This window comes from Methylocella sp. (assembly GCA_037200525.1).
Classification (GTDB): domain Bacteria; phylum Pseudomonadota; class Alphaproteobacteria; order Rhizobiales; family Beijerinckiaceae; genus Methylocapsa.
In genome coordinates this window covers 461,374-692,059 of sequence record JBBCGG010000001.1, presented here as the reverse complement: position 1 = coordinate 692,059, position 230,686 = coordinate 461,374, and the positions used below count along the sequence as shown (strand labels likewise).

Sequence of the window (230,686 nt, the reverse complement as noted above, 5' to 3'; positions counted from 1 at the left end):
GGCCGATCGCCTGCTTCATCGATAGGCGGGGCTCTAGTCAGTTATGCGTCCTTGACTAACGCGGCCATAGCGCATCGCGCTTTATGTTAGGCCCGAAACTCCAATAATATGAGTCGTGTAATATAATCGGCGAGACGACCGATTAGAGGTCGGGTTAGCGCCGGGGTAATTTTTCGATTTCGACGACGCGGAGGCACTTCGGCGGACATGGCGACAGACGAAATTCTTTGCATCTGCAGCAATCTGCGGGGATTGCAATGCGCTACAAATGTTAGATTTCGAGGGTCAGTCAGCACGGGCGGTATAGCCCTTAAACCCGTCCAGCCAGCGAACTCTAAACACTATTGGTGCGGGAGGGGCTTGGGGCCGGATTAGCGCCCAGACCCTTCCTTCTCGAAGGCCTCTAGGACGAAAGTTTCAGGAGAAGCGCGGCAATTGTGCTAACTTTCGCTGAGTTATTCGGAGGGGGATATCATGACCGACACGTCTGCTGTTCATATCGGCGTAAATTCGGCCGAGGAGGTAGCATTCAAGTTGCTGCACTGTGTCGCTGTAGCTGAGGGTAAGTCGTTCACCCGCTCCCCGACCGCGAAGTCAAACGTCGATCGCAAATGGATCCTCGACACCTATGCGGAGTGCCTATCGACCGTTCTCGCACCACATCATCGGTAATGGAAAATATGCGTCAGCGCGGCTCCGGGAGCAGCGATAGCTCCTTTCGGACCAGGTTATCGTCGCCGGCAGCCGTTGGGGGTGCAGGCCTAGCCCGTCGCTGGCGTCCGCCTCCGAGGTCGGACTCCTCGGCCCATATGATCGCGAACGCCAAATGGCAGCAGTGCTCCCAAGTTTTCTTCGCCTTCGCCTCGGCTCTGGCTTGCTTGTACAGCCTGCGAAGCTCGGCGGCTGGAAGGCCCCAGCCATCGTGGCTCGTTACGAAGAGATCGAGCTCGCCCTCGTAAAGGCGCTCCGCCAGGCTCTCGATCTTGGCGATTTCTATCGGTCTCGATTCGATAAGCATCTGAGAAACCTTTGGAGTTGGGGCGGCCCGCGAGCGCTCGCTCTAAAGGGTAATCACAGGCAGAGCCGGGAGTTCCTCGATATTTGCGGAAGGCCAAATCCGGAGCCCGTTTCCGACTCGACAAGCCTCTATCCGTTGTAGAACAAATAGGAAACAAAAGAGAGGGGACTGTTACCGCACAGAGGGCGTTGGAGTCGAGAGGCAGCAAGGAGCCGGAGAGCTTCGCTGGCGGCGGCGAGCTATGGACCGCAAGGAAAAAGCGATGGCACATAAAATTACGGTCTACCGAGTAAAGCTCTAGGCCGTTGTGACGAATTCGGCGTTTGGGGGATTCTCGCGAGGATCTTTCCATGATTCAAGGCTGATTTTTGGAGATCAGCCTTGATGATTCGGGATGTCGATGCGCTGCGAGACGATCAATGGGAGCGGCTTTGTGATCTTGTGCCAGGCGGAAGAGCCGGCCAGCGCGGGCCGCGCTGCGACAATCGACGCTTCGTCGACGCGCTGTTATGGATGGCCCGCTCGGGCGGCCGCTGGCGCGATCTGCCCGAACGCTTCGGCGACCATCAGGCGGTGAAACGCCGCTACTATCGCTGGATCGAGCGCGGCGCCTTGGACGGATTTCTTGAGGCATTCACCGCCGAGGCCGATCTCGAATGGCTGATGATCGACTCAACAATCGTGCGCGCCCATCAGCACGCGGCCGGCGCAAGGATCGCCAAAGGGGGGCGGATGCCCAAGGCCTGGGCCGCTCTCGCGGTGGTTTGAGCACCAAAATCCACGCCGCGACAGACGCACTCGGCAACCCCGTTCGGCTCCTTCTCGGACCTGGGCAGCGCAACGACATCACAAAAGCGCACGCCCTGATCGAAGGCTTTGCGGCCGATGCGATCATCGCCGATAAAGGTTATGACGCCAATCACTTGCGCAAGGCTGTTCTTATGCGTGAGGCTGAGCCGGTGATCCCATCAAAATCCAATCGCCGCGCGCCGCTCCCCTACGACAAGGCGCTCTACAAGGAGCGCAATCTCGTCGAGCGTTTCTTCAATAAACTGAAGCAGTTCCGGCGCGTCGCAACCCGATACGACAAGCTCCTCGCAAACTACCGAGGCTTCGTATTGCTCGCCGCTATTGCTATCATGCTCAGGTAATTCGTCACTACTGCCTACAACGGAATGACCGACGAAACGACAATGTCGCGCCGCATGGCTACTGCAAAAGGCGCTAAGATGATGGGCGGCGCAGTCGTTGAGGATACGGCGGCCGAGATCGACGCATCCCTGCTCGAGCCCGGAGCGGAATGGACCGCGCCTGGTTTCAGTCCCGAGACTGATGCGGCGGAGTAGGCGAATCGCAGCAGGCGGCTCCCCGGCCATGCCGACGCCTATCGCGTCTTAATGGTGATCCATGCTCTGGCCGATGGCCTGACCGGCATTCCTGACTATTTCCATTTGCCGGGCGCTGGCGCTACCGACGGCGAGCGGCAAGTTGCCCGGAAGGCGGCGCGGGAAAGGGACGAGATTCCGTTGGGGAAGTTATGAAAGGGGCACAACCGACGATCCCATATTCAAACTCCCCACTCGGTTCTAGCGCCTGGAACAGTTTTCAACATTCACGTCAGAGTTTTTACAGCGATATAGAGCTTTTTCAGGTGTTCGTCGGACATGTCGATAATGGGCTCATACATAAAAGAGTTCAGATGAATATTTTCCGGTGTCATGATGGCTACTCGATCTAGGGTCTGGATAGAGCTATGCTCGGTCGGAAACCCTTTCTTAAATTTTCCTATCAAAGCCTGAGTTTGATCTTTGGTGATACCGGCAATGAAATTCTGATCAGCAATCTTACCTATGATAAATCTCTCAGCCTCAAGGCGAATAGCAATCGCCAGAACTATTTTATTTTCGAAATTCAAACCTGCGGCTACTGTCAAGCAAGCGTCAGCTTCCTGTGTAATAAGATCGCTGACTAGCATCGCGGCGTTGGGTGAGGCACCCGTCTTTTTACATAAAGCGGTGTAGACTGCGTCTAAATTACCCCTGTCTTTGATAATCGCATCTTTTTCCTTTTCAATTATAGCTTCTAGCTCTTTCTGGTCATTGACCTCCACAGCGACGCCCAAACCCTTTAGATTGACGGTATGCTTTGCATTAAAAAATCCGTTAGCAGCAAGCACTTTTGGCCAGCGTTGAAATAATCAAACGTCCCCTTCTTAAAACAGGTTGAATCCTCAAGTAGCTTATTGTATCTCCTAATATATCCATCAATTGCAATCTTCAAATCTTTTGTTTCTAACGCTTTTAATACTTTGTCATTGAAAATTTTGTCGTATTGTACATCTGAAAATAGGACCTCGTTCTGTTCGCGAAGCTCTTTGTCGATACGATTAAGGGCCGTCTCGATATCATCCCCGCTCGTAAACGTGTTTGAAATCTCTCCTTCAAAATTCTGCTTCGATCCTGCCCGCTCGCGAATCGCCTTTAGAAGCTTGGCCTTCGCTTCTTCGATGGCGACAAATAGCTTCGAATATTCTTCTCTCAGTTCAGCATTGACGAGGAGAGTGGAGGTTTTCTCTGTAGGTCCGAATTGGTCATCGTACTGCACCACCACGAAGATACGCTCACCTTCAATCTCTGCCCCCCGTTTCATCGGTAATTTTTCTACTGGTCTTTCGCGCGATGACAATTCGATCGACGGACTTCCTTTTGGCAGCAGCATCCTGGAAGGTCGCGGCCAAAGAAGACTTCATGACCCCGTTAGGGGCGTAAATCGCGTACGCGCTCATCGCCGAGAAATCGAATTCCCTTTCGAGCTTCTTGATTCCATAGCAATTTTGAAGATCGACGTTGACCCGATCCATGACGTACCCCCCGCTGTCGGCCAACGGTCGTTGCGGCCGATAACGGGGAGCATATCTTCGGTGCAATCTTGCGCCAAGCACGCGGATCTTTCCGAGTGGTCATTGCGCACTGTCCGAAGTCGTTAGAACAGTCAGAAATCGCCCATCGAGATCACGTTTAGGTACGTCATCGATATTTGCCTTGCAGTCTTCGGGCCGTTTGAAGTATCCGGGATTCACGATGTGTTCTCGTTTGGGTGGCTAATAGGTGGCGTTACGACGGCGGATAAACTCCAGCACAGCCCTCCGAGCCCAATAATTGCGCGAGCTGATCTTTATCGGCCGGGGGAACCCGACGCGCGGATCGGCAAGCCACCGCGAGACCGTCATGTGCGAAATGCCACCAAACATCGCGCGCAATTGCGCCGACGAAATATAGACATCATCAGGTGCATTTTGCGCTTGGGCTGTAAGTTGTGATTCCATTTAAAACAACTCAACTGTTTAGTAACGAGATATAACGTGTTATATCATTTATAACCGAATTTATAGACGAACAAAAATTGTTTTAAACGTACTCATATCTATGATAATGAAAAAGTCAGCCATTGAAATTGTATAAAAATAACTTTACGACGTAAAAAAATAGGTTTAAAGGTCGTTTTATCGCTAAATATATGTATATATGAGGTATACCCATGCGACCGAAATTACCTGTCGACAAAAAACGGAAACAAATTCCCGTAATGCTGTCGCCACAACAGATCGCCGCAGCGGGAGCATTGGCGCAACTACGATAAATCTCGATTTCAGCCGTCGTGCGGCAAGCTTTCGTCGAACACTGTGTTTTGCATGAAGACTTAATAAAGCGCGCGGCCGAGCAAACTGCGGCTTAACAATATAAAAAAGCCCACGACGCTGGTAACGCCGTGGGCAGAGATTTGCATGGTCTAAGAGTAAGGGAATTACTATTCAAACATTGGAAAGGGCATTACAATGTCTGACGTTGGCAACTATACTGGCTGGACGAATATAAGTAAAAGAAAATCGAAATTAACAGCGGAACAGCGGGAATTCAAGGATTTTCGCAATACGGTGGCTTTAATGCTTCGAAAATGCGTCCGTGATCAGAACAGGATCTGCGGACCCTTTCCTTCTAAATTTGGACAGCGGGTTTTCTGATAGCTATGCAGGACGGTCGCGAAGCCAGCATTACGCTCCTCCCGCGCGTCGAAGACGCGTGCAAGCACGAACTTCGACGGGATCTGGTCACACAGTGCGATACCCCGTTTTGTCGGATCGGCCTCGGCGCGCGGACGATCGCGGATGTCGGGCGCTTTCTTCGCTGGCTCGACGTTTTCGAACTGCCTTCGGAACGAGCGCAACGGGCTTTGGCGCGGCCGCAGAACCGGCGCGACTTTCGGCGCGATCCCCTCGGCTTCTGTTTAGCTGGGAGGGAGCTATGACCTCCACAAGGACTATTTCGGAAGGGGACGATGTCGAACGGCTCGCAGCCCTTTTTGCCGGATACAGCGGAGCGCATGGCACGCATGGCGAACCGGTCGCCCGCGATACAGACGGCAAAATGGAAATAAAAGGGACGGCGAAAACGCTTAAGCAGCCGGTAACGCTGGAGCTATGGCGACAACACGTCAACGGATCGAGGCCCCTTGGCATTGGTCCAATCGACAAAAATAACGAATGTCGCTGGGGTTCGATCGACTACGACAAATATGACGATGATCTCATCGCGATAATAGCTAGAGCTATCGAGCTTGAGCTTCCCGTGGTCCCATGTCGATCGAAGTCGGGTGGGCTGCACTTATTCGTGTTCTTATCGGAACCAGTCCCGGCGCGCGATGTCCAGATAGCTTTGTACGCCATGGCCGCGAAACTCGGTCTCAGCGGCAGCGAGATCTTTCCGAAGCAAACCCAACTTCTGATCGAGCGTGGTGATCTACCGTCCTGGATGATCATGCCTTACTTCGGTTCGACCTATAACCGAAAGCTACAAGAACAGGTTGGATTGACCGGGCAAGGCGACGCTCTGACCATGGAGCAGTTTATTCGGCTTGCGGAACAGGCGCGGATATCGCCCGACGAATTGGCCAATTATCGCACCGAGCGTTCGTCGATGCCACAAGGGCGTGCTAACGGATCAAAGCAGCCCGCGTCCTCTGGCAACTTTTCCGATGGTCCTCCGTGCCTTCAAAATTTGACTGCGAATGGGGCGAGGGTTGGCAGCGGCGGCAATAACATGCTGACGCAAATGGCCGTTTACTACAAAAAGGTATTTCCTAACGATTGGAAAAATAAACTCGAAGAAGCCAATCGGCTATTTTGTGATCCGCCACGGTCGTCGTCCGAAATATCCGACATGATAAAACAATATGAAAAAAAGCCTTACGAGTATAAGTGCGGCACGGAGCCCATGTACTCGCATTGCAATTCCAGGGTCTGCCGGAACAGGCCGTTTGGTGTAGGAGACGGTGGTGGTGAACGCCCGACAATTACCGGTTTGGCCGTTCTGTTGACGGAACCGAGGATCTGGTTTGCCGAGGTCAATGATGTCCGCCTAGAGTTAAGTACCGCTCAACTAATTAAGTTTGACCTCTTCCGGCTAGCCTGCGCGGAAAAAATCCACCGCTCCTTTGCCCCAATGAAGGCTGACTCCTGGTCGAAGATTGTCGATGAGGCGATGCAAAACGCTGTGGAAATTGAACCACAAGAAGATGCTCGCCCGGGCGCAGTATTCTTTGAAATGCTCGAACAGTTCCTAGGGCCCAGACCCATAAAATGGTTGGCGTGACAGGCGGATTGTGATTCACAGCTTCCGAAAGGAAGCGACTATGAATCGGGATCAATTCTGGCTGACGGACGCGCAGTTCGCGAAGATCGCGCCGCATCTTCCCACGGACACGCGCGGCAAGGCGGGCGTCGATGATCGCCGGGTGGTCAGCGGGATCATTCATGTGCTGAAATCTGGCGGACGCTGGATTGACGCGCCGCTGGAGTACGGGCCAAAGAAGACTCTCTACAATCGCTACGTTCGCTGGGCTGCTAAGGGCGTTTGGATCGATCTGTTCCACGCGCTTGCGCAAGCAGGCGGGCCGCCGGCGCAGGTCCTCATCGACTCCTCGGCGGTCAAGGCGCATCGCTCGGCCAGTGGCGGCAAAGGGGGGAGAAGAATCAGGCCATCGGCCGTTCGCGCGGCGGGCGCACAACCAAAATCCACGCATTGACCGATGCGGACTGCCGCCCGCTGTCTTTCATGCTCACCGGCGGCCAAATCGCCGTTCGCGCGGCGGGCGCGGAGCTTATCGCGCGACTTCCTCCTTGCGAAATCCTCCATGGCGACAAGGGCTACGACGCAAATGCGATCCGTCGGCAGGTCGAGGAGCGCGGAGCTATGCCGAATATCCCGCCCAAGGCCAATCGCAGGTGGAAGAACTGCTTCTCGCCCTTCCTCTATCGAAACCGCAACGCCATCGAACGCATGTTCTGCCGCCTGAAAGACTTCAGGCGCGTGGCTACCCGCTACGATCGAAACGCCATAAACTTCCTCGCGACAGTCTGCATCGCCGCTACCGTCAGCTACTGGTTGTGAGTCTGGACCCTAAGAGTCGACCAACGATAGTGAGACCCATTCCGGCCGACGCGCCGTGGCTCGCATAGGTGTGGCGCAGATCATGGATACGAAGCCCTTCGAGGTTAGCGGCCCGGATGATGAGCGCCCATGGTCGCTTTAAGTCACTGCGCGGCCTTTTCGGGTTTTCTCCCGCGATGACATATGAACAGCCTTCGATACGAGGCATGCTGGCCAAAACTTCGAGAGCAGGCGCGGCAAGCACCACAGTCTTCGCGCCGGTCTTGGAATCCGCAAGATGTAAGAGCCCGCGCTCCAGGTCAACATGTCGCCATTGAAGGTTCAGAATTTCACCCAAGCGGCAGCCGGTAAGGATCAAAAGCCGGATAGCGGCAGATGCATGCGGACCCACCACCGTCCGGCGGTCTTCCTCTTTCTTCGGCAGATGTTTTGCACCGGACTGGTTCTGATCCGTGTTCCATGGAATCCCTGTGGTTTCCGCCTCTCGGATCGCGGTGCCCAATCGCTGAAGCTCTTCCGTATTAAGAAAGCGCGCGCCTTGCTGATCCGCATATTTCGCGACGCCATGGGTCGGATTATCGGTGCGCATTCCGACGCGGATGGCATAACTGAAGATACCACCAAGCAAGCGCACGGTGCGGGTCGCCGTGCCCTTGCCGCCCGTCACAATGGCTCGTCCGTGCTTTTTTGTTTTCACGTCCGCTGCCGTCCTGCCATCGGCGACGTCGCGTAGGAATCGCTCGACATCCATGCGGCACACATCCCGGACAAGCTTCTTTCCAAGCAATGGTTTGATATGCCGTTCTATTCGGCCGCGATCCGTGGCGAGCGTCGAGGCTTTTTTGGGACTTCCGCGCTTGCCGATCACGTTTCCCTTCTCAGCTTCCGCGAGGTAAATGCTGCACAATTCGTCGATGGTCTTGGCAACCTTGGTCTCAACCTTCCGCGCCGCAGGGTCTTCGCCGGAATGCACCCGAGCAAGAATGTCCTTCGCCAAATCGCGCGCTTGCTCCGCTGTCAGTGCGCCAAATCTGCCAAGCGTCACTCGCCGCTTCCCAACGCTTCGTCCGCCAGCACCCGGCCGATATTCGACTATCCAAGTCATCACGCCAGACGGCATCACCTTCAAACCGAAGCCTTTAGCGTCTGTATCAAAATAGAAGACGCGTTTAGACTCAGGCTTGATACTATCGATGGCGCGTTTCGTCAGCTTGATAGTTGGCATGTCTAAGTCGCTCCAATCCGGTTGGATAGCCACCAGACAGCCACGGTATAGACATTAGCGGGAATTTCAAGCCACCAGGAGAAATCGAAATTAATTAAAAAACAATGACTTATGAATGACAAGGAATATGTGGACATCAGCATACACGCCGGACCCGCGCCCTCCGAAGGCAGAGGCCAGGGGTTCGAATCCCTTCGGGTGCGCCACTTGCGTACAAAACTGCAAACATTTCCGTTCTCAATCTGTTTGCCTGCGATGGCGGCTTGGAGAATATCCCTGCTGCGGCTGATCCGTACGGCGTGGTCATCGACATCGACGGCGTCGATAATCGAACGGACATAGCCCCTGCGGGCGCCGGCATCGCCGCTGTCGAGCTTCTCGTTCATCAGACGCGAGAATGCGTCGATCTTTCGAGCATCAATGGTGGCTGTGGTACCGCATTGGGCGCGGGCACGGTCGAGTGCCGCCTTGGCACGTTCCCGCTGGGCCTTCAGGGCAGCTGTCCGTTGCCGCAGGATGGTGGAAGCGCTCGCACGGCCTAACCCACGCACGATCAATCCGCTGAGGCAGGCGATCAGTAGTCAACAGCAAAGCTTTCGTCTATGGTGCCGCACTTCTTCTAACCGCCCGACTCTCCGTGACCCCCGCCGCCCGTCTCCAAGCCACTCTCGATCTAATGCACGAGGTCGATAGCGTCGCGCGTCCCGCCGATGCTGTCGTGTCGGCGTATTTTCGGGCCCGGCGCTATATCAGCGACAATGATCGTGGCCATATTTTTGATTTGCTCTATGCGCTGCTGCGACATCACGCGCGGTTGGGTTGGTGGCTGACGAGGCACGGACGCCAGGGCGTGCCTCGCAACCGGTTATTGGCCTGGCTCGCGCTCGATGGGGGCAGAACGCCGGATCAGGTCGATAACCTGTTCAACGGCGGGGAATCTGCGCCTGCTGTCTTGACGGATCAGGAGCGCACGCTGCTGGTGAAATTGCAGGGCTGCCCAATCGACCATCCAGCCATGCCGGACGAGGTCCGCGGTGAATGTCCGTCCTGGGCGGTTGACTCTTTGCGTCGCCGTTTCGGCGACTCTTTCTCGCGCGAGATGGCTGCGCTTCTGACAGCAGCCCCGCTCGATCTGCGCGTCAATTCGCTCAAAGCCACGCGCGAGGTTGTGCTGCGTGCCCTGCGGGCTCTTGGCCTGCAGGCCGAGGCGTCCCGCATGGCTCCTTACGGCATTCGCGTGAACCAGCGTCCCTCACTAGCCAGCCTGCCGATGCTGAGAAACGGCGAGGTCGAGATTCAGGATGAGGGTTCGCAGCTTGTCGCCATGCTGGTTGACGCGCGGCCGGGCGAGCGCGTGGTCGACTTCTGCGCCGGAGCTGGCGGCAAGACGCTGGCAATTGCCGCACAGATGGCGAACAAGGGCCACGTCATGGCGTGCGACGTCCTGGCCAGCCGGCTGAAGCGCAGCACCGAGCGCTTCCGGCGCGCAGGGCTGCACAACATCGAGACCAAACCCTTGGCCAGCGAGAAGGATCGTTGGGTGAAGCGCCATAAGGGCACTTTCGATCGCGTGCTGGTCGATGCACCTTGCAGTGGCACCGGCACCTGGAGGCGGAATCCGGATGCACGCTGGCGCGCGCTGGGACCCGGGCTTGATAACCTGCTGCCGCTGCAGGCTGGTATTCTTGCGAGCGCCGCGCGGCTTGTGAAGCCCGGTGGACGGCTCGTGTACGCCACCTGTTCCATGCTACCCCAGGAGAACGACGAGCAGGTCGCAGCCTTCCTTGCCGCGCATCCCGCCTTTCATGTCGTGCCGCTGCGCGAGGCCGCACCACAGCTGACGGATTCGGCTCATCCGGACTACTTGTCGCTGACGCCCGCGCGCCACGATACCGATGGCTTTTTTGCTGCTGTCATGCAGTGCGACGCCACGCCGTCGTCCGAGTGATTGTTGGCACAGCCAACTTGAGACGCAGCACACCTCAAAGACGCCAGATCGACACTCGCCCGCGACCAGCAACACTTATGAAACGCTTATAAAAAAGCGCAGTACTTGTATTGTTTGCGCTCAAGTTGTATCGACCGCTACGCGATGAAGTCATCGCCAGCGCGCTCCATTCTCCGCGAATGGCTGATGGTTTGGCGACTTCAGCGTTCCGGTCAGGGCCGAATGGACAACCTCCTGAAAGCTCACATCGAGCCTCTTGATCGATGGGGAAGGGCACTGAGACCCCGGCGCTTATCGCCGTTCGGGCCTCATGCCGAAACGAAACACAATCGCGGATGAGCCTGGAATCGCGTCCATCCACGCGCCGATTCATTTGTTCACGGGCAGACCCTTCGTGGTGAAGCGCTGCGTCCCGCCGGCGCGGCGCACGGGTTGCTGCGCGCCGGCGGCCTTGCCGGCGCCGGGCGGCTGGTGGGCCGGCACGAGCTGATCGGGGCGCGAGCCGATCAGATCGGCCCGGCCCATCTGTTTCAGCGCCTCGCGCAGCATCGGCCAGTTGTCGGGGTCGTGATAGCGCAGGAACGCCTTGTGCAACCGGCGCTGCCGAAGCCCCTTGATCACCTCGACCTTGTCGCTTGCCCCGTGCCGTACGCCGCGCAGCGGATTGACGCCGGTATGGTACATGGCCGTGGCGGTAGCCATCGGAGACGGCAGGAAACTCTGCACCTGGTCGGCGCGGTAGCGATTCTTCTTGAGCCAGAGTGCGAGGTTCATCATGTCCTCGTCGGTCGTACCCGGATGCGCCGCGATGAAATACGGAATCAGGTAATATTTCTTTCCAGCCTGCTTCGCAGCAGCATCGAACATCTGCTTGAAGCGGTCGTAGGCGCCGATCCCCGGCTTCATCATCTTGTCGAGCGGGCCGCGCTCCGTGTGCTCGGGCGCGATCTTCAGATACCCGCCGACGTGGTGAGTGACGAGCTCCTTGACGTATTCGGGGCTCTCCACCGCGAGATCGTAGCGCACACCGGAAGAGACCATCACCTTCTTCACGCCCTCCACCTCGCGTACCTTGCGATAGAGTCGGATCAGATCGTCGTGCGAGGTGTTCAGGTTCGGGCAGATCCCGGGGAACACGCAGGACGGTAGCCGGCACGCCGCTTCGATCTTCGGATCCTTGCACGCCATCCGGTACATGTTGGCGGTTGGGCCGCCAATGTCGGAGATCACGCCGGTGAAACCCGGCGTCCTGTCGCGAATCCGCTCGATCTCGCGCAGGATCGAGCCCTCTGAGCGGTTTTGGATGATGCGGCCCTCGTGCTCGGTGATCGAGCAGAACGTGCAGCCGCCGAAGCAGCCACGCATGATGGTCACCGAGAACCTGATCATCTCCCAGGCGGGGATCTTGGCATCGCCGCAGGACGGATGCGGCGCGCGCGCGTAGGGCAGATCGTAGACGGAGTCCATCTCAGCTGACGTCAGCGGGATCGGCGGCGGGTTCAGCCATAGGTCGCGGTCGCCGTGGCGCTGGACGAGCGGCCGCGCATTGCCGGGATTGCTCTCCCGGTGCAGCACGCGCGAGGCGCGGGCATAGGCCTCGCGGTCCTGTTCGACCTGCTCGCACGCCGGCAGCCGAATCACAATGTCACCGGGGTGGCGGGCTGCGCCCTCATCGGCGGAGTCGAGATCGTCGGCGTGCAGCTCCTTGTAATGGTCAGGCACGCGGCGGAACAGTGCGACGCCCCGGATGGAGTCGAGATCACCCGGCGCCTCACCGGCGGCGAGCCGGTGCGCCACCTCGACGACGGCGCGCTCGGCGTTGCCGTAGAGCAGCAGATCCGCCTTGGCGTCGGCCAGCATCGAGCGGCGCACCTTCTCGGACCAGTAGTCGAAATGCGCGATGCGGCGCAACGACGCCTCGATGCCGCCGAGCACGATCGGCACATCCTTGAACGCCTCGCGGCAGCGTTGGGCGTAGACGATAGTACAGCGGTCAGGCCGCCGGCCGCCTTCCCCGCCGGGGGTATAGGCGTCGTCGTGGCGCAGCCGGCGGTCCGCCGTGTAGCGGTTGACCATCGAGTCCATGTTGCCGCCGGTGACGCCGAAGAACATGGTCGGCTTGCCCAGCGCCTTGAATGGCTCGGCCGATTGCCAGTCGGGCTGCGCGATGATGCCGACCCTGAAGCCTTGGGCTTCGAGCAGCCTGCCGATGATCGCCATGCCGAAGCTCGGATGATCGACATAGGCATCGCCTGTCACCAGCACGATGTCGCAGGCATCCCAGCCGAGCGCCGTCATTTCGGCGCGGCTCACCGGCAGGAACGGCGCCGCCTTGGCGGAATGTGCCCGGTGGTGGGACCAGGAAATCAAAGGCTTTTCGGCGTATGCTTTGGTGTCCATGACGCCCACGCATACGACTTCGGCGCCGCGAATTCAATCGGCCGCATCGAGCGTTGGCTGAGGTAGAAGTTGATGACGGGCAATCTAGCGGCGGCCGACGTGCGCAGATCGTGTTCCTAGCCTGGATGAGTGGGTGCTCCCAGACGTTGTCAACGCAGCGGTCTCGGCTTGCGCAAAGAGGTAGAGATCGCGGCCACGAAATTATAACGATATTTCAACGACATAAATGTTCGCAGTTTTATTCTGAATGGCGGGCCAATTTAACTCATTGAAAAACATAACATAATTGATTTATGTCCGTAACCTTAGTTTTCATTCATTTCGCCGGGTAGCCACCCGACAGCCACCGCGTTGAATTTGGGGGTTTGCTGATAAATACCAACTTGCCCTCCGCTGCTGCCGTTCAAGAATGTACACGGCCGACAAATGGCGCGACGCAGTTGTGCGTTGGCCACACCGGGAGATCGGCGACGCAAGCATTCCAGGCGCGGATGATTTTTCGCTGGACCTGAGGCGAGATACCTTCGGCGCAAACGAACGTAGTTCTCGATCGTCGGACTGCCTGTTTGATCCCAGGCTTTGATGGTGCATTGTTATCGAAGGCATCAAGGGATGCGCTATGGGACAAGTTCTGCACGGCAGCGCCACAACGACGGAGGCGGTCCGTCGAGCGATACAGCATAGTCAAGAGAGTCTGAGAGCGCTTGCCCGGCGCTACGGGACCAATCAAAGACCGTCGCCAAATGGAAGAAGCGCGAGACGGTCGCCGATCGTCCGACTGGTCCGAAAGAGCCAAAGTCCACAGTGCTTGCAATCGAGGACGAGGCGATCATCGTCGCCTTCCGGCGGCATGCGCTGCCGCCGCTCGACGATTGCCTCTACGCTCTGCAGCCAACACTCCCGCATCTGACGCTGTCGTCTCTACGCCGCCGCCTGCAGCGTCATGGCGTCAGCCGATTGCCCGATGTCGAAGGCGATAAGCCCGCGAAGAAGAAGTTCAAGACCTATCCGATCGGCTTTTTCCATATCGACATCGCTGAAGTACGGACAGAACAAGGCAAGCTCCATCTCTTCGTCGCCATCGACCACACGTCGAAATTCGCCTTCGTCGAGCTGTATGAGAAAGCAACCTCTAAGGTTGCCGCCGACTTCCTCCGCCATCTCATCGCGGCGGCGCCCTATAAGAGCCATACGGTTCTCACCGACAACGGCATCCATTTCACCGTACCGGGCGGCGGCGGCTTGACTGTCGCTGAGATCAAGGAGGCCTTCACAAGAGGAGAGCTTCCGCGCCCATGCCTTCGAACTCGCCTGTGCAAGGAACGATATCGACCATCGGCTGACCAAACCGAAGCACCCCTGGACGAACGGCGGAGCTGGCTTGAGGCTCCGGCGAGCGAGGCTCGTTGGAGAAGCCAGCGGAGGTCAGGTCGAGAGAATGAACCGGACCATCAAGGAAGCGACCGGCCAGCGCTTCTATTACGAGAGCCATCAACAGTTCCGTCAACACCTTGAAGATTTCGTCAAAGCTTATAATTTTGCCCGAAGGCTGGAGACCCTCAAAGGCCTCAGGCCTTACGAATACATCTGCAAAATCTGGACATCCGAACCACAACGATTCACACTCAATCCACTCCATCAATCCACGGGAAACAGCTAGCGTCATTGCGGCGAACATCCCCGCTATCGCCGGACGCGGTGCGGCCACGGCGGCCTCGGCTTTCTCAACCCTCTGCTCCCTACGAATGCTCCACGCGCAATACGTCACATGACGTATGTAGAAGCTTGACAGTACCCATATGTTGATGATGCTTCGGACATGTTCCAGAGGGTGAGATGACAGATTATGAACTCTTCGAGCTTGGCGATATTGTCCTGCAATGCAAGAAGACGCTTCGCAGTGCCAAGCTTGCCTATAAGACATATGGCGCGCTGAACGCCAAGAAAGACAACGCCATCGTCTACCCGACTTGGTATTCGGGTCAGCATTACGAGAACGAATGGCTGATCGGTGAAGGGATGGCTCTCGATCCCCGTAAATATTTCATCATCGTCCCCAATATGCTGGGCAACGGCCTATCTACTTCGGCTAGCAATACCCCGCCGCCCTACAATCAGGCTCGCTTTCCCGATGTCACCGCCTACGACAACGTCCGGCAGCAATATCGCCTCGTGACCGAAAAATTCGGCATAGAAAGCCTGGAACTGGTGACCGGTTGGTCGATGGGCGCTTTGCAGACCTATCATTGGGGCGCGATGTATCCCGATATGGTGAAGCGCATCCTTCCCTTCCAAGGATCGGCCAAATGCTCGCGTCACAACTTCGTCTTTCTCGAGGGGGTCAAGGCGGCTTTGACGGCGGATGCCGCATTTAAGGACGGCTGGTACTCCTCGCCGCCCACCAAGGGCTTGCGCGCGATGGCGCGCGTCTATGCCGGCTGGGGGTTCTCACAGGCCTTCTATCGCGAGAAACTCGACCTCAAAGCGATAGGCTATGCCTCTTTGGAGGATTTCCTAGTCGGATTCTGGGAAGGAATTTTCCTGCCTCGCGACGCCAATAATCTACTCACCATGCTATGGACCTGGCAGAACGGCGACATCAGCAACAATGAGATCTTCAACGGCGATTTCCCTAAAGCCCTCGCGGCCATCAAGGCGAAGGCGATCGTGATGCCAGCGAAGACCGACCTCTATTTCCCGCCCGAGGACAACGCCTTCGAAGTGGCGCACATGCCGAACGCCGAACTCCGCATCGTCGATTCGATTTGGGGACATTTTGCCGGCGGCCCAGGGACGAGCCCAGCCGATATAAAGACGCTGGATTCCGCTTTGCGCGAATTGCTGGCGGCCTAGAGCGTTAGTCGAACTGGATGAAATCGCGGGGGATTCCCAAATCGGGCTTGAGGTGATTCAAACTGTCTGCCGGAATTGGAGGCCGGCAGGCATATCGAAGTCCCTTTTTTTTGATCTCGGATCCGGCGAGCGATCCGGGGTCGGCACTTCGAGCGTCAGCCGCTCGCGAAGACTCCCGCGGGAGCAAGGCGACGCGCGTCCAAAGGCGCTTGGTGGAGATCGGCGATCTGGCCGAACGACGCCGGATATCACGATTGAGGAGTTGCGCTAGACGCTGACGGACAAGGAACTCGCCGTCGGCTACGTAACGATCCGTTGCTTTTTCGCTCGTCAATGCGATCAAAAGAAGACCGCGCACGCCAGCGAGGAGAATCGCCCGACGTTCTAAAGCGTAAGCAGGCCTAGTTCGACGGCCAGCTCGATCTCGACCCGGAACGCCTTGTCTTCATCGATGAGACCTGGGCGTCAACCGACATGGCGCGCCGATACGGCCGCTGCCGACGTGGCGAACGCGCGCGTCGGCGTATCCCAGGGAATTTGGAAACCACCACCTTCGTCGCTGGCCTCACCACCGGCGGGAGTGATCGCGGCGTGAGTGCTTGACGGGCGATCAACCGCGACGCTCTGGAGACCTACGTCGAGAAGGTTCTGGCTCTCGAACTTAAACCCAGCGCCATCGTCATCATGGATAATCTGTCGAGCCATAAGGGGGATCACTGGCGCCCGAGATGATCAAGGCGGTCGGCGCCAGCCTTCTTTAATTGTCACTCTGTAGCCCGGACTTCAACCCGATCGAGAACGCCGTCTCGAAGCTGAAGGCTCATCTGCGCAAGTCCGCCGGGCGAACTGTCGATCGTGTCTGGGCCGCCATCGGCCGCATCGTCGATCTCTTCGCCCCACCGGATGCAGAACTACCGCCGGATACAACGCAACATGATCGGCTGTGGCTCTGGTGCTCGCTCAATCAGGCGGCCGCGAACGCGCGCCGCATGCTGGTCGAGCACACTCAACCCAAGTCCGTTAAAGCCTATAACCCGGTCTCATGCGCGCTGCGCCGCGGACCACATTCTCAACGAAGGCCGACCCCCGCATAGAAATCTATGATCAACTAGGCCGCGCGCGGCCCAAAACGAGCGTGCAAGAATTGGCTGATGACACGCAGGGCCGGCGTTTCGCCAAATATAGATTGCATGCACGTCCAACGCGGGCCGGACGTGCATGCAGGGGATCGAATTCTATACCGACGCATCGAAGGCGGGCCGCGCCACCTGACCCATCCCAAGCGCCGCATAGGCGGCGGCGCCCACGATCAGACCGACCAGCGCCTCGCCATATTGTGGCGCCCATATATGGACCACGATAGCGACGATCGAGCCCAGCGCCCACGCGACAAAAGCCTTGGGATGGAAATTCGCCGACGCCCGCGCCCGCGCCGCATTCCCGAGCACCAATTGATCCATGATGACTACGGCGCCGATCGGCGGCACGAAAATGCCCAGAAGGCTGAGCCAGTAGGGGAAGAGACTCCATATGCCTGCTACGGCGGCGAGGCCGCCCAACAAACCCAAGACGAGCGTAAGAAGCCGCATCTTGCTGCCAAGCAAATGGCTGTAGCCAACCGCCCCATTATAAAGGCAGTGGGCGCAGACCGAGCCCAGATTGACGAAGACAAAGAGCAGCGCGAGCGCTGAGAGCAGCGGTCCATGCCCGGTTAGAAGAGGCATGAAGTCGCCGCCGTTCTCCGCGGGGTTGATAGCGCCTCCCGCTGCGACGATCACGCCGCCGAAAATAAATGCGATCGAATTGGCGACTGGAAAAGCGGAAAAAGACGCCCAAACCGCCTCGCGCCCATTACGCGACCATCGGGTGAAATCCGCCGTCATTGTGCCCGCATCTACAAAGCCCGCGATGACCAAGCTGACGGCCCCGCCGAATGTCATTGCATGCGCGCCGCCGGCGTAGGCCCAGATGCTATCAAGCCCCTGCTTCTCAGCAGCGAAGCCCAGCGCGATCAAACCCATAATGACGAAAAGCGGCGCCGCAATCATGCCAACGATCGACAAAGCCCGAATGCCGAGAAAGGTTGTCGCCGTATAGAGGATCGTCGCTAACACAATTACCCCAGCTGCATTCCAGCCAAAAGCGGTGTGTATCGTCGCGCCAGTCAATCCAGTCTGGAACGCATACCAACCGACAACAACCGTAGACAGAAGGCCACATGCGACGACATATCCTTTATCGCCGAACGTCTTCTTTCCTTGCATAGCGAAGTTGAGGCCGGTCGTTCCAGCGATATAGCTCAACCCGCCGACATAGAGACAGAGGACGAGATTGCCAACGAGGATTGCAATCGAGCCTTGTACGAACCCGAGGTTGAACGTAATGATTCCGCCGAAGACGGCCTGCGTCAGGACCATTGGAAATCCGAACCAGACAGCCGCAACGGATTTTAGAGAGTGCCGGCGCGATAGCGGGACCGGCTCATGCTCAAATTCTTCTGCGAGAGCGCCTTCATGCATTGATTCTCCCGGCGCGGTAGATGTGCTCATGCGGCCTCCATTGGTCTGATAGGATCGCAAGAGGTTAAGTGCAGAGGAATCCGCAAGCAAGCGGTTGCTTCTAAGCCTGAATAGTTTGGCCAAAACAATACGGTGACTTAGATGATGGCGCCGATATCGCCGATCCGCTCATAAAATAGACTTCGGCATGCAGCTTCTGCTGCTACTGTCGCCAAATGCACAATGACTATGCTTTCACGGTGGGTCTGTCTTCATAGGCGAACCCTGTCCAGAGCTGGTGATTCAGATTGATGCGACAACGTGTAGCGGCTTGGCGTGACGCGCTGCGTGGTGTCCAAGGGCGGCTTCGTTGGCATGTCGCAATCGGCGCCGCCGGTCCCTGCGATCGAGCTTTCTCTTTCGGAGATCCTGATGGCGGCTCTTTCCGAGGGCGGAAGGATGGCGTCATCCCGCTAAAATGTGTCTCATGGGCGCTGACGCCAGACAGTGTTAAGCGTCCCGGCGCCAACCGACTTTAACTACGTCGCATATCGACGTTGAGGCGTCAGACTTGGGGGCTCATCCACAAGACGAGGCCTGTCGGAATAACGAGGGAAATCGAACAACGATGAGTGACTATCAGATTTTCGAGGCAAGCAATTTCGCGCTTCAGGCGGGCGGCCAGTTGCCTGTCGCGCGCCTAGCATATTCAACGCTTGGCGCGCTCTCGCCCAAGGGGGACAACGTCGTGCTGATTCCATCCTGGTATGCGGGTACGCATAGCGAGTCAGCTTTGTGTCTCGTCGGCGAGGGCCGAGCGATTGATCCCAACCGGCACTTCATCGTCTTAACTAACCTTCTGAGCAATGGCTTGTCTTCCTCGCCCAGCAATACGCCTGCGCCGTTTGAGGCGACACGTTTCCCGCGCATCACATTGCATGACAATGTCCGGCTCCAACACATGCTGCTGACCGAGGCGCTCGGCGTCGAACGTCTGAAGCTGGTTGCTGGCTGGTCCATGGGCGGCTGCCAAGCTTATCAGTGGGGTTCACAATATCCTGACATGATGGAGGCTATCGCGCCGCTCTGCTGTTCCGCGCGCACCGGCAATTACAATAAGGTTTTCTTGATCGCTTTGCGGCGCGCTATGGAACTCGACCCCGCCTTTGATGATGGCTTCTACCGTCGCCCTCCGCTTCGCGGATTGAAGGCCTTTGCGGCGATCTACGCTGGATGGGGCTTTTCGGAACCATTCTTTCGCACAGAGGCTTTCCGGCAATTTGGCGCCGACAGCAGCGAAAGCTTCGTGGAGCGCTTTTGGGAGCCCGCCTTCCAGCATCAGGACGCCAATGATCTGCTGGCCTTGCTGCGGACGTGGTTTGAAGGCGACATCAGCCAAGTCGCCGAGTACGGCGGCAATCTGGAAAGGGCGCTCGGGGCAATCAAGGCGCGCGCCATCGTCATGCCGGGGGAGCATGATCGCTATTTTCCGCCCGTCGACAATTTTAACGAAGTGAGCCACATGCCGAACGCCATTTGCCGTCCGATCCCGTCCATCTGGGGGCACATGACAGTCTGGAATGATGACGATAGGCTCTTCATTGACGCCGCGTTGCGTGAGTTGCTGGGAAGCGCCAAATCCTAACCTCTAGCCTCTCGAACGCGCTCAACAGTCACACCAATGCCGATCGCTCGGATATGCGGCCAGACAATCCGGCGCACCTGAACAGTGGGAAACCGCGGTCGCCCTATGGTCCTTCCGGGACGCGGCGGCGGTTCGCGGCGATCTCCCAAGGGAGTCGGCCAAATATTGGAGCTGCGGAATGTCGAGGCTAGATGACAAATCTGAGCCGGCGCGATTTTGAAAGGTAAGGCGCGCGTGGAGATGTGGAGGACACGCGACAGACTTGAAATTTCGGGCCCACTCCGCCTTTTCTGATTGTGGAAGATGCACCCCCGAGGACCTATTCATTCAGTCACGCGGCGGACCGGATGAAGGACGACGCGACTGAGATGGAGCGGTCATAAGCACGCGGATTGTTGGCGCCGGCGCCCAGCGAGAGCGATCGTTCCGATGCGCCTTTACCGCGCGGTAGTCAGGTGGCAGCCCCGGATTTATCGAGCTTTGGCGCGACCGCTTAAGCCATTGAAAATTATTGGCTGGGTGGCTTGGATTCGAACCAAGATTGACGGAGTCAGAGCCGCCTTGAATGCTGATTTCATTGTCTATTTTAGGCAACTAGCTCAATACCTCGCACGCATTGGGCCGCTCGAGCGACGATCCTAACCCCGGCACGACCCAGCGCAGCGCTTTTACATTATTGTCATGCTTACGGCTATGTTATATAGTTTCATTTCTAACCAGACACCACAAAGTTATGCGCTGCCGAGAATCCAGGCGGGTGACCTGGCGAACGGCATGGCCTCTGGGGGGAACCAAGTCCGCAAGTCGGTCAGCGAGGGCTTTCCAAGGAAGAGACATAAACGCCCAAAGCGGCCAGCCGGGCCGGATCCTCGTCGTCGACGATGACAGTGCGATGCGGCACATGGTCATCACCTATCTGGAAATGAACGGCATGCGTGCTGTTTGGGCGGCAGGTCGACGAGACATGAATCGTCACTTCGCGGGAGACGAGCCCAGTCTAGTGATCCTCGATCTGCGGCTCGACCAAGAAGATGGGCTCGATCTGCTGTCTGAGATCCGATCGCACTCGGATGTCCCCGTGATCATCGTCACCGGCTATCGATCCGATGAAGTTGACCGGGTGGTCGGATTGGAGCTTGGCGCTGATGACTATCTCACCAAGCCTTTCGGCCTTCGAGAATTGTTGGCGAGGATCCGGGCCGTCTTGCGGCGACGGGAAGGGGGGCACGCCACATCTCAGCGGGCCGAGGAGCGGGGCTGCTGCCAGTTCTGCGGCTGGCAACTTGATCGGCAGGAGCGTCGACTGACCGACCCGGACGGAGACCCAGTGGCGCTGACAAAGGTCGAGTATGCCTTGCTGACGGCGTTCCTCGAAACGCCCCAACAACCGCTCTCCCGCGATTACCTTATTCAGGCAACCCGCGTGCATGAGGATCTCTTCGATCGTAGTATCGATGTCCAGGTGCGTCGGCTGCGGCGCAAGCTTGAGATCGATCCCCGCGCCCCTCAGGTTATCCGGACCGAGCGCGGGATTGGCTACATGTTTACTCCGGCGGTCGAGCGCTGCGACCCGATAGCGAGGCTGATGAGCTTTTGACGCCTCCCGATAACTATGTCCGCGCGACTCGTCGCGCCAGCGGGAAGCCTCATCGCTTTTGGGAGATTTCGCGGTCTCTCCGTTGCCCCGGAGTCCGCGTTCGCGGGCGCGCCAATGTCCGTGAGCCCGCCGTAGCGGCCCAACACCTTTTTTGATCCTCGGTTGGGCTGTGTTACGTTTGCGATCAATGAGCCGCCCTGCCCCCGTGGCCGCTAACTTGTTTTCGTAGAGTTGAAGGACGAAATCGGAGCGCCGGAAGTCAACCAAAGGGGCGATCCAAGAATGGATTTTCCAACCACCCTTGTCGATCTCGCTGGAGCTATAGCGCTGCTGCTTTGGGGCGCGCATATGGTGCAAACCGGCATCCAGCGGGCGTTCGGTTCTAGGCTGCGCGCGATCCTTGGCAACGCCCTGAAGAATCGTTTGCGGGCATTCTTTGCGGGAATGGGCGTCACTGCGGTAATTCAGAGCAGCACCGCTACAGGCATCATGGTCGCGAGCTTCGTTGCCGGCGGCTTTTTCGATCTTATTCCCGCTCTGGCGGTGATGCTCGGCGCGAATGTGGGCACGACGGTCGTTGTTCAGCTCCTATCGTTCAACGTCTCGATGTTTTCCCCGGCGCTTATCCTCGTTGGCGTTCTGATGTTTCGCCGCGACGCCGGTCCAACGACGCATGATTTAAGTCGGGTCTTCATCGGTTTCGGGCTTATGCTCCTGGCGCTGCATCAATTGCTCGAACTCGTGACGCCTTATGAAGATGCGCCGAGTTTGCGGCTTCTGCTCGGCTCCGTCTCGACATCTCCCTTGCTCGCCGTCGTGCTCGCCGCGGGCGTCACCTTCGCGGCGCACTCGAGCGTTGCGGTGGTTCTTCTGATAATGTCATTTGCGAGCAAAGGCGTTGTGCCTCCTGAGGCGGCATTCGCGCTCGTCCTTGGCGCCAACCTTGGCAGCGCCATTAATCCGATGCTCGAAGGTCCATCTGGAAACGATCCGGCAGGGCGACGATTACCGCTCGGTAATTTCCTCAACCGAACGGTCGGCGTCATTCTGGCGCTAGCCTTCCTCTCGCCGATCGGACGCTTCCTGGTGACGATCGAACCAGATAACGCCCGCGCCGTCGCGGATTTTCATACGCTCTTCAATCTCGTTTTGGCGGCGGCGTTCTTTCCGTTTCTTAAGCCTTACGCCGCGCTCCTTCGCAAAATCCTGCCCCCGCGCATCAGTCCGGCCGACCCCTCGCGGCCGCTTTATCTTGATCCATCAGCGCGGGAGACGCCTATCGTGGCGCTCGGGTCCGCCGCGCGCGAGGCCCTACGCCTCGTCGACGCGTTGGAAACGATGCTGCTCGGCGCACTCGACGCGCTGGTGCAGGGCGACCGCAAGCAGATCGCCGACATGAAACGTCTCGACGACGTGCTCGACAACCTCAACACGGCGATAAAAGCTTATCTGACATCCCTCGATCCGGACGAGCTCGGAGAAACGGACCACCGCCGCCTCAGAGAGATTTTGACCTTCTGCACGAACATGGAGCATGCAGGGGACGTGGTCGACAAAAGCCTGCTGCCGCATGCGTCAAAAAGATTGAAACGAGGTCTCACCTTTTCGAACGACAGCCGAGAACGGTTGCGGACCCTCATGGACCGGCTGATTTCGAATTTGCGTGCGGCCGCCGCTTTGCTGCTGACTGAAGACCCCCGCGCCGCTCGCCTTCTCGCAGAGGAAAAGGCGACGTTCCGCGATGCTGAGGCGGCTGCGACGGATTTCCATTTCCGGCAAATGCGCGACGGACGCGTCGAAGCCGTCGAGACGAGCGCCCTCTATCTCGACCTTTTGCGCGATATGAAGCTCATCAACAGCCATATTGTGGCCGCGGCCGCTTATCCCGTTCTCGAGCGGAACGGCAATTTGTTGTCCAGTCGAATCGCGTAGAGTGAAGGTCAGGCAGCATGGCCAAAACGCTCTGCTCAACCGCTCCATTCGCTCCTATTTGGGCCGGTGGCGTCAAGGCTGGAGCAGACTTGTTCCTCTTCGAGGGTAGGATTAAATCGAGGCGCCCCGCTTGAGGAAAGTTCAACTCAAAGGACCGAAGAGCACGCAAAAACAGGCTTCTGTGCACCTTTCCCCGCAAGCGCTTCAATATGGCGTTTTGCCTTACAGGGTTACTTCGACTGGCGGCATCGAAATTCTCCTTATCACGACTCGGCAGAGTCAGCGCTGGATCATTCCAAAGGGTCGCCCAATTAAAGGCCTCGGACCAGCGGAGTCGGCTGCGCGGGAGGCGATGGAAGAGGCTGGCGTGCGTGGCGTGGTACGGGAAAAACCCATCGGCTCCTTTCGCTTTCAGAAAACCCTTGAGAGCGAGCCAGATATCCTGTGTGAGGTCGAGGTCTATGCCTTGAACGTCAAGCGACAAATGAAGTGCTGGCCAGAGAGCCAGCAGCGGACGCTGCGCTGGTTCCAGCCCTCAGAGGCCGAAGCCGCTGTCAAGGACGTCGGGCTGCGATCGCTGATCAGCCTCTTCGTTGAACGGGCGTCGGCGAAGGCGCGATAAAATAATCTGCCTTACTTACCGCTGTCATGCGGATCTGAAGTCTGGCGTGACAAATAAGTTACATAATTTCGAATTCGCTTTCTTTGCAGCTCTGTTAAATGCCGCGCCGAAGCTCAAATCGGCGAAAGTTTAGTATGTTCAATTGCTTATATATCTTTATAGACTAAGTAGACAATTGGCGCGTTAGACGCATTATTGGGCAGGGCCAATCGACATCTTCTGAACGAGCGCAAAGTCGCGTTTGGGACTTTCGGCGGCTGGAGGGCAAATTATGAAACGACGAGACCGCAATCGGGCCGTGGCGGCCTTGACCTTGGGTGCGCTTGTGGCCTTCCAGGGCGCTGCGCGCGCAGATGACGCCGCCGAAGAAATTCGCTTGATCAAGGCTCAGCTGAAGAAGCTTGAAGAGAAGGTCAACGACCAGGCTCGCAAGCAGAAGGAAACCCAGGTTCAGATCCACAATGTAGCGGTGCGGCCGCAAGGATTTCCGGCGGAGCAAGCATCGATACAAGGGCGTCCGACGCCGGGCTCTCCATACGGGGGTCTCCAGGGAGTGGGAATTGCCCCGCTCGGCGGAACTCCGCTGCCGCCCGGCGGCTATTCGGCGGAGGAGGCGTCAATCCAAGGCCGCCCGGTGCCGGGCGCCCCGAGCATCTACATCAATGGCGTCACCATTACGCCCGGCGGCTTCCTCGCAGCGGAAAGCGTTTTCCGCAGCCGCAACATTGGCGCGGACATCACGACGCCGTTCGCAAACATTCCTTACAACAATGTGCGCACCGGCAACGCCAATGAGTACCGCATGAGCGCGCGCGCGAGCCGCGTCTCGCTTCTCGTGCAGGGCGATGTCAATCCGACGACGCATCTCTCCGGCTGGATGGATCTTGATTTCCTCGGAGCGGCGCAAACCGCCAATAGCAACGAGAGCAATTCATTTACGCCGCGCATTCGCAACATCTATTTGACGATGGATCAGGATGATTTCGGCTTTCACGTCCTCGCCGGTCAGAACTGGTCGTTGCTGACGGCGAATACGAGAGGCATCATGCCGCGCACGGAGAACACGCCTCTGACGATCGACACGCAGTTCGTGCCTGGCTTCAATTGGGCGCGTCAGCCGCAGATCCGCGTCGTCAAGGACTTCGACAAAACCTTGTGGTTCGCTGTGTCGGCGGAAAACCCGCAAACAAACACCTTCGTCGGACCCGGCGCGCAAGCCGGCCCATTTGTCGGCGGCGTGCCGACGGTCGGATCGACAGCCGCTCTCCCCGGCACCCTCGTCAACACCTTCGTGCCCCCCGGCTCGTCCTTGTTCAATTCGGGAAATTCGATATCGCTCAATCATATGCCGGATATCATCGGCAAGGTCGCCTGGGATCCGACTTTCGGCGATCGTCACATCCATGTGGAGGCCTACGGCCTGTTCCGCGATTTTTATAACCAGGTCAACGGCAGCAATCAGGATGTCGCGGCCGGCAGCTACGGCGGCACCATACTTGTGCCCATCATTCCGCAAAACCTCGAGTTCCAATTCACCGGCATGAACGGGCGCGGCATCGGCCGCTACGCCACCGGATCGCTTCCCGACGTCAGCGTCAATGCGAACGGCTCGCTTTCGCCTATTCAGGAAACGACCTTGCTCGCCGGGTTGATCTGGCGTCCTCAGCCCGGTTTGGACATTTATACCTACGCGGGCGAAGAAATTCAGCAGGCGAGCTTCTCCAACAGCATCAGCGCGTCCGGCGCCGTCAGCGCTTTCGGCGATGGCAATCCTCTGTACACCAACGCGGGATGCTCGAATGTGCTCAGCACCGCTTGCGTCGGCAACACCCATCTGATTCGGAGCATCACAGCCGGTTTCTGGGACACCATCTATTCAGGTCCCTTTGGTCAATTCCGGGCCGGTCTGCAATATGCCTATGTCCAGAAATTTTCCTTCCAGGGCTTCGGCGGCGGAGCCAAGGCCGAGGAAAATTCAGTTTTCACCAGCCTTCGCTATTATCCGTTCCAATCAAATTGAGCTATGAGCGCTCGCTAGCAGGGCCAACTAACGGAACGGCCTCGATCGAAAGCGGCGCGAACGATATGCTCGTCGTCGGAGCGATCGAGCTTTTGCAGAAAGGCCCGGCCGAGCCGCCTGGGGGAGCCTTGGGCATCGATGCAGAACACCGGAACCTCGTGGGCAGTCATTATGGCGATGGACAGGATCGCGTTCATGTGAATGGCGATCACGTCGCCGAATTGCGATCATGCTAGGGGTTGTTATCCGGATGCAATTTGAGGATGTCGTTCATGGTCGCCATTCATCGCCGGGCATTTGTAGCCGCCTCCGCCGCGGCGCTCACAGCGCCTGATCTTGCGCAGGCTCAGGCGCAGGCCGAAGATAAGTTAGGCTGGGGATCGATGTCGCGCGCCGCGCGCGACGACGCTTACAATAATGGCGCGGCGGTCAGCGACAGTACGCAGATCGTCGATCGTTGGATCGCGGATTCGGCAGCCTTTCGCGCCAAGCATCCGGGGCATCTCGATTTGGCCTTTGGGCCCGGCGATCGTACCAAATGGGACCTGTTTCCGAGCGACAATCCCAAAGCGCCGGTTCTGGTGTTCATTCATGGCGGCTATTGGCAAGCGCGCAATCGGGAACATTTTTCCTGCTTCGCGGAAGGCTTAATGGCACATGGTTGGTCGGTCGCCATGCCGGGCTATACATTGGCGCCGGCTGCGACCCTGACGCAAATCGTCGCTGAGATCCGCAGTGCGCTCGATTGGCTTGGCGCGCATGGCAGCGAGCATGGTCTCGCGGGGCCAATCATTCTCTCGGGCTGGTCAGCTGGCGGCCAGCTCGCCGCGCTTGCCTTGGATCATCCCATCGTCAGGGGAGGCTATGCCGTGTCGGGGATTTACGAGCTCGGTCCGATCCGCGACACCTATCTCAACGAAAAACTCAAATTGACGGATGGGGAAATCGCCACTCTGTCTCCGCTGCGTCTGCCGAGCGTCAACAAGCGGCTGGCCATAGCCTATGGGACGGCGGAATTGCCCGCGCTCGTGCACAACAGCCGCGCCTTTCATGCCTATCGGGCGGGGTCGCATCACGCTGGCGCCTTATTCCCGATACCCCATGCGAACCACTATACGGGCATAGGGCAGCTGCGGTTGCCCGACAGCATTCCGACGCTCACCGCGCTTCGCATGATGGAAGACGTATAATCGGCGCTGGAATGCATGAGTAGTTGATCTGTATTCGTTCTCGCCGTTGCTCCTTCGGCCCTTCAGCATCCTTTGCTCGCGAACGATCAGGACATCATCTTCCGTATGCCAGCGGGTCATAATCGAACGTGTGGTTCAGCTCCAAATTGGGGCTAAATCTGAGCTGTGGCTGTTAAGTCACAGATGCTTGTATGAAGGGCGAGCAACGGAATGCTATTCTTTGGCGCAATCACCTCCGCCGGGAATAATTTCAAACCTTCAAGAGTCTCCTTCGCAGCGAGGGCATGACGCCGCGGCTCATGTTACCGGCGACATCGATCGCTGCGTCGATCTAAGGAGATTACCCTATGAAAATACTCATCATCGCCCTCATTGGCGTCGGCCTTCTCTCGTCGGGGTCGGCCTTCGCCGACCACCGCTCTGAAAAGAACGTCAGAAACAAGCCCGAAGGTTACGGTCACGTCGATTGCTCGGCGGCCAACAAGGTCAATGACCAGCAGCAGGACTGGATGACCGACCTTGTTCAAGAGAATGAGGGCACCCCAAACCCTGGTGGGACCAGCCGGTTGCGACCATCTGGTAAGCGTTGTTAAGCCGCCCGATCACCGATGCAAGGTTTTCGCCGGCGCGCTTCGTCAGCGAGATGAAATACCGCATATCGAAATGCTTTTGGACGAGACTGTTTGCCCGGAGGTAGTTGGCTAGGATCTTCATGCGGCGGATGTTCATTTGGGTTGGTCATCTGGTGTGTAGGTAGAAGCGGCCGGCATGTCGACGCCCTCGGACAAATTCACCATCGTCATAGCTCAGGGCCGTTCTGGATGACACGATTGGAGCAACGGTAATTCCGCTTGGCGGCCAACATCCTCGATTGGCTCGAGCCAATGTTTCAATCCCTCCCTAGAGCCCATCGTCGCCACCGTCAGTAACCACCGCAACGCTTCAACGAAAGTTGAACTCGGTCTACCGCCGCTCCGCGCTTGCGTTGAGCTATCGTACACGCCGCATGGAGCTGAATGGGACGACATTGTCCCGCACCCCATCGTGCCTGTGCGTTCCGCAGTCCCCCCAACCTTTTTTTGAAGAGTATTTTAGATGACGACCGCTGAATCGGTAACGCCCCCGCGCGCCAGCCCTCCAATGTATTTTCCCAATGGCTTTTCGCGCGACGACGCGCTCGCCTGCGCCACGTTGGTCGATGTCGATGCTTTTCTGGCTTTCCGCGGCACGACGAGCGCGTGGGACGGATATATGAATTCACGGTTCTATCAGACCGATTACGCCTTCGCGCCTGACCACGGTCGCGTCCATGACGGCTTCGCGAACATTTATACCCTCCTGCGGCAGCAGGTGCTCGATGCGGTGAAGGCCCTACGGAGTGTTAGCCGCCTCGTCTTCACCGGCCACAGCCTGGGCTGCGCGCTGTCCAGCCTGGCCATCCCCGACGTGCTGAGGAACTCCCCGCCGCTACTGCCCAAGCTGCATTACAATTTCGCGAGTCCCCGTGTCGGCGATCCGCAATTTGCCTTCAAGATGAATACAAGCGGCGTGCCGACGTTCCGCGTGGTGAACACGGAGGATATCGTGCCGGCAACCCCGCTGCCGGTGTCCGTGTGGCCGTCCGACTTGAGCACTTATCTTTACAAGCATATCGGCACGCCGATTGATTTTACCGCACAATACGACACTATTTACAATAATCATTCGCTGAATATCGCCTACCAATACGCGCTGACAAATCCGAATAATCCTGAAGGTCCGTTGCCGCGTCTTCTGCGGCGCGCGTCGCCCGTGGACGCTGGCGCCCTGCTGCCGCTGCAAGCCATTCGTGTTGGACAGTCTGCTTAGCCAATAAATGAAAGAGGCGCCCCGAAGAGCGCCTCTCCTTTGTCCGCGATACGCTTGCGATCAGGCGACTCGCAATGCGGGAGGAAGCTTCTGCGCTAATCTCGTCAGGCCTATTGGCGTGATCCGAACTTGGAGACGCAGTTGGCGACACCGTCGCTGGCTTTTGAAAAGGAACCCGCGCTTGCTTCGGGCAGATAGCAGCGCAGTTTACCCTGCCGGATCTCGATCGTTGAGCCTGCACCGAACGGCCGCTCGGCGGCCGAGGCGTCACTTGGTCGATCCGCTCGTCGGACCTGCGGCTGATCCGGCTTTCATCATAGTGGGGAATAGCGCCGAACCTAAGACGGATGGAAGGCCTCTTCACACTGGGCCTGCTACAGCCGTAGCCTTTCTGAAATCGGCCGACAATCTGATTCGTCCATCCTTTCACCGAAAGGACATTGGCGCGCGGGCGGAATCCGCGGAGATCAACCCGTCCCTAGCTTGGAATTTCAGGGAATCCATATGGTGAAGGCTAAATTTATAATCGCTTTGGCGATCTTAACGATGTTCGGCGGCCGTGCTCCCGTCATGGCGGACGACGCCGACCTCTCGACGCAGATCGTGGACGCCATGAACAAAACATGGGGCGTCCACCCCGGATTTCGCGCGAATCACGCCAAAGGCGTTGTGCTCGAAGGAAGCTTCACGGCTTCGCCCGCAGCGGCGGCATTGAGCAAGGCGGTCATCTTCAATGGCGCTAAGATTCCTGTGACGGTACGATTCTCTGGCGATACAGGCATTCCGACCCTTCCTGATGGAGAGCCGCAGGCGCACGGATTATCGATCAAATATCATCTGCCGGATGGCGGTGAGAGCGATATGGTGACCAACGCATTCAGATTCTTTCCGGTCGCAAACGGAGCGGATTTTCGCGACATGCTGACGGCGATATACGAAAGCCCAGACGGCTCGCCGGAGCCAACGAAGCTCGAACAGTTTAGAGCTACTCATCCCAGAATGTCAGCGGCGATGGCGACGTTGGGGCGCCCCGATAGCTTTGCCGACGAACAATATAACGGCATCAACGCTTTCGTTTTCGTCAACAAGGCGGGCGAGAAGCAGGCGGTGCGCTACCGGATCACGCCGGAAAAAGTTGTGCATCTCGACGCCGCCGACGCGGCCAAGAAGTCACCCGATTTCCTGTTCGAAGAATTGCCCGCCCGTCTCTCGAAAGGTCCCATAACCTTCCACGTTAGAGCTCTGTTGGCGCAGCCCGGAGATCAAACAAAAGACCCGACGTTGCCCTGGCCAGATGACCGTAAAGTCGTGGATCTCGGAGTTCTGAGCATCGACAAGATCGTCCCAGACAGCTTGGCGGCGCAAAAGCGGCTCCTGTTCCTGCCTGGTTCACTCCTCGACGGAATCGAACAGTCAGACGATCCAAACATCGAGGTGCGCGACGGCGCCTACGCGGTGTCCTTCTCGCGCCGCAACCCGTAAAGATAGGGTGACGGCCGACGTCTTGGTCTCCGTATTTCGCACTCCGTCGAAGAAACTCTCGAAAAAGCTGCGGCTGCCGATCGTCTTTCGGTGACTTCTCTCGTCGAAAAAACCTGATCGAATGTTTGCGCGCCAACGGATATCTGAAATAACCAACGAGCCTAATCTCGTTTTAGAGCGTTTACGCCACATGCTATACTTAGGCCGCAATTCTGTCGCGAGCGTCCGCGACAATCTCGAAAGGACGTCGTCGGGCATCCTGCTCATAAATGAGCGTCAAAAAGATCAGCTCATCGGCTGCTGTCTCCGCTATCAACGCCTCTATTCGACGGAGCGAGCACCGGCCCAATAAATAGAGGGGCCGCCGCTCCGATTAGCGTAGTAGGGACGGCCGAGGATGAACGCGGGCCGCCTTGCGCTCAAAGGATGCCGCTGATCGTCACACGCGGGTAGAGATCGGCGGTCGCGACGCCTATGCGGGCCGTGGCTGCCGCAAGGCGGCGCTCAGCCTCATGGATGTCAGGACGCCGACGCAAGAGGAGAGGGACAAAGGCGAAAACAGATATTTCGCCGTGCCCTGGAGCAAAAACACCGGCACGAACACAATGCATATGGATATCGTTGAAAGCGTCGTCGCAATTGCAACTTCGCCGCAGCCGGTGACGATCGCCTGCATTAGCGGATCGCCTTCCTTCACGAGACGCTCGATGTTCTCGATGACGACGACGCCGTTGTCGACCAGGATGCCGATGGCGAGCGCAAAGCCGCCGAGGGTCATGGCGTTCAATGTCTCGCCGCCGAGATACAACACTAAACCAGCAGTGATGATCGCGAGAGGGATCGTCGCGAGAATGATAAGAGTCAGACGCCAATTGCCCAAAAACAGCAGGATCATCAGCGCCGTCAAATCTGCAGCGCGGCGGCGCACACTCCAGCTCATGTTAGTATTGTAACACATTTGCGCGTAACGGAAATTGCGCTGCAACAAGACGCTGGCATCGTTTCCTCGTCGAAGAGAGGACGGTTCAAAGCGAACCGATCCATGACATTGACCAAACAGCTCGACCCAAAAACGAGGAAGAATATGAATTCGAAAATTCAGCTCCTGCCTTATTGCTGACTGGCGCTGCGCTTGCGCAGACTGCCAGCAGCGCGCCACCGCTCCTGTACAAGAAGACGAACCTTGTCTCGGACACCAAGGGCAGCGGCATCACCCTCGATCCTACCCTGGTAGACCCCTGGGGCATGGCCTTCCAGCCGGACGGCGCGTTCTGGATCAACGATAGCGGTTCTGGCGTCGCCACCCTTTATGACGGCAATGGGACCAAGGTGCAAAAAACCTTCACCATCCCCAATCCCATCACCCCCAGCGCGAAGTCGCAACCTTCTGGCTTGCTCTGGAATCCGACCCCCGACTTCTTGGTCCCCGGCACGCAGCTGACCTCGCTCTTCATGTTCGCGACCCGGCAGGGCTCCATCGCGGCCTGGGCTCCGAATCTGCCGGTCAATCCAACCGTCGCCGTCACCGCCGTCGACAACTCGAAGACAGGCGCTGTCTATACTTCTCTCGCGCTTGGCGAGACCACGAAGGGCGCCTTCATCTACGCCGCAAACGTCCACACCGGCAAGATCGATGTATTCAATTCAACCTTTCAGCCGGCCAACGCCGAGCTGACGGGCACTTTCTCCGATCCGCAGATCCCCGCTGGCTTCACGCCTTTCGGCATGCACACGATCGAGGGCAATCTCTTCGTAACCTACGCCAAGCAGAATGCCACGAAAACCTTCATCACTGCAGAAGGGCTTCGTCGACGTTTTCGACACCAACGGAAACCTCTTGCAGCGCTTCGCCGCCGGCAAGCCGCTTAACGCTCCGTGGGGCGTCGTTCTCGCCCCGACCACCGGCTTCGGCGGCGCCAGCGGCGACATCATCGTTGGCAATTTCGGCGACGGCGGAATCAATGCGTTCAATGCGGAAGGCGCCTTCCAGCCGCTGCTCAACCAAGGTGGCCAACCAATCGGCGCTCCCGGCCTTTGGGAGCTGAGGTTCGGCGGCGGGGCCGTCTCGGATCCGCGCACCTTGTTCATCACAATGGGCATCGACGCTGGCACGCACGGCCAGTTCGCGACGCTCACCCCGGCCAATTAATCGAGAAACGGCCAGGGTAGGGACCCTGGCCATCATTTGACGGATACGGATAAGCCAGGCCGCGCAAGGCCTGGCGATGTCGCTATGCGGCCTTCTCGACGAGATCCTTCAACGCCATCTCGAGTTCGACCTTGCCCTTAACCGGGACTCCATTGAATTCGATCCAGCCTTCATTGAATCCATCCAGCATCTGCATTCGCGGCGTCGGGTTCTTCATGCCTTGGGACGTAAAGAGAGCCGCCCAACTGTCGCGCGGAACGGCTTCCGTACGAACCGGGCGCCCAAAAAGCAGTGAGAAAGCTGCGGCGATCTCGTTTGGGCTTACCCGCCGCGGCCCTTCGAGCTCGACGATCCGCCGGCCGCTCCACGTCTCTTGAAGCATCTCAGCCGCTACGCGGCCAACGTCCGCCGTGGCCACCATCGGGACCAGTCTGTCGAGCGGTTGCAGGAAACTTTGGAGGACCCCCGCGTCGCGCGCGGGCGCGACGTCCCAACTTGAGTTCTCCATGAACCACGCGGGGCGCAAGAAGGCGACCGGCATCGGCAGCGCGCCCAGCGCCTCCTCCAGGATGCCGAGTTGGTTGAGAAGGTTTGGCCGGTTTGTGCGCGCCCCGATCGTAGATAGACAAACGATCTTGGATGGACGCGCGGCCTCGAGCGCCGAGCGAACCGCGGCGCTCACCGCGCGCGCCTCGGGAAAGCCGGGCTCCGGATCGAAAATTGGCGGCAAGAGGACAAACACGCCCTCCGCGTCTTTGAATGCGTCCGTCAGCGCCGCCTCATCGGCGGCGTCAGCGATTGCGACTTCGCAGCCGCGTTCCGCCCATTCAATCCCTTTTTTGGCGTCGCGCACTACGGCGCGGACAGGCAGTTTGGCGGCCAGCAGCGTTCGCGCGACGATTCCCCCGACCTTCCCGGAAATTCCTGTGATGGCGAACATATCGCTTCTCCCTGATTTACGATCGCGGATTTACGATCGCGCTTGAATGGAGGCTCGGTTATCGCACCGGCGTGGCTTTGACTTAAGCGCGTTTCTGTCACATCTTTCCTGACTAAAAATCAGGAGCGCATATGTCGTTCGACGGCCGGTTGCTAGGCAGTAGTGACGAATTACCTGAGCATGATAGCAATAGCGGCGAGCAATACGAAGCCTCGGTAGTTTGCGAGGAGCTTGTCGTATCGGGTTGCGACGCGCCGGAACTGCTTCAGTTTATTGAAGAAACGCTCGACGAGATTGCGCTCCTTGTAGAGCGCCTTGTCGTAGGGGAGCGGCGCGCGGCGATTGGATTTTGATGGGATCACCGGCTCAGCCTCACGCATAAGAACAGCCTTGCGCAAGTGATTGGCGTCATAACCTTTATCGGCGATGATCGCATCGGCCGCAAAGCCTTCGATCAGGGCGTGCGCTTTTGTGATGTCGTTGCGCTGCCCAGGTCCGAGAAGGAGCCGAACGGGGTTGCCGAGTGCGTCTGTCGCGGCGTGGATTTTGGTGCTCAAACCACCGCGAGAGCGGCCCAGGCCTTGGGCATCCGCCCCCCTTTGGCGATCCTTGCGCCGGCCGCGTGCTGATGGGCGCGCACGATTGTTGAGTCGATCATCAGCCATTCGAGATCGGCCTCGGCGGTGAATGCCTCAAGAAATCCGTCCAAGGCGCCGCGCTCGATCCAGCGATAGTAGCGGCGTTTCACCGCCTGATGGTCGCCGAAGCGTTCGGGCAGATCGCGCCAGCGGCCGCCCGAGCGGGCCATCCATAACAGCGCGTCGACGAAGCGTCGATTGTCGCAGCGCGGCCCGCGCTGGCCGGCTCTTCCGCCTGGCACAAGATCACAAAGCCGCTCCCATTGATCGTCTCGCAGCGCATCGACATCCCGAATCATCAAGGCTGATCTCCAAAAATCAGCCTTGAATCATGGAAAGATCCTCGCGAGAATCCCTCAAACGCCGAATTCGTCACCACGGCCTAGCTGGCGTCACCGTTTTGGCCGCTGTCGTCGAAGGCGGCAGCTTCGTCCGCGGGGCCGAGACGCTCGGGATTTCCGCGTCCGGCGTTAGCCGCGCGGTTGCGCGCCTCGAAGCGCGCGTCGGCGTGCGGCTGCTTGACAGAACGACGAGATCGGTGACGTTGACTGACGAGGGGCGCCGGTTCTACGAACAGGTGGGGCCCCTTCTGACAGGCATCGAGGAGGCGGCGACGGCTGCGTCAGGGTCCTCGAGCATTGTGCGAGGCCGTCTGCGCGTAGACGTTGACTCCTTCTTTTCCCGGCTCGTTCTCGCTGGTCATCTCGGGAAGTTTATCGGCCGCTATCCGGAACTCACGCTCGAACTCATCACTCGCGACCATGTCGGCGATCTGGTGGCCGACGGCATCGACCTCGCCATGCGCTTCGGCGAACCGAAGGCGTCGTCCCTTCTTGCACGGAAGTTGATCGACGCCCGAGTCCTGACCCTTGCGGCGCCCTCCTACCTCGAACGACATGGCCGACCGAAGCACCCGACGGACCTCGCCGGCCACGCCTGCATCCAGTTCCGCGACTCCCAAACCGGACAGCCCTTCGAGTGGGAGTTCCACCAAGGCCGCAAGGTGCTGAAGATAAAGATCGCGGGCCAACTGACCCTGAGCGACGTAGACACCATGATCGGCGAATGCGTCGCGGGCGCAGGCATCGCTCAGATTCTAACGCTCGGCATGGAGGATTTGCTCGACCAAGGTCGCGTGGTCGAGCTGTTTCCGGACTGGCCCGGCGAAACATTCCCGCTCTATGCATTGCATCCTTCGCGGCATCATCCGCCAGCGAAGGTGCGAGCCTTTATCGATTTCGCGTTACAACTGGTTCGCAAGGCCGCGTGAGGCTTTGAATGAGTCTGAGAGTGCGGGCATTCGTCCCTTGTGCGGTCGTCCTCGTTCCAACGATGGGCCCGGGCGCGGGTTTGCGGGCGTCGCATTTACCGGCAATGAGACAAGCCGGATAAAATCAAGGCCGGCGGAAATCCTCGAATGATGCCGCCCGGATCGCCGCACCAGCGCCGAGGCAGGTTTCCGTCGGTCCTCGCATCGTAGTCATAGATCGAACAGTCGAGATTCGTATCGCCGGTCGCGATGCGAAAGCGGTCTTTGTCGAAGTCCGAGCCGTCCCATTGAGCGATATAAGTTTCGTCCGCGCAGCTGACGCGAAACTGATATGTTTTCGCATTGGCCGCCGAGGCCGTAAAAATCGCAATGCCAACTCCAACGATGAAGCCTGTCCCAAAGCGAAACATAATTATCTCCAGCGCGAACCAATGCCTTAAAGGGCGGCGCCAAAGCGATGACGGTCCAACAGCGTCATCCCTCAGGCCAAAACATCCCTGACAGGTGGAATGTCCTTTTCCGCCGCCGATGGCAAGGCCAGGCGCGGGCAATTCAAATTGAAGCGATCACGGGCGCAACCCGACGCAGCGTGGCCCATTTGTCCGTATTGGGGTGGCTCAGGCGCCTCCGCTTTATTCGCCAGCGAGGAATTTCTCGTCCACCGGGACATTATAGCCGATCGCCAAACGATTGGTGTCGTTGGCCAGCCCGACGACGGCGAGCAGTTCGGCCAATTGTTCGTCGCTCATGCCCTTGGCGCGAGCCGCCGCCGTATGAGACGCAATGCAATAATTGCAATTATTGGTGACGCTGACCGCGACATAGATCAATTCCTTAGTCAGCGGGTCCAAGGCTCCAGGGGCCATGACCTGCTTGATGTTCTCCCACATGCGCTTCAAAGTTGAAGGATGACGCGCCAGCGCCTTCCAGAAATTATTGATCCAGTCGGTCTGGCGGGTAGCCTTGATATCCGCGTAGACGCAGAGAACTTCCACGGAAGCCTGATTTTCCTCGATCAATCGAGCCAATTGCATCTCCATTTTTAAGCGTGGACTTGGCCTTAGTTCTCCGAGCTTGGCCGTTAATATCGAGTTAACCACAAACCTCTATTCCCAACAGACATCTCTCCTATTGCCGCCGCAAAGTTGCGGGAGCATAAGCTCTCGTCAAGCTTCAGCCCCGAGAGGCGGAATGGATTTCTGGTTACGAGGCGCATTTTTTCGCGCGGCGGCCGCACTGGTCGTCTTGCTTATTGCGCAGAGCCCGGTCGCAGCAGCGACCAAGGGAGAGCTGCCCATTCCAGCGGCGACGCTCGCTTTGATGGCCGCGCGGGACACCTCGCCATCAGCGCCGGTTCTGATTCGATCCTATAAAAAGGAATCGGAAATCGAAGTGTGGAAACAGGCCAAAAGCGGGCGCTTTGTCCTTCTGAAAACCTTTCCCATTTGCCGCTGGTCTGGGGCGCTCGGGCCAAAAACAAAGCAGGGCGATCGCCAGACCCCGGAGGGATTCTATTCGGTCGGCCCGAAACAGATGAACCCCTACTCCCATTATTATCTGTCCTTCGACACCGGATATCCAAACGCCTACGACAGAGCGCATGGCTACACCGGCTCCGACGTGATGGTGCATGGGATTTGCTCATCGGCGGGATGTTTCGCCATGACCGACAAGGGCATTGGCGAGATTTTCGCCATCGCGCGCGAGGCCTTGAAGGGCGGGCAGCCAGCGTTCCAGTTTCAGGCTTTTCCCTTTCGGATGACGGCGCAAAACATGGCGAAATACCGCTCCGATCCGAATATCGAGTTCTGGCGGCAGTTGAAGGAAGGCTCTGATCGCTTCGAGGCCACCGGCGAAGAGCTTGTCGTGAACGTTACCGCCGGCCGCTATGCGTTCGCGCCGTCCCAAGATCCCTCCAACGAAGCGTTGGCGAGCGCGCATCGCCTGCAAGAAAAGGCGCGCATTGCGGCGCTCATCGCCGAGGGAAGCGCCGCCGTGCGGACCGTTTATGCGGACGGCGGCCAGAATGCGATCTTCGCGGCTCTCTTGAGCAAGGGAGCCCATCTCGGCGAGGTCAGCCGTCCGGAAGCGCTGGCTTTCGCAGGCGTCGAGGAGGTCATCACCCCGGCTCGCGGGCGCTGCGCCCGGCCTGGCGGGTGTCCTTCCCTAATCGCAAAGGCGGCTGTGCCGACGCAAGCAAAGCCTGCGGAAGACAAGCCGCCGCAAATCATTCTTGCGGCGGCTCATGTGAGTGAAATTCCAGAGACCGACCCCGCCGCACTCGCGCCGACGCCCTTCTGTTACAAACTCGGGCGCCCGGCCCCGGTCCAGTCGGTCATCGCAGGCGCCATGCCTATGCTGCCCGCCATTCTCAACGATTGACGTGAGCCGCGTTGCCGCGCCCGCAGGGAGCGGCGCGGTTCGGGGAGTAGACTAGCCATGTTTTAGGTATCCAACCCAAACATCGGCTGTTATCCCAATAGGACGCGGAAATCGGGTTGCAAATTTCCTTTGGATTTCAAAAATGAATGCTGTTCAGCTGAAAATGGCTTTGGTCGCGCTTGGGATTACGGTTCCCCAGGCCGCTGAAATGTCAGGCGTCTCACAGGAAACAATCAGCCAGATTGAGGCGGGTCGGCGGGCGCCGGATCAGGCCTCCGTCGATAGATTGCGCCGCACCCTCGAAGCCGCTGGGATCGAGTTCTTCAACGAAAAGGGCCGCGTTGGCGTCATTTGCAGAGGCGGACCCGTGGGCGAGGGCGGCGCGGCGATCGCCGTGGAGGATCTGACCAGCGAGAACGACGAATAGCCCTGGCGTCAACGCAACCTATCCGTGCGATTCCAACATCAGCAACCATAAGGCGAGAATGACATTCTTGCCTGCCCTCGTTGCGGGAATGATTGTCGCGATGATGACGAACCGGAGAGGCTCCCCGCATAGCCATCGCCCTCGTCAGGGGCTATGGTCCCTCCGAAGAAGCTAGAATCAATCGCCGAGCCGGATCGAGCCTAATAATCCATGTCCGAAGAGAGCCATTTCGGTTTTTCCCGCGTGCCGTTGAAAGACAAGCAGGCGCGGGTCGACGCCGTTTTCCATAAGGTGGCTTCGCGCTACGATCTGATGAACGATTTGATGTCGGTTGGCCTTCACCGGGTCTGGAAAGACATTTTCGTCAGCAAGGTCAAGCCCTCGCGAAACGCTCGATTCCGCCACCTCGATGTGGCCGGAGGCACGGGCGACGTCGCGTTTCGCGTCGCCAAGGCGGGCTCGCGCCAAACCGAAATCGCAGTGCTCGACATCAATGGCGATATGCTGGACGTTGGGCGCGAGCGCGCCGCCAAACGCAACTTCGAAGCCAAACTCGAATTCATCCAGGCGAATGCGGAGGATCTGCCCTTCGCGGATAATACATTTGACGCCTATACGATCGCTTTCGGCATTCGCAACGTTCCGCGGATCGACAAGGCGCTGTCCGAAGCGTGGCGCGTACTGAAACGGGGCGGCCAATTTCTCTGCCTCGAATTCTCCAATGTCGACGTGCCCCTGCTCGATCGGGCGTATGAGGCCTATTCGTTTCACGCCATTCCGCGCCTCGGCCAGTGGGTGACCGGCGAGGGCGACTCCTACCGCTACCTCGTCGAATCGATCGCGCGGTTCCCCGACGCCGACAGCTTCCGTGCGAGAATCGCCGCGGCGGGGTTCGATCGCGCCGCCTTTACGCGACTCTCCGGCGGCATTGTCGCCATTCATTCAGGCTGGAAGCTCTAAGCATGACCCCAAAAAGGCGGCGACTTTTTGGATCATGCTCTAGAGGGGCGCGTTCGTGCTTTTTTCTCTAGGTTCTCTCCCACGCCTTGCGCGCGCTGGCTTCGTGCTGGCGCGCGCCGGCGTTCTCAGCGACGTCGATCCGGCTATCCTGCCGCCCGCCGCGCGCTTGCCGCTGGCTTTGGCGAAGCTGCTTGCGCGGCGAACCGTGCGCCCAGGTCTCGCCAATCTTCCAGCGGCGATCAGCGCGCTTGGTCCATCCTATGTGAAGCTCGGCCAATTCCTCGCGACGCGGCCCGATGTCGTCGGCGCCGAAGTCGTGCGACATCTCGAGTTCTTGCAGGACCGGATGGCGCCATTTTCGCGCGACGTGGCGGTCGCGTCCGTCGAGGCGGCATTCGGCCAGCCGCTCGACGCCATCTTCGTCAGCTTCAGCGAGCCGGTGGCCGCCGCCTCGATCGCGCAGGTGCATAAGGCGCGGGTGAAGGACGCGGAGGGCGAACGCGACGTCGCCGTCAAAGTGTTGCGTCCCGGCGTCGAGCGGCGATTCCGACGCGACCTCGGCGACATGTATTTCGCGGCGCGACTGGCGGAGCGCTGGATCGACGACGTGCGGCGCCTGAGGCCCGTTGAAGTCATCGACACCATGGCCCGCATGGTCAAAATGGAGATGGATTTTCGACTGGAGGCCGCAGCGGCGTCGGAATTCGCGGAAAATGTCGCGAAGGATAAAGACTTCCGGGTGCCAAAAATCGATTGGGACCGCACCGAGAAAGAAGTTCTCACCCTCGAATGGGTTGACGGCATCGCCCTATCGGACATTCCGGCGCTGACGGCCAAGGGTTACGACCTGCCTGATCTTGGCCGCTCCGTCATCCAATCGTTTCTGCGCCATGCGATGCGCGACGGGTTCTTCCATGCCGACATGCATCAAGGGAATCTGTTCATCGACCCCGAGGGACGCCTGACCGCGGTCGATTTCGGCATTATGGGCCGTCTTGGCTTCAACGAGCGGCGCTTTTTGGCGGAAATTCTTTACGGTTTCATCAAGCGCGATTACCGCCGCGTGGCTGAGGTGCATTTTGAGGCCGGCTACGTGCCGCGCATCCATAAGGTCGAGGATTTTGCGCAGGCCATCCGCGCCATCGGCGAACCGATCCACGCGCGCACCGCCGACCAGATCTCGATGGCGAAACTCCTGACCCTTTTGTTTGAGATCACGGGTCTGTTCGACATGAAGACGCGGACCGAACTCGTGCTTTTGCAAAAGACAATGGTCGTCGTCGAGGGCGTCGGGCGCACCCTCGACCCCAAGCTGAACATGTGGTCGACGTCCGAGCCTGTGGTGCGGGCCTGGATCGAGGAAAACCTTGGACCAGTCGGCAAATTGCAGGACGCCGGCCGCGCCGCCGCAACGCTCGGGCGTTTCGCCGCCAATCTGCCGTTGGCGCTCGTGCGCGCGGAAAATATCGTCAACCAGATCGAAAACATGGCGGAGGACGGCATCGAATTATCCGAAGGCGCGATCGGCAGAATGGGCGAGGCCGCCGCGCGAGGCGCGCGATTGGGGCACATCGCGCTGTGGATCATCGCGGGAGCCTGCTTGTTGCTGCTCCTTCGTTAGTTCAGCGGATTCATTAGCCGTTCGAGCATCTTTGAAATAAAAAGTTTCGATCATAATTTGGCCGCCGCGCGAATTTCTGTTGCCCACGCAGCCGTGGGCAGGAGGCTTTAGCTGCTCCGCCCGAGAACTCAGGCAGCGGGCGGCTTCACGCGATTGCGAGTTGCGCGGCGACTCGAATTCATGCGGATGCTGCGCGATATCCAATACCGAACAAGGAGCCAGTTTTGACACGCACCAACGCCCTCGTGGTGGGATCCACCGGGATTTCCGGCAGCAATCTAGCCGATCTGCTCCTCGAAAAGGGCTGGACTGTTCACGGTCTCGCCCGCACTCCGTCCTCGAGCGGCGGCGTCAAGCCAGTGGCGGCGGATCTGCTCGACATTGCATCCGTTCGCCGCGGCGTCGCCGGGCTCGACATCTCTCACGTTTTTTTCTGCACATGGTCCCGCCAGGCTAATGAAGTCGAAAACTGCCGCGTGAACGGGCTGATGCTGCGCAACTTGCTCGACGGCGTCGGAGCATCGTCCAAGCCCGACCACGTCGCTCTGGTGACCGGGCTGAAGCACTACCTCGGGCCGTTTGAATCCTATGGTCAGGTCAAACCCGACACACCGTTCAGCGAGGATCAGGCGCGGCTGCCGTTCCAGAATTTCTACTATGAGCAAGAAGACATTTTGTTCGAAACAGCGGCTCGGGACGGCTTCAAATGGTCAGTGCACCGACCTCATACGCTGATCGGCTGGGCGCTCGGCAACGCCATGAATATGGGCGTCACCCTGGCGGTCTACGCCGCCATCTGCAAGGAAACCGGACGTCCCTTCGTTTTCCCCGGCTCGCCCGAGCAATATGAGGCCGTGACCGACGTGACCGACGCCCGCATTCTGGCGCGGCAGGTCCTTTGGGCTTCGACGACGCCGGCGGCGTTCAATCAGGCGCTGAACATCGTCAACGGCGACGTTTTTCGCTGGCGGCGGCTATGGGGCAAGATCGCCGAAAACCTCGGCGTCGAGGCGGCTCCCTATCCAGGACGCCCAACCCCGTTGGCCGATCAGATGGCTGGCGCCGCCGACGTGTGGGCGAAGATCGTCGCCAAACATGGGCTGAAGCCTTATGCGCTGGAGACGCTGGCGTCCTGGTGGCACACCGACGCCGACCTCGGCCGCGCTCTCGAGACTTTTACGGACATGACCAAGAGCCGCCGCCTCGGCTTCATGGACCTTCAGGTCACCGAGGCTTCGTTCACGGACCTGTTCGACAGATTGCGCCGCGAAAAAATCATTCCAGCGGCTTGAGCGTTCGCGCATCGCGGCGCGGCTCGTCCTACACCGAGTCGCGCCGCGCGCACGCGTAACGCTTAATCAGGGCTGCCTCTGGCGAAGCGTGAAAACATCCGCCAGTTTGGCGGCGCCGTCCTCCCTCGCGATCTGGAACCAATGTGAAAGCAAATCCTCGTCGCATCGCTGCCCGAGGAGCTTTACAACGACGCGATCGCCCGGTTCGATATTGCCGTGATAGATGACATGCCGCGCGGCTGTCGTGAGGTGGGCGAGCGCCGGCATCGCTAGCAACTCCCATTCGGCGCGATCGACAAAGCTCTGGAAGGCCGCAAAATAGAGAAATCCGGCCCCGTTGAAGTCCTGCGACGGGCACGGTCTTATCGTCAGTTGCGCATCTTCGCGGGCTCCGGCTCTCAAAAATCCGAAATGCTCGGTCCAGCGATCAGCTCTGATCATCGCAGCGATCCCCGCCGCATGGCCGAACTCCAAGCGCCTCTCAACGGCCGGAAACCCGGTGAGCGCGATGCGCGTAATAGAGCGGTTTTTGCCCTTCTCCCGCCGCTTCACGAAGACGGAAACGAGTTCGACTTCGCCAACCTCGCGACCAAAGCATGTCAGCTTATGAATGCTGACGAACTGAGTGCGCGAGATGCGCGCAAGGCTTGAGGAGAAAGAAAGTTCATCATGCTCGGAGAGCGCGCCGAACTTGGCGTTGCGGATCGTCGCCGCGCAAAAAGCGGCGTAGACAGGCTCGCCATCGGCGTCCCGGAAATCCGGCGCCGGCAGACCGGCAGCCGCCGCGATCATAAACCAGTGGCGATGGCCGCATTCCTTGAGAAGCCAGTTTTCCGACACTCCCCTTAGGCTGAGATGGGGCATCCCAAGCAGCACCGTCGGCCCGAGAGCGGCGGCCGACGGCGTTTCGATCAGGGACTCGCGTTGAGGGATCGCGCTCAGTCTGACAGACTGCTGTTGCGCTCGCGAGGCGGGAGGGGCGAAATTCACGCGGATTCTCTCGTTAAACCGCCGCCGCTTGGAGCTGCATTGGTTGGTTCACCTTGCCAAGACGCGTCTTGATCTCGTTCACCAAAAATTCGGCGTCGCGACCAATGCCGACAAAGCGGCCCGACCCCCAAGTGTACTGCCACGGCAAGCCGAGAACGTAAACGCCATCGACCGTTGTGACGCCGCGCCGATGCGCCGGATATCCCGACGCGTCGAGGATCGGCAAATCGATCCACGACCAGTCGGAGCGGAACCCTGTCGCCCAAACGATGCTGGCGACGCCGGCAGATGCTGCGTCAAGTTCGCGGGCGACATCGGATGGCCGCCAGACCGGCTTGTAATGAACGCCCGCCTCCGCGACGATGCCGCTTTCGGCTATGTGCTTGTCGATAAGACCGCAAATGCCATTGTAGACCGCATCGGCGCCATCAAGATTTTTGGCGAGGTCATCCTCAAATTGCAGCCGGCCGCCCTCGATGTTTTTCAATCGCCCGTAGAGCGCCATGCCTTCCGTCGCAAAACGCCGGAGGTCGATATCGCGCCCGCCATCGCGGCCGGTGAGATAGTGGTTCGCCTTTTTGCGCACGCCTTCCTTGAGCGGATGATCGTCGACGGGGAGGTCATATTGACCGAGATCCGCCAGCCAGTCGACGGCGTCGCGGCCGCGATAGACGCGCGGGCAGCGCGGCGCGCTCCCGACCACGAGATGAACTTTCCGCCCGGCAAGATGAAGGTCTTCGGCAATCTGGCAACCGGACTGCCCGGAACCCACGACGAGAACCTCGCCTTCCGGCAATTGGCCAGGGTTTTTATAGGCCGAGGAATGGATCTGAACGAGGCTCCCCGGCAAACTTTCGGAGATGCGCGGAATGTTCGGGGTGTGGTAGCCGCTGACCGCGAGGACGATTGAATCGGCGGAGATGACTCTTTCGCTGGTCTCAACGATAAATCCGTCCGCTCCATCGCTGGCGACGCAAGTAACGGCGACGCCTTCACGAATTGGAGCCTCGATCTTTTTCGCATAGGCCTCGATATAGGAGACGATTTCATCGCGCGGCATGAATCCGTTGGGATCATTGCCGGGATAAGAGAAGCCGGGGAGCTGACACTGCCAGTTCGGCGTCACCAGGCAAAACGCGTCCCAGCGTTGAGTGCGCCAGGAGTGCGCAATGCGGTTTTTCTCAAGAATGATATGATCGACGCCATGCTGTTTCAAAAAATAACTGGCTGAAAGACCGGCTTGGCCGCCGCCAATGACGACGACGGAGCGATGGGAAGGTAGGCGTGAGCTCATCGGAACAACTCCTCCTGTAAGCGTTAATTCTCGAAGACTTCGACGCTGACGCGAGCGTTTGGCGTCGTGGCGAACCTTGCTCCGGCCGCTTCAATGCGAGCGAGTTGACCGAGGGCAAGCGAACATGGGGCGCCGTATTTCGCCTTCACGCGATCGCTGGCGATGTTGAGGGCGGCGCGGCTTTTCTCAATGAAATCAGCAAGCGGATAGCTCGCTCCGGCTTCGAAAAAATCCTTGATTACGAGCGAGGGCGAATAGCAGCGTTCCGCTGTGCCGTCGGGCCACCGGATTTTGAAATGCATCTCAGGCATGACGAAGCTCCTTCAGATTTTCATAAGCGGCGAGATGCGCCTTGGCCGTCTTCCGCCAATCATGTTTGCGAGCGACCGCGCCGCCTGCGGCGATCAATCGACTGCGCAATGGTTCAGCAAGCGCGGCGATCATGGCGTTGGCGATCGAGGCCGTACTGAACGGGTCGCACCAGGCAACATCATTGTCGCCGAGATATTCCGTAAAAGGCGCAATTTTGGAGGTCGCTACCGGCGTCCCGCTCGCCATCGCCTCGATCACGACGAGGCCAAAACCCTCTTTCAGCGACGGGAAGGCGAGGACGTCGGCGATGCGGTACAGAGACGGCATATCCGCCTGCGCCAGCGGACCTGTGCGAATGACGGCGCCCGCCGGCAATCCGCTGGCCTCCAGCGCCTCTGAGAACATCTGCTGATAGGCTTCATGATCCAGCAAAGATGCGCCGCCGGCGATGACAAGCTGCGCCAATGGATAGAGGCTATGGACCTGCTGGAAGGCTTCGAGGATGCGGATCGTATTCTTGCGCTCTTCGACGCCGCCGACGGAAAGAAACACGGGGCCGGACGCAAGGCCAAGGCGCTGGCGCAATTCAGCGTCGCGATCGCCGGCCGCGTTGGTGAAACGGCGGGAGTCGACCCCGTTGCCGATGACTGTCGCAGAAACGTCGAAGCGTTCAGCCAACCAATCCCGCCATGTCCGGCTAACGACAAAATGCGCGTCGGCGGCGCCTATCGCGCGCGTCTGCAAAGCCGCTAAATCCGCCGACTTGAAGTTGTCGACATGATGGACGGTGCGAGCCGCGGCGCCAACCAAGCCGCGAGCCTTCAAGGTTGCGAGCGCATTGCCCGATATGCCGTCCTGTGCGTGATAAACGTCGAACCCGCGATTTGCCGGATCTTCGAAATGGCGCACGTATTCGGCGATGCGAATCTTGACCATCTCAGTCACGTCGACGGGCGCCGCCGACGCAGGAACCGACACCGTTCGGCAATTCGTCTGGCGGAAAAAGCCGCTGCCTTTGGGATCTGGCGCGTGCACCGTCGCCTCGTGCCCAAGTCCGACAAGCGCGTCGGCGAGCTCGAGCGCGTGGATGACGCCACCGCGCGGATTGGTCGAATGCGCGAGGATGGCGACGCGCAGGCTCATGCGCACGCCTCATGCCGGGCGCAGCCGATCAAAGGCCGTTCGGAAAAATCCCAAATCACTTGCTTTGAGGCGCCGTCGACAATGGCCAGTTGCTCGCCCATCGTGACGGCTCCAATGTCGGCGGCGGCGATGCCGCGTCGCGTGAAAGCCTCAAGCACCTCAGCGACATCGCGCGGCGCTACCGACAGGAGATAACCAAAGCTCGGGAATGTAGCGAGCCAGCGCGCGAGCGGGACGCCGTCAGGGCGAGGAACCGCCGCGACATTGATCTCGGCGCCGACCCCCGAGCATTCAACGAGCATGGCGGCTGTCCCGATCAAGCCGCCCTGGCTGATATCCTTGGCGGCTTTGGCGAGGCCCGCTTCGGCGATTACCGGAAGGATTTCGAGATCCGCACGAAGCCGAGCAGGCGGCGCGTTCGTCGCTGCTTCCCAATTGGAGAAGCGCTCGCGATAGCGACCGCGCAGATCTATCGCGGCGATAAGGCGATCGCCAGGCAGAGCGTCAAAGCTGGTCAGAAGGCGTTTGGCGCGTCCAAGGATAGCGACCGAGAGCTGCCCGCGATCGGTCCGGATATTGGTGTGGCCGCCGACAATCGGCACGCCGAAAGCATCGGCCGCCGCTCGCAGGCCAGCGAGCACCGAATCAGCCTTGTCCTCGCCATCCGCCCACAGCGCGTCGACGACAGCGATGGGGCGCCCGCCCATGGCGACAACGTCCGAGACATTGACCATGACGCCGCACCATCCGGCGAACCAGGGGTCGCCAGCAACAAATTCATTCATGAAGCCTTCGATCGCCAACAGCAAAAAGCCGTCGCCATCGGGAATCGCGGCACAGTCATCTCCGACAGCGACTGTGGACGCGCCATTGAGGCCGAGCCTTGCCGCAACCGCGCCAATGTCCCGCTTCGCCGCGAGCCCGCTGCTGGCGCGCAACGCATCGGCGAGAGCTGCGAGGTCGAGCGATCTGGCCATCATGCAGCCTTTCGCGACAATGAATGAAAGCCGACTTCGGAATTGACGAAAGGCGGATAGAAGGCGAGATCAGCCTCCATCCTATGATGCGGCTTTCCGTGCAAAACGACTTCTTCGATGGTGCGCCATTGCATGCGCCGGAACAAAAGGACGTTTTGGCTCTGGACGTCGGCGAAGAAACGCTTGCATCCCCGCGCATGCGCCGAAGACACCGCCAGTCTGATCAGCGAGCTGCCGAGCATTCCGACGCGGCGATAATCGGCGGCGACGGCAAGACGCGAGCCAAGCCAGACGCCTCGCTCCCGCTCGTGAATTCGCACGGTTCCAACTACCGCGTCGGCCGCCACCCCAAGCAGCGAGACCGCGACGATCGGAATCGCGCAATCATCGATCGCATCTCGGTCATTTCCTCCGAAGAGACCCTGTTCCTGGCAGAAGACAGCGCGGCGAAGCGCATAAGCGCCATTGCGCTCCCAGGGCTGCGTTGCGAACTTCACCTGAAACTCGCTGGCGAGAAAAGGCGCGAAGGGCTCGAAGATCATGCCGAGATCCTCCGCTCATAGGCGGAGAGAGCGGAACAGGCGCCGCATTTTGAGCAGCCCGCCTTGACGTCTTCCGATTTCATGCCGGCCGCGACCAGCATCGCGGCGAGCGGGCGCAGGATCTCATGCATGAAGTCGGGCGAGGGAGCCGGATGGCTTTCGAGCGGAGTTCCGGAGATCGGCGTGAAAGGCGCAACGAATGGATAGACGCCAATGGCGACAAGCTTTTCGCAGATATCAAGGATCGCTTCCTTGCTGTCCCCGAGCCCAGCCAGAATATAGGTCGAAACCTGACCGCGGCCGAACACCGGAACGGCCGCCTCATAAGCCGAAAAATAGCGGCTGAGAGGAACTTGCGCCTTCCCCGGCATGATGCGAGCGCGCACCTCCGGCGTTACGGCCTCAAGATGCATGCCGAGAGCGTCGACGCCCGCCTCCTTCATGCGGCCGAACCACGCATCGTCATCCGGCGGCTCGCACTGCGCCTGAATCGGCAAAGCGACGGCGGCTTTCACGGCGGCGGCGCTTTCCGTCAGGATCGATGCGCCGCGATCGGCGCCGGGCGGCGTGCCAGTCGTCATCACCATATGTTTGACGCCGTCAAGCTCGACGGCCGCCTTGGCGACCTCGGCGAGTTGCGCCGGCGTCTTGCGCTCGATGGTGCGCCCGGCCGCGAGCGATTGGCCGATGGCGCAGAACTGACAGGTTTTCGTCCGGCTCTGATAGCGGATGCAGGTTTGAAGAATGGTCGTCGCCAGCACGTCGCGGCCATGCAGCGCGGCGATTTTGGAGTAAGGAACGCCATCAGCCGTGCGCAGAGCATAAAAGCGCGGCTGCAGCGGGAATGAGGCTTCCGTGATCGGCAGCCCATCGCGGGTGATGCGGCTGTTGCCGAACGCATCCGGCTTCTCGACGAGATAGGGGCTCTCAAACGCCGGCGCGGTATGCACCGGGGCCATCAACGTCATGCCGCCGATCGTCAGAGCCTTGTGGTCCGACGGACCGGCGCCGCCGCGCCGGCTGTCTGCGCCGGACTTCGGATCAACGAGACGCACTCCGTAAGACTGCAGCTCGCTGATCAACTGCGCCGTCGAGATTGCGGCTGGAATCGTCTGTTTCATCGAATTGGCTCCCGGAGACGAAAGACTGTTCAAATGACGTCGCGGTCTGCATCGGCGCCGTCTGACGATTGTCGAGATTGAGACTGAGCAATTCCGGCCGCGCATAATGGCCAACGCTGTCCACCATGCGTTTGCGCTTGACGATCAGGCCCATGTCGAGATCGGCGATGAGAATGCCTTCGCCGCTTGTTATCGGCGGGACGATATGAACGCCTTCCGGCGAGATGATCGCCGTCATGCAACCGCCGCGCAGACCCCGTTGCATCTTTTCGTCGGGGCAGATTTTCGCAATCTGCTCTTCCGTTAGCCAGCCCGTCGCATTGACGACGAAGCATCCAGATTCCAGCGCGTGGTGGCGGATAGTGACCTCGATCTGATCGGCAAAAATCTGCCCGACCATCGAGCCGGGAAATTGCGCAACATGAATCTCCTCATGCTGCGCCATGAGCGCGTAGCGGGCGAGGGGGTTGTAATGCTCCCAGCAGGCGAGGGCGCCAACCTTGCCGACGGCGGTGTCGACGACCTTGAGGCCAGAGCCGTCTCCCTGCCCCCAGATCATCCGCTCGTGGAAGGTCGGGGTGATCTTACGGCGCCGCAGCAGCAAACTTCCATCGGCGTCGAAGACCAACTGCGCATTGTAGAGCGAGCCATGATCGCGCTCGTTGATTCCGAGCGCGATGACGACGCCATGTCGCCGCGCGGCGGAGGCGAGAGCCTCCGTCACGGGTCCTGGTACGGTAACGGCGTTCTCATAGAGCCGGACATGCTCAGAGCCGGTGAGCATCGGCGGATAGACAAAGGAAAAATAGGGATACCAAGGCACGAAGGTTTCGGGAAAGACCACGAGCTTGGCGCCTTTTTCCGCCGCCTCGGCGGTCGCCGCCAGGACGCGATCCAGCGTTCCTGTCGGCGTCTCGAGGTCCGGCGCGATCTGAACGGCCGCTACGCGGACCAGTTTCTTTTCAGCCATTGCCATCTCCTATGAAGGATGCCGCCGGTTGGCCTCAGAGCGTCCAGGTGTCGAGGACGAAGGCGTTGTCTCTGCGGTGGAGCAGGATGAGATCCAGCACGTCGAGCGGGCTGATCGGCGTAATGCCGGGGATCAGCGAGGGTTCGCCATGGCCGTACAACGCCTGCAAGGCGAAGCGGCAGGCATAGACCTTGCCGCCTTCAGCCATGAACTTGGTAATCTGGTTATTGAAATTCTGATGCCCCGGAAACGCTTCATCGCCGATTTTGGGGAAGCCGCGCTGGACGCCGAGGGTGACGCCCGGCCCGTAGAGAAGGATCGAGGTATCGAAGCCTTTGCGCTTGAGGCGGGTCGCCTGCAGCAGGTTGACGAAGCCGATGGAGCCCTCAAAAGCGACGGTATGAAACGTGACCAGAGCCTTTTCGCCGGGCCGCGCCTGAACGTCCTCGAAGACTTTCTCTTCGTAATCGACGAAAAAATCGCCTTTCTGGTGGGCGGGCTTGGTAACTGCTGGCATAGTGAACTCCTCATAGGACATTAGGGTCATGGGCTATCGGCCTCGGACGAGCAATTGATAGCAATCGGCGTGCCAATTGTATGTTTCCGCTGAAACGCGCGAAACCGGTCATTTTGCATACAATTATGCAGTCAATCCGTTCCTTTTGGCCGTATCGCCGCGGTCAAAATTAAGGCGCCCCGCCTTCAATTTAGCTAGCGACTGCCTAAGTTTTCTCCAGTTGCTGGGGCCAACGGACGCATTCCAGTCGATCTTGTCTTTCGTCAAGAATGATGCCAAGACATTGCAACACGATGCAGTCAATCTCTGGGGAGAGCGGTCACCTCCCGCCGAGATCGCGAGGGGCATAACCATGCGTGACTGGACGCCTGATCTGAGTCGCAGCGGCAAACCGCGCTATCTCGCCATCGCCGACGTGATCGCCGACGACATCCAGAGCGGGCGTCTCATGAGTGGAGACCGCCTGCCGCCGCAACGCAAACTGGCCGAGCGGCTCGCCGTCGATTTCACGACGGTGGCGCGAGGCTACGTCGAGGCTCAAAAGCGCGGACTGATCGAATCCAAGGTTGGCCAAGGCACCTTCGTGCTCGCCAAAGCCAAGCCCGCGAAGGCGGCGGGAACGGCGCGGCCTGTGCTCGTCGATTTTTCGATGAACCTTCCGCCCGAGCCGGACGATCCTGTCCTCATCGCACGCATGCAAGCGGGGCTCGAAGCCGTGTCGCGCAATCTTATCCCTCTGTTGCGCTATCAGGACTTTGGCGGTTCGCAGGCGGACAAAGACGCAGCGTCGAGCTGGCTCGGCCGGCGCGCGCTAGTGCCCGCGCAGGGACGTTTGTTCGTCACGCCCGGCGCTCATCCGGCCTTGCTGGCCATTTTCGGAATCCTTGCAAAACCCGGAGAGGCCATCCTCGCGGAGACGCTGACCTACCCCGGCGCTCGTTCGATCGCGGCGCAATTGGGGCTGAAGCTGCATGGGTTGCCAATGGATGAGGAAGGCATCGATCCGGACGCTTTCGCGGAGGCTTGCAAGCGGCTGCAGCCAAAGGCGCTCTATTTGAATCCGACGCTGCAAAATCCGACGACGCTGACTATTTCAGAGCCGCGCCGCACCGCGATCGCCGCCGTCGCGCGGCGGTTCCGCGTGCCTATCGTCGAGGACGACGCCTATGGATTCATTCCGTTACGCGGCCCTGCGCCTTTCGCGGCGATCGCGCCGGATCTCACCTGGCATGTAGCCGGATTATCGAAATGCATCGGCGCGGGATTGCGCGCAGCTTACGTCCTTGCGCCCGACGTGCGCTCCGGCTGGCCCTTCGCCGCCGCCGCGCGAGCCGCTAATGTGATGGCGTCTCCCCTCACCGTCGCGCTCGCGACCCGCTGGATCGAGGATGGCGCCGCCGACGCCATCTTGCGCTTCATCCGGACGGAGACGGCCGCGCGTCAGGCGCTTGCGACGGAGATTTTGCCGACGGGCAGTTTTCGCGCCGACCCGATCAGCTTCAATCTATGGGTCGCGCTACCCCCGCCTTGGACCCGATCCGCCTTCGCCGCGCATATGCGCTCGACGGGCATCGGGGTCGTGCCGAGCGATGCCTTCGCCGTCGACGGCAATGCCCCGGAGGCGGTGCGCGTTTGCTTAGGGGGTCCGACGAACCGGTCGGCTATCCGCACCGCCCTCGAATATATGGCGCACGCCCTGACGGAAACGCCGGCCCTCGCCTCAACGTTTCTATGATCGCCGCGCCGTTTGCAGCTCAACAGGCGAGGTCATCCACCGGAGCTCGGCGGCGGCGTCCGAACCACCAGGTTCAGGAAGGATCGCAGGCCATCTGTCGATGGGGTCTCGCTGCACCAGCCGATATATCCATCCGGCCGGACCAACCAAACGCTTCCTGGTTTGGCGGAAACCGCTGCGGCAAACTCTCCCCCCGCATCAGTCAGGAGCGGAAGTTCCTCCGGCGCCGCCAGCGGACTTCCGCCTCGGGGTGCGATGGCGCATCCGTCCGCGCTTTCGCCGAGCGTAGCGCGAAGTAGATTCAGCATTTGCGCAAGCAAGGCCGCCGCCGGGTCATCGTCGATAAAGCCAAGCAAGACGTGCCGACCACGCCCAAGGCGCTCGTGCAGCCTCAATGCATGACCGACGAAGGGGCGGCGCAGTTGTCCCGCGTTTGGGAGGCGATCTCCGGCGGCGAGCAGTGCGGCGGCGGCGCCAGCGCGCTCATCCTCGACGATCGGACTGCCGCGATAGCTGACGAGAAGTTGAGTCTCCCGCATGCCAGGCAGTTGCGCGCGCTGCGCCAGCACGTCATTTAGCGCACGGTTGGTGTTCTCGACGACATCGAGACCCACCGCATGGCGTTCGGTAGAGTAGCTGTCCAGCAATGCCTCACTGGCAAGCCCGCGACAGGCCAAGGTCAGCTTCCACGCCAGATTATGCGCGTCTTGAAGACCGGTGTTCATGCCTTGCCCGCCAACCGGCGGGTGCAGATGCGCAGCATCGCCGGCCAGGAATACGCGTCCTTTCGCATAGGTCGGCACGATCCGGTGGCTGACCCGATAGACCGACGACCAATGCAACGATGAAAGGATCGTCCCCTTCGGCAGGATAGGGGACATTAGAGCGGTGATCTGATCGAGCGTCGCTGGAAAGATTTCTCCCGTGGCGTCCCCCGACGTGTTCAGAGTGGCGTCCGGCACTACGGTGGACAACCTATAACGACGAGAGGAGCCATGCACCGGAACAGCCGCCAGCGCAGCGCTGCCGGATGGGCCGGCTTCCGCTCCAGTGTTAAACCGGTACATCCAGCCGCGCGGCAGATCCCAGTCCACCTCCAGATCCGCGAGAACAAAAGTTTGCGGATATTGGCCGCCCGCAAAATCCACGCCGAGGGTGGTGCGGACCTTGCTATGAGCGCCATCGCAACCTACCAGCCAGCGGCAATCGACCGTCTGCGTCTCGCCGTCTGGTCCCTGGACTTGGGCGCGGGCGCCATCAGCCCTCGCCTCGAAGCCGGTGAGCGTGCGGCCATACAACACCCTTCCGCCGCAACGGTGCAGACAAGCTTCCAAAAGCCGTTCGGTGTCGAACTGCGCCAGCGACAGACTGCCAAATGGAAGGTCGGTCGGGACGTCCATCGACGGCCCGGCTACGCCGTCGTTGAACGCCGAAACGCCATGCAGCCAGACCCCGCTATCGACGGCGTCCTGAGCGATGCAGAGATCATCAAAGATCTCCAATGTGCGCGGGGTGACGCCAAGCGCCTTACAAAAGAACGAACGCGTTTTATGGTGGTCAATCAGCAGAACGTCGACTCCGTCGCGCGACAATTCTGTCGCCAGCAGCAGGCCAACCGGTCCGGCGCCAACGATTAATACATCTGTAGAGGTCTTCATTGGCGCTTACTTTCTCTCCCGACAAACTCAGTATTGTTATTTTCGTCACAGGCGATTTCCCAGCTCGGCGCACCCGCCCGGCTTGGGGCCGTGCCGATTCTCAAAACCCCAGCCGCAACTGCCGGCTTTCCGCCGCCGCTTCGGCATCGAGCGATGAAAGCGAAACGCCGAGCAGCCGAACGCCCTTTTTCACCGGAAACAGCGGCGTCAGCAGATCAAGGCTGAGGCGCTCCAGCTCTTCCCTTCCGGTAACGCCTGCGGCTATCGATCGGCTGCGCGTGATTTGCTCGAAATCGGCGTATTTCACCTTCAGCGTCACCGTTCTGCCGCTGAGCCCTGCACCCGCGCAATAACTCCAGACCCTGTCGAGGATCGGTTGTAAGCATTCGCGCATCTCTTCGAATCCGCTGAGATCCTGCGCAAATGTGTTTTCCGCGCCGACCGATTTGCGAATGCGATCGGCGCGGACCGGCCGATGATCGACGCCCCGCGCGATGGCATGGAAAAAAGCGCCTGATTTTCCGAAATGCGCCTGCAAATCGGGAAGCGTCCATGCCCGCAGATCAAGACCTGTGTAGATCCCGACCCGGTTCATCTTGGCGGCGGTCGCCGGCCCGACGCCATGAAATTTCGCGATTTCGAGGCCCTCGACAAAGGCTCCGCCCATCTTCGGCGTGATGACGAAGATCCCGTCTGGCTTGCGTTGATCCGACGCGAGTTTGGCGAGGAATTTATTGTAGCTCACCCCGGCCGAGGCGGTGAGACCGGTTGCAGCGCGGATTTTCGCCCGGATCTCTTCGGCGATCCCCGTCGCCGATAAGCCATTCAGCGTTTCGGTCACATCGAGATAGGCCTCATCCAGCGATAGCGGCTCGATGACGGCGGTATGCTCAGCGAAAATCGCCCGGATCTGGAGCGAGATTTCCTTATAAACGTCGAAGCGGGGCTTTACGAAAACAAGGTCCGGACATTTTCGCAGCGCCGTCACGGAGGCCATAGCCGAACGCACCCCAAACTTTCGCGCCTCATAGCTCGCGGCGGCGACGACCCCGCGTTGCCGCGCGCCGCCCACGGCGACCGGCCGGCCGCGCAGCTCCGGATTGTCGCGCTGCTCCACCGAGGCGAAAAAGGCGTCCATATCGACGTGGATGATCTTGCGCTGAGGCGTCGCTTCTTTGAGGCGCCCGGCCGGCGAGGTCTCGCTCATCCCTTCCATGTCCTCGTCGAAGACTGAGTCGGGAGCCAGAATACAGCGCGCCATCTGTTTCAGCCAAGCTCGGCAGCCGATCTCGGAGCTAACGAATTTGCATCTCGCCGTTTGCGCCGTGAGCGTCCGGCGCGCTAGAACCTTGCAACGCGACAACGACGTCTGGATTGCCGCTTTCTGCAAAGCTCCCTTTGTCGCTCGCCAGTGGAGGATGAGGCATGAAATACCCGGATGCGCGGGCCTGGATGTGGTCCGATGCGGTGGAAATGCTGGTTCGGGCGGAGCGATTGCACCGCCAAATGTTCCAACCCGCCTCGAGTCGCAGCCGCACGCCCAATTGGGAGCCTCCGGTCGACGTCCTCGAGACGGATCGGGAAGTGCTTGTTTTTGCGGCGTTGCCCGGCGTCGATCCGGAGCATATCTCGGTCACGCTCAGCAACGGCATGCTGCTGATCACAGGCGAACGCGTGCCGCCGCCCCAGCTGATGACGGCCGCGATCCACCGGCTCGAATTGCCGCAGGGGCGTTTCGAGCGACAAGTGCCGCTGCCAGCTGGCCGGTATGAGGTTGCGCGACCCTCGGTCGTCAATGGTTGCCTCGCCATTACTTTGCGCAAACTCGTCTGATCGAGGATATTCGATATGTCTCGTTTTCCCCAAATTCTCCGCGCCGCGGACGCCGGCGCGCCCGCCGCCGTCGCCAGTCCTCGCGTCGATCTTCCGGAGGACGCCCTAATTATCGTGCCGGTGCGCAACTTCGTACTGTTTCCGGGCGTCGTCATGCCGGTAACCGTCGGCAGGCCCAAATCGATCGCCGCAGCGCAAGAGGCCGTCCGACAAGGACGTCCGGTTGGCCTTCTCATGCAGCGCGATGCGAATGATGAGGACGCCTTGCCCTTGAACATGCATCGCATGGGCGTTGTCGCCAGCGTCCTGCGCTATATAGCGGCCCCCGACGGCGGTCATCATTTGATCTGCCAGGGCGAACAACGCTTTTATGTCGAAGAATTCGTCAGGGAGCAGCCCTTCCTCGCCGCTAGGGTGCGACGGATCGAAGAATCCGACGCGCGCTCGCCTGACATCGAAGCGCGTTTCGTCCATCTCCAGGGTCAGGCGTCGGAGGCGCTCCAGCTTCTGCCGCAAACGCCGAACGAGCTGATCGCCGCCGTCAACGGAGCCAGCACGCCGGCCGCTCTGACCGACCTCGTCGCCGCTTACATGGATGCGACGCCCGAGCAGAAGCAGGACATACTGGAGACCATCGATCTTCCTGCGCGGATGGACAAGGTCGCCCGGCTGCTCGCCCAGCGCATCGAGGTGCTGCGGCTGTCGCAGGAAATCGGCCGCCAGACCAAAGCTACCCTCGATGAGCGTCAGCGCGAGATGCTGCTGCGCGAGCAGATGGCGTCGATTCAGCGCCAGCTCGGCGAAGGCGACGGCAAGGCGCAAGAGATCGCCGAGCTGACCGGGGCGATCGCAAAAGCGAACATGCCGCCCGAGGTCGATCAGGCGGCGCGCAAGGAGCTGCACAGGCTGGAGCGAATGCCCGACGCCTCCGCCGAATTCGGCATGATCCGCAGCTATCTCGATTGGCTGATCGAACTGCCCTGGACGCTTCCCGAAGAGGCGCCGATCGATATCGCAGAGGCGCGCCGCATTCTTGACGAGGATCACTTCGGTCTCGAAAAGATCAAGGAGCGCATCGTCGAATATCTCGCGGTGCGCAAGCTTGCGCCGCAGGGCAAAGCGCCGATTCTTTGTTTTGTCGGACCGCCCGGCGTCGGCAAGACGTCGCTCGGCCAATCCATCGCACGCGCCATGAGACGAAAATTCGTCCGCGTCAGTCTCGGGGGCGTTCATGACGAAGCCGAGATCAGAGGCCACCGGCGCACCTATGTCGGCGCTTTGCCCGGCAATATCATTCAAGGCATCCGCAAGGCCGGGACGCGCAATTGCGTAATGATGCTGGATGAGATCGACAAAATGGGAGCCAGCGCCCACGGCGATCCGGCCTCAGCCATGCTCGAGGTGCTGGATCCCGAGCAGAACAATAGCTTCCGCGACAATTATCTCGCTGTGCCGTTTGATCTCTCCAGCGTGGCGTTCATCGCCACAGCCAATATGCTCGACACGATCGCCGGGCCGCTGCGCGACCGCATGGAGATCATCAGCCTCACTGGCTATACCGATGCGGAAAAGCTTGAGATCGCGAGGCGCTATTTGATGCGCCGCCAGCTGGAAATGAACGGTCTGACGTCCGCGCAAGTCAAGATCGACGACGCCGCGCTGGCTGACATCATTCGCGGCTATACGCGCGAGGCGGGCGTACGCAACCTCGAGCGCGAGATAGGCCGCGCGTTACGTCACATCGCCATCAACATCGCCGAGGGCAGCGCCAGCCACGTTCACATCAAGCAAAGCGATCTTAGCGATCTGCTCGGACCGCCGCGGTTTGAGGATGAGGTGGCGATGCGCGTCAGCGTGCCGGGCGTTGCGACAGGCCTTGCCTGGACTCCGGTCGGCGGCGACATTCTTTTCATCGAAGCGACCCGCACCCCTGGCCATGGCAAGCTGATCCTCACCGGTCAGCTCGGCGAGGTAATGCGCGAGAGCGCGCAGGCGGCGCTCAGCCTGGTGAAGAGCAGGGCAGGCGACCTCGGCGTCGACCCCGCGATGTTCGACAAGAACGACATCCATATCCATGTTCCGGCCGGCGCGACGCCGAAAGATGGACCGAGCGCCGGAGTTGCGATGTTCATCGCGCTCGTCTCTGTTCTGAGCGGGCGCATTGTCCGCAACGACACCGCCATGACCGGCGAGATCAGTCTGCGCGGGCTGGTGCTGCCGGTCGGCGGCATCAAGGAGAAAGTGGCCGCGGCGGCGCGGGCGGGCTTGACCCGCGTTCTGCTGCCAGCCCGCAATCGGCGCGACTATGATGACATTCCGCAAGACGCCCGCGAGCGTCTCGAATTCGTCTGGCTCGAGCGGGTCGATGACGCCGTCGCCGCTGCATTTGAAAGCAAGGAAGCGACGTCCGCAGCATAAGCGCGCAGCGGATCCTGGGGCGCGATCAATTCAAATCGAAGCGATCGCGCCTCCGTCACACCTTTCAGAAGATGCGATTTTCCAATTCGCGCCCATTGATGAAATGATCGAGATTGCGCTGGAGAATGGCTGCAAGACGCCGTGCTGGAAGCGCGCCGCCCATCGCGGCGATATGCGGCGTCACAATGACATTTTTACAGGCCCATAACGGATCATCGAGCGGCAGCGGCTCAGGGTCCGTCACGTCAAGACCCGCTCCTCCAATCACGCCTTTTGCCAGCGCATGGCTGAGCGCCGCCCCATCAATGATCGGCCCTCGGCCGATATTGATGACGAAGGCGTGACGCGGCAAGGCCGAAAGCTCCTTTGCGCCGATTGCATGATGCGTGCTCTTCGTCAACGGCGCCGCGACAATGAGCGCGTCGCTGACTTTGAGCGCGTCGCCTAATTTATCGCTGGACAGCGTTTCGTCAGCAAGCGGCTCCAGTCGCCCGCGCTGCGTTACGGCTATGATGCGGGTCCCAAAGGGACGCAGCCGGAGCGCGATCTCCCGCCCGATGCGGCCAAAGCCGAAAATGGTTACGGCCGCGCCATCGAGCGTCGTCACGCGGGCGCCGATCTCCGACTTCCATTGATGCTCGGCGCCGCTGTCGAGCGCGTCTGGCAGCCCGCGACCAAGCGCCAGCAGCAATGCCAAGGCGTGCTCCGCGACAAGAGGAGCATAGGCGTCGCCCGCGTTGGTCACGACGACGCCGTCCGGGGCGCCGTAACGTTCGACTGCGTCGAACCCCGTGCTCATCAGCTGAATCCATTTAAGATGGCCGACATCGCGCCGGAGCGTTGCGACAAACTCGGCGTCATATGTCGCGGGTTCGATCCAAATCGCGTCGGCCCGCGGCAATTCCCTCATGAGGTCGGCGCGGCTGTTCGCTACAACGGATTCGACGCCGCGCCGCGAGGCGGCGGCCTCTAACTCAGCTCTGCTCTGAGCGCTCGCCAGAATGGGGCTTTGAGCGCTCCCTATTATGATGTTCATGTAACAATGATTCCTGGTGGGAGGACATCGGTTGCGATGGCCTGACGATGCGGGTCAGTCTCTGTTTGGAATGCGACCTAACGATGAAGGCGAGGCCCGCATGCTCGCTAGAGCGGGTTCGGGTTCGGGTTCGGAAGCAAAAATTGAACGCCGGAGTACGTCTACCGTCCGGCTTGCGCTAGAACAAAACTCGACGCCATTTTCTTGCGTAGGTTACAGTTGACGCAATTTTGAAATTAGCTGAAAGAAAGTGCATGGCAAATTTTGATCAATCCTTGGAATCGCTCATCGCGGAGAACGTTTCCGACCCGGCCGCCGACGCCGCGTTGGAGCAGGCTCTGAAGATTGTGCCAAGGGGCGCGTTCGCTTTGGCCGGCTTAACTCTGAGCTTGTTACTGCTGGCTTGGCTTGCGGTTTATTTCTTCGTGTTCCTGCCGCGCGGCCCGATCAGCTGAGGCTCTCCAATCATGAATGAGCAGGACATTCAAAAGACGGAGCGCAGGTGGGCCGCCATCGTCATCGTCGCGGTGGCGATCATGCTCGCAGTCACCGGCGTCTCAAGCTTCGTCATGGCGATGCATCCGCCGAGCCATGTCGAAACCACCGACCCGACGACGCTCGGCGCGAACAAAGAGTTCGCCGAAAACAATCTCGGCGCTAGCGTCAATCCTGACGGTTCGGTGACGGTGCGGATCATCGCCGCCCAGTTCGCTTTCGTGCCGCGCTGCATCCCCGTGCCGCAAGGAAAGCCGGTGACGATTCGCGTCACCAGTCCCGACGTCATCCACGGCTTTCTCATCGCCGGCACAAACGCAAATACGATGGTCGTGCCCGGCTATGTTTCCGAAATTCACACGGTCTTCAACGAGGCGGGCGATCATCTGATGCCTTGCCACGAATTTTGTGGATTGGGCCACAGCGAGATGTGGAGCCTGGTCCGCGTCATCCCGCAGAGCGAATGGCGCAATGACGAGAATGGAAGGGCGAGCTGTGACATACCGCGCTGATCGGCTGATCCTCGCCCATTTCGGGGTCGCGTTCGCGACCTTCGCCGTCGCCATTATTCTAGGCGCTTGGCAGATGACGGTGCGCAGCGGCCTCAATCCCGTCTTTACGTCGCCGGAGGCCTATTTCGCTTCGGTCACCGCACATGGCACGATCATGGGCTATGTCATGCCGACGCTGTTCGTCATGGGCTTTGGCTATTTCGTCGCCGTGACCTCGCTTGACAGGCCGCTGCCCAACACGCGCCTCGCGTGGATCGGCTTTTGGCTCATCATGGCTGGCGTCGTCATGGCGATGGCCCCTGTGCTGGCCGGCAAAGCCACCGTGCTCTACACTTTCTATCCGCCGCTGACCGGCAGCGTGTTCTACTATCTCGGCCTTGTGCTCGTGGTTGTCGGCTCTTGGTTCTGGATCGCGTTGATGATCTGGGCGATGAGCGACTGGAAGAAGGACAATCCCGGCAAGCCCGTTCCGCTCGCCATGTTCGGCAATGTCGCGAACGCGTTCCTGTGGTTGTGGACCACGGCCGGCGTCGCCGCCGAGCTTTTGTTTCAGGCAATTCCGGCCTCGCTCGGCTGGACGCAGACGATAGACATCGGCCTCGCCCGGACGCTATTTGCCTGGACGTTGCACCCAATCGTCTATTTCTGGCTGCTTCCCGCCTATATCGCATTCTACACAATGGCGCCGCGAGCCGCCGGCGGCCGGCTTTACAGCGATATGATGGGGCGCCTGAGTTTCTTGCTTTTGGTGCTCTACTCGCTCCCCGTCGGCATGCATCATCTATTCACGGACCCCGAACACGGGACCGGCTTCAAGTTCCTTCAGATGATGCTGACAGCGCTCGTGACCGTGCCGACATTGCTGACGATCTTCACGATCGGCGCCTCAATGGAGATCGTCGGACGGCTCCGCGGCGGTCGCGGCCTATTCGGCTGGATCGGAGCGCTTCCCTGGGACAGGCCGATGGTGCTGGCCACCGGGCTTAGCTTTGTTCTGCTCGGTTTCGGTGGTTTTGGCGGCACCATCAATATGTCTTATGGCATGAACGCCATGATCCATAACACCTCCTGGGTAACCGCCCATTTTCATCTGATCTATGGCGGTTCGGTGGTGACCATGTATTTCGCCATCGCCTATGAGTTTTGGCCGAAGCTCGTCGGGCGCCAGCCGCTGTCCCTAAAGCCAATTCGTCTGCAGCTGTGGCTGTGGGCTATCGGAATCGTGGTGACGACTTTTCCCTGGCACGTGCTAGGTCTGTTCGGCGAGCCGCGCAGGGTCGCGACCTTCGACTACGCCAATCCAGCGATCGCGTTTTGGCAACCCTGGACCATTGTTTCGATGATCGGCGGCTACATCATGCTCGCCGGCGGCCTTCTATTCGTGTGGAATCTCGTGACTCTCTATCGCGGTCCGGAGGCGGACCGTCAGATGCATTACGCCGTCGCCCTACATCCGCCGCAACGGGTGCCGAGCGCCCTCAACGGATTTGCGCTTTGCAACTGGCTGCTGCTCTTCCTGATGCTGATGGCCTACGGATACCCGATCGGGCAGTTCTTCTTCATCAAGGATTATCCCGCGCCTATTCATCGCGTCGACCTTGGAGGCTAAGCTCCACATGTCCGAAGCTCTTCCTCCCCCAACCGAGCCTAGCGCCGCTGATCGCTCCTGGTGTCTTTGGGCTAGCGTGCTCGTCGGCGCTTTTACCCTCATCAGCCTTATCCTCGCGCTGATCGTTCTGCCGTCGCGGAGCGAGACCCGGTTTGACCCATTCACCGCCATCTGCCGCGCGCTCGGCATACCAGGTTACGCGAAGATCCCGCCGGACCCAGGCGCTGCGACGGCGAGCGCTCCCGTCTCCAATGTCGCGTGGACGGTCGAGACGCGCCGTCTCCTCTCCAACGCGAGCGCGACGCGGGGCGCGACTATCGCCAAGGACACCTGCGGCGTCTGCCATGGCGAGGATGGAAAATCTGTCGATCCGGCCCAATTTCCAAATCTCGCCGGGCAATCCGAAGCGGCGATTTTCAAGGAACTCCGCGATTTCCAATCGGGCGATCGCAAGTCCGACATAATGCAACCGATCGCCGCGTCTTTAACGGAAGAGCAAATATCTGATGTCGCCGCCTATTTCGCGACGCGGCCGCGGGCGGATTTGCGGGCGGCCGACTCGGGGGTTTTGCTCAAGATTAGCACTTTGGCGCGGATCGGCGACCCCGCGCGCGCGATTCCATCTTGCGATTCCTGCCATGGGTTAAGCCGGAGCGGTCCCGAGGCCGCTCCTCTTCTCCTCGGCCAATCCAGTCCCTACCTCGAACAACAGCTCAAGGATTTTGGGACTGGCGAACGCCACAACGACTTTTTCAAGCGCATGCGAACCATCGCGCATCAACTGACGCCTGACGAGGAGCGTCGCTTGGCCATTTACTACCAAGGCATGCCGGCATCAAACTAAGCGAGATCAGAGTCTCGGCAGCGCTACGATGGCTTGCGGAGCATTGACCAGCATCGAGGGCCATTCTTTACCTTCCACTCATGCGTTACGGCAAAGCCGAGCGAGGCGTAAAAGGGAAGGTTGGCTTCGGTTGCAGTCTCCAGATATGCGGGAACCCCGTCGGCGTCGGCGCGGGCGAGTCCCGCCCGAACGGCGGCGCTGCCGAAGCCTTTGCGCTGGGCGGAAGGCAGGCATCCCGCCGCGTGAAGATACCAGTGGGGCTCTGGTGGATGATGCTCGTCGCTGGCTCCGCTGAAAACGAGCACGCGACCGATCGCAGGCCCCGACGCCGCCACCCAGGGCCACGCCTGCTGTATTTTTTCGACGAGCGAATGGCGTTCATGGCCAGGGGCTCGCCAAATTGTTGCGGCCTCGCCGTTTGCCGTCATGAACCGGGCGCCCCTTGCGCCGTCGACGCCATAGACGACGCCGTAAAAACCCGGAAGCCGCGCGCGGCGAACCTCCGGATTGGGAAAAATATAAGCGATTACGGGGTCATCTTGGAACGCGGCCCCAAGCATGGCCGAAACGCGCGCTTTGTCCGCGTCGGCGCATTCTCTTACGGACTGGCTCATTGTTGAACCTTGCTCCCTTTATGGCCGCGCGATCCCAATTCCCTACGCTATGATATCCATTCGGCGCATCGCGAGCCTAACCTCAACTCATTCTTCAGTAGCTGCGGCGATCGGCAAATGATCCGCTGGTCAGGGCTTTGCGACGTGCCAGACGTCCTTGAAGCCATCGCCCACTACGTCTCCCGGCTTCGCGTCCTTGATATAGGCATAAAGCGGCTTGCCCTTGTAGGCCCACTGCGTCGCGCCGTCATCGCGCGTAACGATGGTCCAATCACCAGAGGCGCTTGCGCCCGCCGCGGACACAAAAGGCGGCCAGTTGGTGGCGCATCCGCCGTTGCAAGCCGATTTACCCTCCGCATCCTTGTCGAAGATATAAAGCGTCATGCCCTTGGAATCGACGAGGGCTTTGCCCTTGCTTGTATCGGCGGCGTGCGCCGGAGCCGGCGCTTGTGCAAATGAAGTATTGGCGACGAAAAGCGCGCCGGCGATCAGCGCGGCGCGGACGAAAGCTTTCAGCATTGGTGCTCTCCATGGTCAACATCGATCAAAACATAAAGACGCCGGGGCGCCGCGTTTATTCTCGGCGATCGTCCTATATTATTTCAGTGTGCGCTATAATCGTGGTTCAGAGCTCTGTTTCAAAGTAACAATTTCGCGTGATCTAGGCCGATTCGTCGAACCGTTAAATATTATGCGTTAGGTTAGCGTCGCCGCGCTGATGTCATTGCGGAGTCATAAAGCTCGCGTCCGCCGCGGCTATGCTGGCGGCCATGAGGCGCGCGACGTGAATTGCTTCGCGGCCCGAGCCGTCTTTGATCTGGTGCCGGCAAGACGTGCCGTCCGCAACGACAATGGATCCGGGCTCCGCCTTGCGAACGGCGGGCAGTAGGGACAATTCGGCCATCGCCAGCGAGACATCGACCGTCTCTGCTTGATAGCCGAACGCGCCGGCCATGCCGCAGCAGCTTGATTCGATCGTTTCGAGTTTGAGACCGGGAATCAGCCGAAGAGCAGCCTCGATCGAGCTCATGGCGCCGAACGCCTTTTGGTGGCAATGGCCATGCAGCAAGACTTTCTCGGCGAGGGGCGCGAAGCGAGGCAGGAATCGCCCGGCCTTGGCTTCGCGGACGATGAATTCCTCAAACAGAACGGCGAGCGCCGCTGCGCGGTCGGCGTCGGCCCCGGGGGACACAGCGGCCAGCTCGTCGCGAAACGTGAAAAGGCAGCTTGGTTCGAGTCCAATGATCGGCGCGCCGCGCTCCAGGAACGGCTGCAGCGCTTTCAGCGTGCGCGACATCTCCGCCCGCGCCGCCTCGACATTGCCTACTGAAAGAAATGTCCTGCCACAGCAAAGCGGGCGTTTTGATCCATCGGCAGCGCGCGCGATGTGAACCCGATATCCCGAACCCGTCAGCGTTGCTAATGCAGCCTCGACTGTCCCCGGCTCGAATGCGGCGTTGAAGGTGTCAACCCAGAGGACGACCTCTCGTCCGTCGCGCGGCCCCAACGCCTCCGCAGGAATGGCGAAGCGATCGCGCCGCCAGACGGGCAACGAGCGGCGCGCGCTGATCCCGATCATCTTCTCGGAAAGCCGGGCCAAGAATGGGATGCGGTTGCGCAGGTTGAGCAAGGGAGCGATGCGCGCGGCATAGGGGGCATAGTGCGGCAAGAACGCGACCAGCCGATCGCGCATGGAATAGCCGAGCTTTGCCGCGCGAGCCGCCAGAACCTCGATTTTCATGCGCGCCATATCGACGCCAGTTGGGCACTCGCGCTTGCAGGATTTGCACGAGACGCACAGCTTCATCGCCTCGGCCATGTCATCCGAGCTGAACGCATCCTTTCCGAGTTGGCCGGAAAGCGCGAGGCGAAGCGTGTTGGCGCGCCCGCGCGTCACATGCATTTCATCGCGGGTCGCCCGGTACGAAGGACACATTGCGCCCCCTTCGAGTTTGCGGCAGGCGCCATTGTTGTTGCACATCTCGACGGCCCCCTGCAGGCCGCCGACGGCGCCTGGATAAGCAGACCAATCGAGCTGGGGCCGAAAATCGTCGACATGATAGTTTGGCGGATAGCGGAACAGACTGCGATCGTCAAAATGCGGAGCCCGCACGATCTTGCCCGGATTGAGCAAGCCCACCGGATCAAAAACGTCTTTGATCTCCTCGAAAGCCCGCACCAGCTTCGAGCCGAACATGGGCTCGTGAAATTCGCTGCGAGTCAGACCGTCGCCATGCTCCCCGGAATGCGAGCCCTTATATGCGCGCACCAATGCGAAAGCCTCCTCGGCGATCGCGCGCATCGCTTTGACGTCTTTGTCCAATCGCAGATTAAGCACGGGGCGCACATGCAAGCAGCCCTCCGAGGCATGCGCATACCACGTGCCTCGCGTGCCGTGCTTTTCGAATATGCTCGTCAGACTTTGCGTGTAATCGGCAAGGTGCGGCAGCGGCACCGCGCAATCCTCGACGAAAGAGATCGGCTTGCGCTGGTCCTTCATCGACATCATGATGTTGAGGCCAGATGTGCGCAGGTCAGTTATCGCCGCCTGAAGCGCAGGATCGAACACTTCCACGACGCCGCCCCAATGCGCGCCCTCGCGATCAAAGCCAAGGCCAAGATCGCCCATCAGCGCGACGAGCTGCTTCATTCGGCGGACATTCTCGGCATCGTCTTCCGCGAATTCGACGAGCAAAAGGGCCTCTGGCGTCCCGCGCAAAATAGCGTCGATCGTCGGCCGGAACATGGCGATCTCGCTTGCCAGCGAGATCAAGGTTGAATCAACAAGCTCGACAGCGATCGGCTTCAGCTTCACGAGATGCTGGGCGGCATCCATCGCCGCGTAGAACGAGCCGAAGTGACATAGGCCGACTGCGCGGCGTCCGAGCAGCGGCCATAGCTTCAATTCGATGGCGGTCGAATAGGCGAGGGTCCCTTCAGACCCGACGAGAGCATGCGCGAGGTTGATGCGACCGCGCGCGGGATCGAGAGCGTCGAGATTGTAGCCGCCGACGCGGCGTTGCACTTTTGGGAACCGCACGGCGACTTCGGCCGCCTCGCGCGCGCCAATCTCGAGGAGCCGCCCGGCGAGCGCTTTTTTGCGATTGTCTTTCAGACCGGCGAGATCGGCGTCGACTTCGCCAAAGCTCATGGCCTCCCCATCGGCCAATATCGCCTCGATGGAGATGACGTTGTCCTTTGCGGTGCCATAGCGCAAGGAGCGACCGCCGCAGGAATTGTTTCCAACCATGCCGCCGATCGTCGCGCGCGAGGCCGTGGAGACATCGACGGGAAACCAGAGACCATGCGGCTTGAGGCTGCGATTGAGTTCATCGAGCACGATGCCCGGCTCGACCACGCAGCGCTTGTTCTCCACGTCAAGCGAGAGGATGCGGCGAAGATGTTTGGAGCCATCAATGATGAGGCCGCGGTTGATTGTCTGGCCGCATTGCGACGTGCCGCCCCCGCGCGCAGTGACGGGAATGCCCTCATCCCGCGCGAGGTCGAGGGCGCGCCGCGCCGCGTCCATGGTCTTGGGCACGACCACACCCGTGGGCATCATCTGATAATGTGAAGCGTCGGTGGCGTAGCGGCCTCTGTTGAATGGGTCGAATAGCACTTCGCCTTCAACCTCGGCTTTCAGCCGCCTGCCGAATCCCGACTGTGACTCACCCTGCATCCGCATACCCCGATTGCCGCCATGCCGCCGCTCGAACGATGGCGGCGCTGTCTACGCCAGTTTTATAAGTCCATTGATCGGAAACGCTATATTTTGCATGCAATTCTGGACCAAAGTGAATTCAGAATGACCAACTAGCATGCCTCGGAGAGGCGACCGCGAAAATGCGGCCGGGCATCGAACGGGCTTACCGCGATTGTCTCGGCGCCTCACAGCTCGCCGCGCTTGGGATGTCGAAACAATCGATGGCGGCTGCGCGCTTATTGCGCAGATGCCGGAATAGAATATCGCTCAGCTCCTCGCCTGCGCGCCGACGCAAAGCGTCAAGAATGTCTTCATGTTCGCGCATGGCCTCGCTCCAGCGATCGCGTTTCCTGTCCATATTAGCGGCATAGCGCACGCGACGAATTCGGCCGGCGACGCCGGCGTAGGCGGCGTTCAAAGCCGAATTGCCGGCGGATCTGACGATGCTCTGATGAATCGACTGATTGCAGCGGAAGTAACCGTGCATATCCCTCCGCAGAAAGCACGCATACATCTCGTGATGCATTTTTTCGATCTCGGAAATCTCGTCTTCCGTGATATTTTCGCAGGCAAGCCGTCCGGCGAGCGCCTCGAGGCCGCCCATAAGGTCGAAAAGCTCTCTCAGATCGGCGGCGCTCAATTGCCGCACCCTGGCACCCCTATTCGGAAGCAGTTCGACCAGTCCCTCGGACGCCAAGACTTTCAGCGCTTCGCGCAACGGCGTACGCGAAATCGCAAACATCTCGCAAAGCTGACGTTCAGGAATGCGCGCGCCGCCGGGAAGATTGCCTTCGACGATATAGTCGCGCAGGCGCGTCAAAGTCTCGTCGTGCAATGAAGCGGCGGACCCGCCATTTTCGGACGAATCCGCGGGATCGCGTCGCCGACCGGCAACGCCCGTTTCGAGATCTTGCAGAATGATTCCGGTCATCATCGGTATTAGTAATGCCTCCGGCCCGCGCCGTCGATACGCCGTATTGAACGCATTATTTCTATTGCCTGTCAAAATTTTGAATGCAAATATGCCGGCAGCAATAAGTCTGGGCGTCGATGCAGTCGGCGATTCATCAAGGAGGGAAAGCATGACGGCGCGCCAAGGACGCCATTTTCTGCAGATTCCGGGACCAAGCCCCGTGCCCGACAGAGTGCTTCGGGCGATGGACATGCCGGTGATCGACCACCGCAGCGCGCAGTTCGCGAAGCTCGGCCGCGAAGTGCTGAAGGGCTGCCAGGAGGTGTTCAAAACATCGGGTCCGGTCATAATCTATCCATCTTCCGGCACCGGGGCTTGGGAGTCGGCGATCGTCAATACTTTGTCGGCGAATGACAAGGTTTTGATGGTCGAGACCGGACATTTTGCAACCGCGTGGCGCCAAATGGCGGCTCGCTGGGGGCTGGAAGTCGATTTTCTCGCTGGCGACTGGCGTCGCGGCGCCGATCCGGCCGAGATCGAAGCAAAACTGGCGGAAGACAAGTCTCATTCAATCAAAGCCGTCATGGTGGTGCACAACGAGACCTCCACCGGCGTGACCAGCCGCATCGCGGAGATCCGCAAAGCGATCGATAGGGCCGGCCATCCCGCGCTGCTGATGGTGGATACCATTTCATCCCTGGGCTCGGTCGATTACCGTCACGAGGAATGGGGCGTCGACGTCACCGTGAGTTGCTCGCAGAAGGGCTTGATGCTGCCGCCGGGCCTTGGCTTTACGGCGGTTTCGGAAAAGGCCCTCGCGGCGTCGAAAACCAACACGCTGCCCCGCTCCTATTGGGATTGGGGAGACATGTTGAAGCCCAACGCGAATGGCTTTTTCCCTTACACTCCGGCGACGAACCTGCTTTACGGACTTCGCGAAGCGATCGCGATGTTGCTCGAGGAAGGCCTCGATGAGGCATTCGCCCGTCATCAGCGGCTCGCCGCCGCGACGCGCGAAGCCGTGCGCGCCTGGGGATTGGAGGTGCTTTGTCAGGAGCCCGCCGAATACTCCCCGGTGCTGACCGCGGTTCTCATGCCCCCCGGCCATGACGCGGATCGGTTCCGCGCCGTCGTTCTTGACAAATTCAACATGTCGCTCGGCGCAGGCCTGACGAAGCTTGCGGGCAAGGTGTTTCGCATCGGCCATCTCGGCGAGTGCAATGAGCTTGTCTTGATGGGCGCTTTGAGCGGCGTCGAGATGGGTCTTTCCGCCGCAGGAGTGCCGCATCGCGCGGGCGGCGTATTGGCGGCGATGGCGGTTTTGGAGGATCGCGGCGACTCCAATTCGTTTTCCCCGCTGATGGCGGCCGCCGGATGACGCGCGGCTCTACTCCGTCCAGCAAACCGTGGGTTGCGATCGACCCCCCGTGCTGCCTTTGAGCCATTGCTAAAAGACTCGACCTGGCTCAAAAGAGCCGGCGGTTTGCCTCGGAGAGATTGATGATCACGCAAAGCGCGGAGGCGAAAGACGATGCGGCGGCGCGTCTTTTGAACATGCTGATCGCCGCCCACGCGACGGGCCATGGCGTCGCCGGGCTCGCCGCCGAAGATTTCCAAATCTCGCAAGCCGAGGCCTATCGCGTTCAGGCGGACATCGCGAAAACTATCGGCCCGACAGTCGGCTGGAAGGTCGGACGCAAGGCGCCAACCGCCGCCCCAGCTTTTGCGCCATTGTTCGAGAATCGCATCCACCGCTCTGACGCCACATTGCCGCGAGATAATTTTCGGCTGTGGCTCCTCGAAGCCGAACTCGTGTTCCGCGTTGGACGAAACCTTCCGCCGATTGGCAGGCCTTATGCGCGCCAGGAGATCTTTGAGGCTATTGACGAGGTGTCGGCCGGTTTCGAGATCATAGACAGCCGGTTTGCGGCGTGGCCCGACCTGACGCCGCAGCTTCTCGTGGCCGATCTTCTCTCGCATGGCGCGATGGTCATCGGATCGGGCGTTTCGCCATCGCCTGCGATGTCGTTCGAACGCGCCAAGGTTCGCTTCCTTATCGACGAACGCGTAGCCGTCGAGGGCGAAGGCGGCAACCCAGCGGGCGACGTCATCGAACTCGTCGTTTGGCTCGCCAACCATCTGGCCTTGACTGGCGTTGGCCTGCGCGCCGGCGACCTTGTGACCACCGGCTCCTACACTGGAATGACGCAGCTTCCGCCAGGGAGCCGCGCCGTAGCGGACTTCGCCGACATCGGCTCCGTCGCGATTGCGCGCTCGGCATAAATGGTCATCAGGAGATAGACATGCGACTCAGCTTGAAGCCAACGCATGGCGTACTGGCGCTCCTGTGCATCATGTATTTCATAACCTATGTCGACCGCGTCAATATTGGCACGGCCGCGGGCGACATACAAAAAGATCTCGGCCTCACCAATACGCAGCTCGGCCTGGTGTTCTCGGCCTATGCCTATCCCTATCTCGCATTTCAAATATGCGGCGGATGGTTGGGCGATCGCTTCGGGCCGCGCAAGACGCTGTTCTGGTGCGGCGTGATATGGGCTGTGGCGACCATTTCAACCGGATTCGTCACGGGACTGGCGACATTGTTCGCCGCCCGCATTCTGCTGGGATTGGGGGAGGGCGCGACATTCCCCGTCGCCACCAGAGCCATGCAATCTTGGGTGCCCGCGGCTAGGCGGGGCTTCGCCCAGGGGATCACGCACGCCTCCGCAAGGGTGGGCAACGCCGTGACTCCTCCGATTATCGCCGCGCTCATGATTGCGCTGACCTGGCGCGCATCTTTCGTTCTGGTCGGAATCATCAGCCTGCTTTGGGGCCTTGTCTGGGCTCTCTATTTCCGCAACGAGCCGAAAGATCACCCGGGCATCTCGAAGCAAGAGCTGATGGAGCTTCCGGCTCCCACAGCAGGCGCCGTCAAGCCGAAGATCCCATGGAGCGCGCTTATCCGTCGGATGTGGCCGGTCACGCTCACCTATTTCTGCTATGGCTGGTGTCTCTGGCTTTATCTCAACTGGCTGCCGCTGTTCTTCAAGACCAACTATGGTCTCGACATCAAAAAATCGGCGCTCTTCGCATCAGGCGTCTTTTTCGCGGGCGTGATCGGAGACACATTGGGCGGCGCGCTGTCGGACTACCTCTTAGCTCGCACTGGCGACATCCGTTTCGCTCGATTGAGCGTTGTTGTTTTCGGCTTTGTCGGAGCCCTCGCGTCGCTGATGCCGATTCTTTTTGTGCGCGACATGACAGTCGTCGCTATTTGCTTGTCCGCCGGATTCTTCTTCGCAGAAATGGTCATCGGTCCAATGTGGTCGATTCCGATGGACATCGCGCCCAAATTTTCAGGCACGGCGGCGGGCCTCATGAACACGGGATCGGCATTTGCCGCGATCGCGTCGCCGCTCGCGGCGGGCGCGATGATCGATATAACAGGCAATTGGTATTTGCCGTTCATCATGTCGATCGGGCTGCTGTTGGCAGGCGCCATTTCGGCGTTTTTCATGCACCCGGAAAAACCACTCGAGGACGTTTTTGCCGAATTGCCGATAGGCGAGGCAATCGCAGCAAAATAAACGCCGGCCCATCGCATCGCCGAGCGTTGCTGAACCGCGCAGTCCATGTGAACAATGGATGCTTTTTCGGCAGGCGGCGCAAGCGGCTGCGCTCGGCCTTGTGCGGCGGGCGAAATCTGTCAAACTCGCGTTGCGCCAGCGCCGCCGACGAGGCGCTGATGACGGCGACGAGGCACTGATGACAAAGAGTTTCGGTTCAAGTTCGACCACCGGGGCCTCCACCATCGAGCGCCCCCTCATCGATGACATTCGCCTGCTTGGCCAATTGCTTGGCGACACCATCCGCGAACAGGAAGGCGATGAAACCTTCGAACGCATCGAAAGCATGCGCCGTCTCAGCGTCGCCTTCCAGCGCGACGCCAATCCGGAAGTAGGGCGCGCGCTCGATGAATTGGTGCGCGGGCTGACATCGCAACAGGCGATGGCGGTCATCCGGGCTTTCAGCTATTTCGCGCATCTCGCCAATATAGCGGAGGACCGCCACAATATTCGCCGCCGCGCGGCGCAAGAGGCGCAGGATCCCAAAAGTCACGAAGACGGCAGCCTCTCTCTGACCTTTGAGCGCATGGCGGCATCGGGCATAGCGCCGAAGACGATCGCCGAGGCGCTGGGACGCAGTTTGGTCTCGCCGGTGCTGACGGCCCATCCGACCGAGGTGCAGCGTAAAAGCCTGCTCGACGCCGAGCGCTCCATCGCCCAGCTTTTGCTCCTGCGCGAAACCACGCAAAGCGAACGCGAGCGCAAGCAAAACGAGATGCTGCTCAGGGCCAGAATCGCGCAATTGTGGCAAACGCGACTACTGCGCTACGCAAAGCTCAGCGTCCGCGACGAGATCGAAAACGCGCTTGGCTTTTACCAAACCACCTTTCTGCGCCAGATTCCTCGCCTCTATGCGGAGCTCGAGGATCATTTGGACGGTGCGCCGATTGGCCCATTTTTCCGCATGGGATCCTGGATCGGAGGCGATCGCGACGGCAATCCCAATGTCAACGCCGATACATTAGCGCTCGCGTTACGGCGCCAGTGCGAAACAACCCTGCGCTATTACTTGACCGAAATTCACATACTCGGCGGCGAACTCTCGATCTCCCGCCGGCTGGTCGGATGCACCGCGCAATTGCAGGCGCTGGCGCATCGATCGGGCGATGAAAACGCGCATCGAGAGGATGAGCTCTATCGCCGCGCCCTGATCGGCATCTACTCCCGGCTGGCGGCGAGCCTCTTCGAGCTGACGGGCGCCGAAGCTTTGCGGCATGCCGTCGCGTCTGGCGAGCCCTATCTCGACGCCAGCGAATTGCAGGCTGATCTCGCCACCATCGAAGAGTCGCTGCGCGCGAACCACGGGGCCGCCCTGATTCCGGCCCGCCTCGCGCCCCTACGCCGCGCCGTCGACGTGTTCGGCTTCCACCTCGCCACTGTGGACCTTCGGCAAAGCTCCGATCGTCATGAGGAGACCCTTAAGGAGCTGCTGGTCGTCGCACGCGTCGTCGACGATTACGCGAAGCTCGATGAGTCGCAGAAACAGACGCTGCTGCTCGGGCTTCTCCGCGATCCGCGGCCCCTGCGCATCCCCGGCGTTCGCTATTCCGCGCGGAGCGAAGAAGAAATCGAGATTTTCGAGGCAGCGAGAAATCTGCGCAGGGCTTTTGGCCAAAGGGCTATCATTCATTACATCATCAGCCATACGGAAACGGTCAGCGATCTGCTGGAAGCCCTTACGCTGCAGAAAGAGTGCGGCATGATGCATGGCGTCTTGGGCGACGCCGATTCTTCCGCGGAGCTGTTGGTCGTCCCGTTGTTCGAAACGATCGAGGATCTGCGCAACGCCGAAGCCATCATGCGCGCGTTTTACGCATTGCCGGGCATCCCCGATCTAGTGCGCGGATCAGGGACCCAGCAAGAGATCATGCTGGGCTATTCGGATAGCAATAAGGATGGCGGCTTCTTCACCAGCAATTGGGAATTATACCGCGCCTCGACCGCTCTGGCGAAATTGTTCAAAGAGCATCAAGGCATCTCGCTGCGGCTCTTTCACGGACGCGGCGGCACTGTCGGGCGCGGCGGCGGCCCGAGCTATCAAGCCATACTGGCGCAGCCGCCGGAAACCGTGAACGGACAGATCAGGCTAACCGAGCAGGGCGAAGTCATAGCCTCCAAATACGCCAATCCAGACATCGGGCGGCGCAATCTCGAAGCTCTGGTCTCGGCCTCGCTTGAAGCGACCTTGCTGCCGCCCGCACGCACCGCTCCGGAAGATTTTTTGCAAGCCTCTGCGGCGCTCTCGGAAAAGAGCATGAAGACTTTCAGGGGCCTTGTTTACGACAATCCGCGTTTCGTCGACTATTTCTTCGCCGCGACGCCAATTGCGGAAATCGCCGAACTCAACATCGGATCGCGCCCCACTTCCCGCCGCTCGACGCGGCGCATTGAGGATCTGCGCGCCATTCCCTGGGGATTCTCCTGGGGCCAGGCGCGTCTCACTCTGCCTGGTTGGTTCGGCTTTGGGTCAGCGGTGGAAGCATTCGTCGCCGATGCGCCGGAGGAGCGAATGGCGCTTTTGAAGCGCATGAACGCCGAGTGGCCCTTCTTCCGCACTTTGCTCTCCAATATGGACATGGTGCTCGCCAAGGCCGATATGGGCATAGCAAAGCGTTACGCGGACCTTGTGCCCGACCGAGAGCTGGCCAGCCAAGTCTTCGGCGCTTTGGAAGATGAATGGCGGCGCACTGTCGAGGCGGTGAACGAAATCACGGGGACAACGGAGCGCCTGGCCGACAACCCAGCTTTGGCCGGATCGATCAAACACCGTTTCCCTTACATCGCCCCGCTCAATCACCTCCAGGTCGAACTTCTGCGGCGCTGGCGAAGCGGCGAGCACGACGAGGCGACCCTGCGCAGCATTCTCATCTCAATCAACGGCATTGCAGCGGGTCTCCGCAATACCGGTTGACACGGGAAAAGCTAGCTCGCGTCGCCGTCGTCAATCAGGAAGTTCGCTTGCGGCGCGGGGCTCTTCGTGACGGCGAGGGGCATCTCGACCTCGTCCTTAAGCTCGACGCCGGTCAATTTACGTCGTCGCGCCTCGCGCAACAAATATATCAGTCTATGCGCGGCGTCAGGAAAACTTTGGCCATCGGGCCGCACATTGGAGATGCAATTGCGCGCAGCGTCGGTCAGTCCTATGCGGGGCCCATAGCTCACATATAGCCCGAGACTGTCCGGCGCGCTGAGCCCCGGCCGCTCACCGATCAGCACTACGACAATTTCGGCGCCAAGCAGCTGCCCGATTTGGTCGCCGATGGCCACCCGGCCCTGCTCCACCAAAGTCACCGGGGCCATCCGCCAGCCTGCCTCCGCCAGCTTCGGGCGGACCGCATCGAGCATAGACCGCGCATGCTGATTGACGGCGAACGCCGACAGGCCATCGGCGACGACAAAGGCGATGTCGAAGCCGCAGGCGCCCTTGTTTGCTAGTCCTGCGAGTCGCTCGCGGGAGCGCTCGTCCAGTCGTCGGCCGAGGTCGGGGCGTTGCAAATATTGCGTGCGATCGGCGGCGGCGCTGTGCAGTCCGACGACAGGATAACCAGCGGCCTCGAGCTGCGCGCAGAGCACCTCGCGATCCATCGGCAAATGCACCGCATCGCGCGCGCGCGCATGAGCGAACTGAAACTCAAGCAGCGGCTTGGTCGGTATGCTGACCCCTGCCCGTCCCAGCGCAATGCGCGCCTGCGTGAAGCGGCGCAAACTCTCCCAAGGATTGGCGACGACAAGTTTGCTCATAGCGATGGACCCATTAGGCTTTCACGCGATTCGCGCCAGCGCCGGGCGGAACGGCGCCGCCAACGCATCGCGCGGGCGCATCTGTTCGGCGCTCTCGAATACGCCCATGCGGATAAGCCATTCCTCGAACTCGGGGGCCATCCGCAATCCCAATACTTCACGCGCGTAAAGCGCGTCGTGGAACGAGGTCGTCTGGTAGTTCAGCATAACGTCATCAGACCCCGGAATGCCCATAATGAAATTGCAGCCCGCGGCGGGGAGCAAGGTCAGCAGGACATCCATGTCGTCCTGGTCGGCCTCGGCATGATTGGTATAGCAGATGTCGCAACCCATCGGCAGGCCAAGCAGCTTGCCGCAGAAGTGATCCTCGAGCCCGGCTCGGATGATCTGCTTGCCGTTGTAAAGATATTCCGGGCCGATGAAGCCGACGACGGTATTGACCAGCAATGGCTTGAACTTGCGCGCGACAGCGTAAGCCCGCGCCTCGCAGGTCTGCTGGTCAACGCCATGATGGGCATTCGCCGACAGCGCCGAACCCTGACCTGTCTCGAAATACATAACATTGTCGCCAACCGTTCCCCGCTTGAGCGCCAGCGCCGCTTCGCGTCCTTCGGCCAGCATCGCGAGGTCTATGCCGAAGCTTCGGTTGGCCGCCTCTGTGCCGGCGATCGACTGGAACACCAAGTCGATCGGCACGCCGCGATTAATCGCCGCGATCGCGGTCGTCACATGCGTCAGCACGCAAGACTGCGTCGGGATCGCATATTTGTGGATGATGTCGTCCAGCATCGCGAGGAGCGCGCAGACGGCGGCCACGCTGTCGGTCGCGGGATTTATGCCGATTACCGCGTCGCCGCTGCCATAGAGCAAACCGTCCAGAATGCTGGCGGAGATGCCTTCCGGGTCGTCGGTCGGGTGGTTCGGCTGCAGCCGCGTCGAAAGCCGGCGCGGCAGGCCGATGGTGTTGCGGAAACGCGTGACCACGCGGCATTTGCGCGCGACCAGGATTAAATCCTGCACGCGCATCAGCTTCGAGACCGCCGCAACCATCTCCGGCGTCAACCCGGGCGCGAGCCGAGTCAGCGCTTGCTCGTCGGCGTCGGCGCCAAGGAGCCAGTTGCGGAAATCGCCGACTGTCAGAGCGCTGACTGGAGCGAAGGCCGCGGCGTCGTGCTCATCAACGATCAACCGCGTGACTTCATCTTCCTCGTAAGGGATTAGCGCTTCGTTCAGAAAGGTCTTCAATGGCGTCTCGCTCAACGCCATCTGCGCGGCTACGCGCTCCTCATCGTCCTCAGCCGCTAGTCCGGCCAGATAATCTCCGGAGCGCGCCGGACTGGCTTTCGCCAGCAGCGTTTTCAGATCGGCGAAGCGGTAGGTCCGCCCCCCAACGCTATGCGCGTACGCCATCGCTAAACCCTCATCTCTTGGTTTAAATGCCTTCCGCCGTGAGTTCTTCAGGCGACTCGATCAATTCGTCGATAGGAGCGGCCTCCCGCCGATGGACGGTGGTCAGGAAATAGGCGTAACCCACTGCGAGAAAGCCGACGAAGATGACGAAAATCAGGAAGTTGTAATAGATCATGGCGATCATGCAAATCACTGATGCAAACAGGGCGAAGGCCGGGAAATAAGGGTAAAGCGGCGCGACAAATGGCCGGTTCATCCGAGGCTCCGCCCAGCGCAGCCTGAACAGGCTGGCCATGCTCAAGATATACATCAGGATCGCGCCAAACACCGACATGGTCACGATATTCGCGGTCAGCGGCTGCCCGCCGATCTTGATCAGGTCGTCGCTGAAAATCGCGAGAACGCCGATTACGCCGCCAGCGAGAATGGCAATATGGGGCGTTTTGAAGCGAGGATGCACTTTCGCCAGAACCGGCGGCAGATAACCGGCGCGCGCCAGCGCAAAAATCTGCCGCGAGTAGCCAAGGATGATGCCGTGGAAAGAGGCGATGAGGCCAAATAGCCCAAGCGCCACGAGCATGTGAAGCCAGCCGCTATTCTCGCCGACGACGTATTTCATCGCTTGCGGTAGCGGATCGTTGATGTTGGAGAGCTTCGTCCAATCGCCAGCGGCTCCCGCGAACAGCATTACGCCGATGGCGAGGACGACGAGAGTCAATATGCCGGCGATATAGGCGATAGGAATCGAGCGCTTGGGGTCTTTCGCCTCTTCGGCCGCCATCGCGACGCCCTCGATCGCCAGGAAAAACCAAATGGCGAAAGGAATCGCCGCGAACATGCCGGAAATCGCTCCCGCGCTGAAATGATCTTCGCCCGACCAGCCGCCCTTGACAAAATTCGCGATCGAAAATCCGGGACTGACGACTCCCATGAATACGAGCAGCTCAAAGATCGCCAAAACAGTGACGATGAGTTCGAACGTCGCCGCGATCTCGACCCCGATGACATTGAGCGTCATGAATATGAGGTACGCGCCGACCGCCGCGATTTTGGGATCGAGGGATGGAAATTGAACGTTGAGATAGGCCCCGATTGCGAGCGCGATCGCCGGAGGCGCGAACACGAATTCGATCAGCATCGCAGCTCCGGCAAAATAGCCCCCGGTTGGCCCAAAGGCGTGGCGCGCGTATGCGAACGGGCCCCCCGCATGAGAAATTGAGGTAGTCAACTCGGTGAAGCTGAAGATGAAGGTCGCATACATCGCCGCGATGAACAGGGCTGTGACGGTAAATCCCAGCGTGCCGGCGGTGGCCCAACCGTAGCTCCAGCCGAAATATTCGCCCGAGATGACGAGCCCGACCGCGATCGCCCATAATTGAAGGGTGGTCAAGCTCTGCTTCAGCTCATGATGGGTAACAACGCCTATGTGATGCGAGTGTTCTTCCATGCGCAATCCTTCCCGATTACCTTCCGACGTCGGACAGACCTGGAGCTGAGCCCGGTTGCAATCAGGCTCGCTGATCTCGCCTATAATGAGCGATAGCTGAACTATGCAAGAAGGGGACCGATTCGCGGATCGCGCCATGATCGTGCGCCTCGAAGGAGCCGTAGACAGGCTTCGATCGCGCGGCCAATCCGCGGCGGCTAATATTGACGCAGGAAGGAATCTTGAGGGACACCGCAAAAAGTCAGTAATTTTCCGAGTATCAGGCGCCTGTCATCGCGCGAACCGTCAGATAAAGAATTGAGGGCCCGACCAGGCAGCCGATGCCTGTGTGAAACGTCGCGGTCAAAGCGCCATAGGGCACCAATTTTGGGTCCGTTGCGGCAAGGCCTCCCGCCACGCCGCTGACTGTCCCAACGAGGCCGCCGAACGCCATGGCGGAGCGCGGATTGTCCAGCCCAATGAAGCGAGCGAGCATCGGCGTCAGCACCATGACCAGCACTGCTTTCAAAACGCCCGTGGCGATCGACATGGCGATCACCGGCGAGCTCGCGCCAAGCGCTGCTCCGGTAACTGGACCAACAATGTAGGTGATCGCGCCGGCCCCGATCGTCGTGATGCTGACCGCGTCGGTATAGCCGAATGCGACCGCGACGAGGGCGCCAAAAGCAAAAGGAAGGATCGTGCCGAGAAAAAGAGCGAACACGCCCAGCAAGCCCGCTTTACGCGCTTCGACGACATCTACTTCGAAAGCCGTTGCGACGATTGCGAAATCCCGCAGCATGGCGCCGCCAAGCAGGCCGACGCCGGCGAAGACGGGGATGTCGGCGATTCCCTTTTGTCCCCCGCTCGCCACGCCGCCGAAATAGGCAAGGACCAGCCCGATGATGATGGCGATCGCCGAACCGTGAATGCGTCCGGCGGTCAGGCGCCGGGAAAGGAATAAAGAGATCCACATCACGACGCCGACGAAGGCGAAGGCGGCTACAAGACTTTGTTCGATGAAGACATGCTGAAGCACATGCAGCATTTAGCTACGCTTTCTTCGCGGAAGCGTCGGGAACGAGATCCCCGGCTATGACCTCCCCTCCTCGCTCAATGCCGAGTTCGGTTTTTGCGTCGGTCTTTTGGTCCCGGCCAATGCGGCCGAGCAGCGCTGTCGCCGCAAAGCAGATCGCAACCGTTCCGACGGCCGCAATCAAAACGAGGGGCCCTCCACGAAGTGCGGAAACCACATTTTGCTGCGCAGCCATGGCTACGACGATCGGGATATACATCGCCCCCCAAAACTCGACGCCAAGCTTAATCCCGTGCGTCAAGGCGCCCCGCTTCTGCAGCCAGACGCGGCCGATGATAAGCAGGATCATCGCCAAGCCAACCCCGCCGACATTGGCCTTGACGCCGAGGAGAATTCCGAGAAGATCGCCAAGGAACACGCCAACCAGCGTGCAGATCGCAAGGAGGGCGACGCCAAAAATCGTCATAAACGCGCCCTTCCGATATGGAGTAAGCGCGATGCGCGGAAGGCGAGAAACTGGCCCAAGCTTGCGTCCTCCCGATGTGCGCCGCAATTTGTCAATTGCGTAGCAACTATACGGAAACCCTCTATACAGGCAATCCCTAAGCGCCGTCGGCGAGCGCTGCATGCGCAGTCCGAGTTTTGGACGTCAGGGAATGGAGACATGCAGATGAGTGAGTGGCGTAGGGAGCAAAAGGCGCGCAGCGAGCGGATTGCGGCGGGCGCGGCGCTCGCGGACGGCAAAATCGTTGACGCGAAGAAAGCCACTGCTCTGCTCGAGGCGGTGATTCGCCCCTTCGACCGCGTTTGTCTCGAAGGCGATAACCAGAAACAGGCGGATCTGTTGGCCGGCGCCCTCGCCGGCGTCGATCGCTCCAAGATCCACGATCTTCACATGGTGCAGTCGGGCGTCGTCCTTCCCGAACATCTTGACGTATTCGAAACCGGCATCGCGAAGCGGCTGGACTATGCCTATTCTGGCCCCCAAGCGGCGCGCATCGCAAAAATGCTGTTCGGCGGCGAAATCGAGCTCGGCGCGATACACACTTACCTCGAGCTTTTCGCCCGATACTTCATCGACCTGACGCCGAATGTCGCATTGATCGCCGCGGTCAGCGCGGATCGGGAAGGCAATCTCTACACCGGCCCCAATACCGAGGACACGCCGACGATCGTCGAAGCCACGGCGTTCAAGAGCGGCGTCGTTATCGCGCAGGTGAACGCTATCGTCGATAAGGTTCCGCGCGTCGACATCCCGGGCGATCGCGTTCATTTCATCATTGAGGCAGGCAAACCCTTCTACGTGGAGCCGCTTTTCACCCGCGATCCCGGCGCGATCACCGAGACGCAGATCCTGACCGCCATGATCGCCATCAAAGGCCTCTATGCGCCGTATGGCGTGAAGCGGTTGAACCACGGCATCGGCTTCAACACGGCGGCGATCGAGTTGCTGCTTCCGACCTTTGGCGAACGGCTCGGCCTCAAAGGCAAGATCGCAACGCGCTGGGCGCTTAACCCGCATCCGACCTTGATTCCGGCGATCGAGTCCGGCTGGGTCGAGCAGATCCATAGCTTTGGATCCGAAGTCGGGATGGACGATTATATCGCCGCCCGGCCCGACATCTACTTCAATGGTTCGGACGGCTCGCTGCGCTCCAATCGGGCGTTCTGTCAGACGGCTGGGCTCTATGCCTGCGACATGTTTATCGGCTCGACCTTTCAGATCGATCTACAGGGCAACAGCTCGACGATCACGCCATCGCGGATCGCCGGATTTGGCGGGGCGCCGAACATGGGGTCCGACGCGCGGGGACGGCGGCATCCGAGCGATCCGTGGCTGCGCGCGGGCAAAGAGGCCGACCCCGACAGCGCTCCGGCGCTGCGGCGCGGAAGGAAACTCGTCGTGCAGATCGGCGAAACATTTGGAGAAGGAAACGCGCCGACGTTCGTCGAAAAGCTCGACGCGCTCGCGCTTGCCGAAAGGCTGCGCCTCGAGCTCGCGCCGGTGATGATTTATGCCGACGACGTGACGCACATCGTCACCGAGGAAGGCATCGCCAATCTTCTTCTCTGTCGCGACAAGGACGAGTGCGAACAGGCCGTGCGCGGAGTCGCCGGCTATACCGAAGTCGGCCGCGCGCGCGACGCCAAAATGGTCCAGCGCCTGCGCGAGCGCGGCGTGATCTTGCGTCCCGAAGATCTCGGGATCGATATGCTCGATGCGGACCGCAGCCTATTGGCGGCCAAATCCATCAAGGATCTGATGCATTGGTCGGGAGGCCTCTATCAGCCGCCCTCGAGATTTCGCAATTGGTGAGGAGGTTCGAACCGTGGAGAATTTGACATTCCGTCACAAAGTCACAAAAGCCGCGCGCGGAACCAAGCCTCAAGCCATCGTCGGCGTCGTCGCATCGGGCAATCTTGAAGTGCTTGTCGAGCGCGTCATGCCGGAAGCCGATTGCGTCGTCGAAATCGCAACGACCGCGCCCGGATTCGCCGACATATGGGCGGCGGTGATCGGCGATTTCGTCGAGCGCTATTCGCCCGGCGGATTGCGGATGTCCATCAATGATGGCGGGGCGCGGCCCGATGCTGTTTCGCTAAGATTGGCTCAGGGCTTGCGCTTGATAGAGGAGGACGGGATTTGAGCGCCTTGCACAGCGCCGCCGCGACGAGCTGGTATGAGGCGAGCGCGCGACAGCGCGTAGCGGCCTTGCTCGATCCCGGCAGTTTTAAGGAATTCATCGGACCGGAGCAGCGCGAAGTCAGTCCTCATCTCGACATCTTCGATTTGCCCAAACAGTTCGACGATGGGATGATCGTCGGGCGCGGCATGCTGGCGAATAAAAGCGTTTTCATCGCCGCTCAAGAGGGCCGTTTCATGGGCGGCGCCTTCGGCGAAGTGCATGGCGCAAAGCTTGCGGGCCTATTGCGCGGGGCGCTCGCGGCGGCCAATGAGCTCAGCGCCGTGCTCATCCTGTTCGATACAGGGGGCGTGCGTTTGCAGGAAGCCAATGCCGGCGAACTCGCCATCAGCGAGATCATGCGGGCGGTGCTTGACGTTCGCGCCGCCGGGCTGCACGTCCTCGGACTGATCGGGGGCCGCGCCGGGTGCTACGGCGGCGGCAGCTTGATCTCCGGCTGTTGCAGCGCTTTGGTCGTTTCAGAGCAGGGCCGCATCAGCGTCTCCGGCCCGGAAGTAATCGAGACCAACAGGGGCATCGAGGAATTCGATTCGCAGGACCGCGCTTTGGTGTGGCGCACCATGGGCGGAAAAAACCGTCGTCTACTCGGCGTTGCCGATGCTTTTGCGGATGATGCGGTAGACAGCTTCCGGACGGCGACCCTCGCGCTTCTGTCGCAATCATCGCGTTTCGATCTGGGCGCCATGCAGGCCGAGCAGATGCGCTTGGAAGAACGGTTAACCCGGTTCGGGTCCTGCCCGGACGCCACGCAAATCTGGTCTGCGCTGGGGATAAAGGACCCCGAAAAAATTCCGGCCATGCCCGCCGGGGCGTTCATTGCCCTCGCCAACGAGATCCAGGAGAAAAGCCATGACGCTCGATGAGATTCTGGCCTCGCTTTTTCCAAAAGGGCACGCGGTCGCGGTCGACAATGAGGGCTTGATCCTGGGGTCGGGACCGCTCGAGCGCGGAGGCGTCGCGGAAATTATCGGCGTCGCCAACAAAACTCCGCTCGGCGTCGATGGCGCAATCAAATTAGCATGCAAAGTGCTGGAGATCATTGCGACGGGCGCCAGCGGCCCGCTCCTCGTCCTGATCGACAGCGACAGCCAGCGCATGAGCAAACGCGACGAGCTTTTGGGCCTTAGCGAATATCTTTCGCATCTCGCGAAATGTCTGATTCTCGCCGATATGCGCGGCATCAACACCGTCGGCATACTTTATGGCCGCTCCGCCGCGGGCGCTTTCATCGCCACCGCGCTATCGACCCGAACGCTGACAGCGCTGCCAGGCGCCGATCCCGAAGTCATGGATCTTCCATCCATGTCGCGCGTCACAAAACTCTCTCTCGACGTCTTGAAGGAGAAGGCAAAATCCACTCCTGTCTTTGCGCCGGGACTTGATAATGTCGCGCGCACCGGCGCCGTCTTGGAAAGCTGGGATCCGAACAAATCCCTCGCCGCGCAATTGTCGGAACTGCTCCAACGTGAAACCGTCGCCGGCGATCGGCGCGACCTTCTCGGCAAGCAACGCGGCGGTCGCCTCAAAGCGGCGGACATTGCCTCGCGGGTGAAAACTCTGGCGACCGGCCTTGGCTGAGCGCCCAACGGCTGGATGGAAATCGGCTCCGGCTCCGGCGCGGCATGCTTTGCTGCGTGTGAAAATAGAGGCTTGGGCGGCGCTTCTCGAAAATCGCCCGGACCTCAGCGACAAGGCGATTCTCGTCGAATGGGCTGCTCTTTCGCGACCGCTCGTCGTTCGCCGCCGGGGATCCGGCGACTGGGGCGACGCCATCGCCGCGGGGATTCCGCTGCCGCCGTCGCAAGGCAAGTTGCGCGTCGCAGTCGCGCTTGCGCCAAGCTCGATCTCCTCTGTCGGGCCTCCGCTGCTGTTGGCTTCATCGCGCACGGCCGCCCCTGCCGCATGGCTCAAGACCGTTGACGCCGTGCTGGATCTTGGCGCCCGCGTCGGCATCGATCCACGCGTCTTTGGCAGTTTCGCTTGGGCCGCTTTGACCGGCTTGGACTATGTAAGCGCCAGCTCCGACCTCGACCTGCTTTGGGCCGTATCGCCAGAGACCGACTTCGACGCACTTTTGCAAGGGCTGGCGCGCATCGAGGCGGCCGCGCCCGGACGTCTCGATGGCGAGCTGATCAATGCCAAAACCGGCATGGCGGCAAATTGGCGGGAGCTGCATTCAGGCGCGGATCAAATCCTGGTCAAGAGCCTGGAAGGGGTCGCATTGCAGCCAGCGTCCGTCTTCCTCCACGCCTTGGAAACGCTGGCGTGACCGCCGCGATTTTTCGGCGCGCGGAAACGCCGGTTCAAGCGGAATCTGCTCGCGGCGTTCAGGCGCCGGAGGAGTTGGGGGCCCTCGCCTCTCAATCTCTCCATCTTGAGGTCGAAACCTGGCCGAAGCCGGGCCTCGTCAGTCACGTCGATAATGGCAGCCATGACGACATGGACGCCGCCATGCTTCATCGAAGCGCCGACGTCCTGTTACCTTATTTCACCGCTCTGGCTCAGGCGGGCGCGGAGGGAGAGGGAATGGATCGCTTGCGCGCCATCGGCGTGGAGGCGGAAGTCGCGATGCTCGCCGCGACAGGCGGCGTCAACACGCATCGCGGCGCGATCTTCGGGCTAGGCCTGCTCTGCGCCGCCGCCGGCGCGATAAGCGTCGGCCGGAGCGAGGGCGGAGAAACGCTCGGCGCGATCGTCAGCCGCCGCTGGAGCCGCGCTATCGCCAAAGGCCCAGCGAGCCCTCACAGCCATGGAGCCGAAGCGGCGCGGAGGTTTGGAGCAACCGGCGCCCGCGGCGAGGCTATCGCTGGATTTCCCGGCATTTACAAACTTGGCGCGCCTGCGCTCGAACGTGGTTTTCAGCTGGGATCGGGAGATCCAGAGGCCGCACGGGTCCATGCGCTATTCGCCCTGATCGCCGGGATTGCGGACACCAATATTCTGCATCGCGGCGGGGCCGAGGGCTTGGCTTTTGCTCAGCGCCGCGCCAAAAATTTTCTTCTGCGGGGCGGCGTCGGAGCGGCAGGCTGGCGTGAGGAGGCTGCGCGGATCCATCGCGAATTCGTGCAGCGTCGGCTCAGCCCGGGAGGCGCGGCCGATATGTTGGCCATGAGCCTCTTTGTGCAAGGGCTCGACATGCAATGACGATCGCCATCTTATGTTCGGGCCAGGGGACGCAGCATCGAGACATGTTCGCATTGACGGCAAAGGCTCCCGAAGCCGCCGCCGTATTTGCGGCGGCGACGCAGGCGCTCGATGGGCGCGATCCCCGCGCGATCGTTCGCGAGGACAACGCGGAAGCGTTGCACGCCAACGCGCTGGCTCAAATGCTGTCCTGCACGCAAGCGCTCGCCGCCTTCGTCGCATTGAAGGATGCGCTTGGCGCGCGATTGGCGATTGCCGGGTATAGCGTCGGGGAATTGGCGAGTTGGGGATGCGTCGGACTTTTTTCTCCCGCCGCGATCATCGACCTCGCGCTGCAACGCGCCGCCTTTATGGACGAGGTCAGCGGCCCCGATGAAGGCCTCGCCTTCGTCCGCGGTCTCGATCGAGCCAAGGTGGACGCCATCTGCGCTCGCTTTGGCGCCGCCATCGCCATCATCAATCCGGGCGAGGCGTTCGTCTTAGGAGGCAGGCGGGATGACCTACGCGCGCTTTGCGATGAGGCCCAGAACATGGGCGCCACCCATGTGGGCGCTCTCTCGGTTTCCGTCGCGTCTCATACGCCGCGCCTCGTCAAGGCTAGCGTGAATTTCCGTCGCGTCTTGGCGGCGCAACGCCCCGCACAGCGCCTTGCGCCCGGTGTTCGGCTATTCAGCGGCATCGACGCCGTGGCGGTGCTGGACATTGACGCCGGGCTCGACAAACTCGCCGCCCAGATTTCCCACACAATCGATTGGGAGGCGTGCCTCAACGCCTGCATCGAGGCGGGCGTCGATCGATTCCTCGAGCTTGGCCCCGGCGGCGCTTTGGCGACGATGGCGAGCGCGGCCTATCCCGGCGTCAACGCGCGCAGCCTTGAAGATTTCCGCAGTCTTGACGGCGTGAGGGCTTGGCTGGCGCGAGCGTAGTCCTGCAAAATCGCAGGCTTTTCACCCGATCAGAAGCCTATACTGAAACCAGCCACGCCGGATCGAAATAGCGATCGGCTTCGCCGTCATATGGCAGGCGCGTCACATCCCAGTGCCGAACGAAGCGGGCGTAGGCTTTCCACACGGCCGGTCCGCCGCCAATAAAGACAACGCGATCGGAATATCGCCCCAAAATCCGCTCAGGATCATCCGTTGAGCGAATTTCGACCAGCGTTCTGTCGGGCCGCGCCCATTCTGGAAAGGAGGCGATGGTCTTAGGCCCCGCAATCAGAACATGGCCTTTGCTCAAGGCGAAGAATCGCTGGACGTCATCTTTATATTCGCGCCCTGGGCTTCCCTCCCAGGGCAGGCCGCCATTGAGCCCAAGCTGTCCTCGTTTTCCGATTGCGCAAATGACGCGAACATCCACCATCCAGGTCTCCATCTGAGATAAAGGCGGATGATAGATGACTCATCGCGGCAAGGCGATATTGAGAATTCCGTTCAATGGCCGCGTGTAATGGAATCAACTGACCTCGGGGTTTGAAAAATCCTTGCGTCCGAGCTGTCGCACGGCGTCCTTGACGAGCGGGTCGAGACCTTCGCCGCCCTGTTCGAGGTGAGCGACGATTTTCTTCCGCATGCTCGGATCCCAGAATTTGGCGAGATGGTCGGCGATGCAGTCGGCCGGATCGGTCCGCAGCTGACTGGCGAAAAACGTTCCAATCTGATTGGCCATATAGATCAGTCGGTCAGGCGACATGACGATTGCTCGATCGGTGAGGCGTTCGGGATGAGTGAAAACTTCGAAACGCCTTCCAGGCGCTATAGCGATCAGCGCTCAATGAAGACGCCGTCAAAGTCGGATCGCGCGTCATTCCGCCGCGTCGATCGTATGAATGATGCGGCGGCTTTCCTCGGCTTGGCGACGATATTCTTCCTGCCAGTCGCTCGGTCCGTTAGAATGCGAGATCTGCACCGCAGTGACCTTGAACTCCGGACAATTGGTCGCCCAATCGGAGAACTCGGTCGTCACAACATTGGCCTGCGTCGTCGGATGATGGAAGGTCGTGTAGACGACTCCCGGCGCAACGCGATCGGTGATGAGCGCGCGCAAAGTAGTTTCCCCGGCGCGGCTATGCAGCTTCACCCATTCGCCATCGCGAAGGCCGCGCAGTTCCGCGTCATGCGGATGGATTTCAAGGCGATCCTCCTCGTGCCACGCCACATTGGCGGTTCGCCTTGTCTGCGCGCCGACATTGTAGTGGCTGAGGATGCGGCCGGTGGTGAGCAGAAGCGGAAAGCGGGGCCCGGTCCGCTCGTCGGTCGCGACATATTCGGTGACGACGAACTTGCCTTTGCCTGAGACGAAGTGGCCTATATGCATGATTGGCGTGCCCTCGGGCGCGGCTTCATTGCACGGCCATTGAATCGATCCGACGGCATCGAGCTTCTCGAAGGAGACGCCGGCAAAACTCGGCGTCGTTTTGGCGACTTCGTCCATGATTTCGCTCGGGTGTTTGTACTCCATCGAAAAACCCATGGCCTTGGCGAGCAGGATAGTGATCTCCCAATCGCCATAGCCGTTCTTCGGACTCATAACCTTGCGTACGCGCTGGATGCGCCGCTCCGCATTGGTGAAGGTTCCGTCCTTTTCGAGGAAGGTCGAGCCAGGCAGAAAGACATGCGCGTAATTCGCCGTCTCATTGAGGAAAAGATCCTGCACGACGACGCATTCCATGGCTCTGAGCCCAGCGGCGACGTGATGCGTGTCGGGATCGGACTGCAAGATATCCTCGCCCTGAATATAAATGCCGCGGAAGGCTCCCTCGACGGCGGAGTCAAGCATATTGGGAATGCGCAGGCCAGGCTCGTTGTCGAGCCCAACGCCCCATAGACTTTCATAGACGTGACGGACTGAATCTTCCGATACATGGCGATAGCCAGCGAATTCATGCGGAAATGAGCCCATGTCGCAGGCGCCCTGGACATTGTTCTGCCCGCGCAGCGGATTAACGCCGACGCCAGGCCGCCCAAGATTTCCCGTCGCCATCGCAAGATTGGCGATGGCGAGAACCGTCGTCGTGCCCTGGCTGTGTTCGGTGACGCCAAGCCCATAGAAGATCGCAGCGTTGCCGCCGGTGGCGTAGAGGCGGGCGGCGCCGCGAATGAGATCGGCGTCGACGCCGGCGATCTTTGCGATCTCTTCCGGGCTATTGCGCGGCTCCGCGACAAAAGCAGCCCAATCCTGAAACTCCGACCAATCGCAGCGCTCACGGACGAAAGCCTCGTTTACAAGGCCTTCCGTGACGATGACATGAGCCAGCGCCGTCAAGACTGCGACATTGCAGCCGGGCTTCAATGGAAGATGATAGTCGGCGGCGACATGAGGCGTCCGCACGAGATCGATCCGGCGCGGATCGATGACGATGAGCTTCGCGCCCTCTCGCAACCGCTTCTTCATGCGCGAGCCGAACACCGGATGGCCGTCCGTCGGATTGGCGCCTATGACCAGCATGACGTCGGTCTCTTCGACGGAGTCGAAATCCTGCGTGCCCGCCGATGTGCCGAACGCGGTCTTCAGACCATAGCCGGTCGGCGAATAACAAACCCTGGCGCAGGTATCGACATTATTGTTGCCGAATCCGCCGCGAATGAGTTTTTGGACGAGGTAGGTCTCTTCATTGGTGCAGCGCGACGAGGTAATTCCGCCGATTGAGCGTTTGCCGTAAGCCGCCTGAATGCGCTTGAACTCGGAGGCGGCGTAGGAGATCGCCTCTTCCCAAGATACCTCGCGCCACGGATCAGTGATTTTAGCGCGGATCATCGGGTTGAGGATCCGATCGCGGTGAGTGGCGTAGCCCCATGCGAACCGTCCCTTGACGCAGGAATGGCCGTGATTCGCCTTGCCGTCCTTGTAGGGAACCATGCGGACGAGTTCTTCGCCGCGCATTTCCGCCTTAAAGGTGCAACCGACGCCGCAATAGGCGCAGGTCGTTACGGCCGAATGTTCGGGTAGACCGATGTCGATTACTGATTTTTCGCTCAATGTCGCGGTGGGGCAGGCCTGCACGCAGGCGCCGCAAGAAACGCATTCGGATTCGAGGAAATGCTCGTTCTGTCCCGCCGCGACGCGGCTTTCAAACCCACGGCCATCGATGGTTAGGGCGAACGTGCCCTGCACTTCCTCGCAAGCCCGCACGCAGCGATTGCAGACGATGCACTTGGCCGGGTCATAGGTGAAGTAGGGGTTCGATTCGTCCTTCACCGACTCAAGGTGATTGGCACCCTGGTAGCCGTAGCGGACCTCGCGCAGGCCAACGGCGCCCGCCTGCGTCTGCAACTCGCAATCGCCATTTGCGGCGCAGGTCAGGCAATCAAGCGGATGGTCGGAGATGTAAAGCTCCATCACGCCCTTGCGCAGACCTTTCAACCGCTCGGTCTGGGTTTTGACGATCATGCCAGGCGCGATCGGCGTCGTGCAAGACGCCGGTGTGCCATTGCGCCCCTCTATCTCGACAAGGCAAAGACGGCAGGAGCCGAATGACTCAAGCATGTCGGTGGCGCAGAGTTTTGGAATCTCTGTGCCGATGCCCATCGCCGCGCGCATGATCGACGTGCCTTCCGGGGCGCGCACCTCGACGCCGTCGATGGTCAAAGCGACCATGTTTTCCAACTTCGAGGCGGGCGTGCCGTAATCGATCTCTTTGATGAGAGCCATGGCGATCTTCCTCACTCCGCCGCAAGCGCATGGCGCGGCGCGAAATCTTCTCTGAAATGCCGAACGGCGCTCAGCACGGGATAGGGCGCAAAGCCTCCGAGCGCGCAAAGCGAGCCGAATTTCATGGTCTGGCAAAGATCTTCGAGCAGCGCGATGTTTTCGGCGGTTTTGACGCCGTTCATGATGCGGTCGATGACCTCAACCCCGCGCGTCGACCCGATCCTGCACGGCGTGCACTTGCCGCAACTCTCGACGGCGCAAAACTCCATGGCGAAGCGGGCCATCTTCGCCATGTCCACCGCATCATCGAATATGACAAGGCCGCCGTGGCCGATCAGACCGTCGCGCGCAGCGAAGGCCTCATAATCGAAGGGCGTGTCGAACAGCGAAGGCGGAAAATAAGCCCCCAGCGGCCCGCCGCATTGGACTGCGCGCACCGGCCGTCCGGAAGCCGTGCCGCCGCCGATCGATTCAACGATCTCGCCGAGGGTCAGGCCAAATGCCGTTTCGAACAGGCCGCCGTAGCGGACGTTGCCGGCGATCTGCAACGGCATGGTTCCACGCGAGCGCCCCATGCCGAAGCCGGCGTAAAACTCCGCGCCGCGATCAAGCACCGTCGGGACTGCAACGAGCGAGAGGACATTGTTGACGACCGTCGGCCGCTCGAACAGACCTTTGTGCGCGGGGAGCGGCGGTTTGGCCCGCACGATGCCGCGCCTGCCTTCGAGGCTTTCGAGCAGGGCGGCTTCCTCGCCGCAGACATAGGCTCCGGCGCCGATGCGCAGCTCAAGCTCGAAAGCATGTCCCGAGCCAAGGATGTCGGGGCCGAGAGAGCCAGCCTCCCTCGCCAATTTCAGCGCCTCGGAAAAGGTTTTCGCCGCATGCGGATATTCCGAGCGGCAGTAGACATAGCCTTTGGTTGCGCCGACGGCGATGGCTGCGATGGTCATGCCTTCGATCAGAGCGAAAGGATCGCCTTCCATGATCATTCTGTCGGCGAATGTGCCGCTATCGCCCTCATCGGCGTTGCAGACGACATAACAGCGGTCGGCCGGGGCGTCGGCGACGGTCTTCCATTTGATTCCTGTCGGGAAGCCGGCGCCGCCGCGCCCGCGAAGGCCCGATTTGGTCACTTCCGTTATGATTGCGGCGGGTCCGATGTCGATTGCGCGGGCGAGGCCGCGCCAACCATCGTGCGCGGCGTAATCCGCAAGCGAGCTCGGATCGATAATGCCGCAGCGGGCGAAGCTGAGGCGGGTCTGGCGGGTGAAGAAAGGGTGATCTTCCGGCTTGCCTACGCGGAGCCGATGGGCGTTTCCGGCAATAAAGCCCGCATCAAACAGCGAGGCGACATCGGACGCTTTGACCGGGCCATAGCGATGCGGCCTTGCTCGGTCTCGATCTCGACGAGCGGCTCCAGAAAAAACATGCCGCGCGAGCCGGTGCGGACGATTTCGACCGCCTGACCGCGCAACTGCGCCTCCGCCAAAATCCGAGCTGCGACCTTGTCGGCTCCGACGGCTAAGGCTGCGACGTCCTTCGGAATGAAAATCCGGGTCACGGGCGCACGGCCTCGATAGCTTCCGCGAGGCGTTCGGCATCAAGCCGGGCCAGCGGCTCCCCGTCGAGCATCGCCGCGGGGGATGAAGCGCAGAGGCCGAGGCAGTAGACCGGCTCGATCGTCAAGGCGCCGTCTTGCGTCGCCCCATGCCAGTCAACGCCAAGCTCGGCAAGAAGATTTTGCGCCAGAGCCTCGCTGCCCATGCTCTGGCAAGCCTCGCCGCGGCAAAGTTTTAATACATGCCGTCCGGCGGGTTCGCGTCTGAAATCATGGTAGAAAGTGATGACGCCGTGCACTTCTGCGCGGGAGAGATTCAGCGCCTGCGCTATCAGCGGAGCGGCCGCTTCGCCGACATAGCCAAATTCATGCTGCAACGCATGAAGAATCGGCAGCATCGGACCTTCGAGCCCAGCATGTTCGCTGACAATTGCTTTGGCGCGCTCGACGTTCCAAGGCTGTGCCTGAAGCAATTCATCCCACCTATTTTTTGTTTATTTAAAAAACAGAGTGGCCCGATGGAATCCGAAGATCAACACGCTAGTTTTCGTCGCCCGATAGGGATCGTCTATCGATTGTTGGGATTTTCCGCTTCCGGCAAGGCAAGGCGATGGGCCTCCGCCAGGAGCGCGCGCGTGAGCGCCGGCATTGGTTCGCGTCGCGGCAGCACCAGCCCGATTCTCTGCACTTCCTGCGGGTCGACGATCGGAATTGAACGCAGCGGTTCATTCAGGGCGAGTACATCGGCGAAAGTTTCCGGGATGATGCTGGACCATTGCCCGGTCCGCACATGCGCGGCGAGGACGACCATCGAATTCGATTCGAGCATGACCGGCGGCGCTGAGGTCGAACCCGCCAGCAAGCGGTCGATGATGCGGCGATTCTGCATGTCTGGGGTTAGCAGGCAGAGCGGGATCTGGGCAACCTCCTTCCAGGTCACCGTCTCGCGATCGCCGAGCGGGCGATGCGCCGACGTCAGGAGCCTATAACGCTCGTGATAGAGCGGCGCCGTGCGAATCTGTCCAAGCGGCTCGTTGTCGAGATAGGTCAGCCCCGCGTCGATCTCGAGTCCGTCGAGCAAGGTCAGTATTTCGCGCGAGGTCCGCGATAGAATGGTGAAGCGCACTTCTGGATGCTTCAGCTGGAAGGGGAGCGTCAGCTGCGCCGTCATTCCAAGCGCGGTCGGGACGGCGGCGATCTTCAAATGGCCGATCAGAGAGGCCTTCGGGGCGCGGATCTCCTGCCGCATGGCGCGCGCGTCGGCGACAATGCGCTTGGCCCACTCCAGCACGCGCTCCCCCTCCGCCGTGAGCCCGTGAAAGCGCGAGCTGCGATTGACGAGAAGGACGCCCAAACTATCCTCGAGGTGTTTGATGCCGGCCGACAAGGTCGGCTGGGTCACGCCGCAGCTTTCCGCGGCGCGGCTGAAACTGCGTTCGCGGGCGACGGCCAGCAGAAATTCGAGCTTGTCGATCACAAAAGCGCGCCGGACGCCGTGAACGACAGTGAGGCTGCGTCTCCGGCCGCCGCGTCGCTCCCACGCAGATTTTTGGCCGGGGGTTTTTCCCCGCCCAATCGCATCAACATATCCTCCCTCCTAGAACGTGGCCTTTGATTTCTTTAAAGTTCACGCCGGGATTCCTACCGAAAGTCTGCAACTTTTCGGAATCACGCTCTGGCGCAGGCTTTTGGCCGCGCCCTGCTTGACGCACGACGATCTGAGATCTGCGCGTCATTGTTCATGGGAGTTGACCCCAAGTCGAGCCAAATATCTCGGTTTCGCCGCGCAAGGCGGCGGTGCATTCCGGCGCTTCCAAGACGACGATGCGCCATCGCGCGGCATTCTTCGTCCAAACTCGCCCCCGCGCGGATTCAGCTTGAAACCATCCCGCTATGCCATCTACTCTATCGCGCTGCTAAGGAGGCGAGAAACACATGACGCGCAAATATCCGCCCATCGCTTTGGCCCTTATTGGAGGCCTCATCGCTACGCCGGCCTTGGCTCATACCGGGCTTGGCGACGCCCACGGTTTCGCCCATGGCTTCGCGCATCCTTTAGGCGGCCTTGACCATGAACTCGCCATGGTCGCGGTCGGCGTCTTCGCCGCCCAGATCGGTGGCCGGGCCTTGTGGCTGGTTCCTCTCAGCTTCATCGTGCTGATGACTTTTGGCGGCGCGCTTGGCGTTGCCGGGGTCGCGATGCCCTTCGTCGAGATCTGCATCGCCTGCTCCATCATCGCGCTTGGCGCATTGATCGCGCTGCGCGTCAATCCGCCGATCGCCGCAGCGATGGGTCTCGTCGGCTTCTTCGCGCTCTTCCACGGTCATGCGCATGGCTCGGAAATGCCGGCAGAGGCGTCCGGCCTCGCCTATGGCCTTGGCTTTATCCTGGCGACTGCGGCGCTTCATGCCGTTGGCGTCGGCCTTGGTCTCGGCGTGGCTCGACTTGGCGGCAATTTTGGCCCGCGGGCGGCGCGCGCCGGCGGAATGGCGATGGCGGTTGCGGGCGTCGGCCTACTGACAGGCTTTATCCCGGCGTGATCGCCGCGCGTCTGCGCTACATTTGGTGTATTGGCGGGATAAGCGCCGCGGCCAATTGCAGATGTCCGGAAATGACGCCTTTCTGCACAATCATCTCATCGGCGATCTGCTGCAGCTTGTCGGCGCGCCCTTGAACGAGGACAACCTCAAGGGTCTGGTTCTGTTCCAAATGCACATGCAGCGAGGAGATCACCTCGTCGATATGCCGCCGCTGCAAATCGGCAAGCTTTTGCTCGATCTCGGCGGCGAGGTGATTGTAAAATAGCGTAATTGTGCCGACCATGACGCGGTCGCCCATCTTGTGCCGGTGCTCGGTCAGCGAGCGATGCAAGATCGTCGATACGGCCTGCGAGCGGCTCGCAAAGCCGCGATCGCCCACCATCAAATCCAGTTCCTGCAGGAGATCCTCCGACAGCGATATGCTGATGCGGCTGACGAGCGGGCGCTGGCCGTTCGCATCCTCGCGCGCGATTGGCGCATGGTCGGCTTTTCGATCTTTGGAGATTTTTTCCATTTTCCGAGTCCCGGAATGATTCTTTTGCTTGGCACACCGCTTGCGTCTCGATAATCAGTAACACGATTATTCCCAATCGTAGTACGGATTTGCCGAAGGAAGCACCAATGCCTGCTTTTATTTTGCCCTCGATCCGCCAGTTTGCGACGGGAGCGCTGTTTTCTATCGCCGCCTTGTCTCTGTCCGCCGCGCTGCAGGCCGCGTCTGTGAGCGCGGAGCCGCTGAAGATCGGCTATAGCGATTGGCCCGGTTTTGTCGCTTGGCAGGTCGCCATTGACAAGGGTTGGCTCAAGCCCGAAGGACTCGACATCAGTTTCGAGTGGTTCGATTATTCGGCCTCGATGGACGCCTTTTCGGCCGGCAAGCTGGACGGCGTCATGGTGACCAACGGCGATGCCCTGGTTATGGGCGGCAATGGCGCGAAAAGCGTCATGGTGATATTGACCGATTATTCGAACGGCAATGATATCATCGTCGGCAAGCCCAACGTCAAAACGCTCAAGGATTTGAAGGGCAAGAAAGTCGGTCTCGAGGTCGGTCTCGTCGAGCATCTCCTTCTGCTCAACGGCCTGAAAAAAGCCGGAATGACTGAAAGTGACGTAACTCTCGTCAACGCCAAGACCAATGAAACCCCGCAGGTGCTGAGCTCCGGGGACGTCGCGGCCGTCGGGGTATGGCAGCCGATCGCCGGCGAGGCGATGCGCGGCTCGCCGGGATCACATCCGCTTTACACGTCCGCCGACCAACCCGGCCTCATCTACGACGCCATAGCAGTGAGCCCAGCCGCTCTCGCCGCTCATCGCGCCGACTGGATCAAGCTCGCCGCCATTTGGGATAAAGTCGTCGCCTACATTGATGATCCCAAGACCCAGCCTGACGCGATCTCCATCATGTCGGCGCGAGTCGGCGTCGAGCCTGCCGCCTATCTCCGCATGCTCAAGGGCACCAAGCTCCTCAATCTGGCCGAGGCGAAGACCGCGATGGTGGACGCAAAGGGGTTCGGCTCGCTCTACGGCTCCTCGCGCAACGCCGATGAGTTCAATGTTAAGAACAGCATCTATAAAGAGAGCCAGGCGGTCGACGCCTACATCGATCCTAAAATAACCGTCGGCAAGTAAGTTCCCGATGGCCTTAACCCCGTCCATCGAGTCGGCAGAGCCGGCGACGCCAAAGCGGATCTCGTTCAGCTTCCGTCGCTCGATGGGCGGCGGAGGCCGGATGCTGGCGCTGTGGTCCTTTGTGCTGCCTCTGGCGGCTTGGTGCCTCGTGTCCTACGTCCCTGCCATCTGGCATCCGCTTATGTTCGTCACCAACCCTGGCGACGTAGCCTATCTCGAGGTCGGGATGCGCATGGACCGCCAGGCTTTCGCCGATGCGGTGACCGAGGCGCGCGAAGCCAATACCGCCCCGCCTGAGGGCGTGGCGGCGAACCCCGTCTACCTGCCGGCTCCCGGCGAAGTCGCATCCGCCCTCTGGGTCGCCTTGAGGGCGGCCCCGATGCACGACACGCCGACGCTGCCCTGGAGCATGTGGCACAGCATCCAGATCATATTCTGCGGCTTCCTGTTTTCATCGCTCGTCGGCGTCCCGCTCGGCATTTTATGCGGAGCATCCAAGACGTTCGGCGGCTTGGTCGAGCCCTTCATCGACTTTTTCCGCTACATGCCGGCCCCCGCCTTCGGCGCCCTGATGGTGGCCATCCTCGGGATCTACGACGGACCAAAGATCGCCATCATCGTCATTGGAACCTTCTTCCAACAGGTTCTGATCATCGCCAACACCACGCGGCAGGCCGACCGGCTTCTGATCGAGGCGGCTCTGACCCTTGGAGCGCGCAAGTTGCGGCTGCTTACCCATGTCGTGGTGCCGGCCGTCATGCCGCAGCTCTACCGCGATCAACGCATCCTGCTCGGCTGGGCCTGGACTTATCTGATCGTGGCCGAGCTGATCGGCACATCTTCCGGCATTACTTTCTTCATCACCCAGCAGGCGCGCTACCAGCATTTCGAGAACGTCTACGGGGCCATTCTGATCATCGGTCTCGTCGGATCGCTGACCGATGTGGCTTTGGGCCGCCTGGGTCGCCGCCTCTTTCCGTGGGACCAGGTGAACCGATGAGCGGCAACCATACTCTCCTAAGCGACGCGCCGAAGTTGCTCGAGCAATCCGACGCCGTAAAGGCCCGCTTGGACCGACTGAAAAGCCGCGAAGTAGTGCTTTGCGTGAAAGGGCTCGGCAAGACTTTCCGCGCGGCCGACGGCCGCGAAGTCGTCGCCTTGCGCAATATCGACGTGACGACGCATCGCCGCGAATTTCTTTGCGTCGTCGGGCCATCAGGGTGTGGCAAATCGACCTTTGTGCGGATTCTCGCGGGACTTGAGACCGCGACCGTCGGGGATGTGCTCCTTGATGGCGCTCCCGTCACCAAACCCGGCGCCGATCGCGGCATGGTGTTTCAAGGCTACACCCTTTTCCCGTGGCTGACGGTTTTGCATAATGTGATGTTCGGTCTGCGGATCAACAAACATGAACGTCCGCAAGCAGAGCGCGAGGCCCGCCAGTGGCTCGATCTCGTCGGGCTTGAGCATTTCGCGGACGCCTACCCACACCAGTTGTCGGGCGGGATGAAGCAGCGCGTCGCGATTGCGCGGGCGCTGGCCAATAAGCCTCGCATCCTTCTGATGGATGAGCCCTTTTCGGCCCTTGACGCGCAGGCCCGCGCCAAAATGCAGGCCTATCTGCTCGAGATCTGGAAGAAGATCGACATCACCATCGTGTTCATCACGCATGATCTCGACGAAGCCGTTCTGCTCGCTGACCGCATTCTGGTGCTGAAAGCCCATCCGGGCGAGGTCCTCGAACTGATTGAAGTTCCGGTGCCGCGGCCGCGTCACGCGAAACAGGCTTCCGAGCCTGAGTTTCTCGCGACCCGGGCGCATCTTGACGCGCTGATCCACCCGGCGGTCGTCGAAGACGAGGACTCCCCCTCCGCGGTCATCCGCCTCACGGCGATTGATGACAACGTAGAGTGACGCCTTTGCTGTGGAGCGAGCAGAGCTGGGAGGAGATTCCGCGCCGCCTCGAGGGGGCGGGGCAGGCCGCTATCTTGCCGGTCGGGGCGACTGAGCAGCATGGGCCGCATCTCGGCTGCGGCATGGATGCAATGCTGGCCGATATTTTGTGCCAGGCAGTCTCGCGCGAAACGCAGGCGCTGATGCTGCCGCTGCTGCCATATGGGTGTTCGCTCGGCCACAGCCGGCGCTGGCCGGGGACTATCGCGCTCGATCCCCTGCTGTTGACGCAACTCGTCGCTGCGATCGGCGCATGGGCGCATCATTCGGGGGTGCGGCGCCTTTTCATCATCAATGCGCATGTGACGAACGCCGCTCCGCTGCGCTGCGCGCTGGAGATGTTGCGAGCGAGCTACGACGATCTCATGGTCGCCGTAATCGATACGGCCCGGATCAGCGATCGCGTTCGCGAGGCTCACTTTGCGGACGCCGCCGATTGGCACGCCAATGACGCCGAAACCTCGCTGATGATGGCCCTCGCGCCTGAAATGGTGAAGCCAGACCGGATCGCGGATGCGGACGACGCCGACCGCACTGAAGGTCTCGTCTTTGCCCACCCGGTCAACCGCACGAGCCTCAACGGGGTGACAGGGTGGCCAACGCTGGCCAGCGCTGAAAAAGGCCGCCAACTGTTCGCCTGGATGGTCGAGGATCTCAGCGGCCTAATCCAACGCGGCCTCGTCGAAACGCCGCCGTTGCCGTATGCCTATGACAAACCAGAGCGTCGATGACGACGCCAGAAACCCAAGGATCCATCATGGCCGCCGACGACCAAGTTCAGTCCGTTCTGCAGGACCTGCGCAAACGCGGGGTCAAATACTGCATCGGCGCCTATGTCGACATCCACGGCGCGCAAAAAGCCAAGGTCGTGCCCATTGCTCATCTCGCCCATATGGCGGAAGGATCGGAACGCTACACCGGTTACGCGCTGGATGGCCTTGGCCAGGAGCCGAACGACGACGAACTCGCTTCCGTGCCAGATCTATCCCATGTGATCCAGCTGCCCTGGGAGCCAAAATTGGCTTGGATGCCGGCGGATCTCACCTTCAGAGGCGAGCCCTATCCGCTCTCGACCCGCGTCGCGCTGAAACGGGTGCTCGCCGATGCGGCCGCCATGGGCTTTGATTTCAAGCTTGGGATCGAATGCGAGATCTTTCTTCTGCGCAAGGCGGCGGACGGGACTTTGACCATTCCGCACCCGACCGACAATCTCGTAAAGCCCTGCTACGACGTGCGCGGCTTCACTAGCAATTTCACCTGGCTCGACAAGGTCGCAAGCTCGATCAACGATCTTGGCTGGGACCTTTACTCCTTCGATCATGAAGACGCCAACGGCCAGTTTGAATTCGACTTCAACTACGCCGATGCGCTGACGACTTGCGATCGACTTACTTTCTTCCGCTTCATGGCCAAGAAATACGCCGAGGATGAAGGTCTGATCGCAACGATGATGCCGAAGCCTTTCGCCAATCGAACCGGCAACGGCGCGCATTTCAACATGTCGCTCAGCGAACGCGGGGGCGGCCATAATCTTTTCGCTTGCCCGCCGTCGGAAGATCCGCGGGGCCTTGGCCTCACCAAGACTGGCTATCACTTCATCGGCGGCATTCTGCGCCACGGGCGCGCGCTCTGCGCGGCGCTCGCGCCAACCGTCAACAGCTACAAGCGGCTGATCCGCCAGGGCGCGATGGCGACCTATTCCTGGGCGCCCGTATTCAACTCATATGGCTCGAACAACCGGACCAATTCCGTGCGCGTTCCAGCCGGTGGCGGGCGTTGCGAGTCGCGCAATGCCGACGGCTCCGTCAATCCCTATCTCGCCGCCGCTCTCGTTCTCGCGGCGGGGCTTGAGGGCGTTCGCGAGCGCATCGACCCAGGTCACCCCAACGAAGATAATCTTTATGGCATCTCGGAAGAGGAGCGGCTTCGCCGGGGCATAGACTTTTTGCCGCAAAACCTGCAGGAAGCGGTTGAAGCCTTCGCCGACGATCCCTTTGTCGAAGCAACGCTCGGCAAGGGTTTGCGCGACGAGTTCATCCGCTATAAATCCGAGGAGTGGCGTGAATATCATCTGACCGTCAGCGCGTGGGAGACCGAACGTTACAGCGCGATGTTCTAATGCATCGCCTGGCGCTTCATCCGCGCGAACTCTGGCCCTCGCCGGGACGACCCGCCGATCATAAGGGCAACGCCAGGACGACCTGGCATCCGCCTGTAAGGACAAAGCCATGAGTCTGTTAGATGCGTCGACGCCCGAACAACATCGAGAGCGTTATCTGGAACTGAAACACAATGCCGAAACCCGGCTGAATGCCCGCGCGCCGCAATCAGAGGCCCCATCGAAGCTCCGCCCACTTGCGGACAGCGAAATTCTGTGGCGCGAAACCATTCCGGACGGGTGGTACTGGACGCGGCGCGTCAACCGGGGCGAAAGCCTGCGCATCCTAAATGCGAGCGGCCGCGCCTCGGTGTCGGTGCTGATCTGGAATGCGGATGACATCAGCGAGCGATATAACGCCGGCGACACCGTTAAAATCCAATGGAACGCATTGCTCAGCAAAGGCAACGTTCTGTTTTCCGACATGGGCCGCGTGCTGGCGTCGATCACGGAGGACAGCGGCGCTGGCCATGACGCCTTGGTTGGCGGCAGTACAGCGTCAACAAACGAAGAGCGCTATGGCGTCGCATCTTTTCGCAATACGCGAGACAATTTTTGCATAGCCGCCGCAAAGCTGGGCCTTGCGCGGCGCGATATCATGCCATGCATCACATTTTTTGCTCCTCTCCGCACCACGCCGGATGGCGGCTTCGCGTGGCGGCAAGGCGCAGTCAAAGCAAATGATTTCGTTGAGCTCCGCGCTGAGATGAACCTTCTCGTCGCCCTCTCCAATTGTCCGCATCCCTTCGATCCGCATCCCGATTATGCGCCTGGCCTGGTCGAGGCCGTCGTAGGGCGCGGCGATGCGGCCGCCGCCGCAGATCCGTGCCGAACCGCCAGCGAAGAAGCAGTGCGCGGCTTCGAAAACACCGATGCGCTTTTTTCGAATGCAACTCCGGCGAAGGGATGATTCCGATGAACATTGAATTCGCCTCCTTCGATCCGGCGACGGCTATGCATGATTGGACCGTGCCCGCCCGCGCGCCATGGTCGGGCATTCTGCGCAAGGGCCAGATCATGCGCATTATCGATCTTGAAGGTCAGCAGGCTGTTGACGCCCTGTTCTACCGCGCGGACCATTTCGAGGAGCGCTACAGCGCGCAGGATACTTTGCGGGAGCAGAAAGCCGCTTATATTACGACCGGCTCTCGTCTGCTTTCAAACGAAGGCCGCGTCTTGTTGACCGTCGTCGCCGACAACTGCGGCCGCCATGACACATCGGCTGGCGCTTGCAGCTGCGAGAGCAACACGGTGCGCTTCGGCCATCATACGAAATACATGCATGCCTGCCGTGAAAACTTCGTCCTCGAGATCGGCAAATACGGCCTCGGCAAGCGCGACATCGTCAGCAACATCAACTTCTTCATGAATGTTCCGATTGAGCCGAGCGGCGAGCTGGCGATCGTCGATGGCATCTCGGCGCCGGGCGGCTATGTCGACCTTCGGGCCGAGATGGATGTGCTGTGCGTCTTCTCCAATTGCCCTCAGGTCAACAACCCGTGCAACGGATTCAACCCGTCGCCGATCAGGGTTTTGATTTGGAACGCTGCGGCGAAGTAACGGAAATGTTCAAAAAAGTTCTCATCGCCAACCGGGGAGAAATCGCCGGACGGGTCATCCGCACATTGCGACGGATGAACATTTCCTCCGTCGCCGTCTATTCGGACGCGGATCGTTTCTCGCCAACCGTTCTTTCGGCCGATGAATCGATCCGGCTGGGAGCGTCTCCGGCCGCGCAGAGCTATCTCAATATCGATGCTGTTATTGCAGCGTGCGAAGAGAGCGGCGCCGAAGCGGTCCACCCCGGCTATGGTTTCCTCAGCGAGAATCCGGGCTTTGCCGAACGGCTGGCGGGAGCTGGCATAACGTTTATTGGGCCGCGCCCCGAGCATATGCGCTCATTCGGATTGAAACATACCGCACGCGAACTTGCGGCGCGCGCGAACGTTCCGCTATTGCCCGGCAGTGGCCTGCTTGACGACGCCGGTCGCGCGCTCGCGGAGGCGAAACGAATCGGCTATCCGGTGATGCTGAAGAGCACCGCCGGCGGCGGCGGCATCGGCATGCATCTCTGCCATGGGCCGGACGAACTCGCCGCGCGCTTCGAGACCGTGCGCAGGCTCGGCTCCAATAATTTCGGTGACAACCGCGTTTATCTAGAAAAATTCGTCGCGCACGCTCGCCATGTGGAAGTGCAGATCTTTGGCGATGGCGAAGGCGGCGTAGTGGCGCTTGGCGAACGCGATTGTTCGCTGCAACGGCGCAACCAAAAGGTCATAGAGGAAACGCCGGCCCCCGGCCTCAGCGAGGAGAGCCGCTCGGCTCTGCGCGAGGCCGCCATTTCTCTCGGGCAGGCCGTCTCATATGAGTCAGCAGGCACCGTTGAATTCGTTTATGACGCCGAGGCGCATCAGTTCTATTTCCTTGAGGTCAATACAAGACTGCAAGTCGAACATTGCGTCACGGAGGCGACGTTCGGAGTCGATCTCGTCGAATGGATGATTTTGCAGGCGGCTGGGGAATTCACGCTTCCGGCGCAGTCCAGTCTGAAGCCAAAAGGCGCCGCGATCGAAGCGCGCATCTATGCGGAAGATCCATCGAAGGACTTTCGCCCCAGCACCGGGCTTTTGACCCGCGTGAAATTTGCGCAGGGCGTCCGGGTTGATGGCTGGATCGAGACAGGGGTCGAGGTCTCGCCGTACTATGATCCGCTGCTGGCTAAGGTCATCGCGCATGGGGACACGCGCGAGGAGGCGATCGAGCGGCTCTCGCGCGCCCTGAACGAAAGCGAAATCTGGGGCATCGAGAGCAATCTTGGTTATTTGTCCGCCGTTCTCGACCTTGCGCCATTCCGCAAAGGCGAGATGGTCACCAAGACGCTGAGCGAGTTCGCTTATATTCCGCGCACCATTGACGTCCTTGCGCCCGGAACCCTTTCCAGCGTTCAGGACTGGCCGGGCCGCCTCGGCTATTGGCACGTTGGCGCGCCGCCAAGCGGTCCAATGGACGACCATCATTTTCGGCTGGCCAATACGGTCGTCGGCAACCCCGAAGGCGCGGCGGCGCTTGAACTCACATTGCGCGGGCCAACGCTCCGGTTCAACCTTGATGCGATCATAGCGCTGAGCGGCGCCAGGATGACCGCCTTCTTGGATGGCGCGTCGGTTCCTTGTAATGAACCGGTCAACGTCTTGCGGGGGCAAGTCCTGACGCTGGGAGCAATCGAAGGGCCTGGCAACAGAACCTATCTCGCGATCCGCAACGGCGTCGATGCGCCGCTCTATCTGGGATCGCGGGCGACTTTCACGCTCGGCAAGTTTGGCGGCCATGCCGCCGGAGCGTTGCGAACGGGGGATGTCCTTCGCATCGCAGCAACGGGCTCGGCGTCTGCTCCAAAGCGCGTCGCCGAAGACCCATTTAAACTTACCCACGACTGGACGATCGACGTTCTCTATGGCCCGCATGGCGCGCCCGACTTCTTCCAAAATGAAGACATCGCTGAGCTTTTCGCGAGCGAATATGAGGTGCACTATAATAGCGCGCGCACGGGCGTTCGGCTGATCGGGCCAAAGCCGCGCTGGGCGCGCGCGGACGGCGGCGAAGCGGGGCTGCATCCCTCAAATATTCACGATAACGCCTATGCCATCGGCGCGCTCGACTTCACGGGCGACATGCCGATCATTTTGGGGCCGGACGGGCCGAGCCTTGGCGGATTCGTCTGCCCCGTGGTCATCGTGAAGGACGAACTCTGGAAGACGGGCCAGTTGCGGCCGGGCGATAAGGTCCGCTTTCGTCTGGCGCCTCTCCCCTCAATCTCGGGAGCGCCTGCGCGCGCGCTCGGGAGCCCCATTTTGCATCGCAACGACGATGGCCCGACTTCCGTCTGCTATCGCCGGGCAGGCGACAGCTACCTTCTGATCGAATACGGGCCGATCGTTCTGGATCTCGCGCTGCGGATGCGGGTCCATTTGCTGCACCAGGCCGTGCTGCAAGCGAAGCTGCCCGGCATCATCGATCTGACGCCGGGCATTCGGTCGCTGCAAATCCACTACGACAACACCGTGCAGCCGTTGACGCGCCTCCTCGATCAGATGATCAGGCTAGAGCAGACGCTGCCTTCGGTCGATGAAGTCGAGATAGAAAGCCGCATCGTCCATTTGCCGCTGTCGTGGAACGATGAGCAAGCCCAGCTCGCGATGAGAAAATATCAGGAGCTGGTCCGCCCGGACGCGCCTTGGTGCCCTTCAAATATCGAGTTCATCCGCCGCATCAATGGTCTCGGCTCGATCGAAGAGGTCCGCGAGATCGTCTTTGACGCCAGCTATTTGGTGCTGGGATTGGGCGACGTTTATCTCGGGGCTCCGGTCGCGACGCCAATCGATCCGCGCCATCGATTAGTCACCACCAAATATAATCCGGCGCGAACCTGGACGCCGGAGAACGCCGTCGGGATCGGAGGCGCCTATCTTTGCGTCTATGGCATGGAAGGCCCTGGCGGCTACCAGCTCGTTGGCCGCACCATCCAGATGTGGAACAGCTGGCGGACAACCGATGCATTCGAGGCGGGATCGCCCTGGCTGCTGCGCTTCTTTGACCAGATCCGCTTCTATCCGGTCAGCGGCGAGGAATTGGCGGATGCGCGGGAATCTTTTCCCCATGGCCGCTATCCGCTGAAGATCGAACCAACCACCTTCAGCCTGAAAAAATACAACGCTTTCCTCGCGCAGAATGCGGAATCCATCGCCAAGGCTCAAACCCGGCAGCGTGCGGCCTTTGACGAAGAACGGCGGCGCTGGGCGGAGCAGGGGCTCGATCTTTTCGTCGCGGATGACGTTGTCGAAGCGTCATCTGATGCAATCTTGCCGGTCGATGCGATCGCTATCGAAGCGCCGATGCCTGGGAACGTCTGGAAAGTCGAGGCGGCGATCGGCGACATTGTGGCCGCCGGCCAGACATTGGTCATTCTCGAATCCATGAAGATGGAAATCTCGGTTGCGGCGCCGGCCGCCGGCCGCATAGTGGAAGTCACTTGTCAGGCCGGGCGCCCGGTGCAAAATGGACAGCGCCTAGCCGTGCTCCAGATCGAGGATCAACGATGATTCCGCAAATGCTGCAAATCGAAACGCTTCGCAGCGGCTATCGCGAAGGGCGCTTTACGCCGCAACAAATTGCCCTGGAGGCGTTGAAGCGGATCGACGCCTATGATGCGAGCGTCTGGATCTACCGGCTTTCCGAGAGCGATATATTGAACCGCGCGCGCGAGCTGAGCGAGGACCCCGACGCGCGAGAGCGTTTGCCGCTCTATGGCGTTCCTTTCGCGATCAAAGATAATATAGACGTCGCGGGTTTGCCGACGACTGCGGCTTGTCCCGCCTTTTCATACACGCCGGACAAGAGCGCAACTGTCGTCGAAAAGCTGTTGGCCGCCGGGGCCATATTGATCGGCAAGACCAATTTGGACCAGTTCGCCACGGGACTGGTCGGAACGCGGTCTCCTTATGGCGCTCCGCGCAGCGTTTTCGATCGTCGCTACATATCGGGCGGATCAAGTTCGGGGTCCGCCGTCGCAGTCGCCGCAGGGTTGGTTTCGTTTTCTCTTGGCACCGACACGGCGGGTTCGGGGCGCGTTCCGGCGGCTTTCAACAATCTCATCGGTCTGAAGCCGACTAAAGGCCGCATCAGCGCGGCTGGGGTGGTTCCGGCCTGTCGTTCTCTGGATTGCGTCAGCATCTTCGCCGCCTCCGCCGCGGACGCCCGCGCGGTTCTGACCATCGCGGAGGGTTTTGATGAGGCGGACCCTTATTCCCGGCCCTCCAAGACGGCGAGTCTACCGACAGATCAGTTCCGCTTCGGCGTCTTGAGGCAGGAAGACCGGGAATTTTTCGGCGATCATGAGGCAGCCGGGCTATATGACGCGGCGATCAACCGGTTGAAAGCTCTTGGCGGGACTGCGGTCGAAATCGAGTATCGACCCTTTCGCGAAGCCGCGGCTCTGGTCTATGACGGCCCGTGGGTGGCGGAGCGTCTCGCGGCCATCGACCGCTTCTTCGCCGCTCATGCGGAAGCAATGGATCCGCAAGTTCGCCAGATCATCGGCAAGGCGGTCAATCTTTCCGCGGCGGATGCGTACAAGGGCGAATACAGGCTGCGGACGATTGCGCGAGAGGCCGCGCGTCAATGGTCGAATTTCGATCTGATGCTGCTGCCGACCGCGCCAACCACTTTCACGGTGGAGCAAATTGCGGAGAACCCGATCGTCAATAACAGCCGGCTCGGCCTTTACACCAATTTCGTCAACCTGCTTGATTACGCCGCGATCGCCGTACCCGCCGGCTTTCGCGCGGCAAGCCGGCTCCCTTTCGGCGTCAGCCTGATCGGACCGGCCTTTTGCGATTTCGATCTCGCGACCATCGGAGAGCGGCTCCATCAAGCGCTCGGCGAAGGGGTTGGCCGCACGGCGGGGCAATCGCCCGAACTCCCGGCCTCACCCCTTGCGTCGGTCGCCGGGCCAAGCCCGGATATCGCTCCAGGCAATAGAATCGTCATCGCTGTCGCTGGCGCACATCTTTCTGGGTTGCCGCTCAATCGCGAACTGACGGATCTTGGAGCGACCTTCGTCAAGCGTACAAAAACGGCGCCATTCTATCGGCTCGTCGCCCTGACCGGAACGACGCCGCCAAAGCCCGGTCTCGTCCGCGCTCCTGGCTTTGAGGGGACCGGCATAGAGATCGAGCTGTGGTCGCTGACGTCTGAAAATTTCGGCCGCTTCGTCGCCGCGATCCCGCCGCCGATGGGAATCGGCAAGATTACTTTGGCCGATGGCGGCGTCGTTCCCGGCTTCCTGTGCGAAGCATTTGCTTTAGAAGGCGGCCGCGACATTTCGGCCTTGGGAAGTTGGCGCGCCTATCTCGCGCAGGGGAAAGCTTCGATGGCGAAGGCTTGATCCACGTTGGTTCGGCTCGGCGAACCATGACCATCGTTACGCAAGGCGCGGCTCTTGACAGCGTTCAAGGATCGCTTGTCGGTGTGCGCCCAGGCCTCGCCATAAGAGCACGTTGACGACGGCAGTTATGTCTACTATTCTCGACATATGGACAATGAACGCGCTATTCTCACCCTCGCCGCCCTCGCGCAAGCAACGCGGTTAGACGTATTTCGACTGCTCGTCGAACATGAACCTGAAGGTTTGCCGGCTGGCGAACTTGCTCGCTTGTTGGCGGTCCCACACAATACGATGTCTACGCATCTGGCGATCCTTTCCCGCGCCGGTCTCGTGGATGGCGCGCGGCATAGCCGGTCGATCATTTATCGAGCCAATCTCGCCGGTCTCCGCGACGTGATGCTCTTTCTGGTCAAGGACTGCTGTGGCGGGCGCCCTGAGCTGTGCGCCCCGTTGATCGCCAATCTGAAGTCGCGCTGTCCTCCGACAGTGATCGCACATGAGTAGTCAGATTTTCGACGCACAGAACGGTTACGCTTGCAGCGGCAAAAACCGGCTATCGCCAATTTACGATCTGCCGCGTCGCTTGGCTGCTGAATTGCTTGGCGTCGCATTTTTGGTCGCGACAATTGTGGGCTCCGGCGTAATGGCTGAAGCCATGACACAAGACGCGGCGCTCATGCTACTTTGCAACGCTTTAGCGACAGGCGCGATGCTGGTGGTGCTCATCACCACCCTCGGACCAATCTCGGGCGCGCATTTCAATCCGGCGGTCTCCCTGGTCTTCGCCCTCAAACGCGATCTTGGTTGGCGCGAAGCCGCGCTCTATTCCGCGGCGCAGCTCAGCGGCGGCTTGATCGGCGCGATGACGGCGCACCTGATGTTTGCTTTGCCTATCCTCGAGGCATCGCTGAAGATCCGCACCGGAGGGGCGCAATGGTTCGCCGAGTGGGTTGCAAGCTTCGGCCTGATCGCCACGATCCTCGCCGGGATTCGCTTCGAGCAGAAATCCGTTCCGTGGTTGGTCGGGCTCTACATTACCGCGGCTTACTGGTTCACCGCTTCCACGTCGTTCGCCAACCCGGCCGTGGCCATTGCGCGCGCTTTCACCAACACCTTCTCCGGCATACGGCCGCTCGATGCGCCGGGCTTTATCGCCGCTGAACTTGTCGGCGCGGCCTGCGGCCTCCTATTGATGAATTGGCTGTTGCACACCCCGGCGGACACCATCCCGTCGCTTAACTCAGAGGCGCGACTATGACGATCACCATCTATCACAATCCGGCGTGCGGCACGTCGCGCAATGCGCTCGCCATGATCCGGCAAAGCGGCGAAGAGCCAGTCGTGATTGAATATCTTAAAACGCCGCCAAGTCGCGGGCGGCTGGTCGAACTAATTCAGGCGATGGAGGTCTCCGTGCGGCAGCTGCTGCGCGAGAAGGGGACGTCCTACGCGGAGCTTGGACTAGCTGATCCCAAATGGACAGACAACGAGCTGATTGACTTGATGGTCGAGCATCCAATCTTGATCAATCGGCCGATCGTCGAAACGCCAAAAGGCGTCCGGCTGTGTCGTCCCTCAGAGGCGGTGCTCGATCTCCTGCCGGACCCGGGCATTGGCCCCTTTGTCAAGGAAGACGGGGAGGGCGTCATCGACCCGCAGGGCCGCCGCATTGTTTGACCTGTCTGATCTGCCGAACCTGCGGGGCGCCGCTTTTGAGCTCCCCAATCTCACCGCGCTGCAGCCACAGCCAGCGACGCATCGCCCACGCATTCTCCTACTTTATGGATCGCTGCGCGAAAAATCTTTCAGCCGCTTTCTGACGCTAGAAGCCGCCCGGCTGCTCCAAGCCTTGGGCGCCGAAACCAGCATCTTTAACCCGAGCGGCCTGCCTCTGCCTGACGATGCGCCCAACGATCACCCCAAGATCAACGAATTGCGGGAGCTGTCGACGTGGTCCGAAGGGCAGGTCTGGTGCAGTCCCGAGCGCCATGGAAGCATGACCGGAGTCATAAAAGCGCAAATTGATTGGATACCGCTCTCGATTGGTGCGGTGCGGCCGACGCAAGGCAAAACGCTGGCGGTGATGCAGGTCAGCGGCGGCTCGCAATCATTCAACGCGGTCAATCAGCTGCGTGTGCTTGGCCGCTGGATGCGCATGATCACGATCCCCAACCAGTCCTCCGTCGCCAAAGCCTATGAGCAATTCGATGATGCCGGCCGGATGAAGCCTTCGGCCTATTACGACCGCGTCGTCGACGTGATGGAAGAATTGCTGAAATTTACGCTGCTGACCCGTGGAGCCTCCGCCTACCTCACGAGCCGATATAGCGAGCGCAAGGACGACGCGGACAAGCTCGCTGGTTTGGCGCTAAAAGCCATGTCATAGCAGGACAACTTTTCTTCGCCGCGGCAGCCACCCGCGCGACGAAGACCTGGAGAGCGTCAATGAACGGAGGCAAAGCTCGCTTCGGAGCCGCTCAGCCGAAAAATTCGGCGGACGGGCGCCGCTCGCAGCCGGGCTCCCCCGCCGAGGTGTTTCGCGCCTTCCTCAAGCTCGGCCTGACATCGTTCGGCGGCCCGATCGCGCATATTGGCTATTTTCGAAACGAATTGGTGATCCGCCGCAAATGGCTCAGCGACACCGCCTATGCGGATCTTGTGGCGCTCTGCCAATTTTTGCCAGGCCCCGCATCAAGCAAGGTTGGCTTTTCTCTGGGCGTTCTACGGGGCAATGGCATCTTAGGCGGGCTCGCCGCCTGGTTCGCCTTTACCCTTCCGTCCGCGATCATCCTCTTTGCTTTCGCGCTCACCGCAGCGGCGTTCAAGGGACCTGTCGCGGGAGGCATCCTGCATGGCCTAAAGCTCGTCGCTGTCGCGGTGGTCGCGCAAGCCGTCTTTGGCATGGCAAGAACGCTAACGCCGGATCGAATGCGCGCGGCGATCGCGCTGACGGCAATCGCGATCGTGACTTTGTTCGGTGGATCGCTGGCGCAAATTGGGGCGATCGTCCTCGGGGCGCTCCTCGGTCTCCGGTTTTGCAAGCAAAATGGCGAAACCCTGTCCGGCGGCGCGCGATTTCCAATATCGCGAGGCGGCGGCTTCGCAGCGCTTGCGCTGTTTGGAATAATTTTTCTCGTCCCCTCGATCATTGCGAGCGCGACCGGCAATCAAGGCGTCGCGCTGTTTAGCGCCTTCTATCATTCAGGCGCGCTGGTGTTCGGCGGAGGCCATGTCGTGCTGCCCTTGCTTCAGGCACAGGTGGTTCAGCCGGGATGGGTTAGCGACGAAGCCTTTCTCGCTGGCTATGGCTTGGCGCAGGCTGTTCCTGGCCCCTTGTTCACCTTTGCCGCCTATCTCGGCGCAGTGGCGCGGCCGCCCCCCAATGGACTCGCCGGATCGGCGATAGCGCTAGCCGCCATATTCCTGCCGGGGCTTCTACTTGTCTACGGCGCGCTGCCGTTCTGGGATGCTTTGCGCGCCCGCCCCGCGGCGCAGGCCGCCATGCGCGGTGCGAACGCTGCCGTCGTCGGCATTCTTGCCGCTGCGTTATACAGCCCGGTGTGGACGGGCGCCGTTCTGACGCAACGCGATCTCCTGCTCGCGCTGACCGGTTTCCTGCTGCTCACGGTCTGGAAGATGCCGCCGTGGATCGTCGTTGCTCTTCTGGCTATCGCCGGCGCCGTTGCGGCTTCCACTTCGTAGTTCAACCTTGGCGGCGGCTGCGTTTCGGCGTTTGCCTAACCTGTGGCGCCATATAGGATCGGCTTTGAGCGCCGGTCTACGCAAACCGATGCGGTTCCGATCCCTTCAGAGGACCGGTGCAGCGAGAGGCAAAAGCGCAGGAGAGTTGCATGATTGAGTTCACCCGCCGCAAGCTCAACGCATTGGCCCTGATCCTGACGTTTGCGGCGGCGGGACTCGCGTCAGCCGCGGTCGCAGAAGAATCAAACGCCAAGCCGGTTGTCGTCTTCGCAGCCGCGAGCATGAAGACCGCGCTCGACGCCGTTGCCGAGCCGTGGGCGGCCGCTGGCGGCAAGGCTCCCACGATCGTCTATGGATCGTCCGCCGTCCTCGCCAAACAGATCGAGCAGGGCGCGCCCGCTGACGTCTTTATCTCCGCAGACCTCACCTGGATGGATTATCTCGACAAGGCCAAGTTCATCCGGCCGGGAACGCGGCGCAATTTGCTCGGCAATGCGCTAGTTCTGATCGAGCCGGCCGATTCAAGCGTCGATCTCAAAATAGCGTCCGGCTTCGATCTCGCCGGGGCGACGGGCGACGGCAAGATTGCGGTCTGCACCATCGATTCATGCCCGGGCGGCATTTACGCCAAGCAGGCGCTGCAAACGCTGGGGGTCTGGGACAAGGTCGAGTCAAAGCTCGCGCAGGCTGATAACATTCGCAACGCGCTGAACCTCGTCGCGCGCGGCGAGGCCCGTTTCGGGATTGTTTACGCAACCGACGCCAAGGCCGAACCCAAGGTGAAAATCGTCGATACCTTCCCCGAGTCGAGCCATAGCCCAATCATCTATCCTGTCGCTCTTGTCGCTGATTCGAAGAATCCTGACGCCGTTCGCTTCGCGGCGTTTCTGGCGTCGCAGGCGGCGACCAAGATTTTCCTCGCGCAGGGTTTCACAATTCTGTCGAAGTGAGCCTTCGCCAGAAAATCGGAGAACGCCAGGGTGCTGGACTTATCGCCCGCTGAATGGACCGCGATCTGGCTCTCCCTGCGGATCGCAGTTGTCGCGACGATCGTCAGCCTGCCGTTCGGCATTTTCACCGCCTTTGCGCTCGCCCGCTGGCGATTTCCAGGCAAGACGCTGCTGAACGGCCTCGTTCATCTGCCTTTGGTGCTGCCCCCCGTCGTCACGGGGTTCATCCTTCTCATCCTGCTCGGACGCAAAGGCGTCTTCGGCGCCTTTCTCGCCGACATCGGCATTGTTCTGTCGTTTCGCTGGACCGGCGCAGCGGTCGCCTGCGCGGTGATGGGGTTTCCTCTGATGGTTCGCGCAATGCGGCTATCGTTCGAGGCGATCGACCGGCGGTTGGAGCTGGCGGGCGGCACTTTGGGCGCAAACCAAATCTGGACGTTCTTTCTGATCAGTCTGCCGCTCGCCATCCCCGGCATCGTCGTCGGCGCTATTCTGGCTTTCGCCAAGGCGCTCGGCGAATTTGGCGCGACGATCACTTTCGTCTCGAACATCCCTGGCGAAACGCAGACCATCTCCGCCGCGATCTACACCTATACGCAAGTGCCGGGCGGCGACGCCGGGGCCATGCGCTTGACCGCGGTGGCGATCGTAATCGCCCTATGTGCGCTCATCGCCTCGGAAGTTATTCAGCGCTGGGCGGAAAAACGATTGGCGAATTTCGAATGATCGACGTCGACGTCGCCCTCAAGCTCGGGACTTTCGATCTCGACGTCGCTTTTAAGAATGGCCATGGCGTCACCGCGCTGTTCGGGCAATCTGGCTCCGGCAAATCGGTGATGCTCAATCTCATCGGTGGGCTCCTTCGACCCGACCGCGGCTATATCAAGCTCGAAGATGAGACGCTCGTCGACACGCAGCGCGGCGTTTTCATCCCGATGCATCGCCGCCGCATTGGCCTTGTCTTTCAGGATTCAAATCTCTTTCCGCATATGAGCGTGAAGCAGAACCTGCTGTTTGGGCGCTGGTTCGCGCCGCGCCACGCGCGCGAGATCGAATTTGATGCGGTGATCGAAATCCTGGGGATCGGCCCCTTGCTCCCGCGCCGTCCCGCGCGTCTTTCCGGGGGCGAGCGGCAGCGGGTGGCGATTGGGCGGGCGCTGCTCTCCTGTCCAAAACTTCTTTTGTTCGATGAACCGTTGGCGGCGCTCGACATGGAGCGCAAGCTCGAAATCCTGCCGCTGATCGAGCATGTGCGCGACGAATTCAAGGTTCCAATCGTCTATGTCTCGCATGCGATCGACGAGGTCGTGCGGCTGGCCGTCTGCATCGTCTTGCTCGAGAATGGCCGCGTAAAGGCTGTCGGCTCTCCCGGCGAGGTTTTCGGCGCGTCCGCGACGCACATGATGGAAGACCGCTTCGACCGCTCTTCAGTGTTGACGGCGAAAGTCAGCGGCGAAAACGCAGCCTATGGCTTAACGGAGCTGAAGCTTCCATCGGGAACCATCTGGCTCGCGGGTCCCGCCGGTCCACGCGGGGGAACCGCGCGGATCATCGTCAAGGCGACGGATGTTGTGCTTTCGCTCGATCCGCCTCGCCATCTCAGCGTCCGCAGCGCTCTGTCAGGCCGGGTCGGTAAAATCATAAAAAATGGCCCGCTCGCCATGGTCGAGATCGCTTTGGACGGAGATGGCAACCTATTCGCTATGGCGACCAACCATGCGCTCGACGAACTTGGCCTCAAGGAGGGGGCCGCCGTTTTTGCCTTGATCAAGACGGCGGCTCTCGACGAGCGGAAAGTCGCCGCTTCGCCGCCCGCCTAGAGCTCGGCCTTAGAAAGCCGCATTGGCCACGCGCGGGCCATCAGAACATAGAGCACGGCCCCAATCAGCAGCGTCGCGGAAGCAATGGCGAGCGACAGCGCAAAACCTTGCGCGTGACTCGAGCTTTGGGCCAGAAGGGCCGCTGTCATGGGCGGCCCCGCGATCTGGCCAAGGCCGTAGGAAGCGGTGAGCAAACCCATGAACCTCGCCGCATGATGCGGCCGAAGCCGGCGGATCTCCTGCATTGCGAGAAAGCTGATAACGTTGAATGGGGAGCCCACAAGGAGGCTGCCGAGCACGAAGCCGAGCGACGTCGGCAGATACAGCGTCAAGCCTATGCCGATGGCTTGACAGACGTAACAAATGGCGAGCGTGAGGCGCGGATCGATCCGCGTCGGTATGCGCGTCGCCAGCAAAGCCCCCCCGACGACGCCGACGCCGAAGATAGGCCAGAACAGGTAGAGCCAAACGGAGCCGGGGAGCGCCGTGCGCGCGATAACCGGCAAAAACGTCGCCGTGATGATGTAGCCAAAACCCGCAAGTCCATAGGTGAAGGTAAAGACCGCCATTTCCCGCGAACCGCCGGTGATCGGGGCCGCGCCGGCCTCAGCCTCCGAGCTGGCGACGGCGACGCCGCGCGGGGAGACATCCGGGCCTCTAAACACAGGCCAGACCAATGCGCTAAGGATGGTCACTAAAACTCCGAGCGCCAACCAGCCGCTGGCGGCGGTCCAGTTGTCGGCCATCATGCCGAACGACGCGAGCCCGGAAGCCGCAATGCCCGCGCCAGGCCCCGTATAGATTGCCCCGCCCAAGGCGGGCGCGCCAAGCGCCGACAATCGAGCGAGGCACCAACCGGAGGTGAACACGAAAACGACGGCGCTGGCGATTCCTGCAAGAAAGCGCAGAACGATCCAGAGCCAAGGGATATGCAAGGCCATGCCTAAGGTCAGCGCGGCCGTCGCCGCCATTCCCCAGCGGATCAAGGCCGAGCTCGGCCAAAGGCGCGGCAACGCCATGCAAAGCAGAGCGCCAATCATGTAACCGGCATAATTGGCCGTCGCCAGCCAACTTCCGAAGTTGAGATCAACGATGCCGTCGCGCAGCATCAGGGGCAGGAGCGGCGTGAAGGCGAACCTGCCGACGCCAATCGCGACCGCCATGGAAACGGCGCCCGCGACGACAATGCTCGCTCGGGATTGCGAGCGGGGTTTCACGGTCTCGATCGGCATATCAGCGGAAACTGTCATTTGATTGAACCATCCAGAGCGAGGTCGACATGGACATCTTCCATACGCTTAGGACGCAATTTGCATACACGGACGAAAGAGGTTGGGCAATGCCTGGATTCCAGGGGTCCGGGCTCGCGGGTTCGGCGGCGCGAAACGATGGAATCATCTTCGAGATGAAGGTTTGCCTTCTCTCAAGATGAGGGGCGCATTTCCAAAGGGCTTTTGCCAGCTTATTTTGATTCTTCGCGCGATTAGCCGAAGAAAAGCCCGGCACGGAATCTGCCTATTCCGTGCCGGGAGTCATCGCGTTCGGGTGTGCTCCGCCCCGGTGGGAGCGCGCGATTGGTCTAAAACCATGCTACTTGTCGCGTATGGGCCTGTATTGCTTGCTATTAGGCTCCATCTGCAAGCCAATGTTAAGTTCTCTAAGACAAAATGCAATAACAACAAATCTATTTTAAGTTGGACTAATCTATTTTAACCTACATATTATCCAGTATAATATGGAAAACTGCCTCAATGCCTGGGAATTTATCGACCTGACTTGCGAAAAAAGCGCCATTCGCCACGGTGGCGGCCCGAAAGTGAGCGACTCTAGCGGCGGCAGCGCCGCAGCGCTTCGAATGGCCGCCCACCTGCCCCGCCAGAGCTTCACGGCAAATTGAAGCGGCGACGTTCCCCGCTCACTCTCCGCGCAACCCCATGCGGCATAGCTCCATTTGACATCAGCTCCTGCTCCTAAGAGAAGGACGGCATCACGAGAAGCTGCGTCGCGCCGCAGCGATCGCCTCCGCCTTTGCCGGTCTCCTCGCGGGCAGACTCAAGAAAGGACGAATATATGCGTATTCTCGTAGTCGGAGCCGGCGCAATCGGCGGCTATTTCGGCGGACGATTGTTGGAGGCCGGCCGCGACGTCACTTTCCTCGTCCGCGCGAGGCGCGCAGCCCAGCTGGCCAAAACCGGGCTCGTCATCAAAAGCGCGCTCGGCGACCTCGATTTGCCTCAGCCGCCGACGATCTCTGCAGAGGCGCTGCACGAGCCGTTCGACCTCATCCTGCTCAGCTGCAAAGCCTACGACCTCGCAGGGGCGATCGCTTCTTTTGTGCCCGCCGTCGGCCCCAGCACAGCGATCCTTCCCTTGCTCAACGGCATTCGCCATCTCGATGCGCTCGACGCGCGTTTCGGGGCCAGCCGCGTGCTCGGCGGACTCTGTGCGATCTCGACAGCGCTCGATTCTGAAGGGCGGATCGCGCATTTCGGTAAATTGCAGGATCTCGTGTTCGGCGCACGCGATGGCTCTCAATCGAAACAGATGAAGTCGATCGCGGACGTCCTGTCGAATGCCGGCTTCACGGCGCGACTGAGCGACAACATCCTGCACGATATGTGGGAGAAATGGACGTTCATTGCGGCGGCGGCCGGCATTACCTGCCTGATGCGCGGCGCGGCGGGCGATATCGTCGCCGCCGAAGCCGCAAATCTCGCCACGTCGCTGCTCGATGAATGCACGGCGATCGCAGCGGCGAACGGCTTTCCGCCGCGAGAGGTCTGGCTGGAGCGCGGGCGAACCGTGCTGACGACGCCGGGATCAGAATTCACCGCCTCGATGCTGAAAGACATCGAACGCGGCGCGCCGATCGAGGCGGACCAGATCGTCGGCGATCTTTTGCGGAGGAGTCGCGGCGACGACGCTCGATCCCTGCTGCGCATTGCCTTTGCCCATTTGGAGACCTATGAGGCCCGCCGCCGGCGTGAGGCGGCCGGCAAGGCGTCGCTGTCTGAGGAAGCGCTGAAAGCTCAAACATCAGCAATGGGATAGCCGCCAAGGCGCCCTCCCCAGGTTCTTCACCTTTGGTTTCAACGCATAATCCTGTCCGAAAACTCCGTAAATTTTCGGGATCATGCGCTGCGGTTCATGGAGAAATTTTATGGAAATAGCATTTCTGGGATTAGGCGGGATGGGCGGCGCGATGGCGCGCAATCTCATCAAACATGGACACAAGGTGATTGTGTGGAATCGGAGTTCGGAGCCCGCCCGAGCCATTGCGGCGGAAGGCGCCGAGGTCGCCGATACGCCGGCGGAGGCGGCGAGCCGGGCTGAGATAGCGATCACCATGCTCGCCGATGACCAAGCCGTCGAGGCCGTAGCGCTCGGCGACAACGGCATCGCCAAGGGGCTGGCGAAAGGGGCCGCCCATGTCTCGATGAGCACGATCTCGGTGGCGCTGTCGGAGCGTCTCGCTTTTGCTCATACCCAACGCTGTCAGCGTTTTGTCGCCGCGCCGGTGTTCGGTCGGCCGGAGGCCGCGGCGGCGGCCAAGCTCTTCATCGCTGCGGCCGGGGCGCCCGATGTGATCGAAAAGATCCGTCCGGCGCTAGATGCGATGGGTCAGCGCACCTTCGTCATCGGCGATACGCCCGCGCAGGCGAATCTTTTGAAGCTCACCGGCAATTTTCTCATCACCTGCGTCATCGAAAGCCTCGCCGAGGCCTTTGCTCTGACCGCCAAAGGGGGGGTTGAGACCGCGAAGGTCAACGAGTTTCTGACCGAAACGCTGTTCGCGGCGCCGGTCTACAAGACCTATGGCAGCCTGATCCTCGAAGGCAAGTTCTCGCCCCCCGGCTTCAAGATGGCTCTTGGACAGAAGGACAATCGTCTGGTCCAGCAGGCTGCGGAAACTCTCGAAGTGCCGCTGCCCTTCGCCGCCATCGTGCGGGACCGTTTTCTCGCGGCGCTGGCCAATGGCGATCGCGACCTCGACTGGTCTGCCATCGCCAAACGCGCCGCCGAGGACGCGGGGTTTGATCAGGACTGACGAGACGAGCCGCACGGCTATTGCGTCTTCAGCCCGCGATCTATTGCGCGAGCCGAGATTGCGCGCAGCCGTTCCTCGCCAGGATGGCCCCAATCTCGCTTGCCGGAATTGGCGGACTGAAGAAATAGCCTTGCATCTCCGTGCAGCCCTCGTTGCGCAGCCATTCGAGCTGTTCGTTGGTCTCGACGCCTTCGGCCGTCGTCGACATGCCAAGGCTCGCTCCAAGACTGGCGACAGCCCGGACGATCGCGCTGCAATCGCGGCTCGTCGGCAGCTCGCGGATGAAGGACCGGTCGATCTTGATTTTGTCGAAAGGAAAGGCGCGCAAGTTGCGGAAGCTGGAATAGCCGGTTCCGAAATCATCCATCGAAACGCTGACCCCAAGGCCGCGCAGGCGCCGCAAGGTTGCGAGATTGGCGGGGCTTTCGGCCAAAAGAACGGACTCGGTGATCTCAAGATCAAGACGCGAAGGGGGCAGCCCGGCCCCCGCAAGGGCGGTCCCAACCACATGCGTCAGGTCTCCGCTCTGGAATTGAACGGACGACACATTGACCGAGACTTTCAAATCGTCCGGCCACGCAGAGGCCTCTGCGCAGGCTTGTCGAAGCGCCCATTCGCCGAGCGTCGCAATGAGCCCAGTCTCTTCCGAAAAAGCGATGAATTCGGCGGGCGGTACGAGGCCGCGCAAAGGATGGCGCCAACGCAACAAAGCCTCAAAGCCGGTGATGGCTCTGATAATAAAGCTCGAATTCACCAGTCTTGAGCGCGCGGCGCAAATCCTCCTCCAGCGAGCAGCCGTCGCTGTCCCCGACTTCGTAAATCTTCGTCTCGGTGGTCGCCTGCGCCGTCATCTCGACCTCCTCACCTGCCTCAGGCAGAAATGCCAGACGGACGTTGCGTTTAGCTTTTATCACTCATTCAATGTTTATGTTGTCCTTGTCGAAAATCTTACTTCCCCGCTTATCCCTCGCAGTCCCCTCCGCGCGATTTGCGACGAGGGAGTTTAGGACGAGACAGGAACGCGGCGCCGTCGCGGCTCGGGCGGCGCGCCTATCGCGGTCGACTTTCCACTCTTGTACAGACGAGAGCTTTACTGCATTATCGCTTTCGGGACCTTGAAATTGCATATAATATCGTAGCTGTAGGAATTATTCTAAAATAGACTAGTGCATCAGCTCGTCCCTTATGCGAATAGGGTCAGCGATTTTCATCCCATTCGCCTTACGCCAAATTTAAATATCAAGCGAGGAGTCCGCAACAATGAAGGGTGACGACAGAGTCATCGACTATCTCAATCGCAGCTTGCGCAGCGAATTGACGGCGATCAATCAATATTGGCTTCATTTTCGTATCCTCGACAACTGGGGATTCAAGGATCTAGCCAAGCAATGGCGAGAAGAATCCATTGAGGAAATGCGGCACGCTGATAAACTCACGGCGCGCATTCTTTTCCTCGAAGGATTTCCGAACATGCAAGTCCTGGATCCATTGCGGATTGGACAAACAGTCGAAGAAATTCTTACTTGCGATCTCGCTGCTGAACTTGGCGCGCGCGCACTTTATACTGAAGCGGCCGAATACGCCATTACAGTTCATGACCGCGTCACCAAAGAATTATATGATGAACTCTTAATCGATGAAGAGCATCATATTGATTTTCTTGAAACACAGCTCGAACTGATCAAGCAAGTCGGCATTCAGCTTTATAGCCAGAAGCACATCGGCAAGCTTTCCGAAGACCTTTAGACGCGACGTTCAAGCAATTAATCTACGCTTCAATAGCGCGGCGAACGACCTCCGCCGCGCTATTTTCATTCGAGAAGACTCCGCAATGCCTGCGCCTCCCGCGCTGGCGGGGAACAGACTCCGCCCGAGCAAACGAAGGCCGCCGCCTCCCCTGCAAGCTCCGCTTGCGCTTTGGCCGGATGACCCGCTGGAATCTCCTCCGGCCTATCAATGTCCATAACGATCCGATCAGTGAACGGCGCCGCCAGCGCGGCCTCATAAAGAGCGAGGCGCCGCGGCCCCGCCGTCACAATTTCCTTGATGTGCAGCCGCATGTCGAGGGCGTTCAAAATGCCGGCGTGGCCGACAAAGCTCGTCCGCACAGACGCGGCGACAGCGTCGAACAGAGCGTCGGCGCGCCGCAGCCACCGGTCATCACCGCTCAGCCCCGCGAGGCGGATCAGTGCGGACAGAAACACCGGATGAGCGTTGAGGATCGCATCGTCAGCGGTCGGCGCGAGCCGCAGGATGACATCGCTTGCGTCGGTCGCAGCCATGCACAAAAGGCCGCTCGCGCTGTCGACGTGATAGGTCTCCAGCGCCTCGGCCCAACCAATCGCGTCCGCCAGATAATCGCGATGGAGCCGCGCCGCGAGCCCCGGCAGATTGCGCGCCTCGTGCAACGCCAGCGCGGCGCGCATCATCGCGGCGTGATCGAGCGCGAGGCCAGGCGTCACCAAAACGCCGGCGCGCCAGCTATGCCCCAACCGCTTGTTGCCCTGCGGATCGACATATTGCATCGTCGAGATAATGAAATCATAAGCGCGGGCGGCCAACGCGATCCATTGCGGCTCGCGCAAAAGCGTCGCCGCATTGACCAGCGCGGCGATCATCAAGCCGTTCCAATCCGCCATGATCTTATCGTCGAGACCGGGGTGGACGCGCTTTTCGCGAGCCTCGAATAGCATTTGTCGCAGCGTTGTAAGCCGCGCCTCATCTTCCGCGCTCGAGCGTTGCGACTTCAGGCGGTTCAGGATCGTGACAGTGTGGCCAAGATGTTCGTCGGTCCAATTGCCGTCCGGCGAAGCGTCGTAAAATTTGCCAAGAAAACGGGCGTCTTCCTCGCCGAGAACCGACGCGAGCTCGCTCCAGGTCCAGACGTAGAATTTCCCTTCGACGCCCTCACTATCGGCGTCGAGGCTGGCGCAGAAAGCCCCGCCGGCATTGGTCATCTCGCGCTCCAGCCAGCCGACGGTCTCCCGCGCCCTCACGCGGAACAAATCGTCGCCGAACTCGACGCAGCAAAGGGCCAGGAATTCGAGGATCTGCGCGTTGTCATAAAGCATTTTTTCAAAATGCGGCACGAGCCAGCGCTCATCCGTCGAATAGCGGGCATAGCCGCCGCCGAGATGATCATATATCCCGCCCTCCGACATATGCGCGAGCGTCAGGCGTACGGATTCGCGATATGTATGCTTCCTAAGCCGCCCTTCGGCGCGCCAGAGAAGCTCCAGAATCGGCGTATTTGGAAATTTGGGCGCCCCGCGCAGGCCGCCATTGATCGGGTCGATGGCATTGACGAGTTGCGGCGCAAGATTGGTCAATTGTTCGGCCGCGAGTTGAAAGCCCCCGGCATTGGGCGCGAGTTTTGACAATTCTTTGCGGATGGCCTGGGCGTTATGCGCGATCCGCTGCGGCTCGGCGCGAAAAGCTTGGGCGACGGATTGCAGCACGCTCACGAAGGCGGGCCGTCCATATTGATCGCCCTTGGGGAAATAGGTTCCGCCCCAGAACGGCTCGCCTTTTGGCGTGAGAAACATCGTCAGCGGCCAGCCGCCGCGTTCGCCGAAAGCCTGAAGCGATTGCATATAGATATGATCAATATCCGGCCGCTCTTCGCGATCGACCTTGATATTCACGAAGAGTTCGTTCATCACCGCCGCGGTGTTCTGATCTTCAAAGCTCTCATGGGCCATAACATGGCACCAGTGGCAGGCGGCATAGCCAACGGATAGAAGAATCGGCTTGTTGAGGTCCTGAGCCTCCTGCAAAGCCGCTGGCGTCCACATCCGCCAATGCACGGGGTTGTGCGCGTGCTGCAGCAGATAAGGACTTGCGGCTCGGCTGAGTTCATTGCCTGACATCGTTTTCATCTTCTTTCCGCAGCGTTTTTCGACGGGTCGCAAATTCCTTAGAGAAGATCATACATCAAAACAAACAGATAAGACGCATAGTCAGAGCATTCGCGCGATTGACTGCAGCGCGAGGAGCAGGATCTTGATGAGCAGGGAAAACGCCGAAACCGTCGGCGGGATGAGGGCCGAAACGATCTTCGCCATCGCCTCGGGCGCGGGCCGCGCCGCGATCGCGGTGGTGCGGATCTCCGGGCCGGCGACGCGCGATATCGTCAAGACCATTGCTGGCAGGGTCCCAGCGCCGCGCGTTGCAACCCTTGCAACGCTCCGGGATGGCGCGACTGGAGAAGCGCTCGATCAAGGCATTGCGATGTTTTTTCCCGCACCGCGCAGTTTTACTGGCGAAGATTGCGCCGAGTTTCATATCCACGGCGGCCGGGCGGTTGTCTCCGCCTTGATCGCGGCGATCGGACGCCTCAACGGAGTCCGCGCCGCCGAGCCTGGTGAATTCACCCGGCGCGCCTTATTAAACGGCAAAATGGATCTGGCGCAAGTCGAAGGGCTCGCCGATCTGATCGACGCCGAAACCGAATGGCAGCGCCGCCAGGCCTTGCGCCAAATGAAGGGACGTCTCAGCCAGCAAGCGGCGATCTGGCGCAAAGCCCTGCTTGAGGCCTCAGCCCTCGTTGAAGCGGAAATCGATTTTTCCGACGAGGGCGACGTTCCCGAGGCGACCAGCCGCCGTGTCCGCAGTCTGCTTCGGCCGGTTCGTGACGGGTTGCGCTCCGAACTCAACGCAAGTCGCTCGGGCGAGCGCATTCGCGATGGACTCGTTATTGTTATCGCGGGTCCTCCGAATGCCGGAAAATCGACCCTGCTCAACGCGCTAGCGCGCCGCGATGTGGCGATTGTCTCAAAAGAGGCGGGCACGACGCGCGACGCGCTCGAGGTTCATCTTGACCTTAGCGGCTGCCCCGTAACTCTGATCGATACGGCGGGCCTGCGAGAAAGTGCCGACGCCGTCGAACAAATCGGCGTCGCCCGCGCTCTGCAGAAAGCGCAGCATGCCGACCTTATTCTTTGGCTGAGCGAAGCAGATCGGCCGGTCGCTCCCGACAAGCGGGTCGGGACAAGCGTAATTTGGCCAATCTTGACCAAATGCGATCTTTCCCCGACCGATACGCCCGCGCGCGAGGGCGAGATATACCTCAGCGCCGAAACGGGCCAAAACATGGGAGTCTTGCTGCAAAAACTTGCCGATTTCGCCAGCTCCATCACCGGCGATGGTTATGGGGGCTTGATTACGCAGGAGCGACATCGCCAATCATTCAATGCGGCGGCGGCGGCTTTGACGCGCATCCTGGACAATCTCGATTCGCCCGTCGAAATTATAGCCGAAGACTTGCGCGCGGCGCTTTTTGCCTTGCAGAGACTTACAGGCTTGGTTGATGTAGAAGATATTTTGGGCGAAATATTTTCGCGGTTCTGCATCGGAAAATAGGCCGCTCAACCTGTTTCACGTGAAACATTCAATGGAGATCGAGAGTCGATGCGCGGCGCCTTTGATGTGATCGTAGTCGGCGGCGGCCACGCCGGATGCGAGGCTGCGGCCGCAGCAGCGCGCATGGGAGCAAGGACTGCCCTCCTCACCCACGCCTCCGATACGATCGGAACGATGTCCTGTAATCCAGCAATCGGCGGCCTCGGCAAAGGTCATCTCGTGCGCGAAATCGACGCTCTCGATGGACTGATGGGCCGCGTCGCCGACGCTGCAGGGATCCAATTCCGGGTTCTGAACCGCGCAAAAGGTCCGGCCGTGCGCGGGCCCCGCGCGCAGGCGGATAGACGGCTTTATCGGAAAGCCATGCAAGCCGCGATTGCCGCAACTGAGAACCTTAAAGTAATCGAAGGCGAGGCCGCCGATATTTTGATCGAGAACGGCCGCGTCGCGGGACTGGTCACCACGGCCGGACAGGAAATTGCCTGCGGCGCGCTCATCATCACGACGGGCACTTTCCTGCGCGGCGTGATCCATAGAGGCAAAACGAAGATTCCAGCCGGCCGCATCGGTGAAAATCCCGCCGTCCGCCTTGGCGAAACGCTCGAAAGGCTTCAATTTCGCATGGGACGCCTGAAGACCGGGACGCCGCCGCGTCTCGACGGCGACACCATCGACTGGTCCGCTTTGGAACGCCAGAGCGCTGATGCTGAGCCCGAGCCATTTTCGTTCTTGACAGGGGCCATCGCCAATCCGCAAGTCGATTGCTTCATTACCCATACCACCCGCGAAGGTCACGCGCTCATTCTTGAGAATCTCGAGCACTCGCCCGTTTATTCCGGCGCGATCAGCGGCCGGGGCCCGCGCTATTGTCCTTCGATCGAAGATAAGGTGGTCCGCTTCGGCGATCGCGATGCTCACCAGATTTTTCTCGAACCCGAAGGTCTCGAAGACAAGACGATCTACCCCAACGGAATCTCGACTGCTCTGCCAGAAGAGATTCAGGATCGTTTTTTGCGCACGATTCCGGGGCTCGCCAAAGTCGCCATCCTGCAACCCGGCTATGCGATCGAATATGATTTCGTCGATCCGCGAGAATTGAAATCCAGCCTGGAAACGAAGCGACTGCCCGGTCTTTTTCTCGCCGGGCAAATCAATGGCACCACTGGTTATGAGGAGGCGGCGGCGCAGGGTCTTGTCGCCGGCTTGAACGCAGCCGCCCTGGCCGGCGGAGCGCCCGCCATCTCATTTCAGCGGTCCGAGGCCTATATCGGCGTCATGGTCGATGATTTAGTCAATCGCGGCGTGACTGAACCATATCGGATGTTCACGTCGCGCGCCGAATATCGCCTGTCTTTGCGCGCCGACAATGCCGACCAAAGACTGACCCGCCGCGGCATTGATATCGGCTGCGTCGGCCACGACCGGGTCCAGGCCTTTGCCGCTAAAGACGCCGCGCTCCTCCATGCGCGGAGCCTCTTGCAGCGCTTCAGTCTCAGTCCGAATGCGGCGGCGCGGCATGGCCTCAAAATCAATCATGACGGCCAACGTCGAACCGCCTTTGACATTCTTGGATTGCCGGATATCTCCATCGCGTCGATGCAGTCGATTTGGCCCGAGCTCGGGGACATAGATACAAAGATCGCCCAGCAAATCGAGATTGACGCCAAATACGCCGTCTATTTGGAACGTCAGACCAACGACATTGAGGCGGCGCGGCGCGATGAGGCGCTGACCATCCCGGACAATCTCGACTATTCACTTTTGCAAGGATTGTCGAATGAGATCCGCAGCCGGCTGGACATGATCCGGCCGCGCACGATGGGTCAGGCAAGCCGCATCGAAGGCATGACGCCCGCCGCCATGACTTTATTGGCTTCAAAAGTTCGCCGCGTCGGCCTCGGTTCATAGATTGACGCCCCGATCGCAACGACCTGACGCGCCAACGCGGCTCGAGGAGCTGGCCTCCTTGCATCGCTTGTTAGGACAGGCATCGCCAGAAACTCTTCGGCGGCTCTCCATCTACGAGGGGCTGCTCAAGAAATGGCAGCGCGTGATCAACCTCGTCGGCGAGGGCAGTCTTGAGGAAGTCTGGATCCGGCATTTCGCCGATTCGCTTCAGGTTTCGGACGCGGTGCCGCAGGCACGCTGCTGGCTGGATTTAGGTTCGGGCGGCGGTTTTCCCGGCATCGTGACCGCAATCCGCTATGCCGATAACCCGAACGCCCGCGTCCATCTCATCGAATCCGATCAACGCAAATGCGCTTTTCTCCGCGAAGTTTCACGTGAAACAGGCGCTCCCACCGTTATTCACTGCGCCCGAATCGAGACGGTCGTTCCAACTCTCGACGCCGCGATCGAAGCCGTCAGCGCTCGCGCCCTGGCGCCTTTGGACGCCTTGCTAGGGTACGCCCACAAATTCATTGAAAATGGAGCAGTTGGCGTATTTTCCAAGGGACAACAGGCTGAAGCTGAATTGACCGACTCATCCGCTGCGGCTAATTATTTGATTGAGACCTTGCAAAGCAAAACATCCGCAGCTGCTCGCCTCATTCTCGTCAGACGACGGCCTGATGCATGACTTGTGCGCGCTGCCTGTCTCGAAGCTCTTTTCGAGCTCTTTCGAGGAGTTGAAAGTGACGCCCACCTCCTCAGAGATGCGGGTTCTCGTTCTTGCCAATCAAAAAGGCGGCGTGGGAAAAACGACCACGGCGATCAACCTCGGCACCGCTCTTGCCGCCATTGGCGAAAAAGTCTTGATCATCGACCTCGATCCGCAGGGCAACGCCTCTACTGGGCTCGGAATTGAGCGTCGCAGCCGCCGTCTTTCAACCTATGATGTTATGATCGGCGATGAATCTCTGCGGGCGATCCTCCAGGCGACCGCCGTGCCCAGATTAACGGTAGCCCCTTCGACGCTTGATCTCCTCGGCGTCGAACTCGAGATTGCGGGGCGAAAAGATCGCGCCTATTGCCTCAAAAATGCGATCCAGATCTTCGCCGAGGAGCAGCGCGGCCTTCCCGAGACTGAACGATTCACCTATGTCCTGGTCGATTGCCCGCCTTCGCTCAACCTGCTCACCATGAACGCCATGACGGCGGCCCATAGCGTCCTCGTGCCTCTTCAATGCGAGTTTTTCGCCCTCGAAGGTTTATCGCAGCTTTTGGCTACGGTGGAGCAGGTGCGGACAACCCTAAACCCCGCATTAACCATACACGGCATTGTTCTTACTATGTTCGACTCCCGCAATAGTCTGGCGACGCAAGTCGTCGCCGATGTGCGCGGGTTCATGGGCGACAAAGTTTACGACACCGTCATTCCCCGCAATGTCCGCGTTTCGGAAGCCCCTTCGCATGGCAAGCCGGTGCTTCTCTACGATCTGAAATGCAGCGGCAGCCAAGCCTATTTGAAACTCGCTTCGGAAGTCATCCAGCGAGAACGCGTCTATCGCGCCGCCTGACCTCAATGGAGCGAAGCCCATGAAAGCATCCAAACCCGCGGAAGATATCCGGCCCCGTCTCGGGCGCGGCCTCGCCGCCTTGATCGGCGACAGCGAAGAGCCGGCGAACGCTTCCCCACGGCTTCGCAGCCAGAAGAAAATCCCCATCGAATTTCTTCGGCCCAATCCGCGCAATCCGCGCAAGTCGTTTGCTGAAGACGAGCTCGACGATCTTACCGCCTCGATCAAGGAAAAGGGCATTATCCAGCCAATTCTGGCGCGGCCGGCGCCGGGCGTCGTTGATGTCTATGAGATCATCGCCGGGGAACGCCGCTGGCGCGCCGCGCAACGGGCTGGTCTGCACGAAGTGCCAATTATTTCGATCGACGCCGATGATCAGCAAGCGCTCGAACTCGCCATCATCGAAAATGTGCAGCGCAGCGACCTTAACGCCTTGGAAGAAGCCTCCGGCTATGATCGCCTCAGCGCCGAATTCAACTATTCGCAGACGGACCTTGCTAAAGTCATTGGCAAGAGCCGTAGCCATGTCGCCAATACCTTGCGGCTTTTGAAGCTGCCCGAACGCTGCAAACAGCTGCTGGCGGAGGGTCATATTTCCGCGGGTCATGCGCGCGCGCTTCTTGGCTTCGCCGATCCTGACGGTCTCGCGGAGAGGATCGTCGCGGAAGGCCTGACCGTCCGCGACGTCGAGCGGATCGTTCAGGAAGAGACCGCAAAAGAGCTGGCGGATTCGAGCAGCGCAACCCAAAAGCGCGCGGCTAAGCCGAAGGATGCGGACACCAGAGCGCTGGAGAACTCCTTGACCACAGCGCTCGGCCTAAAGGTGAAGATCGCCAACAAGGGCGAGCGCGGCGAGCTGCGCGTCGCCTATACGACTCTCGAACAACTGGATGCGCTCTGCAACCGTCTGCGTGTGTCATAGAATATGATGCTGATTATGAATCAGGCAATTAGATTGTTGTAAATTTAATTGATCTCCAATTAACCTGTGCTTAATAGTCAGAACTCTCATGCAGAATCAGACACTAATAACTCGCGCGACGAGGCTTCGAAAGAGGGATCCGAGTTCAGGAGAAGCCATCAAAATGGCAAGCAAGACCGTCGTCAACAGCAGGGCAAGGGCGACGAGGCCGCGCCATCCGCGACCTCTCAAATAACGACCTCTGCCGAGGTCAAATTCAAAATCAGGCGTGTCCAAGAGTTCCGCTCTATGCCCGAAAAGGCTACTGCTTTTGCCTTTGCAGTTTTGCAAAATCTATTTGCTCATGCAGCAAAGCAATTAAGCACGGACCGATCGGGCGAACATCCATGGCTCAGGGATAAATCATCCAAGCCTTGGGGATAATCATCCACCACCTGTTGTCGGAAATATCAGATTTTCCATCTGAATTCGGGAGACATGTGCGGTGCCAGCCACGCTCGCGGACGAACCGTGAAATGATGTCTTTTCCTGCGCTTTGCGAGTTCGAGTTAAAAGCCCAGCAACTTTTCGTTTTAGCGCGGATCCCGCCCGGCCCGCTCGCTCGGCCATGCCCAAAGAAGTTTTTCTACAAGAAGCTCTGCGGCTCGATGTCGATCGCGACGCGAATGCCGCCTCGCGCAGCCGGCCCAGCCGCCAGCAAGGCCCGCAAAAATCCCTGCAGATCAGCGGAGCGCGGGGCTCGCACCAGCAGTCTGAAGCGATGGCGTCCGCGCACAACCGCGATCGGCGCTTCCGCAGGCCCAAGCAAACTAACATCCTTTTCGGATTGCAATCCCCCGGCAGGCGCCAACGTCCATAGCGGCGAGGTGGCCAAGCCATATGCAGCCCGGGCCAGCGCGCGCGCGAAAATCTCGGTCGAGGCGCTATCCTTGCCGGAAATGATCAAGGCCGCGAGCCTTCCGAATGGCGGCAAACCCGCGCGGTGCCGTTGCTCGGTTTCCTCAGAATAAAAGCGTTCGCTGTCGCCAGAGAGAATGGCGCGCATGACCGGATGCTCGGGCTGAAAGGTCTGCACCAAAGCCTGACCCGCTTTATCGAACCGGCCGGCGCGCCCCGTCACCTGTTGCAGCAGCTGAAATGTCCGCTCCGCCGCGCGTGGATCGCCTGAGGTCAGCCCGATGTCGGCATCGATCACGCCGACAAGCGAGAGAAGCGGGAAATTATGGCCTTTCGCCACCATTTGCGTGCCGATGACGATATCGCATTCGCCGCGCGAGACGGCCTCGAACTCGGCGCGCAGCCGCTCCGCTCCGCCGGGAAAATCGGAAGATAGAACCAGAACCCGAGCGCCTGGAAACGCTTCCCCGACCTCCTCAGCCAGTCTCTCGATGCCCGGGCCGCAGGCCACGAGCGAATCGACGGCTTCACAGTTCGGGCATAGGTCCGGCCGCCGTTCGATGTGGCCGCAGTGATGGCAGACCAGCGCTTTACGGAAGCGGTGTTCGACTAGCCAGGCGGTGCAGTTTGGACATTGGAAGCGATGGCCGCAACTCCGGCAGAGGGTCAGGGGGGCATAGCCGCGGCGGTTCAGGAATAGAAGCGCCTGCTCGCCGCGCTGGAGAGTCGCCGAGAGGACGGCGTTGAGGCGGGGCGAAATCCATTTTCCGCGCGGCGGCCCCTCGAGCCGCATATCGACGGCGGCGATCAGCGGCATGGCGCGTCCCTGGAACCGCCCGCTCAATTTGAGATGGAAATAGCGCCCCTGCTCGGCATTGACGCGCGTCTCGATCGAAGGCGTCGCCGAGGCGAGGATGACTGCGGCCTTCTCGATCTGACCGCGCACCACGGCCATGTCGCGGGCGTGGTACGAAACCCCGTCTTCCTGCTTATAGGCGCTGTCATGTTCCTCGTCGACGATCAGCGCGCCGAGGTTCTGAAACGGGAGAAAAAGCGCGGATCTTGCGCCAATGACGATTTTGGCCTCGCCAAGGGCCACCGCGCTCCAGATGCGGGCGCGTTTGCGGGCGCTGACGCCCGAATGCCATTCGGCGGGACGGGCGCCAAAACGCGCTTCGAAACGATCCAGAAACTGCGTAGTGAGCGCAATTTCCGGCATCAGAATCAGCGCTTGGCGTCCGCTTTCCAAAGCGGCGGCGATCGCCTCGAAATAGACTTCCGTCTTGCCCGAGCCGGTCACGCCTTCGAGCAGGGTCACGGAGAAGTCGCCCGCTTTGCCGCGATCGATCAGATCAAAGGCAGCCTTGGCTTGATCTGGCTCCAGATGCGGCTTGGCGAAATGCGGATCGCTAGGCGAGACGACAGGTTCAGGAGAAAGCGCGATTGTCTCCAGCGCGCCATCGTCGATCAGAGCGTCAATGACGCCAGCGGAACATCCTGCTGTTTTCGCCAGCTCCGATTTCACGAAAATTTGGCCGCCTTCCGCCGCCGCAATAACGCGGGCGCGGGCGGGCGTCATCCGCCGTGGCGGCAACCCAGCCAGCCGAACGCCGACGCGGACGGGCTCGGGAGATGCATGAAACGGCGCCCGAATCGCCATGCGCAGGACCATGCCCCTCGCGCTCATGTTCCATCGCGCCACCCAATCGATGAATTTGCGCAAAGACTCGTTCAGCGGCGGCAGATCGAGCCGAGATGCTATGCTTTTCAGATTGCTGGTTCGATTTCCCGGCGATTCGAGAACCGGCCGAACTTCCCAGACGACGCCGACAGTCACGCGCGCCCCAAGCGGGGCCTCGACGAAGTCTCCCGCGGTGAGATCCATCCCGCCAGGAACCGAATAGGAATAGGCGGTGTCCAGCGCGATCGGCATAAGCACGTCGGCAATGCGCGGCGGTCGCTCGCTTTCCTCGGCCGTTTTGCTCATGGTCATGTGGCGGCGCGCTATTTTTTTGAAGCGCGCCGCCTCTTCCTCGCCATTATATTGAGGCCTTCGACCAAGCCGGAGAAAGCCATAGCCGTGTAGATATAGCCTTTGGGGAAATGGAAGCCCAATCCTTCCGCAATCAAAGTCGCGCCGATGAGCAAAAGAAACCCGAGCGCGAGCATTACGATCGTAGGATTGCGATGGATGAACTTGGCGAGCGGATCGGCGGCGAGAAGCATTGCAAACACAGCGGCGAGCACGGAAACAATCATGATTGGAACATGTTCAGTCATGCCAACCGCGGTTACAATGCTGTCAACCGAGAACACGAGATCAAGCACCAATATTTGGCCAATGGTCAGGATGAAGCTGCCCTCTCGTTTTGGCTTTATCTCCGCCTCCTCTTCGGGATCGACCGAATCGTGAATTTCAGTCGTCGCCTTCCAGACGAGGAACAGGCCGCCGGCGATCAAAATCAGATCGCGCCAGGAGAAGCCGCGATCGAGAACATAGAAGATCGGCGCGGTGAGCTTGATGATGGAGCTGACTGTGGCGAGAAGCGCAATGCGCAGGACCAAGGACAAGCCGATCCCGATTCGCCGCGCCCTGGAGCGCTGATGCTCCGGCAATTTGGATGAGACAATCGCTATGAAGACGAGGTTGTCTATGCCCAGCACAACTTCCATGCCGACGAGAGCGGCGAGCGCCAGCCACGTCGAAGGTTCGGCGGCCAGCGCTAAAAGTTCGTCCATCGTCGGCTCTTCATTCTTTCAGAACGGGACGAAGCGATACAGGCCCACGGCTTCCAGTTTCACAGCGGTCCGAGCCTTCCCGGCAAGCTCGTCGCAGCGTCCGAGATGAGAGTTTCCAGCCAATTGGGACCCAGCGTCAAGCCGACCTAGGCAGTAGTGACGAATTACCTGAGCATGATAGCAATAGCGGCGAGCAATACGAAGCCTCGGTAGTTTGCGAGGAGCTTGTCGTATCGGGTTGCGACGCGCCGGAACTGCTTCAGTTTATTGAAGAAACGCTCGACGAGATTGCGCTCCTTGTAGAGCGCCTTGTCGTAGGGGAGCGGCGCGCGGCGATTGGATTTTGATGGGATCACCGGCTCAGCCTCACGCATAAGAACAGCCTTGCGCAAGTGATTGGCGTCATAACCTTTATCGGCGATGATCGCATCGGCCGCAAAGCCTTCGATCAGGGCGTGCGCTTTTGTGATGTCGTTGCGCTGCCCAGGTCCGAGAAGGAGCCGAACGGGGTTGCCGAGCGCGTCTGTCGCGGCGTGGATTTTGGTGCTCAAACCACCGCGAGAGCGGCCCAGGCCATGGGCATCCGCCCCCCTTTGGCGATCCTTGCGCCGGCCGCGTGCTGATGGGCGCGCACGATTGTTGAGTCGATCATCAGCCATTCGAGATCGGCCTCGGCGGTGAATGCCTCAAGAAATCCGTCCAAGGCGCCGCGCTCGATCCAGCGATAGTAGCGGCGTTTCACCGCCTGATGGTCGCCGAAGCGTTCGGGCAGATCGCGCCAGCGGCCGCCCGAGCGGGCCATCCATAACAGCGCGTCGACGAAGCGTCGATTGTCGCAGCGCGGCCCGCGCTGGCCGGCTCTTCCGCCTGGCACAAGATCACAAAGCCGCTCCCATTGATCGTCTCGCAGCGCATCGACATCCCGAATCATCAAGGCTGATCTCCAAAAATCAGCCTTGAATCATGGAAAGATCCTCGCGAGAATCCCTCAAACGCCGAATTCGTCACCACGGCCTAATGCTTCGCGGCGTTTTACACCTCAACCATGTCAGTATTTTTGGCCGCAAAGCGAATAAGCTGCGCCGGCGCGGATTGCTCCTTCCGGCACAGGCTCCGCGGCTCGCCAACGGCAACCGCCGTTTGTTAAGAGCGGATGTGACCGCAAAACAGCCGACGCAGGACGCCTTAGGTGTTCATCGCCTCGAAGAACATCGCATTGCCCTTCGGCGTCTCGCGCAACTTGCCGAGCAGGAATTCGATTCCGTCGATGGTTCCCATTGGGTTGAGAATGCGGCGCAGGACGTACATTTTCTTTAAAATGTCAGGCGGAACCAGCAGCTCCTCCTTGCGCGTACCCGAGCGAGTAATGTCGATAGCCGGGAAGGTCCGCTTATCGGCGACCTTGCGATCGAGAATAATTTCGGAATTGCCGGTGCCTTTGAATTCTTCGAAAATCACTTCGTCCATGCGCGAACCCGTATCGATCAGCGCGGTGGCGATAATGGTCAACGAGCCGCCTTCCTCGATATTACGCGCGGCGCCGAAGAATCGCTTCGGACGTTGCAGGGCGTTGGCGTCAACGCCGCCGGTCAGCACTTTGCCGGATGACGGCACGACAGTGTTATAGGCGCGGCCCAATCTGGTGATGGAATCCAACAGGATCACCACATCGCGGCCATGCTCGACCAGCCGCTTCGCCTTCTCGATGACCATTTCAGCCACCTGAACATGGCGAACCGCCGGTTCGTCGAAGGTCGAGGAGACGACTTCGCCATGCACCGAGCGCTGCATGTCGGTGACTTCTTCGGGCCGCTCATCAATCAGCAGCACGATCAGATAGCATTCCGGGTGGTTGGCGGTGACCGACTGGGCAATGTTCTGCAAAAGCACGGTCTTGCCGGTTCGCGGCGGCGCAACGATCAGGGCGCGTTGGCCTTTGCCGATCGGCGCGACGATATCGATGACGCGCGCGGAGAGGTCCTTCTTGGTCGGATCCTCGACCTCAAGCTTCAATCGCTCGTCAGGATAAAGGGGGGTCAGATTATCGAAGTGAACCTTGTGCCTGATCTTCTCGGGATCTTCGAAATTAATCGTGTTCACCTTGAGAAGGGCGAAATAACGTTCGCCTTCTTTGGGACTTCGGATCAGACCTTCAACCGTGTCGCCGGTGCGTAGCCCAAACCTGCGTATCTGCGATGGAGAGACGTAAATATCATCGGGGCCGGCGAGATAATTGGCTTCGGGCGATCGAAGGAAGCCGAAGCCATCCTGCAACACCTCGATCACGCCTTCGCCGACAATTTCGATCTCTCGGCTGGCGAGCTGTTTCAAAATCGCAAACATCAACTCCTGTTTGCGCATGATCGAAGCATTCTCGACTTCGTGTTCCTCCGCAAAGCCAAGCAATTCGGTCGGCGACTTGAGCTTCAAGTCTTGTAGTTTAATTTCCCGCATAGGGATGGAGTCCTTGGAAGGATAGCGCGACTTTTCACGCAAGAGCAGGACAGGCAATACATAGCCGAGTCCTGAAAGAGAAAAGAGAGGTGGGCGAACCCGAAAGGCAGGTGGGAAGCTCCCGACGCCACGGAGGAATTATGACCTTAAAGCCAATAACCCGCAGGGAGAAAGCTATGGGTAAATCAGTTTCGGTCTTTTGACAAGCAAGACTATTGCTGGGAACTTATGCTGCGCTTCAAAAAGGTTTGACCACAACCAATATGATGATTCCAATCAACAAAAGAGTCGGGATCTCATTAATGATGCGGAAAAAACGCGATTGATGCTGATTTGTTCCCGCAGCGAATTTTTTGCGGACAACGCTAAAATATCCGTGAAGCGCCGTCATTACAATAACCAACAGCAGCTTGCCGTGCAACCAGCCGGACTGAAACCAGTGATGCTCGATCGCGAGCGTCAGGCCGCTGATCCACACGACGATCAAAGCGGGCAGCATGATCAAGCGCATCAGCTTGCGCTCCATGACTTCAAACGTGCGCGCCAGCTCCGAACCCTGTGAGGCTCCCGCATGGTAGACGAAGAGACGCGGCAAATAGAGCATTCCCGCCATCCAGGCGATCACCGCCACGATATGGAGGGCCTTAATCCAGAGATAAGCATCATTCATGCGGGCGTCCTGTGCCGGATAAGCTCGATTAAAGCCTCGACATTTTCAAGTGGGGTCTGCGGCACGATACCATGGCCAAGATTGAAAATATGCGCGCGGCCTTGGAATGCATCGAGGATGCGCTTCACGGCCGTCTTAAGGGCGATTCCCCCCGCGACGAGGGCCAAGGGATCAAGATTACCCTGTAAAACGAGACTTTTGTCGAGCGTGCGCGCAGCCCAGGCCGGGTCCGTCGCGCTATCCAGCCCCAAAGCTTCAACCCCGGTCTGCGCCGCAAAATCGGCAAGCCGCGGACCAATGCCTTTTGGAAAGCCAATGATACGCACGTTTGCGTGTCTACGTCTGACGCCGGCCACAACCTCCTTGATGGGCGCAAGGCACCAACGCTCCCATTCTCCCGGAGGCAGAACCCCTGCCCAAGTGTCGAAAATCTGCACGGCTTCGACGCCTGCATCGATCTGTCGCCCAAGATAATCGATCGACGCTTGCACCAGCCTGTCGATCAGCCGTTGAAACAATTCTGGTTGCTGATAAGCGAAGAGCCGAGCCGGCGTCTGATCCGGCGTGCCGCGCCCGGCAATCATATAGCTCGCGACCGTCCATGGGGCGCCGCAGAATCCAATCAAAGCCGCCTCGTCCGGCAACTCGGCCTTGACCCTCACAATCGTCTCGAAGACAGGAGCTAGACGTTTGAGGTCAATTTCCTCATGCAGCTTGAGAAAAGCTTCGGTTGATTGAATGGGATCCAGTCGAGGTCCTTCATTGGCCTCAAACGTCACCTTCTGGCCAAGCGCATCAGGCACCACGAGAATGTCGCTGAAGAGGATCGCCGCATCGAAGCCGAAACGGCGAATCGGCTGTAATGTCGCTTCCGCCGCGACGGCGGGCGTATAGCAAAAATCTAAAAACGTGGGGATTTTGGCGCGCATCTCGCGATATTCGGGGAGATAACGCCCGGCCTGACGCATCAGCCAGACTGGGGGAGGGAACAGCGCCTCGCCGTCGAGCACGCGCAAAAACGGTTTTGTCTCAATGCTCGGACCGGTCAAGTCGCTATTTCCCTAAAGACTCTGAGAATCCCTATTAACTGTTTCTTATTCGTATTGGGATAGGAATTAGGCTGGCGCAAGGATTTCCACAATCAGATAACCAAAGCTGAGCTTATCCACTGTACCCACAGCTGCGTGTGGCGGGCTCAATCGTTAGAGATTTATTAACGATTAAGGCTTGTTAGGGTTTTCTTCGCAAAGCTGGCGTCACAGTTTGCGCGCCAATCGGCTGGATTCACAGGCATCGCTTTGTGACTATCCCGGCCCGAACGCCTGTTGAGGCATTTGACCTACAACCGGCAAGATTTCGGTTGCTTTTCGACCAACTTGGCCCTTATCCACTAATATCCTCAGCAATACCCACCTTCATCGAAATCGCGATGGGGCGGACGTGGGGAGGCTCTGTTGGCGCGGCATCATTTCAATTTACATCTGGTTTCCGACGCCACGGGCGAAACCCTGATTGCGGCCAGCCGCGCCGTAGCCGCGCAGTATCAGGGCGTCTGTTCGGTTGAGCACGTATATCCGATGGTTCGAAGCCCGGCTCTGCTAGATAAGGCGATCGCGGAGATTGAAGCCGCGCCAGGCATGGTTCTGTTCACGCTGGTGGATGTTGAGCTGGCGGGGCGTCTGCAGGCGGCCTGTGAAAAAATAGGCGCGCCCTGTCTCTCGGTTCTGCAGCCGATCATGAATATGTTCGGGTCATATATAGGAATGGCGGTGACGCCTCGGCCAGGCGCGCAACACATGCTGAATGCCGATTATTTCAGGCGCATCGACGCCCTGAATTTCACCATGATGCATGACGACGGCCAGTTAAGCGAGCATTACGAAGCCGCCGATGTCTTGTTGATGGGGGTCAGCCGGACCTCCAAAACGCCGACAAGCATTTATCTCGCGAATAGAGGGGTCAAAACCGCGAATATCCCGCTGGTGCCAAATACGCCTTTGCCGAAGTCAATCGAGACTTTGCGCAATCCGCTGATCGTTGGACTGCTCGCCTCGCCCGAGCGGATAATCCAGATCAGGACGCATCGGCTGCTATCCCTGAACGCGAGCCCCGATTCCCCCTATGTCGATCGATGCCTCGTTGCCGACGAGGTGGCTCAATCGCGCAAATTATTCGCGGCGCATGGCTGGCCAACGATCGACGTGACCCGCCGTTCGATTGAAGAGACGGCGGCGGAGATAATAGACCTTTATAAACTCCATAAGATGAAGTTCATTTCCGCATCATGACAGAGCTTTGGCGCGGCGAGGCGCCCCTAATTCTCGCCTCAAAAAGCAGTGCGCGGCGCAGTCTTCTCGCAGCGGCGCGGATTCCGTTCGAGAGCTGCGACTCCATGCTCGATGAGCGCGCCATCGAGAGCCCGCTGCATGCCAAAGGGGCACGCGGCTCGGCGATTGCGCTCCATCTTGCCCGCGCCAAAGCGCTGTCGGTGGCGGCGAGGCAACCCCGTCGACTGGTTTTGGGCGCCGACCAGACATTATCGATCGGCGGCCGCACCCTAACGAAGCCAGCCGATCGCGCGGCGGCGGCGGCGCAACTCCAAATGCTCTCCGGCGCGACGCATGAGCTTCATTCGGCTTTATGCGTCGCGCGGGACGGCGACATTCTTTTCGAGGCTGCTCCGAGCGCCGCGCTGACGGTGCGCCCGCTGTCTCCGGCGTTCATCGAGGCTTATCTCGATGAGGCGGGCGATGCTGTGCGCAGCAGCGTCGGCGCCTATCAGGTCGAGGGTCTCGGCATTCACCTTTTCGAATGGATCGAAGGCGACCATTCGACGATTCTAGGGCTCCCGCTGCTGCCTCTTCTGAATTTTTTGCGTGAGGAAGGCTATTTGCTCGCATGAGCTCAGAACTCGAAGTTAAACGCAAAGCCTGCGTTATCGGATGGCCGATAGCCCATTCGCGTTCGCCGATCATTCATAGTTTTTGGCTGAACCGGCTCGGGATCACCGGGTCCTATGAGGCGGTGGCGGTGGCGCCGCCCGACTTTCCAGGCTTTATGCTCGATCTCGTTGGCAAGGGATTCATCGGCGCCAACGTCACCCTGCCTCACAAGCAAAAGGCTTTCGAATTTTCTGCGCTAACGACGCCGGTGGCCTCGCGGCTAAAGGCGGTCAATACATTATGGCTGGAGAACGGCGCGCTCTGCGGCGACAACACCGATGTCGAAGGTTTTCTCGGGGCCTTGGATCAGGAAGCCGCTGGCTGGGATCGGCCGGGCGGGACGGCTATAGTCCTCGGCGCCGGAGGCGCAGCGCGGGGGATTGTCTACGGACTTTTGCTGCGCGGATTGAAAGTCATCCTCTCGAACCGGACGGTTGCGAGAGCGGAGGAGTTGGCTGCCGACGCCGACGGAAATGTCGAGGTGGCGGAGTGGGAGAAATTGCCGGCGGCGCTTGAAGAGGCGGATCTTCTGGTCAATACGACTTCGCTTGGCATGAAGGGTCAACCGCCTCTCGATATCGATGTTTCGCCTTTGCCGACGCATGCCGTCGTCAATGACATTGTTTATTTTCCGCTCGAGACGGCGCTCATTCGCCAAGCCAAAATGCGCAATCTTCGCACGGTTTCCGGCCTTGGCATGTTGATGCATCAGGCTGCCCCGGGGTTTGCGCGCTGGTTTGGGGCAAGCCCCAGCGTTACGCCGGAGCTGCGCCGCTTGGTCGAAGCCGATGTCCTGAAGAGCGTTTGATGTTCATCCTGGGGCTGACCGGGTCGATCGGCATGGGAAAATCGACGACGGCCGCGATGTTTCGTCAGGAGGGCGTCAAGGTCCATGATTCCGACGCCGCCGTCCATGCGCTCTATCGCGGCGAGGCGGTTCCCGCGATAGAGCGCGCTTTTCCGGGGACGACGCGCGGCGGCGCTGTCGACCGGGCAGCGCTAGGGGGCCGCATTCGCGATGATCCGGCGGCGCTGCGCCGGTTGGAGGCGATCATTCATCCGATGGTTCGCGAAAGTCGCGCGGCCTTCCTGCGCGACGCGGCGGAATCCGGCGAGAAAATCGTGGTTCTCGATGTGCCTCTGCTCTTTGAGACGGGCGCCGATAAGGAGGTTGACGCCGTGGTTCTCGCATCGGCGCCGGAATCTGTGCAAAAGCAGCGCGTCGCCCAACGTCCGGGAATGACGCCGGAGTGGCTTGCGATCATATTGTCGAGGCAAATGCCGGATGCGGAAAAACGTTTGCGTTCGCATTTCATCATCGACACCGGGCAGGGCTTCGCCGCCGCTCAACGGCAAGTGCAAGCGGTTTTACGCGCGGTTGCCGGCGAGACGGGGGCAAAGGCCTTTTGAGGAATTTTTGTGCGCGAGATTATTCTTGATACGGAGACGACGGGGCTCGATCCGAGCAACGGCCATCGGATCGTCGAGATCGGTTGCATCGAGCTTTTGAACGCGATCCCGACCGGGCAGGTTTTCCACGTCTATCTCGACCCCGAGCGCGATATGCCTGAAGAAGCCTTTCGGGTGCATGGGATTTCGTTGGAGTTTCTCGCCGGAAAACCGTTGTTTTCAGCGATCAGCGCGGAATTCGTCGATTTTGTAGGCGATGGAAAAATCGTCGCGCATAACGCCGAATTCGACATGCGCTTCCTCAATGCCGAACTCGGCCGAGTGAATATTCCGCTGATCGGTCCAGATCGGGTGATCGACACGCTGGCTTTGGCGCGCCGCAAATTCCCCGGCGCCTCCAATTCCCTTGACGCGCTTTGCGCGCGTTTTGGCATTGATGCGTCGCGGCGAACCAAGCACGGCGCATTGCTCGATGCGGAAATCCTCGCCGAAGTCTACGCGGAACTCTGCGGCGGCCGGCAGGCGACCCTCGTTTTCGCCGCCGGTCCCCGTGCGTCCGAGCTGGCGTCAGGGGCATTGCTTCGCCAGAGACCCGAGCCGCTGGAGCAGCGGCTCGACGCGGATGAACTGGCGGCGCATCACGCGTTCGTCAGCGGGCTCGGAGAAAAGGCCTTGTGGCTGGCTTATGCCGCATTGCAGGCAGCCCCGCCGAATAGTCCCTGCCTTCTCACGCGCTAAGACCTGCGGGTTTTGGGCCGCCATAGGCGAAATCCAGCAGCTCGATGGTATGCAGCACGGGAAGGTTCATGCCGCCGGCGATCTGGGTGATGCAGCCAATATTCCCCGTTGCAACAGCGTCCGGCGCGGTTTTCAGGATGTTGCCAATCTTTCGATCGCGGAGCCGCCTCGCCAATTCAGGCTGAAGAATATTATAGGTGCCAGCCGAGCCGCAGCACAAATGCCCCTCGGGCACGTCGCGCACCTTGAATCCCGCCTTGGTCAGAAGCGCTTTCGGCTGCGTGGTGATTTTTTGCCCGTGCTGCATCGAGCAGGCCGAGTGATAGGCGATAGTGAGGCCGGACGTATTTTTGGGTTCCGGCAAGGCCAAGGTCGCGAGAAATTCGGTGATGTCCTTGGCGAGCGCGGAGACTTTCGCAGCCTTCGCCGCATAGGCGGGATCGTTGCGCAGCAAAAATCCATAATCCTTGATCATGGTGCCGCAGCCGGACGCCGTGATGATAATGGCGTCGAGGCCGCTCTGCTCGATCTCGGCCGTCCAGACATCGACATTATGCCGCGCCTGAGCCAGGGCCTGATGTTCTTCGCCAAGGTGATGCACCAGTGCGCCGCAACAGCCTTCATTCTTCGGCAGCACGGTTTCAACGCCTATGCGGGTCAGCAATCGAATGGTTGCATCATTGATCCCGGGCCGCAGCGTTTTTTGCGCGCAGCCTCCTAGCAAAGCGACGCGAGCGATCTTCGTTATTTCCGGCTTGATGTCGCCTGACTTCGGGTAGGCCGAACGCCGCGGAAGAGTTAATGGCGCAAGGCGCAACATCGCGGCGAGCCGGTCGCCTGTCTGGCCAAAGCGGCCAAGGAGAGGCGTCAACGGCGCGGCCAAGGCAGCCGCGCGCACAGCCAACCGGAACCGCGCGGGATAAGGCATTATGAGCGCCAGCATGGCGCGAAGGGCCCGATCAGCCAGCGGCCTTCGATAAGTTTTCTCGATCCTAATCCGAGCTTCATCGACGAGATGCATGTAATTGACGCCGGATGGGCAAGTCGTCATGCAGGAGAGGCAGGAGAGGCAGCGGTCGATATGGGTGACCGTTTCGATATCGGCCGGCCGGTCCTTTTCGAGCATTTCCTTGATGAGATAAATGCGGCCGCGCGGGCTGTCGAGTTCGTCTCCGAGGAGCGCGAACGTCGGACAGGTGGCTGTGCAAAATCCGCAATGAACGCATTTACGCAAAATCGACTCTGACTCTGCGAGTGCGGGATCGGCAAGTTGGGCCAGAGAAAAATTCGTCTGCATGTCAATCCTCGGCCTGCATCCGCCCAGGCTCAAAAATCCCGAGTGGATCGAACTCTGCTTTCAATCGCCGGGACAAGGCCTTGAGCGCTGGCGGCTGCGGTTGGAAGATGTGCGTTATAGCGCGGATTTCATCTGGCGCGCGCACCAAGGTCGCATGGCCGCCGCCATGGACGGTGATGACGCCCCGGATGAGCTCGGCCCCTGCGTCGGGGCCGCAATCGGGGTCAAGAGCGATCCAGATAAGGCCGCCCGACCAGTCGAAAAAAGCCTCGCTTTGATATTTCGCGCCAATAGCGGCGGCGACCGAATGTCCAACTGTCGGCGCAACCGAGATTTTCCAGATTATTTTTTCGCGTGGATCGGCGAGCGGCGCGACATCGCGGATCGCTGTCCATAGACTGCGAGAGGCTGCGGCGTCCAGCCGCGTGGCGATGGCGAAGGATTTGAGCGTTTCCGCCAACCGCTCGAAGCGTTCATTGACGGACGGCGCGAAGCCCTCCAGCCGCAGTAGGGTGACCGAGTCCGAGAAACCGAGGGTCTGCGCGGAGAAAGGCGGCAAATGCGCCGCGCCCGAAACGTCAACCGGCGCGCCCATGGCTGAACAGAGAGCCTCAATCGCGGCTTTCGGCGGAAGTCCGGGGAGAGCCAATGTCGCAACGGTTTCCGCGCGGGGCAGCACCTTAAAGGTTAGTTCGGTTGCGACCGCCAGCGTTCCGAACGAGCCCGCAAGCCCGCGCGCAAGGTCATAGCCGGTGACGTTCTTGACTACCGTTCCGCCGCACTTGAACTGTTCGCCTCTGCCAGAGACGCCTTTGAGGCCGAGCACATGATCGCGCGCGGCCCCCGCCTTGATGCGGCGCGGACCGGACAAATTGGCCATCAGGCAGCCGCCGAGCGAGCCGGGGCCGGTCCCGTACAGCGCGCCAAACGACATGGGCTCAAAGGCCAATTCCTGTCCATTCGCGGACAACAGCGCCTCAATGGTCTCGATCGGCGTCGCGGCCAGCGCAGAGATCACAAGCTCTTCCGGCTCGTAAAGAGTGACGCCATTGAGTTTTGAAAGATCAAGGCGCCGCGAAGCGTTCCACGGGGCCCCGAGCGCCGATTTTGACCCAAGACCCGTGATGGACAGCGGCGCGCGGAGGCTTGCCGCCTCAGCGACGCTGGCCGCCGCCTCATTGGCGTCGGTCGGAACCGAAAGGCTCATCGAATGGAACATCCTACTTTGGCGAGTCTTCATTTGCTTGTTTCAACGCACGATCCGCCGCCAAAAGTCCATAGCTTTCGGCAGTCCGCGCTTTGGTCGGATTAGAGCTTGCGCAACTCCACTTCCTCGATCCGGTGGCTCGCGCCCTTGGTCAAGACGAGGCTCGCTCGAGCCCGCGTCGGCAAAATATTTTCATGCAGATTGCGCAGGTTGATTTTTGTCCAGATGTCGCGGGCGGTCGTCTCGGCTTCTTCATTGTTCAGGTCGGCGTATTTCTTGAAGTAGGATTGCGGATCGCGAAACGCTGTCTGCCGCAGCCGCATGAAGCGACCGACGAACCATCGTTCAAGATCACTGTCGTTAGCGTGCAAATAAACCGAAAAGTCGAAGAAATCCGACACGAAAGGAAGCGCACGGCCATCTTTGGGGGGATGATTGGGCAACAACAGATTGAGCCCTTCGACAATAAGGATGTCGGGGCGGTCGATGACGATGCTCTCGCCAGGGAGCACGTCGTAGCTCAAATGGGAATAGACCGGCGCGCGCACGGCGCGCTTGCCAGCCTTGACGTCGGACAAAAATCGCAACAGCGCGGTGCCATCGTAGCTTTCGGGAAAACCCTTTTTCGCCATCAAGCCTTCGCGTTCGAGCACGGCGTTCGGATGCAAGAATCCATCTGTGGTGACAAGATCGACTTTCGGCGTATTCGGCCAGCGCGACAGAAGAGCTTGCATCACGCGGGAAAGCGTCGACTTGCCGACCGAAACCGATCCGGCGATGCCAATGATATAGGGCGTCTTGCCGCCTTCGGCGCCGAGAAACCGCTGGGTCGCCTTATAGAGGCCCTGCGTCGCCGCGACATAAAGCGCCAGCAGGCGAGACAGCGGCAGATAGATCGCGACGACCTCCTCGAGCGAGATCGGATCATTGATCGATCTCAGCCTTGTAAGGTCCTCGAGCGTTAGCGTCAGCGGAGTATCGGCGCGCAACTCCGCCCATTCGGCTCGGCTGAAGCGATGATAGGGCGAGAGGACCACATCCGGGGGAGTGCGTTCGTCCATGGACGAACCCTCAGAGAACCGTGCCCTGAAAGCCGGGTCAGCCGAGCCGGCCGGTTCAGGAGAAATGAATTCAACCGGGACGATCATGGTCCGGCGCTCTCGCGGGAGGCTTTTTCTTGGTGGCCGGATTGCTTTGTGCGGCGCTCGAGTTCATCCAGCACGTCGCGCAAGGCGACGCCGCTCTGCTGAAGCACAACCAAGAGATGATAGAACACGTCGGCGCTCTCGCTGACGATCGCCTTGCGGTCGCCTTCGACTGCGGCGATGACGAGCTCGACAGCCTCCTCGCCCAGCTTTTTGGCCGCGCGCGCCGGGCCCGCGTCGAGAAGCGACTTTGTGTAGGAGGTTGCGGCGCTGGATTGCCCGCGTGCGGAAATAATCGCGGCTAGGTCATCCAAAGTGAACTGGGTCATCCAATTATCCCGGCATTGAATAGGCTAGCCTATTCCATCCAGCCGCATCCGCAATCCGGCCTTCGTCATATAATGCTTCGCCTCGGTGATTGTGAATTCGCCGAAATGAAAAATCGAGGCGGCGAGGACGGCGGTCGCGCCACCGTCGCGAATGCCTTCGACGAGGTGCTCCAGCGTACCGACGCCGCCCGAGGCGACGACCGGAACGCTCACGGCGTCGGTCACGGCGCGGGTCAAAGCGAGATCAAAACCTGTTTTGGCGCCGTCGCGATCCATCGACGTCAGCAGGATTTCTCCGGCACCTAGCGAGACCACTTCCCGCGCGTAAGCAACGGCGTCGAGGCCTGTCGGCTTACGGCCGCCATGGGTGAAAATTTCCCACCGGCCGGGGCCCGTCTGCTTGGCGTCGATCGCCACGACAATGCATTGACTGCCGAATTTTTCCGCGGCCTCGCGGACGAAATCGCGGTTCGAGACCGCCGCGGTCATGATCGAGGCCTTGTCGGCCCCGGCGAGGAGCAGAGCGCGAATATCTTCGAGACTGCGCACGCCGCCGCCGACGGTGAGCGGCATGAAACAGGCTTCGGCGGTGCGCCGCACGACATCAAGTAGAATTGGGCGATCTTCGTGACTGGCGGTGATGTCGAGAAAGCACAACTCATCGGCGCCGGCGGCGTCATAGGCGATGGCGCATTGCACCGGATCGCCGGCATCGCGCAGATCGACGAAATTGACGCCCTTGACGACGCGGCCGTCCTTGACGTCGAGGCAGGGGATGACGCGGGATTTAAGCACGGGCGCATCTCCGGATTTGGCGCTGCGCTCTCATGCCGGAGCCTTCGCCCGCGCGATCAAGGCTAACGCCTCCGCCGGATCGAGCCGCCCGTCGTAGAGCGCTCTCCCAGTGATCGCGCCGGCGAGCTTTATGCAATCAGGTTGCAGCAAGCGCTCCACATCCTTCAGCGAGGCGAGGCCGCCCGAGGCGATGACCGGGATGCTGAGCGCGTCGGCGAGCGCCAGGGTCGCCTCGATGTTGAGGCCTTGCAAAATGCCGTCGCGGGCGATGTCGGTATAGATGATCGCGGCGACGCCGGCGTCCTCGAATCGCTTACCGAGTTCTACCGCGCCGAGGCCGGAGGTTTTGGCCCAGCCTTCTACGGCGACGAAACCGTCCCTCGCGTCGATCCCAACCGCAATGCGCCCAGGATGAAGCCGCGCCGCGCTCCGGACGAGTTCAGGATCGCGAACCGCTGCGGTTCCGATGATGACCCGCGCGACGCCTTTGCCGAGCCAGGCCTCGATCGTCGCGATGTCGCGAATGCCGCCTCCGAGCTGGACCGGCATCTTCACCTTGGCCAGGATGGTCTCGACGGCCGCCGCGTTCATCGGCTTGCCGGCGAAGGCGCCATCGAGATCGACGACATGGAGATAGGCAAAGCCTTGGCTCTCGAACGCCTGCGCTTGCATCGCCGGATCGGCGCCGAACACCGTCGCTTTGGCCATGTCGCCCTGCTCGAGGCGCACGCAGCGGCCATCCTTTAGATCTATGGCGGGATAAAGGATCACGGCCGCCACCTCAGAAAATTGGCGATCAGCGCCAACCCGAGGGTCTGGCTCTTTTCGGGGTGGAATTGCGCGCCGACCATATTGTCGCGCCCGATCAATGCGCTCATCGCGCCGCCGTACTCGGTGGCGGCGATGACGTTTTCCTTGTGAACCGGCTTGAACGCGTAGGAATGTACGAAATAGGCATGTAATCCTTGAGGGCCGGTTGGGATGTCCTTGAGCACCGGGTGGGCCGCGTGCGCGTCTAGAGTGTTCCAGCCCATGTGCGGAATGCGCAAGTGCGGATTGTTGGACGTGATCGCGTCAACTTCGCCTTCGATCCAGTCAAGGCCCGGCGTGACTTCATGTTCAAGCCCGCGCGTCGCCATCAGCTGCATGCCGACGCAGATTCCCAAAAAGGGTCGCCCCTTGCCGCGCACCGCCTCGGTCATTGCCTCGATCATGCCGGGCCGTAGGTCAAGGCCCCGCCGACAGTCGCCGAAGGCGCCGACGCCCGGCAAGACAATATGATCAGCGCGCGCCACCTCGTCCGGATCGGGAGTGACGCTGATGGCGCAGGCGATCCCCGCCTCGCGCGCGGCGCGCTCGAACGCCTTGTGAGCGGAATGCAGATTGCCCGAACCATAATCGACGATGGCGATCTTCACCGGCGCGCCCCAGGCTCCGGGAAACTCCCGACAATCGCGCGGCCCGCGGTCGGAGGAACGGCCCCGACCTGCGGCGCCCGATTCAGCGCGGCGGCCTCGGGCGACTCGAAATGGCGATAGAAGGCGATTTCCGCCTGGTCGAGCGCTGGGCCGGCGACGATTTCAGTCAGATTATAGCCATCCTTCCAGAGCTTGGCCTCAAGCAGCCGGTTGGCCTCGAGGCCAAGCAGGATTTGCATTAACACAATAAGGATCAACACCGATCCCGCCGACAAAACTCCGCCTGCAAGCAAAAGCAAAAGAATGAGAAACGCGGCCAGCCAGATCGCAAAACCGGTCCAAAGCCCGTGCGTCAGCAGCCAGAGCGGCCCGAGCCAAAACGCGCCGCGAGTAAAGCCTTCTTTCACGAACGCGGCTTCGGCGACGCCTGACACGCCCTCGCCCGGCAGATGAACCGAATAGACGGTCATTTTAGGCTCCTCGAGCTCGTCTCAGCCGGCCAGCGACCCTTTGGTGGAGGGAATGGCGCCGTTCTGGCGCGGGTCGAGCTCCACCGCGAGGCGCAAAGCGCGGGCGAGACCCTTAAAACATGATTCAGATATATGGTGCGCGTTTTCGCCATAAAACGTCTCGACGTGAAGGGTGATCCCCGCGTTCATGGCGAAGGCCTGGAAAAATTCGCGCACCAGCTCCGTGTCGAAGTCGCCAATTTTGGCTCGGGGAAAGTTTGTTCGGAAAACCAGAAAAGGCCGCCCGGAAACATCGATGGCGACGCGCGTCAGCGTTTCGTCCATCGGCAAAAGCGCATCGGCATAGCGAGCTATGCCGGCCCGGTCGCCGAGCGCCTGGCGGATCGCCGCGCCCAGCGCAATGCCGGTATCCTCGACAGTATGATGCTGATCGATATGGAGATCGCCTTTGGCGCGAATGTCGATGTCGATCAGGGAATGGCGCGCGAGCTGCTCCAGCATATGATCGAAAAAGCCGATCCCAGTCGAAATTTTGGCGACGCCCCGCCCGTCGAGATCGGCGCGGACCTCGATCTCGGTTTCTTTGGTTTTGCGGGAAACGACGCCGGTGCGCATTTTTGGAGCTCGAAGGAAATAAGTCGCTGCTCTAGCAAGTCGAGCGGCTGTTGGCTAGCGTCGAATCCCCTCGGCGGCTTCGCGGCGCAATGGCCGCGCCGGCCGGGGTATCCGCTCTCGTTTTGTCGCACGTGCGCAATCCCGCAAAACAATGCCCCCCATCGCCATCGAACCTATCAAAAGATGTTGGAATAAGATCATTAACCTTATAGATTGAGTAGAGAACATAGCGATAAGGGGTTTCGATGAGCACGGCGGCATTGTCGGGCGCGAAGCAGCGCAGTGGGTTGAATGAAGATTGGCTGGCTCTTTGGATCGGTCTGTTCGTTTTCGCCGTCGCCCTCGCGGGCCTCGTCGGAGGCAATCTTCTTGGTTGGGTCGTTTCGACCTCGGTCTGGACCGATCTGACGCACGCCCTTGCGCCGACCTCGAAAGCCTATGCATTTCTGGGCGGCGTTGGCGCACTTCTCGCCACTTATCTCGCCCTCCTCATCGTTCTCAGTGCGGGAGCCGCCGCCCTGAGCCTGGACGTCAAGCGCTATGCGCTCGCCTTCACCGCCGTTTTCGCGATCTCCTACGCGGCTTGGATTATTGGCAGCTTCGCTCATTTCGCCGCTGTGACGCCGGCGGACCGCCAAAAATTCGGCATCGAATGGTCGCTCGGGCTGACCAATGAGGGCGGTTACATCTTCGCGCTCATCGCCGGCCTCATCATCGCGAATTTCTTCCCCCGCTTCGCCGAATGGCTGAACGAGGCGATCCGCCCCGAGCTCTACATCAAGATCGCCATCGTTATTCTTGGCGGCTTTCTCGCCCTCACCATCGCCGGGAAGCTGTCCTTCGCCTCGTCCCTCCTGCTTCGCGGCGTCGCGGCGATCATCGAGGCCTATCTCATCTATTGGTCGGTGGTGTATTACGTCGCGCGCAGATGGTTCGGCTTCAGCCGCGAATGGGCGGCTCCGCTGGCCTCGGGCATTTCAATCTGCGGCGTCTCCGCCGCCATCGCCACCGGGGCCGCGATCCGCGCGCGGCCGGTCGTGCCGGTGCTGGTCTCCTCGCTGGTCGTGGTCTTCGCCGTCGTGGAAGTGCTGGTGCTTCCCTTCGTTGCGCAGACCTTCCTCTCGCATGAACCGCTGGTCGCCGCGGCCTGGATGGGGCTTGCGGTCAAGACCGACGGCGCGGCGGTTGCGGCCGGCGGCATCACCGAGGCGCTGATCCTAGCGAAAAACGCCGCCGAAGGCGTCAACTACCAGCCAGGCTGGATACTCGGCACCACCGCCGCGATCAAGGTCTTCATCGATGTGTTCATCGGCGTTTGGGTCTTCATTCTCGCCTATATCTGGACGAACCACATCAATGTCGAGGCGGGCGGCGATAAGGCGAAAGCCTCCGAGATCTGGGAGCGCTTTCCGAAATTCATCATCGGCTTTCTGATCACCTTCCTCGCGGCGCTGGCGCTGGCGGTTTGGGCGTCTCCTGAGACGCGCGCGAATCTGACCCCGGCGATAGCCGCCGCCAATGCGTTTCGCGTGATCTTCTTTATCCTGACTTTCTTCTCGATCGGCGTTCTCTCAAACTTCCGCAAGCTGTGGGAGGACGGGATCGGCAAACTCGCCGCCGTTTATGTTGTCAGCCTGTTCGGTTTCGTCATCTGGGTAGGGCTATTGATCTCGTGGCTGTTCTTCGCCGGCGTCAAACCGCCGCTAGCTGGCTGAGTTTAGGAGCGTTTTCATGTCTGAACCGAATTTACGCAGCGAGCTAAACAAGATCGAAGCCGAGCCGCTGCTGCCGATCGAAAAGAAGCTGATCGGCTGGAGCCTCGGGATCGGCGTAACGATGCTCATCATACTGGGGATCGTAAACCACTTCCTCCCCGTCGCGCCGTAGTCGGCATATTTTCGCGGACGTTCCAATGCTTTGTTAGGGGCGGCGCGCTTAATTTGCGCCGTCCAGACCTCGGCGGCCTAACGGCGGCGCGCGTCGCCTCTTCTTGCATCGGCTTCCGAGAAGCCATACATGGACGCGATATCTCTCGGCCGGGTCCCGGACGAGGCCTCGCCTCCAATTACTGAAACCCAAGACATGCAAAACCCCTCGTCCGGCCCTGATTCGTGGCATGGCACGACCATTATCATGGTCAAAAAGGACGGGCGCACCGTCATTTGCGGCGATGGCCAAGTCTCCATCGGGCAAACCATCATCAAGGGCAACGCCAAAAAGGTGCGCCGGCTCGCCAAAGGCGAGGTCATCGGCGGCTTTGCGGGCGCGACCGCCGACGCCTTCACCCTGTTTGAGCGCCTCGAGGCCAAGCTCGAGCAATACCCCGGCCAGCTCATGCGTTCCTGCGTCGAGCTCGCCAAGGATTGGCGCACTGATCGTTATCTGCGCCGGCTTGAAGCGATGATGCTTGTCGCCGATAAGGAGGTCGCTCTCGTCCTGACTGGATCTGGCGATGTGCTGGAGCCCGAGGCGACGGACAAAGGCTCGGTCATGGGAATTGGCTCCGGCGGCAATTATGCGCTGGCCGCCGCGCGCGCGCTGCTCGATACCGACCTCGAGGCGGAGGCCATAGCGCGCCGCGCGCTGGAGATCGCCTCCGAGATTTGCGTCTACACCAACCGCAATCTCGTGCTGGAAAGCATCCAGAGATGATTTTCCGAGCGGGCCGTCGCTGGACGGGGATCGGCAGGATGACGAAAAATTTGCCTTCGCGCTGGCGCTGAGGCCGGATATGAGCGTCTATCTCTGCATGCGCCTGCTTCCTCAACGTTTGACAGAGCGTCTTCCTCACCCTCTCACATCGATGCCCTCATGACTGATTTTTCACCGCGCGAGATCGTTTCCGAACTCGACCGTTTCATTGTCGGGCAACACGACGCCAAACGGGCCGTCGCCATCGCTTTGCGCAATCGCTGGCGACGCCTGCGCCTTGATGGATCCATGCGCGAGGAGGTGCTTCCCAAAAACATCCTGATGATCGGGCCGACCGGCTGCGGCAAGACCGAGATTTCACGGCGGTTGGCCAAGCTCGCGAGCGCGCCTTTCCTGAAGGTCGAGGCGACCAAATTCACCGAGATCGGCTATGTCGGCCGCGATGTCGAACAGATCATTCGCGATCTTGTCGAGACCTCGATTGGAATGATCAAGGGGGAGAAACGCAAGCTGGTTCACGCCCGCGCCGAACTTGCGGCGGAGGAGCGGCTTCTCGACGCTCTCGTCGGCGTCAACGCCTCGCCTGCGACGCGCGACAGTTTCCGCAAGAAGCTGCGCGCCGGCGAGCTCGACGACAAAGAGATCGAGATCGAACTCGCGCAAGGCGGCGGCGGCTCCATCCCGATGTTCGAAATGCCCAATATGCCGGGGGCGCAGTTCGGCGCCGTCTCGATCGGCGATATCTTCGGCAAGGCGCTCGGCAAAGGCGCAAAGCCGCGCCGCACCAATGTCAAGGACGCCACGGCGCCGTTGATCACCGAGGAGAGCGACAAGCTGATCGATCAGGATCAGATTGTGCGTGAAGCCATCCACGAGGTCGAGAATAATGGCATCGTGTTCCTCGATGAGATCGACAAGATTTGCGTGCGGGAGGGGCGCGGCGGCGGGGCTGATGTTTCGCGCGAGGGCGTGCAGCGCGATCTGCTGCCCTTGATCGAAGGCGCCAATGTGCCGACCAAACATGGAATGGTGAAGACCGATCACATCTTGTTCATCGCGTCAGGGGCGTTCCATGTGTCAAAGCCCTCCGATCTGTTGCCGGAGCTGCAGGGACGGCTGCCGATCCGGGTCGAGCTCTCGCCGCTGACCGAAGATGATTTCCGCCGCATCCTTACTGAGACCGAAGTCAGCCTGATCAAGCAATATGAGGCTTTGCTGCGCACGGAAGGAGTCGAGCTGGAGTTCACGCCGGACGCCGTGAACGCGCTTGCGAAGATCGCGGCGCAGGTCAATTCGACCGTCGAGAATATTGGCGCGCGACGGCTGCAAACCGTGATGGAGCGCGTGCTCGACGAGATAAGCTTCACCGCGACAGACCGGTTTGGTGAGAAGATCGTCATCGACGCGGCTTTCGTAGAGAAAAATATCGGCGATCTCGCCAAGAACGCCGATTTGAGCCGATTTATTCTTTAAAACGTCGCCAAACCGGGAAGATTTCGCGCCGCAGTTGTTGGCGGAAAGCTCTGCGTGTAGGGTCCGTTTCGTTCAGAAGCCTGCCAAATTGCTTCTGAGTAATAATTCGGAATGGGGACGAAAACGATGTTCGAACGCAAAACGGATTGGCTCGCGCGGCTCGCCATTCTGGCGGGCGTCAGCGGCGCAGCAATTGCGCAGGCGCAAGCGCAAGAATTCAACCAGGTTACGAGCTCGGCGGCCAAGACAGTCGTCGTTAGCCCGGTTTCGGAGAAGCAGCTGGAGGGGGCCGCTGCCGATAAGAAGAATTTTCTGCATACAAATGGCAATTACGCGCAGACCCGTTTCTATCCAAACGACCAGATCAATGTCTCGAACGTAGCGAAACTTCGTCCGGCCTGGATTTTCCAGACGGAGGTGAAGGAATCGCTTGAGACTTCCCCGATCGTCGTCGATGGAGTGATGTTCGTCACGACCTCGTTCAGCCATGTCTATGCGCTCGACGCCAAGACCGGCGCGGAGCTTTGGCATTTCAAGCCGAAGCTTGGTCCCATCACAACCTATTGCTGTGGGCCGAACAATCGCGGCGTCGCCGTCTACGAAGACAAGGTTTTTGTCGCGACCCTCGACGCGAAGCTCGTAGCTCTCGATGCGAAGACCGGCTCCGTCGTATGGTCGACCGAGCTTGCCGATCCGGAATCTGGCTATAGCGAGACGATGGCGCCGACGGTGGCGAAGGGCAAAGTCCTCATCGGCATCAATGGCGGCGAATATGGCATTCGCGGCTTCGTCAGAGCCTATGACGCCGAGACGGGGAAGCTTGTATGGAATTTCGACACCACGCCGGAAAATTCAGTCGGCGTTTGGGCGACCAAAGACCCAAGCGGCAAGGATCTGCATCGCGATATCGCCGCGGAAAAAGCGCAGCTCGCCAAGGCGGGCGACCCCTATAAGACATTGGGCGGCGGCGTCTGGCAGAACCCTGCCGTCGACCTCGAAACCAACCGGATTTACTTCGTCGTCGGCAATCCGTCGCCCGATCTCGACGGCTCGCTGCGTCCGGGAGACAATCTTTATACCGATTCTCTTGTGTCGCTCGATCTCGACACCGGGAAATATGTTTGTCACCTGCAGTACATTCCCCATGACGTGTGGGATATGGACGCCGTCAGCCCCCCGGTCCTCGTCAACGCGACCGGCAAGGATGGCAAGAGCGTTCCGGCGGTGCTGCACGCGGGCAAAACCGGCTTTATCTATGTCAATGATCGCAAGGATTGCAGCCTGATCCGCTTCTCGGAAGCCATGGTGCCGCAAGAAGACATGTGGACGCTTCCGACCAAGGAAGGCGCGCGCATGCTCCCCGGGGCCAATGGCGGCGTCGAGTGGTCCCCGCTCGCAGTCAATCCCAAGCTGCATTTGAGCTACGCGGTCAATCTGCATCAGCCCATGACCTATCAGGTCGAGAGCAGCCCGTATCCGGATGGCAAACTCTGGCTCGGCGGCGCTTTCAAGGTCATCCCGAGCGAGCAGCAAGCCGGCAATGTGACGGCTGTCGATTACAACACCGGCAAGATCAAATGGCAGGTGAAGACGCCCGAGCCGATGATGGGCGGCGCGCTCGCGACGGATGGCAATCTTATCTTCGCGGGCGAGGGCAACGGACTGTTTAAGGCCTACAACGCCGAGAATGGCAAAGTGTTGTGGCAGTTCAACGCCGGGGCCGGCGTCAATGCGCCGCCGTCTTCCTACACGATCGACGGCAAGCAATACATCGTCGTCGGAGCGGGCGGCAACACGCAGATCGATTTCAAACGCGGCAATAACATCATCGCCTTTACTTTGGATTGATCAGCGGTCGAACCATCTTGGATGAAGCTTTTAAGGCGGGGCGAACGCGGCCCCGCCGCATCAATGCAAAGGATACCGAACACGATGAAGGAACGCTTTTTTGCGACGAGGCGGTTGAAGTCGTTGGCGTTGACCGCTTCGATTCTCCTCACGGCGCCTATCGCATCGGTCCACGCGGACGCCATTGATGACAAGGCCGCTATCTGCGCAGCATGTCACGGCGAAAAAGGCATTCCGATCGACAAGTCGATTCCGGTGATCTGGGGCCAGAATGAAGGCTATATTTATCTAGAGCTGCGCGACTTCAAGCGCGGCAATCGCAAAAGCGCGCAGATGGCTCCAATCGTCGCGGACCTGAGCCGAGACGATATGTTGGCCTTGGCTTCGTATTTTTCACAAAAGAAATGGCCGAGTCTTGCCCAGCCGAGCGCAGCGAAAAGCGTCGCGACCGCCGCTATTACGGTGATCGGCTCCGTCGGCTGCACGAGTTGCCACCTGGAGCAGTTCCAGGGCGATAGCGCAACTCCTCGGCTCGCCGACCAAAACCGCGATTATCTCTTGAAGACGATGACCGAATTCCGTTCGGGCGCGCGGGCTAACAATCCCGGAATGACCGCTTTGCTAACCGGGGTTTCGGATACGGATCTCGCAGCTCTGGCCGATTATCTTTCCGGATTCTGAGCGTTCCGCGCCCCGGCTAGCAACGCTCTGATCGTCGCGTCGGTCGTGAGATCCCGCGCCTGCTTGCCCATCTTGTCGCGCTGACTGGCGTCAGCGCCGTGCGCGAGGAGCGTCTTGACGACTTCTTGATGATTGAGTTCGGCCGCAATCATCAGGGCGTTGCGGCCTCGCGCATCTTGCGCTTCGACCAGAGCGCCGCGCTCGAGCAGCAGCGCCATGGTTTGCGCGACGTCATCGATTCCGGCGTCTTGCGCATGGCCTGCCGCCCACATCAATGCCGTCAGCCCATTGGAGTAAGTTGCATTGACGTCGACTCCCGCGTCGAGCAAATCGCGCACGATTGGCGCGTTGCCGCGCGCCGCGGCGTAAAGGATCGCCGATTTCCCGGTTGAATCCAATTTGCCAGGGTCGGCCTTTCGATCAAGGAGCATGTGCAGGACCAGGCGGTTTCCATTATAGGCTGCGGCGATCAAGGGGCCAGCCTCCGAGCGGCCGCCGAGATTGGGATCGGCGCCTTTCTCCAGCAGGAATTGAACGACTTGAACGCGATCATTTTCTGCTGCGATTGAAAGGGCTGTGGCACCCCCGAGATCGCGGGCGTCGATCGGCGCTCCCTTCGCAAGAAAGATTTCGACCATTGCAACCTTGCCTGCTTTGGCGGCATGACTGAGCGGACGGGCTCCGGCGCGATCTCGCGCTTCAAGCGAGGCGCCAGCGGCGAGGAGGCGCTCGGCCAGTGCTTGGCATGTCCGGTCGGCAGCCGAAAAAAGCAGGATATTCAACTGGAGTGAATCGACGCCGATCTTCGCCGTGACGAAGTTTTGTTCAAGTTCTTGACAGGGCCGCGACGGCCCGGCCGCCGCTGCCTCCTTTGGCGTCGCCGCTGTCAGGCCGAGGATCACCACAAAGCAAAAGCGGATGTTCTTCAACATGATGCAGGGCCTGCTCGATTTGTTCTAAATTTTACGCGGGAGATCGCGCATAGCTGCGCCCGGCCAACCCGGCCGCGACCGAAATTCACCGGGGTTCCGCTCTTGCGCAAAATGCCATTACCCTGTCTATAGCGCGCTATCTTCGTCGAGTCCTTGCTATGTGCGCCGCGCAGCCTGATAAGCCCGCGGCAAGAATCACCAGGAGCCCCTTTCCGCATGGCGAAATTCGTTGAACGGGCATTCTCCGGCGTTCAGCCGACGGGGAACCTGCACCTTGGCAACTATCTTGGCGCGATCGTCAAATTCGTTGAATTGCAGCGCACGCATGACTGCATCTATTGCGTCGTCGATCTTCATGCCATCACGGTTCCGCAAAAGCCGGACGAATTGAAGGCCAGCATCCGTGAAGTCACGGCGGCTTTCATCGCCTGCGGCGTCGATCCCAAACAGCATATCGTGTTCAATCAGAGCCAGGTCTCCGAACACGCCGAACTCGCCTGGGTGTTCAACTGCGTCGCCCGCGTCGGCTGGCTCAATCGCATGACGCAGTTCAAGGAGAAGGCGGGCAAGGACCGCGAGAACGCCTCGGTCGGGCTTTACGTCTATCCGTGCCTGATGGCCGCCGACATTCTGCTTTATCGCGCGACCCGCGTGCCAGTCGGCGAGGATCAGAAACAGCATCTCGAACTCGCTCGCGACATAGCGCAAAAATTCAACGCTGATTTTGCGGCTTCGATTGAAGCGCGCGGTCATGGCGATGCATTTTTCCCGCTGCCGGAGCCGCTCATTCAAGGGCCGGCCACGCGCGTGATGAGTCTGCGCGACGGGGCCAAGAAAATGTCGAAATCGGACCCGTCCGATTATTCGCGGATCAATCTCTCCGATGACGCCGACACGATCGCGCAGAAAGTGCGCAAGGCGAAGACGGACCCTGAACCCCTCCCTTCTGAAGTCGAGGGCCTCGCCAACAGGCCGGAAGCGGAAAATCTTGTCGGCATCTATGCGGCGCTCAATGGGCAGACAAAGGCGGAGGTTCTGCGGACCTTTGGGGGCGGCAATTTTTCCGTCTTTAAATCGGCGCTCGTCGAGCTTGCCGCGACAAAACTTGGCCCGATCGGAGCCGAGATGAAACGGCTGAAGGATGACGCCCCGTATATTGACGCGGTGCTCGCTGACGGAGCCGCGCGCGCCAGAATCATCGCCAAAGAGAACATTGCGGCGGTGAAGGATATTTTGGGATTTGTGCGGTAGAGCTTCTGGGAGCTTGGCGGCGCCGACTATGGTCGGTTAGGCGGCGCCTAGCCAGCTGTGATTTGCGAGAGCCTTTAGCTCTTTTCCTCCAACCCTTCTAGCTCGACAATCATTCCTTCGATCATCGACAGCCCGATCTGCCAGAAGGCTGGGTCGCGAGCGTCGAGGCCGAATGGCGCGAGCAGCTCGGCGTGGTGTTTTGCGCCGCCTGCCGCAAGCATGGCGAGATAGCGCTCAGCAAAGCCTTCCCTCGCGTTCTGGTAGACGCCATAGAGCGAATTGACGAGGCAATCCCCGAACGCATAGGCGTAGACATAGAAAGGCGAATGGACGAAATGCGGAATATAGGCCCAATAGGTCTCATAGTTTGGGCCAACCTCGATCGCCGGGCCGAGACTGTCCGCTTGTTCGCTCATCCATAGATCGCAAATCCGCTCGGCGGTGAGTTCGCCGTTGCGGCGTTCGAGATGAACCTTGCGCTCGAACGAATAAAATGCGATCTGCCGCACCACGGTGTTCAGCATGTCCTCGACCTTGGCGGCGAGCATGGCGCGCCGCTCGCTCACCGCGCCGGCTTTGGCGAGCAGCGCACGGAAGGTCAGCATCTCGCCGAAGACGGAGGCGGTCTCGGCGAGGGTCAGAGGCGCTGGGGCCACCAGGGCGCCGTTATGGGCGGCCAGAACCTGATGCACGCCATGGCCGAGTTCATGCGCAAGCGTCATCACGTCGCGCGGCTTGCCCTGATAGTTCAAGAGAACATAAGGGTGCGCCGAGGGCACCGTTGGATGCGCGAAGGCGCCTGGGGATTTTCCGGGCCGCACCGGCGCGTCGATCCAGCGCTCATCGAAGAAGCGCTTGGCGATGCCAGCCATTTTCGGCGAGAACTCGCCATAGGCGCCAAGCACGGTGTCCCGCGCGTCTGCCCACGCATAGGTCTTGGCGGGAGCGTTTGGCAGCGGCGCGTTGCGATCCCAATGTTTCAGCGCCGGCTTGCCGAACCATTTGGCTTTGAGCTTGTAATAGCGGTGCGACAAGCGCGGATAGGCCTCGCGCACGGCGCTGACCAGCGCATCGACGACTTCGCGCTCGACCCGATTGGCGAGATGGCGCGAATCGGCGACGTCGGTAAAGCCGCGCCAGCGATCGGAAATCTCTTTGTCTTTGCCCAGCGTGTTGGAAATCAGCGTAAAAACGCGCAGATTTTCGCGCAGCCCGAGCCCGAAAGCGTTGGCGGCTTTTTCGCGGACCTCTTCCTGCGGGTCCTGCATCAAATTCAACACAGGCTCGATGCCGAGGGCCTCGCCATCGACGGTGAAGCGCAGCGACGTGATCGTCTCGTCGAACAGGCGATTCCAGGCGCCGAAAGCGGTGACCGATTTCTCGAGAAATAATTGCTCGATCTTGTCGTCAAGCTGGTAGGGCTTGCCTTTGCGGATGTCCTCAAGCCAGGGGCGGTAATGCGCCAGCGGGCCGGACGCCAAGGCCTTGTCCAGCGCGCCATCGCCGAGCCGGTTCAACTCGAGTTCGAAGAACAGGAGATTGGATGAGGCGGCGGTGATTTTCTCCTGCGCATCGCCGTAGAATTTTCCGCGCGCAGGATCGGAGGTGTCGCTCGCATAGATGAGGCCGGCATAAGACGAGATGCGGCCAAGCAGCTCCTCCAGCCCCTCATAGCGCCGTATCGCTTCCGTCAGCGCCGCCCCCGTTTCATCCCTGGCGAGCGCTTCGAGTTCGCCCTTATAAGCCGCGTTAAAGGCCTTGCAATCGGCGTCGGCCTTGGCGAGATCGCTCGCAAAAGCTGGCGAATCCATCGAGGCGTAGAGATCGCCGAGGTTCCACTCCGGCAAGACTCCGATGTCGACTGTCGGCGCATTCTGCGTCGCAGCCTCTGCGGCGGCGCGGAAAATGACGGGGAAGCCGGGGCGCGTGGGGAACATATGGTGATCCAGTTCAAAGGATTGGTCGTAGCGGTCGCAGCAGTCATATCGGAGCGCAGCCTGCGAGATCAACCTTGGACGCTGCAACCTCTGGGCAGGCTTTCAGTAATCCGGCGTTCGCCCGCGGAGGGGCCAAGATAATTCGGAAACTCGAGCGCCAGCCGCGCGCAACCGAAGCATAAGTTTCCGCGTTGTCGCCGTAGCTGTTTTTCAGCTTTATTAACGCCGCATTTACCCTAATCAATGACCATAAGCGGCGACGGGGCAGCAAGCCCCAGCGAGGCCGCATGTCCCCCAGAATTCTGATCGTCGACGACGACCCGGTGCAGCGCCGGCTGCTCGAAGCTTTGGCTCACCGCTTTGGTTACGCGGCGGAAATGGCGGACGGCGGCGAAGCTGCGCTGGCGCGGATGTTGGCCGGTTCGCGCGGCGCGGGGGAGGAGGAGATCGATCTTTTGATCCTCGATCTCGTCATGCCCGATCTCGACGGAATGGCCGTGCTCGCCCGAATGCGGGAAAAAGACCTAAAAATCCCGACCATTGTGCAAACTGCCAATGGGTCGATCGAGGCGGTCATTTCGGCTATGCGCGCGGGCGCGATCGATTTCGTGGTGAAGCCCGTCGGAGCCGAGCGGCTCCAGGTCTCGATTAAAAATGCGCTGCGCGTCGATGCGCTGGAGGATGAAGTCCGGCGGCTGAACCGGCAGGCCTCGGGCACGCTATCGTTCAGGGATCTCGCCAGCAAAAGCTCTGACATGGATCGCGTCGTGCGGCTCGGCGAGCGGGCCGCGAAATCGACCATTCCGGTGTTGCTCGAAGGCGAATCCGGCGTCGGCAAGGAATTGGTCGCCCGAGCCATTCAGGGCGCCTCCGACCGGCGCGGCCGCGCTTTTGTGACGGTCAATTGCGGAGCGCTGCCGGAACATCTTATTGAATCGATCCTGTTTGGGCACGAGAAGGGCGCTTTTACGGGCGCTGCCGAAAAGCACGCAGGTAAATTTGTCGAGGCGCATGGCGGCACGCTATTTCTCGATGAGATCGGCGAATTGCCGCTCGAGGCGCAGGTCAAGCTATTGCGCGCGCTGCAAGAAGGCGAGGTCGATCCGATCGGGGCGAAGCGTTCGGTCAAGGTCGACATCCGGCTGATCTCCGCGACCAACCAAAATTTGATCGAACTGGTCAAGGCCGGCCGTTTCCGCGAAGATCTGTATTATCGGTTGAACGTCTATCCGATCGGCATTCCGCCATTGCGGCAGCGAAGCGACGACATTGCCGATCTGGCTCGGCGTTTTTGCGCCCGCTTCGCCGCCGAGGAAGGCAAGAGGCTACGCGGGATCAGCGCTGAAACGCTCGCTTTGCTCAGCGCCTATGATTGGCCGGGCAACGTCCGGCAATTGGAGAACGCGGTTTTTCGCGCCGTGGTCCTCGCCGATGGCGATGAATTGACCGTCGCCGAATTTCCCCAGATCGCCGCCCAGGTTCCGGGTTTTGACGTGCGGGTTCCGGCGGCCCCGGCGACGGTTCGCGATCAGCTTGCTCGTGAAAAAGAATTTGTCCGCGTGGAATTTCGCGATCCTAATGTGATGGCTTTGCTGGGCGATGGCGGCGACATGCGCCCGCTTGAGCAGCTCGAAGCCGAAGCCATCCGATTTGCATTTCATCGCTATCGCGGCCGGATGTCGACCATGGCCCGCAAACTCGGCATCGGCCGCTCCACTCTTTATCGCAAGATGAAGGAATATGGCTTGGAGTCCGCCGAGGACAATCCGCTGGCCGGCGCGGCGCCGCGGGTTGAGGACAGCCGCGATGACGCCGCGTGAGGATCCGCGCCGCGCGGAAACCGTTCACCTTGTTGGGTAGAGACCTTTACTGACGATCGAGATGAACTACATAAGCTTCACAGGCGGCCTGAGCATGGCTCTGTCATGCGGCGATTACGAGGTTTCGAGATATGCGCGCGGGTTGGGGTGGCTAGGGTGAAAAACGCGTTGGCTCTGGCGTTTCTCTTCGGTGTCGCAGGCTGGTTGGGGCCTGCGCTGGCAACCGCCGCTTTGGCTAGCCCCGCGGAGGAGCGGCCGGCGATGCTTTATGCGGGGGCCGGAAGCGCGCAAGCCGGAGCTGAGGCGCGGCTTTCGCCAAACCAGACGGGCGGATCAGCCAGCCTCGATCTTTTAAAAGAGTCCGCAGATTCAGCTCCGGAGCCTCTGGCGATCGCGCAAGTCGATGACCAGCGTCGGCCCGATCTTCGCGTCGAGACGACGGTCAATCGCGACCTGACGACGCCGGACGGGACCAGCGCCGAGGATAGCCCGTCCGCGACCGCGCCTGAAACGCTTGCGACGCCCTTGAGTGAGGCTCCCGAGCAGACAGCCGCGCCGGGGCCGGCTTTGCCGCCGCTCAACGCCGCATTGAAGGCCGCGCTCGAGACGCAATCGGAGGCTGATCTCCAAGGTTCCGCCGCCGCTCGTCGCCATCAGCGCGAGGCCATCGCCGCCTTTTACGCGGCGCGCGATTTCGCGCCCCTCTGGTCTCGCGAGGGTCAGGCCAACGTCGAAGTTGTTCCCGTGCTGGCGCGGCTCAAACTCGCTGCGGAGGATGGGCTCGACCTCAAAAACCCGCCGCTCGGCTTCTCGCCGACAGGCTCCGACGATGAGATCGCCGCCGCCGATATCGCTTTGAGCGAGGCGGTCGTCGCCTATGGCCGCGAGGCCAGCGGCTCGCGCGTCGATCCACACCTGATCGCGTCCTCGATCGGGGAGCGGCCGGATATCGCCGATCCTTCAGTCATTCTGACGACCGTCGCCAATGCTGGCGCCGCCGCCGGCGCTACGCTGAGGGGTTTCAACCCGCCGCAGAAAGCGTATGCGGCTCTGCGCGACAAGCTTGCTGAATTGCGGCGCGACCGCGCGCCTGTGGCCAGCGCGGCGATTCCCGGCGGCCCTGTCTTGAAAGTCGGAATGCGCGATCCCCGCGTGCCGCTGATCCGCGCCCGTCTCAGTCTCGATGGCCAAGGGGTCGATGACGCTGAAGATCTTGTCTATGATTCGAGAGTCGCGATGGCGGTTGCGGATTTCCAGAAAGCCAATGGGCTGCCCGGCACGGGTCGGTTGACCGCACAGACTATCGCTGTTTTGTCTGGCGGCCAGCGGTCCAAGATCGAGGCCGAAATTATCGCCAATATGGAGCGCTGGCGCTGGATGCAGCGCGATATTGGCGATGACCGCATCGAGGTCAACATTCCCGATTATGAGGTCGCCGTCGTCGAGAATGGCGAAGTCGTGGAGCGCCACCGGGTCGTTGTCGGCAAGTCAGACACGCCGACCCCGATTTTTTCCAACAAAATGCAGTTTCTGATCGTCAATCCTTATTGGAACGTGCCGCCGTCCATCATCCGAAAAGAGATGATGCCGAAACTCGCCGCCGATCCGAATTACCTGCACAGGCTTGGCTACGAGACGATTTGGAAGGGCGGCAGGCTCACCGTGCGTCAGCCGCCGGGGGAGCGCAATGCGCTGGGCCGCATCAAATTCATGTTCCCGAACGATTACGCGGTCTATCTGCACGATACGCCGTCGCGAGCGTTGTTCAGCGAGGAGAAGCGCGCCTTTAGCCATGGCTGCGTGCGCGTCGACGACCCATTCCGCTTCGCCCAAACGGTGCTTGGAAAGGGCTGGAGCGAGGATCGGGTCAAAAAATTGATCGGCGGCAAGGAGCGCTATGTCTTTCTGCCGAAACCGCTGCCGGTTCACCTCGAATATTTCACCGCTTATGTAGATGAGGCCGGGCGCCTGCAAATACGCGACGACATTTACGGCTATTCGCGGCGGGTCAAGGCGGCGCTCGGGCTGGAAAGCTAGGCCGCAACGAGGAAGCCGTCGCCGCTAAGCTGCTGATTTTTTGCGCTCCCGGCGCCGGCATCCAAGAGATGTTCGCGGAGCTCGCCGCTTTGGCCCCGCGCGGCGAAGCTGGCGGTTACGATCCGGCCGCGATCGCCGCCGTGTGTGGGCGTTATGGCGTGTCCTTCGCCTGAGACTCGGGTCCGCCGGTAAAGCGCTCGATCCGGCGGTCCGGAATAAACCACATCAATGAGACGGCGACATAGAGGGCGATGGATATCCACGGCGAAACGAAAGCTAGCGGGATCGCCGCGATATAGAGAATAAGCGAGAGTTTGCCTTTCTGATCCTTGCCAATAGCGGCGCGAATAATGGACTCCGGCCCGTTGCAATCCGCGATCGACCATTGCAGCCAAAAATAGGCGATTGCCGCCATAGCCAGAACTACGCCATAAGCCGCCGTCGGCAAGGGAGTAAAGCCGCTCTCATCCATCCAGCGGATCACGAACGGCACGAGCGTCAGCCAGAATAACAGGAAGAGATTGACCCAAAGCACCTTGCCGTTCACGCGTTCTCCGGCGTGCAGCAGATGGTGGTGGTTGTTCCAATAAATGCCGACATTTACGTAGCTGAGGACATAGACGAGCAATATCGGCAGGCTCGCTTGCAGGGCGGCGAGATCATGTCCGGCGGGAGCCTTCAGCTCCAGCACCATAATGGTGATGATGATGGCGATCACGCCGTCGGTGAAAGCTTCGAGGCGCCCCTTCGGCATGCCAATCCCCGCCGATCAGAGAACGCCAATTGGCGCTCTCTCGCTTAAGCGGCCTTCTGTTTTGGCTGCACCTCGGCGGAATAATCATCGATCAAGGCGCGGGAGATCGCCGCCGGCGTGAATTTATAGGGTCCGATTTCTGAGACGGGGGTGACCTCGGCCCCGGTGCCGCAGATAAAGCATTCTTCGAAGCCGGCGAGTTCTTCGGGCATAATGCGCCGCTCAATCACCTCGATCCCGCGCCGCCTGGCGAGATCGATCACGGTGCGCCTCGTGATGCCGTCGAGAAAACAGTCGGCCATCGGCGTGTGCAAAGCGCCCTGCAAGACAAAGAAGATGTTGGCCCCGGTGCATTCGGCGACGCGGCCCTGCCAGTCGAGCATCAAGGCGTCAGCGTAGCCCCGGCGTTCCGCCCGATGCTTGGAGATGGTGCAGATCATGTAGAGGCCGGCGGCTTTGGATCGGCACGGCGCCGTCAGCGGATCGGGGCGGCGGTATTCGGCCATGTCGAGCCTGATGCCCTTCATCTTCGTCTCGATGTCGAACATGCTCGGCCAGTCCCAGGCGGCGATGGCGACATGGATGGTCGAATTCTGCGCCGCGACCGCCATCATCTCGCTGCCGCGCCAGGCGACGGGGCGGACGTAGCAGTTCTGGAAATTGTTTTTGGAGACGACCAGTTGCTTGATGGCGTCCAATTCAGCTGTGGAATAGGGGATCTGGAAATCGAGCAGCTCCGCCGAAGCCCTGAACCGTTCGGAATGTTCGGTCGACTTGAAGATGCGGCCGCCATAGGCGCGCTCGCCCTCGAACACACAGGAAGCGTAATGCAGACCATGCGAAAGCACATGCAGCTTGGCGTTCGCCCAGGCGACGAGATTGCCGTCCAGCCAAATAAAGCCGTCGCGCTGATCGAAAGGCAAAACCGACATTGATTGCAATTCCTGTGTTGTGGTTGTGGTCAGCTCGCAGTCGGCTTGGCGCGGCGCCTTGCTTTAAAAGCTTCCCCCATCCGGGCTTTGTATGTAAAGGGCGCATTAATGCCGAAAGGCAATTTAATGTGATGAAAGCCCATATCAGCCGCGCCGGCAAACCATAATCTCATCGTTCGCCAACGCGATGCGGAGCTGGATGGTCGCAAGCTCGCCCGCCCGCCATCAGGTTGACGCGTAACAATTTTGCTGAAATATGTCAAAGCTGCGATAGAGGCGTTTGCTTGGACTTGGCGCTGCAAAATAAGCAATCTGTTACGGGCTTGGCGCCCGAGCGCGGCGTCGTGGAGGGCGCGGTTTCGGCCGAGCCCGCCTATGATCTGATCGAACTGATGTTTTTCGCCTATCGCGATTTTGTTGGCGACGCCGATCATCTGCTTGAGAATTTCGGCCTCGGCCGGGCGCATCACCGGGTTCTGCACTTCGTCAACCGGCGCCCGGGCCTCACAATCGCCGAATTGCTGGATATACTCAAGATTACCAAGCAGAGCCTCAATCGTGTCCTCAAGGATATGCTCGATCAAGATTATGTCGTCGCCCATCCAGGGCTGAATGATCGTCGCCAGCGCCAATTATTTCCCACGGCGCGCGGCAAAGCCCTGGCCCTTGAGGTCGCGTTGCTGCAATCGAAACGGTTCGCTCGGGTTTTTGGGCAATTGCCGGAAAACGCCCGATCCGATGCAATTGATTTTCTGCTCGCCATGGTCGATGCGGGCGAGCAAGCCAAAGTGGCGACCTTGGTTGAATCGAACCGCCTGAAGCGGGCGTGGGACCAATCGCGGGATTGAAACAGTGACCTCTTTGTCTAACGACGCTCCGGCCGCCGGGGCGCCCGCCGATGACGCCGCGCACCTTCTGGTTGTTGATGACGACCGTCGCATCCGGGCGTTGCTGTCGCGCTTTCTGACCGATCAAGGCTATCGCGTCACCACAGCCGGAGACGCAGCTGACGCAATGGCCTGCCTGAAAAGTCTGGCTTTCGATCTCATAGTTCTCGACGTCATGATGCCGGGCGAGAATGGTTTCGATTTCGCCCAGCGATTGCGCATGGATCCCTCGCTGGATCTCGCCCAAGTTCCCATTCTTATGCTGACCGCCCGCACCGAAACGAAAGACCGCGTGCGCGGCTTTGAAACCGGCGTCGACGATTATCTCGGCAAGCCCTACGAGCCGCGTGAATTGTCGCTGCGGATCGCCTCCATCCTGCGCCGTGCGCAGCCGCGCGCCGCGCCGGGGCCGGTGACGCAGGTGCGGTTCAGCGATTTTTGCTTCGATCTCGAGCGCGGCGAACTACGCCAGCGGGATGAAATTGTCCGGCTAACCGATCGCGAGCGCGACATGTTGCGCATGCTCGCGGAGCACGCCGGCGAGACTGTGCCGCGCGAAGCTCTGGCGGGGTCCGGGGTCGCCGGCAATGAGCGCACGGTCGATGTGCAGGTCAACCGCCTGCGCCGCAAGATCGAGCGAGACCCCGCCAATCCGCTGCATCTGCAAACCGCCCGCGGCGCCGGCTATCGCTTGCTGGTCGATCGTTGACCCCTGTTTCTCTTTGTTTCAACGTATGATCTTATCCCGAAAGGCGGCAATTTTTTCCGGAAGCCGGATGGAGACTTGTCGCACCAAGCTGAGCCGTCACGCTGATTTCTAAACGGAATCCAAAATCGCGCTCAGCTGAACCACCGCCGAATCGGGGCCGCGCTTGACCATTTCGCTTCCTGCCTCCTTTGAGCGACCCCGCTCCTTGTGGCGGGGATTTTGGCGCAAGATCACGAATTTTCTACCCAAGGGGCTATACGCCCGCTCGGCTCTCATCGTCATCGCGCCGATGGTGATCCTCCAGAGCGTCCTCACCTATGTCTTCATGGAGCGCCATTGGCAGCAGGTGACGAACCGGCTTTCAACCGTTCTGACGCAAGACATCTCGGCGATCATCGATCTTTACCAGACATATCCAAACAGCACGGAAACCCTGATGCGCATCGCTCAGGAGCGGTTGCGGATCGATGTCGAGTTTCTGCCCAAGGGGCCGCTGCCGCCGGCGCTGCCCAAGCCTTTTTTTTCGATCGTCGACGGAGCCTTGTCGAACGAGATCCGGCGTCAGATCCATCGGCCGTTCTGGCTCGATACGGTCGGGCGGTCGAATTTGATCGAGATCCGCATTCAACTCAATGACGCAATCTTGCGGGTCGTGGCCTATCGTAGCGCGGCCTATGCGTCGAATTCCTACATTTTTCTGCTTTGGATGGTCGGGACGTCCTTGGTTTTGATCATCGTCGCCATTGCGTTTCTGCGCAATCAAATCAAGCCCATTCTTTCGCTGGCCGGCGCAGCGGAGGCTTTCGGCAAGGGCCGCGAGCCGGAATTCCGGCCCCGCGGGGCGCGCGAGGTGCGGCAGGCCGGCTTTGCTTTCATCGAGATGAAGCGCCGCATCGAACGCGCCTTTGAACAGCGCACTACCATGCTGAACGGCGTCAGCCATGATCTGCGCACCATTCTGACGCGCTTCAAGCTGTCGCTCGCCCTGATGGGCGAGAGCGAAGAAAATCGGGATCTGCAAAAAGACGTCGAGGACATGCAGCGGATGCTGGAGGCCTATCTCGCCTTCGCGCGCGGCGCCGCCGGCGAGAGCGCGGCGCCGGTGGATATGCTGGATCTGCTCGAGGAATTGCGCTTTGATGCGGAGCGGGACGGTTTTGATCTCAAAATAACGTTCAGCGGAGATCCGATTGTCGCGCTGCGGCCGGACTCCTTCAAACGCTGCCTGTCCAATCTCATCGTCAACGCGCAAAATCACGCCAAGCATATGGCCATCGAGGCTTATCGGGACCAGCGGTTCCTGATCATCCACATCGATGATGATGGACCGGGCATTCCGGTCGCCCTGCGCGAAGATGTTTTCCGGCCGTTTTTCCGCGTCGACGAATCCCGCAATCAGGATGTTGGGGGCACCGGGCTTGGCCTCGCGATCGCGCTCGATATCGCCCGCTCGCACGGTGGAGACATCACGCTGAGCGACAGTCCTATGGGTGGCTTGCGGGCGACGGTGCGCGTGCCGGTGTAATCAACTCAAATCCCGCAGATGCCGAAACACGATGATCCGCGATACCAGACCCGTCACAATCGCTATCCCCGCGGCGATGAGCAGGATCGCGACATAGACGTTTTGGCCGAGCGTGAAATCGCCGAACATCGCCTCCATCTGATCGCCGCCCGGCGTCGCGCGAAACCATGAGACGAGCGTGGAGCAGGCGGGGAAAATCAGAAGCGCCGCGCCGCCGCCGATCGCTCCGCCGCGGAGACCGAGCTGCAAGAAATGGCGCTGGAACTGGCGCGAAATATAATCGTCGGCGGCGCCGACAAAATGCAAAATCTCAATGATTTCGCGATTGCCCGCCATGGCGCCGCGGGTAGCGAAAGCAACCGCCAACGTCATCGCAATCAAAACCAGAACAAAAATCACCGCCGCCACGGCGACCACCGTCTTCGCCATGATCGCGAGACGCTCCAGCCAGACTTGGTGATCATCGAGACTGCTGCCCGGAATTGCTTCGGTCAGCGTCTTGTTGAGCGCGGCGGCGTCGAGATTTGCGCCGGGCTCCAGGCTGATGACAATGAGGCGCGGCACCGGCAATTCAGTGAGGTCGAGATTGTCGCCGAGCCAGGGCTGCAGCAGCGCCTCGGACTCATCCTTGCTGTAGGGGCGAACGGAGGCGACGCCCGGCATTTTTTTTGCGAGTTCGGCCGCTTTATTCGCATCGGCCTCAATGTCGCGACCGACGGTCGGGCGGATCTGGATCGTCATTTCGCGCGCGACCTGGCTCTGCCAGCCGGACGAAGCGTCGGCGATCATGATCGCGGCTCCGGCGGTGAGGGCGGCGAGAAAAGCCATAATGGCGATCACGGTGACGAGCGCCCGCCCGGCGATGGATGCCGCCGGCACCAACGCCTTGTCGGGCCGTATGTCATGCGTCGCCTGCTCGCCGCTTCGCGCCGCCGCCGCTTGGGCGCGCCGCCACGCGGCTGAAAAAAAGCTCATCAATGGTCTCTCGGATCGCATCATGCCACGTGGCCACTCTCGAACCCGAATGTCGAGTCAGTCGAAAATATGCAGCCGGCCATCGCCGAGCACGAGGCGGCGGGCGCCGTCGAACTGATCCATCAAGGCGAGATCATGGGTCGCGATCACCACCGATGTGCCGGATTTATGCAGCTCGGTAAACAGCCGAAGGAGCCTTCGCGCCAAATTCGGATCGACATTGCCAGTCGGCTCGTCTGCCAGCAAAAGCTGCGGCCGCACGATCAAGGCGCGGGCGATTACGGCGCGCTGTTTTTCGCCGCCGGACAGCACGGGCGGAAGAATATGCATTCTCTCGCCGAGCCCGACCCAATGCAGCAGCTCCGTCACTTCGCCGCGATAGGTCGCCTCCTCCTTGCCGCGCACGCGCAAAGGGAGAGCAACGTTTTCATAGGTCGTCAAATGATCGAGCAGGCGGAAGTCCTGAAATACGACGCCGATCCGCCGCCTGAGATCGGTGATGGCGTTTTTGTCGAGCGTCAAGGCGTCGCGGCCAAACAGCCGGATCAAGCCGCGCGTCGGCCGCAAAGACAACAGGATCAGGCGCAATAGCGTGGTTTTGCCGGCGCCGGAAGGACCGGTCAGAAATTGGAACGACTGCGGCTCGATTGAAAAACTGATGTCTTTCAGGATTTCCGAGCCCATGCCATAGCGCAAGCCGACATTTTCAAACCGGACCAAGCGATAACCCTCTGGCGGAAAGATTCTTTTCCCTAACAGGCCGTTCGGCGGCTGACCTCTATCCATCCGCAGGGGCCAGGCATTGCTTTGAACGCGCAGACCGATTCGGCGGAAGCCGCGATCCAGCCGCCTCATCGTATCAAGGCGTTGAAAAAGCGAAATCAAAAGTTTGGCGGCTCACGCTCCGAGCAGATCCACCAGCGCAGGAATCAGCGGCGCGTCGGCGGGCGGCATGGGATAGGCGCGTAAATCCTTGGCGAAAACCCACTTCAGCGTCTGATTTTCCTGCGAGGAGACGAAGCCGCTCCAGCGCCCGCATATGTAGAGCGGCATCAGCAGATGAAAATCGGGATAGGCGAAACTCGCGAAAGTCAGCGGCGCAAGGCATGGCGCCTCGACCTCGATTCCCAATTCTTCGCGTAATTCGCGGATCAGAGCTTCCTCAGGCCGCTCGCCGGGATCGACCTTGCCGCCCGGAAACTCCCAAAGGCCCGCGAGAGACTTGCCTTCGGGCCGCTGCGCGATCAGAACCCGTCGATCCGCATCTATCAGCGCAACGGCGACGACAAGCAGAAGCTTCACCCGAAGACTCCGCGGCTTATGAGCGATAGTTGCCGTTGATGTCGATATATTCCTTGGTCAGATCGCAGGTCCAAACCGTGGCCTCGCCGCTGCCGAGGCCTATTTCAACGTAAATCGCGATTTCCTGCTCGCGGACGAGCTTTGAGACTTCGGCCTCATCATAGGTCGGATCGCGCAGCCCCATGTTGGCTACCCTGATTTCGCCGAACCAGATCGAGAGCTTGTCGCGCTCGGCCCGCTCTCCCGATTTGCCGACCGCCATGACGATGCGGCCCCAATTGGCGTCTTCGCCAGCGATGGCGGTTTTGACCAAAGGCGAGTTGGCGATCGACAAAGCGATTTTCTTGGCCGAGCCATGCGAGACCGCGCTGGCGACGGTGATTTTGATGAATTTGCGCGCGCCTTCGCCATCTTTGACCACTTGATGCGCGAGATCGAGCAGCAGCTCGCCGAGCGCCGCCCTGAACGGCGCGAGGCGGCGGTCATTGGCGGCGACGATAGTCGGCGCGCCGCGCTTGGCGGCGGCTCCGGTCGCAAACAGCATCAGCGTGTCGGATGTCGAGGTGTCGCTATCGACCGTGATGGCGTTGAACGAATCCTCGACGCTTTTGCTCAGCATGGCTTGCAGCGCATGGGCGGCGATCGGCGCATCGGTGAAGACGAAAGCCAGCATGGTCGCCATATCAGGGGCAATCATGCCGGCGCCTTTCGCCATGCCTGATATCTTGACCTCGACGCCGCCGATCGTCGCGGTCCGGGTCGCGACCTTCGGATAAGTGTCCGTAGTCATGATCGCCTTGGCGGCCTCCAACTGACCTCCGGGCGACGCTCTGGCGGCGAGGTCTTCGAGCACGCCGTCGAATTTTGAGGCGTCGAGCGGCTCGCCGATGACGCCGGTCGAGGCGAGGAAGATTTCGGCTGGCGGCGCGCCCGTGGCCTTGGCGGCGAGCGCGGCGGTCAGCTTCGCCGCCTGCGCGCCCACTCTGCCGGTAAAGGCGTTGGCGTTGCCGGAATTGACGATCAGCGCACGGGCCTTGCCGCCGGGCAGGCGCGCCTTGCACCAATCAACCGGAGCCGAGGGGCATTTCGATTTGGTGAATACGCCGGCGACTTGGGTTCCCTTGTCGAACAGCGCCAACATCACATCGGTGCGGTCTTTATAGCGAATGCCGGCGGCCCCCGTCGCGAAGCGGACGCCCTCGATTTCAGGTAGATCCGGGTAGGATTTGGGCGCGAGCGGCGATAAGGCGGCGGCCATGAATTCTGATCCTTCGAAACGCGGCGAGACGTCCAGCATGGACGTTGGTGTGCGGGCAGGGATTGCGTCGTCAAGAGCGACGACGCCGTCAAGAGCAAAGCAGGAATATCAACTGCTTTCCGAAGGCGAGCAAGGCCGCCGGGCGTCTTGACCGCGAGACGCGCTCGGCGGCAAACAGTCCGAATTGTCGGGACAAGTTTTTGCCCCGACAAATTCGTCAAATCAGATTGCTTTATTTTTTGTCGGCGGGGGCCGGCGCAGGCGCGGCGGCCGCTGGGGCGGCGTCGGAGGTTGCGGCCTCCGGCTCAGCAGGCGCAGCCTCGGTTCGCTCGATCTTCGCCGTCTTGCGCAATTGTGCGACCAGCTCAGTTTGAGCCTTTTGCACGACATATCGGCTGACCTGATCCTTGACCTCGTCAAAAGACGGGAAAGTCTTCTGACGTTTGCCTTCGACCTCGATGACATGCCATCCGAACGCGCTCTTTACCGGCTCCGACAACTGCCCTGGTTCGAGCTTGAATGCGGCGTCGGCGAATTCGGGCACCATCCGATCCTTGGTGAACCAGCCGAGGTCGCCGCCGTCCGAGCCGGAATCCTTGGAGACTTCCTTGGCGACCTTGGCGAAATCCTCGCCAGCCTTCAGCCGTTTGATCACCGCGCGGGCGTCATCGTCGGTCGCGACAAGAATATGACGCGCGTGGATTTCGGTTTCGGGCTTTTGCGCTTTGGCGGCTTCATCATAGGTCGACTTCAGCGCCGCATCGGTCAGGGCGGACTTCGCCACCTGTCCGAGCAGGCTCTCCATCAGCAGCTTCTCGTGGTAGTAGGCGAGTTTTTTTGCGAAGTCGGGCGTTTGGTCGAGCTTCTCGGCCTGCGCCTTCTGGGCCACGAGTACGCCGTCGATCAGGAAATCGAGCAGATAGGCCTCGCGCGCCTTGCCCTGCAGCTGGGCTGGCAAGCTGGCGCCGAGATCATCGGTGGCGATTTTCAGATCCTGGTCGGTGATCTCCTGTCCGTTGACGGTGGCGAGCACCTTTGCGGCTGCGGGAGAGGCGGCAAGGAGCGCGGGGCCCCCGATAGCCAAAGCGCATGCCAGACCTGCGGCCAGGACGCGTGAGGATGTCTTCTTGAACATGCGATTGAGCTCCGGGCTTATAAAGAAATAGTATGAACGCCGTTCAGCGGGCGAACTCGGGTTTAAGTTGGCGCGCGGAAAGATGCATGGACAGCGGAGTTTGACAAGGCCAGACCGCAATCTTATCTGTCGAACAGCGCCGAGGAGAGGTTTTTTCGCTGCGGCGTTGGGCTTTGCGGCGCATCTTGCCAATTCCAGCTTGGTCATGGGGCGGCTCCTGATCCGGTAGCTCGGCCGCCTCCAAGCTCTGGCCGGACTGTTGCAGAACTGCGACGCGCCGGTTTTTACTATGAAGTCTGTCGCGGTCGCGTCAATAAAGCGTGATCTTATTCCCAAAAGCGGTGAGCTTTCCAGAAAGCTCACCAGTTAGCACAATAGGCCGGCGCATGGTCAATTCAATCGGAGCGATCGACCCCACGACCGCTCCAAGCGCAGAGCCCCCAGTTAGCGGAAGAATTTGCGTGAAGCTTGCAGTATAAAATGCTTATTGCCGCCGCAGGGGCGGTTGCGTCGAGCCTCGCGGCGCTTGCGATCAAGCCAAACAAGCCAAAGCTATTCCGTGGCGGCGGATGCTGGCTCTGGTGAAGTCGAGAAAGGGTTTTTTGATAATGCTTGGTTCCTTCGCGAGGAAGATTTTTGGATCGGCGAATGATCGACGGCTGAAAGGTTACCAGCCGAAAGTCGCGGCAATCAACGCCCTTGAGCCCGAAATGCTGAAGCTCACGGATGCCGAGTTGGCGGCCAAGACCGTAGCGTTTCGCGAGCAACTTGCAGCCGGCGCAAAGCTCGACGACCTCCTCATTCCGGCTTTCGCCACAGTGCGCGAAGCGGCGCGGCGCGTATTGGGTCAGCGGCACTTCGATGTTCAGCTCATCGGCGGCATGGTGCTGCACGAGGGCGGAATTTCCGAGATGCGCACCGGCGAGGGCAAGACCCTGGTTGCGACGCTCGCCACCTATCTCAATGCGCTCGCGGGCAAGGGCGTGCATGTCGTCACCGTCAATGATTACCTCGCCCGCCGCGACGCCGAATGGATGGGGACGGTCTATAAATTTCTAGGCCTCTCCACCGGCATTATCGTGCATGGCGTCGACGATGAGGAGCGGCGACGCTCATATGCCGCCGACATCACCTATGGCACCAATAATGAGTTCGGCTTCGACTATCTGCGCGATAACATGAAGTACGAGCTGAACCAGATGGTCCAGCGCGGCCATGCCTATGCGATCGTCGACGAGGTCGATTCGATCCTGATCGATGAGGCTCGCACGCCGCTGATCATCTCGGGGCCCTCAGACGACAGGTCGGATCTCTACAACGCAATTGACAAGGTTCTTCCGAGCCTCAACCCCGAAGATTTCGACCTCGACGAAAAGCAACGCTCGACCAACCTCACCGAGCGCGGCAACGAGCATATGGAAGAATTGCTGCGCGAGGCCGGCATTCTGATCGAGGGCTCCCTCTACGAGGCAGCCAATGTCACGATCGTGCATCACGTCAATCAAGCCTTGCGCGCGCATAAATTGTTCCAGCGCGACAAGGACTACATCGTCCGCAACGGCGAAGTCGTGATTATTGATGAATATACCGGCCGCATGATGCCGGGCCGGCGCTATTCCGAAGGTCTGCATCAGGCCCTTGAAGCCAAGGAGCATGTGCAGGTCCAGCCCGAGAACGTGACGCTAGCCTCGATCACTTTCCAGAACTATTTCCGGCTTTATTCCAAACTCGCCGGCATGACCGGAACGGCGACGACGGAGGCGGATGAATTCGCTGAGATCTATAAGCTCGAAGTCGTCGAAATTCCGACAAACAAGCCGGTTGAGCGTCTCGATGAAGATGACGAAGTCTATCGCTCCGCCGAAGAGAAACTGCGCGCCATCACGCGCGAAATCGAGGCCGCCAACTCCAAATTCCAGCCGATGCTGGTCGGCACGACATCGATTGAGAAATCTGAACAGCTCGCCGAGGCGATGAAGGCGCAGGGCTACAAGCAGATTAACTTCGACGAGCCGCAGGCCTTGCAGAAGCTTTACGCTGCGGCGCGATCGAACAAGCCGTCAAAGCTTTTCGCCGTCCTCAACGCACGCTTCCATGAGCAGGAGGCCTATATCGTCGCCGAGGCCGGCATTCCGGGCGCGATCACCATCGCGACCAACATGGCGGGCCGCGGCACGGACATCAAACTCGGCGGCAATGTGGAAATGCGCGTCGCCCAGGAATGCGCAAATCTGTCGGAAGGAGCCGAACGCGAGGCCAAGGAAGCGGAGATCCGCGCCGAAGTCGAAGAGTTCAAGGCTAAGGCCATCGCCGCTGGCGGCCTGTACATCATCGGAACGGAGCGGCACGAGAGCCGTCGCGTCGACAATCAGCTGCGCGGCCGCGCCGGCCGGCAGGGCGATCCGGGACGATCGAAATTCTTCCTGTCCTTGAAAGACGATTTGATGCGGATCTTCGGCTCCGACCGGATGGAATCCATGCTGGTGAAGCTCGGCCTCAAAGAGGACGAGGCGATCGTGCATCCATGGATCAATAAGGCGCTGGAGAAGGCGCAGCAAAAGGTCGAAGCGCGTAACTTCGACATGCGCAAGAACATTCTCAAGTATGACAACGTCATGAACGACCAGCGCAAAGTCGTTTTCGAACAGCGTCGCGAGATGATGGCGAAAGATTCGCTGGAGGAAATGATCGCCGACATGCGCCAGGGCGTCGTCGACGATCTCATAGTCAAACATATTCCGCGTGATTCTTATCCAGAGACCTGGGACATCGAAGGGTTTTCTCAATCGGTCGACGCTGCCTTCAATTTGGTTTTGCCGCTCGCGGATTGGGCCAAGGAAGAGGGCATCACCGAAGAGGAGATGCGCGAACGGCTGCAAAAAGCCGCCGATGAAAACTACGCGGCCCGCGTCGAAAGGAACGGCGCCGAGGTCACGCGCTATGTCGAAAAGCAGATTATTCTGCAAGCGCTCGATCATCTTTGGCGCGAGCATTTGCTGACGCTCGATCATTTGCGGCAGGTTGTCGGCTGGCGCGGCATGGCGCAGCGCGATCCCTTGAACGAATATAAATCCGAGGCCTTCGAGCTTTTCGACGAGCTGATCGCGCATCTTCGTGAAGCCACGACGTCGCAGTTGAGCCGGGTCGAAGTGGCTTTCGAGCCGCCGCCGCAAGAGATCCTTGCGCCGCCGACCGCGCCTTTCGTCCAGGATGGTCTGACGACGAGCGCTACATTCGCCGAACTGAGCCGCCCCGCGGCTGCGCCGACCGGCGTTCCGCCGATACTAGGCGGAGGTGAGGTCGCGGCGTCCGCCGCCGCGGATACGCTCGTGCAGGAACCCGGAGCGTCATCAATCTATGGCAAGGTTGGGCGCAATCAGCTATGCCCCTGCGGTTCGGGCAAGAAGTTCAAGCATTGTCATGGCGCTATCGTTTGAAGGTAATGATTTGCGATCTTGCGGCCCGCGTTGCTAAACGCTCGTGATCGACGCGACCTTCGCCGCAGAAGCGCTATGCGGCTCCGCTACCGTGCCCGAAAAACTGATCGGATGTTGGGAGCGCCGCTATATCCGCTTCTCTAATGGGGCCGAAGATACGACGACGCGGGTAGTCTGGTTGCAGACGGCCTCAGGCGTCGGCGACATTCGGGTAGGCGCGACGCGGCCCAACTTGCGCGCGCGGAGCGGACTCGATGGCTGCGCGAGGGATGATCTGCTGGCGTTGGCCGAGCAGGACTGTTTCTGCGGCGTCACCCTGTTCGATCCGCACGGGGAGCCCTTTCCCACGGCGAGCTGGCCGAGCGAGCGCGAACTGTTCCGCTTTCAGCCTGTAGTCACCTTCCCGGAGCCAGGCTGGCTAGAATGGCGAGACGCAGGGGCCTGCATGATCGAGCGCGCGCCGAGCGGGGCCTATGAGGAGGACTGGCGGCTGCAGCCATACTCGCGCAGTTTCGCCGCGCATCTGCTGCAACGCAGCGCCTCAATGACGACATGCCTGTACATCGCGGGCGACCACGCCATTCGCGCGCGCAGCCGATCTTTGCCGATCACCCAGAAAATGCCGCTTGCAGAGCTGGCGCGCAAAGAAGGCTATGATCTGCCGACATTGCGGAAGCTGATGGATTGCGAGTTCTCCTACGCGCGGCGAAGGGCTCCTGGCGACGACTACACAATCGAGCTATCCACCTTGCCTTGGCGCGAAGGTCATTTGCTCGGCTGCGCATGGGTGGAAGGCATCTCCAGCCAGGATGCAATCGTGCGCGATCCCGCGTCAAACGAGGAGTGGTTCGTGGAGAGTTTGTGGCGATCCTGATGGAGGCCGCGTTCTTGCTGCTGGCGAAAGGCTCGGCGGCGCTCAAATAGGGCGCCGCGGGCCTTCACAAAGAAACGCCGCCGCCCCCGAGGCTGCCCTCGATCGTTGGCCGCAGGGCCGCCATATCGCCGATTGGATCATCCGCGACGGGGGGACGTTTTCCCAAAATGATCATGCCGAGCACGTCATCTTGCGTGACATCCGTTGTTTTCACCGTGCCGACGAGTTTGCCATTTTTCATGACGCTGATCCGGTCGGCTAGTTCGAAGACGTCGTGTATGTCGTGACTGATGAGGAAGATGCCGATGCCCTTGGCTTTAAGGCGCATGATGAGTTCGGCGACCTGCTTGGTTTCATGCGGACCTAGAGCGGCGGTAGGCTCGTCCATGATCAGTATGCGCGCGTTGAAATGCAGCGCGCGGGCGATTGCGACCGATTGGCGCTGGCCGCCGGAGAGGTCTTTCACCGGTTCCTTGAAGCGCTTGAAATTCGGATTGAGCTCCAGGACCGCTTGGCGGGCGACATGCTCCATCGCGGCGTCATCGAGCGTCGCCCATCGCGTCAGGATCTCGCGGCCAAGGAATAGATTGCCGGCGATATCGATATTTTCCGCCAGCGCGAGCGATTGGTAAATTGTCTCGATGCCATAGGCCTTCGCGTCGCGCGGGCTGTGGATCTCCGCCGGTTTTCCGTCAATCTTGATATCTCCGGCGCTCGCCCGGTAGGCGCCGGATAAGATTTTGATCAAGGTGGATTTGCCCGCTCCATTATGACCAAGCAGGGCGACGACTTCGCCGGGATAGAGATCGACGCTGACATCATCGACGGCTTTGATGCCCCCGAAGTGGATTGAGATGTTGCGCATCTCTACGAGCGGAACGCTATCTTCGCGAATGAGTGTCATGGTTAGTCCCTCACAGGGCGTCGATCAGACGCGGCGACGCTGGTGATGCGTATCGATCCAGACGGCCACGATGAGCACGAGGCCGATCACGACGTTTTGCATTGGAGTCGGCAGACCAAGAAGGAGCATTCCGCTTTGCAGGCTTTGCATGAATACGGCGCCAGCAATTGCGCCGGAGATTGCGCCGACGCCGCCGCTTAGCGACACGCCTCCAATCACCGCGGCGGCGATGACGCTTAGCTCCAACAGTTCGCCGGTTGAGTTCGCGCCGGCATTCAAGCGGGCGGTCTGCACCGCTCCTGCAAGGCCCGCCAACAAACCCATGAGAGCGAAGACGCTCATGAGCACCAAGCGGGTGTTGATGCCCGCAAGCTGCGCCGCGTCCGGATTGCCGCCAATTGCGAAAACATAGCGGCCGAATCTGGTCAGCTTGGTCAAGGCGGACATTGCGCAAATTGTGCCGATCAAGATCAACACAGGGATCGGGATGCCCTGGCCAAGGTCGGTCCGCGGCCGCGTATAGGCGTTCATGATGGCGATGAAACCGAGGATCGCCCCGACGGAGACCGCAGCCACCAGAAGCTCGGCCCACACTGGCCGCACGGCGGAGCCGTATCGCTGACGGTTTCGGCGCGTCATCAATGTGCGAGCAAGGACGATCGCGACTCCCATGGCCCCGACGACCCAGCTCCAGAACGAACCGATCGAACCCGAAAGGCCGCCGCCCATCAACTGAAATTTCTCGTCCAGAGGGGCCACCGTTTGGCCCTCGGTCAGGCTCCACGCCAAGCCGCGGAAGATCAACAGGCCGCCAAGGGTTACGATAAAGGATGGCACTCCGCGGTAGCCGACCCACCAGCCTTGCATGGCGCCGATGGCGGCGCCGAGCGCCAAGCCGCACGCTAGAGAAGCCGCCCAATTCCACGGCGCTCCGATTGGGAAGAAGCGGACTTGCAAAACCGCCATCGCCATTCCGGTGAAACCCAGTACCGAGCCAACCGACAAATCGATGTTGCGAGTGATGATGACGAGAACCATGCCGGTGGCCATGATGCCGACCACGCTGGTTTGGATGGCGAGATTCCACAAATTGCGAGGAGTGAGGAAGACCCCGCCCGAAAGCGCGTCGAAACAGATCCAAACGGCGATAATGCCCGCGATCATTGCGATGAGCCGAAAATCGACTTCAAGCGCGCGCCGCAGATCTTTCAGGCTCTTTACTTGGATCGCGCTGCGAGCTTGGGTAAGCGACGTCATAGGACGATCTCCCCGATTTTTGGCAGGCATAACTATTGTTGAGGGGCTGACGCGAGCCAGCCCGTCCGCTCGCCTATTTGCAGGCGGCGGGTCCCTTGGCGGGATCCACTCCCTGGCATACTGCGTCTTTGGTCACCCAGCCCGCCTTGATCACGACGTCGAGATTGTCCTTGGTGATCGAGATCGGCTTCAAGAACTCAACGTCCAAAACAACTTTTTTTGGTCCTTCGTTGAATTTCTGCGTGTTCGGCAGACCATCAGGCGCCGCGCCTTTCGCCATCGCCACGGCGGCGTCGGCAGCTGTCGCGCCAAGGAGGCGCGAATCTTTCCAGACGCTGACGGTCTGCAGACCGCGCGCGACCCGGTTCAAAGCCGCCTTATCGGCGTCTTGACCCGAGAGCGGTATGCCGGCTAGCCCCTGCGCCGCCAGCGCGGCCGCTGCGCCGCCCGCCATGCCATCGTTGGAGGCGACGACGGCGTCGACCTTATTCCCCGTCTTTGTAAGAATTTGCTCCATCTCGCGCTGCGCATTTTCAGGCAGCCAACCCGGCGTATATTCCTCGCCCACCACTTTGATGGCGCCTGAATCGATCGAGGGTTTCAGAACGTCGATTTGTCCGGCGTGGACAAAATCGGCGTTGGTGTCGGTCGAAGAACCCTTGAGGAAGACGAAGTTGCCTTTGGGCGCGACCTTGAGGACATCCGCCGCCTGGAGCCGGCCGACCTCGCGGTTATCGAAGGTCACGCCGAAAATGCCAGGCGCTTCAATAAGACGGTCGTAGCCGACGACGGGAACGCGTTCCGCCTTGGCGTTGGCGATGGCCGGTTGGATTGCGTCAGTGTCTTGCGCCAGAATAATCAACGCCGAAGCGCCGCGCGCAATCAGGCTTTCGATGTCGGAGAGCTGTTTCGATGGCGAACTCTGCGCATCGGCGCCGATATAGTCCGCGCCAAGCTTGGCGAGCTCAGCCTTGATCGCCGCCTCGTCCAACTTCCAACGCTCTTCTTGAAAATTCGACCAGCTGACGCCGACGATGACCTTTTTGTCTGCCGCTTTGGCTAATTTGACGCCCCCCACCGCGCCTATGCCCAGCGCCAAGCCCGCGCACACAATTCCAGCGGCGATCCTCCTCGGATTTATCATACTTCCTCCCGGATTTTATTTATTTAGATTTTCTTATAGTATAGATTATTAGATCTATTTGCTTCAAGGCTGGCTTTTTTAGCTCAGCCTCTTTGCTTTTGGCGCGATCGTCAATACAGCGCGATCTTGATATAGCCTATCCGCAAACGTTACTCACGTTGTGCAAACAAGGCGTACATAATTGCAGCACTGACAGTCGGTGTCAACGTCATGACCGTGCTGTAATCGAAATTATTTACCAGGGGCGTCTGAGCGAAGACGGCCTGCTGCGGTCAAGCGGCCTATTGGGCAATCCGATTATTTTTGCCGACAAGCCAGACAAAATGTGTCACTGATTAATCAGGATCGATGGCGGAGAAAAATTTGAGCATGCACGCGATTCAGACCGGCGACGCGGAGCTCATCAGAGCGATCAACCGCTTCCATATCCTGGACACGATCCGGCGGTTTGAGCCCGTCTCCCGCTTCAACATCGGCAAGCACGCGCGGTTGAGCCGCACGACCGTTTCGGCAGTGATCGCGGCGCTGCTCCAGGAGGGCGTTATCTATGATGACGAGAGCGATGCCTCGGCCGTCGCCGCGCGGGGCAGACCGACCAGCCTGCTGCGCTTAAATCCAAATGGGGCTAATGTCGTCGGCGCGAAACTGGCGATGCATCAGGTTTCGCTGATCGTCTCCAATTTGCGCGCCGATCTGCTGGCGAGCTTGGTGCTCCCGATAAGGCCCTGGCGACTGGGACCCGAGGCCATCGCCAATCTTCTCGACGACGGAGTTCGTGCGGTTGTGGCTAGCGCTGGACTCGATCTTCGCCAAATTGCCGGAATTGGCGTTGGCCTTCCGGGCTTCATCGATTCCACGGCCGGGATTTCCCATTGGAGCCCCATACTCGCAGCCGATCCGATGCCGGTGCCGTTCGCCGAAATGTTGCGGCAGCGCTTGGGCGTAGCGGTTACCATCGAGAACGACGCCAATCTGCTGGCGCTCGCCGAGCGCTGGTTTGGCTATGGGCAAGACGTCGATAATTTCGTCGTCGTCACCGTAGAGGCCGGCATTGGCATGGGGCTCTTCCTGAATGGCGAACTCTTCCGCGGCCATCACCTGATGGGCACTGAGTTCGGGCACTCCAAAATTGATCGCAACGGGCCGCGCTGCCGTTGCGGCCAGACTGGATGCATCGAGGCCTTCACGGCTGACTACGCCATCTTGCGTGAGGCGCGGAAGGTGATGGAACTGCCCCCGGCGGATGACGAAACCGCTGTCGAGGCGGCTGTCGCGGGCCTCGTGCAACGGGCGCGCGCCGGGGATGCCAGCCTCCAACGGATATTTGCGACGGTCGGGGAAATTCTTGGGATGGGAATCGCCAATCTGATCAATATCATCGACCCGGCAAAGGTCATTATTTCCGGAACCAGCATGTGCGCCGTGGACTTGATCGAGCCCTCGCTTCGCGCTGCGGTCGCGACAAATACTCTCGCCGTCTTGCGCGGCCGGTGCGAAATCATTTTCCACGATTGGACCGATGAAGTCTGGGCACGGGGCGCCGCCTCGTTGGTGCTCGAGGGCATCTATCGGAAACCGTGGCGCCCCGTGAACGGCGCCCATATTGGAATGGGTCGGCAGGACCAGATGCGGCTGCCGCACGCCCGCCGCCATTCCCCATGACGGCGAGGCTATGCCGACGCTGCGCGCTTGACACTCAATAACTGATCTGTAATTATGCGTGGCAAGCAATCAAAAATAGCGAGGTGATTTTATCAAATCTCGCGTCTAGGGTGGTGAACGAGCAGACTAAAATCTGCAAAACCTTCATTCTCCAAAAGTAACCTCAGCTTTTCTGGAAGAATGAAGCGGACACAAAGAATACTAATCAAAACGAATTCAATAGCAGTCGAAGAGACTGGGCGATCATGCGATCTGTCCCGAGCCTTTCGGCCGCGCAGATGAAGGAAAAATCGAACGATCGGAACCTGCATCGTTGGGATCAAGGCGCTCCCTAAATGTTGACGTTTCGACTGCTCCGCCAGAAGTCGCCAATCCAGCGGCGTCCGCGCGCGGGTGGCCCAGCGTTCGCCCTAATTTTTAAGCCAACCTACCTCGCTTCCGAAGTCAGCTGATCGCAACCGGAAACAAATATGTCTTCTGCAATTTATCCAAGTCTGGCGAACAAGCTGGTGGTCATCACGGGCGGCGGAACGGGGCTCGGCGCCGCAATGGTCGAGGCGTTCGCGCGGCAAGGCGCAAAAGTCTGCTTTCTCGATATCGCTGAAAAGGAATCGCGGGAATTGGAGCATGCTTTGCGCACTGCGCCGCACCCGCCGCTTTTCCTTCCATGCAATCTTGTCAATGTGGCCGAAATCGACGCCGTCTTCGCGGATATAGCAAGAAGGGCCGGAACCGTTGAAGCGCTCATAAATAATGCGGCCAACGATGATCGCCATGAGTTTGGCGGCGTCAGCCCAGCATATTGGGATGAACGGATCGCCGTAAATCTGCGTCACCAGTTCTTTTGCGCTCAGGCCGTCGCGGCTGGGATGCGCGCGATGGGAAAGGGCGTGATCTTGAACCTCGGGTCTGTTTCGTGGCACGTCGCTCTCGCCAACCTCTCGATCTATATGACTGCTAAGGCGGCCATTGAGGGTTTGACGCGTGGCCTGGCGCGCGACCTCGGCGGTTCCGGCATACGAGTAAATTGCATTGTTCCTGGCGCAGTGCACACGCCGCGGCAAATGAAGCTTTGGCAGTCGCCGGAGAGCGAGGCGCGAATCATTGCAGCGCAATGCCTTCCGCAGCGCATCGACCCAGAGCACGTCGCAGCGATGGCGCTGTTCTTGGCCTCGGATGATTCCTCGCGCTGTTCGGGGCGGAGCTATTTTGTCGATGCAGGATGGTACGGAGCATGAGCGTCACTCCAGTTTCAGATTGCGTATGGGCGGTCGGCGCCGAACTCGGCGAGGGACCAATTTGGCGCGAGGAAGAGCGCGCCGTGTACTTCGTCGATATCAAGGGCAGGAAGGTGCATTCCCTTTTTGTCGAAAGCGGCAAAAAAAATAGCTGGGCGATGCCCGATCAGCCGGGTTTTATCGCGCCGCTGAAAGACGGAAACCTGATTTGTGGTTTGCCGGGCGGTCTCTATCGGCTCGATACGCGCTCCGGCGAGGTTGCGAAGAAAGTCGAGGTTGAAGGAAGCATTGAAGGCAATCGGCTCAATGATGGTCACGTCGACAGTCGCGGACGATTGTGGTTTGGATCGATGCACGATGGTGAAAGCGAGCGCAGCGGCTCCCTGTACCGGCTTTGCGACGATCGCGGGTTGACCGTTCAGGATGATGGTTATGTCATCACCAATGGACCCGCGATAAGCCCGGACGGGCATACGTTGTACCACGCGGACACGCTCAAACGGATCGTGTATGCGTTCGACCTCAACGATGCTGGCGTGCTTTCGCGCAAAAGACCCTTCGTTCAAATCGAAGGGACCGGCTTCCCGGATGGCATGGCCGTCGATGCGGACGGCTTTGTCTGGGTCGCAATGTATGGCGGATGGCGCATTGATCGCTATTCGCCGGATAGCGAACTAATAGACACAGTCCGATTGCCTTGCGCAAATGTGACCAAATTGGCGTTTGGCGGAAATGACCTTCGCGATGTCTATGTCACGACCGCATGGAAAGGGCTGACGAGCGTCGAGCGCTCAGGGCAGCCGCTCGCGGGCGCGCTGTTCTCTTTCCGTTCCCAAAAGCCCGGAATGCCACAAAACCTTTGCACGGTTGAATGTCTGTTATAGATCGGACATGAACTCATCGTCATCAAGGTAAGGCGCCCGTGAGAACCGGCGTGAACTCCTGAACGCTTCTTCGTAAACCGCAACATCAAGGCATTGGCATGAAACTTCTTCGCTACGGAGCTCCCGGGTCAGAAAAGCCCGGCATTCTGGATAATGACGGGCAGATCCGCGATCTGTCGTCGGTGGTGGACGACATCGGCGGAGCGGCGCTCTTGCCCGAAGGTCTGAGGCGGATCGCCGCCGCCGACATCAAGGCGCTGCCGCTTGCATCCGCATCGTCGCGGCTTGGTCCTTGCGTCGCCAAGGTCGGCAAGTTCATTTGCATTGGCCTCAACTATGCCGATCATGCGGCGGAGACCGGGTCCCCTATTCCGAAGGAGCCGATCCTGTTCATGAAAGCGACCAGCGCCATCACGGGGCCGAACGATAACGTGATTATCCCGCGCGGCTCGAACAAGACGGACTGGGAGGTGGAGCTCGGGGTCGTGATCGGCAAGGAGGCGCGCTATGTCGCCGAGGCCGCGGCCATGGATCACGTCGCCGGTTATTGCTTGGTCAATGATGTGTCCGAACGCGCTTTCCAAACAGAACGGGGCGGCCAGTGGACCAAGGGTAAGTCGGCCGACAGCTTTGGACCTATCGGACCCTGGCTCGTCACCCGGGACGAAGTCGCAGATCCCCAAAATTTGGCGATGTGGCTCACCGTCGATGGCGTGAAGCGACAGGACGGATCGACTCGCACCATGATCTTCCCCGTGCGCTTCCTGGTTTCCTACATTTCACAATTCATGAGCCTTCAGCCCGGCGACATCATTTCGACCGGGACGCCTCCGGGCGTCGGCATGGGGATCAAGCCCGAGCCTATTTTCCTGAAACCCCAGCAGACCATGAGGCTCGGCATCGAAGGACTCGGCGAGCAGACGCAGGTCACAATCGCGGCGGCGTAGGATTCTTGCGTCGTTTGAAAAATGAGCTTTAGCGCGGCGCATAAAGCGCCGCCAGCTCAAGGGGAAGCGCCGCCGATTTGCTGTTGAGCGCTGCAAGCGGCGCGCAATCATCTCGCCGCGCTATAAGAGCCTTGGCCGGTGGAGCCGAGCGCTTGGCTGGTATGGCGCGATCCTGCCGCGGCGCTTATTGGAGTATTATCGTCATATAATCTTGCTCCCTGATATGTGCCTGGACGGTGGATGTCGAGCGACATTGAAGTTGCCATCCCGTCGAGCGGGCGTCCGCAAAGGAGAACGGAATGCGATCGAGAGTATTTGGACGGACAGGTCGGGACGTCAGTGAAATCGGCTTTGGGGCATGGGCCATAGGAGCCAGCTGGGGTAAGGTCGATGACGCAGACGCCATCGCCGCGTTGAACGAGGCTCTGGATTGCGGCATGACTTTCATCGACACGGCGGATGTCTACGGCGACGGGCGATCGGAGAAATTGATCGCGCGCGTCATGAAAGAGCGCGGAGGCAAGGCTCCGTTCATCGCCACCAAGGCAGGCAGAAGGCTGCCCAAACAGACCGTGGATGGCTATACCTATGAGAACCTCAGGGGCTGGATAGAACGCAGCCTTGTGAACCTCAATATTGAGACGCTCGATCTCGTGCAGCTCCATTGCCCGCCGACCGACCTCTATCATCAGCCGGAAGTGTTTGGAGCGCTCGATCGCCTGGCGACCGAGGGCAAGATTCGCAACTACGGCGTCAGCGTCGAACGCATCGATGAGGCGCTGAAGGCGATCGAGTATCCTGGCGTCGTCAGCGTCCAGATCATCTTCAACATTTTTCGCCAGCGTCCGGCCGAGCTTTTCTTCGACGCCGCCAAAAAGAAGAATGTCGCGATTATCGCGCGCGTCCCCTTGGCGAGCGGTCTGCTAGCCGGCAAATTCCGTGCGGACACGAAGTTCGAGGAAACGGACCACCGGCAGTTCAATCGCAACGGCGAGGCCTTCGACGTCGGCGAGACTTTCTCGGGCGTGCCATATGAGACAGGCCTCGCCGCGGTAGAGCGGATCCGCCCGCTTGTAGGCGGATCCGCGACGATGGCGCAGTTCGCGCTCCGCTGGATATTGATGTTCGACGCCGTAACAGTCGCGATCCCTGGCGCCCGCAACGCCGCCCAGGCTCGGTCTAACGCCGAGGCCGCCGATCTGCCGAAACTTTCCGCGGAGGCCATGGCCGAACTCAAGACCATTTACGACCAGGACATCAAGCCACACGTCCACCAGCGCTGGTGATCGGGCTGGCGTCTCGATCGCCTTCAATTTCGGGCTCTATCGGGGGAGTGGGGAACGCGGATCGCGGCGGCCTATCGCCGCCGCTTTCCGTGAAATATGTCTACCCAGGAGACGCCAGCGTGGGACCTTGCCGATGAAGCCTTACGTCCTCGTCGTCGATCAGGGAACGACGTCAACCCGCGCCATCATTTTTGGTGCGGATGCGATGCCGTTGCACATCGCGCAGCAGGAATTCCGGCAGATCTTTCCTCATCCTGGATGGATCGAGCATGATCCCGAGGATTTGTGGCGGACAACGCTCGCCACCGTTCGCGATGTCCTAAGCAGGGCCGGCTTGCAGGCGGGCGATCTGGCATCGCTCGGCATCGCCAATCAGCGCGAGACGACGCTGGTTTGGAGCCGCGAAACAGGCAAGCCGATCTACAACGCCATTGTTTGGCAGGATCGCCGCACAGCCGAACTCTGCGCGCGCCTCAAGGCCGAAGGCGCCGAGAAGACGGTGATCGAACGCTCCGGGCTTCTGCTCGATCCCTATTTTTCAGCGACGAAGCTCAGTTGGCTGCTGGATAATGTTCCCGGTGCGCGGGCGCAGGCGGAGGCGGGCCTGCTGGCCTTCGGCACTGTCGATGCTTACCTGGTCTGGCGCCTCACGGATGGCGCGGTCCATGCGACCGACGCGACCAATGCGTCCCGCACCATGCTGCTCAACATTCATACCGGCGCCTGGGACGATGAACTGCTGCATCTATTTCGCATCCCGGCCGGGCTTCTGTCGGAGGTGCGCGACACAGCCGCGGAGTTCGGCGTGACGAAAGCCAGCCATTTTGGCGCGCCATTATCGGTCCGCGCAATCGCTGGCGACCAGCAAGCGGCGCTGATCGGCCAGGCCTGCCTTGCGCCCGGAATGGTGAAGGCGACATATGGCACCGGCGGCTTCGTGTTGCTGAATACGGGGGCTGCGGCGGTCGCTTCGCGACATCGCATGCTAACCACGATCGCCTATCAATGGGGAGGATCCCGCTGCTATGCCCTTGAGGGCTCGATTTTCGCAGCAGGGGCCACCGTACAATGGCTGCGCGATTCGCTTGGCGTTGTGGCGTCTTCAGCCGAAACCGAAGAACTCGCGGCGCAGGCCGATCAGGAGCAGGCGGTCTATATCGTCCCCGCTTTCGCGGGCCTTGGCGCGCCGCACTGGAACAGCAATGCGCGCGGCGCGATCACGGGCCTGACGCGCGGCGCGACGCGCAAAGAACTGGCGCGCGCGGCGCTGGAAAGCATCGGCTATCAGACCTTCGATCTGCTCGAGGCGATGTTCGCCGATGCCGGCGATGCATTGATGCGCGAGTCCCGGCCTGTCATCAGAGTCGACGGCGGCATGTCCGCGAGCGATTGGACGATGCAGTTCTTGGCCGACGTGCTCGATGCGCCCGTCGACCGGCCGGTGCTGCGGGAGACCACGGCGCTCGGAGTTGCGGTTCTCGCCGGCTGGCAGGCCGGCGTCTATCCTGGGCCGGAGAGCTTTGCGCAGAGATGGCGGCTTGACCGTAGTTTCCGGCCAGCCATGCAAGAGAACGTGCGGCAACAGCGGCTCAAGGGTTGGCGGGACGCGCTCGCGCGCGTCTTGCTGGAGCCGAACGAATAAATGCGCATTGTTTCCGCTGCTATCATCGGCGGTCCAGCCTGATCACGCCGCGAGCCTTGGTTGGGCTTCGATGACTTTGGCGTCAACGTGGGCTTCGAACTTCACGAAATTGGCGCGGAACATGCCGACGAGTTTAGCGGCGGCAGCGGCGAAGTCTTCCCTTGAGGCCCAAGTCTGCACAGGATCGAGAATTGCGGACTCAATTCCCGGAACTGCCGTCGGCGCATAGAGGCCGAAAATAGGATCGACGCGGAAGCGGGCCTTGGCGAGCGAACCATAGAGCGCGGCGGCGAGCAGCGCCCGCGTCGCCTTGATCGGCATGCGCCGGCCAACGCCATATTTGCCGCCGGTCCAGCCGGTGTTGACGAGCCAGCAGTCGACGCCATGCTCGGCGATGAGGTCGCGCAGAAAATTGCCGTAAACGGAAGGATGGCGCGGCATGAAGGGGGCGCCAAAACAGCTCGAGAAGGTCGCCTGCGGTTCGCTGACGCCCTTTTCCGTCCCCGCCACCTTTGCGGTGTAGCCGGAAAGGAAATGATATATCGCTTGCGCGGCGTCGAGCTTGGCGATCGGCGGCAACACGCCAAAGGCGTCGCAGGTGAGCATCACAATGTTTTTCGGATGGCCGGCGCGCCCCGTCGCCGAGGCGTTGGCGATAAAATCGAGCGGGTAGGCGATGCGCGTATTCTCGGTTCTCGAATCATCGTTGAAGTTGGGCGCGCGCGTCAGTGGATCGAGCGCGACGTTTTCCATGATCGAGCCAAACCGCTCGGAGGTCGCAAAAATTTCCGGCTCCGCCTCGCGCGATAATCTGATCGCCTTGGCGTAGCAGCCGCCCTCAAAATTGAAAACGCCGTTCTCGCTCCAGCCATGCTCGTCGTCGCCGATCAAGATGCGCGAGGCGTCGGCCGACAGCGTCGTCTTGCCGGTGCCCGAAAGGCCGAAGAACAACGTCGAGGTGCCATCCGCGCCGACATTGGCGGAGCAATGCATCGGCATCACGCCCTTTTGCGGCAGCGCGAAATTGAGGTAGCCGAAAACGGATTTCTTGATTTCGCCGGCGTAGCTCGTCCCTCCGATCAGCACCATCTTGCGGCTGAAATCGACAGCGATGACCGTCTGCGACCGGCAGCCGTGGCGCGCGGGGTCGGCGGTAAAGCTCGGCAGATCGAGGATCGTCAGATCGGCGATGAAGGCCTCCGCTTCTTCGGGAGAAGGGCGGATCAGCAGGTTGCGAATGAACAGCGAATGCCAAGCATATTGCGTGATGACGCGAACCTTTAGCCGATGCGCCGGCTCGGCGCCGGCGTAAAGATCCTGCTCGAAGAGGTCGAGCCCGGCGGTATGGGAGAGCATATCATCGTATAGCGTTTCGAAGTGCTTTGGAGTCATCGCATTCGAATTGTCCCACCAGATGACTTGATCGGTGAGCGCATCGCGGACGGTGAACTTATCCTTCGGCGAGCGGCCAGTATGAACGCCGGTTTCGGCGACGAGGGCGCCGCCTTTGGCGAGCCGGGCCTCGCCGCGACGGATTGCTTCTTCGTAAAGCTGTGGAGCTTCGAGGTTGTGAAAAATGCTTTTCGCATTTTTGAGGCCTAAACGCTCGGCTCGGAATGAAGGATTAAAAAAAACAGCCTCATTAATCATTTTCTCTCCGCCAATTGGTCGGTGGCTCCGGTCTCAGGATTGGCGAACCAAGCTCCAAGATTACGGCGCGTGAGCAAACGTGATGGAGAGTTTAGTCTACGACGCTCCCGACTAGCAACGCGCGTTTGGGCTACGGCGCGGTCATGACGCTATTTTACTGTTGCTCCTAGAGGGGGCTTCCGGCGCCAATACATCGCTTTCAAGCGCGCTTACAGAACGGCGATCAGAGCGTTTCTATAAACAGCGTCGCCCCATTCGTAATTTTTCCATCACGACACAGTTGATTCAATTTGCAGCAATCATGCGATAAAAGGGTCGCAGACATTGCTCACGCGGCAAGGATTGGTCGCACGAGCCGATATGAGGAAAATCGCGTGATTCCGCTCTCAGTTCTCGATCTTGTGCCTATCGTTGTCGGTTCGACGCCAAGAATTGCCTTGCACAACAGTCTTGATCTCGCCCGGCATGCCGAGCGGTTGGGATTCCACCGCTATTGGGTGGCGGAGCATCACAACATAACCGGCATAGCCAGCGCTGCGACTTCGGTCGTCATCGGCTATCTAGCCGAGGGCACGGCGACAATCCGGGTTGGCGCGGGCGGCATCATGCTGCCAAACCACTCCCCCCTCGTGATCGCGGAGCAATTCGGCACGCTGGCCTCGCTCTACCCGGACCGGATCGACCTTGGCGTCGGCCGCGCGCCGGGAGCCGGCCAGCAGACTCTGCGCGCCTTGCGAAGGGCGCCGGAGACCGCCGACAGTTTTCCAAGGGATGTGCAGGAGCTGCGGGCGCTGCTCGGGCCCGTTCAGCCAGGGCAGATCGTCCAGGCCGTGCCGGGGGGAGGGCTTGAGGTGCCAATCTGGATCCTCGGGTCAAGCACATTCGGCGCGCAACTCGCCGCGCTATTGGGATTGCCCTACGCCTTTGCGTCTCATTTCGCTCCCGATTCGCTCATGGACGCGCTGCGCGCCTACCGCGCAGGCTTTGAGCCCTCGGATCAGCTGAGCCGACCGCATGTCATGGCGGGCCTAAACATCGTTGCGGCGGAGACCGATCGCGAAGCGCAGCGCTTGTTTACGACCGCGCAACAGAGCTTCGTCAACCTTATTCGCGGCCGTCCCGGACCAGCTCAGCCCCCGATTGAGGACATCGAGGCCTATTGGACGCCGCAGGAGAAGTTTCAGGTCTCCCATATGCTGACCTATTCGATTGTTGGTTCGCCTGAAACCGTCCGCGCGGGACTTCAGCGCTTTATGGCCCTGATTGACGCCAATGAACTGATGATCGTCTCCCACATCTTCGATCATCAGGCTCGCGTCCGATCCTACGAAATTCTGGCGGACATCGCCCGCTCCTTGCAGTCTGAGCAGGCCGCGACGATTAAATCAGCATGACCCCATCATTGCGCGAAAATTTCTGAAAATAGCGTGTCTTGACGGAAAATTGAGTGAACCCACGAGGGCCTCAGCGCGTTATCCACCTGGAAACCCCACGGCGCATGGCCTTTGGTCTATGGAGAGGGCGAATGAGCATTATCGGGAAGATTGTGGCCGGCGGCATTGTTGCTTGCGCTTTTTCGAGCGCAGCCGTCTGCCAGGTTCGGACTTATGGGCCGGCTGAGCCATATTTGCATGTCGGCCGCAGCGTTGCCGTTCCCCCCTTTCAGCAGCAAGACCAAGACAGCTATGATGAATCCGGGACGCGCGGCAGCATGGGTTTAGACGCAAATCCAAGCCATTCTGAAGGCCCGGGTAATATTTCGACGCCGAAGTAGCGGTCAGCGACTGACTACCGAGTCTCGCACGCATATTTGATCCCTCGCTCCGCGAGACGCCGCAGCGTGTCGTTTTGGGGTTGCGATGGCAAGTTCTGCTGTCAGATTTGGGGATCGCGCGCGTTCAGGCGAATGTCCAGAATTTGTGCGCCGAGAAAGTCCAGAGAGTAACGACGCCGGTCGTCGCTATCTGCGCTAGCAGATAAGGAACGCCGCAAAAGCCGACCAACCCCGACATGAGCGCATAGGTCAGCCCGAGGCCGACGATAGCGACCAGCGTGAAGCGCGCGCCGGCGCGGCGGTGGGGGAGGTTTGAGCGGAAAGTATGACGGCGGTTAAGGCCGTAGGAGATGAGCGCGCCGGCGGCAGCCCCTGCTACGGCCGCGGGGGCGGGGGGAATCCTGGCGATCTCGACCAATCCAATCAGCAAACAATAATGCACGCCCGTGGCGATGAGGCCGACGCCGGCGAAAGATGAAAACTGGCGGAACAGGCGCGTCATTGCTAAGATCGCGATGTCGGTGGGAACGCTGCTTTCACCGGGCCTGTCACATTTTTGGTATTGCCGCCGCGTGCGGCATCGATCCGGCGCAGACCAACGCGGAATTGGCCGGATCGTCAAGGGGGAGACAATATGAATAAGTCTATTCTGCCGAGGCTGTCCGCGTGGCTCGCGGGCGTTGTATTTCTGGGCCTGGCGGCCGGCGTCGCCGCCGCCGCCCCGGTGAGGACCGGATTGCTGGAATGCAATGTCGCTCCGGGCGTTGGTCTCCTGGTTGCGTCCAGCCGGGCGCTGTCCTGCGTCTTTTCCACGCATCATCACCGCGAATATTACACGGGGACGATCGATCGCGTTGGACTTGATGTCGGCTTCACGACGGGCGGACGCTTTGTTTGGGCCGTTTTTTCAGCAGGCCCTGTTCGCCCCTTTGCCCTCGCCGGCCAATTCGTAGGCGTCGGCGGCGACGCATCCCTCGGCGGCGGCCTCAGCGCTAACGCTCTCGTTGGCGGCTTTGGCAGATCGATCAGCCTGCAGCCGCTATCGGTTGGCGTACAGACAGGCTTGAACCTGTCGGCTGGCGTTGGCTCGATCACGCTGGAGCCCACCGCGGCGGCGGCTCGGTAGGCCAATTCGATCTCATGCCCTAAGGTTGCGGTCGGGCGGATGGCTGAATAGATTTAGGCCTGACAGCTTCGGCCGCATCCTTGCTCGCGAGAGATTTTCATGTCCGCTTCCTCCTCCCCCAAAGGTCCCTCGCACGCCAAAATGATCATCATCGGCTCGGGCCCCGCAGGATACACGACGGCGATCTATGCGGCGCGAGCCATGCTGGAGCCGATCATGATTTCCGGTTTTGACGCCGGCGGCCAGTTGATGATCACCTCGGATGTGGAAAATTATCCAGGCTTTGCGGAGCCTATCCAGGGCCCCTGGCTGATGGAGCAGATGAAGGCTCAGGCCGAGCATTTCGGCGCGCGTATGATATCCGATCATATCGTGAAGGTTGAACTCGACCGCCATCCGTTCCGCATCATCGGCGACAGCGGCGAGGCCTTTACTTGCGATACTTTAGTGATCGCGACCGGCGCGAAAGCTCAATGGCTCGGCACTCCGTCTGAGGCGAAATTCAAGGGCTATGGCGTTTCCGCCTGCGCCACCTGCGACGGTTTCTTCTATCGCGGCAAAGAGGTCGTCGTCGTCGGCGGCGGCAATTCCGCGGTCGAGGAGGCTCTCTATCTCAGCCATCTCGCCAGCAAGGTCACGGTGGTGCATCGCGGCCCCGCCTTTAGGGCGGAACGCATCCTGCAAGAGCGTCTGTTCAACCGGCCGAACGTCGAGATCATCTGGGATCACGTGATCGACGAGATCCGCGGGACCGACAATCCGCCGAGCGTCACGGAGATCAGTCTGAAACACGTCAAGACCGGGGCTTTGCGCAATCATGCAACGCATGGCGTTTTCGTCGCGATCGGACATAAGCCCGCCTCCGAGCTATTTGTCGGCCAGATCGACATCAAGCCGAATGGCTATATCAAGACCGCGCCGAATTCGACCGCGACCAATATTCCAGGCGTCTTCGCCGCGGGCGACGTCACCGACGATATATACCGCCAAGCTGTGACGGCGGCCGGCATGGGTTGCATGGCGGCTCTCGAAGCCGAGCGCTGGCTGGCAGCGGAGACGCCCAAGCGGCTCGCGGCGGAATAGCGCCTCGCTCAGTCAATGGGAGGCTTCCCATCGGAAACGCGCGCGGCGTTGCGAATTTTGAAATTCAGATCATGCTCTCCACCGCCGAGCGATTCGCGACAAAGCCTCGGCTAAATAAGTTTGGAGGATGCCATGACCTTTAGCCACAAGGCTTTTATCGCTTTCTCTTTCTGTGCGGCCGCCGGTTTTGCGACTGCGTGCTTGGGGCAATCGGCGCAAACCGCCGCTCCTGAAAAGATGATGATGATGGCGCCGAAGTCGTCGTCCATGTCGAAGGCGGCGCCCGCCGCGCTTCTCGATCTTAATTCGGCGAGCGAGGCCGATTTGCAGGCCTTGCCCGGAATTGGCGACAAACGCGCAGCCGACATCGTCAAGAACCGGCCCTACAAGGGTAAAGACGACCTGGTGCAAAAGAATATCATCCCGGCTGCGGTCTACGCCAAAATCAAAGATCAGATCATCGCCAAGCAAAAATGAGCGATGCCGGCGACGCAACGGCGGCTCCCCTTCTGAGGTTTGCGCCGAAGCTGCTCTAGGGACTGAGCCCGTCGGGTCGCTCGGGCGTGACGAGCCGATAGCCACAGTGGCGGCGGTGACGGTTGTCGATCGAGCGGCGGTCCTGATGACGGATGTGAAATTGCGCCAATCGTCACATTCATCTGTCGCGAGACTTGTGATATCTCGACGCATGGCTGCCGCTTTCGATCGCAAGGCGCGCCCCTGCAAAGGATTAAGTCATGTTTCCGAAGCCTGTGCCGCAGTTGCTGCCCAATACCTACGCCTTTGAAACCACCCCCATGGTGAAGCCGACCGGCTTTCGCGAATATGACGCGCGCTGGATCTTTGAAAAAGAGCTCAACTTCATGGGCGTGCAAGCGTTAGGGCTGGGTCTTGGCGCCCTATTGCGTGAGATGGGCGTTAAGCCCGAACTCGTAACGGGACATGATTTTCGCGCCTATTCGGCTTCGATAAAACTTGCCCTGATCACCGGATTGATGGCGGCGGGCGTCAAAGTCCACGACATTGGCCTCGCGCTATCGCCGATGGCCTATTTCGCGCAATTCGAGCTCGATGTTCCCGCGGTCGCGATGGTCACGGCCTCGCATAATGACAATGGCTGGACCGGCGTGAAAATGGGCGCGCAAAGGCCGGTCACTTTCGGACCCGACGAGATGGGTCGCCTGAAAGAGATCGTGCTTTCCGGCAAGTTTCATTATGCCGACGGCGGCTCTTATCGCTATGTCGAGAATTTTCCGGCGCGCTACATCGCCGACCTGACCAGTCGGCCGAAATTGACGCGTAAGCTGAAAGTCGTCGCGGCCTGCGGCAACGGCACGGCGGGCGCTTTCGCCCCGCAGATTCTGGAGAAGCTCGGCTGCGAAGTCGTCCCGCTCGATACGGAGCTGGATTTCACCTTCCCGCGTTACAATCCGAACCCGGAAGACATGGAGATGCTGCACGCCATGGCCGCCAAAGTGCGGGAGGCGGGGGCCGATGTCGGGCTTGGCTTTGATGGCGATGGCGATCGTTGCGGCGTCGTCGACAATCATGGCGACGAAATCTTCGCGGATAAGATCGGCGTCATGCTCGCGCGCGATCTTTCGAAACTTTATCCGTCAGCCACTTTTGTCGTCGACGTAAAATCAACTGGGCTTTTCGCTACCGACCCGGAGCTGCTCAGCCGAGGCGTCAAGGCCGATTATTGGAAAACCGGGCATTCGCACATCAAACGCCGGGTTAGCGATCTCGGCGCGCTCGCCGGCTTCGAGAAATCCGGGCACTTCTTTTTCAATACGCCCGTCGGACGCGGTTATGACGATGGTCTGCTCACCGCCATTCATGTCCTCGACATGCTCGACCGCAATCCACAAAAGTCGATGGCGGAGCTCTATGGGGCTTTGCCCAAAACCTGGGGCTCGCCGACCATGTCGCCGCATTGCGACGACGAGAAGAAATATGGCGTCGTCGACAAAGTCCTCGCGCGGTTCACGTCGATGCATCAGAAAGGCGCATTGCTTACGGGGCAAAAAATCCGCGATCTCGTGACCGTCAATGGCGTTCGGGTGACGGCGGAGGACGGAACCTGGGGCCTTGTTCGCGCCTCGTCGAATAAGCCGGAACTCGTCGTCGTCGTCGAAAGTCCGGTGTCGGAGGCAAGGATGCGGGAGATGTTCGCCGCGGTGGATGGCGTTTTGCGCGAAAGTCCGGAAGTCGGCGCCTACAACCAGACGATTTGATTTTGGACAAAAGCGGACGCGATCGCTTGAAGAGAAGCGATCGCGCTCAGGGCGTCGGCGCGACTTATCCCGCCGGCGCGGGCCAGTTATTTCCTGGCGACCGTGTTTGCCTGGGCCGGAGCGGCGGGATTATTAGTAATTGTTCCGGTTGAGTGTGGGCCTGCGGTGGCGGGGCTCCAGTTGGCGAAGACGTCGTCGAGCAGGAAGGTGGAGGCGACGTTGCTTGTGCCTGTCGCGTTCCAGATGACCGTCGCCAGCGCGCCGTAGCTCAGCTCGTACTGCACGGGGCAGTTGACGCAGCTGTTGCCTTGAAACACCGTGCCGACGATCGGGCTCGGGCCGGTATAGACGAAAGCGCCATTGCCCACCTGCTGGTTGAGGGCTTCGTTCTCATAGCCCTCTTTGCTATTGTTGCCGGTGTAAAGATAATTGTTGGGATTGATGGCGGCGTGGGCGGTGAGCTGATTGTTGCGAACCTCGACGCCATCGGCGCTGACGCCCCAGAACTGGTTGGGGGAAATGCTGAAGAACTCCGTATTGATGGAGGACGGCCACTGTCCTTTGGTATTTTTCAGCACATTATTTTTGATCTCGATATTTCTATAGGTCGCATCGAGATAAGCGACTGGCGGAGTGGTGTTCCAGCGCGCCTGGTTGACTTGATAGGGCGCCAGGATGATGCCGCCATTATCGGTCAGCTGATTGTTGGCGATGGCGACGTTGAGGAACATCACCGGGCCAAACAAAACAATTCCCGCCGGGTTGTTCTGCATCGTGTTGTTGCGGATCATGACGTTTTCATAGGATGGCGCGCCGGTGGCGAAATGATCGCCCGCGGCGGGGATGACGTCCCATGGCTTGTCGATGGTGAAGGTGTTGCCGCTCAACCCGACAATATGCCGCCATTGCCCGGCCCCTTTGCCGCTGACGACGACGACGTAGGAATTGGGAAATAAGTTCCAGGCGCATGTCGCGCATCGCGATCCGTCGGCGATGGTGGCGCTCGTCGCCGCCGTCACGGCGCCGGAGTCGGCCTCCGGCGAAAGGGAGCCGCCTTCGCTGAGGATGGTCTCGCCATCGGCGTTCTGGAATGGCAGGGTTGCGCCGGATACGTCGAAAATATTATTCTGGACGACGCCGTTCCTGATGAAGTTGAACGACATCTGACGGCCAAGGCCAATCCAGGTCGGCGATGAATAGCGGGTAAAGTGATTGCCCTCTACTATGATGTTGTCGATGTTCGAGAAACTGGCCGAGCCGATGAACCCGAAAGCCAGCGTATTGTTCTGCACCGTCACATTTGTGCTGTTGGCGAAGTAGAATGGGCCGCCTGTTTTCGGCGCATTCGCCAGCGTCGAGAAGGTCGAGTTCTCGATCGCGACCTTGTTGCAGCCGATGAGGGTGACGGCCGCCGCGCTGGCGTTCAAATTCCAGTTGACGCGCTGCGCGAACAGCTCGCTGTAGGGGGTCAGCCACTGGTTGACGAGCGGCGTAATATTCAGCCCTTGGGCGTCGGCGCTCTGAAACGACAGATCGGCGATCCCGGAGACGTTGCCGTTGAAGGTCACCGCGTTAAAATTATAGCTGCTCGGCTGCGAACTGGTCGGACCATAAACGATCTTGGTGGTGCTGTCGCTCTGCCCCTGAAGGACGACGCCGGCCTGCAGCGCGATGCCTGTCTGGGCTCCGCTGCGAGAGGCGAGCCGATAGGTTCCCGCCGGAAGATAGGCGATGCCGCCGCCGCTTTTAGCCGCCGCCGCGATCGCCGCATTGATCGCCGCCGTGTCGTCGGCGACGCCATTGCCGACGGCGTGCAGCTTCAAGACGGGGTCCGTCATGACGTTGTAGATGTGGTGGTATTGTTCGTTGACGCCGGGCTTGGCCGCATTATAGGCGGCGCCGTTCTGGGTGATGAAATCGCGTCCCCAGGTCACGCCGAGCTTGAAATAGTCGGAGCCGCCGCCCGAGCGCCCGATGATCGCCTGATCCGCCTGGGCGGAGCCATAGCCATTGGAGACCGTCACATTATAGGTTCGTCCGGCGACGATCCCGCTGGGGGCGATCGCCGTGAGGCTATTGGCGTCTTTCGCGCCGGAAACCGTGGCGGCGAGCGAGGTCCCGGTTTGGGCGTCGATGAGGGTCACCGCATCGGCGGCCGAATTGACGTAGAGATTGCGGCCGAAGATGCGAAACTGATCGCCGGCGGCGATCTCGACGGCGGGCGTTGCCGCATTATCCACATTGATGGCGCGCGTCGCGTCATAATGCACGGCGCGCGGCGCATCAAAACTCATGGCGCGGGGCGCGTTGAGATAGACCGGCGCGCTGGTTCCTTTGCTGTTGACGACCCAGAGCTTGTAAACGTCGAAGGCCAGGGTCGCCGGAATCTGGACGACGACGACATTGTCGGCGGCCTCCATGGCCGGGACGAGGGTCGCCGCGCTCTGCCGGCCGCCCTGAATATAGACTTTGGGCGTGGTGGTCAGCGAGCTGCCGGTGACGCTGATGACGTCGCCCGGGTTGGCGGTGAAGGGCTGGTTGAAAATCACCGGCGCAGCCACGGCCGCCGCGGCGCCAAGCCCCCACACCAACGCCGCGCCGCCCACGACGCCATGCCAGCGCAATAGCCGGAACTGGCGGCGCTTGGGGGAATTGGAAGTATTGTTTGGCGAAGGAAGTCTATAGGTTGATTCATAGAATGTATTATGGACTTTGCCGACGCTTTGGCAGGTCATGGCATATCCTATTCATCTGCTGATCGCAGGCGCGCCGTGGTGGCTAAAGCTACGCTCTGGAAGCCGGCAATCATGTTACCTATACAAACAACAAATATTTAATAATGTTGCATAATATATTATAAAAAATGATATTTAATACTCAAGCTGACGGTTTCAACAATGAGTTTGTTGGGTATTTCTGCTTCAGAAAATGAAAGAAGCTAAGGCAAGGCTTTAGTAAACTGTCGCCAAAATCAGAAAGTCTATCCACGAACGGATGACGACTCTCCCTCTTCTCGCCAGTTGTGCTCTAGCCCCAAAGGACGGCGGAGGGCGGATGGATGAGCGACCCTTCGAAAACGAGACCATCTGCCCGGTCTCGCGCCAACAATAGAGGTCCGTCGAGATCGACGAAGCGCGCGCTTGCCGCAATCAGCAGCGCGGGGGGCCATGGCCAGCGACGTGCCGACCATGCAGCCGGCGACGAGGCTAAAGCCGAGTCTTTTGCCCAGCCTCGCCATCGCCAAAGCCTCGGTCAGGCCTCCGGCTTTGTCGAGCTTGACGTTGATGGCGTCATAGCGCTCGCGAAGGCTCTCGAGACCCTCTCGGGTATGAACGCTTTCGTCGGCGCAGATGGGAACGATGCGTTGGATTTTGGCCAAGGCCGCGTCATGGGCCGCCGACAGCGGTTGCTCGACCAGGGCGACGCCCGACGCGGCGCATGCGGCGAGATGTCTTTCGAGATCGACTTCTGTCCAGGCTTCGTTGGCGTCGACGATGAGGATCGCATCGGGCGCGGCGGCGCGGACCGCCGCGATGCGCGCGGGGTCGCCCTCGCCGGCGAGTTTAATCTTTAGGATGGGGCGTCGGCTTTCCCTCGACGCCGCGCCCGCCATTTCTTCCGGAGTTCCCACCGAGAGGGTGAAGGCGGTGGTCAGGAAACCTGGAGCCGGCAATCCAGCCAGTTCGAAGGCGCGAACGCCGCTGCGCTTTGCGGCAAAATCCCACAGCGCGCAATCCAACGCATTGCGGGCGGCCCCTGGGGGCAGCAAGCCTTGCAGTTCGGCGCGATCGACGCCAGACTCGATGGCGGCGCGGACGGACTCAATTTGCGCCAGCACGCTTTCGACCGTCTCGCCGTAGCGCAGATACGGGACGCACTCGCCGCGCCCTCTGGAGCCCCCCTCCTCGATCGTCGCCATGACCACGAGAGCCTCGGTCTTGGATCCGCGAGAAATCACGAATTTTCCGGCGATCGGGAAACGGTCGACTGTGACGGAGAGGCGGGCCATGAACCTGTAATCTTAAAAATTAACAGATACTTAACAGATGATGGAAGGCGCCGGCCAAGCTCGCGAGCGGCGATCTCATTGCGGCGGCGGCGTAATGCCTAGCACGGCGGCGGCTCCAAGGACAAAGACTCCGAGCGCCAATTCGAAAGCCACGCTGTGGGCGAGCTTGACCATTTGCGTCATCCCTTGCAGCGGAGATGCGCGGAGCTTTGGCGGCGCAACGAATCGATTGAAGCAGGCCAAGGCCAGCATCGCGGCGGCCAGGATTGTTTTGGCGAATAGCGCATCGCCGTAAGAGGTGTCGAAAAGCTTGCCGAAAGAGCCGCCGACGCGAAAAGCGGCGTTGCCCAGGCCGCTGGCGACGATCGCAGCCACTGCCGCCATAGCCATCGCCGAATAGCGGGAAAGGATGTTGAGACATTCCGCGCTTGCGCATTGCGGATCGCCGCGGCGCAGCTCCGAAAGGGCGAAAAGAAGCGGGGGAAGGCCGCCAACCCAGGCGCCGGCGGCGAGGGCATGCGCCCCATAGGTCGCGATCATCGCGGCGCCATAAAGGCCTGCGCCGCCCTCCGCGGCATGGCCGAGCCAGGCTTGGCTGACGAGAAGCAGGCCGCTGATTGCAGCGAGGCCTTTGAGGGAGCGACAATCTCGCCAAGGCAAAATGACGATGCTGAGCGCCGCTGCGAGCAGCCCCAGGCGCAGGATCGAGACGGCGCCAAAACCCGTTTCAAAAAAGAACAGGCGCCAAGTTTGCGGATCAATGAGGCTTCCGAAGTCGCTGGTCATGTTGACGAGGATGGCCCCCAGCCAGCCGACGCCGGACACAGCGGCGGCGATTGCGGCCGCGCGCAGCAAATTCCGCGTCGCCGCAAAGGCTTGCGGCAATTGCCGAGCCCCAGCCAAGCTTCCGCCGGCGACGGCGTAAAACCAAAACAGCGAGCATCCAAACAGCGCAAAAACCGACGCGAAATGGATCCACCGCGCGATAATGAGGAATAGGAAAATCGTCATGGACCTGCGACCCTGATCGAGCGTTAGCGGCTCATGTTCTCATGAGGCCGGAAGGAACGATGGGGCGTCTGGCGCTGAAGGTCGCGGGCCGCCCGGGGTTATCGCCGAATGGAATGCTCTAAGGCGCGACCGTAAAAGTGTAGCTGCCTTCGGTGCGATGGGTGTCGACCGAAACCACATGCCAGCTCACTTTATACGCGCCAGGCTTCAGCGGCTGGCCGAGCCGAACGCGGAGGACAGTCGCGTCGGCGGGATCGAGCGACGGCTTGCCGGCTGCAATCGCGGCCCCCTCCGCCGTCCTGATCTCGACGCCGGCGAATGCGGCCACGAGACCCTGGGTGAAAGCGAGCCGGAGTTCGCTCGGCGAGCCTGAAACGGTGGACCCAACTGCCGGGATGGCTCGGTCCAGAAACGCATGAGCGAAGGCGGTTGTCGCAGCGAACGAAGAGGCCAGGGCGGCGGCGATGAGGAGTTTCAAGAAGCGTTGCATGGCGTCCTCACCGGTTAACTTGCATCTGGCGACCCGCGCCGCCTGCGTAAATGTCCGGGTTGTTGCTTTGGGCGGGCCCAAACAGTGGTTTGCCGATCGAATCCGGAAACACATCGTCAAGGAAGATATCCAAGATCGCTACCGCGCCGACATGCTTGCCGCTCGCCGAATTGACCGGGACCACGGCCTCGAGGCCGAGCTCGAAATATCTGTCTATATAGTAAGTCCCGAAATTGACCGTTCCGGTGGTCGTATGGGTGTTGCCCCCGATCACCGAAGGGCCGATGTTCGATACCGGCGTGAAGAACTGCGCTTCTACTGTGGGGATGAGGCGTTTGAACAGGTCAGGCACTTCGTGAACGAAGGAGTTCATGTAGAGCAGGCTGTATTGGATCGATCCTCCCCATGCCAGAACCGTCGGCGTCTGGTTCAGCCCGAGGATGTTATTGCCGAATGCGTCCTGCGTTGGAAACGCGCTGATCGGATGCGTTGACAGAGAATAGTCCAACTCGCCGGTTACGGCGAAAGGACGCAACCAATCGATCGACAAATCCCCAAAGCCTTTACCGACGAAGATTTTGGGAGTGATGGTCGTGAAGGGATCGGCGCTTGCGCTCGCATTGCCGGTGCGGCCCCATTCGAAGCTGACGGCGCTGGAAAAGATGAATTCATGCTCCGGATTGGAATAGAGCACGTATTTCACCTCATTTTCGATGTTCGACCATCCGTCGACGTGCGGATTGACCTGATGCAGAAAGTTGCTGGTGATCGAGACCGCAAGATCTGCGGTGATTGTTTTTGAGTAAAAACCTTGAAAAGTGAACGTGTACGAGCCGTCCGGATTGGTCAGATAGGTGAATTGCGGCAGGGCCAGCTCGTCGTTGACGCCCGGATCGTCAACGGTCATCGTCGCCGGGAAAACGCGATTGCCGATGATTGTATGCGCAAGAGCGGGACTAACGGCGGTGAAAATGGCTGCTGCGCTGAACGCGGCCGCATAGGCCATGGAAGCCTTGTGAGACATGATTGATCCTTGATCTGTAAAGAGAAATGCCCGGCGCGCCGCCTCGATGCGGGCGAACGCCAGGCGATGGCTCGTCAGATCAGGGCGGGAGGCCCGCGTGGTTGCGCCGCTAAAACGAAGGCGGGGGCGAGCGTTCCGAGAGTTTTAGGTCCCGCAAGGCGTGCGATAGGGCGGGGCGCATAAGCGGTTTGCGCCATCGCCGGCGGCGGAACCAGCGCTGCGGCGTTCGCCAGATGGCAACACAAGCAATCATCGCACTGACCGGAAGCCGGCGTGGGATCGTTTGGGCCGCCGCCTTTGGCGCCGTCGTGTATGCAGAGAATGGCCGGGGCCGCGGCGTCGAAGCCCGGCCCGGCGAAGCTTGCGCTGGGGGAACAACAAAGATGGAGGGGAGCCAGCACGAGGGCCAGCAAAGCCAGAAACGCGAGGCACTGGTTCGCGGCGCTCCGCAATGCGCCGGCCGGCCGGACGCGAGAAAGCGTCTCAGCCAGCGAGACAGGTCTTAGAGAGCTTCGGAGCTTGCTCGCTCGCACTTTAGAGGCGCCCCCGTCGTTAACATTTTATGCTAATTCTTCGCGTATCGCTGCGAAGTCAATCGCCGTTGCATGATTTCGAACTCACGGCGGCGTGAAATGTGCATTTTGGCTAAGGCGGTGACATCCTCGCAACAGAAGCTTTGCCGCGCTCGCCCGTGGGTCCCCCATAGTCCAGCGAAGCATGGACCGAAATTCGCCTTATCTTTTTGTTTCAACGCATGATCCCAAAACATTGGCCGGTTTTCGCGATCATGCTCGAGGACTCTCATATTGCATCGCACAAAAAATCCCAAGGCTCTCGCCTCGACTTCGCCGCACAAGGCAAGTACCGAGCAATATCGCGTTTCCGACGATTGAGGCGGGGCTGAAATATGGATGTTCAGAACGGCCCGACATTTTCGAGCGAGCGCTCCGGCGATGCGGTGCGGCTTAGCCTTGCCGGGCATTGGACCTTGGACGCCTCCGCCGAGCTCGAGGCTGAGGCCAACGCGCTTCTAGCTCAGGGCGATGGCGCGCGGCAGGCGATCCTCGATCTAGGGGCCGTGGATCGGCTTGATTCCGCTGGCGCTTGGCTGATCGACAGGACGCGCCAGGATCTCGGGGCGAAGGGCGTCGACGCCAAGCTGGAATCGATCCGGCCTGAGTTCGGTTTGATGCTGAGGGAAGCCCACTACCGCACTTTTGATGAGCCAAAGCGTCGGCGCAGCTCCTACTTCGTCGCGCTTTGCGCCGACATCGGCGAGAGCATCGTCACCGCCGGGCGCGATCTTGTGACCGCGGTCGATTTTCTCGGCGAAGTTGTCGCTTCGGTTGGTAAAAGCCTGACGAAGCCGTCAAATTTCCGCGGCACCTCGCTGGTTTTCCACCTGGAAACCGTCGCGTTTCGCAGCGTTCCGATCGTCGTCCTGATCAATTTCTTGGTTGGCGCCATTGTCGCGCAGCAAGGCATTTTCCAGCTGCGCCGTTTCGGCGCGACCATTCTCGTCGTCGATCTCATCGGCATTCTGATCCTGCGCGAACTCGGCGTCCTACTGACGTCGATCATGATCGCCGGACGCTCAGGGTCGGCGATCACCGCCGAGCTCGGCTCGATGAAGATGCGCGAGGAAATCGACGCGCTTGTCGTGATGGGCCTGCGCCCCATCGAGGTGCTGATCGTTCCCAGAATCCTCGCCCTCGTGATCAGTCTGCCGCTGCTGACCTTCCTTGCCGATATGTCGGCGATCGCCGGCGGCATTCTGGTCAGTTGGGTCTACGGCGGCATAACCCCGAAAAGCTTCGTGGCGCTATTGCCCTCAGCGATCGGCGTCCACACGTTCCTCAGCGGCGTCATCAAGGCGCCTTTCATGGGGCTGGTCATTGGCCTGATCGCCTCCGTCGAAGGTTTGGCGGTCGCCGGCTCAGCCGAATCGCTTGGCCGGCAGGTTACGGCCTCCGTCGTCAAATCCATTTTCATGGTCATCGTGGTTGATGGCGTTTTCGCCGTCTTCTTCGCCGGCATCCGGTTTTAAGCAGGAGTCCATGCAAAATATCGTAGCCGCGCCGCCCAAAAAGGCTGGCAAGCTGATCAAGAGGGGCGTCACGCCCGAGGTCGCGATCCGCGTGCGCGGCCTCGTCGTCGGCTTCGGCGACAAGCTTGTCCTGAACGGCCTTGATCTCGACGTCTACCGCGGCGAGGTCATGGGGTTTGTCGGCGGCTCCGGCACCGGCAAATCAGTCTTGACCCGCGCCATTTTGCGTCTGCTGCCTAAGCAAAGCGGAAAAATCGACCTATTTGGTTTTGATCTCGACAAAGTGTCGCGCGCCGAATCCGATGCGATCGAGCGGCGAATAGGGGTGATGTTTCAACAAGGGGCGCTTTTTTCCGGCCTCACCGTCAAGCAGAATGTGCAGATGCCGATGCGCGAGCACCTGAAACTGTCGCCGCAACTCGCCGACGAGCTTGCAATGCTCAAGATTGAGCTGGTTGGCCTCAGTCTTGACGCTGCCGACAAATTCCCGTCTGAATTATCCGGCGGCATGATCAAGCGGGCTGCTTTGGCGCGGGCGCTCGCGCTCGATCCCGAGCTTTTGTTTCTTGACGAGCCGACCTCCGGTCTTGACCCGATCGGCGCCGCCGAATTCGATCAATTGATCGCCACCTTGCAGAAGACGCTTGGCCTCACGGTCTTTATGGTGACCCATGATCTCGATAGTCTTTACTCGATCTGCGATCGGATCGCCGCTCTGGCCGACGAAAAAGTAATCGCGACGGGGCCAATCGACGTGATGCTGGCCTCCGAACATCCTTGGCTGCGCGCCTATTTCCACGGCAAGAGGGCGCGGCAATTCGATCCTTCGGTGATCAAGCGGGCGGCTGACCGCGCTGGCGCATAAGAGCGACCGAGGACAACCAGGACAAGTCGATATATGGAAACCCGCGCGAACTACGCTTTGATCGGCATTTTTACCTTGGCCGTCATCGCCTCGGCTTTTGGCTTCGTCCTGTGGTTTGCGGGCGGCGACAAGCCGGGCGGACAGCGCACGTATAAAGTTGTCTTTGTCGGATCGGTTTCCGGGCTTCTGCGCGGGGCGCCCGTGCTGTTCAACGGCGTGCGGGTCGGCGATGTGACCAAGATCGACTTCGTGCCGAACGATCCGTCCCATGTTTTCGCCTTGGTCGACATCGACGGGCGCGTTCCGATCCGCGTCGACACCAAGGCGCGCCTTGAAGCCACCGGCCTTACCGGCGTCGCCTCGGTCGCCTTTTTTGGCGGCAGCGAGAGTTCGCCGCCGCTTGAGGCGGGGGCCGAGGGCGGTCCTCCGGTGATTACAGCCGATCGCTCGGATTTCCAGGATCTCATCGAGACGGCGCGGCGCATTGCGGGTCAAGCGACCGAATTCCTCGACAAGACCAATAAGCTGCTCGACGACAATTCGGGTTCGATTAGCGCTTCGGTGAAGAACGTCCAAAAATTCTCGGACGCGCTTGCCTCCAATTCCGACGGCGTTAAGGATTTCATGGCCTCGATCAGTGAAGTCGGCAAGGCGATCAAGCCGCTTGCCGAGAAACTCGAGACCCTCGCCGGCGATACGGATACGGTCGTGAAGGCGGTTGATCCCGCGCAGGTCAAAGCCATTGTTTCCGATTTCGCCGCCATGTCGGCCAAACTCAACGCCGCCGCCGATAAGGTCGATGGGGTTCTGACCAATCTGAATGGATTTTTGGCGACCGGCGACAACAAAGGCGTCTTCGCCGAGGTCGCGGCGACCGCGAAATCAATCAGGAAGCTCGCCGATGATGTCGATGCGAGATGGAAAGACATCGGCGCCAACCTCACCCATTTCACCGGCAGCGGGCTGAAGGAATATGAGGCTCTGGCGGTCGATGGCCGCAAGACGCTCGATCAGGTCAATCAGGCGATCCGTTCGATCGAGAATAACCCGCAGCAATTCCTCTTCGGCAAGAAGCAGCAAATTCCCGAATATACCGGCGCTCGTTAACCACCTGCGGCAATTGGCTACGCCTCCGCGCCCGGCTGGCGCGCGCCTGGGCTTGATTTGATCGAAGCCTCAGGTTTTATCGCTATATCGCCAGCTGGGAGTGGATTGAGCATGGATCCGAGGTTTTGCGCCGAGGGACGCCTGACGCGCCATCGGCCGCTGCTCCTCGTTAGCGCATTGATGAGTTTGCTCGCCGCCTGCTCGTCGGGACCGCTTCCGACCTACGACCTTGGCGCGATTGGCGGCGGCTTTAGCGCCAAAGAGGCGCGCCGGGGCCAGCTCGCCGTCTACGAGCCGACGGCGGTGTCGCCCGTCGATTCTGATCGAATTGTCGTGCGCACGGGCGCGGATTCGATCGCCTATCTGTCGGGCGCCAAATGGGCCGATCAGTTGACCTCCTTGGTGCAGGCCCGCCTTATCGCCAGCTTTCAGAACGCCCATCTTTTCCGCGCGGTCGGCGAACCCGGCATTGTGTCGGACTATAATCTGCGCACCGATATTCGCCGCTTCGAACTCGACGTTGCGGGGAGCATCGCCTTCGTCGAAATTTCCGCTCAGCTCACCGGGGCCGGCGGACGCATCCTCGCCGGCAAGGTGTTTTCCGCGAGCGCGCCAGCGCCGAGGGACGATGGCGCAACGGTCACTAAAGCACTCGACGCCGCGCTGGCCAATGTCATGCGTCAGATCGTGCTCTGGACTGCGCCGCAGATTTGAGGGAATCGAGTTCCAAACGGGCTCTAGAAATTTCCTGGAAAACTACACCACCTCGTCCGGCGCCAGCGCGCAGCTGGCCCCGGATTCGGTCTCGACCTGCAATGTCACGTGGCCGATGCGGTAGCGTTCGCGCAACTCGTCCGCCGCGCGCATCAAAAAGGCGTCGCCCGGAGAGCCGGCCGGCATGCAAAGGTGGCAGGTGAGCGCCGTTTCGCTGGTGCTCATCGACCATATGTGCAGATCGTGGAGACCAGAAACCCCCGGAAGCCCGCTGAGATACTCGCGAACGTCCGCTGCTGGAACTCCCGTTGGAACCGCGCCCAGCGACATGGCGAGGCTTTCGCGCAGAAGACCCCAAGTCCCGGCGATTATCACGGCGCTGATGATCAGGGTCATCAGCGGGTCGAGCCAAAGCTGGCCAGTCAATAGGATGAGGAGCGCGGCGATGACGACGCCGCCCGACACCGCCGCGTCCGCGGCCATATGCAAAAAGGCGCCGCGAAGATTGAGATCGTCTTTACGCCCCGATGCGAATAGCGCCGCCGTCGCGGCGTTGACGACCACCCCGATCGCCGCGACGATCATCATCGTCTTGGCGGCGATTGGCTCTGGATGAAAGAAACGCTGGATCGCCTCCAAACCGAGCGCGCCGGTCACGACGAGAAGAAAGACGGCGTTGAACAAAGCCGCCAGAATGGACGTGCCCTTGAGGCCGTAGGTGAAGCGCGCCGATGGCGCCCGCGCCGCGAGAACTGTCCCGGCGAAGGCGACGCCAAGGCCCAGCACGTCCGAGAGGTTATGTCCGGCGTCGGCGATGAGCGCGATCGAGTTGGAGATGATTCCATAAAAGAGTTGCAGGACCACCACCAGGAGGTTGAGAGCGATGCCGATGACGAAACGCGGCCCAAAGTCTTTGGGCGCATGGGAGTGAGCATGCGAATGCCCGGAATGGTCGTGGTTATCTGAATGGCTCATGAAATCCAGCTCATGGAATCGATGCATAGGCTTTGAGCTTCAACTCCGCCTCATATCATTTTTGCTTGCTGGATTGAAGTTGTCGCCGGCTAAACCATTAGCGCATAAAGAACCTAGAATCGCCAAGCTATTTATTCTCCAGGTCCGCCCTAAAATAAGGAGGTGGTTGGTGACGTCTGACGCCTTGAGGCCACGCGCGATCTTCACTGAAGGCTCGACCATGCGGCACGTGCTGGCCATGACCGGCGCCGCCTCAATCGGACTGATGTCGATCTTCGTCGTCGATCTATTGTCCCTCCTTTACGTCTCGCGGCTGGGCGACCCGAACCTGACCGCGGCCGTAGGCTTTGCGACGCAGGTTCTGTTTTTTCCGTCTCGATCAATATTGGCCTTTCGATCGCCATCGGTGCTCTAGGCAGTAGTGACGAATTACCTGAGCATGATAGCAATAGCGGCGAGCAATACGAAGCCTCGGTAGTTTGCGAGGAGCTTGTCGTATCGGGTTGCGACGCGCCGGAACTGCTTCAGTTTATTGAAGAAACGCTCGACGAGATTGCGCTCCTTGTAGAGCGCCTTGTCGTAGGGGAGCGGCGCGCGGCGATTGGATTTTGATGGGATCACCGGCTCAGCCTCACGCATAAGAACAGCCTTGCGCAAGTGATTGGCGTCATAACCTTTATCGGCGATGATCGCATCGGCCGCAAAGCCTTCGATCAGGGCGTGCGCTTTTGTGATGTCGTTGCGCTGCCCAGGTCCGAGAAGGAGCCGAACGGGGTTGCCGAGTGCGTCTGTCGCGGCGTGGATTTTGGTGCTCAAACCACCGCGAGAGCGGCCCAGGCCTTGGGCATCCGCCCCCCTTTGGCGATCCTTGCGCCGGCCGCGTGCTGATGGGCGCGCACGATTGTTGAGTCGATCATCAGCCATTCGAGATCGGCCTCGGCGGTGAATGCCTCAAGAAATCCGTCCAAGGCGCCGCGCTCGATCCAGCGATAGTAGCGGCGTTTCACCGCCTGATGGTCGCCGAAGCGTTCGGGCAGATCGCGCCAGCGGCCGCCCGAGCGGGCCATCCATAACAGCGCGTCGACGAAGCGTCGATTGTCGCAGCGCGGCCCGCGCTGGCCGGCTCTTCCGCCTGGCACAAGATCACAAAGCCGCTCCCATTGATCGTCTCGCAGCGCATCGACATCCCGAATCATCAAGGCTGATCTCCAAAAATCAGCCTTGAATCATGGAAAGATCCTCGCGAGAATCCCCCAAACGCCGAATTCGTCACAACGGCCTAGTTTCGCGAGCGATTGGGGCCGGAGAGCGGCCGACCGCGCGACGGCTCGCTGCGTCCGGGCTCGTTCATGTGTTCGCCATCTCGGCGGCGGTCACTTGCGCCGCATGGCCGTTTCGGCGGGAGATCCTCATCCTGATGGGGGCCAGCGGCGAAGCGCTCGATGTCGGATCCGCCTATCTTGCGATCACGCTGCCGGCGACGGTTTTTCTGGGCCTTGGCATGGCGTTCGCCGGCATCTTGCGCGCTGTGGGCGATGCGCGCCGCGCAATGTATGTGACGCTCATTGGCGCCATCGTCACGGCGATTCTGGATCCGATCTTCATTTTCGGCCTCGGTCTTGGCGTCGAGGGCGCGGCCATCGTCACTCTTTTCTCCCGGCTGGTTTTCGTCGCCGTGGGCCTCTACGGCGCGGTGGGCAAGCACGATCTCGTGGCTAAGCCGCGCGCCGAGGCGACCTTGTCCGATCTGCCTCGGATGATGGCGATCGCCATCCCGGCGATCCTGACCAATCTGGCGGCCCCGGTGGCGAATGCTTATTCGATGCGTGTTTTTTCGCATTTCGGCGATCCCGTCGTCGCCGCCTTCGCCATCATGGACCGGATTACGCCCGTCGCTTTCGGTGTCTTATTCGCGCTATCTGCTTCGCGCTATCTGCGTCCGTTGGCCCGATCATGGGGCAGAATCTTGGCGCGCGATTGATCGGACGGGTGCGTCAGGTGCTCACCGATTGCCTCACCTTCGCTGCGATCTATGTCGCAGCGGTCGCGCTGCTTCTCACTCAGGCGGCGCCGCTCATCATTGAGATTTTCGGCACGCATGGCGAGACCGCGGAATTACTAAGTTTCTTTTGCTTTTATTGCGGCCCGCTTTGGTTTTTCCTCGGCGGCATTTTCGTCGCTAACGCCACTTTCAACAATCTTGGCTTTCCCATTCTCTCAACTGTATTCAACTGGGGACGGGCCACCTTGGGGACTATGCCGTTCGTGGCCGTAGGAGCTGCGCATTTCGGACCGGAAGGCGGATTTATCGGCCTGATCGCGGGCTCCGCCCTGTTTGGGGTGGGCGCTGTCATCGCCGCATATTTTGTCACGGCAAAGCTCGCCAAGAGTCCGAAGGACGGCTAGCATTTGCTTCGTCCTGCCTCGACAAACAACCTTGAACGCCGTGCGTTCGGCGGGAGATCAGGAGGTACGCCAATGGTCAATCTTTATGAGATCCTGCAGAACGCCCAAGATGGGAAGGCGCTCGATAATCTCGCGAAACAATTCAACATTTCGCCCGAACAAGCCGACGCCGCCGTCAAATCGCTCATGCCGGCGTTGTCGACCGCTTTTTTGAACCGGACGACGGAGCCCGCAGCGCTCAGCTCCATTCTTGGCTCGCTGGGGGACAGCCACCATCAGGCCGCTTTCGCCGATCCTGGCGTGGCGCAATCCGAGACGACCACCCAAAAGGGCGCTAACGTCCTCGGGAATTTATTCGGCTCGACCGAGATCGGCGAGAGAGTTGCGACCCATGCCTCGAATGCCGCCGGTCTTTCCCCTGCGCTGCTCAGCCAGATGTTGCCGGTCATCGCCTCGATGATTATGGGCGGCATTTCGACGGCGCTGCAAAAGCAAGGGCTGGGCGGTCTTTTCAGTCAGCTCGCCAATGCCGCGGGCCAGGGCGGTCTTGGCTCCATTCTCGGCGGCGCGCTCGGGGGCGCTCCGGCGAACGCAAATCCGCAATCCGCGCAAAATCCAGGCGCTTCGCCAGCGCCGGGGGGGATCCTTGGCTCCATTCTTGGAGGTTTGCTCGGGGGAGCCCAGACGGGCGCCAGCCCGCAATCGCCGCAAAGTCCAAACCCTTCGGCGGCGGCAGAGCCTGGCGGCCTTGGCGGCATTTTAGCTACGGTGTTGGGGAGTCTTTTGGGCGGGGGCCAGAAGGGGGGGCCGACGACCCAAGCCGGCGCAGCCCCTGGGCTCGACGCCAGCGCCATTCAGGCTGGCCTCGATGCGTTGACTAAAATGTTACAGCCTGGAACGCCAACCCCGGGCGGCCAGCAAGCCGGGCTGCAGAGCGAGATCAGCGACATTCTCGACGGCAGGCGGCGTTAAACTGGGGCTAACGCCGCCGCCGGTCAAAATAAGATGCCTTTGGGCCGTCGCCCGATCGAGGCCTCGCATTTTACAATGAGGGGCCTCGCCGCAAAATCCCGGCCGCGAACAGTCTGCATTGCGCCCCGGCGCGCGCCCGCATATGTAGCTCTGCAGCGCTGGGGCGATGGTCGTCATCCGGCGCTTTGGCGCGGATCGAACCGATCATGAGAGCGCAAACGGAAGTTGGGATATGGCACGCGACGCTTCGGATTCTACGCCTATTACGTCGCGAGATGAGCTTGTCGCCTGGATCGAAGCTGGCTCCAAACCCGCCGACCAGTTTCTAATCGGCACCGAGCACGAAAAGATTCCCTTTTATCACGCCTGCCATTCCGCCGTGCCATATGAAGCAACATCTGGCCGGGGCGGCGTTCGCGACCTGCTCGAGGGCATGCGGGCGAAGCTTGGATGGGAGCCAATTTTCGACCGCGCCGCCATCATCGGGCTCTATGATGAGCGCGGCGGAGGCGCGATCTCTCTGGAGCCCGGCGGCCAGTTTGAGCTATCCGGGGCGCCTCTCGCGACCATTCACGCGACGCAGGCTGAACTCGATAAGCATTTTGCCGTGTTGAGCGCCATCGCCTCGCCGTTTGGAATTGGCTTCCTGTCGCTTGGCATGAATCCCAAATGGCGGCTCGACGACATCCCCAAAATGCCGAAACAGCGCTACGCAATCATGTCGAAATACATGCCGAAGGTTGGTCGCCGCGGCCTCGATATGATGTTTCGCACCTCGACCGTGCAGGCCAATCTCGACTTTTCCAATGAAGCCGACATGGTGCGAAAGCTGCGGGTTTCGCTGGCCTTGCAGCCGCTCGCCACCGCGCTTTTCGCAAATTCGCCATTCACGGACGGCAAGCTTAACCGTTTTCTCTCGGCGCGCTCAGAAATCTGGCGCCACACTGACGATGATCGCACCGGAATGCTGCCCTTTGCCTTCGAGCCGGGCATGGGCTTTCAGCGCTATGTCGACTATGCTCTTGATGTGCCGATGTATTTCGTCAAACGCGGCGAGATTTATCACGACGTGGCCGGGGCCAGTTTCCGTGATCTTCTCGCTGGCCGATTGGCGGCGTTTCCGGGCGAGCGGGCGACGCTTTCCGATTGGGCTAATCACATCTCGACGATTTTTCCAGAGGTGCGGCTGAAGCGCTATCTCGAAATGCGGGGTGCGGATGCCGGGCCGCGGCCTCTGCTGAAAGCGCTTCCAGCCTTCTTCACTGGGCTTTTGTATGATTCTTCGGCGCTCGATCATGCCTGCGAGCTGATCAAGCCGTGGAGCGCGGAAGACCGGGAAAAACTGCGCGCTGACACGCCGCGCCTCGGTCTTGAGGCCGTCGTCAAAGGACGGTCGCTGCGCGAGATTGGGCGCGAGGTTTTGGGATTTGCTCGCATCGGCCTCGCCAAGCGCAATCGACTCGACGCGCAAGGCCGCGACGAAACCTATTTCCTCGACCCACTCGATGCGATCGTCGCCGGCCGGACCGAAGCCGAGCGGCTGATCGAGGCGTTCAAAACAGAGTGGGGAGCAAGCGTCGAGCCGGCATTCGAGCAATGCATTTATTGAGCTCCGCGTGGAAGTCGCGCGCGCAAAGGCTGGCGTCGCGTGGCCCAGAGGCGGAACGGCTGCGTTTTCCCCAGGACTTTTGTGACTTTTGATCGGTTGAGGCCTCCCAGTCCCATAAGTATAGGCGGCCTTAAATTCCAAGTAAGAACCAGGATGATAGACTTAAGCATTGGGGCTTCGAACATTGTCGCCGGCTCCTCTCGCGGGGCGGAGGGAGAGTCCCTTGCTGACGCACCTATGACAAAGTTGCGGTTCCTCGCTTGACGGAGCGCGATGGTTGGGGTTCCGTCACACCAGCGCCTGCGAGAAGAGAGTCGGAAGCAGCGTCGCCGGCGTGCTCGCGCAGAAATTCTCGCTGGAAGAGTCCTCGCTCAATAATCAATCATGGAAGGTCGACGGGATGACGAGTTCAACCAAAAAGCCGCAAGCCGCGCCGGCAAAGGCCGCCACCAAGGCCGCGCCGAAAACCGCCGAGGCCAAAGGGGCCAAAACCGAAAAGTCTGCGACGAGCGCATTCGCAAAGCCGCTGCAGCCTTCGAAGGAACTCGCCGCCGTGGTCGGCTCCGCCCCTTTGCCGCGTACTGAAGTCGTGAGCAAAGTTTGGGAATATATCAAGAAACACAAGCTGCAAAACGAAGCTAACAAGCGCGAAATTCTCGCTGACGACAAGTTGAAAGCGGTTTTCGGCAGAGATAAAGTGACGATGTTCGAGATGAATAAATATCTCGCCCAGCATCTCAAGTAGAATATCGTTCAGAACGAGAGATTGGGCGCATCTATACGCTCCTCTCGTTTTGGCCCTGCGATGATGTTTCATAGCGGATGGCGATTATGTCGCGCTGATGGCGCTCCTCAAGGCTGGTTAGCCACGTGACCGAGCCGGCGGCTTCATCGTGCGGAAAATTCGCGGCGCCGATCTAGAATCGCGTGATAACAAAGAGATAGCAAGCGCGATCGGCCAATCCTAAGCGGTCGCGCTCCAGGATGCTCCGCTTTTATTTGAGGAGTTGTCTCTTGAAATATCGTCGGCTTGGCGCAAGCGATTTGGAAGTGTCGGCGATTTCGCTAGGCTCATGGCTGACCTATTCGGGCGGCGTCGCGAAGGCGGATGCGATCGCCTGCGTCCGCACCGCGCTTGATCTAGGCGTCAATTTCATCGACACCGCGAATATCTATGGCCACGGTGCCGCCGAGACTCTGCTGGGCGAAGCGCTCGATGGCGTCGATCGCGACTCCTATATTTTGGCGACGAAAGTGTACGGCCCGATGAGCGATTCGGATCAGGGGCTTTCGCGCGCGCAAATTTTCAAGCAGCTCGACGCCTCGCTGATTCGGCTGAAGACCGATCACGTCGATCTTTACCAATGCCATCGCTACGACGAATCGACGCCGCTTGCGGAGACGATGGAGGCCCTGACCGAAGTCATCCGGCAGGGCAAGGCGCGCTATATCGGCTTCAGCGAATGGCCGCTGGACAAGATCGAAGCGGCGGAAGCGCTGAAGGGCGTTGCGCGTTTCGTTTCAAGCCAACCGCAATATTCCCTGCTTTGGCCTTATCCGCAGACCGATATTTTCCCGCGCTGCGCTGATTTCGGCATTACCCAGATCGTCTGGTCGCCGCTTGCGCAGGGCGTTCTGACGGGCAAATACCGAGCCGGCGCGCCTCCGCCGCAACAATCGCGCGCGAGCAGCCAGTCGATGGGTTCGATGCTGCCCAGGCGCTGGCTGGAGGCTCCCGTGCTGGAGGCGATCGAGGAGGTCAGGCTGATCGCGAAAGAGGCCGGCGTCAGTCTGGCGCAATTCGCGCTCGCCTGGGTTTTGCGCCAGAGCAATGTCTCGTCCGCAATCATCGGCGCCAGCCGCCCCGAACAGGTGGTGGAGAACGCCGCGGCAGCGGAGCTTACCATCGACGAGGACTTCTTTTTCCGCGCCGAGGACATTTTTGAGCCGGTTCGATAGCATGATACCGAAAAGTTGCAGACTTTTCGGAAGGCCAACGCCCGCGAATGCGGCGATCTTCAGCTAAAAAAAGAGATCGTGAGAGTAGTAGGCCCAGCCTTTCGCCGTGAAGATCGCGCGACAGAAACCGGCGATGATAATTGCGCCAGCCGGCGGATATCGACGGCGCTGAGATCACGCCGTACAATCATAAGCTAACCCGCGAGGACGCCGAACAGAGCGAAGACGAGAAGATGATGAATGGAGGCGAGAGCGAGGTCTTGCATAAGATCACTCGAAGCGATTTTGCATCGACGTCAAATGAAAAACAGCACCGTTCCCTGGACGTTGATCTTGATCGGATCATCAGAATTCTCGTCCGTCAACCGAACCCGGCAGACCAGAACATTGACGTCGCGTATGCCGGCGAAGACTTCGAATTGCCCAAGCGGGCGCTGCGTTAGGAGATTGCCGCCATTGGTGACGAAGGCGCCGCTAAACCCTGAGAGAGACACCATAAAACCGGCTCCGCGCGGCCGATTGACGGTTTGCGTTTGCTCAAGAGGGCGGCCGGGCAAAAGGTGATCAGTCCCGCCCGGCTCGAAAAATGTGAAGGAAAAGGGGACAACCCCGACAATGGAAGCCATCACGATCCCTCAGAAATGAACAACGAAAACACCCGCGCGAATCGCTCGCAGCGGCGAATCAACTGAACAATCGAGCAATGATGAAGCCCAGCACGAAAGCCGCGACGACCGAACCGATTGGGTTTGCGTGGATGTACTGCTTCAACTTGACCAAGGCTGGATGTCCGCCTGGGGGCTCCGTCGTGGAGAGACCGGCGGCGAGATCCGAACGCGGACCGCTCGCCGAGGTGGAAGCTTCGCTCGCCGCGATGCGGGCGGCGTTGTCTTCGGGATTATCGAACTCGGCCATGGCCTGCTCCCTCGCCCTTTCACGCAGAATAGGCGCAATTTAGGGGTTTTGGCTAGTGCGGGATTCGAAAGCTGGAGGAGGAGGGCTGATTCTGCGGGCGATCAAACCAATGATTACGAAAACTTGGCGGCTTTCGGAGCAAGGTCAGGCCTTGGAACAGAGAGATATGCCCCAACATAAATGCTACGACAGAGCATGTTTTCGCAAAGGAAGTGAAGCGCGGTGATCAGCCTTTACGAGCTTTTTAAGATCGGCATCGGACCATCTTCGTCGCATACGATGGGGCCAATGGTGGCCGCCTTTCGCTTCGTCGAAGCGTTGCAGCTTGCCGGCGCCTTGCAGAATGTCGCGCGCGTCGAGGCGATCCTTTATGGCTCGCTCGCCTGGACCGGCGTTGGACATGCAACAGACAAGGCCGTAATTCTCGGCCTCGCAGGCATGCGTCCCGATCAAATCGATCCCGATGCGGCGGACGAGATGGCGGAAAATATCCGTCAGCAGCATCAGCTTAGTCTTGGGGGACATCGGCAGATTCGGTTCGCTCCAGATAAGGATATCGTCTTCGATTTTGAAACGCCCGCGCCGCGCCATCCAAACACCTTGCAGATCACAGCCTTCAACGAGGGGGGGATCGCCTTATTGAGGCAGCGCTGGTGTTCGATCGGCGGCGGCTTCATCATACCGGAGGATGCGGAGGCGACCGCTGCGGGACCGCAGGAAAAGCTGCCCTATATGTTCCGCAATATGGCTGAGTTTCTGGCGCTGGGTGAAAAGACCGGCCTGCTGTTTGCGCAGATGATGCAAGCGAACGAAGCGATGCGGCGGCCATTGCCGGATCTGTTCCGCCACCTCGATTTGATCGTCGAGACCATGATGGCTTGCATCGATCGCGGGCTCGCCACGGGCGGGATTCTTCCTGGCGGCCTCAAGGTCAAGCGCCGCGCGAGAAATCTTTTCGAGGCGCTCGAGATCAAGGCCCGCAGCAATCTCCGGCACGCCCATGAAGTCATGGATCACGTCAGCGTCTACGCCATCGCGGTGAACGAGGAGAACGCCGCCGGGGGCCGGGTGGTGACGGCGCCGACCAATGGCGCAGCCGGCGTCATCCCGGCTGTAATGCGCTATTATCGCGATTGGTGCCCGGACTCGAGCGTCGCGGGCCTGCGGCAGTTCCTGCTCACGGCCGGGGCCATCGGCGCTTTGTTCAAGATGAATGCATCGATTTCCGGGGCCGAGGCGGGATGCCAGGGAGAAGTCGGCGTCGCCGCCGCCATGGCCGCCGCGGGTCTTGCCGCCGCGCTCGGGGGGAGCAATGGCCAGATCGAAAATGCAGCCGAAATCGCCATGGAGCATCATCTCGGGCTAACCTGCGATCCAATCGGCGGCCTCGTTCAGATTCCGTGCATTGAACGCAACGCATTCGGCGCGATCAAGGCGATCAACGCCGCTTCATTGGCGCTGCAGGGCGATGGCACTCACAGAGTCTCGCTGGATCATGTCATCGCCACCATGCGGCAGACCGGGAGGGATATGAACAGCATATACAAAGAGACCTCGCGCGGGGGCCTTGCGGTCAATTTTCCCGAATGCTGATCGGGCATCGTTCGCCTTGAAGCAATGCGGTGCGGCCGGGTCCGATCTAAGGGCTAAGCTGGCGCCTATTTGGCCGCTCTGCGGGGACTAACGGCGATGCCAAGAGTCTTGATTTTTTGACGCGCTAACGCAATGCCGCCGTAAGATTTATCTATTGCGCGATACGCGCGGAGGAACCGCCCATTGAGGCCGTTGAAAACCATCGCCCTCTATCTCGACGACACGCTTGTCGACACGATGACCGTGCTTCTCGATTGGATCGAGGAGACGCGCGGCTATCGCGTCGACCACAGCCGCCTCGCCGACTACCAGCTCGGCGACGACCTCAAGCAGACGATGGATATTTTCAACGCTTTCCACGCCGCCGACGCCGATCACAAAATCGCGGCGGCCGTCGGCGCGGTCGAAGGCTGTCGCAGTTTCTTGAACGCCGGGTTCCAACTTGTCGTCGTGACAGCCCGCAAGCCAGAGATGGCGGAAAAAACCGACGCGTTGGTCACGCGCCTCTTTCCCGGTGTCTTCAAGGACATTCACTCGGTCGGACACCAGCCCGATCGGACACCAGCCCGATAAGACTGTCCTGCTGCGCTCCATCAACGCAAGCCTATTGATCGATGATAATTTTCGCCAGATCCGGCGCGCTTTCAAAGCTGGCGTCCCGACCATGCTGTTTGGCGATCTGCCTTGGAACCGCGATATCTTCTGGCCGCGGCGCGCGCGCACATGGCCGGACGCGGCGACGATGGCGCATGCATTTCTGACGGGCGCCGCCAAAGCGTGAGTGAAAATGAGGCCGCCGGACAATTGACAGCCAAGGCTTTCGTGAGGCTGGTAAGCTTCAAGGTTCTTGGCCGCGTCGATTGCGTTCCCGAGACCGCGCGCCGCGCTCACGCGTAAAAACCCTACATTTGATGATTGGCATGAGATGAACAAGCCGAGCGCCGGCGAGCGGCCCAAGCCTCCGCAGTTCCCCGCCAACATCGTGTGGGCGTTCTCAAAATTTTTCAGCGCGGCTCGAGGCCAAATAAATGGCGTTTTGCAGCCCTGGATTTCGAGGCCTTGGAAAGGGCTGCTGACGGCCGTCCGGACGCACCAGGTGGAGTTGCGCCTTTGCGTCCGGGTGACCGTCGCAACTTTATTGACTTATGCGCTTTCGCTGTTCCTGCATGTTCCCCAAGTGCTGTGGACGGTCTTGACCGCCGTCGTCATGTCGCAGCTGAGCCTCGGCAAATCGCTAAAAACCACGATCGACTATTTCATTGGCACCTTAGGCGGCGCCATTTACAGCGGCATCATCGCCGCTAGCGTGCCTCACACCAACGAAATTCAATTTTTGACTGTTCTTGCCCTCTCAATCGCGCCGCTGGCGTTCTTGGGAGCCATCAAACCGCGATTCAGCGCCGCGCCCTTCACTGCCGTCATGGTGCTTTTGGCGCCAACGATCACCCATGCCAGCCCCCTCGAATCTGCGTTCTACCGGGTCATAGAGGTCGCCCTCGGCGGAACCACCGCTCTTGTCGTCTCATTTCTGGTCTTGCCTTCTCGCGCCCACGGCCTGGGGCTCGAGGCGGCGGACCGCATGCTCGAACTCATGGCGCGGGCGGTCCGCGAGTTGCTGGCTGGTTGCGTGGCGAATCTGGACGCAGCGACGGTCACTCGGATTCAGGACGGCATCGGGCCGGCCTTAGTGCAGCTCGAGACGATCGCAGACGAAGCCAGGCGCGAGCGCGTGCCTTATTTATCCGCGGACCCAGACCTCAGACCGCTCCTCATCACTTTGCTACGGCTACGTCATGATCTCGTCATTATCGGGCGCGCAGCCGTCGCGCCTTTTCCCGAGGGTTTCCGCACGCGGCTGTCGCCCTCCATAGCGCGCGTCGCCGAGAGCGCGGCCGAATTTCTCGAAGACAGCGGCGCCGCTTTGTTGTCGGGCTCAGCGCCATCGCTCGTTGATGTCGAAACGTCCCTCAGCGCCTATGAGGCCGAGATAGCCGCGCTTCGCCAAGAGGGCCTCACCCTGAGCCTTTCCAGCGACGCGATGGAGCGGCTTTTCGGCCTTGGCTTCGCGCTGGGGCAGTTCTATCAAGATCTCAAGGAGCTTCAGTTGCGGGGGAAGGAATTTGCTCGGGAGTCCGCCTGACGCGAAACCCTGAGGCGGCTTTGCGATGCAGGCGCAAAAAAGCGGCGGGAGGTCCCGCCGCTCAGGGTTGCGTAGCTCCATACGCGATGCGCTTACTCGGCGGCGAGAAGCACGCCATGTTCGGCCAAGGCCGCCCGCACGCCCGCCCCATAGGCTCTGTCCGCCTTGTCGAAGTGCGCCAACTGACGATCGATGATGAACAACGGAACGCCATTCATCGCGTCAGCGATATTGTGGAACAACTGCGACTTCTGCGCGTCCGACATCAGGCGGAAGAGGTTCCCTGCCTGCGTATAATCATCATTGCCTTCACGATGATTATATCGCGCGGCGTCGCCGGAGATTTTCAGCGGCGGCTCCTCGATGATGTTCGTCTGCACCGGACCATGGAAGGAATTAGGCTCATAATACGCGTCGGTTCCTTTCGGAGCATCGAAGCGCATCGACCCGTCCATGTGATAGGTGTTGACCGCATTTTTCGGTCGGTTCACCGGCAGCGATTCATAGTGGGTGCCGACTCTGTAGCGATGCGCGTCGGCGTATGAAAACAGTCGCGCCTGCAGCATTTTATCCGGTGAGAAGCCGATGCCCGGAACGACATTCGACGGCGAAAACGAAGATTGCTCGATCTCGGCGAAATAGTTCTCTGGATTACGGTTGAGCTCAAGCACGCCGACATCGATCAGCGGATAGTCTTTATGCGGCCAGACTTTGGTCAGGTCGAACGGGTTGTAGGATGTCTTGTCGGCGTCCGCCTCGGGCATGATCTGAACCGCGAAACGCCACTTCGGAAAATCATTCCGTTCGATCGCCTCGAAGAGGTCGCGCTGCGCGCTTTCGCGGTCCGTCGCAACGACGGATTCAGCTTCGCGATTGGTCCAGTTTTTAATGCCCTGCAAGGACTTGAAGTGGAATTTGACCCAGTGACGCTGGTTCCGCTCATTAATGAAAGCGAAAGTGTGCGAGCCAAAACCATGCAGATGGCGCATCCCTTGCGGCAAGCCGCGATCCGACATCAGGATCGTTACCTGATGCAGGCTTTCAGGACTGAGCGACCAAAAATCCCACATGGCGGTCGGCGAACGCATATTGGTTTTCGGATGGCGCTTCTGCGTATGAATGAAGTCCGGAAATTTCAGCGGATCGCGTACGAAGAACACCGGCGTATTATTGCCGACGAGATCCCAATTGCCGTCTTCAGTGTAGAATTTCAGCGAAAATCCGCGGACGTCGCGCTCTGCGTCGGCTGCGCCGCGTTCCCCGGCGACCGTCGAAAAGCGCGCCAGCACTTCGGTTTTCTTGCCGATTGCGGCGAAGATTTTTGCCTTCGAATATTTTGTGATGTCGTGGGTGATGGTCAAGGAGCCGTAGGCTCCAACCCCTTTGGCGTGAACAGTCCGCTCCGGAATGCGCTCACGATTCTGATGCGCGAGCTTTTCGAGCAGCTGATAATCCTCCATCAACACCGGACCGCGCGGACCCGCGGTGATGGAGTTTTGGTTATCTGATATCGGCGCTCCGGCCGTCGTCGTCAGGATCTTGTCGCTCACAGCATAATTTCCTCTTCATTTGTTGAAGCTAGGCTATAGAGGACCGTTTTTCTTGTCGAAACGGTTGTCTCGATCATCTCCATTGCTGATATCTATGATCTTTCGGCATGATGACCGCCTTTGCGGAAAACCCCTCCGTCAATTTGCGACAGGGGCGATACTGGCGCTCTAAAATGCGAGGGCCCAAGCAAACGATGGATCGCTACATATTGTCTCGCCAGGGGCATTCCGGCAAGCGGTTTGGATAAATGGTTTGGAATCATTTCAGGCAGCGGCTGTCCGCGTCGCACAGCGCAAGCCTTGCAAATCGAGTCGGTCGCCACCATTTGCATCTTACATTTTCATTTCAATCGAAATATCTTCGATGTCTCATTCCTGCGTTTCTATTGCCTGCGCTTCGGAAAATCGGATTGATCCGGTCACTTGGCTGCGCGACGTTCCAAAACCCCCGCGACAGAGCTCTTTTTGGGTCTTCATAATGTCATTGACCATTTCACCACGGATCCTGCGCGATATTGGCCTGTCATTCGTTGCAGCTTTGACCTTTGTCGGCGCGCAACCCGCAGCTGCCGAGCCGCCGCCGCCGCAAGTTACCGTCGCGCAACCCCTGGCTAGATCGGTGCCGCGTTGGGACGAATATACCGGCCGTTTCGAGCCGCTGCAGCAGGTCGAAGTGCGGCCGCGCGTGTCGGGGGCCGTCGATACGATCAATTTTGTCGACGGCCAGATCGTCAAGACCGGCGATCTTCTTTTCGTCATCGATCCTCGCCCGTATCAGATCGCGGTCGACAGCGCGAAAGCGGACGTCGCCAAAGCTCAGGCGCAGATCGAAGTCTCCGCCAATGACGTTACAAGAGCGCAGCAATTGGTGGAAACCCGCGCGATCACTTTGCGCGACGTCGATCAGCGCAAGGCCAATCTCGATGTCGCGAACGCGCAGAAACTCAGCGCGGAAGCTGCGTTGCATAACGCCGAGCTCAATCTCGAGTGGACGCAAGTGCGGGCGCCGATTCCCGGTCGCGTCTCCGATCACAGGATCGATGTCGGCAATCTCGTCCAGGGCGGTCAGTCGGTCGGAACCCTGTTGACGACGATAGTCACCCTCGACCCGATTCACTTCGTCTTCGACGCCTCGGAAGCGGATTACATCCGCTACTCCCGCCTGGCTGCCGACGGCGAAAGACCTTCCTCGAGGGAATTCAAGAACCCTGTCATGGTCAGGCTCGCCGATGAGGACAATTGGAGCCATAGCCACGGCGGGGTCATGGATTTCGTCGATAATCAGCTCAACGCCCGCTCCGGCACCATTCGCGGTCGCGCCATTTTCGAAAATAAGGATCTGTTTCTTTTACCGGGCACCTTTGGCCGGCTGCGGCTGTTTGGCGGCAACATAAATGTGCTGCTGATCCCGGACTCGACGATCGCATCCGATCAGGCGAGCAAGATCGTCCTCACGGTTGGGCCCGACAATAAGGTCGTCCAAAAAACCGTGACGCTCGGCGCGATGTATGAAGGTCTGCGCGTCGTCTTGGCGGGTCTCGCCCCGACCGATCGAGTAGTCATTGCGGGGATCGCCAATCCTTTCGTTCGGCCAGGCGCGCTCGTCGATCCAAAAGAAGGCGTCATCAGCCTTTCGACCGACTCCGCGTCTAACTGATCAAGCTACCGCCGTACGGTGAAGGAAGCCCATGCGATTTTCTCATTTCTTCATTGAGCGGCCAATTTTCGCTGCCGTTCTGTCGATTATTCTGACTATCGCCGGAGCGATAGCGCAAAGATCGCTGCCGGTCGCCGAGTATCCGGAGATCGCGCCGCCAACGGTAAACATCACTACCTTCTATCCGGGAGCGTCCGCCGAGGTCATTGCGGCGACGGTCGCGACGCCGATCGAGCAGCAGGTCAACGGCGTTGACGACATGCTCTACATCACCTCGCAATCGACCGGAGATGGAAAGATCTCGATCGACGTTGTGTTCAAAGCCGGCGTCAATGTCGACCAAGCTCAGGTGCTTGTGCAAAACCGCGTCGCGATTGCAACCCCGCGTCTGCCGCAGGAAGTCATCCGGCAAGGCGTGACTGTCCAGAAGGCTTCGCCCGATCTGATGATGGTCGTGCACATGATCTCGCCTGACGGATCGCGCGACCAGAAATATATCTCGAACTACGCAACGCTCTATCTCAAAGACCAGCTCTCGCGCGTCGACGGCGTAGGCAATGTCCAGATATTCGGCGCGCGCGATTATTCGATGCGCGTTTGGCTCGATCCGGCGAAGGTTGCGGCGCGCGGCCTCACCGCCGGGGAAGTCGTCGCCGCTTTGCAAGCGGCCAATCTTCAGGTCGCCGCCGGCGCGATCAATCAACCGCCGGCGAGTTCGCCCGGCGCGTTTCAGCTATCGGTGCAAACGCTCGGGCGCCTCATTGACCCCGAGCAGTTTGGCGATGTCGTGATCCGCTCCGACGCCGACGGCTATATTCGCGTGCGCGACATCGCTCGCGTCGAACTTGGCGCGCAGGATTATACGGTCAACGCCTATCTCGACCGCGATGTCGCCACGGCCATGGTGATCTTCCAGCGGCCGGGCTCGAACGCTTTGGCCACCGCCACGGCCGTGAAAAACGCCATGGAGACGGCGAAGAAGGATTTTCCGCCGGGGGTCGACTATACGGTCGTCTATAATCCGACTGAATTCATTCAACAGTCCGTCGATGAAGTCGTGCACACGCTTTTCGAAGCGGTTGGGCTCGTCGTCATCGTGGTCATCGTCTTTCTGCAGACATGGCGCGCCGCGATCATTCCGGTCATCGCCATTCCCGTTTCGCTGATCGGCTGTTTCCTCATGATGAGCGGCGTTGGACTGACGTTCAACACGCTGTCCTTGTTCGGGCTTGTCCTTGCGATCGGCATCGTCGTCGATGACGCGATCGTCGTTGTCGAAAACGTCGAACGTTACCTAGAGCACGGCATGAGCCCGAAGGAGGCCGCGCATAAAACGATGGACGAGGTCGGCAGCGCCCTGTTGGCGATCGCTCTCGTGCTTTGCGCCGTGTTCATTCCGACCGCCTTCATCACCGGCTTGCAGGGCGCATTTTACAAGCAATTCGCCATCACCATCGCCAGCGCGACGGTGATCTCGGCCTTCGTCTCCCTGACCCTTTCGCCGGCGCTCGCCGCCATTCTTCTCATGCCGCACGCGGCCAAGCTCAAGACATCAGGTCTGGTCTATTGGATCTCCACGCCATTCCGCTGGTTTTTCATCGCTTTCAACTGGGCCTTCGATAAGCTCAGCATTAGCTATGGCGCCCTTACGGCGCGACTTGTGCGGATCAGCTTCGTCTCGCTCATCATTTACGCCGGCCTCATCTATTTCGCCTATGATCTCTTGAACAAGACCCCGACCGGGCTCATTCCGCAGCTCGATCGCGGCTATCTCATTGCCGCGTTCCAGCTCCCGCCAGGGGCTTCGCTCGACCGCACCGACAAAGTCTTGCGCGACGCCACAAAGATTATTCTGGAGCGGAAAGGCGTCGAGCATGCCGTCACCTTCGCCGGCTTTGACGGGGCGACCTTCACCAACGCCACCAACACCGGCGTCATTTTCGTTGCGCTGAAGCCTTTCCCTGATCGCGTCAAGGAAGGCGCGACCGCGCCCTCAATTCTCGCCGACGTTCGAGACCATTTGAGCGTCCTGACCGACGCCTTCACCTTTGTGCTGGAGCCCCCGTCCGTGCCGGGCATCGGCACCGGCGGCGGCCTCAAGGGCTATGTACAGGACCGCGCTGGCCGCGGTCTGCCGGCGCTGGAAAACGCAACCTGGAGTCTCGTCGGCGCAACGCACGCCAACCCCGGGTTCATCCAGGCCTTCACCCTATTCAACACCCATACGCCGCAGATTTACGCCGACATCGATCGGACCAAAGCTGAACTGCTTGGCGTGCCGATCTCGCGCGTCTTCGAAGCCTTGTCGGTTTATATGGGCTCCGCCTACGTCAATGACTTCAACATTCTGGGGCGGACGTATCAGGTCACCGCTCAAGCGGATAATCCGTTTCGCATGACCTTGCGCGATGTCGCCAATCTGAAGACGCGCAACGCCGAGGGAGATATGGTGCCGATCGGCTCCGTGGCGACGCTCAATGATACGACGGGACCGTTCCGCGTGACGCGCTATAATCTTTATCCGTCGGCGGAAGTCCAGGTCAGCCTCGCGCGCGGTTATTCCTCGGGACAGGGCATCGATTCGCTCGAGGCCATGGCGAAGGCAAACCTGCCGCAGGGTTTTGGCTTCGAGTGGACTGAAATTGCGCTGCAGGAGAAGCTCGCCGGCAACACGGCTTTTATCGCGTTTGGCCTTGCCGTCGTCTTCGTGTTTCTTCTTCTGGCCGCGCTTTATGAAAGCTGGCTGCTGCCTTTCGCCGTGGTCCTCATCGTTCCGATGTGCATTCTCGCGGCGATGATCGGCGTCACCGCGCGCGATCTCGATCGCAATATTCTGGTCGACATCGGTCTTATCGTTCTTGTTGGCCTTGCGGCGAAAAACGCCATTCTGATCGTCGAGTTCGCCAAACAGGCTGAGGAGGAAGGGCAAACAAGGTTCGAGGCGGCCGTTTCCGCGGCGCGAACGCGGTTGCGCCCGATTCTGATGACGTCATTCGCCTTCATCTTTGGCGTGCTCCCGCTTGCGCGCGCGATGGGGGCCGGAGCCGAGATGCGTCAATCCCTTGGCACGGCGGTTTTCGCGGGGATGCTTGGCGTGACGCTGTTCGGACTTTTGTTCACGCCGACATTCTATGTCGTCGTGCGCGGGATCGCCGTCTGGCTCGATCGTTTCAAAAAGGACAAGACGCCGCCCGACGCGAAGAAGAAGATCATTGCCGACCCTGCCGCCAAAGCCAAAGTCGGCGATGACGCCTTGATCGGCTGAACTCCACAGTTGGGAGCATGGCGACCTTGTCGGCGCCTGCTCCAGTCGGATTGTCGAGGCGGAGGATTTTTTGATCCCGGAATCGCTTCGACCTCGTCCCTTCGCAGCGTCGCATCGCGAAGGCGAGTTGCTTCGGCAATTATCTCGGGCGCGGAATTGCGTCGGCGGGCGCAAGATGAAATCAGCGCGGAATATTGAACGTCTGCGCGCGCCGAAGGGCATCCGGCAGGGAGGCGCCGACCTTGTAGCCATCGCCGTCAAACGCTGTGGCTAACGCCAAAGCTCAACGCAAGGATGCAATAGCTATAAGCGACGCGCTATTGTTGAGCGGGGGCCTTACGCGAGGGCCGCTTCAATTGCGGCAATGACTTCCGGCGCGTCGGGGACAGTGCGCGATCCAAACACGCCGGCAATGCCGCCGTCCTTGCCGATCAGATATTTGTGAAAATTCCACTTCGGCGCGGCGTCCTCGCCAAGCTGGTTCACGACCCATCTATAAAACGGATGCGCATGCTCGCCGATGACGGTCTCTTTGGAGGCGAGCGGGAAATCGATGTCAAATTTCATCGTGCAGAAGGTTCTGATCTCGGCTTCCGTTCCAGGCTCCTGCTTGCCAAAATCATTGGCCGGAACGCCAAGTACGACAAAACCAAAATCGCGATACCGCCGATAAAGCGCCTCGAGCGCCTCATATTGCGGCGTTAGCCCACAGGCGGAGGCCGTGTTGACGATCAGAACCGCTTTGCCTTTGAACGAAGCGAGGGGCAGAGGATTGCCGTCGATCGTCTTGAACGAATACTGATGGGCGCTCATCGCATCTCTTTCTCGGCCTCGCTTATTTGATCGAGGGGACGCGCATCGGCGCGAGGCCTCAAACCTATGCGCGAGGAGGGGCGATCAGGGCCCCGCTTTCAAATGCTTCATTGACCGACTTTTCGATCGCATATTTTTGCGGCGCTTCCTACCCCATCTTTCACGGGGCCTTTTCTTCGGTCGCTGCTTGCGCAAACTACCGGAGCGCGATCATGTCTCGGCTTGCCCGCACGCTAGGCAGTAGTGACGAATTACCTGAGCATGATAGCAATAGCGGCGAGCAATACGAAGCCTCGGTAGTTTGCGAGGAGCTTGTCGTATCGGGTTGCGACGCGCCGGAACTGCTTCAGTTTATTGAAGAAACGCTCGACGAGATTGCGCTCCTTGTAGAGCGCCTTGTCGTAGGGGAGCGGCGCGCGGCGATTGGATTTTGATGGGATCACCGGCTCAGCCTCACGCATAAGAACAGCCTTGCGCAAGTGATTGGCGTCATAACCTTTATCGGCGATGATCGCATCGGCCGCAAAGCCTTCGATCAGGGCGTGCGCTTTTGTGATGTCGTTGCGCTGCCCAGGTCCGAGAAGGAGCCGAACGGGGTTGCCGAGTGCGTCTGTCGCGGCGTGGATTTTGGTGCTCAAACCACCGCGAGAGCGGCCCAGGCCTTGGGCATCCGCCCCCCTTTGGCGATCCTTGCGCCGGCCGCGTGCTGATGGGCGCGCACGATTGTTGAGTCGATCATCAGCCATTCGAGATCGGCCTCGGCGGTGAATGCCTCAAGAAATCCGTCCAAGGCGCCGCGCTCGATCCAGCGATAGTAGCGGCGTTTCACCGCCTGATGGTCGCCGAAGCGTTCGGGCAGATCGCGCCAGCGGCCGCCCGAGCGGGCCATCCATAACAGCGCGTCGACGAAGCGTCGATTGTCGCAGCGCGGCCCGCGCTGGCCGGCTCTTCCGCCTGGCACAAGATCACAAAGCCGCTCCCATTGATCGTCTCGCAGCGCATCGACATCCCGAATCATCAAGGCTGATCTCCAAAAATCAGCCTTGAATCATGGAAAGATCCTCGCGAGAATCCCTCAAACGCCGAATTCGTCACCACGGCCTAGGAATCGTTCTGCGTCGATATGCATTTCAACGGATGCGATTTGGCCCGCGACCCTTTCGCCCCTCATCTTCGGCCCTCAAAAAGATTCGACATTGTCATGAGGCGCGTCTCATTCGCTTTTTTTAGCGATTGGGTCCGCTTTTTCCGCCGTTGCGACCGCTTTCGTGTTCGCCTGGGCGATCTGGACGAGGTCGCCCGATTCGATCGACTCCTGCGGATTGTCGATTAGACGGTCGGACAACGAAACCCCAGATTGAATCTCGACCTTGTTCCCAAGGTTGCGCCCGAGGGTCACTGATTTAAGCACGACTTTGTTGCTGACATCTACTAAAGCCACGCGCATTCCATGTGCGCCGAAGACAAGCGCGGTGGCCGGTACGCGCATGGTGTTCGGGTCGGAGGGAATATGAAAATGGACCTCGGTAAAGGCGCCCGGCCAAAGTTTTCCGTCGGGATTGTCCGATTGCAATTCGATCAAAGCAGTTCGAGAATTTTCAGCAAGCGCATTTGATGTCGAGACCAGTTCCGCTTCGAATGTTTCTTGCTGGCCGGGCAGATGCAGCGTCGCCTTGATGCCCGGCTTCATCTCGCCGAGAAATGCCTGCGGTACATTCACATAAATGCGCATGCGATGGATATCGCAGACTTGGAACAAGGCTCTGCCCGAGTTGCCGCCGGCATTGACGAGATCGCCTATATCGACCGTTCGCATCGTCAGGATGCCATCGAAAGGCGCCTTGATTTGCTCAAACTGAGTTAGTTCCTCAAGCCGGTTTACCACAGCCTGCTGCGCCATCGCATTCCCGCGGGCGACCTCAAGCGCCGCCGCGCGCGATGCCGACGTCAGCCGATCGGTGTCGCCTTGCTGCGCGCTGGACCATCCCTGAGCGACGAGCCGCGATGTTCGTTGGTCGGTCACTCGGCCAAGATCCGCATTGGCCTGCGCTTGCTGAACCGCCGCCTGGAACTGGACGAGCTGCGCCTTCGCTTCGGCAAGCTGCTGATCGAGATCGGGGGCCGCAATCAGCGCCAGCACCTCTCCTTTTTTAACATGCGTGCCGATGTCCTTATACCAGCCGGTGATATAGCCGCTGGCGCGGGCAAAAAGCGAACCGGTGTAATAGGCGTTCACGGTGCCAGGCAAGATTAGCTGCTCTTCAACCGGTCCGCGTTCAGGTTGGATTACCTGGACCGTTGGAATCGCCTGGGAGTTGGTCCAGGTCTTGAGCTCCTGCGTGCTTCTCGCGCGGTCGATGATGCCGGAGGCGGCGAGACCGATGGCGCCGACACCGATAACGCAGAGTATCAACAAAACGCGACGCGGCTTGCGAGACGGCATGGGTGAGTCGGAAGACATAAATCGCTCCGGGTCAGGCATGGGATGGCAGGCCGGAGAGCGGCTCCGCTGCCTTGGCTTGGTTGACGACTTTGCGTCCATGCGCGATGCCGAACACTGTAGGCACGAACAATAGCGTCGCGATGGTCGCAAACAGAAGACCGCCGATGACGGCGCGTCCAAGTGGCGAATTTTGTCCGGGCTCGATAGCCATCGGCGCCATGCCGATGATCATGGCGAGCGCAGTCATGAGCACGGGCCTGAAGCGGGTTGCGCCCGCCGCCAGCGCGGCGGTCACTACGTCTTTTCCCTCAGCAAGCTGTTCACGCGCAAAGCTGACGACGAGAATGCTGTTCGCCGTGGCGACGCCCATGCACATGATTGCGCCAGTTAGGGCGGGCACCGACAGGCTGGTGTGAGTGATGAACAGCATCCACACGATGCCGGCCAATGCGGCTGGAAGCGCCATGATGATCACGAAAGGATCGAGCCAGGACTGGAAGTTGACGACGATCAGGAGATAGATCAGCACGATGGAGAAGGCCAAGCCGATAAACAATTGCATGTAGGCGCTTGTCATGGTGGCGGCCTGGCCGCGGATGACGACGGTTGAGCCTCTCGGGAGATCCGCGCGGGCGTCGTTGACGATCTTTTCGATATCGGCGGCAACTCCGCCGAGATCGCGATTCTGCGTCGTCGCATAGATGTTCACGGTGGACCGGATATTATAGTGCGTGACGACGGCGTCGAGCGGCTCCGGTGAGAGGGTCGCGAGGCCGCCCAGCAATTGAGTCGAGTTATCGGCCGTCAGCGGCAAATTGTTCAGCTCTCCAAGAGTATCGATGTCATATTGCGGCGTCTGGATCGAAACCGGATACGAGACGCCATTGGTCGGATTCAGCCAATAGGTCGGCGCTGTCTGAGTGCTGCCGGAGAGCGTCGCTTGAATGCTGGTCGAGGCGTCGCCTTCAGTCAGCCCCACGACGCCGGCGAATTCGCGGTTGAATTCGACCTTGAGGGCGGGATTCTGGAACTCCTCTTGAATGCGTGGATCCGCGATGCCCGGGATATGACGGATCTTCGCAAGCAGCTTCTTCGCAAAGGTCCGGCTCGCGTTGAGGTCAGCGCCGGCGATCTGAACGTCGAGAGGCGCCGGCGAACCGAAATTGAGAATCTGGCTGACGATATCGGCGGGAAGGAACGAGAAAGTCGCGCCGGGGAACGCCCTCGGCAGTTTCTCGCGTAGAATCTTCACATACTCGCTCGTGGGGGTCGGGCCTTCGTTAAGGGTTATCAATATGTCGTCATCGAAAACGCCGATGGTTCCGGAATTTCCGTATGAAATATTAATGCCGCTGATCGGTAGGCCGATATTGTCGACGATGTTGGCGACGCGGTCCGGCGGAATGATTTCGCGGATCTTCTGCTCGACCCCATCGGACAGAAGGGTCGTTTCCTCGATTCGCGTTCCTGTCGGCGCGCGCATATGAATTTTGATCGCGCCCGCATCGACGGAGGGAAAGAAATCCTGTCCGAGAAAAGGCGCGAGGCCTAGAGACAACACGGCAAAGCAGAGGAAACCGCCTGCGAACCAGAAACGGTGCTGCAGCGCCAGTTGCAGCAGGCCCATATAACCCTGCCGCAGCCGCTCGAAATGATGCTCGAATCTGCGTTGAAATCGGGAGAAAATGCCTGCGGCGGGCGGATCGTCAGGCTCTCCATGCGTCGCGATGTGATGGTGCTGGTTGCGCAGGAGAAAATGCGCCATCGTCGGCACCAGCGTATACGTCAGAATGTATGATGCGATCATCGCGAAGACGACCGCCATCGCCAGCGGCCGGAACAGATAGCCGGCGACTCCGCCGAGGGAAAGAAGCGGGACGAAGGCGATGCAGATGCAAAATAGCGCAATCGTTGCAGGCGGCATGATTTCGTGCGCGCCGCGCGTAATCGCCGTCAAGATGTCTTCGTCAAGTTCCTCCATATGGCGATTGATGTTTTCAATGGTGACCGTAGCGTCGTCAACCAAAATGCCGACCGCAAGCGCCAAACCGCCGAGCGTCATCACATTGATGGTTTGACCAAGAATCGAAAGGGCGATCAGCGAGGAGAGCACCGCCAATGGGATCGATACTGTGATGATCAATGTCGAGCGCCAGCTTCCGAGAAAAACCAGGATCATGAGACCGGTCAACGTGGCCGCGATCAGACCTTCGCGGACGACCGCGGTCACCGAGGAGGTGACGAAGCCGGATTGATCGCTGACGAATTTGAGAGTCACTCCCGGCGGGAGGGTGGCTTGAATCGCCGGCAAGCGCGCCTTGACGTCGGCGATGATGTCGAGAGTCGACGCCGAGCCGTTCTTCAAGACCGACATCAGCACGCCCTTGCGGCCGTCCAACTGCACGACGTTGGTCTGCGGCGGCGAGCCGTTGTGGACGAAAGCGACGTCGCGCATGAAGACGACAACGCCGTTGACAACCTTGATTGGCAGATTGTTGAAATCGTCCAGCTGTTTGGGCGAGTCATTGAGGTCTATGGTGTATTCATAGGAACCGATCTTTTCCGTGCCGACAGGGGTGATCAGGTTTTGCCGCGCGAGCGCGTTGCCGATATCGGTCGCCGAAAGATTGTGGGCGTGCAGCGCCTTCTGGTCGAGATCGATCTGCACCTGTCGGATCATTCCGCCATAGACGGAGGGCAACTGGGCTCCTGCGATCGTCGAGAGAGCGGGCCGAATGAAGTTTTGAGCGAGGTCGTTGAGGTCTGTCTGAGAGAGGGTGTCGCTCGATACCGCCAGCTGGATAATCGGCACGCTCGACGCATTATAGGACAGAATCTGCGGCGGAGTAACGCCGGGCGGGAGCTGCTTCAAAATTGTCTGAGAGATGGATGTGACCTGCGCCTGAGCGGCGCTGATGTCCACAGTAGGCTGGAAGTATACCTTGACGATGCCATAGCCGGCGAGCGACTGCGACTCGATATGTTCGATGTCATTGACCGTCGTCGTGAGGGTTCGCTCATAGATCGAAATAATGCGGCCCGACATATCGTCCGGCGGCAAGCCCGTATAGTTCCAAACCACGCTGATGACCGGGATTCCGATATTCGGAAAAATATCGGTCGGCGTCCGGACCGCCGACAGCGTGCCGAAAATCATGATCAGGATCGCCATGACGACAAACGTATAGGGGCGCGAAAGAGCTAATCGAACAATGGCTGTCATGAACCTGACCTTGATTGTCAAACATTTCGCATTTTAGTACTGATCACGTTAGAAAGATGTTGCGCGACGCCAGCGAGCGACGGCGCAGTCATCAAATGTACGTGAATTAGACTAGAGTCCCATTAGAATATCTTTTAACTAGAGCAGTCTTGTGAGCCTTTGTTTCCTAGACTCGTTTTCGGCCGCTCGCTGCAACAACTTACCTCTTTGGTAAAGTAGAACATAAACTTTATACTGAAATGAAGATGGCGATCTTTTAACCTCGCGACGGCGGCGCCATGAATTCAGGACCGACTGGATCGGTGATCTCCGCCGTCAGGATCCGGTCGATCTCGGCTTTGGCGGAGGCATCGAGCGACCAGCCGAAAACGTCATCCACCGGCCGCAATTGCTCGGGATGGCGCGCGCCCCATAGCGCCGTCGTGATGCCCTGATCGAGCATCCAGCGGACCGCCAGATCAATGACGCGCTTGCCGAAGCGATCTTTTGCGAGCTCATCGAGCCGCCGCACCGCTGCGAGATAGCGACCAAACCTTGGCTGCTGAAATTTCGGCTCTTTGCGGCGCAGATCGTCGCCGTAGAAAACCGTGTCCGGCTTCATCCGCCCAGACAGAAGACCCCGGCACAACGCGCTATAACCGAAGGTCGCAATATTGTTTTTGAGGCAATAGGGCAGAACGTCCGCGTCGATCCCGCGCTCAAAGAGATTGTAGGGCGGCTGCAGCACGTGTATCGGCGCAACCTTGCGGAATTGCTCCATCTGATCGACGGAGAAATTGCTGACGCCGATGGCGCGTATCTTTCCCTGTTTCAACAGGGCGTTCATCGCCTCGGCGGTTTCTTCCATTTTGACCAGCGGGTCCGGCCAATGGATCTGATAGATATCGATGCGATCGGTTCGAAGCCGTCGCAGAGACTCGTCGATTTCGAGCATGATTCGCTCGCGGCTGGCGTTGCGGAAGACTTTGCCGTCTTTCCACTCAAGGCCGGCCTTTGTGGCGATAACGGCGTCATCGCGCAGACCGCCCTCAGCCAAAGCCTTGCCGACGATTTCCTCTGAGCGGCCAAACCCATAGACCGGGGCCGTATCAATGACG

Annotated in this window: 197 protein-coding genes and 13 pseudogenes (1 of these 210 cut by a window edge); 119 read left to right on the top strand and 91 right to left on the bottom strand. The window is 60.1% G+C overall.

Annotation, left to right across the window (positions count from 1 at the left end):
* Nucleotides 1-826: 826 nt before the first annotated feature.
* The 4 genes and pseudogenes from WDN46_03215 (at nt 827) to WDN46_03200 (ending at nt 2,559) form a co-directional block, all read left to right on the top strand.
* Nucleotides 827-1,159 carry a hypothetical protein gene (locus tag WDN46_03215; GenBank protein MEJ0092457.1) on the top strand — a complete coding sequence of 111 codons (333 nt, stop codon included), beginning with the start codon at nt 827-829 and terminating at the stop codon, nt 1,157-1,159.
* A gap of 243 nt (nt 1,160-1,402) precedes the next feature.
* A pseudogene (locus WDN46_03210) lies at nt 1,403-2,169 on the top strand (IS5 family transposase).
* A 24-nt stretch (nt 2,170-2,193) separates the two neighbouring features.
* Nucleotides 2,194-2,364: a hypothetical protein gene (locus tag WDN46_03205; GenBank protein ID MEJ0092456.1), complete on the top strand. Its 171-nt coding sequence runs from the start codon at nt 2,194-2,196 to the stop codon at nt 2,362-2,364.
* A gap of 51 nt (nt 2,365-2,415) precedes the next feature.
* Entirely contained in the window at nt 2,416-2,559 is a 144-nt protein-coding gene (locus tag WDN46_03200) for a hypothetical protein (protein ID MEJ0092455.1), read from the top strand.
* Nucleotides 2,560-2,630: 71 nt separating this feature from the next.
* Here the strand turns inward: WDN46_03200 and WDN46_03195 are convergent, their stop codons facing one another.
* The 4 genes from WDN46_03195 to WDN46_03180 all read right to left on the bottom strand — a co-directional run bounded on the left by WDN46_03195 (nt 2,631) and on the right by WDN46_03180 (nt 5,242).
* Nucleotides 2,631-3,194, bottom strand: a complete 564-nt coding sequence (locus WDN46_03195) for a hypothetical protein (GenBank protein ID MEJ0092454.1) — start codon at nt 3,192-3,194, stop codon at nt 2,631-2,633.
* Nucleotides 3,146-3,667 carry a hypothetical protein gene (locus WDN46_03190; GenBank protein ID MEJ0092453.1) on the bottom strand — a complete coding sequence of 174 codons (522 nt, stop codon included), beginning with the start codon at nt 3,665-3,667 and terminating at the stop codon, nt 3,146-3,148. Before WDN46_03190 ends, WDN46_03195 begins: the two co-directional genes overlap by 49 nt.
* Complete coding sequence (locus WDN46_03185; protein MEJ0092452.1) at nt 3,645-3,878, bottom strand: hypothetical protein; 234 nt, start codon at nt 3,876-3,878, stop codon at nt 3,645-3,647. The genes WDN46_03190 and WDN46_03185 overlap by 23 nt, the downstream gene beginning before the upstream one ends.
* Nucleotides 3,879-4,984: 1,106 nt before the next feature.
* Nucleotides 4,985-5,242, bottom strand: a complete 258-nt coding sequence (locus tag WDN46_03180; protein MEJ0092451.1) for a hypothetical protein — start codon at nt 5,240-5,242, stop codon at nt 4,985-4,987.
* Between the two features lie 77 nt (nt 5,243-5,319).
* Here WDN46_03180 and WDN46_03175 point away from each other — a divergent pair, with 77 nt between their 5' ends.
* Nucleotides 5,320-6,666, top strand: a complete 1,347-nt coding sequence (locus WDN46_03175) for a hypothetical protein (GenBank protein ID MEJ0092450.1) — start codon at nt 5,320-5,322, stop codon at nt 6,664-6,666.
* A 40-nt stretch (nt 6,667-6,706) separates the two neighbouring features.
* A protein-coding gene (locus tag WDN46_03170; GenBank protein MEJ0092449.1) for an IS5 family transposase occupies nt 6,707-7,464 on the top strand; the annotation gives its coding sequence in 2 pieces (ribosomal slippage) (nt 6,707-7,046 and nt 7,046-7,464; 759 coding nt in all).
* On the opposite strand, the gene WDN46_03165 is transcribed toward WDN46_03170, so the two are convergent.
* Nucleotides 7,448-8,689, bottom strand: coding sequence for an integrase arm-type DNA-binding domain-containing protein (locus WDN46_03165; protein MEJ0092448.1), 1,242 nt, complete (start codon nt 8,687-8,689; stop codon nt 7,448-7,450). The two genes, WDN46_03170 and WDN46_03165, sit on opposite strands and share 17 nt — an antisense overlap.
* 2 nt (nt 8,690-8,691) lie before the next feature.
* Nucleotides 8,692-9,075, bottom strand: a complete 384-nt coding sequence (locus WDN46_03160; protein MEJ0092447.1) for a hypothetical protein — start codon at nt 9,073-9,075, stop codon at nt 8,692-8,694.
* 290 nt (nt 9,076-9,365) lie between these two features.
* Between WDN46_03160 and WDN46_03155 the strand changes: the two genes are divergently transcribed.
* Nucleotides 9,366-10,637 carry an RsmB/NOP family class I SAM-dependent RNA methyltransferase gene (locus WDN46_03155; protein MEJ0092446.1) on the top strand — a complete coding sequence of 424 codons (1,272 nt, stop codon included), beginning with the start codon at nt 9,366-9,368 and terminating at the stop codon, nt 10,635-10,637.
* A 369-nt stretch (nt 10,638-11,006) separates the two neighbouring features.
* Here WDN46_03155 and WDN46_03150 read toward each other — a convergent pair whose 3' ends face one another.
* Complete coding sequence (locus WDN46_03150; protein MEJ0092445.1) at nt 11,007-13,037, bottom strand: YgiQ family radical SAM protein; 2,031 nt, start codon at nt 13,035-13,037, stop codon at nt 11,007-11,009.
* Nucleotides 13,038-13,656: 619 nt separating this feature from the next.
* On the opposite strand from WDN46_03150, the pseudogene WDN46_03145 reads away from it, so the two are divergent.
* The 3 genes and pseudogenes from WDN46_03145 (at nt 13,657) to WDN46_03135 (ending at nt 16,795) form a co-directional block, all read left to right on the top strand.
* Nucleotides 13,657-14,697 (top strand): annotated as a pseudogene (locus tag WDN46_03145) (IS481 family transposase).
* 176 nt (nt 14,698-14,873) lie between these two features.
* Nucleotides 14,874-15,890: an alpha/beta fold hydrolase gene (locus tag WDN46_03140; GenBank protein ID MEJ0092444.1), complete on the top strand. Its 1,017-nt coding sequence runs from the start codon at nt 14,874-14,876 to the stop codon at nt 15,888-15,890.
* Nucleotides 15,891-16,017: 127 nt separating this feature from the next.
* Nucleotides 16,018-16,795: pseudogene (locus WDN46_03135) on the top strand (IS630 family transposase).
* Between the two features lie 330 nt (nt 16,796-17,125).
* Here the strand turns inward: WDN46_03135 and WDN46_03130 are convergent.
* Complete coding sequence (locus WDN46_03130; GenBank protein ID MEJ0092443.1) at nt 17,126-18,439, bottom strand: cytosine permease; 1,314 nt, start codon at nt 18,437-18,439, stop codon at nt 17,126-17,128.
* Between the two features lie 577 nt (nt 18,440-19,016).
* Here WDN46_03130 and WDN46_03125 point away from each other — a divergent pair.
* The 5 genes from WDN46_03125 (at nt 19,017) to WDN46_03105 (ending at nt 26,204) form a co-directional block, all read left to right on the top strand.
* Nucleotides 19,017-20,033: an alpha/beta fold hydrolase gene (locus WDN46_03125; GenBank protein ID MEJ0092442.1), complete on the top strand. Its 1,017-nt coding sequence runs from the start codon at nt 19,017-19,019 to the stop codon at nt 20,031-20,033.
* Nucleotides 20,034-20,868: 835 nt separating this feature from the next.
* Nucleotides 20,869-21,630, top strand: coding sequence for a response regulator (locus WDN46_03120; GenBank protein MEJ0092441.1), 762 nt, complete (start codon nt 20,869-20,871; stop codon nt 21,628-21,630).
* Nucleotides 21,631-21,912: 282 nt separating this feature from the next.
* Nucleotides 21,913-23,562 carry a Na/Pi cotransporter family protein gene (locus tag WDN46_03115; protein ID MEJ0092440.1) on the top strand — a complete coding sequence of 550 codons (1,650 nt, stop codon included), beginning with the start codon at nt 21,913-21,915 and terminating at the stop codon, nt 23,560-23,562.
* 181 nt (nt 23,563-23,743) lie between these two features.
* Complete coding sequence (locus tag WDN46_03110) at nt 23,744-24,184, top strand: NUDIX hydrolase (protein MEJ0092439.1); 441 nt, start codon at nt 23,744-23,746, stop codon at nt 24,182-24,184.
* A 271-nt stretch (nt 24,185-24,455) separates the two neighbouring features.
* Nucleotides 24,456-26,204 carry a hypothetical protein gene (locus tag WDN46_03105; GenBank protein ID MEJ0092438.1) on the top strand — a complete coding sequence of 583 codons (1,749 nt, stop codon included), beginning with the start codon at nt 24,456-24,458 and terminating at the stop codon, nt 26,202-26,204.
* Between the two features lie 14 nt (nt 26,205-26,218).
* Here WDN46_03105 and WDN46_03100 read toward each other — a convergent pair whose 3' ends face one another.
* Complete coding sequence (locus WDN46_03100; GenBank protein ID MEJ0092437.1) at nt 26,219-26,416, bottom strand: hypothetical protein; 198 nt, start codon at nt 26,414-26,416, stop codon at nt 26,219-26,221.
* A gap of 60 nt (nt 26,417-26,476) precedes the next feature.
* On the opposite strand from WDN46_03100, the gene WDN46_03095 reads away from it, so the two are divergent.
* The 4 genes from WDN46_03095 (at nt 26,477) to WDN46_03080 (ending at nt 30,724) form a co-directional block, all read left to right on the top strand.
* Nucleotides 26,477-27,394, top strand: a complete 918-nt coding sequence (locus WDN46_03095; GenBank protein MEJ0092436.1) for an alpha/beta hydrolase — start codon at nt 26,477-26,479, stop codon at nt 27,392-27,394.
* 347 nt (nt 27,395-27,741) lie between these two features.
* Nucleotides 27,742-27,987, top strand: a complete 246-nt coding sequence (locus WDN46_03090) for a hypothetical protein (GenBank protein ID MEJ0092435.1) — start codon at nt 27,742-27,744, stop codon at nt 27,985-27,987.
* Nucleotides 27,988-28,534: 547 nt separating this feature from the next.
* Nucleotides 28,535-29,242 carry a lipase family protein gene (locus WDN46_03085; protein ID MEJ0092434.1) on the top strand — a complete coding sequence of 236 codons (708 nt, stop codon included), beginning with the start codon at nt 28,535-28,537 and terminating at the stop codon, nt 29,240-29,242.
* Nucleotides 29,243-29,788: 546 nt separating this feature from the next.
* Entirely contained in the window at nt 29,789-30,724 is a 936-nt protein-coding gene (locus WDN46_03080; GenBank protein ID MEJ0092433.1) for a catalase family peroxidase, read from the top strand.
* A gap of 562 nt (nt 30,725-31,286) precedes the next feature.
* On the opposite strand, the pseudogene WDN46_03075 reads toward WDN46_03080, so the two are convergent.
* A pseudogene (locus tag WDN46_03075) lies at nt 31,287-31,619 on the bottom strand (efflux RND transporter permease subunit).
* A gap of 218 nt (nt 31,620-31,837) precedes the next feature.
* On the opposite strand from WDN46_03075, the gene WDN46_03070 reads away from it, so the two are divergent.
* Both WDN46_03070 and WDN46_03065 read left to right on the top strand, forming a co-directional pair.
* On the top strand, nt 31,838-32,593 hold the full coding sequence (locus WDN46_03070) for a TIGR03118 family protein (GenBank protein ID MEJ0092432.1): 756 nt from the start codon (nt 31,838-31,840) through the stop codon (nt 32,591-32,593).
* Nucleotides 32,562-32,873, top strand: coding sequence for a hypothetical protein (locus WDN46_03065; protein MEJ0092431.1), 312 nt, complete (start codon nt 32,562-32,564; stop codon nt 32,871-32,873). The genes WDN46_03070 and WDN46_03065 overlap by 32 nt, the downstream gene beginning before the upstream one ends.
* 82 nt (nt 32,874-32,955) lie before the next feature.
* On the opposite strand, the gene WDN46_03060 is transcribed toward WDN46_03065, so the two are convergent.
* Both WDN46_03060 and WDN46_03055 read right to left on the bottom strand, forming a co-directional pair.
* Nucleotides 32,956-33,813, bottom strand: a complete 858-nt coding sequence (locus WDN46_03060) for an NmrA family NAD(P)-binding protein (GenBank protein MEJ0092430.1) — start codon at nt 33,811-33,813, stop codon at nt 32,956-32,958.
* Between the two features lie 170 nt (nt 33,814-33,983).
* Nucleotides 33,984-34,750: pseudogene (locus WDN46_03055) on the bottom strand (IS5 family transposase).
* 32 nt (nt 34,751-34,782) lie between these two features.
* Between WDN46_03055 and WDN46_03050 the strand changes: the two are divergent.
* A complete protein-coding gene (locus tag WDN46_03050) occupies nt 34,783-35,721 on the top strand; it encodes a LysR family transcriptional regulator (GenBank protein MEJ0092429.1) in 939 nt (312 codons plus the stop codon).
* A gap of 95 nt (nt 35,722-35,816) precedes the next feature.
* Here WDN46_03050 and WDN46_03045 read toward each other — a convergent pair whose 3' ends face one another.
* The gene (locus WDN46_03045) at nt 35,817-36,131 is read right to left on the bottom strand and encodes a hypothetical protein (protein ID MEJ0092428.1); all 315 of its coding nucleotides are present in this window, start codon (nt 36,129-36,131) and stop codon (nt 35,817-35,819) included.
* Nucleotides 36,132-36,353: 222 nt separating this feature from the next.
* Complete coding sequence (locus tag WDN46_03040) at nt 36,354-36,755, bottom strand: carboxymuconolactone decarboxylase family protein (protein MEJ0092427.1); 402 nt, start codon at nt 36,753-36,755, stop codon at nt 36,354-36,356.
* A 157-nt stretch (nt 36,756-36,912) separates the two neighbouring features.
* Here WDN46_03040 and WDN46_03035 point away from each other — a divergent pair, with 157 nt between their 5' ends.
* The 5 genes from WDN46_03035 to WDN46_03015 all read left to right on the top strand — a co-directional run bounded on the left by WDN46_03035 (nt 36,913) and on the right by WDN46_03015 (nt 42,403).
* Complete coding sequence (locus WDN46_03035) at nt 36,913-38,103, top strand: murein L,D-transpeptidase family protein (GenBank protein ID MEJ0092426.1); 1,191 nt, start codon at nt 36,913-36,915, stop codon at nt 38,101-38,103.
* A 142-nt stretch (nt 38,104-38,245) separates the two neighbouring features.
* The gene (locus WDN46_03030; protein ID MEJ0092425.1) at nt 38,246-38,530 is read left to right on the top strand and encodes a helix-turn-helix transcriptional regulator; all 285 of its coding nucleotides are present in this window, start codon (nt 38,246-38,248) and stop codon (nt 38,528-38,530) included.
* A 210-nt stretch (nt 38,531-38,740) separates the two neighbouring features.
* Nucleotides 38,741-39,490, top strand: a complete 750-nt coding sequence (gene ubiE / locus WDN46_03025) for a bifunctional demethylmenaquinone methyltransferase/2-methoxy-6-polyprenyl-1,4-benzoquinol methylase UbiE (protein ID MEJ0092424.1) — start codon at nt 38,741-38,743, stop codon at nt 39,488-39,490.
* A gap of 55 nt (nt 39,491-39,545) precedes the next feature.
* Complete coding sequence (ubiB, locus tag WDN46_03020; GenBank protein ID MEJ0092423.1) at nt 39,546-41,111, top strand: 2-polyprenylphenol 6-hydroxylase; 1,566 nt, start codon at nt 39,546-39,548, stop codon at nt 41,109-41,111.
* A gap of 224 nt (nt 41,112-41,335) precedes the next feature.
* Nucleotides 41,336-42,403 (top strand): SDR family oxidoreductase, encoded by a 1,068-nt coding sequence (locus tag WDN46_03015; GenBank protein ID MEJ0092422.1) that lies wholly within the window; start codon nt 41,336-41,338, stop codon nt 42,401-42,403.
* Nucleotides 42,404-42,469: 66 nt separating this feature from the next.
* Here the strand turns inward: WDN46_03015 and WDN46_03010 are convergent, their stop codons facing one another.
* From WDN46_03010 to WDN46_02970, 9 genes are read right to left on the bottom strand one after another with little or no spacing between them, the layout of a single operon-like run.
* Nucleotides 42,470-43,393, bottom strand: a complete 924-nt coding sequence (locus tag WDN46_03010; GenBank protein MEJ0092421.1) for a Pnap_2097 family protein — start codon at nt 43,391-43,393, stop codon at nt 42,470-42,472.
* Nucleotides 43,394-43,406: 13 nt separating this feature from the next.
* The gene (locus WDN46_03005) at nt 43,407-44,687 is read right to left on the bottom strand and encodes an MSMEG_0569 family flavin-dependent oxidoreductase (GenBank protein MEJ0092420.1); all 1,281 of its coding nucleotides are present in this window, start codon (nt 44,685-44,687) and stop codon (nt 43,407-43,409) included.
* A gap of 23 nt (nt 44,688-44,710) precedes the next feature.
* Nucleotides 44,711-44,998: an MSMEG_0570 family nitrogen starvation response protein gene (locus WDN46_03000; protein MEJ0092419.1), complete on the bottom strand. Its 288-nt coding sequence runs from the start codon at nt 44,996-44,998 to the stop codon at nt 44,711-44,713.
* The gene (locus WDN46_02995) at nt 44,991-46,142 is read right to left on the bottom strand and encodes an MSMEG_0565 family glycosyltransferase (GenBank protein MEJ0092418.1); all 1,152 of its coding nucleotides are present in this window, start codon (nt 46,140-46,142) and stop codon (nt 44,991-44,993) included. The genes WDN46_03000 and WDN46_02995 overlap by 8 nt, the downstream gene beginning before the upstream one ends.
* Nucleotides 46,139-47,122, bottom strand: coding sequence for a sll0787 family AIR synthase-like protein (locus WDN46_02990; protein ID MEJ0092417.1), 984 nt, complete (start codon nt 47,120-47,122; stop codon nt 46,139-46,141). The genes WDN46_02995 and WDN46_02990 overlap by 4 nt, the downstream gene beginning before the upstream one ends.
* A complete protein-coding gene (locus WDN46_02985) occupies nt 47,119-47,661 on the bottom strand; it encodes an MSMEG_0567/Sll0786 family nitrogen starvation N-acetyltransferase (protein ID MEJ0092416.1) in 543 nt (180 codons plus the stop codon). Before WDN46_02985 ends, WDN46_02990 begins: the two co-directional genes overlap by 4 nt.
* Entirely contained in the window at nt 47,658-48,782 is a 1,125-nt protein-coding gene (locus WDN46_02980; GenBank protein ID MEJ0092415.1) for an MSMEG_0568 family radical SAM protein, read from the bottom strand. The genes WDN46_02985 and WDN46_02980 overlap by 4 nt, the downstream gene beginning before the upstream one ends.
* Complete coding sequence (locus tag WDN46_02975) at nt 48,703-49,752, bottom strand: Nit6803 family nitrilase (protein MEJ0092414.1); 1,050 nt, start codon at nt 49,750-49,752, stop codon at nt 48,703-48,705. Before WDN46_02975 ends, WDN46_02980 begins: the two co-directional genes overlap by 80 nt.
* A 34-nt stretch (nt 49,753-49,786) precedes the next feature.
* Entirely contained in the window at nt 49,787-50,269 is a 483-nt protein-coding gene (locus WDN46_02970; protein ID MEJ0092413.1) for an MSMEG_0572/Sll0783 family nitrogen starvation response protein, read from the bottom strand.
* Nucleotides 50,270-50,621: 352 nt separating this feature from the next.
* On the opposite strand from WDN46_02970, the gene WDN46_02965 reads away from it, so the two are divergent.
* Nucleotides 50,622-52,004 (top strand): PLP-dependent aminotransferase family protein, encoded by a 1,383-nt coding sequence (locus WDN46_02965; GenBank protein MEJ0092412.1) that lies wholly within the window; start codon nt 50,622-50,624, stop codon nt 52,002-52,004.
* Between the two features lie 32 nt (nt 52,005-52,036).
* Here the strand turns inward: WDN46_02965 and WDN46_02960 are convergent, their stop codons facing one another.
* The gene (locus tag WDN46_02960) at nt 52,037-53,662 is read right to left on the bottom strand and encodes an FAD-dependent monooxygenase (GenBank protein ID MEJ0092411.1); all 1,626 of its coding nucleotides are present in this window, start codon (nt 53,660-53,662) and stop codon (nt 52,037-52,039) included.
* A 100-nt stretch (nt 53,663-53,762) separates the two neighbouring features.
* Complete coding sequence (gene dinB, locus WDN46_02955) at nt 53,763-54,869, bottom strand: DNA polymerase IV (protein MEJ0092410.1); 1,107 nt, start codon at nt 54,867-54,869, stop codon at nt 53,763-53,765.
* 218 nt (nt 54,870-55,087) lie between these two features.
* On the opposite strand from dinB, the gene WDN46_02950 reads away from it, so the two are divergent.
* Nucleotides 55,088-55,495 carry an Hsp20/alpha crystallin family protein gene (locus WDN46_02950; protein ID MEJ0092409.1) on the top strand — a complete coding sequence of 136 codons (408 nt, stop codon included), beginning with the start codon at nt 55,088-55,090 and terminating at the stop codon, nt 55,493-55,495.
* Nucleotides 55,496-55,510: 15 nt separating this feature from the next.
* Nucleotides 55,511-57,913 (top strand): endopeptidase La, encoded by a 2,403-nt coding sequence (gene lon, locus WDN46_02945; protein ID MEJ0092408.1) that lies wholly within the window; start codon nt 55,511-55,513, stop codon nt 57,911-57,913.
* 64 nt (nt 57,914-57,977) lie between these two features.
* Here lon and WDN46_02940 read toward each other — a convergent pair whose 3' ends face one another.
* Nucleotides 57,978-58,949, bottom strand: coding sequence for an NAD(P)-dependent oxidoreductase (locus WDN46_02940; protein MEJ0092407.1), 972 nt, complete (start codon nt 58,947-58,949; stop codon nt 57,978-57,980).
* A gap of 230 nt (nt 58,950-59,179) precedes the next feature.
* On the opposite strand from WDN46_02940, the gene WDN46_02935 reads away from it, so the two are divergent.
* From WDN46_02935 to WDN46_02920, 4 genes are read left to right on the top strand one after another with little or no spacing between them, the layout of a single operon-like run.
* A complete protein-coding gene (locus tag WDN46_02935) occupies nt 59,180-59,404 on the top strand; it encodes a hypothetical protein (protein MEJ0092406.1) in 225 nt (74 codons plus the stop codon).
* A gap of 12 nt (nt 59,405-59,416) precedes the next feature.
* Nucleotides 59,417-59,956 (top strand): cytochrome C oxidase subunit II, encoded by a 540-nt coding sequence (locus WDN46_02930; GenBank protein MEJ0092405.1) that lies wholly within the window; start codon nt 59,417-59,419, stop codon nt 59,954-59,956.
* The gene (locus WDN46_02925; GenBank protein ID MEJ0092404.1) at nt 59,925-61,565 is read left to right on the top strand and encodes a cbb3-type cytochrome c oxidase subunit I; all 1,641 of its coding nucleotides are present in this window, start codon (nt 59,925-59,927) and stop codon (nt 61,563-61,565) included. Before WDN46_02930 ends, WDN46_02925 begins: the two co-directional genes overlap by 32 nt.
* A 7-nt stretch (nt 61,566-61,572) precedes the next feature.
* Nucleotides 61,573-62,409 carry a c-type cytochrome gene (locus tag WDN46_02920; GenBank protein ID MEJ0092403.1) on the top strand — a complete coding sequence of 279 codons (837 nt, stop codon included), beginning with the start codon at nt 61,573-61,575 and terminating at the stop codon, nt 62,407-62,409.
* A 23-nt stretch (nt 62,410-62,432) separates the two neighbouring features.
* On the opposite strand, the gene WDN46_02915 is transcribed toward WDN46_02920, so the two are convergent.
* From WDN46_02915 to WDN46_02900, 4 genes are all read right to left on the bottom strand, one after another.
* A complete protein-coding gene (locus WDN46_02915) occupies nt 62,433-63,023 on the bottom strand; it encodes a GNAT family N-acetyltransferase (protein ID MEJ0092402.1) in 591 nt (196 codons plus the stop codon).
* A gap of 129 nt (nt 63,024-63,152) precedes the next feature.
* A complete protein-coding gene (locus WDN46_02910; protein MEJ0092401.1) occupies nt 63,153-63,542 on the bottom strand; it encodes a hypothetical protein in 390 nt (129 codons plus the stop codon).
* Nucleotides 63,543-63,744: 202 nt separating this feature from the next.
* Nucleotides 63,745-66,702: an FAD-linked oxidase C-terminal domain-containing protein gene (locus WDN46_02905; GenBank protein MEJ0092400.1), complete on the bottom strand. Its 2,958-nt coding sequence runs from the start codon at nt 66,700-66,702 to the stop codon at nt 63,745-63,747.
* A gap of 187 nt (nt 66,703-66,889) precedes the next feature.
* Nucleotides 66,890-67,660 carry a GntR family transcriptional regulator gene (locus tag WDN46_02900; protein MEJ0092399.1) on the bottom strand — a complete coding sequence of 257 codons (771 nt, stop codon included), beginning with the start codon at nt 67,658-67,660 and terminating at the stop codon, nt 66,890-66,892.
* Between the two features lie 148 nt (nt 67,661-67,808).
* Between WDN46_02900 and WDN46_02895 the strand changes: the two genes are divergently transcribed.
* The 4 genes from WDN46_02895 to ppc all read left to right on the top strand — a co-directional run bounded on the left by WDN46_02895 (nt 67,809) and on the right by ppc (nt 74,179).
* The gene (locus tag WDN46_02895) at nt 67,809-69,017 is read left to right on the top strand and encodes an alanine--glyoxylate aminotransferase family protein (GenBank protein MEJ0092398.1); all 1,209 of its coding nucleotides are present in this window, start codon (nt 67,809-67,811) and stop codon (nt 69,015-69,017) included.
* A gap of 122 nt (nt 69,018-69,139) precedes the next feature.
* Nucleotides 69,140-69,922 carry a fumarylacetoacetate hydrolase family protein gene (locus WDN46_02890; protein ID MEJ0092397.1) on the top strand — a complete coding sequence of 261 codons (783 nt, stop codon included), beginning with the start codon at nt 69,140-69,142 and terminating at the stop codon, nt 69,920-69,922.
* A gap of 20 nt (nt 69,923-69,942) precedes the next feature.
* A complete protein-coding gene (locus tag WDN46_02885) occupies nt 69,943-71,229 on the top strand; it encodes an MFS transporter (GenBank protein MEJ0092396.1) in 1,287 nt (428 codons plus the stop codon).
* Nucleotides 71,230-71,407: 178 nt separating this feature from the next.
* The gene (ppc, locus tag WDN46_02880; GenBank protein ID MEJ0092395.1) at nt 71,408-74,179 is read left to right on the top strand and encodes a phosphoenolpyruvate carboxylase; all 2,772 of its coding nucleotides are present in this window, start codon (nt 71,408-71,410) and stop codon (nt 74,177-74,179) included.
* A gap of 11 nt (nt 74,180-74,190) precedes the next feature.
* On the opposite strand, the gene eutC is transcribed toward ppc, so the two are convergent.
* From eutC to madL, 5 genes are all read right to left on the bottom strand, one after another.
* Entirely contained in the window at nt 74,191-75,009 is an 819-nt protein-coding gene (eutC, locus tag WDN46_02875) for an ethanolamine ammonia-lyase subunit EutC (protein MEJ0092394.1), read from the bottom strand.
* 21 nt (nt 75,010-75,030) lie between these two features.
* Nucleotides 75,031-76,419 carry an ethanolamine ammonia-lyase subunit EutB gene (locus tag WDN46_02870; GenBank protein MEJ0092393.1) on the bottom strand — a complete coding sequence of 463 codons (1,389 nt, stop codon included), beginning with the start codon at nt 76,417-76,419 and terminating at the stop codon, nt 75,031-75,033.
* A 22-nt stretch (nt 76,420-76,441) separates the two neighbouring features.
* The gene (gene eat / locus WDN46_02865; GenBank protein ID MEJ0092392.1) at nt 76,442-77,866 is read right to left on the bottom strand and encodes an ethanolamine permease; all 1,425 of its coding nucleotides are present in this window, start codon (nt 77,864-77,866) and stop codon (nt 76,442-76,444) included.
* 259 nt (nt 77,867-78,125) lie between these two features.
* Entirely contained in the window at nt 78,126-78,893 is a 768-nt protein-coding gene (gene madM, locus WDN46_02860; protein ID MEJ0092391.1) for a malonate transporter subunit MadM, read from the bottom strand.
* Between the two features lie 4 nt (nt 78,894-78,897).
* On the bottom strand, nt 78,898-79,347 hold the full coding sequence (gene madL, locus WDN46_02855) for a malonate transporter subunit MadL (GenBank protein ID MEJ0092390.1): 450 nt from the start codon (nt 79,345-79,347) through the stop codon (nt 78,898-78,900).
* A gap of 204 nt (nt 79,348-79,551) precedes the next feature.
* On the opposite strand from madL, the gene mdcA reads away from it, so the two are divergent.
* From mdcA to WDN46_02820, 7 genes are all read left to right on the top strand, one after another.
* Nucleotides 79,552-81,198 (top strand): malonate decarboxylase subunit alpha, encoded by a 1,647-nt coding sequence (gene mdcA, locus WDN46_02850; protein MEJ0092389.1) that lies wholly within the window; start codon nt 79,552-79,554, stop codon nt 81,196-81,198.
* Between the two features lie 13 nt (nt 81,199-81,211).
* Nucleotides 81,212-81,529 (top strand): malonate decarboxylase acyl carrier protein, encoded by a 318-nt coding sequence (mdcC, locus tag WDN46_02845; protein ID MEJ0092388.1) that lies wholly within the window; start codon nt 81,212-81,214, stop codon nt 81,527-81,529.
* Nucleotides 81,526-82,449: a biotin-independent malonate decarboxylase subunit beta gene (locus WDN46_02840; GenBank protein ID MEJ0092387.1), complete on the top strand. Its 924-nt coding sequence runs from the start codon at nt 81,526-81,528 to the stop codon at nt 82,447-82,449. The genes mdcC and WDN46_02840 overlap by 4 nt, the downstream gene beginning before the upstream one ends.
* Nucleotides 82,436-83,164 (top strand): biotin-independent malonate decarboxylase subunit gamma, encoded by a 729-nt coding sequence (locus tag WDN46_02835; protein MEJ0092386.1) that lies wholly within the window; start codon nt 82,436-82,438, stop codon nt 83,162-83,164. Before WDN46_02840 ends, WDN46_02835 begins: the two co-directional genes overlap by 14 nt.
* On the top strand, nt 83,157-83,855 hold the full coding sequence (mdcG, locus tag WDN46_02830) for a malonate decarboxylase holo-[acyl-carrier-protein] synthase (GenBank protein MEJ0092385.1): 699 nt from the start codon (nt 83,157-83,159) through the stop codon (nt 83,853-83,855). The genes WDN46_02835 and mdcG overlap by 8 nt, the downstream gene beginning before the upstream one ends.
* 74 nt (nt 83,856-83,929) lie before the next feature.
* Nucleotides 83,930-84,730: a triphosphoribosyl-dephospho-CoA synthase MdcB gene (mdcB, locus tag WDN46_02825; GenBank protein ID MEJ0092384.1), complete on the top strand. Its 801-nt coding sequence runs from the start codon at nt 83,930-83,932 to the stop codon at nt 84,728-84,730.
* Nucleotides 84,727-85,656 (top strand): acyltransferase domain-containing protein, encoded by a 930-nt coding sequence (locus tag WDN46_02820; protein MEJ0092383.1) that lies wholly within the window; start codon nt 84,727-84,729, stop codon nt 85,654-85,656. Before mdcB ends, WDN46_02820 begins: the two co-directional genes overlap by 4 nt.
* Nucleotides 85,657-85,693: 37 nt before the next feature.
* Here the strand turns inward: WDN46_02820 and WDN46_02815 are convergent, their stop codons facing one another.
* From WDN46_02815 to WDN46_02790, 6 genes and pseudogenes are all read right to left on the bottom strand, one after another.
* Nucleotides 85,694-86,089: a dihydrofolate reductase gene (locus WDN46_02815; protein ID MEJ0092382.1), complete on the bottom strand. Its 396-nt coding sequence runs from the start codon at nt 86,087-86,089 to the stop codon at nt 85,694-85,696.
* A gap of 93 nt (nt 86,090-86,182) precedes the next feature.
* Nucleotides 86,183-86,419 (bottom strand): formate dehydrogenase subunit delta, encoded by a 237-nt coding sequence (locus WDN46_02810; GenBank protein MEJ0092381.1) that lies wholly within the window; start codon nt 86,417-86,419, stop codon nt 86,183-86,185.
* 111 nt (nt 86,420-86,530) lie between these two features.
* Nucleotides 86,531-89,377, bottom strand: a complete 2,847-nt coding sequence (fdhF, locus tag WDN46_02805) for a formate dehydrogenase subunit alpha (GenBank protein ID MEJ0092380.1) — start codon at nt 89,375-89,377, stop codon at nt 86,531-86,533.
* An 11-nt stretch (nt 89,378-89,388) separates the two neighbouring features.
* Nucleotides 89,389-90,938: pseudogene (locus WDN46_02800) on the bottom strand (NADH-quinone oxidoreductase subunit NuoF).
* On the bottom strand, nt 90,935-91,408 hold the full coding sequence (locus tag WDN46_02795; protein ID MEJ0092379.1) for a formate dehydrogenase subunit gamma: 474 nt from the start codon (nt 91,406-91,408) through the stop codon (nt 90,935-90,937). The pseudogene WDN46_02800 and the gene WDN46_02795 overlap by 4 nt, the downstream one beginning before the upstream one ends.
* Before the next feature lie 95 nt (nt 91,409-91,503).
* On the bottom strand, nt 91,504-92,412 hold the full coding sequence (locus WDN46_02790) for a LysR family transcriptional regulator (GenBank protein MEJ0092378.1): 909 nt from the start codon (nt 92,410-92,412) through the stop codon (nt 91,504-91,506).
* Between the two features lie 458 nt (nt 92,413-92,870).
* On the opposite strand from WDN46_02790, the gene WDN46_02785 reads away from it, so the two are divergent.
* Nucleotides 92,871-93,476 carry a HupE/UreJ family protein gene (locus WDN46_02785; protein ID MEJ0092377.1) on the top strand — a complete coding sequence of 202 codons (606 nt, stop codon included), beginning with the start codon at nt 92,871-92,873 and terminating at the stop codon, nt 93,474-93,476.
* A 16-nt stretch (nt 93,477-93,492) separates the two neighbouring features.
* Here the strand turns inward: WDN46_02785 and nikR are convergent, their stop codons facing one another.
* Entirely contained in the window at nt 93,493-93,990 is a 498-nt protein-coding gene (gene nikR, locus WDN46_02780; protein MEJ0092376.1) for a nickel-responsive transcriptional regulator NikR, read from the bottom strand.
* A 107-nt stretch (nt 93,991-94,097) separates the two neighbouring features.
* On the opposite strand from nikR, the gene WDN46_02775 reads away from it, so the two are divergent.
* The 17 genes from WDN46_02775 to modC all read left to right on the top strand — a co-directional run bounded on the left by WDN46_02775 (nt 94,098) and on the right by modC (nt 112,634).
* A complete protein-coding gene (locus WDN46_02775) occupies nt 94,098-95,108 on the top strand; it encodes an ABC transporter substrate-binding protein (protein MEJ0092375.1) in 1,011 nt (336 codons plus the stop codon).
* Nucleotides 95,109-95,190: 82 nt separating this feature from the next.
* Complete coding sequence (locus WDN46_02770; GenBank protein MEJ0092374.1) at nt 95,191-96,108, top strand: ABC transporter permease; 918 nt, start codon at nt 95,191-95,193, stop codon at nt 96,106-96,108.
* Nucleotides 96,105-97,022: an ABC transporter ATP-binding protein gene (locus WDN46_02765; protein MEJ0092373.1), complete on the top strand. Its 918-nt coding sequence runs from the start codon at nt 96,105-96,107 to the stop codon at nt 97,020-97,022. The genes WDN46_02770 and WDN46_02765 overlap by 4 nt, the downstream gene beginning before the upstream one ends.
* Nucleotides 97,019-97,792, top strand: coding sequence for a creatininase family protein (locus WDN46_02760; protein MEJ0092372.1), 774 nt, complete (start codon nt 97,019-97,021; stop codon nt 97,790-97,792). The genes WDN46_02765 and WDN46_02760 overlap by 4 nt, the downstream gene beginning before the upstream one ends.
* Nucleotides 97,793-97,818: 26 nt before the next feature.
* Nucleotides 97,819-99,180, top strand: coding sequence for a type III glutamate--ammonia ligase (gene glnT, locus WDN46_02755; protein MEJ0092371.1), 1,362 nt, complete (start codon nt 97,819-97,821; stop codon nt 99,178-99,180).
* A gap of 109 nt (nt 99,181-99,289) precedes the next feature.
* Nucleotides 99,290-100,129, top strand: a complete 840-nt coding sequence (locus WDN46_02750) for an urea amidolyase associated protein UAAP1 (GenBank protein ID MEJ0092370.1) — start codon at nt 99,290-99,292, stop codon at nt 100,127-100,129.
* A gap of 5 nt (nt 100,130-100,134) precedes the next feature.
* Nucleotides 100,135-100,779: an urea amidolyase associated protein UAAP2 gene (locus WDN46_02745; protein ID MEJ0092369.1), complete on the top strand. Its 645-nt coding sequence runs from the start codon at nt 100,135-100,137 to the stop codon at nt 100,777-100,779.
* Nucleotides 100,780-100,784: 5 nt separating this feature from the next.
* Complete coding sequence (locus WDN46_02740) at nt 100,785-104,318, top strand: 5-oxoprolinase/urea amidolyase family protein (GenBank protein MEJ0092368.1); 3,534 nt, start codon at nt 100,785-100,787, stop codon at nt 104,316-104,318.
* Complete coding sequence (gene atzF / locus WDN46_02735) at nt 104,315-106,162, top strand: allophanate hydrolase (GenBank protein MEJ0092367.1); 1,848 nt, start codon at nt 104,315-104,317, stop codon at nt 106,160-106,162. Before WDN46_02740 ends, atzF begins: the two co-directional genes overlap by 4 nt.
* A 147-nt stretch (nt 106,163-106,309) precedes the next feature.
* Complete coding sequence (locus WDN46_02730; protein MEJ0092366.1) at nt 106,310-106,666, top strand: metalloregulator ArsR/SmtB family transcription factor; 357 nt, start codon at nt 106,310-106,312, stop codon at nt 106,664-106,666.
* Nucleotides 106,659-107,420, top strand: coding sequence for an MIP/aquaporin family protein (locus WDN46_02725; GenBank protein ID MEJ0092365.1), 762 nt, complete (start codon nt 106,659-106,661; stop codon nt 107,418-107,420). Before WDN46_02730 ends, WDN46_02725 begins: the two co-directional genes overlap by 8 nt.
* Nucleotides 107,417-107,839: an arsenate reductase (glutaredoxin) gene (gene arsC, locus WDN46_02720; GenBank protein MEJ0092364.1), complete on the top strand. Its 423-nt coding sequence runs from the start codon at nt 107,417-107,419 to the stop codon at nt 107,837-107,839. The genes WDN46_02725 and arsC overlap by 4 nt, the downstream gene beginning before the upstream one ends.
* A 1-nt stretch (nt 107,840) precedes the next feature.
* Entirely contained in the window at nt 107,841-108,548 is a 708-nt protein-coding gene (gene arsH / locus WDN46_02715; GenBank protein MEJ0092363.1) for an arsenical resistance protein ArsH, read from the top strand.
* Between the two features lie 59 nt (nt 108,549-108,607).
* Complete coding sequence (gene chrA, locus WDN46_02710; GenBank protein MEJ0092362.1) at nt 108,608-109,864, top strand: chromate efflux transporter; 1,257 nt, start codon at nt 108,608-108,610, stop codon at nt 109,862-109,864.
* A gap of 149 nt (nt 109,865-110,013) precedes the next feature.
* Nucleotides 110,014-110,814, top strand: a complete 801-nt coding sequence (gene modA, locus WDN46_02705; protein MEJ0092361.1) for a molybdate ABC transporter substrate-binding protein — start codon at nt 110,014-110,016, stop codon at nt 110,812-110,814.
* A 30-nt stretch (nt 110,815-110,844) separates the two neighbouring features.
* Nucleotides 110,845-111,540 carry a molybdate ABC transporter permease subunit gene (modB, locus tag WDN46_02700; protein ID MEJ0092360.1) on the top strand — a complete coding sequence of 232 codons (696 nt, stop codon included), beginning with the start codon at nt 110,845-110,847 and terminating at the stop codon, nt 111,538-111,540.
* Complete coding sequence (gene modC, locus WDN46_02695; GenBank protein MEJ0092359.1) at nt 111,537-112,634, top strand: molybdenum ABC transporter ATP-binding protein; 1,098 nt, start codon at nt 111,537-111,539, stop codon at nt 112,632-112,634. The genes modB and modC overlap by 4 nt, the downstream gene beginning before the upstream one ends.
* Here modC and WDN46_02690 read toward each other — a convergent pair.
* Nucleotides 112,631-113,884, bottom strand: a complete 1,254-nt coding sequence (locus tag WDN46_02690; GenBank protein ID MEJ0092358.1) for a YbfB/YjiJ family MFS transporter — start codon at nt 113,882-113,884, stop codon at nt 112,631-112,633. The two genes, modC and WDN46_02690, sit on opposite strands and share 4 nt — an antisense overlap.
* 485 nt (nt 113,885-114,369) lie before the next feature.
* Here WDN46_02690 and WDN46_02685 point away from each other — a divergent pair, with 485 nt between their 5' ends.
* The 3 genes from WDN46_02685 to WDN46_02675 all read left to right on the top strand — a co-directional run bounded on the left by WDN46_02685 (nt 114,370) and on the right by WDN46_02675 (nt 116,682).
* Nucleotides 114,370-114,531: a hypothetical protein gene (locus WDN46_02685; protein MEJ0092357.1), complete on the top strand. Its 162-nt coding sequence runs from the start codon at nt 114,370-114,372 to the stop codon at nt 114,529-114,531.
* A 173-nt stretch (nt 114,532-114,704) separates the two neighbouring features.
* The gene (panE, locus tag WDN46_02680; protein MEJ0092356.1) at nt 114,705-115,685 is read left to right on the top strand and encodes a 2-dehydropantoate 2-reductase; all 981 of its coding nucleotides are present in this window, start codon (nt 114,705-114,707) and stop codon (nt 115,683-115,685) included.
* 109 nt (nt 115,686-115,794) lie between these two features.
* Entirely contained in the window at nt 115,795-116,682 is an 888-nt protein-coding gene (locus WDN46_02675; GenBank protein ID MEJ0092355.1) for an NAD(P)-dependent oxidoreductase, read from the top strand.
* A 40-nt stretch (nt 116,683-116,722) separates the two neighbouring features.
* On the opposite strand, the pseudogene WDN46_02670 reads toward WDN46_02675, so the two are convergent.
* Nucleotides 116,723-117,470: pseudogene (locus WDN46_02670) on the bottom strand (EAL domain-containing protein).
* A 472-nt stretch (nt 117,471-117,942) separates the two neighbouring features.
* Here WDN46_02670 and bfr point away from each other — a divergent pair.
* Nucleotides 117,943-118,428 carry a bacterioferritin gene (gene bfr / locus WDN46_02665; protein ID MEJ0092354.1) on the top strand — a complete coding sequence of 162 codons (486 nt, stop codon included), beginning with the start codon at nt 117,943-117,945 and terminating at the stop codon, nt 118,426-118,428.
* A 65-nt stretch (nt 118,429-118,493) separates the two neighbouring features.
* Here the strand turns inward: bfr and WDN46_02660 are convergent, their stop codons facing one another.
* A complete protein-coding gene (locus WDN46_02660; GenBank protein ID MEJ0092353.1) occupies nt 118,494-120,560 on the bottom strand; it encodes a thioredoxin domain-containing protein in 2,067 nt (688 codons plus the stop codon).
* A 127-nt stretch (nt 120,561-120,687) separates the two neighbouring features.
* Between WDN46_02660 and mnmE the strand changes: the two genes are divergently transcribed.
* The 5 genes from mnmE to WDN46_02635 all read left to right on the top strand — a co-directional run bounded on the left by mnmE (nt 120,688) and on the right by WDN46_02635 (nt 126,423).
* Nucleotides 120,688-122,043: a tRNA uridine-5-carboxymethylaminomethyl(34) synthesis GTPase MnmE gene (mnmE, locus tag WDN46_02655; protein MEJ0092352.1), complete on the top strand. Its 1,356-nt coding sequence runs from the start codon at nt 120,688-120,690 to the stop codon at nt 122,041-122,043.
* Between the two features lie 48 nt (nt 122,044-122,091).
* Nucleotides 122,092-123,951 carry a tRNA uridine-5-carboxymethylaminomethyl(34) synthesis enzyme MnmG gene (gene mnmG, locus WDN46_02650; GenBank protein MEJ0092351.1) on the top strand — a complete coding sequence of 620 codons (1,860 nt, stop codon included), beginning with the start codon at nt 122,092-122,094 and terminating at the stop codon, nt 123,949-123,951.
* A 58-nt stretch (nt 123,952-124,009) separates the two neighbouring features.
* Nucleotides 124,010-124,621: a 16S rRNA (guanine(527)-N(7))-methyltransferase RsmG gene (gene rsmG, locus WDN46_02645; GenBank protein MEJ0092350.1), complete on the top strand. Its 612-nt coding sequence runs from the start codon at nt 124,010-124,012 to the stop codon at nt 124,619-124,621.
* Between the two features lie 76 nt (nt 124,622-124,697).
* Nucleotides 124,698-125,501 carry a ParA family protein gene (locus WDN46_02640; protein MEJ0092349.1) on the top strand — a complete coding sequence of 268 codons (804 nt, stop codon included), beginning with the start codon at nt 124,698-124,700 and terminating at the stop codon, nt 125,499-125,501.
* 19 nt (nt 125,502-125,520) lie between these two features.
* Nucleotides 125,521-126,423 carry a ParB/RepB/Spo0J family partition protein gene (locus tag WDN46_02635; GenBank protein MEJ0092348.1) on the top strand — a complete coding sequence of 301 codons (903 nt, stop codon included), beginning with the start codon at nt 125,521-125,523 and terminating at the stop codon, nt 126,421-126,423.
* A gap of 625 nt (nt 126,424-127,048) precedes the next feature.
* On the opposite strand, the gene WDN46_02630 is transcribed toward WDN46_02635, so the two are convergent.
* The 6 genes and pseudogenes from WDN46_02630 to hemE form a co-directional block, all read right to left on the bottom strand.
* Entirely contained in the window at nt 127,049-129,307 is a 2,259-nt protein-coding gene (locus tag WDN46_02630) for a primosomal protein N' (protein MEJ0092347.1), read from the bottom strand.
* 17 nt (nt 129,308-129,324) lie between these two features.
* Nucleotides 129,325-130,059 carry a TerC family protein gene (locus WDN46_02625; GenBank protein ID MEJ0092346.1) on the bottom strand — a complete coding sequence of 245 codons (735 nt, stop codon included), beginning with the start codon at nt 130,057-130,059 and terminating at the stop codon, nt 129,325-129,327.
* Between the two features lie 164 nt (nt 130,060-130,223).
* Nucleotides 130,224-130,990, bottom strand: a pseudogene (locus WDN46_02620) (IS5 family transposase).
* 254 nt (nt 130,991-131,244) lie between these two features.
* Entirely contained in the window at nt 131,245-132,513 is a 1,269-nt protein-coding gene (gene rho / locus WDN46_02615; GenBank protein MEJ0092345.1) for a transcription termination factor Rho, read from the bottom strand.
* Nucleotides 132,514-132,751: 238 nt separating this feature from the next.
* Nucleotides 132,752-133,183, bottom strand: coding sequence for a protoporphyrinogen oxidase HemJ (hemJ, locus tag WDN46_02610; protein MEJ0092344.1), 432 nt, complete (start codon nt 133,181-133,183; stop codon nt 132,752-132,754).
* Nucleotides 133,180-134,232, bottom strand: coding sequence for a uroporphyrinogen decarboxylase (gene hemE, locus WDN46_02605; protein MEJ0092343.1), 1,053 nt, complete (start codon nt 134,230-134,232; stop codon nt 133,180-133,182). The genes hemJ and hemE overlap by 4 nt, the downstream gene beginning before the upstream one ends.
* A gap of 405 nt (nt 134,233-134,637) precedes the next feature.
* Here hemE and WDN46_02600 point away from each other — a divergent pair, with 405 nt between their 5' ends.
* From WDN46_02600 to dnaQ, 5 genes are read left to right on the top strand one after another with little or no spacing between them, the layout of a single operon-like run.
* A complete protein-coding gene (locus tag WDN46_02600) occupies nt 134,638-135,471 on the top strand; it encodes a pyruvate, water dikinase regulatory protein (protein ID MEJ0092342.1) in 834 nt (277 codons plus the stop codon).
* The gene (locus WDN46_02595) at nt 135,468-136,085 is read left to right on the top strand and encodes a Maf family protein (protein MEJ0092341.1); all 618 of its coding nucleotides are present in this window, start codon (nt 135,468-135,470) and stop codon (nt 136,083-136,085) included. The genes WDN46_02600 and WDN46_02595 overlap by 4 nt, the downstream gene beginning before the upstream one ends.
* Nucleotides 136,082-136,933 carry a shikimate dehydrogenase gene (locus WDN46_02590; protein ID MEJ0092340.1) on the top strand — a complete coding sequence of 284 codons (852 nt, stop codon included), beginning with the start codon at nt 136,082-136,084 and terminating at the stop codon, nt 136,931-136,933. Before WDN46_02595 ends, WDN46_02590 begins: the two co-directional genes overlap by 4 nt.
* The gene (gene coaE / locus WDN46_02585) at nt 136,933-137,535 is read left to right on the top strand and encodes a dephospho-CoA kinase (protein MEJ0092339.1); all 603 of its coding nucleotides are present in this window, start codon (nt 136,933-136,935) and stop codon (nt 137,533-137,535) included. Before WDN46_02590 ends, coaE begins: the two co-directional genes overlap by 1 nt.
* A 9-nt stretch (nt 137,536-137,544) precedes the next feature.
* A complete protein-coding gene (dnaQ, locus tag WDN46_02580) occupies nt 137,545-138,273 on the top strand; it encodes a DNA polymerase III subunit epsilon (GenBank protein MEJ0092338.1) in 729 nt (242 codons plus the stop codon).
* Here the strand turns inward: dnaQ and glcF are convergent.
* The 9 genes from glcF to hisB all read right to left on the bottom strand — a co-directional run bounded on the left by glcF (nt 138,263) and on the right by hisB (nt 145,549).
* The gene (gene glcF, locus WDN46_02575; GenBank protein MEJ0092337.1) at nt 138,263-139,570 is read right to left on the bottom strand and encodes a glycolate oxidase subunit GlcF; all 1,308 of its coding nucleotides are present in this window, start codon (nt 139,568-139,570) and stop codon (nt 138,263-138,265) included. The two genes, dnaQ and glcF, sit on opposite strands and share 11 nt — an antisense overlap.
* A gap of 1 nt (nt 139,571) precedes the next feature.
* On the bottom strand, nt 139,572-140,777 hold the full coding sequence (locus tag WDN46_02570) for an FAD-binding protein (GenBank protein MEJ0092336.1): 1,206 nt from the start codon (nt 140,775-140,777) through the stop codon (nt 139,572-139,574).
* Nucleotides 140,778-140,878: 101 nt separating this feature from the next.
* Entirely contained in the window at nt 140,879-141,838 is a 960-nt protein-coding gene (gene coaA, locus WDN46_02565; GenBank protein ID MEJ0092335.1) for a type I pantothenate kinase, read from the bottom strand.
* Between the two features lie 83 nt (nt 141,839-141,921).
* Nucleotides 141,922-142,251: a phosphoribosyl-ATP diphosphatase gene (locus WDN46_02560; protein MEJ0092334.1), complete on the bottom strand. Its 330-nt coding sequence runs from the start codon at nt 142,249-142,251 to the stop codon at nt 141,922-141,924.
* A gap of 24 nt (nt 142,252-142,275) precedes the next feature.
* Complete coding sequence (gene hisF, locus WDN46_02555) at nt 142,276-143,046, bottom strand: imidazole glycerol phosphate synthase subunit HisF (GenBank protein MEJ0092333.1); 771 nt, start codon at nt 143,044-143,046, stop codon at nt 142,276-142,278.
* Between the two features lie 30 nt (nt 143,047-143,076).
* Nucleotides 143,077-143,817 (bottom strand): 1-(5-phosphoribosyl)-5-[(5-phosphoribosylamino)methylideneamino]imidazole-4-carboxamide isomerase, encoded by a 741-nt coding sequence (hisA, locus tag WDN46_02550; GenBank protein MEJ0092332.1) that lies wholly within the window; start codon nt 143,815-143,817, stop codon nt 143,077-143,079.
* Complete coding sequence (gene hisH, locus WDN46_02545) at nt 143,814-144,464, bottom strand: imidazole glycerol phosphate synthase subunit HisH (protein ID MEJ0092331.1); 651 nt, start codon at nt 144,462-144,464, stop codon at nt 143,814-143,816. Before hisH ends, hisA begins: the two co-directional genes overlap by 4 nt.
* The gene (locus WDN46_02540; protein MEJ0092330.1) at nt 144,461-144,934 is read right to left on the bottom strand and encodes a DUF2628 domain-containing protein; all 474 of its coding nucleotides are present in this window, start codon (nt 144,932-144,934) and stop codon (nt 144,461-144,463) included. Before WDN46_02540 ends, hisH begins: the two co-directional genes overlap by 4 nt.
* A gap of 21 nt (nt 144,935-144,955) precedes the next feature.
* Nucleotides 144,956-145,549, bottom strand: coding sequence for an imidazoleglycerol-phosphate dehydratase HisB (gene hisB / locus WDN46_02535; protein MEJ0092329.1), 594 nt, complete (start codon nt 145,547-145,549; stop codon nt 144,956-144,958).
* A 245-nt stretch (nt 145,550-145,794) separates the two neighbouring features.
* On the opposite strand from hisB, the gene WDN46_02530 reads away from it, so the two are divergent.
* The 6 genes from WDN46_02530 to WDN46_02505 all read left to right on the top strand — a co-directional run bounded on the left by WDN46_02530 (nt 145,795) and on the right by WDN46_02505 (nt 152,203).
* The gene (locus tag WDN46_02530; GenBank protein MEJ0092328.1) at nt 145,795-147,264 is read left to right on the top strand and encodes a putative sulfate exporter family transporter; all 1,470 of its coding nucleotides are present in this window, start codon (nt 145,795-145,797) and stop codon (nt 147,262-147,264) included.
* A 16-nt stretch (nt 147,265-147,280) separates the two neighbouring features.
* Nucleotides 147,281-147,436: a hypothetical protein gene (locus tag WDN46_02525; GenBank protein MEJ0092327.1), complete on the top strand. Its 156-nt coding sequence runs from the start codon at nt 147,281-147,283 to the stop codon at nt 147,434-147,436.
* A 195-nt stretch (nt 147,437-147,631) separates the two neighbouring features.
* Nucleotides 147,632-148,201, top strand: coding sequence for an ATP-dependent protease subunit HslV (hslV, locus tag WDN46_02520; protein ID MEJ0092326.1), 570 nt, complete (start codon nt 147,632-147,634; stop codon nt 148,199-148,201).
* A gap of 159 nt (nt 148,202-148,360) precedes the next feature.
* On the top strand, nt 148,361-149,674 hold the full coding sequence (gene hslU, locus WDN46_02515) for an ATP-dependent protease ATPase subunit HslU (protein MEJ0092325.1): 1,314 nt from the start codon (nt 148,361-148,363) through the stop codon (nt 149,672-149,674).
* A 126-nt stretch (nt 149,675-149,800) separates the two neighbouring features.
* Complete coding sequence (locus tag WDN46_02510; protein MEJ0092324.1) at nt 149,801-151,522, top strand: PQQ-dependent dehydrogenase, methanol/ethanol family; 1,722 nt, start codon at nt 149,801-149,803, stop codon at nt 151,520-151,522.
* A 129-nt stretch (nt 151,523-151,651) separates the two neighbouring features.
* The gene (locus tag WDN46_02505; GenBank protein MEJ0092323.1) at nt 151,652-152,203 is read left to right on the top strand and encodes a c-type cytochrome; all 552 of its coding nucleotides are present in this window, start codon (nt 151,652-151,654) and stop codon (nt 152,201-152,203) included.
* Here the strand turns inward: WDN46_02505 and WDN46_02500 are convergent.
* Complete coding sequence (locus tag WDN46_02500) at nt 152,185-153,135, bottom strand: ankyrin repeat domain-containing protein (GenBank protein ID MEJ0092322.1); 951 nt, start codon at nt 153,133-153,135, stop codon at nt 152,185-152,187. The genes WDN46_02505 and WDN46_02500 overlap by 19 nt on opposite strands.
* A gap of 216 nt (nt 153,136-153,351) precedes the next feature.
* On the opposite strand from WDN46_02500, the gene trpS reads away from it, so the two are divergent.
* Nucleotides 153,352-154,386 (top strand): tryptophan--tRNA ligase, encoded by a 1,035-nt coding sequence (gene trpS / locus WDN46_02495; protein MEJ0092321.1) that lies wholly within the window; start codon nt 153,352-153,354, stop codon nt 154,384-154,386.
* 74 nt (nt 154,387-154,460) lie between these two features.
* Here the strand turns inward: trpS and WDN46_02490 are convergent, their stop codons facing one another.
* Entirely contained in the window at nt 154,461-156,323 is a 1,863-nt protein-coding gene (locus WDN46_02490; protein MEJ0092320.1) for a M3 family oligoendopeptidase, read from the bottom strand.
* Nucleotides 156,324-156,610: 287 nt separating this feature from the next.
* Between WDN46_02490 and WDN46_02485 the strand changes: the two genes are divergently transcribed.
* Nucleotides 156,611-158,143, top strand: a complete 1,533-nt coding sequence (locus WDN46_02485) for a sigma-54 dependent transcriptional regulator (protein ID MEJ0092319.1) — start codon at nt 156,611-156,613, stop codon at nt 158,141-158,143.
* A gap of 147 nt (nt 158,144-158,290) precedes the next feature.
* Complete coding sequence (locus WDN46_02480; protein ID MEJ0092318.1) at nt 158,291-160,180, top strand: L,D-transpeptidase family protein; 1,890 nt, start codon at nt 158,291-158,293, stop codon at nt 160,178-160,180.
* Between the two features lie 151 nt (nt 160,181-160,331).
* Here the strand turns inward: WDN46_02480 and WDN46_02475 are convergent, their stop codons facing one another.
* Both WDN46_02475 and WDN46_02470 read right to left on the bottom strand, forming a co-directional pair.
* Entirely contained in the window at nt 160,332-160,934 is a 603-nt protein-coding gene (locus tag WDN46_02475; GenBank protein ID MEJ0092317.1) for a TMEM175 family protein, read from the bottom strand.
* Nucleotides 160,935-160,978: 44 nt separating this feature from the next.
* Nucleotides 160,979-161,866, bottom strand: a complete 888-nt coding sequence (locus WDN46_02470) for a branched-chain amino acid aminotransferase (GenBank protein ID MEJ0092316.1) — start codon at nt 161,864-161,866, stop codon at nt 160,979-160,981.
* Nucleotides 161,867-162,189: 323 nt separating this feature from the next.
* On the opposite strand from WDN46_02470, the gene WDN46_02465 reads away from it, so the two are divergent.
* The 3 genes from WDN46_02465 (at nt 162,190) to WDN46_02455 (ending at nt 164,987) form a co-directional block, all read left to right on the top strand.
* Complete coding sequence (locus tag WDN46_02465) at nt 162,190-162,714, top strand: MarR family winged helix-turn-helix transcriptional regulator (GenBank protein MEJ0092315.1); 525 nt, start codon at nt 162,190-162,192, stop codon at nt 162,712-162,714.
* Between the two features lie 13 nt (nt 162,715-162,727).
* On the top strand, nt 162,728-163,462 hold the full coding sequence (locus tag WDN46_02460) for a response regulator transcription factor (protein MEJ0092314.1): 735 nt from the start codon (nt 162,728-162,730) through the stop codon (nt 163,460-163,462).
* A gap of 205 nt (nt 163,463-163,667) precedes the next feature.
* The gene (locus tag WDN46_02455) at nt 163,668-164,987 is read left to right on the top strand and encodes an ATP-binding protein (protein ID MEJ0092313.1); all 1,320 of its coding nucleotides are present in this window, start codon (nt 163,668-163,670) and stop codon (nt 164,985-164,987) included.
* Here WDN46_02455 and WDN46_02450 read toward each other — a convergent pair whose 3' ends face one another.
* From WDN46_02450 to WDN46_02430, 5 genes are all read right to left on the bottom strand, one after another.
* Nucleotides 164,988-165,962 carry an ABC transporter permease gene (locus tag WDN46_02450; GenBank protein ID MEJ0092312.1) on the bottom strand — a complete coding sequence of 325 codons (975 nt, stop codon included), beginning with the start codon at nt 165,960-165,962 and terminating at the stop codon, nt 164,988-164,990. It lies immediately after the preceding gene.
* Nucleotides 165,963-166,019: 57 nt separating this feature from the next.
* A complete protein-coding gene (ftsE, locus tag WDN46_02445; GenBank protein MEJ0092311.1) occupies nt 166,020-166,682 on the bottom strand; it encodes a cell division ATP-binding protein FtsE in 663 nt (220 codons plus the stop codon).
* Between the two features lie 177 nt (nt 166,683-166,859).
* The gene (mutT, locus tag WDN46_02440; GenBank protein ID MEJ0092310.1) at nt 166,860-167,264 is read right to left on the bottom strand and encodes an 8-oxo-dGTP diphosphatase MutT; all 405 of its coding nucleotides are present in this window, start codon (nt 167,262-167,264) and stop codon (nt 166,860-166,862) included.
* A gap of 16 nt (nt 167,265-167,280) precedes the next feature.
* Nucleotides 167,281-168,522, bottom strand: a complete 1,242-nt coding sequence (gene argJ, locus WDN46_02435; protein MEJ0092309.1) for a bifunctional glutamate N-acetyltransferase/amino-acid acetyltransferase ArgJ — start codon at nt 168,520-168,522, stop codon at nt 167,281-167,283.
* A 232-nt stretch (nt 168,523-168,754) separates the two neighbouring features.
* The gene (locus WDN46_02430; GenBank protein MEJ0092308.1) at nt 168,755-169,657 is read right to left on the bottom strand and encodes a peptidylprolyl isomerase; all 903 of its coding nucleotides are present in this window, start codon (nt 169,655-169,657) and stop codon (nt 168,755-168,757) included.
* Between the two features lie 608 nt (nt 169,658-170,265).
* Here WDN46_02430 and secA point away from each other — a divergent pair.
* Entirely contained in the window at nt 170,266-173,094 is a 2,829-nt protein-coding gene (gene secA / locus WDN46_02425; protein ID MEJ0092307.1) for a preprotein translocase subunit SecA, read from the top strand.
* Nucleotides 173,095-173,137: 43 nt separating this feature from the next.
* The gene (locus WDN46_02420) at nt 173,138-173,968 is read left to right on the top strand and encodes a hypothetical protein (protein MEJ0092306.1); all 831 of its coding nucleotides are present in this window, start codon (nt 173,138-173,140) and stop codon (nt 173,966-173,968) included.
* Nucleotides 173,969-174,032: 64 nt separating this feature from the next.
* Here WDN46_02420 and WDN46_02415 read toward each other — a convergent pair whose 3' ends face one another.
* The 3 genes from WDN46_02415 to xylF form a co-directional block, all read right to left on the bottom strand.
* A complete protein-coding gene (locus WDN46_02415; protein MEJ0092305.1) occupies nt 174,033-174,872 on the bottom strand; it encodes an ATP-binding cassette domain-containing protein in 840 nt (279 codons plus the stop codon).
* A 24-nt stretch (nt 174,873-174,896) separates the two neighbouring features.
* Nucleotides 174,897-176,129, bottom strand: a complete 1,233-nt coding sequence (locus WDN46_02410) for a sugar ABC transporter permease (GenBank protein ID MEJ0092304.1) — start codon at nt 176,127-176,129, stop codon at nt 174,897-174,899.
* Between the two features lie 73 nt (nt 176,130-176,202).
* Nucleotides 176,203-177,273, bottom strand: coding sequence for a D-xylose ABC transporter substrate-binding protein (gene xylF, locus WDN46_02405; protein ID MEJ0092303.1), 1,071 nt, complete (start codon nt 177,271-177,273; stop codon nt 176,203-176,205).
* A gap of 369 nt (nt 177,274-177,642) precedes the next feature.
* Between xylF and WDN46_02400 the strand changes: the two genes are divergently transcribed.
* From WDN46_02400 to glpK, 6 genes are all read left to right on the top strand, one after another.
* On the top strand, nt 177,643-178,935 hold the full coding sequence (locus WDN46_02400; GenBank protein MEJ0092302.1) for an ROK family transcriptional regulator: 1,293 nt from the start codon (nt 177,643-177,645) through the stop codon (nt 178,933-178,935).
* A 470-nt stretch (nt 178,936-179,405) separates the two neighbouring features.
* A complete protein-coding gene (locus tag WDN46_02395) occupies nt 179,406-180,173 on the top strand; it encodes an SDR family oxidoreductase (protein ID MEJ0092301.1) in 768 nt (255 codons plus the stop codon).
* Entirely contained in the window at nt 180,170-181,057 is an 888-nt protein-coding gene (locus tag WDN46_02390) for an SMP-30/gluconolactonase/LRE family protein (GenBank protein MEJ0092300.1), read from the top strand. Before WDN46_02395 ends, WDN46_02390 begins: the two co-directional genes overlap by 4 nt.
* 98 nt (nt 181,058-181,155) lie before the next feature.
* Entirely contained in the window at nt 181,156-182,004 is an 849-nt protein-coding gene (locus WDN46_02385) for a fumarylacetoacetate hydrolase family protein (protein MEJ0092299.1), read from the top strand.
* A gap of 299 nt (nt 182,005-182,303) precedes the next feature.
* Complete coding sequence (locus WDN46_02380) at nt 182,304-183,290, top strand: aldo/keto reductase (GenBank protein ID MEJ0092298.1); 987 nt, start codon at nt 182,304-182,306, stop codon at nt 183,288-183,290.
* Between the two features lie 133 nt (nt 183,291-183,423).
* A complete protein-coding gene (gene glpK, locus WDN46_02375; GenBank protein ID MEJ0092297.1) occupies nt 183,424-184,932 on the top strand; it encodes a glycerol kinase GlpK in 1,509 nt (502 codons plus the stop codon).
* A gap of 42 nt (nt 184,933-184,974) precedes the next feature.
* Here glpK and WDN46_02370 read toward each other — a convergent pair whose 3' ends face one another.
* Entirely contained in the window at nt 184,975-186,582 is a 1,608-nt protein-coding gene (locus WDN46_02370) for a phosphoenolpyruvate carboxykinase (GenBank protein MEJ0092296.1), read from the bottom strand.
* Nucleotides 186,583-186,956: 374 nt separating this feature from the next.
* Between WDN46_02370 and WDN46_02365 the strand changes: the two genes are divergently transcribed.
* Nucleotides 186,957-187,976 (top strand): LLM class flavin-dependent oxidoreductase, encoded by a 1,020-nt coding sequence (locus tag WDN46_02365; GenBank protein MEJ0092295.1) that lies wholly within the window; start codon nt 186,957-186,959, stop codon nt 187,974-187,976.
* Nucleotides 187,977-188,480: 504 nt separating this feature from the next.
* On the opposite strand, the gene WDN46_02360 is transcribed toward WDN46_02365, so the two are convergent.
* Nucleotides 188,481-188,858 carry a GtrA family protein gene (locus tag WDN46_02360; protein ID MEJ0092294.1) on the bottom strand — a complete coding sequence of 126 codons (378 nt, stop codon included), beginning with the start codon at nt 188,856-188,858 and terminating at the stop codon, nt 188,481-188,483.
* Nucleotides 188,859-188,990: 132 nt separating this feature from the next.
* Between WDN46_02360 and WDN46_02355 the strand changes: the two genes are divergently transcribed.
* Complete coding sequence (locus WDN46_02355) at nt 188,991-189,482, top strand: DUF992 domain-containing protein (protein MEJ0092293.1); 492 nt, start codon at nt 188,991-188,993, stop codon at nt 189,480-189,482.
* Between the two features lie 99 nt (nt 189,483-189,581).
* Nucleotides 189,582-190,565: a thioredoxin-disulfide reductase gene (gene trxB, locus WDN46_02350; GenBank protein ID MEJ0092292.1), complete on the top strand. Its 984-nt coding sequence runs from the start codon at nt 189,582-189,584 to the stop codon at nt 190,563-190,565.
* Between the two features lie 110 nt (nt 190,566-190,675).
* On the opposite strand, the gene WDN46_02345 is transcribed toward trxB, so the two are convergent.
* Nucleotides 190,676-190,834 carry a hypothetical protein gene (locus WDN46_02345; protein MEJ0092291.1) on the bottom strand — a complete coding sequence of 53 codons (159 nt, stop codon included), beginning with the start codon at nt 190,832-190,834 and terminating at the stop codon, nt 190,676-190,678.
* Between the two features lie 7 nt (nt 190,835-190,841).
* Here WDN46_02345 and WDN46_02340 point away from each other — a divergent pair.
* Both WDN46_02340 and WDN46_02335 read left to right on the top strand, forming a co-directional pair.
* Nucleotides 190,842-191,042, top strand: a pseudogene (locus WDN46_02340) (helix-hairpin-helix domain-containing protein).
* 260 nt (nt 191,043-191,302) lie between these two features.
* Nucleotides 191,303-192,802 carry a phosphomannomutase/phosphoglucomutase gene (locus tag WDN46_02335; GenBank protein MEJ0092290.1) on the top strand — a complete coding sequence of 500 codons (1,500 nt, stop codon included), beginning with the start codon at nt 191,303-191,305 and terminating at the stop codon, nt 192,800-192,802.
* Between the two features lie 86 nt (nt 192,803-192,888).
* On the opposite strand, the gene WDN46_02330 is transcribed toward WDN46_02335, so the two are convergent.
* The 6 genes and pseudogenes from WDN46_02330 to WDN46_02305 all read right to left on the bottom strand — a co-directional run bounded on the left by WDN46_02330 (nt 192,889) and on the right by WDN46_02305 (nt 199,788).
* Nucleotides 192,889-195,537: a glycosyl hydrolase family 28-related protein gene (locus tag WDN46_02330; GenBank protein MEJ0092289.1), complete on the bottom strand. Its 2,649-nt coding sequence runs from the start codon at nt 195,535-195,537 to the stop codon at nt 192,889-192,891.
* Nucleotides 195,538-195,829: 292 nt separating this feature from the next.
* Nucleotides 195,830-196,811: pseudogene (dgcA, locus tag WDN46_02325) on the bottom strand (N-acetyl-D-Glu racemase DgcA).
* Between the two features lie 75 nt (nt 196,812-196,886).
* On the bottom strand, nt 196,887-197,822 hold the full coding sequence (locus WDN46_02320) for a CopD family protein (GenBank protein MEJ0092288.1): 936 nt from the start codon (nt 197,820-197,822) through the stop codon (nt 196,887-196,889).
* 118 nt (nt 197,823-197,940) lie between these two features.
* On the bottom strand, nt 197,941-198,312 hold the full coding sequence (gene copC / locus WDN46_02315) for a copper homeostasis periplasmic binding protein CopC (protein MEJ0092287.1): 372 nt from the start codon (nt 198,310-198,312) through the stop codon (nt 197,941-197,943).
* Nucleotides 198,313-198,319: 7 nt separating this feature from the next.
* Nucleotides 198,320-199,336, bottom strand: a complete 1,017-nt coding sequence (locus WDN46_02310) for a hypothetical protein (protein ID MEJ0092286.1) — start codon at nt 199,334-199,336, stop codon at nt 198,320-198,322.
* 74 nt (nt 199,337-199,410) lie between these two features.
* On the bottom strand, nt 199,411-199,788 hold the full coding sequence (locus WDN46_02305) for a hypothetical protein (protein ID MEJ0092285.1): 378 nt from the start codon (nt 199,786-199,788) through the stop codon (nt 199,411-199,413).
* 455 nt (nt 199,789-200,243) lie between these two features.
* On the opposite strand from WDN46_02305, the gene WDN46_02300 reads away from it, so the two are divergent.
* From WDN46_02300 to WDN46_02285, 4 genes are all read left to right on the top strand, one after another.
* Nucleotides 200,244-201,383: an MlaE family lipid ABC transporter permease subunit gene (locus tag WDN46_02300; protein ID MEJ0092284.1), complete on the top strand. Its 1,140-nt coding sequence runs from the start codon at nt 200,244-200,246 to the stop codon at nt 201,381-201,383.
* 10 nt (nt 201,384-201,393) lie between these two features.
* Nucleotides 201,394-202,248 carry an ABC transporter ATP-binding protein gene (locus WDN46_02295; protein ID MEJ0092283.1) on the top strand — a complete coding sequence of 285 codons (855 nt, stop codon included), beginning with the start codon at nt 201,394-201,396 and terminating at the stop codon, nt 202,246-202,248.
* Between the two features lie 33 nt (nt 202,249-202,281).
* Nucleotides 202,282-203,355, top strand: a complete 1,074-nt coding sequence (locus tag WDN46_02290; GenBank protein MEJ0092282.1) for an MlaD family protein — start codon at nt 202,282-202,284, stop codon at nt 203,353-203,355.
* A gap of 111 nt (nt 203,356-203,466) precedes the next feature.
* A complete protein-coding gene (locus WDN46_02285; GenBank protein MEJ0092281.1) occupies nt 203,467-204,069 on the top strand; it encodes an ABC-type transport auxiliary lipoprotein family protein in 603 nt (200 codons plus the stop codon).
* Nucleotides 204,070-204,111: 42 nt separating this feature from the next.
* On the opposite strand, the gene WDN46_02280 is transcribed toward WDN46_02285, so the two are convergent.
* Complete coding sequence (locus tag WDN46_02280) at nt 204,112-205,044, bottom strand: cation diffusion facilitator family transporter (GenBank protein ID MEJ0092280.1); 933 nt, start codon at nt 205,042-205,044, stop codon at nt 204,112-204,114.
* A gap of 220 nt (nt 205,045-205,264) precedes the next feature.
* On the opposite strand from WDN46_02280, the pseudogene WDN46_02275 reads away from it, so the two are divergent.
* Nucleotides 205,265-205,458, top strand: a pseudogene (locus WDN46_02275) (MATE family efflux transporter).
* Nucleotides 205,459-205,473: 15 nt separating this feature from the next.
* Here the strand turns inward: WDN46_02275 and WDN46_02270 are convergent.
* Nucleotides 205,474-206,240 (bottom strand): annotated as a pseudogene (locus tag WDN46_02270) (IS5 family transposase).
* Nucleotides 206,241-206,272: 32 nt separating this feature from the next.
* On the opposite strand from WDN46_02270, the gene WDN46_02265 reads away from it, so the two are divergent.
* The 6 genes from WDN46_02265 (at nt 206,273) to WDN46_02240 (ending at nt 211,990) form a co-directional block, all read left to right on the top strand.
* Entirely contained in the window at nt 206,273-207,025 is a 753-nt protein-coding gene (locus tag WDN46_02265; protein MEJ0092279.1) for an MATE family efflux transporter, read from the top strand.
* Nucleotides 206,998-207,450 (top strand): hypothetical protein, encoded by a 453-nt coding sequence (locus tag WDN46_02260; GenBank protein ID MEJ0092278.1) that lies wholly within the window; start codon nt 206,998-207,000, stop codon nt 207,448-207,450. The genes WDN46_02265 and WDN46_02260 overlap by 28 nt, the downstream gene beginning before the upstream one ends.
* 72 nt (nt 207,451-207,522) lie before the next feature.
* Complete coding sequence (locus tag WDN46_02255; GenBank protein MEJ0092277.1) at nt 207,523-208,422, top strand: DUF937 domain-containing protein; 900 nt, start codon at nt 207,523-207,525, stop codon at nt 208,420-208,422.
* A 232-nt stretch (nt 208,423-208,654) separates the two neighbouring features.
* A complete protein-coding gene (locus WDN46_02250) occupies nt 208,655-210,031 on the top strand; it encodes a glutamate--cysteine ligase (protein MEJ0092276.1) in 1,377 nt (458 codons plus the stop codon).
* 400 nt (nt 210,032-210,431) lie between these two features.
* Nucleotides 210,432-210,776 (top strand): SWIB/MDM2 domain-containing protein, encoded by a 345-nt coding sequence (locus tag WDN46_02245; GenBank protein ID MEJ0092275.1) that lies wholly within the window; start codon nt 210,432-210,434, stop codon nt 210,774-210,776.
* A 269-nt stretch (nt 210,777-211,045) separates the two neighbouring features.
* Nucleotides 211,046-211,990 (top strand): aldo/keto reductase family protein, encoded by a 945-nt coding sequence (locus WDN46_02240; protein ID MEJ0092274.1) that lies wholly within the window; start codon nt 211,046-211,048, stop codon nt 211,988-211,990.
* Nucleotides 211,991-212,286: 296 nt separating this feature from the next.
* Here the strand turns inward: WDN46_02240 and WDN46_02235 are convergent, their stop codons facing one another.
* On the bottom strand, nt 212,287-212,616 hold the full coding sequence (locus tag WDN46_02235; protein MEJ0092273.1) for a hypothetical protein: 330 nt from the start codon (nt 212,614-212,616) through the stop codon (nt 212,287-212,289).
* Nucleotides 212,617-212,674: 58 nt separating this feature from the next.
* On the bottom strand, nt 212,675-212,905 hold the full coding sequence (locus WDN46_02230; GenBank protein MEJ0092272.1) for a hypothetical protein: 231 nt from the start codon (nt 212,903-212,905) through the stop codon (nt 212,675-212,677).
* A gap of 222 nt (nt 212,906-213,127) precedes the next feature.
* Here WDN46_02230 and WDN46_02225 point away from each other — a divergent pair, with 222 nt between their 5' ends.
* The 4 genes from WDN46_02225 to WDN46_02210 all read left to right on the top strand — a co-directional run bounded on the left by WDN46_02225 (nt 213,128) and on the right by WDN46_02210 (nt 216,638).
* Entirely contained in the window at nt 213,128-214,498 is a 1,371-nt protein-coding gene (locus WDN46_02225) for an L-serine ammonia-lyase (GenBank protein MEJ0092271.1), read from the top strand.
* A 183-nt stretch (nt 214,499-214,681) separates the two neighbouring features.
* Nucleotides 214,682-215,071, top strand: coding sequence for a hypothetical protein (locus tag WDN46_02220; GenBank protein MEJ0092270.1), 390 nt, complete (start codon nt 214,682-214,684; stop codon nt 215,069-215,071).
* A gap of 34 nt (nt 215,072-215,105) precedes the next feature.
* Nucleotides 215,106-215,279, top strand: a complete 174-nt coding sequence (locus WDN46_02215) for a hypothetical protein (protein MEJ0092269.1) — start codon at nt 215,106-215,108, stop codon at nt 215,277-215,279.
* A 144-nt stretch (nt 215,280-215,423) separates the two neighbouring features.
* A complete protein-coding gene (locus WDN46_02210) occupies nt 215,424-216,638 on the top strand; it encodes an FUSC family protein (protein ID MEJ0092268.1) in 1,215 nt (404 codons plus the stop codon).
* Nucleotides 216,639-216,730: 92 nt separating this feature from the next.
* Here WDN46_02210 and WDN46_02205 read toward each other — a convergent pair whose 3' ends face one another.
* The gene (locus WDN46_02205; GenBank protein MEJ0092267.1) at nt 216,731-218,188 is read right to left on the bottom strand and encodes a catalase; all 1,458 of its coding nucleotides are present in this window, start codon (nt 218,186-218,188) and stop codon (nt 216,731-216,733) included.
* A gap of 478 nt (nt 218,189-218,666) precedes the next feature.
* Here WDN46_02205 and WDN46_02200 point away from each other — a divergent pair, with 478 nt between their 5' ends.
* Nucleotides 218,667-219,845, top strand: a complete 1,179-nt coding sequence (locus tag WDN46_02200) for an efflux RND transporter periplasmic adaptor subunit (GenBank protein ID MEJ0092266.1) — start codon at nt 218,667-218,669, stop codon at nt 219,843-219,845.
* 31 nt (nt 219,846-219,876) lie between these two features.
* The gene (locus WDN46_02195; GenBank protein ID MEJ0092265.1) at nt 219,877-223,110 is read left to right on the top strand and encodes a multidrug efflux RND transporter permease subunit; all 3,234 of its coding nucleotides are present in this window, start codon (nt 219,877-219,879) and stop codon (nt 223,108-223,110) included.
* 336 nt (nt 223,111-223,446) lie between these two features.
* Here WDN46_02195 and WDN46_02190 read toward each other — a convergent pair whose 3' ends face one another.
* The 5 genes and pseudogenes from WDN46_02190 to WDN46_02170 all read right to left on the bottom strand — a co-directional run.
* Entirely contained in the window at nt 223,447-223,923 is a 477-nt protein-coding gene (locus tag WDN46_02190) for a glutathione peroxidase (GenBank protein ID MEJ0092264.1), read from the bottom strand.
* 251 nt (nt 223,924-224,174) lie between these two features.
* Nucleotides 224,175-224,941, bottom strand: a pseudogene (locus WDN46_02185) (IS5 family transposase).
* A 195-nt stretch (nt 224,942-225,136) separates the two neighbouring features.
* Complete coding sequence (locus WDN46_02180; protein ID MEJ0092263.1) at nt 225,137-226,336, bottom strand: efflux RND transporter periplasmic adaptor subunit; 1,200 nt, start codon at nt 226,334-226,336, stop codon at nt 225,137-225,139.
* Nucleotides 226,337-226,397: 61 nt separating this feature from the next.
* Nucleotides 226,398-229,589: an efflux RND transporter permease subunit gene (locus tag WDN46_02175; GenBank protein ID MEJ0092262.1), complete on the bottom strand. Its 3,192-nt coding sequence runs from the start codon at nt 229,587-229,589 to the stop codon at nt 226,398-226,400.
* Between the two features lie 256 nt (nt 229,590-229,845).
* Nucleotides 229,846-230,686, bottom strand: the 3' portion of a protein-coding gene (locus WDN46_02170) for an aldo/keto reductase (GenBank protein ID MEJ0092261.1). Its footprint extends 170 nt past the window's final position; only the last 841 of its 1,011 coding nucleotides appear in the window; the start codon falls outside the window, past its right edge — the gene reads right to left on this strand; it ends in the stop codon at nt 229,846-229,848.

What these genes read in the sequence shown, in the direction of transcription:
- modC (MEJ0092359.1), top strand. Translation starts at nt 111,537, where the DNA reads ATGATCGACGTCGACGTCGCCCTCAAGCTCGGGACTTTCGATCTCGAC.
- WDN46_02885 (MEJ0092396.1), top strand. Translation starts at nt 69,943, where the DNA reads ATGCGACTCAGCTTGAAGCCAACGCATGGCGTACTGGCGCTCCTGTGC.
- WDN46_02770 (MEJ0092374.1), top strand. Translation starts at nt 95,191, where the DNA reads ATGGGCGGCGGAGGCCGGATGCTGGCGCTGTGGTCCTTTGTGCTGCCT.
- bfr (MEJ0092354.1), top strand. Translation starts at nt 117,943, where the DNA reads ATGAAGGGTGACGACAGAGTCATCGACTATCTCAATCGCAGCTTGCGC.
- WDN46_03205 (MEJ0092456.1), top strand. Translation starts at nt 2,194, where the DNA reads ATGACCGACGAAACGACAATGTCGCGCCGCATGGCTACTGCAAAAGGC.
- WDN46_02230 (MEJ0092272.1), bottom strand. Translation starts at nt 212,905, where the DNA reads ATGGCCGAGTTCGATAATCCCGAAGACAACGCCGCCCGCATCGCGGCG.
- WDN46_02320 (MEJ0092288.1), bottom strand. Translation starts at nt 197,822, where the DNA reads ATGACGATTTTCCTATTCCTCATTATCGCGCGGTGGATCCATTTCGCG.
- WDN46_02430 (MEJ0092308.1), bottom strand. Translation starts at nt 169,657, where the DNA reads ATGTTCAAGAAGACATCCTCACGCGTCCTGGCCGCAGGTCTGGCATGC.
- WDN46_02175 (MEJ0092262.1), bottom strand. Translation starts at nt 229,589, where the DNA reads ATGACAGCCATTGTTCGATTAGCTCTTTCGCGCCCCTATACGTTTGTC.
- WDN46_03085 (MEJ0092434.1), top strand. Translation starts at nt 28,535, where the DNA reads ATGTATTTTCCCAATGGCTTTTCGCGCGACGACGCGCTCGCCTGCGCC.
- dinB (MEJ0092410.1), bottom strand. Translation starts at nt 54,869, where the DNA reads ATGAGCGAGACCTCGCCGGCCGGGCGCCTCAAAGAAGCGACGCCTCAG.
- WDN46_02490 (MEJ0092320.1), bottom strand. Translation starts at nt 156,323, where the DNA reads ATGTTCCCCACGCGCCCCGGCTTCCCCGTCATTTTCCGCGCCGCCGCA.
- mnmG (MEJ0092351.1), top strand. Translation starts at nt 122,092, where the DNA reads ATGCGCGGCGCCTTTGATGTGATCGTAGTCGGCGGCGGCCACGCCGGA.
- WDN46_03160 (MEJ0092447.1), bottom strand. Translation starts at nt 9,075, where the DNA reads ATGAACGAGAAGCTCGACAGCGGCGATGCCGGCGCCCGCAGGGGCTAT.
- WDN46_02190 (MEJ0092264.1), bottom strand. Translation starts at nt 223,923, where the DNA reads ATGAGCGCCCATCAGTATTCGTTCAAGACGATCGACGGCAATCCTCTG.
- WDN46_02300 (MEJ0092284.1), top strand. Translation starts at nt 200,244, where the DNA reads ATGGATGTTCAGAACGGCCCGACATTTTCGAGCGAGCGCTCCGGCGAT.
- WDN46_03165 (MEJ0092448.1), bottom strand. Translation starts at nt 8,689, where the DNA reads ATGCCAACTATCAAGCTGACGAAACGCGCCATCGATAGTATCAAGCCT.
- WDN46_02290 (MEJ0092282.1), top strand. Translation starts at nt 202,282, where the DNA reads ATGGAAACCCGCGCGAACTACGCTTTGATCGGCATTTTTACCTTGGCC.
- WDN46_03095 (MEJ0092436.1), top strand. Translation starts at nt 26,477, where the DNA reads ATGGTCGCCATTCATCGCCGGGCATTTGTAGCCGCCTCCGCCGCGGCG.
- WDN46_02295 (MEJ0092283.1), top strand. Translation starts at nt 201,394, where the DNA reads ATGCAAAATATCGTAGCCGCGCCGCCCAAAAAGGCTGGCAAGCTGATC.
- WDN46_02740 (MEJ0092368.1), top strand. Translation starts at nt 100,785, where the DNA reads ATGTTCAAAAAAGTTCTCATCGCCAACCGGGGAGAAATCGCCGGACGG.
- WDN46_02690 (MEJ0092358.1), bottom strand. Translation starts at nt 113,884, where the DNA reads ATGACAGTTTCCGCTGATATGCCGATCGAGACCGTGAAACCCCGCTCG.
- glnT (MEJ0092371.1), top strand. Translation starts at nt 97,819, where the DNA reads ATGGCCGCCGACGACCAAGTTCAGTCCGTTCTGCAGGACCTGCGCAAA.
- WDN46_02890 (MEJ0092397.1), top strand. Translation starts at nt 69,140, where the DNA reads ATGATCACGCAAAGCGCGGAGGCGAAAGACGATGCGGCGGCGCGTCTT.
- lon (MEJ0092408.1), top strand. Translation starts at nt 55,511, where the DNA reads ATGTCTCGTTTTCCCCAAATTCTCCGCGCCGCGGACGCCGGCGCGCCC.
- WDN46_02750 (MEJ0092370.1), top strand. Translation starts at nt 99,290, where the DNA reads ATGAGTCTGTTAGATGCGTCGACGCCCGAACAACATCGAGAGCGTTAT.
- WDN46_02400 (MEJ0092302.1), top strand. Translation starts at nt 177,643, where the DNA reads ATGCACGCGATTCAGACCGGCGACGCGGAGCTCATCAGAGCGATCAAC.
- WDN46_02725 (MEJ0092365.1), top strand. Translation starts at nt 106,659, where the DNA reads ATGAGTAGTCAGATTTTCGACGCACAGAACGGTTACGCTTGCAGCGGC.
- WDN46_02975 (MEJ0092414.1), bottom strand. Translation starts at nt 49,752, where the DNA reads ATGGCTGAAAAGAAACTGGTCCGCGTAGCGGCCGTTCAGATCGCGCCG.
- WDN46_02485 (MEJ0092319.1), top strand. Translation starts at nt 156,611, where the DNA reads ATGTCCCCCAGAATTCTGATCGTCGACGACGACCCGGTGCAGCGCCGG.
- WDN46_02360 (MEJ0092294.1), bottom strand. Translation starts at nt 188,858, where the DNA reads ATGACGCGCCTGTTCCGCCAGTTTTCATCTTTCGCCGGCGTCGGCCTC.
- WDN46_02530 (MEJ0092328.1), top strand. Translation starts at nt 145,795, where the DNA reads ATGAGCACGGCGGCATTGTCGGGCGCGAAGCAGCGCAGTGGGTTGAAT.
- WDN46_02195 (MEJ0092265.1), top strand. Translation starts at nt 219,877, where the DNA reads ATGCGATTTTCTCATTTCTTCATTGAGCGGCCAATTTTCGCTGCCGTT.
- hisB (MEJ0092329.1), bottom strand. Translation starts at nt 145,549, where the DNA reads ATGCGCACCGGCGTCGTTTCCCGCAAAACCAAAGAAACCGAGATCGAG.
- eutC (MEJ0092394.1), bottom strand. Translation starts at nt 75,009, where the DNA reads ATGAGCAAACTTGTCGTCGCCAATCCTTGGGAGAGTTTGCGCCGCTTC.
- WDN46_02640 (MEJ0092349.1), top strand. Translation starts at nt 124,698, where the DNA reads ATGCGGGTTCTCGTTCTTGCCAATCAAAAAGGCGGCGTGGGAAAAACG.
- nikR (MEJ0092376.1), bottom strand. Translation starts at nt 93,990, where the DNA reads ATGGAAAAAATCTCCAAAGATCGAAAAGCCGACCATGCGCCAATCGCG.
- argJ (MEJ0092309.1), bottom strand. Translation starts at nt 168,522, where the DNA reads ATGGCCGCCGCCTTATCGCCGCTCGCGCCCAAATCCTACCCGGATCTA.
- atzF (MEJ0092367.1), top strand. Translation starts at nt 104,315, where the DNA reads ATGATTCCGCAAATGCTGCAAATCGAAACGCTTCGCAGCGGCTATCGC.
- WDN46_03125 (MEJ0092442.1), top strand. Translation starts at nt 19,017, where the DNA reads ATGAGTGACTATCAGATTTTCGAGGCAAGCAATTTCGCGCTTCAGGCG.
- WDN46_03060 (MEJ0092430.1), bottom strand. Translation starts at nt 33,813, where the DNA reads ATGTTCGCCATCACAGGAATTTCCGGGAAGGTCGGGGGAATCGTCGCG.
- WDN46_02590 (MEJ0092340.1), top strand. Translation starts at nt 136,082, where the DNA reads ATGAGCTCAGAACTCGAAGTTAAACGCAAAGCCTGCGTTATCGGATGG.
- WDN46_02470 (MEJ0092316.1), bottom strand. Translation starts at nt 161,866, where the DNA reads ATGTCGGTTTTGCCTTTCGATCAGCGCGACGGCTTTATTTGGCTGGAC.
- secA (MEJ0092307.1), top strand. Translation starts at nt 170,266, where the DNA reads ATGCTTGGTTCCTTCGCGAGGAAGATTTTTGGATCGGCGAATGATCGA.
- WDN46_02810 (MEJ0092381.1), bottom strand. Translation starts at nt 86,419, where the DNA reads ATGTCGCCTGACCGACTGATCTATATGGCCAATCAGATTGGAACGTTT.
- WDN46_02775 (MEJ0092375.1), top strand. Translation starts at nt 94,098, where the DNA reads ATGCCTGCTTTTATTTTGCCCTCGATCCGCCAGTTTGCGACGGGAGCG.
- WDN46_02395 (MEJ0092301.1), top strand. Translation starts at nt 179,406, where the DNA reads ATGTCTTCTGCAATTTATCCAAGTCTGGCGAACAAGCTGGTGGTCATC.
- WDN46_03035 (MEJ0092426.1), top strand. Translation starts at nt 36,913, where the DNA reads ATGGATTTCTGGTTACGAGGCGCATTTTTTCGCGCGGCGGCCGCACTG.
- WDN46_02970 (MEJ0092413.1), bottom strand. Translation starts at nt 50,269, where the DNA reads ATGCCAGCAGTTACCAAGCCCGCCCACCAGAAAGGCGATTTTTTCGTC.
- WDN46_02675 (MEJ0092355.1), top strand. Translation starts at nt 115,795, where the DNA reads ATGGAAATAGCATTTCTGGGATTAGGCGGGATGGGCGGCGCGATGGCG.
- WDN46_02525 (MEJ0092327.1), top strand. Translation starts at nt 147,281, where the DNA reads ATGTCTGAACCGAATTTACGCAGCGAGCTAAACAAGATCGAAGCCGAG.
- WDN46_02990 (MEJ0092417.1), bottom strand. Translation starts at nt 47,122, where the DNA reads ATGATGGCCAGATCGCTCGACCTCGCAGCTCTCGCCGATGCGTTGCGC.
- WDN46_02940 (MEJ0092407.1), bottom strand. Translation starts at nt 58,949, where the DNA reads ATGAACATCATAATAGGGAGCGCTCAAAGCCCCATTCTGGCGAGCGCT.
- WDN46_02745 (MEJ0092369.1), top strand. Translation starts at nt 100,135, where the DNA reads ATGAACATTGAATTCGCCTCCTTCGATCCGGCGACGGCTATGCATGAT.
- WDN46_02985 (MEJ0092416.1), bottom strand. Translation starts at nt 47,661, where the DNA reads ATGATCTTCGAGCCCTTCGCGCCTTTTCTCGCCAGCGAGTTTCAGGTG.
- WDN46_02910 (MEJ0092401.1), bottom strand. Translation starts at nt 63,542, where the DNA reads ATGCTGAAAGCTTTCGTCCGCGCCGCGCTGATCGCCGGCGCGCTTTTC.
- WDN46_02310 (MEJ0092286.1), bottom strand. Translation starts at nt 199,336, where the DNA reads ATGTCTCACAAGGCTTCCATGGCCTATGCGGCCGCGTTCAGCGCAGCA.
- glpK (MEJ0092297.1), top strand. Translation starts at nt 183,424, where the DNA reads ATGAAGCCTTACGTCCTCGTCGTCGATCAGGGAACGACGTCAACCCGC.
- WDN46_02510 (MEJ0092324.1), top strand. Translation starts at nt 149,801, where the DNA reads ATGTTCGAACGCAAAACGGATTGGCTCGCGCGGCTCGCCATTCTGGCG.
- WDN46_02285 (MEJ0092281.1), top strand. Translation starts at nt 203,467, where the DNA reads ATGGATCCGAGGTTTTGCGCCGAGGGACGCCTGACGCGCCATCGGCCG.
- WDN46_02570 (MEJ0092336.1), bottom strand. Translation starts at nt 140,777, where the DNA reads ATGAGCCTTTCGGTTCCGACCGACGCCAATGAGGCGGCGGCCAGCGTC.
- WDN46_02995 (MEJ0092418.1), bottom strand. Translation starts at nt 46,142, where the DNA reads ATGAGCCTGCGCGTCGCCATCCTCGCGCATTCGACCAATCCGCGCGGT.
- WDN46_02835 (MEJ0092386.1), top strand. Translation starts at nt 82,436, where the DNA reads ATGACGCTCGATGAGATTCTGGCCTCGCTTTTTCCAAAAGGGCACGCG.
- WDN46_02540 (MEJ0092330.1), bottom strand. Translation starts at nt 144,934, where the DNA reads ATGACCGTCTATTCGGTTCATCTGCCGGGCGAGGGCGTGTCAGGCGTC.
- WDN46_02260 (MEJ0092278.1), top strand. Translation starts at nt 206,998, where the DNA reads ATGGGGCAGAATCTTGGCGCGCGATTGATCGGACGGGTGCGTCAGGTG.
- WDN46_02280 (MEJ0092280.1), bottom strand. Translation starts at nt 205,044, where the DNA reads ATGAGCCATTCAGATAACCACGACCATTCCGGGCATTCGCATGCTCAC.
- WDN46_02370 (MEJ0092296.1), bottom strand. Translation starts at nt 186,582, where the DNA reads ATGATTAATGAGGCTGTTTTTTTTAATCCTTCATTCCGAGCCGAGCGT.
- WDN46_03005 (MEJ0092420.1), bottom strand. Translation starts at nt 44,687, where the DNA reads ATGAGCTCACGCCTACCTTCCCATCGCTCCGTCGTCGTCATTGGCGGC.
- modA (MEJ0092361.1), top strand. Translation starts at nt 110,014, where the DNA reads ATGATTGAGTTCACCCGCCGCAAGCTCAACGCATTGGCCCTGATCCTG.
- WDN46_02560 (MEJ0092334.1), bottom strand. Translation starts at nt 142,251, where the DNA reads ATGACCCAGTTCACTTTGGATGACCTAGCCGCGATTATTTCCGCACGC.
- hemJ (MEJ0092344.1), bottom strand. Translation starts at nt 133,183, where the DNA reads ATGAATGATGCTTATCTCTGGATTAAGGCCCTCCATATCGTGGCGGTG.
- WDN46_02390 (MEJ0092300.1), top strand. Translation starts at nt 180,170, where the DNA reads ATGAGCGTCACTCCAGTTTCAGATTGCGTATGGGCGGTCGGCGCCGAA.
- WDN46_02950 (MEJ0092409.1), top strand. Translation starts at nt 55,088, where the DNA reads ATGAAATACCCGGATGCGCGGGCCTGGATGTGGTCCGATGCGGTGGAA.
- chrA (MEJ0092362.1), top strand. Translation starts at nt 108,608, where the DNA reads ATGAACGGAGGCAAAGCTCGCTTCGGAGCCGCTCAGCCGAAAAATTCG.
- WDN46_03000 (MEJ0092419.1), bottom strand. Translation starts at nt 44,998, where the DNA reads ATGCCTGAGATGCATTTCAAAATCCGGTGGCCCGACGGCACAGCGGAA.
- glcF (MEJ0092337.1), bottom strand. Translation starts at nt 139,570, where the DNA reads ATGCAGACGAATTTTTCTCTGGCCCAACTTGCCGATCCCGCACTCGCA.
- WDN46_03150 (MEJ0092445.1), bottom strand. Translation starts at nt 13,037, where the DNA reads ATGGACACCAAAGCATACGCCGAAAAGCCTTTGATTTCCTGGTCCCAC.
- WDN46_02965 (MEJ0092412.1), top strand. Translation starts at nt 50,622, where the DNA reads ATGCGTGACTGGACGCCTGATCTGAGTCGCAGCGGCAAACCGCGCTAT.
- WDN46_02960 (MEJ0092411.1), bottom strand. Translation starts at nt 53,662, where the DNA reads ATGAAGACCTCTACAGATGTATTAATCGTTGGCGCCGGACCGGTTGGC.
- WDN46_03185 (MEJ0092452.1), bottom strand. Translation starts at nt 3,878, where the DNA reads ATGGATCGGGTCAACGTCGATCTTCAAAATTGCTATGGAATCAAGAAG.
- WDN46_02250 (MEJ0092276.1), top strand. Translation starts at nt 208,655, where the DNA reads ATGGCACGCGACGCTTCGGATTCTACGCCTATTACGTCGCGAGATGAG.
- WDN46_02415 (MEJ0092305.1), bottom strand. Translation starts at nt 174,872, where the DNA reads ATGACACTCATTCGCGAAGATAGCGTTCCGCTCGTAGAGATGCGCAAC.
- WDN46_03080 (MEJ0092433.1), top strand. Translation starts at nt 29,789, where the DNA reads ATGTTCGGCGGCCGTGCTCCCGTCATGGCGGACGACGCCGACCTCTCG.
- WDN46_02980 (MEJ0092415.1), bottom strand. Translation starts at nt 48,782, where the DNA reads ATGAAACAGACGATTCCAGCCGCAATCTCGACGGCGCAGTTGATCAGC.
- WDN46_02765 (MEJ0092373.1), top strand. Translation starts at nt 96,105, where the DNA reads ATGAGCGGCAACCATACTCTCCTAAGCGACGCGCCGAAGTTGCTCGAG.
- WDN46_02900 (MEJ0092399.1), bottom strand. Translation starts at nt 67,660, where the DNA reads ATGATGACCGGAATCATTCTGCAAGATCTCGAAACGGGCGTTGCCGGT.
- WDN46_02330 (MEJ0092289.1), bottom strand. Translation starts at nt 195,537, where the DNA reads ATGACCTGCCAAAGCGTCGGCAAAGTCCATAATACATTCTATGAATCA.
- WDN46_03190 (MEJ0092453.1), bottom strand. Translation starts at nt 3,667, where the DNA reads ATGAAACGGGGGGCAGAGATTGAAGGTGAGCGTATCTTCGTGGTGGTG.
- WDN46_02210 (MEJ0092268.1), top strand. Translation starts at nt 215,424, where the DNA reads ATGAACAAGCCGAGCGCCGGCGAGCGGCCCAAGCCTCCGCAGTTCCCC.
- WDN46_03200 (MEJ0092455.1), top strand. Translation starts at nt 2,416, where the DNA reads ATGGTGATCCATGCTCTGGCCGATGGCCTGACCGGCATTCCTGACTAT.
- WDN46_02500 (MEJ0092322.1), bottom strand. Translation starts at nt 153,135, where the DNA reads ATGTTGAAGAACATCCGCTTTTGCTTTGTGGTGATCCTCGGCCTGACA.
- WDN46_02245 (MEJ0092275.1), top strand. Translation starts at nt 210,432, where the DNA reads ATGACGAGTTCAACCAAAAAGCCGCAAGCCGCGCCGGCAAAGGCCGCC.
- WDN46_02235 (MEJ0092273.1), bottom strand. Translation starts at nt 212,616, where the DNA reads ATGGCTTCCATTGTCGGGGTTGTCCCCTTTTCCTTCACATTTTTCGAG.
- WDN46_02785 (MEJ0092377.1), top strand. Translation starts at nt 92,871, where the DNA reads ATGACGCGCAAATATCCGCCCATCGCTTTGGCCCTTATTGGAGGCCTC.
- WDN46_02385 (MEJ0092299.1), top strand. Translation starts at nt 181,156, where the DNA reads ATGAAACTTCTTCGCTACGGAGCTCCCGGGTCAGAAAAGCCCGGCATT.
- WDN46_02410 (MEJ0092304.1), bottom strand. Translation starts at nt 176,129, where the DNA reads ATGACGTCGCTTACCCAAGCTCGCAGCGCGATCCAAGTAAAGAGCCTG.
- WDN46_02660 (MEJ0092353.1), bottom strand. Translation starts at nt 120,560, where the DNA reads ATGAAAACGATGTCAGGCAATGAACTCAGCCGAGCCGCAAGTCCTTAT.
- WDN46_02380 (MEJ0092298.1), top strand. Translation starts at nt 182,304, where the DNA reads ATGCGATCGAGAGTATTTGGACGGACAGGTCGGGACGTCAGTGAAATC.
- fdhF (MEJ0092380.1), bottom strand. Translation starts at nt 89,377, where the DNA reads ATGGCTCTCATCAAAGAGATCGATTACGGCACGCCCGCCTCGAAGTTG.
- WDN46_03050 (MEJ0092429.1), top strand. Translation starts at nt 34,783, where the DNA reads ATGGAAAGATCCTCGCGAGAATCCCTCAAACGCCGAATTCGTCACCAC.
- ubiE (MEJ0092424.1), top strand. Translation starts at nt 38,741, where the DNA reads ATGTCCGAAGAGAGCCATTTCGGTTTTTCCCGCGTGCCGTTGAAAGAC.
- hslV (MEJ0092326.1), top strand. Translation starts at nt 147,632, where the DNA reads ATGCAAAACCCCTCGTCCGGCCCTGATTCGTGGCATGGCACGACCATT.
- trxB (MEJ0092292.1), top strand. Translation starts at nt 189,582, where the DNA reads ATGTCCGCTTCCTCCTCCCCCAAAGGTCCCTCGCACGCCAAAATGATC.
- WDN46_02345 (MEJ0092291.1), bottom strand. Translation starts at nt 190,834, where the DNA reads ATGGACGACGACTTCGGCGCCATCATCATCATCTTTTCAGGAGCGGCG.
- WDN46_02870 (MEJ0092393.1), bottom strand. Translation starts at nt 76,419, where the DNA reads ATGGCGTACGCGCATAGCGTTGGGGGGCGGACCTACCGCTTCGCCGAT.
- WDN46_03215 (MEJ0092457.1), top strand. Translation starts at nt 827, where the DNA reads ATGGCAGCAGTGCTCCCAAGTTTTCTTCGCCTTCGCCTCGGCTCTGGC.
- copC (MEJ0092287.1), bottom strand. Translation starts at nt 198,312, where the DNA reads ATGCAACGCTTCTTGAAACTCCTCATCGCCGCCGCCCTGGCCTCTTCG.
- WDN46_02335 (MEJ0092290.1), top strand. Translation starts at nt 191,303, where the DNA reads ATGTTTCCGAAGCCTGTGCCGCAGTTGCTGCCCAATACCTACGCCTTT.
- WDN46_02730 (MEJ0092366.1), top strand. Translation starts at nt 106,310, where the DNA reads ATGGACAATGAACGCGCTATTCTCACCCTCGCCGCCCTCGCGCAAGCA.
- trpS (MEJ0092321.1), top strand. Translation starts at nt 153,352, where the DNA reads ATGGCGAAATTCGTTGAACGGGCATTCTCCGGCGTTCAGCCGACGGGG.
- WDN46_02920 (MEJ0092403.1), top strand. Translation starts at nt 61,573, where the DNA reads ATGTCCGAAGCTCTTCCTCCCCCAACCGAGCCTAGCGCCGCTGATCGC.
- WDN46_03045 (MEJ0092428.1), bottom strand. Translation starts at nt 36,131, where the DNA reads ATGTTTCGCTTTGGGACAGGCTTCATCGTTGGAGTTGGCATTGCGATT.
- WDN46_02895 (MEJ0092398.1), top strand. Translation starts at nt 67,809, where the DNA reads ATGACGGCGCGCCAAGGACGCCATTTTCTGCAGATTCCGGGACCAAGC.
- WDN46_02905 (MEJ0092400.1), bottom strand. Translation starts at nt 66,702, where the DNA reads ATGCAGGGTGAGTCACAGTCGGGATTCGGCAGGCGGCTGAAAGCCGAG.
- WDN46_03140 (MEJ0092444.1), top strand. Translation starts at nt 14,874, where the DNA reads ATGACAGATTATGAACTCTTCGAGCTTGGCGATATTGTCCTGCAATGC.
- WDN46_02450 (MEJ0092312.1), bottom strand. Translation starts at nt 165,962, where the DNA reads ATGAGCTTTTTTTCAGCCGCGTGGCGGCGCGCCCAAGCGGCGGCGGCG.
- WDN46_03130 (MEJ0092443.1), bottom strand. Translation starts at nt 18,439, where the DNA reads ATGAGCACATCTACCGCGCCGGGAGAATCAATGCATGAAGGCGCTCTC.
- mdcA (MEJ0092389.1), top strand. Translation starts at nt 79,552, where the DNA reads ATGAGTGAGTGGCGTAGGGAGCAAAAGGCGCGCAGCGAGCGGATTGCG.
- hslU (MEJ0092325.1), top strand. Translation starts at nt 148,361, where the DNA reads ATGACTGATTTTTCACCGCGCGAGATCGTTTCCGAACTCGACCGTTTC.
- WDN46_03155 (MEJ0092446.1), top strand. Translation starts at nt 9,366, where the DNA reads ATGCACGAGGTCGATAGCGTCGCGCGTCCCGCCGATGCTGTCGTGTCG.
- WDN46_02930 (MEJ0092405.1), top strand. Translation starts at nt 59,417, where the DNA reads ATGAATGAGCAGGACATTCAAAAGACGGAGCGCAGGTGGGCCGCCATC.
- WDN46_02915 (MEJ0092402.1), bottom strand. Translation starts at nt 63,023, where the DNA reads ATGAGCCAGTCCGTAAGAGAATGCGCCGACGCGGACAAAGCGCGCGTT.
- WDN46_02265 (MEJ0092279.1), top strand. Translation starts at nt 206,273, where the DNA reads ATGGAAAGATCCTCGCGAGAATCCCCCAAACGCCGAATTCGTCACAAC.
- WDN46_02355 (MEJ0092293.1), top strand. Translation starts at nt 188,991, where the DNA reads ATGAATAAGTCTATTCTGCCGAGGCTGTCCGCGTGGCTCGCGGGCGTT.
- madL (MEJ0092390.1), bottom strand. Translation starts at nt 79,347, where the DNA reads ATGACGATTTTTGGCGTCGCCCTCCTTGCGATCTGCACGCTGGTTGGC.
- WDN46_02475 (MEJ0092317.1), bottom strand. Translation starts at nt 160,934, where the DNA reads ATGCCGAAGGGGCGCCTCGAAGCTTTCACCGACGGCGTGATCGCCATC.
- WDN46_03105 (MEJ0092438.1), top strand. Translation starts at nt 24,456, where the DNA reads ATGAAACGACGAGACCGCAATCGGGCCGTGGCGGCCTTGACCTTGGGT.
- WDN46_03040 (MEJ0092427.1), bottom strand. Translation starts at nt 36,755, where the DNA reads ATGCAATTGGCTCGATTGATCGAGGAAAATCAGGCTTCCGTGGAAGTT.
- eat (MEJ0092392.1), bottom strand. Translation starts at nt 77,866, where the DNA reads ATGGAAGAACACTCGCATCACATAGGCGTTGTTACCCATCATGAGCTG.
- WDN46_03090 (MEJ0092435.1), top strand. Translation starts at nt 27,742, where the DNA reads ATGAAAATACTCATCATCGCCCTCATTGGCGTCGGCCTTCTCTCGTCG.
- WDN46_02685 (MEJ0092357.1), top strand. Translation starts at nt 114,370, where the DNA reads ATGGAAAACTGCCTCAATGCCTGGGAATTTATCGACCTGACTTGCGAA.
- arsC (MEJ0092364.1), top strand. Translation starts at nt 107,417, where the DNA reads ATGACGATCACCATCTATCACAATCCGGCGTGCGGCACGTCGCGCAAT.
- WDN46_02200 (MEJ0092266.1), top strand. Translation starts at nt 218,667, where the DNA reads ATGTCATTGACCATTTCACCACGGATCCTGCGCGATATTGGCCTGTCA.
- WDN46_03115 (MEJ0092440.1), top strand. Translation starts at nt 21,913, where the DNA reads ATGGATTTTCCAACCACCCTTGTCGATCTCGCTGGAGCTATAGCGCTG.
- WDN46_02630 (MEJ0092347.1), bottom strand. Translation starts at nt 129,307, where the DNA reads ATGAGCAAAACGGCCGAGGAAAGCGAGCGACCGCCGCGCATTGCCGAC.
- WDN46_03175 (MEJ0092450.1), top strand. Translation starts at nt 5,320, where the DNA reads ATGACCTCCACAAGGACTATTTCGGAAGGGGACGATGTCGAACGGCTC.
- WDN46_02625 (MEJ0092346.1), bottom strand. Translation starts at nt 130,059, where the DNA reads ATGGACGAACTTTTAGCGCTGGCCGCCGAACCTTCGACGTGGCTGGCG.
- WDN46_02820 (MEJ0092383.1), top strand. Translation starts at nt 84,727, where the DNA reads ATGACGATCGCCATCTTATGTTCGGGCCAGGGGACGCAGCATCGAGAC.
- WDN46_02595 (MEJ0092341.1), top strand. Translation starts at nt 135,468, where the DNA reads ATGACAGAGCTTTGGCGCGGCGAGGCGCCCCTAATTCTCGCCTCAAAA.
- coaA (MEJ0092335.1), bottom strand. Translation starts at nt 141,838, where the DNA reads ATGGACGAACGCACTCCCCCGGATGTGGTCCTCTCGCCCTATCATCGC.
- WDN46_02925 (MEJ0092404.1), top strand. Translation starts at nt 59,925, where the DNA reads ATGGAAGGGCGAGCTGTGACATACCGCGCTGATCGGCTGATCCTCGCC.
- WDN46_02815 (MEJ0092382.1), bottom strand. Translation starts at nt 86,089, where the DNA reads ATGGTGGATGTTCGCGTCATTTGCGCAATCGGAAAACGAGGACAGCTT.
- rho (MEJ0092345.1), bottom strand. Translation starts at nt 132,513, where the DNA reads ATGCGGGAAATTAAACTACAAGACTTGAAGCTCAAGTCGCCGACCGAA.
- WDN46_03030 (MEJ0092425.1), top strand. Translation starts at nt 38,246, where the DNA reads ATGAATGCTGTTCAGCTGAAAATGGCTTTGGTCGCGCTTGGGATTACG.
- WDN46_02635 (MEJ0092348.1), top strand. Translation starts at nt 125,521, where the DNA reads ATGAAAGCATCCAAACCCGCGGAAGATATCCGGCCCCGTCTCGGGCGC.
- madM (MEJ0092391.1), bottom strand. Translation starts at nt 78,893, where the DNA reads ATGCTGCATGTGCTTCAGCATGTCTTCATCGAACAAAGTCTTGTAGCC.
- xylF (MEJ0092303.1), bottom strand. Translation starts at nt 177,273, where the DNA reads ATGATAAATCCGAGGAGGATCGCCGCTGGAATTGTGTGCGCGGGCTTG.
- panE (MEJ0092356.1), top strand. Translation starts at nt 114,705, where the DNA reads ATGCGTATTCTCGTAGTCGGAGCCGGCGCAATCGGCGGCTATTTCGGC.
- mnmE (MEJ0092352.1), top strand. Translation starts at nt 120,688, where the DNA reads ATGAGCAGGGAAAACGCCGAAACCGTCGGCGGGATGAGGGCCGAAACG.
- coaE (MEJ0092339.1), top strand. Translation starts at nt 136,933, where the DNA reads ATGTTCATCCTGGGGCTGACCGGGTCGATCGGCATGGGAAAATCGACG.
- ppc (MEJ0092395.1), top strand. Translation starts at nt 71,408, where the DNA reads ATGACAAAGAGTTTCGGTTCAAGTTCGACCACCGGGGCCTCCACCATC.
- WDN46_02255 (MEJ0092277.1), top strand. Translation starts at nt 207,523, where the DNA reads ATGGTCAATCTTTATGAGATCCTGCAGAACGCCCAAGATGGGAAGGCG.